This is a genomic window from Erythrobacter tepidarius (genome assembly GCF_002155695.1).
Classification (GTDB): domain Bacteria; phylum Pseudomonadota; class Alphaproteobacteria; order Sphingomonadales; family Sphingomonadaceae; genus Erythrobacter; species Erythrobacter tepidarius.
Map to the genome: position 1 here is coordinate 1 of NZ_MUYJ01000001.1, position 223861 is coordinate 223861.

Genomic DNA, 223861 nt, shown 5'->3' on the forward strand with positions numbered 1-223861 from the left:
AGGTCTGGCAGCCGCGCCCCGTCATGGGCGTTGGCCGCGCTGGCATCCCAGGTCCTGATCAGCCCATGCGCCCGGTCGATGCCGATGTGGTTCTTGTAGCCGAACATCGGGATGGCAAGATCGACCGGCTTGAACGCCGCAGGATCAGCACCCTCCTTCACCTTCGCCTTGGAGTATTTGACCGTCCAGCGCGCATCGCGGTCCTTCTGGCGGATCCTGGCGGGCTTCTCCTTCCAGCGCTCCGGGATCTTGCCCTCCTTTATCGCGGCCTTTTCCTCATCGCTATTGCGCTGCCTGGGCGCCGGCACCACGGTCGCATCGATGATCTGCCCGCCCATCGCCAGATAGCCGCGATCGGTCAGCACGGCATCGAAGCGCGCAAAGAGCTTGTCGATCGCCTTGGCCTTCACAAGCTGCTCACGAAACAGCCACACCGTGGTGGCATCAGGCACCTTGCCATCGAGCCCTAACCCCAGGAACCGCTGGAACGAGAGCCGGTCCTTGATCTGGAACTCTGCCGCCTCGTCCGAGAGCGAGTAGAGCGCCTGCAGCACCAGGATCTTGAACATCATCACCGGATCGAACGGCGGCCGGCCGCCTTTGCCACGATCGCTCCGCCTCAGCGCCACGATCAGCGGCCCGCGGAACACTTCAAAATCCACCACCCCCGCCAACCGCTCCAGCGGATCGCCCGCCGCGCTCAACGCCGCATACCGATCCGACAAATCAAAGAAACCCGGCTGACCAACCATCATCGCCTCCGCTCATCGCAGCGCAGAGTGAATCAGATCAGCGCATCAAAGGCGAGGGTTTTTCGAGGTGTCCATTTGAAAGCGATCACCAGCACCAGCGTGAGGCCGGTGAACCACAGGACAGCCTTGGCAGCATAGCGGGTGATGGCGAGCAACATCCGGTCCGCTTAGCCGACCGGCGGGCCGTGCGGAAGCGGGATGATGTTCTGCAAATGTTTCACGTGAAACATTGGCCGAAAACGGCAACGGAGCGCGGCATGGCATCGCCGCGCTCCGTCAATGAGACGACAATGATCGTGCAACTTAGCGTCAATGCGCTAGGCGATTCCGGGCAGCAGCCGTTCGCCCGCGATCCGCTGCATCGCCTTTTGCAGCTTCTCGAACGCGCGCACCTCGATCTGGCGGATGCGTTCGCGGCTGACGTCGTAGGTCTGCGACAGTTCCTCGAGCGTCTGCGGCTTGTCGGTCAGGCGGCGCTCGATCAGGATGTGCCGTTCACGCTCGTTGAGGCTTTCCATCGCTTCGGCCAGCATTTCGTGGCGCATCTGCGATTCCTCGGCCTCGGCCACGGCCTCGTCTTGGAGCGGACGATCATCGGCCAGCCAGTCCTGCCATTCGCCCGAACCTTCCTCGCCGGAGCGCATCGGCGTGTTGAGCGAGCCGTCACCGCCCATCATCATCCGCCGGTTCATGTTGATCACTTCCTGCTCCGGCACGCCGAGGTCGGTCGCGATCTTGGCGACATCATCGGGGTGGAGATCGGCCTCCTCGTAGGCGTCGAGGTTCTTCTTCAGCCGGCGCAGGTTGAAGAACAGCTTCTTCTGCGCGGCGGTGGTGCCCATCTTCACCAGGCTCCACGAACGCAGGATATATTCCTGGATCGAGGCCTTGATCCACCACATCGCGTAGGTCGCGAGGCGGAAGCCGCGATCGGGCTCGAACTTCTTGACACCTTGCATCAGGCCCACGTTGCCTTCCGAGATGAGATCGGCAATCGGCAGGCCATAGCCGCGGTATCCCATCGCGATCTTCGCGACGAGGCGCAGATGGCTGGTCACCAGCTGGGCGGCGGCATCAGGATCGCCATGTTCCTGATAGCGCTTGGCGAGCATGTATTCCTGCTCGGCGGTGAGCACCGGGAACTTGCGGATCTCGGCGAGATAGCGGTTGAGGCTCTGTTCACCGCTGAGGGCCGGAACCGAAGGGCTTTTCGCATTGGTCACTTCTTACCTAACCTTTCTAGTGTCGACCGCTTGGCAAGGACCCCTGACGGGCATCGCTTGCGCTTGGGCCACGGGTTATGAATATACGCGAAAACCTGTCAGTTGTATGCGCAATTCATCGAATACAACGACGCAGTTGGTCGATGAGTTCCGCCATGTCCGCCGGCATTTCGCTGCGCAAACGGATGGTTTGCCCGGTGAGCGGATGAACGAAGCCAAGCTCGGCCGCGTGCAGCGCCTGCCGGGCAAAGTCGAGTCGTTCGAGCAGCGGACGGAGCGGTTTGGGCGTACGGCCATAGACAGGGTCTCCCACTAGCGGATGGCCAATTGACGCAAGGTGAACGCGCACCTGGTGGGTGCGGCCGGTTTCCAGCCGGCATTCGATCACGCTCGCCGCATCCAGCTTTTCGAGCACCTTGTAATGGGTCACCGCGGTTTTTCCGCGCGAGGAATTCTTGGGCAGCACCGCCATTTTCTTGCGGTCGGCATCGGATCTGCCGATCCGCGCGTCGATCGTGCCTTCGCACGGGTGCGGATGCCCGGCGCAGACCGCGATATAGCGGCGGTGGACATCGTGCGCGGCGAACTGGGCGGCGAGGCCTTCATGCGCGGCATCGGTCTTGGCCACCACCAGCAGGCCCGAGGTGTCCTTGTCGATGCGGTGGACAATGCCGGGGCGCGCCACCCCGCCGATGCCGGAAAGCTGGCCGCGACAGTGGTGCAGCAGGGCATTGACCAGCGTGCCGCTGGGATTGCCCGCCGCCGGATGCACCACCATGCCGGCAGGCTTGTCGACGACGACGAGGTGCGCGTCCTCATAGGCGATGCGCAGGGCAATCTCCTCGGGCAGCGCCCCGGCAGGCACGGCCGCGGCGAGGGTGATGCGATACGCGGTGCCCTTGGCCACCTTCATCGCGGCGCTCGCCGCAGTCCGGCCCGCGACATCGACCCGGCCTTCCGCGATCAATCCCTGCACTCGCGCGCGCGAAAGCCCGGTGGCTTCGGCCAGCGCCTTGTCGAGGCGGGCGCCAGAGCCGTCGGCGGCGGTGATGGTGCCGGTGATGATTTCGGGTTCGCTCACGCCGCACCCCCTAACCCTTTGCCCTGCGCTTGTCGAAGGCCCGCGTGTGCCTTAGCCCTTTGCGCACCGCCCCCGCACCGGCAGGGGGCTATCAGCGGGTCATGCTCGGGAATGCTTCCCGCCGGAACGGGGACGACGGATAATGGCATTGCTTGTCGCCAAGGATGCGCTCACCACCATGCGCGCCGCCGCCGCCGCGGCGCACCCGTGCGAGGCCTGCGGAATCCTGCTGGGCGAGGAAGGATGGATTGTCCGCGCGATGCAGACGCGCAACGTCCACCCTGCGCCCGAAACCCATTTCGAGATCGACCCGCAGGCGCTGATCGATGCGCATCGCGCCGCGCGCGCCGGCGGGCCGCAGGTGATCGGCTATTTCCATTCGCACCCGTCCGGCCCCGCCGAACCCTCGGCCACCGACCGTGCGATGGCAGCGGGCGATGGGCGCGTCTGGGCGATCGTCGCGGGCGGGGACATCAGGTTCTGGAAGGACGGGAAAGACGGCTTTGCCGCCCTTTCCTTTACCATCGGCGATGGTTAGGGAAAGGGCATGATATCGCAAACCGATCTTGCCGCGATGCTGTGCTCGCGGCTGTGCCATGATATGCTCTCGCCGGTCGGCGCGCTCGCCAACGGGCTGGAACTGCTCGCCGAGGAGCAGGATCCGGAAATGCGCGCGCGTTGCATGGAACTGCTTGAACATTCGGCAAAAATCAGCACCGATAAATTGAAGTTCTTCCGTCTCGCCTTCGGTGCGGCGGGCGGCTTCGGCGAGGCGATCCCGATCGACGAGGCGCAGAGCGTGGTCAACGCGCTCGTCGCTGATGCCAAGCGGGTCGAAATCAACTGGGCGATCGCCGAGCCGAGCCTGCCCAAGCCGGCGATCAAGGTGCTGCTCAACCTCGCGCAGATCGCGCTGGATGCGCTGGTGCGCGGGGGCGTGCTCGATATCGGCGCGGAGCGGCGCGACGGGGCGGTCGAGATCGTCGCCCGCGCCCGCGGTGATCGGATCGCCTTCGACGAGACCATCGGCCGTGCGCTGCAGGGGGATCTCGCCGATGGCGAGATCACCAGCCGCACCGCCGCCGCCCACATGATCGCGCTGCTGGCCGAGGAAATGGCGGGCGGTATCCAGTACAAGCTGGGTGATGGAATGCTGGTGCTCGGCGCGGTGCTGCCCGAGCCGGACGGCCTGATCGGTTAGGCTGGGTCGATGCCGGGGGGGAAAGGCGCGCGCCAGGACGAACTGGTCCACCGCGAGGTGCCCTCGCCCAACCACAATCAACGCACCCTGCCGATCAGCATGGTGGTGCTGCACTATACCGAGATGAAGCCGGTGGAGGCCGCGCTCGCGCGGATGTGCGATCCTGCTGCCTCGGTCAGCGCGCATTACTGCATCACCGAAGAAGGCGAGGTGATCCGGCTGGTGCCGGAAGACCGGCGCGCCTGGCACGCCGGGGCGAGCTACTGGCGCGGGATCCCCGACGTCAATTCGGCCAGCATCGGAATCGAGCTCGACCATCCCGGCCATGCGAGCGAGAACGGCGGCTACCGCGGGTTTGCCAAGGCGCAGATCGACGCGCTGATCCCGCTGCTGGCGCGGATCGTGAAGCAATACGACATTCCGCGCGCCAATGTGGTCGGTCATTCCGATGTCGCGCCGATGCGCAAGATCGATCCGGGCGAACTGTTCCCGTGGGAGCGGCTGGCCGAACATCGCCTGTGCTTGCCCCGTCCGCGATGCCTTGCCGCCGGCGATCCGTTCCACAACGAGGGAGCGTTCTTCCTCGCGCTCGAACGCTTCGGCTACGACATCACCGATCAGCGAAAGGCGGTGGAGGCCTTCGAGCGGCGCTGGCGGCCCGAACACATCACCGGCGTGGTCGACGGCGAAGTGGCGGCGATCCTGTGGCAATTGCTGCTCGATCGTGACCGGGGGCGCACGCGCTAGCTTTGCCTTTTGCCGATGCAGCCCTATATGGGCGCGCGTCAGGGGGCCTGAGGCAGCCGCGTGTCCTTCGGGATGCGAGGAAAGTCCGGGCTCCACGAAACAAGGGTGGCGGGTAACGCCCGCCGGCGTCCTTGCGGGGGCGTCAGGGAAAGTGCCACAGAGAGCAGACCGCCGATGGCCCGTCAAACGGCACAGGCAAGGGTGAAAGGGTGCGGCAAGAGCGCACCGGGGGGCTGGCAACAGCAACCGCATGGCAAACCCCACCCGGAGCAAGGCCGAATAGGGGTCTCGTGCCTTTGGTAAGGAGGCAGGCGGGTTTCGCGCCGAGAGACCCGGGTTGGCTGCTAGAGCCGTCGAGCAATCGCCGGCCCAGATGAATGGCTGCCCCCGCAGGCCCGTCCCGCAAGGGATACCGCCCGCGGAGACAGAACCCGGCTTATGATGGCCCCCTGATCTTCTGGTTTGCCTGCCCGCCGAGGCGGGCACGCCGACGAACTAGGCTCTGCCCACGCTTGTATAGGCAAAGCCGGCGGCGCGCATGTCCTCGGGATTGTAGATGTTGCGCAGGTCGACCATCACCGGCGCCTTGGCGAGTTCCTTGACCCGCTTGAGATCGAGCGCGCGGAAGGCGTCCCATTCGGTCACGATCACCACCACATCGGCGCCGGTGATGGCCTCATAGGCGCTTTCGCACATGGTGACTTCGGGAAGCAGCGGCCGGGCCTGCTCCATGCCTTCCGGGTCATAGGCGGCCACCGCCACGCCGGCATCCATCAGCGTCTGGGCGATCGCGAGCGCGGGGCTGTCGCGCATGTCGTCGGTGTTGGGCTTGAAGGTCAGGCCCAGCAGCGCCGCCTTCTTGCCGCGCGCCGCCTCGATCCCGCCCAGCGCATCGATCACCTTGCGCCCCATCGCCCGCTTGCGGCTCTCATTGACCTTGACCACCGCTTCGACGATCCGGATCGGGCTTTGGTAATCCTCGGCAGTCTTGAGCAGCGCGAGGGTGTCCTTGGGGAAGCAGCTGCCGCCATAGCCGGGGCCGGCGTGGAGGAACTTCGGGCCGATGCGGTTGTCCATGCCGATGCCGCGGGAGACATCCTGCACGTTCGCGCCGACCTTTTCGCACAGATCGGCCATCTCGTTGATGAAGGTGATCTTGGTCGCGAGGAAGGCATTGGCGGCGTATTTGATCAGCTCGCTCGTGCGGCGCGAGGTGAACAGGATCGGGCTTTCGTTCAGGAACAGCGGGCGATAGACCTCGCGCATCACTTCGCGCCCGAACTCGTCCTCCGATCCGATGACGATCCGGTCGGGACGCTTGAAATCGCCGATCGCCGCGCCTTCGCGCAGGAATTCGGGGTTGGAGACGACCGAGAACCTATGCGCGGTTCCGGTCTCGCGGATGATCCGCTCAACCTCGTCGCCGGTGCCGACCGGGACGGTCGACTTGGTCACCACCACCGCGTCATTGGCCAGACTTTCGCCCACTTCGCGGGCGACCTGATAGACAAAGGTGAGATCGGCATGGCCATCGCCGCGGCGGCTCGGGGTGCCGACCGCGATGAAAATCGCATCCGCGCCCTTGATGCCCTCGGCCAGCGAGGTGGTGAAGGCGAGCCGGCCCGCCTTGACATTGCTTTCCACCAGCGCGGCAAGCCCGGGTTCATAGATCGGCATGATGCCGGCGTGCAGCCGGTCAATCTTGCCCTGATCCTTGTCGATGCACACCACGTCATGGCCGAAATCGGCAAAACAGGCTCCCGATACGAGCCCGACATAGCCCGAACCCACCATCGCAATCTTCATGACCAGCTGACCTTTTCGCGTGACCTCGGAAGGTGCCCCGCCGCCGGGGGAAAACTAGCAAGCCCGGTCGTCGTGGAAGATCTCGACCGGGCCACCACCTAAGGCACGGGCCTGGATGATCCGCCGCTGATCGCCCTCGAGCACGAGCGCTGTAAGCACACCCGAACGGAATGCGCCAGTGTCAATCCCAATGCGATTGCCGCAATCCATCACCTGCTCGAAGATGGTGTGGCCGTGCACCACGACCTTTTCGAGCGGGCCTTGGTAATTGAGGAAACGCTCGCGGATCCACAGCAGATCGGAGCGCTGCTGCGCGTCAAGCGGACGGGCAGGATCGATTCCGGCGTGGACGAAGACATAGTCGCCTGCGGGGATCATCGTCTCGAAGGAAGCGATATATTCGCGCTCGGACTCCGGCACCAGCTCGTGCAGCTTGTCGAACAGCGCCTCGAGTTCGAGCGTGGCGAACTGCTGCGGCGAGAGGCCATAGCTCAACATCGTCTCGCGCCCGCCATGCTTGAGGAAGTGGCGGAGCGCCTCGGGTCGCTCGAAGGCGGCAAGGAACATCTCCTCGTGATTGCCAGCCAGCACCCTGACTTTGGCGTGCTGCTGCCAGCGCCGGGTGCGGGCGATCACCCCGGCGCTGTCCGGCCCGCGATCGACCAGATCCCCGAGCAGAACGATGCACGTGTCGGCGGGGCCGGCCTGCCGGTCGTCATTCTCGATCGCGGCGATCAACGCCTCGAGCAGATCGAGCCGCCCGTGAATGTCGCCAATCGCATAATAGCGTGTGCCGGCCGGAACCGAAGGCAGCTTCGGAGCAGGTTTCGGCCTGAAGATATCGCGCAATTTCTGAAGCATGATGAACTAGCGGTTCCGGATACGGCACCGGGGGCAGCGGCATTACAGCGGCTGGCCTTGCCGCGCAAACGCACCCCGCGGCGGGCGCGACGGACGGTGTTCTTTCGGCGCCGGACGGCAGCGCGCCCGGCTAATCGAGCGAAAAGCTCACCGTGGTGACCACGCGCACCTTCTTGTAGGGGCTGTCGGCCATGCCCCAGCCACCGGCATCGCCGTCGCGCGCCTCGATCTCGAAATAGCCCTGCGTTGCCTCCTTGATCTTGCCTACCCGGGAGTTGGAATCCTTGGCGAACTGTTCGGCCGCCGCGCGCGCGTCCTTGGTCGCTTCGGCCACCATTTCCGGCTTGATGTCGTTGAGCTTGGTGAAGGTGTAGGCCATGCCCGAACCTTCTTCGAGGAACACCCCGCGACCGACGAGGTCGAACTGCCGCGCCACCGCCTGCTGGGCGCGGGCAATATCGGTGGTGCGAAGGGCGAGACGCTGGCGCACGGTGAAGCTGGTCTGCCCCTCGTTGGTGTAACTCGACAGGTTGGCACCGATCGGCTGCAACGCGTCGGCGGGAAAGCCGAGATCCTTGAAGAAGGCGGCGATCGCCTGGGTATCGGCGCGCACCTTGGCCTGCGCCTCGGCGAGGCTGTTCGAGGTGGCCGAATAGGAAATCGTCCAGGTGGCGAGATCGGCGGTGACGTTGCGCTCGGCAAGGCCGCGCACGGTGACCGCGCGCTCGGCATCCTTGGCGCGCAGCAACCCGTCGCCCAGCAGGTAGCCGCCCGCGATCATCCCGACCGCGAGGATCCCCGCCGTTCCGAACCACAGCCGGGTGGTCGGCGCCTTCCAGAAATCCCCGGTCGTTTTCGCCGGTTGCACAGCATCACTGCTCATCGCATTGTTCCCCTGTCGCAGTTGATACGACGAAATGTGCATCAAGTGCGATGAATGGTTTTTGAACGAGTCTTGGTTTTCTGCATCGTGTCCGCGATGCCAAAGCCTTGCTGACATGTCCTGCTGCCGCGCCGAAGGCCGGGCAAGAATTGAGGGTCGCATCATGGTGAAATACCTCCACTCGATGATCCGCGTCACCGATCCGCAAGCGACGGTGGATTTCTTCAGACTTATCGGGCTGGAGGAAGTGCGCCGTTTCGATGTCGCGGCGGGGCGCTTCACGCTGATTTTTCTCGCCGCGCCGGGGCAGGAGGGTGTGGCCGAGATCGAACTGACCTACAACTGGCCGCCGGAAGATGGCAGTGCGCCCGAGACGTACACTGGCGGGCGCAATTTCGGCCATCTCGCCTACCGGGTCGAGAACATCTACGACACCTGCCAGCGTCTCATGGATGCCGGCCATACCATTCACAGGCCGCCGCGCGACGGACACATGGCCTTCGTCAAATCGCCCGACGGGATATCGATCGAGTTGCTGCAGGATGGCTATCTCGAACCGGCCGAACCTTGGGCCAGCATGCCCAATATCGGCAGTTGGTAAAGCCATTTCGGCCTTCCCCCAGGTGATGTAAACCTGCTGTAAACTATCAAAAAATCTGGGGGTGTTGCATCCGCTGCAAGCGCGGGATAGGTTCGCCGCTCACACCGGGAAGGGGGTCGCCTTGCCGATCGGAGACCTTGGCCTGTGGCAGTGGCTCGTGCTGCTACAGCATGAATTGCTGCTGTTTGCCGGGATCTTCTTCCTGATCGGCGCGGCCGATGATCTCGTCGTCGACGCGCTGTGGCTTTACCTGCGCATCACGGGCCGTGCGAAGGCCCCGTCTCGCACGCGTGCGACGCTGGTGAACCGTGCGCTGCATGGCCCGGCGGCGGTGATCATCCCCGCTTGGAATGAGGCCGCGGTGATCGGCGATACTGTCGGCCATCTGCTCGCCAGCTGGCCGCAGGCCACGATGCGGCTCTATGTCGGCTGCTACCGCAACGATCCGGCCACGCTCGCGGCGGCGAGCGCGGCGGCGCGGGGCGATCCGCGGCTGCGCCTCGTGATCCATGACCGCGACGGGCCGAGCACCAAGGCCGATTGTCTCAACCGCCTCTACGCTGCACTCGTCACCGACGAACTGCGTTCGGGCCGGCGCTTCGCGATGGTGGTGTTCCACGATGCCGAGGACATGGTCGATCCCGCCGCGCTCGGCCTGCTCGACGAGGCGGTTGCGCTCGGTGCGCAGTTTGTCCAGTTGCCGGTCGAACCGCTGGTCCAGCGTCATGGCGGCTGGTTGGCGAACCAGCTCGGCAGCCATTACTGCGAGGAATTTGCCGAGGCCCACGGCAAGGCGCTGGTGGTGCGCGACTGGCTCGGGGTGGGACTGCCCGGCGCGGGGGTGGGCTGTGCGGCGGCGCGCAGCGCGCTCGAACGGCTCGCGGCGGCGCATCCCGAAGGACGCCCCTTCGCGAGCGAATCCCTGACCGAGGATTACGAGCTGGGCCTCGCCATCGCCGCGAATGGCGGGCGCTGCCGGCTGGTGCGGGTGCGCGGCGAGGACGGGCGGCTGGTGGCGACTCGCGCCTTCTTCCCCAACCGTTTCGAGGCAGTGGTGCGCCAGAAGAGCCGCTGGGTGCTCGGCATCGCCTTGCAGGGCTGGGACCGGATCGGCTGGAGCGGCGGGTTGACCGAAGGCTGGATGCGTGCGCGCGACCGGCGCGGGCCGCTCGCCGCGCTGGTGCTGCTGGTCGGCTATGCGCTGGTGCTGCTGACGGGCGTGAGCGGGCTGGCGATCCTTGCGGGCGTGAGCGAGCCGGTGCCGCTGACCCCATTCCTCGAATTGCTCCTGATCGCCAACCTCATCGCCTTCGTCTGGCGGGCGGCGATGCGTTTCGTCTTTACCGCGCGCGACTACGGCGGAGCCGAGGGGCTGCGCGCGGTGCTGCGCCTGCCGCTCGCCAATATCATTGCCATCATCGCCGGGCGGCGGGCGGTGTTCGCCTATGCCCGCACACTCGGCGGGCGCGTGGCGGCATGGGACAAGACCGAGCATGATCTCCACCCGCTGCGGCTGGGCCTTGCCGCACAGGAGCAGCGCTTATGACCCGCGGCGCACCGCTGGCGATGATCGGGCTGGTGCTCGCCGCCTGGATCGGCGCGCGGGCGATGCTGTGGGAAAGCCCCTTTGCTGCGCCGCAAGGCCGGTTTCCGGCGGCCACCACGCCTGTTGCCGCTTATGATCGGGGCGCGACCCGCGCCGCGATCGCAGTGGCCGGCGAGAATCTTCCCCCCCTGCCACGCCAGCACCCTGGCCGCCGGGCCCGCAGCCATGGCCGCTTGGCCTTGCTGGCCGGCGGCCTGGTGGCCGGGATGGAGCCGGAATACGCCTTTGCCCGGCAGGATCTGCGGCGCGCCGCGCTGCGCACGCCGCTCGGCGCTGGCGGAGCGCGCGAGGAGGGCACGGGTGCTGCCCCAAGCGAGGCACCCCCGTTCCTCGCGCCGCCCCCCGCTCCGCCGGCGGCGCGCCAGCGGGCGGGGCGCTGGTCGATGGATGGCTGGGGCTTTTGGCGGCAGGGATCGGACGATGCGCCGATCGCGCAGGGGCGCGTGCCGATCTACGGCGCAAGCCAGATCGGGGCGGTGCTGCAATACCGCATCGCCCCCGGCCATGCCCGCGATCCGCGCCTTTATGCCCGCGCCTATCGTGCGCTGGTGCGACGAGGCGAGAGCGAGCTGGCGCTCGGCGGCTCGGTCCGACCGCTGCCGCGCGTGCCGGTGCGGCTGTTCGGAGAGCTGCGCGTGACCGACGGGGCGTTCCGCACCGAAGCGCGCCCGGCCGTCCTTGCCGTCACCCAGCTGGCCCCGCAAGCGCTGCCGCTCGGAACGCGGCTGGAGGCCTATGCGCAGCTCGGCTGGGTCGGCGGCGTGGATGCGACGGCCTTCGCCGACGGGCAGGCGAGCCTGAGCCGCGAGCTCGCTCTGGTCGCGAAGGCGACCGAGGATGCGTTGCACCTCAGCCTCGGCGCTGGTGCATGGGGCGGGGCGCAGGAGGACGCGCAGCGGTTCGATATCGGCCCGACGATGCGACTTGACCTGACACTGGGCGATGTGCCCGCGCGGGTCTCGCTCGACTGGCGCGAGCGGGTGGCAGGCGAGGCCGGGCCCGGCTCGGGTGTCGCGGTGACGCTCTCGACCCGATTTTGACCGGACGCCCCTTTGGGTGGCACAGACGCTCCGGGCCTTTGGCCGCTCCGCCTGCCCACCCGTCCACCAATGATACCATCATGCTATGGTGCCCTAGGGCGGACTCTGGAGCGCGCCTCAGGGCGACAGGAAACCCCAAAAAACACCGCGGATAGGGGCCTGCTGCGCCTTTCATCGCACCGGCGGCTCGGCTAGCCTTGCGCGCATGGATGTCTATCTGCCCATCGCGAATCTCTCGGTCAACGGGCTGTATATCGTGCTGCTGGGCGGTTTGACGGGCATCCTGTCGGGCCTGTTCGGCGTCGGCGGCGGGTTTCTGACGACGCCGCTGCTGATCTTCTACGGCATTCCGCCGACGGTGGCCGCGGCCTCGGCCGCCACCCAGGTGACCGGCGCAAGCGTTTCGGGCGTTATCGCCCATTCGCGCCGCAACGGGGTCGATTACCGGATGGGCACGGTAATGGTCGGCGGCGGGGTAATCGGGGCGCTGATCGGTGCGGTGCTGTTCCGGCTGCTGCAATCGCTCGGCCAGATCGATGTCGTCATCAACATTCTCTACGTGCTGATGCTCGGCTCGATCGGGGCGCTGATGATGCGCGAGGCGATCGGGGCGCTCAGGCCCTCGCTGCTCGGCCAGTCCGCGCCGCCGGTAAGGAAGCGCCGGCACCATCCGCTGGTCGCGAGCCTGCCCTATCGCTGGCGCTTCTATGCCTCGGGGCTCTACATCTCGCCGCTGGCACCGTTGATCCTCGGGATGCTGGTCGGCATCCTGACGATGCTGCTCGGGGTGGGCGGCGGATTTCTGCTGGTGCCGGCGATGCTCTACATCCTGGGCATGAGCGGCAATGTCGTGGTCGGCACCTCGCTCTACCAGATCCTGTTCGTGACCATGGTCACCACCATGACACACGCGCTGACCACCAAGGCGGTCGACTTGGTGCTGGCCGCGTTGCTGCTGCTCGGTTCGGTGCTGGGGGCGCAGTTCGGCACCCAGATCGCGCTCAAGGCAAAGCCCGAATATCTGCGCCTCGCGCTGGCCGCGCTGGTGCTGTTGATCGCGCTGCGGATGCTTTACGGGCTCGGCGTGCAGCCCGACGAAATCTACACGGTGACGCCCCTGTGAGGCCGGGCCGCGCCGCTGCGCTGCTGCTGGCCTGCGTGGCGCCGCTGCTGATGGCGCAGGCCGAACCGATCCTCGTGCCCGAAGTCAGCCAGTCGCGGATCGAGGTGCGGCAAGGCTTCACCGGCGCGAACCTGTTGCTCTACGGCGCGGTGATCGCGCCGCCCGGCAGCCGTGACAAGTACGACATCGTGGTCGTGCTCAAAGGCCCGACCGAGGCAGTCCGCATCCGCGAGAAGGATCGCATTGCGGGCATCTGGATGAACGCCGCAGCGACCGATTTCCGCTCTGCGCCCTCGTTCTTCGCGGTCGCCTCCTCGCGGCCGGTGCGGGAGATCGTCGATGAACGCACCGCCGCGATCTACGAGCTCGGCACGGACTTCATCCAGCTCTCGCCCTCGGGCCAGATCGATCCCGAGGAGCAGGCCCGTTTCGCCAAGGGTCTGGTGGAGCTGCGGCGGCGGCAGGGGCTCTACCAGGAAGACCCCAAGGGCGTGCGGATCAGCGCGGGCGTGCTCTATCAGGCGCGGATCAATCTGCCCTCGAACGTCACCACCGGCCGTTACACCGCCGAGACCTTCGCGATTGCGCGCGGCCGGGTGCTGGCGAGCGCGACCGCGCAGATCGAGGTGGAGAAGGTCGGGCTCGAAGGCAGCGTGGTGGCGGCGGCGCAGCGCTGGTCGTTCGTCTATGGCCTCGGTGCGATCGCCTTGTCGCTGGCGATGGGCTGGGTCGCCGGTCGCCTGTTCGCGCGCGGCTGAGCCGGGACGCTGGCCGGTCGTGTTGACCCGATCTTAACCCCGCTCGCCCTATCCCGTCGGCGACTTCTTCACATCGGCGCAGGGAAAGGCGCGCATGACCGATCACGGCAGGCAGGATTTCGAGCGGTTCACCGGGCCAAGCCTTGGTGGCGATGAGGATGCCTCGGCCGGGTTCACCCCGGGGCACGACAATTCGCGCTTGCCGATCGGCGTGGTGCTGGAAGTCTCCGGCTCCGGCTCGCAGGTCGCCTTCGATCTCCAGCGCATCAACGAATGCATGATCGACGAGGATCCTTCGGTCGCGCTTGCCGGCCAGGTCGGCAGCCAGATCAAGATCAAGGTCGGCGATGCCTGGCTGCTCGCCAGCGTGCGCGACCAGCGCAAGGATCGGCGCACCGAAGGCGGGATCATCGCCCATATCGATTTCCTCGGCGAAGGCGGCGAGGAGAAGCTGACCGGCCGCATCCACGGCTTCAAGCGCGGGGTCACCCGCTATCCGGTGCCCGGCGCGATGGTCTATCCGGCCACCACCCGCGACCTTGAACAGATCTATGCCAGCGACGGCCGCGCCAGCATCACCATCGGCAAGGTCTTCCCCACCCGGGACATCCGCGCCGGCCTCTATATCGACGCGATGCTCGGCAAGCACTTCGCGCTGCTCGGTTCGACCGGCACCGGCAAATCGACCAGCGCCGCGCTGATCCTGCACCGGATCTGCGAAGCCGCACCCAAGGGTCACATCGTGATGATCGACCCGCACGGCGAATATTCCGCCGCCTTCCGCCAGACCGGCCAGATCCTCGACGTCTCGAACCTGCAGATGCCCTATTGGCTGATGAACTTCGAGGAGCACTGCGAGGTGCTGCTCTCGAGCAGCGGCAACGAACGGCAGGTCGATGCCGACATTCTCGCCAAGTGCCTGCTCGCCGCGCGTTCCAAGAGCCGGCTGGCGCAGACCATGGGCAAGATCACGGTGGATTCGCCGATCCCCTATCTGCTGTCCGATCTCAACAACATCCTCCAGGACGAGATGGGCAAGCTCGACAAGGCGACCTCGTCCGCGCCCTATATTCGGATCAAGGGCAAGCTCGACGAGCTCAAGGCCGATCCGCGCTACCAGTTCATGTTCTCCGGGATGCTGGTGGGCGACACCATGGCCGCCTTCATCAGCAAGATCTTCCGCATGCCCGGCAACGGCAAGCCGATCTCGATCATCGATGTCTCGGGCGTGCCCTCCGATATCACTTCGACCGTGGTGGCGGTGCTCTCGCGTCTGGTGTTCGACTTTGCGATCTGGGGCCGCGAGGAAAAGAACCGCCCGATCCTGCTGGTGTGCGAGGAAGCCCACCGCTACGTGCCCTCGGAAAAGCACGCCGACGGTTCCTCGGTCGCCAAGATCCTCGGCCGGATTGCCAAGGAAGGGCGCAAATACGGCATTTCGCTGGGCCTCATCACCCAGCGCCCCTCCGATCTGGCCGAAGGCGTGCTCTCGCAGTGCGGCACGATCATCGCGATGCGCCTCAACAACGAGCGCGACCAGGCCTTCGTCAAGGCCGCGATGCCCGAAGGCGCGCGCGGCTTTCTCGATTCGATCCCGGCGCTGCGCAACCGCGAGTGCATCATCTGCGGCGAGGGCGTGGCGATCCCGATCCGCGTTACCTTCGACACGCTCGAAGAACACCGCCGTCCGGCCTCGGAAGACCCGAGCTTTGTCGAGCTGTGGAACAGCGAAGGCGGCGAGGAGGAACTGGTCGAGCGCGTGGTGATGCGCTGGAGAAGCCAGGGTTGATCCTTGCTTCGCGGGCCCGCCTCCGCAGGCACGTCCTCGGCGCTGTTCCAAGCCCTTCGGGTTTGAGCGCCTGCGGGCGGGCGGTTGCCCTTGCGGTCGCTGCGCGACCGATCAATGCCTCCTTTCGTTCAGGTGCCTCTGGTGTCCCCGTACAGGTGGATATGCAGCCGGTCGCTCATCCGGAACCCGTGTTCGAGGCATAGCTCGCTCAGCCACGCCTGGCGTTCCCGCAAGGTCTTGCTGTCGGTGCCTTCGGCCATCAGGAACACCTGCCCAGGGCGGAAGCGGTAGCGCTGCTGGAGCGCGCGCACCTCGTCCACATCCGCCGGCGCGGCGATCACGAACTTGAGGCAGGCGCGCGGCTCGCGCGCCCAGGCGTCGAGCCGTTCGGGGATCAGCGCCAGCCCGGCATCATTGCCGCTATGCGCGAGCTTGGGGCTGACATTGTACTGGTCCACGCGCACATCGAGCCGCGCGGGCGGCGCAATGGTGCCGTTGGTTTCGATCTCGACCGCCATGTCCGGCAGGTGGGCCAGCATCTCAGCCAGCGCGCCCGCCTGCAACAGCGGCTCGCCCCCGGTGATGACGAGGCGCTTCTGGCCCAGCGCCGCAATCCGCGCCGCCGCCTCGGCAGGTGCAAGCGTTACCTGATTGGTCTTGCGATCAAAGGCGATGCCGTCGCGGTGCGGCCGGTTGTCCCCGGTGAAGCGCCAGGTGTAGGCCGTGTCGCACCAGGTGCAGGCGAGGTTGCAGCGCGACAGGCGCACGAAGGCAACCGGCATACCCATGCTCGGCCCTTCGCCCTGCAACGAGGCGAAGATTTCCGGCGCGCCGCTATCGTCGGTGGCGAGCACGAGGTTCATGCGCAACAATATTCCAAAGGTGCCAAAGGTGACAGCGTGTCACCTTCAGCCTTCAGCCAAAAACCTTTGTAAATCAGCGTTATGATGCGACCCATCCGGTGCGGACGGACAGCGGGACCGCGAAAGAAAGCACAGGCAGGGGCAATGATCATCTTGCGGCCTATGCCATGAAACCGGCCGGTAGGAAATTTCCCGCACCAGCCCGTGCGCACGACAAGTCCCGCCACCCCGGCGCCCGATGGCGGGGCCTATCCTGCCGGATCGGGATCCGCAAATCCGATCGCCGGCGCGCTTGTGCAGCGCGGCGATGGCTCCTGCCGCAAGCGGCAAGACTGTGATAGACATGGCCCAGTCGCGCTGGCACACCATGCCGGTGCGGCGGCGGGCTGGGGTGAGCGCTTCATCTTGCGCGACCGGGCGGACAGGGGGGGCACGATGGCGATAGACTGGGCAACGATAACCACGCTGGTGACCGAGGCGGCGCTGCAGATCGCAGCGGGCTTTGCGCTCTACATGATCGGGCGCTGGCTGATCACTTTCGCGATCGGGATACTGGGCCGGGTGCTGACCGCGCGCAATTTCGATCCGACGCTGCAACGCTACATCGCCTCGATCCTCGCGGTGGTGCTCAACATCGTGCTGGTGGTGGCGATCCTCGGCTTCTTCGGGATCGAGACGACCAGCTTTGCCGCGCTGCTGGCCGGTGTCGGCCTCGCCGTGGGTGCGGCGTGGTCGGGCCTGCTCGGCAATTTCGCGGCCGGGGCCTTCCTCATCATTTTCCGCCCCTACAAGGTCGGCGATTACATCATCGGCGGCGGGGTTGAAGGCACGGTGAACGAAGTCGGCCTGTTCAACACCGTCATCACCAGCCCCGACAACGTGCAGACCATCGTCGGCAACGCCAAGATTTCGGGCGATGTGGTGAAGAACTTCTCGGCCCATGCCTATCGCCGGGTCGATCGCACCGCGCAGCTCGCCTTCGGGGTCGATCCGCTCGATGCGATCGCGCGGCTGAAGCCGGCGCTGGCGGCGATCCCCAACGTGATGGCCGAGCCTGCGCCCGATGTCGAAATCCTCGACTTCAACGAGCGCGGGACGGTGCTGGCGGTGCGGCCCTACTGCCATACCGATCATTACTGGCAGGTCTATTTCGACACCAACAAGCTGATCGCCAAGACTTTCGGCGAGGCGGGCTATGCCCCGCCCTTTGTGGTCGAGCAGCAGAAGCAGGTGAAGTAAGGCGCAGGCGGCGCGGCGGGGCGACTACCCCAGCCGCGCCAGTGCTGCCGTGAGGCGCGCGATCTCGCCGGTGTGGTGGGCAAGATCGGCGCGGGCCTTCTCGATCGCTTCGGGCCTGGCCTTTTCGACAAAGGCGGGGTTGGCAAGGCGGGCTTCGAGGCTCTTGGCTTCCTTTTGCGAAGTCGCCAGCGCCTTTTCGAGCCGCGCCTTTTCCGCGGCGATGTCGATGATTCCCTCGAGCGGGATCACGAACACGTCCTCGCCGGCGATCACCTGCATCGCCGGGCCGGCGGGGGCCTCGCCGATGGTCACCGGTGCAAGGCGGGCAAGACGCTCGATCGCGGCGCTGGAACGCGCGATGGTGCGCGCCGCCACGTCCGACGGGCGTGGCAGCCAGGCCGCCAGCTTGGCCCCTGGCGCGATGCCGAGTTCGGCCCTGGCCGAGCGGGTGTTGGTGGTGAGGTCGATCACCCAGTCGATCGCGTCGGTGGCTTCCTTGCTGACCTCGGCTTGCGGCCTGGGCCACTGGGCGACGATCAGATCGTATTCGCGCGCGCCCAGCTTGTGCCACAGCTCCTCGGTAATGAAGGGCATGAAGGGGTGGAGCATGACGAGGATCTGGTCGAGCGCCCAGCCGGCAACGCTACGGGTTTCTTGCGCCGGCGGGCTGTCGGCGTCTCCTGCGAAGACCGGCTTGATGAGTTCGAGATACCAGTCGCAGAACTTGCTCCAAGTGAACTGGTAGATCGCATTGGCCGCCGCATCGAAGCGCAGATCGGCCATCGCCTTCTCGATCTCGGTGACGCAGGCAGCGACCTCGCCGATGATCCACTGGTTGGCGGCGAGGCGCGCAGGGGGAGCCTTGATCGTGTTCGAGGCACCGATCCCGTTCGACTGGCAGAAGCGCGCCGCGTTCCACAGCTTGGTGGCGAAGTTGCGATAGCCTTCGACCCGCTTTTCATCCATCTTGATGTCGCGGCCCTGGCTTTCCATCGCCGCCATGAAGAACCTGAGCGCGTCGGCCCCATACCGGTCGATCAGGCCGAGCGGATCGACGACATTGCCCTTGGACTTCGACATCTTCGCGCCATCCGCCGCGCGCACGAGGCCGTGGAGATAGAGCTTGTCCCAGGGCTTCTGGCCCAGATGATAGAACCCCATCATCATCATCCGCGCATCCCAGAAGAACAGGATGTCGAAGCCGGAGATGAGGAGCGAGTTGGGGAAGTGTTTTTGCAGGAGGGGCGCGTCGTCGTCCGGCCAGCCGAGCGTGGCGAAGGGCCACAAGGCGGAGGAGAACCACGTGTCGAGCACGTCTTGGGCGCGCCAAAGAGGAATATGTCGCTTCAGATCGAGTTCGCCGTCTAATTGGGCAGCGAACATTTCGTCACGGCTATCAAATAAAATGACTTCGCGATCACCGAGATAGTCGCGGTATGCGTCCTGCGCTTTTTGAATCGCTTCTTCCTCTGTCTCACAGACAAAAGTTGTCTCGCGATCCGCGAGTGCCTCGGATTGCAAGCCACCGCTTTCAGGCATTCCGAAGGTTGGAACCCAACCGCCGGACGGGTCGCGATAGAGGGCCGGCCCAAACCACGCCGGAATCCGGTGCCCCCACCACAGCTGGCGGCTGACGCACCATGGCTGGATGTTCTCCATCCAGTTGAAGAAGGTTTTTTCCCAGGTCTTGGGGATGATCTGGATGTCGCCGGAACGCACGGCTGCGATCGGCTTCTTGGCCAGTTCCGCCGCGTTCACATACCACTGGTCGGTCAGCCAAGGCTCGATCACCACGCCGCCGCGGTCGCCGAAGGGGGTGGCGATCTGGCGCGGTTCGGCGTCGTGCTCGACTTCGTTGCCGTCCTTGTCCCTGGTCACGTGCGGGATGAGGAGGCCAAGCTCCTTCATCCGCTTGACCACCAGCTCGCGCGCACCGTCCACCCCGTCGCGGCGGAAGCGATGCAGGCCGAGGAATTCCTCCGGCACCAGCCCGTCCGCCGTCTGGCACACATTGGCTTCGGCATCGAACATGTTGAGCATGTCCGCAGGCGCGATTCCCGCCCGCTTGCCGACTTCGAAGTCGTTGAAATCGTGCCCCGGCGTGATCTTGACACAGCCGCTCCCAAGCTCGGGATCGGCGTGCGCGTCGGCGATCACCGGGATGCGGCGGCCGGTGATAGGCAGGATGACGTGCTTGCCGATGACGCTCTGGTAGCGCTCGTCCGCCGGGTTCACCGCCACCGCCATGTCGGCCAGCATCGTCTCGGGGCGGGTGGTGGCGACCTCCAGATAGTCGCGGCCATCGGGCAGCCTCGCCCCGTCCGCGAGCGGATATTTGAAGTGCCAGAAGCTGCCCGCGATGGTGTGGGTTTCGACTTCGAGGTCGGAAATCGCGGTCTTGAGCTTCGGGTCCCAGTTCACCAGCCGCTTGTCGCGGTAGATGAGGCCGTCGTTGTAAAGATCGACGAAGGTCTTGATCACCGCCTTGGTGAAGTGCTCGTCCATGGTGAACTGCTCTCTGGACCAGTCCATCGAACAGCCCAGCCGCCGCAGCTGGCGGGTGATGGTGCCGCCGCTTTCTTCCTTCCACTCCCACACCTTGGCGATGAAGTCTTCGCGGCTGTAGTTGGTGCGCTTGTCCTGGCGCGCTTCCAGCTGGCGTTCGACCACCATCTGGGTGGCGATCCCGGCGTGGTCGGTGCCCACCACCCAGAGCGCGTCCTTGCCGCGCAGGCGTTCATAGCGGATCACCACATCCTGCAAGGTGTTGTCGAGCGCGTGGCCGATGTGGAGGCTGCCCGTGACATTGGGCGGCGGGTTGACGATGGTGAAGGCCTCCGCCTCGGGACGCTCGGGCCGGAACAGGCCGTTCGCTTCCCAATGCTGATACCAGCGAGCCTCGATTTCGGCAGGGTCGAAAGTGGTGGGCAAAGTGTCGCTCATAATGCCGCGCGCCATGCCAGAGGCCATGCTGCGGTGCAATGACCGACACACAGCCGGGGCGGGGAGAGCCTTGTCGGGAGAGGAAAATCCCCCCATAGCTGCAAGGCGATGGAGGAAGCCGCGCAATATTCGCTGGTGGAGGACGGCGCGGGCGGGACCCGACTGGTGCTATCGGGCCAGCTCGTGTTGGCGGTGATCGGCCCGTTCGAGCGCGCGCTGGGCGCCATTCCCGGCCCGCTGGCCGTGATCGATCTCGCCGCGGTCGAGGACATCGATACGGTCGGCGCATGGATGGTCTGCCGCATCGCGCGCCAGCACCAGTGCGACATCACCGGCGCGAAGCCGGCAGCCGAGCGGCTGCTGGCCGCGGTGCGGGGGTTTGATCCGAGCAGCGACATCGGCCCCGAAATCCGTCCCGTGTGGGAACGCGTGCCGGTGGCGGTGGGCAAACAGGTGTTCGCCGCGCGCTCGGGCATCGCCGGCGTGGTCGGCTTCTTCGGGCAAATCCTGCTCGGGGCCGCCAGCCTCTTGCGCCATCCCTTGCGATTTCCGCTCAAGGCGCTGGTGCACCAGATGGAGCTGGTTGGCGTCTCCGCCCTGCCGATCATCGGGCTGATGAGCTTTTTGATCGGCATCGTCATCGCCCAGCAAGGCTCGGTGCAGCTCGAACAGTTCGGGGCCGAGGCGCTGACGGTCAACCTCGTCGGCCGCATCACGCTGCGCGAACTGGGTGTGCTGATGACCGCGATCATGGTTGCCGGCCGATCGGGCAGCGCCTTTGCCGCGCAACTGGGCACGATGAAGCTGACCGAGGAGATCGACGCGATGCGCACCATCGGCATCTCGCCGATCGAGGTGCTGGTGATCCCGCGCATCCTCGCGGCGACCTTCATGATGGTGCTGCTCGGCTTCTATTCTTCGGTGGTGGCGATGGTCGGCGGGGCGGTGGTGGGCGACGTGGCGCTGGGCATCCCCTTCTGGACCTTCCTCGCGCGCATTCAGGAAGTGGTGCCGACCTATGATCTATGGGTCGGCCTGATCAAGGCGCCGGTGTTCGGCCTGATCGTCGCGCTGGCGGGCTGCTATAACGGATTGCAGGTGCGCGGAAACTCCGAGGAGGTGGGCCGCCGCACCACGATGGCGGTGGTCTCGGCGATCTTCGCGGTGATCGTGCTCGATGCCTTCTTCGCGGTGTTCTTCACCGAAATCGGGTGGGCGTGAGGCGATGACAGGGCATATCCATTCCCCCGACGAACCGCCCGTGATCGTGATCGAGGGGCTAGCCAACCGCTTCGGCAGTTTCGTGGTGCACGAGGATCTCGATCTGACCGTGCGCCGCGGCGAAATCCTCGGGGTGGTGGGCGGCTCGGGCAGCGGCAAATCGGTGCTGATGCGCTCGATCATTGGCCTCCAGCGCCCGGCCGCAGGGCGGATCGATGTGCTTGGCCGCACCATAACCGGGGTCGATCTCGACAGCGGGATCGGCGTGCGGCGGCGCTGGGGCGTGCTGTTCCAGGGCGGGGCGCTGTTCTCGACCCTGACGGTGGGCGAGAATGTCGAGGTGGCGCTGCGCAAGTACTACCCCGATCTCAGCCCCGAACTGCGGGCCGAGATCGCGCGCTACAAGGTGCTGCTCACCGGCCTGCCCGAAAGCGCGGTGGCGAAATATCCGTCCGAGCTGTCAGGCGGGATGAAGAAGCGCGCGGGGCTGGCGCGGGCGCTGGCGCTCGATCCGGAGCTGCTGTTCCTCGACGAGCCGACTGCGGGCCTTGATCCGATCGGCGCGGCCAATTTCGACCGGCTGACCCGCGATCTCAAGGAGACGCTCGGCCTCACCGTGTTCCTCATCACCCATGATCTCGATACGCTCTATGAGATCTGCGACCGCGTCGCAGTGATCGCGGAAAAGCGCATCATCGCGGTCGGCACGATCCCCGAACTGATCGCCACCGGGCACCCGTGGATCGAGGAATATTTCAACGGCCCGCGTGGCCGCGCGGCGCACGCCGCGCACATGCGGGGCGAGAAATGAGCCAGAGAATGTTGGACATTGCCGCCCGCCGGGCTGCATAGGGACAGACGCATGGAAACAAGAGCGAACCATCTCTGGGTCGGTGCGGTGACGCTGGTGCTGCTGGCGGCGCTGGCGGCCTTTATCGTCTGGATCGCGCGGCTGGGGCAGGGCGAGCAGAACGAGTATGATATTTTCTATGCCCGGTCGGTTTCGGGCCTCGCCAATGGCAGCCAGGTGAGTTTTGCCGGGGTGCCGGTGGGGCAGGTAAGCGAGATCGCGCTGGCCAAGGGCAATCCCGAATTCGTGCGCGTGCGGATCAAGGTGAATGACGACGTGCCAATCCTGGTCGGCACCGAAGCCACGATCGAGGCGAGCTTTACCGGGGTTTCGGCGATCCTGCTCAACGGCGCGCGCAAGGGTGCGCCTCCGATCACCTGCGAGACCACCGCCTGCCCCGAAGGCCGCCCGGTCATCCCGCCGGGGCGCGGCGGCTTTGGCGAGATCGTCGCCAACGCGCCGCTGCTGCTCGAACGGCTGGCGACGCTGACCGAACATCTGAACACCATCCTCGGGCCGGAGAATCAGGCGGAAATCTCCGGCATTCTCAAGAACACCAACCGCCTGACCGGCGGCCTGGCCGATGCGACTCCGGCGCTGACCGCCAATCTCGAGCAATTCCAGACCACGCTCGACGAATTCAACCAGACGCTCGATGCCTACGAGAAGCTGGCGCAGACCACCGAGGGGCTGGTGACGCAGGATGGCAAGCCGCTCGTCGCCGAACTGCGCGCGACGCTGCGCTCGGCCAATGCGGCGGCGGCCTCGCTGGCGGCGACGCTGGAGGACACCCGTCCCGCGGCCCGGCAGCTGCGCGAAAGCACGTTGCCCAATGCCGAGGCGACCTTGCAGGATCTGCGCGCTACCAGCCGGAGCTTGCGGTCGCTCACCGAAAAGCTCGAAAGCGAAGGCGCGGGCGCGCTGGTGGGCGGCAAATCGCTGCCGGATTACAAGCCGTGAAGGATAGGGCCATGATTGCCAAACCCGTCCCGCGTTCTGCCCTGCCGGCGCTCATGGCGCTGGCGCTGGCGGGCTGCATCAGCCTTGGCGGTCCGCCGCCCGAAAGCCTGCTGACCTTGAGCCCCATCGCGCACGCGCCCGCCGGCAGCGGCGCCACCGCCGCGCCCGACCGCAAGGTGATCGCGGTGCTCGCGCTCGACACGCCCGCCAAGCTCGATGTGCTGCGCGTGCCGGTGCAAGTGACCGACACCGAACTGGCCTATCTCAAGCAAGCCTTCTGGGTGGAAAAGCCTGCGCGCCTGTTCCGCCAGTTGCTGGGCGAGACGCTGCGCGCCAAGAGCGGCGGGGCGGCGCTGGTGCTCGACGGGGACGAGACGGTCGCGCTTGCCACCACGACGCTGCGCGGCACGCTGATCGACATGGGCTATGATGCCCCCTCCCGGTCGGTGGTGGTGCGCTATGACGCGATCCGGGTCGACAGCCAGGGCAATGCCACCACCCGCCGCTTCGAGGCACGCGAGAGCGGCGTTCCCGCGCAGGCCCGCAGCGTCGGCGCGGCGCTCAACCGCGTGGCGAACACGGTGGCGGGCGAAGCGGCGGAGTGGGCCGTCAATTGAGCGCTTGATAGCGTTGCAGATCTCCCGCCCGGCAGCATTCCCGGCCAGCAAGCATCGCCCTATCGCGTGGTGGCCGGGTGGGGAGGCGGGCGGGAGGTCTGACCCTCAGGAACGCGCCAGCCGGGCAAAGGCGCAGGCGCGCAGGAAGTCGGCCTCGCGCCGTGCGCGGCGTTGCTCTGCTTCCGCATCGCGGCCCCAGAGTTCGGCCTGCCATTCCTCTTCGAGACACGCCGCGCGCCACAGCGCCAGCGGCTCCTGCTCGTGGACGGCATCGAGCGCGGCGAGCGCGGTGACGAGCGAGGTGGCGAGCTTGGTCATCGCCTCCACCCCTGCCAGCGCGAAGGGATCGAGCGCGCAGAGCCTGGCTTCAAGCTTGGCCAGCGACTCGGCCGGCTGAGGGCGATGGACGATGCCGCTGACCCGCACCAGCTGGATGCCGAGCGCGGCCTCGAAGCGGGCGAGCAGCGGCTCCCACACCTCTTGCTGGCGTGCGTGGAGCGGCTCATCGGGATCGGCGCGGTAGCACAGCGTGTCGGTCTCGGCATAGGCGAGAAGGCCGCGCACCACGCCTGCGCGCTCGGCCACGACGATGTCGATCGCGTAATCGGCCATGTCGCGCAGCGGCAGGCTGGCAGGGTCTATCTTTTCGCCCTGATCTCGCCACTCCGCCGCGAGCGCCTCGGCGAGCGCGCGCGTCGGCACCACCTGGGCTGCCCCGGCGACGGTCTTTACCCCGCGGCCGTCGAGCAGCACCTGAAACCCACCGGGCTGCTGCCCGAGCGACACGTCCTTGTAGAAGCGGCGGATCATCGGCGCTGCCTGCCTCCGGCAGTCCAGCGGCGGGCGATGAAGCGGGGCAGGAAGAAGAATTCGAGGATCCCCGCAACCGCGAGCAGCGCGCCCACCGCCCAGGGCAGCGCGATCAGCCCGCGCACGATGGCAAATCCGACCATCACCAGCGCGATCCCGCTGAAGCGCAGCGCGGTCAGGACAAGCAGCCGTTGACGGGCCTGGGCATCGGCGGTCGCGCGCTGCGAAGGGTTCATGCGAGTGTCTCCTCAAGCGCCTGCGATAGGGCGGTGACGGTTTCCGCAACGCGCAGCGCGCCGCTCGCCATGAGTTCTGCCGGGGCGTGATAGCCCCATGCGACGCCAAGCCCGCGCACCCCGGCGTTGCGGGCCATCAGCATGTCGAAACTGGTGTCGCCGATCATCACCGCCTGATGCGGCGCCGCGCCCGCTTCGAACAGCGCCGCTTCGAGCATTGCCGGGTGGGGTTTGGACGGGTGGCGATCGGCGGTCTGGAGCGAGACGAACAAATCGGCGATGCCGTGCGCCGCGAGGCAGGCGGCCAGCCCGCGATCCGACTTGCCGGTGGCGACCGCGAGACTCCAGCCCGCATCGTGCAGGGCGGCGAGCAGTTCGGCGATGCCGTCATAGAGCGGCTCGTCGACCAGGCCCTCCTCACGCCGTGCGCGGAAGCTCGATTTGTAGAATTCGGTGACGGCGCGATTCTGTTCCTCGCCGAGATCGGGCGCGAGGTGGCGGATCGCGACCGGCAGGCTGAGGCCGACCATCCGCCGCACCATCTGCGGATCGGGTGCCGCAAGGCCAGCGCGGGTGAAGGCGCGCTCCATCGCCCAGCACACGGCCGCTTGCCCGTCGACCAGCGTCCCGTCGCAATCGAACACGGCAAGACGGGTCACGCGCAAAGGCTCCGGATCAGGTGGGCGAGCGCGGCGTGGCCCGCCTGCTCCAGCCCCTCGGCGATCATGACGCGATCTTCGGGCGTCCGCTTCTGCGAAAGCTTGAGGGTGGGACGCCAGGCCTGCACCTCGAGCTCGAAGCCGGCGATGCCGCGGAACAGGCCGGACCATGTCTTTTCGGAGGTTTCCTCGGCCACCCACGGCTCTCCGCCAAGCCGCGCTTCGTGCTTGAGGATCGCGGCGTGAAGGAAGGCTTCCAGCCCCTCATCCGCCATGCGGCGCACCCGGCCCTCGAGCTCCAGCGCGACGTAGTCCCACGTCGGCACGGTGTCGCGATTGGCATACCAGCGCGGGCTAATATAGGCGTCCGGGCCATTGATCACGACCAGTGCGGTCGCCCCGTCGAGATGCCGCGACAGGGCATTGCCGCGCGCGAGGTGGAACTGCACGGCACCATCGCCGGTCGACAGCAGCGGGGTGTGCGCCACCCGCGGCCCGTCGGGCGTGGCAGCGAAGACCATGCCAAAGCCGATTGCGTCGATCAGCGATTCCATCAGTGCACGGTCGTCGGTGCGGAAGAGCGGATTGGGATGCATCAGCGGCGCTTGTTCCTGGCCGGGCCCTTCGTGGGCCTCTTGGACTTGGGCTTGGGCTTGGGCTGGGGCTGGGGCTTTGCTACGCCGCGCGCGCGGCGGGGGCTGCGGGTTTGCTTCCTTGCCTGCTTGAAATGGCGGCGGGCCGCCTGTTTCTTTTCCTGCGGGGTCTTTTCCGGCACCTCCTCGCGCAAGGGCGCGGCATCCGACAGCGCCGGATCGAAGCCGAGCACTTCCATGCTCATCGCGAAATGCGGCGGCAGTTCGGCGGTGACATCGAGCTTGCCCCCGGTTCCTTCGCCCGCCTTCGGCTCGCTGATGATGAGCCGGCGGGCGTGGAGATGCATCTTGCGGCTGACTGCACCGGTGAGAAAGGCCTGCGGACCGCCATATTTGCCATCCCCCACGATCGGGTGGCCGATGGCTGCCATGTGCACGCGCAGCTGGTGGGTGCGACCGGTGAGCGGTTCAAGCTCGACCCACGCGGCGCGCTGTCCGGCGCGATCGACCACCCGGTAACGGGTCTTGGCCGGTGCGCCGTTTTCCTCGTCGATATGCATCTTCTCGCCGCCGGTGCCCGGCTGCTTGGCAAGCGGCGCATCGATCACCCCTTCGGCCAACTCCGGCACGCCCACCACCAGCGCCCAGTACACCTTGCGCGCCGAGCGGCTGGCGAAGCGTTTGGAGAAGCTCGCCGCCGCGCCGGGGGTGCGGGCGACCAGCAGCACGCCCGAGGTGTCCTTGTCGAGCCGGTGGACCAGGCGCGGGCGGGGCGCATTGCCCTCGACGAAGGCGTCGAGCAGCCCGTCGACATGCCGGGAGGTCTTGCTCCCGCCCTGGGTGGCAAGGCCCGGCGGCTTGTTGAGCACGATCGCGCTCGCCGTCTCGCGGATCACCATGGCGCGCGCCTCGGCGATCTGTTCGGGGCTGAGCGGGCGGGCGCGCGGCCGCGCCGCTTCGCGCGCCGCTTCATCCCCGCCCGGCGGCACGCGCAAAACCTGCCCTGCGGCAAGCCGGTCTTCCGGCTTCACCCGCTTGCCATCCACCCGGATCTGCCCGGTTCGCGCCCAGCGCGAAACCGTGGCAAAGCCGATCTGCGGCAGATTGCGCTTGAACCAGCGGTCAAGCCGGATGCCCTCGTCATCCTCGGAGACGGTGAACTGGCGGACCTCGTCCCGGTCGCTCCGCGCAGGCTGAAGCGTCATGCCGCGCCCCGCATCACCGCCAGCCCCAGCCACAGCGCCGCCAGCCCGGCCACCACCGACAGCGCGGCATAGCCCGCTGCCAGTCCGGCATGGCCCCGCTCCACCAGCAGCATCATTTCGAGGCTGAAGGCACTGAAGGTGGTAAATCCGCCAAGCACCCCGACCCCTAGCAGCAAGCGCAGATATTCATGGGCGCCGTGCCGTGCGAACCAGCCGACCAGCAGCCCCATCGCCAGCGATCCGGCAAGGTTGATCACCAGCGTCGGCCAAGGAAAGGCATCGACCACGCGCAGCGTCAGGGCGTGCGTCAGCACACGGCCGGCCTGATAGCGTGCCAGCGCGCCCAGCGCGCCGCCCCCAGCCACGAGGGCCGATGCGGCGATCGGAGAAAGAACGGGAGAGGTCATTGCCCGGGGTTCTTAGCGCGGCGGATGCCATCTGCCTAGCAGGGCCGCAGATTGGCCGGATTGCGCTGACGACTTGCCTTTGCGGCGCTGTTGGACTATCGGAGCGCGGTTTGGAGGGCGGCTCCCCCGCGGGAATCGCCCCTCTTTCATTGGAACTTGACCGCGCATCCCCGTGCTGATTCGCAAGCGGGGCTCTGCGCGTTTTGGACATGAGGTAGTCGTCGTTTATGCAAATCATCGTTCGCGATAACAATGTCGATCAGGCCCTGCGCGCGCTCAAGAAGAAGCTGCAGCGCGAAGGCGTTTATCGCGAGATGAAGCTGCGTCGCCACTACGAAAAGCCCTCGGAAAAGCGCGCCCGCGAAAAGGCCGCCGCCGTGCGCCGCGCCCGCAAGATGGAGCGCAAGCGGATGGAGCGCGACGGGAGCAAGTAATCCCCTCCCCAGGCGCGTTTCGGCTGCCGGAACCGCTTGAAACACCCTTTGTGATAGGCCATCAGGGCGCGGCTCATCCCCGCGCCCTTTTGCTGTCTTTGGCGGCATCGAGGCCGCGTCAGTCAGGACAATCACATGACCGAGATTACCCGCGTTCCGATCCAGCCTGTTGCCAAGGGTTCGCTGACGAAGCTGTGGATCGGCATTATTCTTGCCATCGCCGTGGGCGCCGGCCTTGCCTGGGCGGCCGTGCCGCGCGGGATCGATCTCGACGTGCTGGTCGAAGGCACAGGTCCGCGGCCCAAGGAAGGCGAGGTCGTGTGGCTGAATTACAAGGGCAAGCTTGCTGACGGCACGGTGTTCGATGAATCCCGCCCGATTCCCTTGCCGATCGAGGGCCTCTTCCCCAAGGGCACACCCTTCCCGATCGAGGAAGGCGCGGCGATCCCCGGCTTCTTCGAAGGCCTCAAGCAGATGCAGAAGGGCGGCAAGTACAATCTCTTCATCCCGGCCGACAAGGCCTATGGCGCCGAGCCGCCTCCGGGTGCGCCGATCCCGCCCAACGCCGATCTCGAGTTCGAGATCGAGGTGATCGATATCATGAGCAAGGCGACCTTTGACCGCAACCTCAAGATCCTCCAGCAGACCATGCAGAGCCAGATGGACAACGGCGGAGCAGGTGATCCGGGCCGCGCCCCGCAGGGTGCGCCGGCTCCCGCTCCGGTGCAGTAGGGAGTTTCGCCATGTCGGTTGACAAGGCCACGGTCGCCAAGATCGCCAGCCTCGCCCGCATCCGCATGGATGACGCAGCGCTCGAACGCATGGTGCCGGAACTGAACGGCATCCTGCGCTGGGTCGAGCAACTCGGCGAGGTCGACGTTGCCGGGATCGCCCCGATGGCGGCGGTGATTCCGGGCACCTTGCGCCTGCGCGAGGATGTGGTCGATGCCGATCCGCTCACCGGAGGCGGCAAGCAGGCCGATGTGCTCGCCAATGCGCCCGCCGCCGAGCACGGCTTCTTCGGCGTGCCCAAGGTGATCGAGTGAATGTGCCTTTGCCCGCCTGTCCCCCTCCCGCGCGCGAGGGGCTAAGGGTGGGCACGAACAGCAAGACCCCCGCGCGTGGACAGGCCTGCTCCGGCGCCTCACGCAGGCGGGAGGGGAGATGAAATGACTGATCTGACCGCAGACCTGACGTCTTTGGGCGTAAAGGAGATCCGCGACGGCGTGGCGAGGGGCGACTTCACCGCGCGCGAAGTGGCCGAGGCCTTCAACGCCGCCGTGGCCGAAGCCGCCGCATTGAACGCCTTCATCGTCACCACCCCCGATCACGCGCTCGCCGCGGCCGACAAGGTCGATGCCGATCGCGCGGCGGGCAAGGAACTGGGCAGCATGGCGGGTGTGCCGATCGGGATGAAAGATCTGTTCGCCACCTATGGCATCCAGACCACCGCCGCGAGCCACATCCTCGAAGGCTTCCTGCCGCGCTACGAAAGCACCGTCAGCAGCAAGCTGTGGGACGCGGGCGCGGGGATGCTGGGCAAGCTCAATCTCGATCAGTTCGCGATGGGATCGTCGAACGAGACATCCTATTTCGGCAATGTCACCTCGCCGTGGCGGAAGGCGGGCAGCAATGCCGCCATGTCGCCCGGCGGTTCTTCGGGCGGCTCGTCGGCCGCGGTCGCCGCGCGCATCGCTCCGGCCGCGACGGGCACCGACACCGGCGGCTCGATCCGCCAGCCTGCGGCCTTCACCGGCATCTGCGGGATCAAGCCGACCTATGGCCGCTGCTCCCGCTGGGGCATCGTCGCTTTTGCCTCGAGCCTCGACCAGGCCGGGCCGATGGCGCGCAGCGTGGAAGATTGCGCGATCATGCTCGGCGCGATGGCGGGGTTCGATCCCAAGGACGCGACCAGCCTCGACATGCCCGTGCCCGACTGGGAAGCCGCGCTGAACAGCGACCTGCGCGGCAAGAAGGTCGGCATCCCGCGCGAATACCGGATGGAGGGCACCGATCAGGCGATCCTCGATTCATGGGAGCAGGGCAAGGCGTGGCTCAAGGACGCGGGCGCCGAGATCGTCGACGTCTCGCTGCCGCACACCAAATATGCGCTGCCCGCCTATTACATCGTGGCGCCTGCCGAAGCCTCATCCAACCTCGCGCGCTATGACGGGGTGCGTTACGGGTTGCGTGAGCTGCCCGATGGCTCGGGCCTGCAGGACATGTATGCCGCCACCCGCGCCGCCGGCTTCGGGGACGAGGTCAAGCGCCGCATCCTGATCGGCACCTATGTGCTCTCGGCGGGCTTCTACGACGCCTATTACACCCAGGCGCAGAAGGTGCGCGCGCTGGTTGCCCGCGATTTCGAGCGCGCCTTCGCCGAGTGCGACGTGATCCTCGCGCCGACCACGCCGACCGCGAGCTTCCCCTTGGGCTCGATGACCGACGATCCGCTGACGATGTATCTCAACGATGTTTTTGCCGTGCCTGCCAGCCTCGCCGGCCTGCCTGCGATGAGCGTGCCCGCCACGCTCAACCCCGATGGCCTGCCGCTCGGCCTGCAAATCGTGGGCCGTCCCTTCGACGAGCAGGGCGTACTCAACGCAGGGCTGGCGATCGAGCAGCGCGCCGGCTTCACCGCCAGACCGGAGAAGTGGTGGTGACTGTCGACCTGCCGCTGACGATCGCCGGGATCGGCATCATGCTGGCGGTGCCGGTGACCTTCATGGTGGCGAATTGGGTTCGCAAGAACGTCGATCACGGCGAGCTGCGCTTCGGGCCGGATGGCAAGGTGATCGAGGACGAGGAAAGCAAATGAGCAACTACCGCATCCAGGGCGCAACCGGCGAATGGGAGGTCGTGATCGGCCTTGAGGTCCATGCGCAGGTGACCTCGAACTCCAAGCTGTTCTCGGGCGCGGCGACCGCGTTCGGCGCGGAGCCGAACAGCCAAGTCTCCCTGATCGATGCCGCGATGCCGGGGATGCTGCCCGTGCCGAACCGCGAGTGCATTCGTCAGGCGGTGCGCACCGGCATGGCGATCGCGGCGCAGATCAATACCTGGTCGCGTTTTGATCGCAAGAACTACTTCTACGCCGATTTGCCGCAGGGCTACCAGATCAGCCAGCTCTATCACCCGCTGGTGGGCGAAGGCAGCCTGCTGATCGAGGCGGACGAGAAGGCGGGGATTGCGGAAGACAAGATCATCGGCATCGAGCGCATTCACGTGGAACAGGACGCCGGCAAGCTGATGCACGATCAGCACCCGACCATGTCCTATGTCGATCTGAACCGCGCGGGCGTGGCGCTGATGGAGATCGTCTCCAAGCCCGACATGCGCTCGCCTGCCGAGGCCGGGGCCTATCTCAGGAAGCTCAGGGCGATCCTGCGCTACGTCGGCTCGTGCGATGGCAACATGGAAGAAGGCTCGATGCGCGCCGACGTGAATGTCAGCGTGCGCCGTCCGGATGAGCCTTTCGGCACCCGCACCGAAACCAAGAACGTCAATTCGGTGCGTTTCGTCATGCAGGCGATCGAGCACGAGGCGATGCGCCAGGTCGATGTGCTGGAAAGCGGCGGCACGGTGGAACAGGAGACGCGGTTGTTCGACCCGGGCACCGGCACCACGCGCACGATGCGTAGCAAGGAAGACGCGCATGATTATCGCTACTTCCCCGATCCCGATCTGCTGCCGCTGGTGCTGGACGAGGACTTCCTCGCCGAATGCCGTGCCTCGCTTCCCGAACTTCCGGACGCCAAGCGCAAGCGCTACATCGAGGTGCTGGGCCTTAGCCCCTACAACGCCCGCGAGCTGACCGCCGAGGTGGAGACCTTCGCCCGCTTCGAAACCCTACTGGCCGAAACCGCCAAGGCCATCGGCAAGGACGAACCCGCCGTCGCCACGCAGGTCGCCAACTGGTCGCTCTCGGTCGCGCCGGGGGTGATGAAGGCGCTGGGTGACGAAGGCGATCCGGCCAACGCCACCGCCGCCGCCCAGGCCGCGATCCTTGCCATGCAGGACAAGGGCGAGATCAGCGGCGGCCAGGCCAAGGAAATCTTCGAGATCGTGCTGAAGACTGGGCGTGATCCTGCGGAAATCGCCGAGACCGAGGGATTGAAGCAGGTCTCCGATACGGGCGCGATCGAAGCCGCGGTCGATTCGGTGATCGCCGCCAATGCCGACAAGGTCGAACAATACCGCGCCGGCAAGGAAGCGCTGTTCGGCTTCTTCGTTGGCCAGGTGATGAAGGCGATGCAGGGCAAGGCCAACCCGCAGCTGGTGAACCAGCTCCTGAAGGGCAAGCTGGGCTGACCGGCACGGCCTGATGGGCCTTGTCCGATGACCGCCCCCAACCTTGCCATCGTCCTCATCCAGCCCGAAATCCCCGGCAACACCGGGGCGGTGGGGCGCACCTGTGTGGCGCTCGACATGGAGCTGATCCTGATCCACCCGCTCGGCTTCGAGATCAGCGACAAGCGGGTGAAGCGCTCGGGCCTTGATTACTGGCCGCACGTGCGGCTCGCCGAATATGCGAGCTGGGACGCCTTTCTCGCGGCCCGCTCGCCCCGGCCCGAACAGCTGTTCCTGTTCGAGGAATTCGGCGCGAAGAGCTTTTACGAGCCGGACTATCCCGAGGACGCCTTCCTCGTCTTCGGGCAGGAGACGAAGGGCATCCCGCCTGCTATCATCGCGCGTCACGCTGACCGGCTGTTCAAGCTGCCGATGCGCTCGCAGGTGATCCGTTCGCTCAACCTTGCCAACACGGTGTCGGCGGCGGCCTATCAGGCGCTGCGCGGAAAAATCTGAGGCGCTGCACAATCCGGCTTGCGGGCGGCGAGGCCTTCTGCCACTCCCCAGGCTGGGAGAAAGGGGCGCATTCCATGAAATTGCTGCACACTGCCGCGCTCGCCATGCTGGCAAGCCTGCCTGCCGCCGTGCAGGCGCAGGCGATCAAGACCGAACCACCGATGAAAACCTTCACCGCCGCCGAGATAGAGGCGGTGGCCATGCCCGATCTCGCCTATACCCCCGATCCGGCGGTCGCGGCGGATTTCGACAAGTATTTCTTCTTCCACCGCCCCGAAACCGGCTTCGATCAGGCCTATGCCGACATCACCGAATGCGATTCGCTTGCGAGCGGGATCAATTTCTACATGGGCGCCGATGGCGGGGCGATGGCCGGGGCGATGGCCAATTACGGCGTGCTTGCCGGAGGGATCGGCGGCGCGCTCGGCGGGCTGATGGCCGATGCCATCTTCGGCAGCGCTGAACGCCGCCGGATCAAGCGCATCAACCTGCGCAACTGCATGTTCTACAAGGGCTATGATCGCTACGGGCTGGAAAAGGGCCTGTGGCAGGCGTTCCATTTCGAGGAAGGCCTGAGTCGCGAAAATGCCCGGGACCGCGAGGCCGCGCTGATGCAGCAGGCGCGCGTCGCCTCCGGCCCGAAACCGCAATACGAGGTGCTCGAACCATGAAGCCCATCCTGACCCTTGCCGCGCTCGTGCTTGCGTTGTTTGCCGCGCCGGCTGCGGCCGGGAAGATCAAGCCTGATACCGCCGAATATCGCGCGATCGAGCTCAAGAACCTCGTATCGGGCAAGGCCCGGATCGATCCGGCCAAGGCCTATATCTTCCTGCGCAGCCCGCAGAACCGCACCAACGGCGTGTTCCTCAAGACCCCGAGCGCAGAGGAAATCGCCAATTACGAGGCCGAGTGGCGCGAGGAATTCGCGGAAGAGGTCCGCAAATATCCCGGCCGTCTCAAGAACTGGGAAGTCGCCCGGCAGGCCGGGCGCGCGCGCGGCGAGAAGCCGGTCGAACCGACCGAGGCGACCTTCGCGATTGCGCCGATTGACCTGCGCATGATCGTTCCCTTCGGCCCGCAATTCGTGTTCGACAAGATCGAGGGGCCGGACAAGAGCTTCAGCTATCTGATCGAGGTGGAGCCGGGCGAATATACCTGGTTCGGCCCGATCCTCTATCTGCCCGGCACCCAGACCTTCGGGCAGTGCTATTGCATGGGCTCGGTGAGGTTCGAGGCCAAGGCGGGGCAGATCACCTCGCTCGGCGATTTCCTCAGCCTGGGCTGGGCCGACCGCGCGGCGCTGGAGCAATCGACCATCGAGCGCATGCTGCTGCCCGACCGTCCGGCCAAGCCGACCGACTGGAGCGTGCCGGAAAGCCTCGCGAACTATCCGCATGCTCAGGCCGAGCTGCGTGCGGCGGGCAAGCGCAACAATGTCCTCTCCGCGCTGGTCGGGCGGATGCCGCCGGTGCCGGGGGTGCTGGCCTATGACCGCGATGTGCCGATCGATCTGATCGGTCTGGCCGAGGCGAAAGCCAGGGCGCAAGCCGATGCGGCGGAACAGGCTGAGCCCGCGCCTATTCCAGCCCCAGCGCAGTAAGGTTCATTGTCGCCGCGTTGTAGCTTGCCTCGGCCAATCGCCCGTCGCGCTCGGCGCGGATCGCGCGGATGCGGGCGTTGGCGGCATCCTCCTCGCGCAGGTTGACGAGGAAGAAGTCGGCCGCGCCGAGACGGAAGCGGGTGCGCTCGGCCTCGACCATCCGGTTGGCCTGTTGCACCTCGGCGCGGGCGAGTTCGGTGAGCTTGCCCGCCGCGTCGAGCGTGACGAGGATATTGCCGACTTCGGTGGCGATCTGGTCGGCGATGCGGCGCTGGCGCAGCTCGGTCTCGCGCAGTTCGGCTTCGGCCCGCTGCAAGCGCCCGCGCGCCTCGCGCCGCTGAAGCGGGACAGTGAAGGTCAGTCCGACCACCGTGTCGGTGGAATCGAAACTGGCGTCCCCCGGCCCGATCGGGCCGAAATCGCGCGACACTTCGACGCTGGCGGTGAGCGAGGGGGCGAGATCGTTGCGGCGCAGCGCGATGCGGTTGTTGGCCCGCTCGATCGCGAGGCGGAAGGTCTGGAGTTCGGGCCGCTTCATGATCACCGCGCTGACGGGGGTCGCGGCGAGCTGTTCGGCCGGGGCGATGGCCTTCATCCGCGCCATATCGGGCAGCATTTCGCGGGTCGGGACGATCAGCCGCCCGTCGCTGCCGCGCAGATAGAAGGACAGGCTGTTCGCCGCGATGTCCAGATCGCGGCGCGCCTGTTCCAGCAGCGTGCGGCGGCTCAGCAGGTTGCGTTCGTTCTCGGTCAGCGCGATGGCCGGTCGCGCGCCTTCGCGCACCTCGCGCGCAAGCCCCACCTGCCGTGCCTCGGCGATTTCGAGCAATTCCTCATAGACGCGGACTTCCTCGCCCGCCGCAACCCAGCGCCAATAGGCACGCAGCGCCTCGAGCTGGACGTTGAGCTGCACCAGCATCACATCGAGCCGCGCCTGACTGGCGGCGAGGCGCGTATCTTCGATTGCGAAGCGCCGGCTGTCGATGTCGCGATTGCGCAGCAGCGAGAACAGCGCGCCGACCTTGATTTCGCCCAGGCCGTTGGTGTTGAATTCGTTCTCATAGGTCGGAAAGGTGCCGTCGGACAGCCTGTAGCTGGCGAACACCTCGGCCCCGTAGGGACGCAAGGGCTGGCGCGCCTCGATCTTGCCAAAGCCGCCCGAATAGAAGCCGGTCAGGCGATCGTAATATTCGCCCTTGAGCATGAGATCGAAGGCCCCGTCGGCCGAAAGCTGGTCCGAACGCGCGGCAGCCTCGCGCTCGAAGGCCTCGAGGATTGCGGGGAAGGTCAGCGCCGAGGAGCGCAGCACTTCCTCTGGCAGCAGCGGGCCAGTGGTCAGCGCCACCTCCAGCGGATCGCCGACCGGTGCGATGTCCTGCGCCAGCGCAGGCGCAGCCGGGATGGCGAGCGCCAACAGCACCGCACCGCACGCCAGCCCCGCACGAGAGGGAAGGGCAAGTCCGCGCGCCATCGTCACTTGGTCGCGGCAGGCGTGGTTTCGCCGGGCGGCAGCACCGGCGGGAAGCTGTTGAGCTGACGCCAGATCTCGTAGCCCACCGGCACGGTTTCCAGCAGCACCCAGGCTTGCGCCTTGGCCCCGAAGCGCACGAAGCGTTCTTCCGGCCATGGGTGCTTTTCGCGCTTGTCTTCGCGGATCAGCACGCGGAAGCGCCCGTCGGGTTGGGCCGACTGGTCGACCGCAATGACGATCCCGCCGAAGGTCCCGACCGCGACCGAAGGCCAGCCCGAGAACTGCACCGCCGGCCAGCCTTCGAACATCACCCGCGCCTTGTCGCCCGGCTTGACCAGCGCCACGTCGCGCCCGTCGATGAAGATTTCCACCACCCGTTCCGAGCTTACCGGCACGAAGGTCGCCAGCACGTCGCCGGCGCTGACCAGGGTCGAGGCATCGCCGGCGTTGAGGCTCTGGATGAAGCCGTCGCGCGGGGCGCGCAGGATCTGCGAGGACTGGCGCGCCAGGGCGACATCGGCGCGGTTGAGCGCGGCCTGCGCCGCGGCGACCTGCCCCTGCCGTTCGGCAACGCGGATCTGCGCCGCCTCGTAGTCGCGTCGGGCGGCAAGGCCGGCCTCATAGAGCTCGCGCATCCGCCGCTCGTCGAGCTGCGCGGTGGCGAGCGCGGCCTGAGCGGCTACAAGCTGGGCCTTGATCTGGCCGCGTTCGGCCTGCAGGCGTTCAACCAGCTGCGGATCGAGATCGGCAATCCGCACGATCGGATCGCCCTTCTTCACCCGGCTCCCGTCGCGCACATACCATTCTTCGATCCGGCCGGGCACCAGCGCGGTAATGCCCTGATTGCGCTCGCCGGGGTTGAGCGTGGTCACCGCGCCGCGCCCGGTCGCGGTCTGCACCCAAGGGGCGTAGATCAGGAATGCGAGAATCGAAAGGAAGGCGATCAGCAGCATGTAGAACACCGTGCGCATCACCCGCGGGATCGTGATCGATTCCAGCGCCGTGAAGCGGTGGGCCTGCCGTTGTTGCGGCGCGCTCATGCCTGGTCTCCGTTCTCGCCCAGGTCGGCCGCGATGTTGCGCCGCTGCCGCCGCGCCTCGGAGAAGGCGGCAAAGCTGTCGAACCAGCGCTGCTGGTGGGCTTCGATGTGCAGGAAGCGGTCGCAGCCGAGCGCGGCATCGCGGTTGGAGAAATAGATCACCGTGGTATAGGCCGGTGCGCGCAGCGCGGCGAGCGCGCGGGCGAGATCCTCGGCCTCGATCAGATCAAACAGCCGCGTCAGCACCAGCACCCGCGGGCGGGCGAGGATCGCGCTGGCCAGCTTGAGCTTGAGCAGCTCGATCGTCGAAAGCGGATAGCCAGTCGCCGCGATCCGGGTGTCGAGCCCCTGTTCCAGCCCCGGTAGCACGGCGTCAAGGCCCACCGCCTTGAGCGCATCGAGCATCCGCCAGCTTTCACCCGTCGGGCAGGACAGGCTGAGATATTGGCGGATGGTCATCGGCACGAAGCTTGGCCGGTCGAGCACATAGATCGCCATGCGCAGATGGTGGGCCTCGATGTCCTTGATGTCCGTGCCGCCCATCGTGACATAGCCGGTGGCGGGCAGCTCGTAGAGCTTGAGCACATTGGTGAACAGGCGCTGGAGCCCGTGCTGGCTGGTCGAGGCCATCACCACCGCCCCGCTGGGGATGGTGAAGTCAAGCTCGGCGGTCTCGTAGCGGGCCCGTCCGCGCACCTGCCGGAACACGAGCGCGTGATCCTTGCCGGAGAGCGGATCGGCACCGCGCGGCTTTTCCTGCTCGATGTCGAAGAACAGCGACACTTCCTCGCCCGCGGCGCACATCTCGTAGAAATACTGGAGATAGGTGCCCAGCTGCGCCACCCCGAAGAAGGCCGCCGACAGCACCAGCTCGGCCGCGACCAGCTGGCCGAGCGTCAGTTCGAACTGGATCACCAGCCAGCCGCCGAGGCCCAGCAGCACGGCGCTGGCGGTGACATACATCAGCAGGAACGACAGCGTCTGCGAGAAATGCTGGCGGAAATAGCGCCGCCGCGCATTGAGATAGGCGTGGGTCGCCTTGTCGGTCTGCTCGATGGCGTAATCGACCCGCTGCTGCGACTTGAAGAAGCCGTTGGACTCGCCGATCTGCTCGAGCCAGACGGCGGTGCCGTGCTTGGCATGGCTGACGTCGATCGCGGCGCGGATCGCGCGGCTGCCCCACATCAGCCACACCACCCAGATCAGCGCGATAATCACCAGCGTGAAGATCAGGAAAAGCGGGTGATAAAGTGACACCAGCACGAAACCGACGGCGATGCTGAGCAGGATCGAGAAGCCATCGATGAACAGGATCGGCATCCGCGACATGATCACCATCACGTCGAAATAGCGATTGAACAGCGCGCCGCGGGTGGTGTCGGTGAAGAACGGGTTCTGGGCGTAGATCGCAATCAGCGAGATCTCGCTCACCATGCGCGCGTAAAAGCGCCGCGCGAACAGCTCCATCAGGTGGATGCGCAGCGCATAGAGCAGCGAGGAAAACGCCAGCAGCACGAACAGCGTCACCGACAGCATCGCCAGCGGCGCGGGCATGGCCGTGTTGGCGACGGTGTTGATCAGCATCTGCACCGAAATCGGCGTGGCCAGCGTCAGCAGGCTGATCCCCAGGCCATAGACCACGGCGAGCCAGTAGAAGCTGGTTTCGGGCCGGAGGATTTCGGCAAAGATGCGGAAGAACCGCGTTAGCGATATCTGCGAGCCGTAAGAGGGGCTTTCAACCGCCATGGCAGCCTTTCCGTCCTGAATCCGTGGTCTTGCGCCAGATCATGCCTGCCCATGCGCCAGCGTGCGGCCCGGCAAGGCCCGGCCCGTGATGATCAGGTGCATGGCGCGCAACAGCGATTGCTGCAATGGAGAAATGGCCCAGCAGGCCGACGGTTCCGGCTTGGACGAGATGTGCAAATTCATGAAGATATGAACCTATGATATAGTATTGCGTATCATTCGCGTCTGGGCGAGCCCCTAGCGGACCAACCTTGCCTGTAGCTGAACCGCGAGGCTTGGGGCATGATGCTGCGATGATTTCGGCCCGCCCAGACCCGCCTTGGCGCACGCTGTTGCTGGTTGGCGGCGGCCATGCCCATGTCGCGGTGCTGGCCGACTGGATCAGGCGCGGGGCGCCGCCGCGGGCACGCACCGTGCTGCTCACTCCCGAACCTTGCCTGCGCTATTCGGGCATGGTGCCGGGCTGGCTCGCCGGGCAGCACGCGCAGGGCGAAGGGCTGGTCGATCTGGCGGCGCTGGCGCAGCGGGCCGGGGTGGAGTGGGTTCCGGGGCGCTGCGTCGCGCTCGATCCTGTGGCGCGAAATGTCACGACCGACAGCGGCAGGATCATCCGCTTCGACTTCGCCTCGCTCGACACCGGCGGGCAGGGGCGGGGCAGGGCGCTGCTGGGAGAAGACCCGCGGCTCATCGAAGTGCGGCCGATCGCGGCCTTTGTCGAACGGATCGCCGCGCTGCCTGCGCCGGCGCGGGTGGTGGTCGTGGGCGGCGGGGCGGGGGGTGTGGAGCTGGCCTTCGGGCTGCGCAACCTTGCCGGTACCGGGCAGCGCCCCGCGGTGAGGCTGGTGACGGGCGCAGCAGGCCTGCTACCCGGCTTTGCCGCCTGCGCGCGCGCCCGCGCGCTACGGGCGCTTGCGCGGCAGGGGATTGCGGTGGTCGCGGCAAATGCCCGCTTCGAGCGCGGGGCGCTGATGGCGGGGCAGGCATCGCTCGAACCAGCCGATCTGGTGATCGCCGCGACCGGCAGCGCCGCGCCCGCCTGGGTGCGCGCCTCGGGCGTCGCCACCGATGCGGACGGTTTCCTGAGTATCGACGCCCGTCATTCTTCGCTCTCGCACCCGCACATCCTGGCCGCAGGCGACATCGCCGCGCGCGCCGATCGGACGCTGGCCCATGCGGGGGTTCATGCCGTGAGGGCCGGGCCGGTGCTCGCGGCGAACCTGCGCGCGCTGCTTGGCGGCAAGGCTCCGCAGGCCACCTACCGCCCGCGCCGGCAGAGCCTATGCCTGATCAACGCGGGCGACGGTTCGGCGATCCTCAGCTACGGGCCGCTGTGCGCCGAAGGCCGCTGGGTGCTTGCGTTGAAACATGCAATCGACAAAGCATGGGTGGCGCAATACGCGAGGCTGGCGGTAACGGCGTGACCGCCGGTGCGCCTTGGCCGAAAACAGGTCAGGCAAGCCGCTCCGGGAGGCCCCTTGAAAAAACTCGTCATCCTCGCTGCACTGGCCGCCGTTGTGGCCGCCTATTTCGCCTTCGATCTCGGCGACTACCTGACGCTGGCGGGCATCAAGGCCGGGGTGGCGCAGTGGGAGGCGTTCTATGCCGAAAACCCGCTGCTGGTGCTGGCGATATTCTTCCTTGCCTATGTCGCTGTGACGGCGGCCTCGCTGCCCGGTGCGGCGCTCATGACGCTGGCCGCGGGCGCGCTGTTCGGGGTGGTGACGGGGACGGTGCTGGTCTCCTTCGCCTCGACGCTCGGCGCGACGCTCGCCTTCCTCTCGGCGCGCTATGTCTTGCGCGACAGCATCGAGGCGCGTTTCGGCGAGCGGCTCAAGGCGATCAATACCGGGCTGGAGCGCGACGGGGCATTCTATTTGTTCAGCTTGCGGATGATCCCCGCGTTCCCCTTCTTCATGGTCAATCTGGCGATGGGCCTCACCCGCATGCGCACCTGGACCTATGTCTGGGTGAGCCAGCTGGGGATGCTGCTTGGCACCATCGCCTATGTGAATGCCGGCACCCAGCTGGCGCGGATCGATACGACCAGCGGCCTGCTCTCGCCGGTGCTGATCGGCAGTTTCGTGTTGCTGGCGTTGGTGCCCTGGATCGCCAAGGGGATCATCGCCCTGGTGCGGCGGCGCAAGGCCTATGCCGGGTTCACGCGGCCCATGAAGTTCGATCGCAATCTGGTGGTGATCGGCGCGGGCGCGGCGGGCCTAGTGTCGGCCTATATCGCCGCGACGGTCAAGGCGAAGGTGACGCTGGTCGAGGCCAAGGACATGGGTGGCGACTGCCTCAACACCGGCTGCGTGCCGTCCAAGGCGCTGATCAAGAGCGCCAAGGTCGCGCATCAGATGCGCCACGCTGACAAGTATGGCCTTGTTCCCAGCGAACCGCAGGTGCCCTTCAAGGCGGTGATCGCGCGGGTGCAGGAGGCGATCAAGGCCATCGCGCCGCACGATTCTATCGAGCGTTTCACCGGCCTCGGGGTCGATGTGGTCAAGGGCCATGCGCGGATCGTCGATCCTTGGACGGTGGAGATTGCGCGCGAAGATGGCACCACCCAGCGGCTCACCACCCGCTCGATCATCATCGCCAGCGGTGCCGAGCCGGTGGTGCCGCCGATCCCCGGGATCGAGAGATCGGGCTATCTCACCAGCGAAACGATGTGGGAGGCCTTCGCCGCAATGGACAGCGCGCCGGCGCAGGTGGTGGTGCTGGGCGGCGGGCCGATCGGATGCGAGCTTTCTCAGGCGCTTGCGCGGCTCGGCGCGAAAGTCTCTCAGGTGGAAATGGAAGACCGCCTGCTCGGACGCGAGGACGCGGATGTCGCGGCGCTGGCGCAAGCCGTGCTCGAGGCTGACGGTGTGAGCGTTCATACGGGCCACCGGGCGGTGCGGATCGAGGGCAAGGTGCTGGTCGCCGAACATGGCGGGGCTGAGGTGCGGCTGCCCTTCGACACGTTGATTGTCGCGGTCGGGCGCAAGGCGCGGCTTACCGGCTTCGGGCTGGAGGAGCTTGGTGTGGGCACGTCCAGAACTGCCCTCACCGACGAATTCCTTGCGACGCAGTTCCCCAACATCTTCGCCGCGGGCGATGTCGCCGGCCCTTACCAGTTTACCCACACCGCCAGCCACCAGGCTTGGTATGCCAGCGTCAACGCGCTGTTCGGCAGCTTCAAGAAGTTCAAGGCCGATTACCGCGTGATCCCCGCTGTCACCTTCCTCGATCCCGAAGTCGCGCGCGTCGGCCTCAACGAGCGCGCGGCCGCCGAACAGGGGATCGCAGTGGAAGTCACCCGCTACGAGATCGGCGAGCTCGATCGCGCGATTGCCGAAAGCGAGCCGCGGGGCTTCGTCAAGGTGCTCACCCCGGCGGGCGGCAAGGACAAGGTGCTGGGCGTCACCATCGTCGGCGCCCAGGCGGGCGAGCTCATCGCCGAATATGTGCTGGCGATGAAGCACGGCATCGGGCTCAACAAGATCTTGGGCACGATCCACGCCTATCCGACCATGGCCGAGGCCAATAAATATGCCGCGGGCAACTGGAAGAAGGCGCACAAGCCCGAAGGTCTGCTGAAGTGGGTCGCGCGCTATCACGACTGGATGCGGGGCTAGACGCTTATTGAAGTTCACAACCCCCTCGCTTTCGATGATGGTTTCGGCGAATACTGACGATCGGGCGTTTGGTATCTTGGGAGAAGCGTGTGAGAGAGTTGATGATCTCAAGGGCGGGGCCCGGCATCGTCGCCCTCATCGTGCTTGGAATACTATTGGTTCTATCGCCCTCAGACGCCGCAGTCTTAATCGGTGGCGGAGCAGCTCGACTGATAGATCCACCTATGCTGTTGCCCGTCATTGCTGGAATGTACCCTAGCAATCTGCGGTGGTGGGGTGCGCTAGGCCTACTCTTGGTTGGTTCAACATTAGGTCATCTCACCTTGTCACCACTCTCGGACAGTGCAACGAGCGAAGTTTTGCGAGTGACGGCCACGATTGGTGGAATTCTAGTTGGCGCAATATTCATCTCAATTTCGCATTTTGTCGCCCTAGCGTTTCAGCGAACGCAAAAGCCGACATAATGCGTAGAGATCCGACCAATGCTCCGAGTTGCTTTTTCGAGCAGAAGGACGCGTAGAATTTGGAGCTGTTCGATCAATTCCGCGGCATGATCGGCATCGCGGTGCTGCTGGGCATCGCCTGGGCGCTGAGCGAGAACCGCCGCGGCCACCCCGGCTGGCGCTGGATGGCGGGCGCGCTCGCCTTGCAGGGGCTGCTCGCGGTGCTGATCGTGCGGGTGCCGCCGGTGTGGGCGGCGGTCGGCCTCCTCAATAATGCGGTGCGTGCGGTTGAGGCGGCGACGCTCAAAGGCTCGGCCTATATGTTCGGCTATCTCGGCGGGGCGGAGCTGCCCTTCGTGCTCAAAGAGGGCGCGCAGCCGCCGCTCGTGATCGCCTTCCAGATTCTGCCGCTGGTGATCGTCTTTTCCGCGCTCGCCGCGCTGTTGTGGCACTGGGGAGTGCTACGTGCAGCTGTAAACGGTCTCTCCTTTCTGCTGCGTCGCAGCCTTGGCGTGTCGGGCGTGGTCGGGCTGTCGGGCGGGGCGAGCCTGTTTCTTGGCGTGGTTGAGGCCCCGCTGGTTACGCGCGCCTATTTCGCCCGCGTCTCGCGCTCCGAGCTGTTCCAGATCATGACCCTGACGATGGCGACCATCTCGGGCGCGATCCTGATTCTCTATGCCACGACCCTGCGTGACAGGGTGCCCGACGCGGTGGGCCACATGATCTCGGCCTCGCTTATCTCGCTTCCGGCCGCCTTGCTGATCGCGCGGCTGATGGTGCCGGGCAGCGCCGAAGACATGGCGACCGAACTGGAGAAGGAAGATCCAAGCCTAACGTTCGAATCCAGCATCGATGCGATCGTCAAGGGCACGATGGACGGGATGCAGCTGTTCCTCAGCGTGATCGCAGTGATCATCGTGGTCTTTGCACTGGTGGCGCTGGTGGACGCGATGCTGGCGGCGCTGCCCTTGATCGAGGGCGAGCCGCTGACCTTGAAGCGCCTGATGGGCTGGGCGCTGGCCCCGTTCATGTGGCTGCTCGGCGTGCCGTGGAGCGAGGCGCAGGCCGCCGGCGGGTTGATGGGCACCAAGGCGGTGCTCAACGAATATGTCGCCTATCTCGAACTCGCCGCCTTGCCGGCCGGCACGCTCGGGCCGCGAGCGACGCTGATCGTCACCTACGCGCTGTGCGGGGTGGCGAACCTCGCCAGCGTCGGCCTGCTGGTTTCCACCATCGGCACGCTCTGCCCCGAACGCCGCGCCGAGGCGGCGGGGCTGGGGATGAAGAGCTGGCTTTCGGGCAATCTGGCAAGCGCCATGACGGGCGCATGGATCGGGCTGGTCAGCTATGCTTGATGCGCGCCTGCGCCCGCTGATCGACCCGCCGCTGAGCCGTGCCGGTGCATTCCTCGCGGGGCTGGGCGTCACCGCCAACGCCCTGACCTTTGCCGGCCTCGCGCTGGGGCTGGCGGGCGCGGCGGCGATCGCGTTTGGCCAGATCGGCTGGGGGCTGGCGCTGATTATCGCCAACCGGTTGATCGATGGGCTCGACGGCGCGGTGGCGCGGGCGCGCGGGCCGACCGATCTCGGTGGCTATTTCGATATCCTTGCCGATTTCGCTTTTTACGTCAGCGTGCCGCTGGGCTTCGGTGTGCGCGATCCCGCCAACCAGCTGCCCGCGCTGGTGCTGGTGGCGAGCTTCATTCTGACCGCCGTGAGCTTCCTTGCCTTCGCGGTGATCGCCGCCAAGCGCGGGGTCACCACCGAAGCGCACGGGAAGAAGAGCTTCTTCTATTCGACCGGCCTTGCCGAGGGCACCGAGACCATCGCCGTGTTCATCGCCATGTGCCTGTGGCCGGCGTGGTTCGCAGCGCTCGCCTATGGCTATGCGGCGCTCTGCGGGCTGACAGTATTCCAGCGCAGCGCGCTGGCGGTGAGCGTCTTCAGCGACTAGCGGCTGGCCGAACCGAGCAGCGTCTCGGTGCGCTTGCGCAGTTCGACGATGCGCGCGGTGTTGGCGCCGAGATCGCTTTGCCCGACCCGGCTGACCGAGCGGAAATCGATCTGCTGCTCGCCCACGCGGGCGACGACATCGTCCTTGAAGCCGAACCAGAAAGTCTCGGCCACGCCTTCGACCGTGCCGGCGGCCTCGTCCTTGCGGATATTCTTGAAGCCCATCTGCGCCATCGCCGCTGCCACCGCGGCCACACCCTCTGCCTTGCTCGCGCCGCCGAGCGGCAGCGGGGCGGGGCGATCCTTGCGATCGGTGATGATCTGCGCGTGGCTCTTGATCGCCAGTTCGGGCGGGACGCTGTCCTTGAACAGCGCGATCTTGCCGAGCGGGGTCTGGTAATCGGCGAGCGGATTGGCCCCGGCGGCCTCGCGCATGGCGAGCGTTTCGGCGGAGAAGGCCGGGGGATTGGCAGTGTCGGTCGAGATGTCGTGGATCGGGTTGACCGCCGCCTTGCCGCTCGCCGCCAGGAACAGCACGAAGCCCGCGCCGGGCACGAGCAGGCCGAGGATCGCGATCGCCAGCGGGCCGTTGCGGCGGGGGTTGGCCCGTGCGGCGATGATCAGCGAAACCAGCGCAGCCAGCGCCGCGATGCCCAGCAGGATCGCCCCGCCGCCCAAGGTCAGCGCGAGCAGGCCCGTCTTCCAGCCCCAGATCCCGATCTTGGTGCCGAACGCGGCGACCGCGAAGTAGAGCGGCAGGAATGCCAGCAGGGCGAGCACGATCCTGGTGTGCCAGGGCAGGTTCTTGAGCATCATGGCCTGCCTGTTTAGCGTGAAGGTTCGACTGCGCAACAAGGATGCGATGAAGGCAGCATCTTGGCGGATCGTGCCAGCGGCGGGAAACCCTTTGGCGCTTGTGCGTTTCAAGCCCGCGGCAATGGGAGGGGTCAGGCGCGGGAAGCCCGCCGAAGTCCTGCTTTTCTTGGCCGACAAACTGGGTTAAGGCCGCCCGGGATGCGGGAGGACTTAGTTGTTCAGAGGACAAACGACCATGAAGCGTAATTTCCTGATGGGTGCGACCGCGCTGGCGGGACTGATGACTCTTGCGGCTTGTGGCGGCGGTGCGGGCAGCGATGCCAATGCCCCGGCACCCGAAGCCACCGAAACCGCTGCGGCGGCTGCCGAGCCGGCTGCGACCGAAGCGGCGGCGCCGGCTCCGGCTGCGGGCGCCGAATATGCCAGCTTCACCACCGATGCGGCCGCGGGCGAGAAGGTATTCGCGCTGTGCCGTTCGTGCCACGTGCTTGATGAAGGTGTGAACCGTGTCGGCCCCTCGCTGCACAAGGTCGTCGGCCGCAAGGCGGGCTCGGTTCCGGGCTTTGCCTATTCGGATGCCAACAAGAACAGCGGCGTGACCTGGACCCCCGATGTGCTGTTCAAGTATCTCGAAGATCCCAAGGGCTTCATGCCCGGCACCAAGATGGCCTTCCCCGGTATCAAGGACGCGCAGGATCGCGCCAATCTGGTGGCCTATCTCGAAAGCCAGTCGAAGTAGGACCGGGGCTTTCCGGCGATAGATTCAGGGGCGGCGCGGGCAACCACGCCGCCCCTTGTCGTTGACCGTTGTTGTTGACCGCCCACGGCCCTGCTCAAGCGGCCGCGTCGAGCGGCGCGGCAGGGCAGTGGCGCGCGAGGTAGTCCTCGTGCTTGGGCAGGCCGGCGACGCTGCGTTCGATGATGGTGCGCAGGCTGGCAAGGAATTCGCCGAGTTGCTGATCGCTTATCTGGTCGGCCATCGGATCGTAATCTTGCGGCACGATGCCCTGGCCCAGCATCACCTGCACCCAGCTTGCTTCCTTGAACAGATCGTCGACATCGCGACCCACCCGGCCTGATGCGGCGAACAGCGCGAGCTTGTGGGCGAGGCTGTCGGGAACGTCCATGTGCTTGCAATAACGCCAGAACTCGGTGTCCTCGCGGTCGGTGCGGTGATAGTGGAGGATCAGGAAGTCGCGGATCTGCGCGAACTCGGCGGTGCAGCGCCGGTTGTATTCGGCGCGCATGGTCGTCGCATCGCCGCCGCGCGGGAAGAGCTGGATCAGCCGGCTGACATGCGACTGGATAAGGTGGATGCTCGTCGATTCGAGCGGCTCCAGAAATCCGCTCGACAGGCCGATGGCGACGCAGTTGTGCGCCCAGAAGGCCTGGCGCCGCCCGGTGGTGAAACGGATCGGGCGCGGATCGCCCAGGGCCTTGGTATCGAGCCCTGCCAGCAGCGTCTCGGCTGCCTGCTCGTCGGAGACGAAGCCCGAGGAATAGACGTGCCCGTTCCCGGTGCGATGCTGGAGCGGGATGCGCCACTGCCAGCCCGCTGCCCTGGCGGTGGCGCGGGTGTAGGGGACAAGCGTCGGCAGGCGTTCGCTTGGCACGGCCAGCGCGCGGTCGCAGGGGAGCCATTTCGACCAGTCCTCGTAGCCGACCTTCAGCGTCTCGCCGAGCAGCAGGGCGCGAAAGCCGGTGCAGTCGATGAAGAAGTCGCCTGCCACCTGCCGGCCGTCTTTCAGCGTGATGGTGCGGATGTCGCCGCTTGTCGCGTCGCGTTCGACGCTCGCGACGATCCCCTCGGTGCGCGTTACCCCGCGCCCTTCGGCATAGGCCCGCAGGAACAGGGCATAGCGGCTGGCATCGAAGTGATAGGCATAGGCCAGGCCCGTCATGCCGGTGTTGCCGACCTTGTCGAGCTTGCCGAAGCGCGCCTGATCGGCAGCCAGCTGGTGGAGCGACCAGTGCCACAGATCCTTGCCCGCGCAGCCGCTCCCGACGCTGCGCCGCCAATAGTGGTGGAAGGCGACATTGCCGAGGTTCAGCCCGGTGTCCCCGAAGGTGTGGAGATAGCGGCTGCCGAGCCTGCCCCAGTCGACGAACTCGATTCCGAGCTTGAAGGTGCCCGAGGTGGCCCGCAGGAATTCATGCTCGTCGAGCCCGAGGATTGCATTGAGGCGGATGATCTGCGGGATCGTCGCCTCGCCCACGCCGACCGTGCCGATCGCCTCGCTCTCGATAAGCTCGATCGCCAGGCGCTGCCCGAGCAGCCGCGCAAAGGCCGCCGCGGTGATCCATCCGGCGGTGCCGCCGCCGACGATCACCAATTTCCTCACCTCAGGCCTGTCCATCGTCCATCCCCTGCATCTGTCACGCCGCCGCCGGGCGGAAGAAGGCGTTGATTGTCAGCCGGCCCGCGCGCGGGTCGGGGACAAGCGGCGCGGCATTGTCGATCACCCCGCTGTGCAGGATGTTGCCGCGGTAGAAAATCGCGCTGTTGAAGGTGCCGGGGGCCGCATGGATGCGTTCAAAATGCGGCGCGCCATCGGTGGTGTAGGCGGCCCGTGGCAGGCCGGTGCGGGCGACATCGGCCCGGAGCGCGGCGGCATAGCGCGGATAGTCGTCGGCGGTGAGCGCCTCCAGGCCAGTGGAACGGTGGCGGTAGAAGGCCGTGCCGCCGTGACCGGTGCGATGGAGGTAGAGCATCATGGCGATCTGGCGCGGATCGGTGCCGTCGACATGCGGCAGGCGCTGGATCGGCGCGAGCGCGGCGGGCGGGGTGGTCACGAGCGAGTACCACGCCTGCATCTCCCATTGCGTGGTCTCGCCTGCAAACCATTGATCGAGCAGCGGGGAAAGCCGTTCCAGCAGGTAGCCGCAGACCGCTGGATCGAGCGGCGCACGCAGACCGGGATATTGCGGCGTGATTCTTGCAAATTTTTGCAAAAACGCCTGTGCAATCGCCTCTTCAGGCTCTGCGAGCAATCCCTGAAGCGTTACAAGTCGATGATTTTGGCTAGAAAAATGCGAAATGTCGACATTGTCGGTGGCGATCGCCCATCCGGCTGGCGCTGTGGGGGCGCGCGATGAGCGGGTCTTGGTCATGGGGCGGAGCCTATCAAATGCCTCGTCAGCCTCCAAGGCCAATAGATAAAGCTATGAATAACATAGATAAAAAATCCGATTCATCGCCATCTGGTTGCGGCTCGGGCGACTGGCCGGACGGATTGCCGGGCGCTCCGTGCGGCGGCGAGCTGCAAACTGTGACAATCGGGCAACAAATTTCTGGAACCTCACTTCGCAGCCCGCCGAAAGTCGCCAAAAAATCTTCCTAATAATCTGATATAAAAAGAGGAAAATCGGTTTTCATGAAGGCCTGCAAAGAGGTGCGATTGGCGATTTACCTCTGGCTCGGAGTGCGCTATGAAAAAATCTGCAAAAGAACACGATTGATGTCGCTTGCGGGAGGGAAGTTCTGATGAAAACCACAGGGATCAAGGTGGGTGCGCGTCTGCTGTGCGGGGCGGCGACCGTTCTGGCGCTGGCCGCGGGCGGCGCTCCGGCGCTGGCGCAGGATGCTGCCGAGCAGCCGGCCACCACCGCCGAGGACGAGGGCGATGCCATCGTCGTCACCGGCATCCGCAGCTCGATCCAGACTTCGCTCGATGCCAAGCGCAAGGCGACTTCGATCGTCGAAGTCATCGCGGCGGAAGATATCGGCCTTCTGCCCGACCTTTCGATCGCCGACACGCTCGCCCGCCTGCCCGGCGTCACGGCCCAGCGCGTGCGTGGCCGTTCGCAGCAGATCTCGATCCGCGGTCTCGGCCCGGACTTCAGCCTTGCCCTTCTGAATGGGCGCGAGGTCGTCTCGGCGGGCAATAATCGCGGTATCGAATTCGACCAGTTCCCCTCGGAACTGATCGGCTCGGGCGTGGTCTACAAGACCGGCGATGCCCAGCTCGCCGCGATCGGCATTGCCGGCGCGGTCGACCTGCGCACCGTCAAGCCGCTCGACTACAAGGATCGCCAGATCACCGCGCAGGCGACCTATACGATCAACGACAGCGGCTCGCTCAACCCTGACTTCGCCGATGACGGCTACCGCTTCTTTGCCTCCTACATCGACCAGAACGCCGACGGCACGCTCGGCTGGTCTCTCGGTGTCACGGTGCAGTCGATCCCGACCCAGTTCATCAGCCGTGAGCTCAAGACCAACCAGTTCCAGGTCGCCCGGACGCCCGGCGGGTTGATTTACCCGGCCGACAACCCGCGCCAGGGCGTCGTCAGCCGCAGTTTCGAGCGCACCTCGGTCGCCGGGACGCTCCAGTTCGAGCCGACCGACAATTTCTCGCTCAATCTCGACGGCTTTTACACCGACACGAGCGACTCGGGCATTTTCCGCGGCACCGAAACCCCGATCGCCTCGTGGAGCGGTGCGCAGTTTGGCGGAGCTACCGGCAGCGGGCCTTTCGCCGACAGCGCGACCTACACCAATGTCGTGCCGATCCTGCGCACCGATACCGAAGGTTCGAAATCGGAAATCTTCGCGATCGGCGGTAACCTCGAATGGAAGGTCACCGACAATCTCGGCTTCTTGGTCGATTATGGCTACTCGACGCTCGATCGCAACGACATCGACTATGAAAGCTATGCCGGCACCGGCCGCGCGCGTTCGGGTGCGCAGGACACGCTGACCTTCAATTTCGCGCGCGATGGCGCCTACAGCATCGACGGCCTGCTCGATTACACCGATCCTGCCAACGTCCTGCTCACCGATCCGGGTGGCTGGGGCCAGGTCGGCTTCATCAAGCAGCCGATCATCGAGGACGAGCTGCACCAGCTGCGCGCCGAGGCCTTTTGGGAGTTCGACGGCGGGCTCATCGACAACATCACCCTCGGCTGGCTCTATACCGACCGCGAGAAGAACTTCGATTCCAACGAAAGCTTCCTGCGTCCCACCGCGGCCTTTGGCAACGGGCTGGCGATTCCGGCCAGCGCCATCGTTGGTTCGACCAACTCGCGCGGTCTCAACAACGATATTCTCGCCTACGATCCGTCGCGCTTCCTGACCGACGGCACCTATCTGGTCGAGAAGGCGACGTTCGACACCCAGTGGGTGGTGGGCGAGAAGGTCCACAATTTCTACATTCAGGCCAATATCGACGGCGATCTCGGCTCGGTTCCGGTGCGCGGCAATATCGGCCTGCGTTACGCCGACACCGAACAGCAGTCGACCGGCACGATCGGCGGCGGACTGACCAACACCGTCGGTACCAGCTATGACAATTGGCTGCCGAGCATGAACCTCAGCTTCGAGATCATGCCCGACACCTTCATCCGCATCGCGGCTGCCAAGACCATCACCCGCGCGCGGCTTGATCAGATGACGGCCAACCAGAACATCGGCTTCAACGGCCAGAGCTGTATCGACACCAACAACGATCAGCGTCCGGATCAGGTCGTCGGCTACAATCCGCCTTCGCTGGTGTGCTTCAGCCTGGGCGGGGGCAACCCGCTGCTCCAGCCCTACCGTTCGACCGCCTACGACATCTCGTTCGAGAAATATTTCTCGCCCGGTTCGGCGATCATCGTCGCGGCGTTCCACAAGGATCTGTCGGACTGGATCATCGACTTCAGCGAACTGACCGATCTGACCCAGTCGATCGTGAACTTCGGGGCGGGCGGCATCCTCCAGACCAACCCGGAGGTGGCCGTCGGGATCTTCAACGGCCCGGTCAACTTCTCGGACGGCAACATCACCGGCATCGAAGGCACGGTGCGCGTGAACTTCGGCGACCTGTCGAGCGCGCTCGACGGCTTCGGCGGGTTCTACTCGATCACCTATGCCGATGCCGAAGTGCAGAACCAGAACGGCAACCCGATCCCGATCCCGGGCTATTCGGACCTCACCTGGTCGGGCGACATCTTCTACGAAAAGAACGGCTTCCGCGCCAAGCTGGCAGCCCGTCACCGCAGCGGCTTCCTGTCGGAAGTGCAGAACTTCGACGGCTCGCTCTCGGGTGCCGACGCCCAGTCGGAGACCATTCTGGATGCGCAGATCGGGTACACCTTCGACAGGCCGGGCAGCTTCCTCAACGGGGTCGGCATCCTGTTCGAGGTGTTCAACATGACCAACGAGCCGTTCGTGACCCAGAACGATCTGTTCGATGCCAACGGCAACATTGTCGGAGCTTTCCCGAGCCGTCACGAACTCTACGGGCGCACCTTCAACTTCACCTTGCGCAAGAACTTCTGATCCCGACCCTCTCGGGTCGCACCAAGGATCCCAGGAAGGGCTCGCCAGCAATGGCGGGCCCTTTCGCTTTGGCGCGAAGGAAGGAAGCGAGGGCCGGCTCAGGCCGGTTGCAGCGGGGCCGCACAATGGCGGGCGATGAACTCGGCGTGGGACGGCATGGCGGCCACCGCCTCGTCCATTGCGGCGCGGATTTGCGCGAGCCGTTCGCTCACCGGCACGCTGGTGCGCATCGTCGCCAGCGCCGGGGCGCGGGCGGGGGTGATGCCTTGCCCGAGATAGACCGCAATCCAGCTCGGATTGGCGAACAGCTCGTGTCCGTCAGCGACCAGCAGGCCGTATTCCCGGAAATGGTCGATCTTGTATTGCAGGCTGTCGGGGATCGGCATGGCGGCGCAGTAGCGCCACAGTTCGGAATCGTCCCTTTCGCACGCCTTGTAGTGCAGGATCAGGAAATCGCGGATGCGTTCGTATTCCGCCGCGGTCTGGGCGTTGTATTCGCGCGCCAGCAGCGGCGACATGGCCCGGTCGGGGAGCAGCGCGATGAGCCGCAGGATGCCGTACTGGATGAGGTGGAGGCTGGTTGATTCGAGCGGCTCCATGAAGCCGGCCGACAGCCCGATGGCGACGCAGTTCTTCTTCCAGAATTCGCGCCGCTTGCCGGTCACGAAGCGCAAGGGGCGCGGGTCGGCCAGCGGCTTGCCGTCGAGGCTGGCGAGCAGGCTGGCGCAGGCTTCGTCCTCGGACAGAAATTGGCTGCAATGGACATAGCCGTTGCCGGTGCGGTGCTGGAGCGGGATGCGCCATTGCCAGCCCGCCGCCTTCGCGGTGGAGCGGGTGTAGGGGGTGAACGCGCCGCGCTCGCAGGGCACCGCGACCGCGCGGTCGCAGGGAAGCCAGTGCTGCCAATTGTCGTAGCCCGCTTTAAGCGCCTCTTCGATCAGCAGGCCGCGAAAGCCGCTGCAATCGACGAAAAACTCGCCCGCTACCTGCTCGCCGCCTTCGAGCGTGACGCTATCGATGAAACCGTCCGTCCCGCGCAGGGTCACATCGACGATGCGGCCTTCCTTGCGCACCACGCCCCTTTCCTCGGCGAAGCGCCGCAGGAAGGCGGCATAGAGCCCGGCATCGAAATGATAGGCATAATCGAAGGTCGATTGGATCAGCCGGCGATCGGGGGAAGGGTGGGTGAACTTGCCGGCCTTGGCCATCGCCCAGCACATCGAGAAATCGTCGATCGGGCCGGCCACCCGGCCTGCCAGGCTCTCGCGCATCCAGTGGTGGTAGAACGGCACCTGATCAAATTCGGCGCCATACTGGCCGAAGGGGTGGAAATAGCTGTGTCCGAGCCTCCCCCAGTCGACGAACTGGATACCGAGCTTGTAGCTGCCTTGCGTCTCGCGCACGAAAGTCGCCTCGTCGATCCCGAGACGGCGGTTGAAGTGGCGGATTGGCGGAATGGTCGCCTCGCCCACGCCGACCGTGCCGATCGCCTCGCTCTCGATCAGCGTGATCGCGCAGCTCTGCCCGACCGCGTCGGCCAGCGCCGCTGCGGTCATCCACCCGGCCGAGCCGCCGCCGACGATGACAATCGAACCGAGCGGGGCAGGCGCGCCGGTCATCCGCCGCAGCTCTCGCGGATCAGCAGGCTGGTTTCGAGCCGCTCGGAAATCGCCGGGCCGTCGCCGCGGTCGATCAGCTTGGAGACCAGCATCCGGCCCGCCAGATTGGCGTCCTGGTCGATGGTGGTGAGCTGCGGGGTGACGAGCCGTGCGGCGGGGATATTGTCGTAGCCCACCACCGAGACATCGCCCGGAACGCTGAGGCCCGAGCGGGTCAGCGCTCGGATCGCGCCAATGGCAATGAGATCGGATGCGGCGAACACTGCGTCGAAACTCAGCCCCCGGGCAATCGCGCTGTAGGTGGCGGCTTCGGCGGAGTGGACTTCGAAATGGGCGGGGATGACGAGGCTGTCGTCGAGAGCGATTCCCGCCTGCGTCAGCGCCTGGCGATAGCCGCGCCAGCGTTGCTCGGCTTCGGGCGCCTCGGTGTCGCCAAGGAACAGGATGCGCTTGCGGCCGAGCCGCGCCAGATGCGATGTCGCCCGCCTGCCGCCCGCGACATTGTCCGATCCGATCACGCAATATTGCGCATCGGGAAACTCTGCACCCCATACCACGAAACGGTTGTCGCGCGCGGCGAGGGCGTTGAAGGCATGGTGGAGCGAGGACTGACCGATGAAGATCACCCCGGTCGCACGGCTGGTGGCCATCGCGTAGTCGAGATCGCTGCCGGCGCGCGGGGTCAGATGGCTGACCAGCAGATCGGCATTGCGCTCACGCGCGGCCTCGGCGATCCCGGCGAGCAATTCGAGGAAGAAGGGATCCGCCACCCGGCTTTCGCGCGCTTGCGGAGCAGGGACGACCACCGCGATCGTCGCGTCCGCCCCGCTCGGCCCGGCGGGCATCGAGGCGCGGAATTCGTAGTCGTGCGCGCGGGCGATCTGCCAGATCTGCTGCTTGGTGCGGCGCTTGACCGAAGGGCTGTCATTGAGCGCGCGGCTGACAGTCGAAACCGATACCCCGGCCTCGCGGGCAATATCCTCCAGCGTGGCGCTGCGCCGCGAAGAAGGCCGGGTGGTGTTCATCGTCAGCTATGCTCCGCTCTGTCGGCTGCCCAGTAACCCGAACCTGGCGCGAGCACCATGGGGGGATTGCCTGCGAGGCCTACCTTGCTTTCGGTGGCGAGCAGCTGACCATGAGCGAAATCCTCCGGCGGGCTCCATTCGCACAAGGCGTCGCCGAGATTGAATACGCACAGCACGCGACCGCCCTCGCCCTGGCGTACGAAGGCCAGCAGCGCCTCGGGCGTGTCGAGCAAGGCGATCTCCCCGCTCGCCAGCGCGGGCCACTGGCGCCGCAGTGCGAGCAGGCGGCGGGCGTAGTGCAGCGTCGATTGCGGGTCCTGCGCCTGCCTGTCGACCGCCAGCGCGGCGTGGGCCGGATCGGGCTTGAGCCAGGTGCGGCTGGCGCTGGAGAAACCGGCCTGGGGCGCATTTGCCTGCCACGGCATCGGGGTGCGCGCGCCATCGCGGCCCAGCGTGTGCGGCCAGTTGGCGATGGCTTCGGGATCGAGCAGGTCCTCGAAGGCGACTTCGCCCTGCGGCAGGCCCAGTTCCTCGCCCTGGTAGATGATCGGGTTGCCACGAAGGCTGAGCAGCAGCAGCAGGTTGCGGCGCGCCGTTCGGGCCATGTCGCCGTCCACCGTCCAGCGGGTGATCGCGCGCGGGGCATCGTGGTTCGAGAAGGCCCATGAAGGCCAGCCTTCGCCCTTGGCCCCGCTCCACTGGGCAAGGCTCGCGCGGACCAGCGGCGCGGTGAGGCAAGGGGCGTAGAGGAAATCGAAATTATAGGCTGAATTCAGTCGTTTGTCGCCCTCAGTAAAGGCCTTCATTTCGGCCAGAGGCTCAGGCCCACCCACTTCGGCGACGGTGAACCGGCCCGGAAACTCGTCGATCGTCCGGCGGATGCGTTCCAGGAAGCCGACGATATCGGGGTGGGACTGGTTATAGCGCTTGATCTGCATGTCGAACGGGCGCGTCACCCGTTCCATCGGCAGGCCGCTCGGCGGATTGTCGCGCAATGCCGGATCATGCATCGCGAAGTTCAGCGCATCCAGCCGGAAACCGTCGACGCCGCGCTTCAGCCAGAACCGCGCCACATCCAGCAGCGCGTCCTGCACGGCGCGGTTATGCACGTTGAGATCGGGCTGCGAGGTCAGGAAATTGTGCAGGTAATATTGCTTGCGCGGCCCGTCCCATTGCCACGCCGAGCCGCCAAACACCGATTGCCAGTTCGACGGGGGCGAGCCGTCCGGCTTGGGATCGGCCCAGACATACCAGTCGGCCTTGGGATTGGTGCGATCCTTCCGGCTTTCCTGGAACCAGGGGTGCGCGTCCGAGGTGTGCGAATAGACCTGATCGATGATCACCTTCAGCCCGAGCCTATGGGCCTTTTCGATGATGCGGTCGAAATCCTCGAAGGTGCCGAACGAGGGATCGATCCCGCAGTAATCGGCCACGTCATAGCCGAAATCCTTCATCGGCGAGGTGAAGAAGGGGCTGATCCAGATGCCATCGACGCCCAGATCGGCGATGTAGTCGAGGCCGTCGGCGATGCCGGCCAGATCGCCGATTCCGTCGCCATTGGTATCGCGGAAGGAGCGCGGATAGATCTGGTAGATCACCGCACCGCGCCACCAGGCGAGCGGATCGGTGGCCGCAGCGGCGGTGGTGGATGGGCCGGCAAAGGGCTGGGCGGTTGCCATTACTTGTCAGTCTCCAGAATACAGGCGGCAAAACCGAAAGGTTCAAGCGCGATCCGCAGCGTCCCCGGCGCGGTGAGCGCGGCGGGGCACTGACCCAGCAGCGGCGCGATCCGCTGCGCCCGGTAGCTCACCTCGATCGGGCGCGAAAGCGCCGTTGCGCCGGTGTTGAACGCCAGCAGCACGCGCTGTCCGCTGGCGGGATCGTGGCGCTCCACGGCGAGCAGGCCGGGGCCGGCTTCCTCGAAGGCGCGCACCTGGCTCAGCCCGCGCCGCAGGGCCGGGCTGGCCCTGCGCGCGGCGGCGAGTTCGGCGATCAGGCGGTAGAGCGGGTGGGCGCTATCGAAATTCTCGGCGGCGGTGGTGGCATCGGTGCCGAGAAGGTTGTTGTCGTTATAGGCGTCGACCCGGCTTGCGAACATATCCTCGCGCGCCAGCTGGTCGTTGCCGTCGGAGATGAAGCCCTGCTCGTCGCCGTAATAAATGGTCGGCACGCCGCGCAGGCCGAACATCATCGCATGGCCCAGCTTGACCCGGGCAAGCAGCTCTGCCTCGTCATCCGATCCGCTCATCTGCCGCACGAACATCGAAAAGCGCCCGAAATCGTGGTTGCCGAGGAAGGTCGGCAGGCCCAGCGCGGTCTGTGCGCCGCCGGGATAGATCGCGTCCTGCTCCAGCAGTTCGGCCATCAGCCGCGGCGGCGCCTTGCCGCTCGCCACCAGCTGCGCGGCCTTGGCGAAACCCATGTCGAGCGCGTAGGGCAGGCCGCTTTGCGCCATCACCTGCGCGGCAAGGGTGGCGGTGGGTTCTTCGTAGGCAATCTCGCCGAAGATGTGGAAGTGATCGATCCCCCTCGCCCTGGCGCGGGCGAGCATGGCAGGGACGAAGGCCCGCCAGAATTCGGGGTTCACGTGCTTGGCGGTGTCGATGCGGAAGCCGTCGATGCCGTATTCGTCGATCCACTGGCCGAAAATGGCGATCATTCCGGCGACGACCTGCGGATTCTCGGTGGCGAGATCGTCGAGCCCCGAGAAATCGCCATAGACGCTGCTTTCCCCGATCCAGTGCGAATTGCCGCGGTTGTGGTAAAGCGTGATGTCGTTGAGCCAGGCCGGCACCTTCACGTTCTTCTCCGCCTCGCGCACGAAGGGGGTGTAGGCAAAGCTCGGGTCGGTCAGCCTGGCCCAGTTCGCCGGGTCGGGATTGTCGTCGCCGGTGAAGCCCGGGTTGATCGGCGCGCCATCAGGGCCACCCTTGCGCGAGAAGGGATATTCGCCCTTGCTGCGATAGGCATAGCCGGTCGCCGGCCCTTCGACATAGTCGATCACGTCGGCGGTGTGGTTGGTGATGATGTCCATGTAGACCTTGATGCCCCTCGCATGGGCGGCATCGACGAAGGCCTTGAATTCGGCATTGGTGCCGAAATGCGGATCGACGCTGGTGAAATCGGTCACCCAGTAGCCGTGATAGCCCGCGCTTTCCTCGCCCGGCTTGCCCTGCACCGGCTTGTTCTTGAAGATCGGCGCGAACCAGATCGCGGTGGCGCCCATGCCCTGGATGTAGTCGAGCTTGGCGGTCAGGCCCTTGAGATCGCCGCCGTGATAGAAACCCTTGTGGGTGGGATCGAAGCCGTGATCGAGCGGGCCGCCCTTCAGCCCGCCGCGATCGTTGCGCGGATCGCCGTTGGCGAAGCGATCGGGCAGGACGAAATAGATGATCTCGTCTTCGAGCCGGCGCTCAGCAAGTGGGGCGGAAAGCGGGGCTGCAGCCGCCTCTTGCGCCGCGACCGGACTGCCCGCCAAGGCGCTCCCCGCGCATAGCGCAGCCGTCAACCCCACGAAGATTCGCATCATGACCCAACTCCCTCCGGCCATGTTTGTGGCACTATGGGCAGCGTTTTGCAAATCTTTGTAGGCCTTTCGTGCAGTCCTGAGCTTTTGTATCAAGTGTCTGTAAAAAATAGATAAATAAGGATTTTTTCGACGAGAATACGAATTTTTCCGACGAAAATCAGAAAGTTTCTTGCAAAATTTTGCAAGGCGTCCAGACTGTCCGGCGCCGGCTCGGCGAGAGATTGGGAAACGAAGTCCGAACAGGCTACTGCCGGCAGAGAGCCGCGTCACCCCGGCAGGGGTGGATATGCGGGGGAGAGGATGTGACACACATGACGCAAGCCGGCCACAAGCCAGCGCTGAGCGCGGGCCAGATCTGGAACATGAGCTTCGGCTTTCTCGGCATCCAGATCGGCTTCGAGCTTCAGAACGGCAATGTCAGCCGCATTTTCCAGACCTTGGGTGCCGATGTCGGCGAGCTGGCGATCCTGTGGATCGCCGCGCCGATGACAGGGCTGATCGTCCAGCCGATCATCGGCCACCTCTCGGACAAGGCCTGGAGCCCACGCCTGGGCCGGCGTCGCCCCTTCTTCCTGCTCGGCGCGCTGCTCGCCAGCCTGGCGCTGTTCGTGATGCCCAACGCGCCCGTCCTGTGGGTGGCGGCGGGGATGCTGTGGGTCATGGACGCCTCGCTCAACATCACGATGGAGCCGTTCCGCGCCTTTGTCGGCGACAACCTGCCCGACCATCAGCGCACGACCGGCTATGCGATGCAGAGCTTCTTCATCGGCACCGGAGCGGTGCTGGCTGGGGCGCTGCCGTGGGTGATGACCAACTGGCTCGGCCTCGCCAATGTCGCGCCCGAGGGCCAGATCCCCGAGACGGTGCGCTGTTCGTTCTACATCGGCGGCGCGGCGCTGCTGGCGGCGGTGTGCTGGACGGTGTTCACGACGAGGGAATATTCGCCTGAGGAGCTGGCCGGCTTCGCTGCGGCCGAAGGAGTGGTGGCGGGCGCACGGCCAGTCCGCGTGATGCGCAGCGCGCGCCAGTTCGCGCGCGGCGGCATTCTCTGGCTCGTCGCCGGAGCGATTGTCGCGGGCCTTGTGGCGCTGGCGCGGGGGGAGGGCCGGCCCGCCTTCCTGGGCGCAATCGAGGTGGCGCAGGAGCTTTACGTCCTTGCCGCGCTGGTCGCCGGGTTCGGCGTGATCCAGCTGATCGCCAGCCTGCTGCTTGCGCAGGGGCGCAGTGACAGCGGCTTCATGGAAGTCGTCGGCGATCTCTTCGCCATGCCGCGCACGATGCGCCAGCTCGCGGTGGTGCAGTTCTTCAGCTGGTTCGCGATGTTCGCGCTTTGGATCTACGGTACCCCGGGGGTGACCGCATACCACTTCGGCGCAAGCGATGCGGCGAGCGCCGCCTATCAGGATGGGGCCGACTGGTGGAGCCTGATGGGATCGGCGCGAAACGGCCTTGCCGCCGTCGCTGCGCTGGGTTTCGTGGTGGTCGCCGCGAGGATCGATCGCACCCGCCTGCACGCGCTCAATCTGATGCTTGGCGCGGCGGGCTTTGCCGCGATGCTGCTGGTGCGTGATCCGGCGCTGCTCTGGGTGCCGCAGATCGGCCTTGGCATCGCCTGGGCCTCGATCGTCTCGCTGCCCTATGCCATCCTTGCAGGCTCGGTGCCGGCCGAGAAAATGGGCATCTACATGGGGGTGTTCAACATCTTCATCGTCGTGCCGCAGCTGTTGGCCGCGACGCTGCTGGGCTTTCTCGTCACCAATATCTTCGGCGGCGCGGCGATTTACGCGATGGTGATTGCGGCGGTGAGCTTCTTGGCGGCAGCGGTGGCGACGCTGCTCGTGAAGGAGCAGACGGCATGAGGCGGGTTGCGGCTTTGTTGCTGGCCGCCACGCTGGTCGCCAGCCCGGCGTTGGCCCAGCCGGATTATACCCCGCGCGATCCGGTGCAGGTGACCAATGCCGAATGGACGCGCGATGCCGTGCTCTACCAGCTCAACACCCGCCAATTCACGCCCGAAGGCACCTTCAGCGCGGCGCAGAAGCACCTGCCTCGTCTGGCCGCAATGGGCGTCGATATCATCTGGCTGATGCCGATCCACCCGATCGGCGAGGCCAATCGCAAGGGCAGCCTCGGCAGCCCCTATGCCGTGCGCGATTACCGCGCGGTCAATCCCGAACTGGGCACCGAGGACGATTTCCGCGCTTTCGTGGCGCAAGCCCACCGGCTGGGCCTCAAGGTGATCCTCGACTGGGTCGCCAACCATTCGGCCTATGACAACCCGCTCACACTCAGTCACCCCGAATGGTACACCCGCACCCCGGAAGGTGCGCTCACCAGCCCGGCGGGCACCGACTGGTCGGACGTTGCGGACTTCGACTATTCGCAGCCTGGCCTCAGGCGCTACATGACCGAAAGTCTCCTTTTCTGGGTGCGCGAATTCGGGGTGGACGGGTTCCGCTGCGATGTCGCCGGCTATGTACCGACCGATTTCTGGGAGACCGCGCGCGCCGAACTCGACAAGGTGAAGCCGGTTTTCATGCTCGCCGAATGGGAACAGCGCGATCTCCACGCCCGCGCCTTTGATGCGACCTATGGCTGGGGCTGGAAGGAGGCGATGCAGCGCCTCGTCAAGAGCGGCGAGGGCGCAGGGCCGATCCGCGGCTATTATGCCGCACAGCTGGAGACCTGGCCGCACGCGGCGATGCGCATGGTCTATACCGAGAACCACGACCAGAATTCATGGGACGGGTTTGCGGCCCAGATCTACGGGGAGGCCTACGAGGCGGCGATTGCGCTCTCCTTTGTCGGCCCGGGCCTGCCGCTGATCTATAATGGGCAGGAGGCGGATAATGATCGCCAATTGTCGTTCTTCGAGCGTGATCCGATCGTATGGCGCGAGGGCCGGCACGCGGCGCTGTTCAAGCGACTGACCGCATTGAAGACCGCGCATCCCGCGCTCCACAATGGCCGCTATGGCGCACCGCTGATCGAGGTGCCGACGAGCGTCCCGCAGGATGTCTTCGCCTTCACCCGCGGGGGCGCTGGCGGGCGGGTGTTCGCGGTGTTCAACCTTTCGCCCCGGCCGCAGCAGGTGCGTTTCGCGCAGGCGCGCCACCATGGCCACTATAACGATGCGCTTACCGGAGCCGCCGTGAGCTTTACCAGCGACGCGACGCTCGATCTGCCCGCATGGGGCTACCGGATCTACAGCGAGAGCAAGTGAGGCGCCCGCCGGGCGCGGGAGAGGACGTATGACAAGGCAATGGAAATCCCTCGTGGCGATGGCGGCGATTGCGTGGGCGGCAATGGGGGCCGCCGCCCCTGCCGAGGCCGAAAGCCTCACGCTCGCCTCGCCCGACGGCAGGATCACCGTCACCGTCAGCGACGATGGCGGGCAGGCAACCTATGCCGTGGCCTTCGAGGGCAAGCAGGTGATCGCTCCCTCGAAGCTGGGTATGCTGTTTGCCGAACACCACGGCTTCGAGCGCGGCCTCGCCATTGCCGCCTCGGCCCGCGCCAGCAGGGACACCACCTGGGAACAGCCCTGGGGCGAACGGCGGCTGGTGCGCGACCAGCACAATGAGCTGGCCGTCACCTTCCGCACCGCAACCGATGGCCCCGCGCGCGAGCTGACGGTGCGCTTCCGCGCTTTCGATAGCGGCATTGGCTTTCGCTACGAGCTGGCCGAGCAGGATGCGCTGCGGGGCGAGATCGCCATCGTCGAGGAGCTGACCCAGTTCGCCGTCGGGGAGCGGACCAGCATGTGGTACACGCCTTCCGACGAGTTTAACCGTTACGAATATCTCACCCGCACCGCGCCCGCCGGCAAGGTTGACGATGCGCACACGCCCGCAACCTTTCGCAGCGAGAGCGGCATCCACTTCAGCATCCACGAGGCCGCGCTGGTCGATTATTCGGCCATGTCGCTCGGCGCGCTGCGGCCCGGCACCTTCGAGGCGCGGCTGAGGAACTGGCAGGGCGGGCCGAAGGTGAAGACCAAGGCGCCGTTCACCAGCCCGTGGCGCACGATCCAGATCGCGCCCGATGCGGTGGGCCTGATCAATTCCGACATCATCCTCAACCTCAACGAGCCCAACAAGCTCGGCGACGTTTCCTGGGTGGAGCCGGGCAAGTATGTCGGCATCTGGTGGGCAATGCATATCCGCGATCGCACCTGGGGCCGCGAGGGCATCCACGGGGCGACGACCGAGGAGACGAAGCGCTACATCGATTTCGCCGCCAGACACGGCTTTGCCGGGGTGCTGGTGGAGGGCTGGAACATCGGCTGGGACGGCGACTGGTTCAACAATGGCGATCTGTTCCGCTTCACCGAGCCGATGCCCGATTTCGATCTCGAGGAACTGGGCCGCTATGCCCGCTCCAAGGGCGTGCGCCTGATCGGCCATCATGAAACTTCGGCCAACATCACCAATTATGAAAAGCAGATGGAGGCCGCCTTCGACCTGTATGAGAAGGTGGGCGTGCGCCAGGTCAAGACCGGCTATGTCGCCGACGCGGGCGATGCGGTGCGGATCGATGACAAGGGCATCCGCCGCTACGAATGGCACGACAGCCAGTTCATGGTGCGCCATCACCTGAAGGTCGTGCAGGAGGCCGCCAAGCGCCGGATCTCGATCAACGCGCACGAGCCGGTCAAGGACACGGGCCTCAGGCGCACCTATCCCAACTGGATGACCCGCGAGGGTGCACGCGGGATGGAGTTCAACGCCTGGGGCTCGCCCCCCAATCCGCCCAACCACGAGGCGATGCTCGCCTTCACCCGGATGCTGGCGGGGCCGATGGACTTCACCCCCGGCATCTTCGATCTCAGGCCCAACGAACGCCCCCCGCTGCGCCCCGACATGCCTCGCGGCGATCCGGCGAATCGTCCGCAGACGACGCTCGCCAAGCAGCTCGCGCTTTATGTGGTGCTCTATTCGCCGCTGCAAATGGCCGCCGACCTGCCCGAGAATTACGAAGCGCGGATGGACGCCTTCCAGTTCATCAAGGATGTCGAGGCCGACTGGGAGCAGTCGATCGCACTCGCCGGCGAGATCGGCGAATATGTCGCCTTCGCGCGGCAGGGCAGGAAGTCGAAGGAATGGTTCCTCGGCGCGGTGACCGATGAGAACCCGCGCGACCTTTCACTGCCGCTCAGCTTTCTTGCGAAGGGCAAGAAGTACCGTGCGCAGATCTACCGCGACGGGCCGGACGCGGATTGGGACACCAATCCCTATGCCATCGTGATCGAGGAGAAGCTGGTGACCGGTGGCGAGAGCTTCGCCGTGCGGCTGGCCCCTGGTGGCGGGGTCGCGGTGCGGTTTGTGCCGGTGAAGTGAGGGGGGAGGGGAAGAGCCTCGATCTTCCGTCTTTTCAGTTCTGACCCGTTACCCTGCTTCTTTCCGATCCGCGGGGGAGGGATGAAGGTAACGTGGCCCCGGAACCTCGGCCCGCGCCAGGGCAGGCAAGTCCGGGGCTACGAGTGAGGAAACGGCGGCTTCGGTCTCGCTTCGGCCAAAAGCTGCCGTTCCGCTGTCGACCCCGAACCTATCGGTCGTTGCAGCAAATGCCCTGCTGGATTGGAGGGCATGGCACCGTCCCGTAGGAACAGAATACGCAGCAGTCGCCTTGCAGAGGTTTTAGTCGGGTGCCGCAGCCCGAACATGCGTAGAAGAACCAGCAAGCGTCAGTCGGCATGACCTCATCCTTTTCAGTGCCACAATCGGGACACCTTATTCGAGAGAGCAGGATAGGGTCAGACATAGATTATGGCTCCTGCGAACAGAGCGGTGCCGAGTAACAATCCGATGGTAGTCAGCGCCCTGAAGATTGGGCTGCCACAGGACGCATCCGACGGACAAGTGCGTGCGAGCCGGAATTGCCAGACAAGGCGCCCCGCCCCTACCAGCAGCAGCACAGCTGCAATCACTAATAAAGGGGCTCGGTAAGGCGCGAAAATCGGTGCGATGCTGCCGAGCCAGGCGGTGCCTAGGCCCGCGGATGCAAGCATCAGGGGCAACGCGCAGCACGTCGCCGCGCCGAAGGAGGCAAGCACGCCCCCGCAGGTTGCCAATCCGCTCAACCAATTCTGAATGCTGCGCATAACCTATGCCTTCGCATGACTTTGCTCGGCTCTTCTTCTACACTCTGTAGCGGCTACAGGCTCAAGAGGTCTTCCCATGAAGATCGGCGCGGTGTCGGAATTGACTGGCTGCAACATCGAAACAATCCGCTATTACGAACGCATCGGGTTACTCGCTGCACCGCCACGCAGGGGATCTTATCGCGATTATGGACCTTCGGATGTGGATCGGCTGAGGTTCGTTCGGCGCGGCCGCGAACTCGGGTTTTCGTTGGAGGAAATCGGAACTCTGTTAGACTTGGCCCCACAAGATGGAGCCACTTGCGAGACTGTTCAGACCCTTGCTGAACAACATCTGCGCAATCTCCGAGCCAAGCTGGCAGACCTTATAAAGATCGAGACCGCCCTCGCCCATCTCGTTGCGCAGTGCGGCACTCGTCCTAATAATTACTGCCCGGTGGTCGAATTCCTGGCGAGAGAATTCTGACCAAGGGTCGAGTAGCCGACCTTCAGCTTTCTACCCACTTGCCGCCATTTCTGACCTGAAGGACACGGCTCGAAGGCGGACATCGAGCGCCTCCCCCCGCCCCGAACGAAAAGAGGACGGACACCTCCTCCAAGGCGTCCGTCCTCGCGCGCTCCCGTCCGCGGGTGAATCGGCCATCGGCAGTCCGTCGCGCAGGCTCAGGCGGCTTTTTCCATCCGCGCCAGTTCGCAGTGCGACCAGATCTCCGACAAGGCCTTGATCAGGCGGTCGATATCGTCCTCGGTGTGGACCGGCGAGGGCGTGACACGCAGCCTTTCGGTCCCCACCGGAACGGTCGGGTAGTTGATCGGCTGCACATAGATGCCGTGATTGTCCATCAGCCAGTCGCTGATCCTCTTGCACTTCTTGGCGTCCCCAACCATCACCGGGATGATGTGGCTCGGGTTGTCGAGGTGGGGAATTCCCATCAAGTCGAGCTTGCGGCGCACCTGCGCGACGCGTTCCTGCTGGAGTTCGCGCTCGACACTCGAGGTCTTGAGGTGGCGGATGCTCGCCGCCGCGCCTGCGGCGATGGCGGGGGGCAGCGCGGTCGAGAAGATGAAGCCGCTCGCGAATGAACGCACGAAATCGACGAGGTTGGCGCTCGCCGCGATGTAGCCGCCCATCACCCCGAAGGCCTTGCCCAGGGTGCCTTCGATCACGGTGATGCGGTCCATCAGCCCTTCGCGCTCGGCAATCCCGCCGCCGCGCGGGCCGTAGAGGCCGACGGCGTGAACCTCGTCGATATAGCTCATCGCGCCGTGCTTCTCGCACACGTCGAGGATGTCGGCGATGGGGGCGATGTCGCCGTCCATCGAATAGACGGATTCGAAGGCGACCAGCTTGGGCACTTCGGGGCCGTATTGCGACAGGAGTTCGTCGAGATGGGCGACATCGTTGTGACGAAAGATCTTGTAAGGCGCGCGGCTGTAGCGGATGCCTTCGATCATCGACGCGTGGTTGAGCGCATCGGAGAACACGACGCAGCCCGGAATCCGGCCCGCCAGCGTGCCGAGCGCCGCCCAGTTCGAGACATAGCCAGAGGTGAACAGCAGCGCGGCTTCCTTGTTGTGCAGATCGGCCAGCTCGCGTTCGAGCAGCACGTGATAGTGGTTCGTGCCCGATATGTTGCGCGTCCCGCCCGCGCCCGCGCCGCACTCGTCGAGGCAATCATGCATCGCCTTTAGCACTGCCGGGTGCTGACCCATGCCGAGATAGTCGTTCGAGCACCACACCGTCACTGCCTGGGTGCCTTCGGCGATGAAGCGGGTGGCATGCGGGAACCTGCCGCGATGGCGCTTGATATCGGTGAAGACACGATACCGCCCGTCGGCCCGCACGGCATCCAGCTCGCCGGCGAAGAAGGCTTCGAAGTCCATGGGTTTTCTCTCTGTTTCCATGATTATTTTCTCATTTCCCGGAGCTTTGCGCAGGGGCCTTGCGCTGTCGAAGGGCCCAGCCCCACAGCATTCCGTCGCGGAATGGCAGGGCCAGGAACAGGTGTTCGAGCACGCCGAGCAGCGCCAGTGTGGCGAGCAGACTGGCGCCGACCATCTCGGCGCTGCCGACCGGCGCGGCAAGCGCCCGCTGCGCGAACCACCAGGTCACCGCCGCGATGCCGAGGATCGACACCGCCAGCAGCGCTGTCATGCGGTTGCGACCGAAATAGGTCTTGAGATAGGCGAGATGCTCGGGCAGCATTTCCGAGGAGGTGTTGGGCACGCCCACGAAGAGATTGATCTTCGAAGTCAGCCGCATCGCGAACATCAGCACGAACACCGTCGCGCCGATCTGGTTGGGAACATCCCACGACAACGAGATCAGCAGCAGCGCGGTCAGCGCCAGCGCGACTTCGTGGTGCATCACCGTGGACGCGGCTTGGCGAAAGCGCGCCAGCCCGGTGAGCGAGGGATCGCTCGGCCCGCGGCGTGGACCGGCCGCGGCCCCGGTGAGAAAGGCCAGCTCGTGCCAGCCCCACACCATCAGCGCGCCGATGAAGCCGAGATAGATCGCCCACACCTCGGCAACAAGCGAGGCGACGAGGATCACCACCAGGCCGGTGATGCCGGCAACGCCGCCAATCATCATTGCCCGGGTGAAGGTGGCGCGTTCGCGGTTGTCCGCCCACGCGATCAGGCCGGTGGCGATGAACCAGATCGCCACCGTCACGAAGAACGGAACAATATGGCCTTCCCAGCTTACCACGCCGGTTGCAGCCTGATCGCGCGGGGCAGGGTGTTCGATCTGGTCGGGTGGAGATAGAGCCGCGCGAAGTTGAACGCGGCCCCCGCCATGCCCGAGACACGCAGGGCAAGGCCGGTCAGCCCGCCGCGGGCCTTGCCTTGCTCGATCCGCACCGCCGCGAGGCGCAGTCTCTCCATCCGGCTGTGGAAGGCCGGGCTGTCGATGTCCAGCTCGACCGGATAGACCTGACGGGTGATCTGGTTGCAGACCGCGAACACCTGCCAGTCATAATCGGTCGGATTGATGCCGAGCGCCCTATGGAACGCCGGACGCGCGTGATCGCGCACATACATCGTGGCATACACGGCCACGAGGAAGAAGCGGATCCACAGCTTGTTGAACCCGGTCAGCAGCTTGGGATCGGCGCGCATGATCATGGCGAAGGCCTCGCCATGGCGGAACTCGTCATTGCACCACTGTTCGAACCAGTCGAAGATCGGGTGGAACTTGTATTGCGGGTTCTTCGCCAGCTGCCGGTAGATCGTGATGTAGCGCGCGTAGCCGATCTTTTCCGACAGATAGACCGAGTAGAAAATGAACTTCGGCTTGAAATAGTGGTATTTCTTGGACTTGGTCAGGAAGCCCAGATTGATCCCGATCCCGGAATCCTTCAGCGTTTCGTTGATGAAGCCGGCATGGCGGCTTTCATCGCGCGCCAGCAGCTTGAACAGCTGCTTCATGTCGGGGTTCTTGGTGCGCCGGGCGATTTCCGCATAGAGGATGCAGCCGGAAAATTCCGAGGTCAGCGAGCTCACCAGAAAATCGATGAACTCGGCGCGCAGCTCGGGTTCGAGCGCCTCGATCACGCCGTTGAAACTCGCGTTCTTGCGGAAGTGCTTCTTGTTGGGATCGGCCAGCATGTCGGCCATCAGCTGATCCCACTCGGCGCGCACCGGACCGACATCGATCTTGTCGAGCGCATCGAAATCGGTGGTGTAGAACCGGGGGGAGAGCACCGTCTCATGGGTCGCCATCGCCAGCGTGTCGGGCTTCGCGGCATCCTTGCCTGGGGCGGTGATGGTCGAATGGGCGTTCATCTCAGGCTCCCGGGGTTGAAACTGACTTCATAGAGTTCGGTAAGATCGAAATAGGCGGCCAGCCTGGTCCAGGCTCTGGTGAAGGCGTTGGCCCGCTTGACGGTTGCCAGACGGGTAAACCGGAGGCTCTGCCCGAAATCGACCGTCACCGGTGCGCCGTGCACCTGCACCTCGTCTCCGGGGTAGAGCGGGATATCGCCCTCCAGCTCGACATGGGCGTGGAAGTGTTCCGGACTCTGCTCGATCGTGATCGTGCAGGGCACATCGAAGCGGCGCGGACCCTCGCCGAGGAACAGCAGTGCCATCAGCGTGTCTCCTTCCGCGGCAGCAGGCCGGCATAGACCGCGCGGTTGTCCGGCCCGAAGGAGGAGACCTCGACCCGGAAACCCGTGGCCGGATCGCTCAGCGTCATGCCGCCATCGTCCCACTCGGTGAGCTGGAACGGCACTTCCGGCCCGAGTCCGCGGATGCGGCGCTGGTGAACGAGGCTGCGCACGGTGGCGCGAATGAAGCCGCCCTGGCCCGGGGTGAAACGGCCGAGCACCATCGTCCGATCGCCGTCTTCCACGCGCACCGTGCCGTCCGGCTCGTCGAAGAAGCGCAAGCTGCGCTCGGCCACCGGCTTGATCCCGGCTTCGGCGCGGGCCACCTCGGGAATGGCGCTGCGTTCGAAAAAGCCGAGCCGAACCGAGGCGGTGAGCACCAGCGAGATCAGCACGATCCCGCCCATCAGCATCAGCGGCGCCTTGTGGACCGTGACTTCGTCCCTCTCGTATTCGCGGACGATCATGCGGGGACTCCCTCCAATCCCTGATCGCTCAGCCCGGGGTCGCCCCCCCGTTTGGTCAGCGCGGCCCGCGCAAGCGCCGGGGCGGCAACCGGGGCATGATGGCCGGCTGGGGCAGCCTCATCCTTGATTTCCGTCAAATTCAGTTCGATCTCGCCGAATTGCGCGCGCACCTGCGCGATCATCTGGGCAACGGCCGCGGCATCGGGCACGGCGCGCAGCATCGGCTGCGGCATGGCATAGCGCCACGGGCGCACGTGCGGCCACAGCAGGACATAGCCGAGCAGCCGTTCGCCGCCGAGCTCAAGCGCGATATCGCCATGGCCACGCGGACGCGGGCGCAGATGCGCCGCCTTGACCTGCTTCAGCGGCAGGTTGATCCGCGTCTCGATTGCCATCCCGATGCGCATGATCAGCCGCACGTCGGTAAGGATGTAGAGCGTGCTGCGCGCGCTCAGCCAGGCGAGCAGGTAGAGCAGCGCCACCAGCACCACGCCGGCACCGGCCGCAAACAGCGCCGCACCAGTGTTGCCCAGCACCACCCCGATCACCGCCAGTGCGGCCATGTAGAGGCCGGCCTTACGGGCATGGAAGGCGGTGCGCGCGAGCAGAGCGACGTCGGGACGGCCCTTCCACAGCACCTTTTCGTCGGGCGCCGGGGTGCCGAGCCGGTCACCGTGGGCGGTCGGCCCATCGTTTTCCAGCTCGGCATGGTCGATCCCGCCGAGCCGCGCCATATCGGTCGCTGCCCGCGCCGCGGTTTCCGTCAGAGCCACGGTTCGGCCCTTTCCGGGGTCGCATACAGGTAGCCGCCGCCGTAGTAGGCCTGCACGCGGTCTTCCTCGTAGCGGGTGATGATGCCCGGGGTTTCCAGGCTCGGGACATCTTCGAACTGGGCGGAGGTGATCGCGTCGATTTCGACAAACTTGGGCTTGTCGTCGACGATCGGGAGCAGCGCATCGAGCAGGCCGTTGCCGTGCACCACGGCGACCATCATCGGAGCGAGCACCTTCTTGCCGCTGTTGGTTTCGACTTCGAGATAGCGGATGATGTGTTCGGCCTGATCGACCCAGATGTCGCTCACCTTGCCCACGGTCACGCCATCGGCGGCCACCACCGGCCAGCCGATCAGCTGCGGATCTTCGGGCGAGACCACCAGTTCGTGGCTGTTGGCGATCGGCACGATGCGCGGACGCCCGTCATAGGTAAGGTCGGGATATTTCGCACGGTTGGCCCAGGCCGCCGGCCCCATGCCGTCCTTCATCGGATTACCGGTCGGCACCCAGGGTGCGCCAGCCGCGTTGAAGGCCTGCACCGCGGGCACGTTGATGTCATCGCGCGGGACATCCTCGGGCACATAGGTGCCGCGACCATTGGGCAGCCGGAAGGTTTTCTTGCCGGTGTCGAACAGGCTGCCGGGGTGGATCTTGCCGGTCTGCTCGTCCTCGAGCGGGTAACCCTCGCGGCGGCTTTCCTTGTTGAGATAGAACACCAGCGCGATGAAGAAGCCCAGGAACAGCAGAAAGGCGAGTTCGGCCACATCGAATGTGCCGACGATATAGGCGTGGTTCATTTCACGTTCCTCTCATGAATTGGGTCGGCTGAGGCGGAGCCGGGCAGGACGGGGGACAGGCAGGCACGGGCAATCATGTCGGAAACTCCCTCAGGCCGAAGGGCTGCCCCTGCAGGTCGGCATCCTCGGGAGAACGGTTGCGCCGCAGGCCGACCAGCGGCCCCAGCGCGGCGAGTCCTGCCAGGAGCAGGACAATTTCGAGGGTATAGACAGTGGCATAGCCGCTGGCGCGGGTGGCGGTGCTGACTGGCTCGGAGCCGCTCTGCACCAGCGCCGCGACCCCGTCGCGCAGCAGCCCCCCCACCGCGATGCCTAGCCCTGCGCAGCTCGCCTGCACCGCGCCCCAAGCGCCCAGCGCCAGCCCGGCCGTGTCGCTCCTGGCGATGCGCATCGCCTCCATCAGCGTGCCGACCGAGAACAGTCCGAGCCCCAGCCCGATCCCCAGCGCCCCGCAATAGAGCATCGCCGCCGCCGAGAATGGTCCGGCGAACAGCACCAGCAAAAAGGCATTGATCCCGATCACCAGGCCTGCGCCGGCCAGCCGCAGCTGATCCCACCCGCGGCCCAGCAGACGGCCCGACAGCATGAAGCCGAGCAGCGAACCGAGCGCCCAAGCGCCTGTAAGCCCGGTGGTCGCCCCGACCGACAGGCCAAGGATCTCGCCGCCATAGGGTTCAAGCAGCGCGTCCTGCATCGCAAAGCCCATCGCCCCGATGCCGATCGTCACCAGCAGCCGCGCATTGCGCCCGTCGTGGACGAAGGCCTGCCACAGTTCCGAGAAGGTCGGTGTCTCGCGATCGGGCGCGGTGATCGCGGGATTGCGCGCTTCCTGCTTCCACAGGGCAATCACGTTGAGCACGATGGTCAGCACCGCGCAGCCCTGGATCACCTGCACCAGCTTGGTAGCGCTGTAATCGAGCAGCGCGCCGCCGATGACGAAGGCAGCGAACATCATGCCGACCAGCAGCATGACATAGAGCAGCGCCACCGCGCGCGGGCGCTTGTCCTCAGGCGCGAGATCGGTTGTCAGTGCAAGACCGGCGGTCTGCGTGACGTGGAAACCGGTGCCCGTCAGCAGGAAGGCCGCGGTGCCAGCGACAAGACCGATCTCGAAACGTTCGGGAAGGCCGAGCAGCAGCAGCGCGAAGGGCATGATCGCCAGCCCGCCGAACTGGAGGATCGAGCCGAACCAGATATAGGGCACGCGGCGCCAGCCCAGCACCGAACGATGCGTGTCCGAACGGTGCCCGATCAGCGCGCGAAAAGGCGCCACCACCAGCGGCACCGCGATCAGCAGCGCCACCAGCCAGGTCGGCGTGCCAAGCTCGACCACCATCACCCGGTTGAGCGTGCCGTTGAGCAGCACCGTCGCCATCCCCACCGTCACCTGAAACAGCGAGAGCCGCAGCAGGCGGCCGAGCGGCAGATCCGCGCTCGCCGCGTCAGCAAAGGGAAGCAGGCGGAAGGCCACCTCGGTCCAGTGCGGCGGCTTGGGGCGGGCCGAAGGCTTCATCCGTGCCTCACCAGTTCGAGCGCCTGCGAGGTGTAAAACCCGCTGGTGATGCGGCGGGTGCGGCCGATGCTCCAGCCCTCGAGCGCGACGAGCCGCTTGCGGATTTCGCTTTCGGCGGTCGGAACGATGGCGGGCGAACGGTCGGACTTCGGGAAGACCTTGCCGATCGTGTACATCGTCTGCAGCAGCCGCGTACGCGGTGCGAAAGTGAACAGGATCGACCTGGTGGTACGCTCGGCCAGTTCGGCCAGCGCGGCAACCAGATCCTCGGGCTGGTAGTGGATCAGCGAATCCATCGCCACGACATGGGCGAAGGTGCCGAGCGCCGGATCGAGCATGTCCCCCGAGCGCCAGTGGATCCGCCCGTGACCGATGAAGGAAGGGGTGCGCTGGCGCGCAACCTCGACGAGGCTGGCAGCGACGTCGATCCCGGTCACCTCGGCCCCGCGACAGGCCGCCTGGATCGCGAGGGCGCCGGTGCCGCAGCCCGCGTCGAGGATCCGGGTGCGGCGCAGGTCGTCCGGCAGCCACGACAGCAGCGTGCGGCGCATTTCCTCGCGCCCGGCGCGCACCGTCGCGCGGATGCCGCTTACCTTGGCATCGGAAGTGAGATCGATCCACGCCTGGCGCGCGGTGCTGTCGAAATAGGTCGCCAGCGCCTCGCGCTGCTCGTCATAGCGGGAGGGAAGCCGCGTCGCCATTACTCGAACCCCAGAAAATCGAAGATGTCACGGTCCTTCATCGGTTGGACCACCGAAGGCTCGACCCCGTCCCACAGCATCTGGGCAAGGCGCAGATATTCGTTCTGGGCCTCGATCACCTCGGGATCATCGCCCATCTCGAACAGGGTGCATTTCTTCAGGCGCGAACGGCGGATCGCATCGACATCGCGGAAATGCGCAAGCCGCCGCATCCCGATCGCGTCGCAGAAGCGATCGATCTCGTCGGTCTCGCGGCTGCGGTTGGCGACCACCCCGGCGAGCCGCACGTCGTAGTTCTTCGCCTTCGCGCCGATCGCCGCCACGATCCGGTTCATCGCGAAGATGGAATCGAAGTCGTTCGCGGCCACGACGATCGCGCGTTCGGCATGCTGAAGCGGCGCGGCAAAGCCGCCGCACACGACATCGCCCAGAACGTCGAAGATCACCACGTCGGTTTCTTCGAGCAGGTGGTGCTGCTTGAGCAGCTTGACCGTCTGGCCGACCACGTAGCCGCCGCAACCGGTGCCCGCCGGCGGGCCGCCCGCCTCGACGCACATCACCCCGTTGTAGCCTTCGAACATGTAGTCCTCGGGCCGCAGCTCCTCGGCGTGGAATTCGACCGTTTCCAGCACGTCGATCACCGTCGGCATGAGCTTCTTGGTGAGCGTGAAGGTGGAATCGTGCTTCGGATCGCAGCCGATCTGCAGCACCCGGTGGCCGAGCTTGGAGAAGGCCGCCGAAAGGTTCGACGAGGTGGTCGACTTGCCGATCCCGCCCTTGCCATAGACCGCGAAGACCTTGGCGGTGCCGATCCGGTCCGCCGGATCGAGCTGGACTTGGACCGAGCCTTCCCCGTCAGGTGGCCGGAAGCTGGTTCTGGGAGCGTGGAGGTTCATTGGTCGGGATCCCTTGTCGTCACTCGCCCGCGAACACGCCTTCCAGGCGGTCCTCGAGTTCGTCATTGGCTTCGCGCAGAGCCGCGAGCGTCGCTTCGTCCGGCTCCCACAGGTTGCGGTCGCAGGCTTCGAGCAGGCGGTTCGCCATCCGCACCGAGGCCTTGGGGTTGAGCTGCGCCATCCTCCGGCGCATCTTCTCGTCGAGCACGAAGGTTTCGGAGATCTTCTGATAGACCCACGGGGCGACCTGCCCGGTGGTGGCCGACCAGCCGAAGGTCGAATTGACGTGGCCCTCGATCTGGCGCACGCCTTCGTAGCCGTGTTCGAGCAGGCCTTCGTACCACTTGGGGTTGAGCGTGCGGGTGCGCGCCTCAAGATCAATCTGCTCGGCCAGAGTGCGCACCTTGGGCTTCCCGCGCGTCGCATCGAGGATATAGACCGGTGCCTCGGCCCCCTTGGCCTTGGCGACCGAGCGCGCCACGCCGCCCAGCCCGTCGACATACTGGTCGACATCGTTGATGCCCAGTTCGATGCTCTCGAGGTTCTGGTAGGTGAAATCGACCGTGCTGAGCGCGCTGCGGAGGATTTCGCGGCGCTGCACCGGGCGGCCCGAGATCCCGTAGCCGAAGCCCTTCTGGGTTTCGAAGGCATTGGCCAGCTCGTCCGGATCGGCCCAGGTGCCGCCGTCGATCATCTGGTTGACATTGGCGCCGTAGGCTCCCTCGGCGTTGGAGAACACGCGCAGCGCAGCGGTTTCGAGATCGCACCGATGCTTTTCCATCTGCGCCAGCGTGTGCTTGCGGATGAAGTTGGCCTCCACCGGCTCGTCGGCACTGCTGGCGAGCAGCGCGGCTTCGGCCAGCATCCGGATCTGCATCGGCAGCAGATCGCGGAAGATGCCCGATAGCGTCATCACCACGTCGATGCGCGGGCGGCCAAGTTCTTCCAGCGGGATCAGCTCCGCCCCGCACAGGCGACCATAGCTGTCGCGCCGCGGGCGGGCGCCCATCAGCGTCATCGCCTGGGCGATCTGCACCCCTTCGGACTTCATGTTGTCCGTGCCCCACAGCACCATCGCTATGTTTTCAGGGAAGGGCTGGCCGCTTTCGACATGGCGCGCGATCAGGCGTTCGGCCTGCTCCGCACCAAGCTTGCAGGCAAAGGCCGAGGGCAGCCGGAAGGGATCGAAACCGTGAATGTTGCGGCCCGTGGGCAGAACTTCGGGATTGGCCACGATATCCCCACCCGGCGCGGGCAGGACATAGCGGCCATCGAGCGCGCGGATCAGCGCGCCAAGTTCGTCCGAGGAAGCGATCCTCGCGGCCAGTTCGGCGCGGTCGGCCTTGTCCGGCCCGCCCGCCGCCTCGACCATGGCGTCGAGCATTTCCTCCAGTTCCTGCCCTTCGGGGTTCTTGCCGAGGATGTGCAGGCCATAGGGAATCAGCGCTTCTTCCAGCTCGTAGAGCTTGGCGCAAAGCTCGCCGATTTCGTCATAGGTGATATCGAGTGCGGCGCACTGGTCGGCGATCAGCGCTTCCAGATCGGCGCGTTCCTCGGCGTGATCGGGATCGTCCCGGGTCATCCGCCAGCGCTCGACACTGGTCTTGAGCTCGGACAGGCCCTTGTAAAGCCCGGCCTGCGCCAGCGGCGGGGTGAGGTAGCTGATCAGCGTCGCGGCCGAGCGGCGCTTGGCGAGCATCCCCTCGGTCGGGTTGTTGGCGGCATAGAGATAGAAATTGGGCAGATCGCCGATCAGCCGTTCCGGCCAGCACGCCCCCGACATCCCGGCCTGCTTGCCCGGCATGAATTCGAGCGCGCCGTGGGTGCCGAAATGCAGCACCGCATGGGCGCCGAAATCTTCCCTGAGGTAGCGATAGAAGGCGCTGAAGGCATGGGTCGGGGCAAAGCGGCCCTCGAACAGCAGCCGCATCGGATCGCCTTCGAAGCCGAAGGCCGGCTGGATGCCGACGAAAACCTTGCCGAAATGCGCGCCGAGGATCTGGATGTTGCGCCCGTCGGACAGCTGCTTGCCGGGTGCCGGGCCCCACTGCGCCTCGATCTCGGTCAGGAACTTCTCGCGCCGCACGTGTTCGTCGGCAGGGATGCGGTGGGCGACATTGGCATCGGTGCCATATTGATCGGCATTGCCCTTGAGGATCGCATCGCGCATCGTATCGAGGCTTTCCGGCACCTCGACGTCGTAGCCTTCGGCCTTGAGCCGCTGGAGCGTGGCGTAGAGCGATTCGTGCACCGCCATGAAGGCCGCGGTGCCCACCGCGCCGGAATTCGGCGGGAAGTTGAACAGCACGATCGCCAGCTTGCGCTGCGCCCGCTCGCTCTTCTTGAGGCGGATCAGCCTGACAGTGCGCTGCGCCAGCGCCTCGGCCCGTTCGGGGCAGGCCTGCATCGGGCGCAGCTTGTCGCTCGCCGGCGAGGGGCACTGGCGCGCGCAGCCCTTGCAGAACGGGCCGGAGGCGCTGGCGCGGCCGCCGAACACGCTCGGAACGGTCGAACCGTCCAGCTCGGGCAGGGCGACCATCAGCGTCGCTTCGAGCGGCAGCAGCCCGCGTTCGCTCAGCGCCCAGTCCTCGATCGACTGGAACTCGACGGCATGGGCGGCGAGATAAGGCAGATCCATCCGCGCCAACACTTCGCGCGCGGCCGCGGCATCGCTATAGGCCGGCCCGCCGACCAGCGAGAAGCCGGTGAGGTTGACGATCGCATCGACCGTCGGGCGGCCATCCGGCCCGATAAAGAACTTGTCGATCGCCGGGCGCGCGTCGAGCCCGCTGGCGAACACTGGCACGACCTTCAGCCCCGCGGCCTCGAAGGCGGCGATCGCGCCATCGTAATGCGCGGCATCGCGGCCCAGCAGGTACGAACGCAGCAGGATGAGGCCAACCGTGCCTTCGCGGCCTTCCGCGGGCGGCAGCAGGCGCAGGCTTTCGGAAATGCGCTGCTTCGTGCGCGGGTGATAGACCCCGACTTCGGGATATTCGATCGGGGCTTGGGCCTTGGTGATCCCGCGCCGATAGGCCCGCTCGCCCGAGGCGTAGCGATCGATCAGCGCGCGCACCATCGCCACCACGTTCTCGTCCGAACCGGCGAGCCAGTATTGCAGGGTGAGGAAATAGGCGCGCACGTCCTGCGCCGTGCCGGGAATGAACTTGAGGATCTTTGGCAGGCGGCGCAGCAGCTTGAGCTGGCGCTCGGCCGAATTGCCGCCGGGCTTGCCGTCCTTGCCGGCGCCGCCGCGCAGCTTCTTGAGCAGCGCCAGCGGGCCCTTGGCGGGGGCATCCATGCGGTAGTTGCCCATCTTGGTGAGCCGCACGATCTCGCTTGCCGACATCAGGCAGACCATCGCGTCGCAGGCCTCGCGCCGCGCTTCGAGCGCGGGCATGATCATGCGGATCTGCTCGTCAAGGAAGATCATGGTGGTGATGACGATATGGGCCTCGGCGATCGCGGCGTTGACCTTGGCCAGCTCGGCCGGATCGCTGCCCCACTCCGATGCCGCGTGGAGCGAGAGCAGGATGTTGTCCGCCGCCAGCTCCGCCTCGGCGCGGCCCACCGCTCCCTTGAGGTGGTTGTCGAGGGTCACGATCACCACCCGCACAACTGCGCGCGGATCAACGACAGAAGCAGAGGGCATGCTACCGTGCATAATGCGCCTTCGCGTCGTAGAGTGTCTCAAGGTCGATGGCGCTGCGCCCCTCCAGCGCAGCGAATTTTTCGGTGTTGCGGCGCGCCTTGCCGCGGACGAAGAACGGGATTTTCTTCAGCTCGCGCTCGGCCTCGGCGGTCCAGACCGGGGCGCCCGGCGCGGCGATGGTTTCAGGCGCGGCAGGCGCGGCTTCGGGTGCGGTTTCCGCCGGCGCGAGCGGTTCGTGCGCGTCGGGAGTGACGGTGCGGGCCATCGCCCGCGGCGCATGGGCGGCAAGGTGGCTGGGCCCGTGCTCGTCGGCGAATTCGAAATCCTCGCGGAACATGGTGAGCAGGTGCTCTTCCAGCCCCATCACCAGCGGGTGCACCCAGGTATCGAAAATCACATTGGCGCCTTCGAAACCCATCTGGGGCGAGTGGCGCGCGGGGAAATCCTGCACATGCACCGGCGCGCTGATCACCGCGCAGGGCAGGCCAAGCCGCTTGGCGATGTGGCGCTCCATCTGGGTGCCGAGCACCAGTTCGGGGCAGGCCGCGGCAATCGCATCTTCAACCGCGAGGTGATCGTCGGTGATCAGCGGCTCGACCCCGCAGCGCGCGGCCTCGGCGCGCACGGCGCGGGCGAATTCGCGGTTGTAGCAGCCCAGGCCGCAGACCTCGAAGCCCAGCTCCTCACGGGCGATGCGCGCGGCGGCGACGGCATGGGTGGCGTCACCGAAGATGAAGACGCGCTTGCCGGTCAGGTAGGTCGAATCGACCGAGCGTGACCACCACGGCATCCGGGAAGAGGTGTCGCCGAGGGCAGGCGTGGGATCTGCACCTGCCAGCTCGGCGACTTCGGCGATGAAGGAGCGGGTTGCTCCAACGCCGATCGGGACGGTCCGCACCGCGGGTTGAGCGAAATGGCGCTCAAGCCAGCGGGCGGCCTCATCTGCGATTTCGGGGTAGAGGACGATGTTGAAATCGGCGGCGCCGATCCGGCCGATGTCCTGCGGCGTCGCGCCCAGCGGGGCGACCAGGTTCACTTCGACCCCCAGCCTATCCAGGATCTTGCGGATCTCGACCAGATCGTCGCGGTGGCGGAAGCCGAGCGCGGTCGGGCCGAGGATGTTGGCGCGGGCCTTGCGCCCTTCACGAGGCTCGCGCACCACCGAGGTGTCGGCGAGCGTGCGGACGATCTGGTAGAAGGTTTCCGCAGCGCCCCAGTTTTCCTTGCGTTGGTAGCTCGGCAGTTCGAGCGCAATGGCCGGCACCGGCAGGCCCATCGCCTCGGCCAGGCCGGCCGGATCGTCCTGGATCAGTTCCGCGGTGCAGGATGCGCCGACGATGATCGCCTGCGGGCTGAAGCGCTTCACCGCCTCGTGCGCGGCGTCCTGGAAGAGCTGCGCGGTGTCCTTGCCCAGATCGCGCGCCTCGAAGGTGGTATAGGTGACCGGCGGGCGCCTTTGGCGCCGTTCGATCATCGTGAACAGCAGGTCGGCATAGGTGTCGCCCTGCGGTGCGTGCAGCACGTAGTGGAGCTTTTCCATCGCTGTCGCGACCCGCATGGCCCCTACGTGAGGTGGCCCTTCATAGGTCCAGACAGCCAACTGCATCGCCCTAGACCTCCAGCATGTCCCGCCGCCGGAGCGGACGGGCAAAGAGTTCGGCGAGATCCGCGGCCTGATCGAAACCGTGGATCGGCGAGAAGACGAGCTCGATCGCCCATTTGGTGGTGAAGCCCTCAGCTTCGAGCGGGTTGGCAAGACCAAGCCCGCAGACGGTGATGTCGGGCCGATCGGCGCGCACGCGATCGAGCTGGCGCTCGACGTGCTGGCCCTCGGACAGGCGCACCTGCGGGCCAAGGCGCTCCAATTCGCGAGCGAGGTGGGCGCGGTGGAGATAGGGCGTGCCGACTTCGACCAGCTGCATCCCCAGCTCGTCCTGCAGGAAGCGCGCAAGCGGCACTTCGAGCTGCGAATCGGGCAGGAAGCTGATGCGCTTGCCTTCAAGCTGCGGGCGCAGCTTGGACAGGGCGATGCGGGCGCGCTCGCGGCCTGGGGCGATGATGCGCTCGAACAGGCCGGTATCGACGCCGAATTCGGTTGCAGCGGCGCTGAGCCAGCTGGCAGTGCCTTCCGCCCCGAACGGGAACAGCGCATCGAGCCGCCTGGCGCCCCGCCCGTCGAGCGCCATCGCGGTCGCGCCGAGGAAGGGCTGGGCCAGCAGATAGCGGGTATCGGGGCCGACCGCCGGCAGATCACGGGCGTTGCGCGCCGGCAGACAGCCGACCCGTTCGATCCCCATTTGCGCGAACAGGCGCAGGAACTGGTCTTCCACGATGTCCGGCAGGCTGCCGACGATCAGCAGCTCCTTGGGCGAACCGGCAGGCAGGGCCGGCATCACCGGCACCAGCGCGGCCAGGCAGGCATCCTCGCCTTGGGTGAAGGTCGTTTCGATCCCGCTGCCCGAGTAATTGAGGATCCGCACCCGCGGCATGTGCACCGCGCCGAGACGCTGGGCGGCCTTGGTGAGATCGAGCTTGATCACTTCCGACGGGCAGGAGCCGACGAGAAACAGCGTGCGGATGTCGGGACGACGATCGAGCAGGCGGTTGACCACCCGTTCGAGCTCGTCCTGCGCATCGGCCATGCCGGCCAGATCACGCTCTTCCATGATTGCAGTGGCAAAGCGCGGCTCAGCGAAGATCATCACCCCCGCCGCGCTCTGGAGCAGGTGGGCGCAGGTGCGCGAGCCGACCACGAGGAAAAAGGCATCCTGCATCTTGCGGTGCAACCAGATGATCCCGGTCAGGCCGCAGAACACCTCACGCTGGCCGCGTTCGCGCAGCACCGGACGTGCATCGCATCCGGCATGGTTCGCCTCGGGGGCTGAGAGGGGGGCGCTGCAGCCGTCGAGGATGGCCGCTTCGCTCACGCCGCGGCCGCCAGATCCTGAAGCGGACGGGCGCTGGCCGGGGGCGCGGCTTGATCAATGGCGACCATGGCCCTTGCCGCTCTTGCCTCGCGCTCGCCTTCCAGCCGCGCCATCCGCAGTTTCCAGATGAATTGTCCGGCGTTGATCGCATAGGCCGCATAGGCAGCCAGAGCGACGATCAACCTGTCCTGAAGCGTGCCGTAGGCGCCGAACAGCATCACCAGATAGAGGGTATGCAGCGCGATGACGAGCATCGAGAACACGTCTTCCCAGAAGAACGCCTTGGCAAACAGGTACTTGCCGAAGACGACCTTCTCCCAGATCGCGCCCGTGACCATGATGGTGTAGAGAAAGAGAGTCTTGAGGACGACCATCACATCGGCGGCATGGGCCCCTTCGCCGGTGTTGAGCGTGCGGATCACCAGCGCAAGGCTGATGATGAACACCACAAACTGCATCGGTGCGAGCACGCCCTGGATCACCGTCCAGACGGTCTGATCCCGCCGAACCCGCTGTTCGGCGGTGTAGAGGGCCCGGCGCTTCCCTCTTTCGTGACCGACCCCCGCAACCTTGGTGCGGGGCGCGACCGGGGATGACTGATCCTTCCGAGTCATTCGTGCGTCAGCCTTCTCTCCTAGAGTCGGAGATTACGCGCGTTCGAACAAGAGTGTCAACATGATTGGACGTTTAGCCGTATTGACGATTTGGCCGCTGGCAATAGTGTCGTTTGCGCGCTTCCGGAAAAAGGCGTAGACAAGATTCGCTGGCTTTCGGGATCATGGCCAAGGGCGCGCTGTCAGGTTGCGCCTACTACCTCCTGCGGAAGGATGTCCGCACGACCTGGGGAGGGTCTGGCGAATGGGAGACTCGAAGGCTTCAAGCATGTTCGGCGCCGGGTCGGCGGTTCTGCGAGGGGTAATCTCCGCACCGCTTGAGCGGGTTCGCCGCGCCGCCTCCGCAAGCCGCGAAATTTCCCCGGAATCGGTCAATGCCGTGATCGAAGGCGAGATCATTCCCCGTCTGCTGATGACCCGTCTCGGCAGCGACAATCCGTCCAGGGCACGGCGCGGCCGGCCGATCGCGCCAGAGGATGCTGCCCGATTTTCCTTGCTGCCGCTGCGACTGGAAGCGGCCGGCCTGCTCGAACAAGTCGATGCTTTCATTGCGGAAGGCTCCAGTGTCGAGACCATCTGCCTCGATTTGCTCGCCCCTGCGGCGCGGATGCTGGGGGAGATGTGGGACCGCGACGAATGCGATTTCATCGATGTTACGATGGGCCTGTGGCGGCTCCAGGAAGTGATGCGCGAAGTTGTCGCGCGCTGCCCGGCCGATCCGCCCTCGTTCAAGGCTCCGCGCTCTGCACTCTTCTCGCCGATGCCCGGCGATCTCCACAATTTCGGGACGATGATGATCGAGGAAGTCTTCTCGCGCGCCGGCTGGCACAGCGAGGCGCTGGTCAGCCCGGATCGCCGCGAACTGCTCGACCGGCTGGCGCAGCGGCCCTTCGATCTGGTGGGATTGACGCTTGCCCGCCACTGTCCTAGCGCGGATGTCTCCAACCTCATCAAGGCGATGCGCAGCGCATCAGCAAATCCGAAGATTGCCGTTCTGGTCGGCGGACGCATGATCAACGAAAACCCGCACATGGTTCAGGATGTCGGCGCGGATGGCACGGGCGCCGATGCGTTCGCCGCGCTCGAAGTGGCCGAGTCACTGGTGAGGGTGTCCGCGCTCAGCAGCCAGTCCCGCCGATAGGTCCGGCCCGCCATGCTTTCACGCAAGCACAGTATCGACGGCAAGCATCCTTTCGCGCAGGCGACGGACCTGTTCCGGTCGCTCGATGCCGAAGCCGTGATGAAGCTGGCGATGGTGGCGGGCGACGTCACGCTGGTGCTCGACGATACCGGAACGATCCTCGATGCGGCCTTCGACCCGCGCGAGTTTCCGGCTTTTGCAGGCTGGATCGGGAGCAACTGGATCGAAACGGTCACGGACGAAAGTCGACCGAAAATCATGGAGATGCTCGCGGCGGCCCGGCGCGGCGAGATGCAGCACTGGCGCCAGGTCAACCACCGCACCCGCGATGGCGAGCTGCCGATCCGCTATACCGTGCTGAGCATCAACGGCGGCAGTCACCGCATCGCCTTCGGCCGCGATCTGCGCGAGGCGGGCAAGCTCCAGCAGCGCCTGCTTCAGGTCCAGCAATCGCTTGAACGCGACTATCTCAGGATGCGCCAGCTCGAAGCGCGCTACCGGATGCTGTTCGAGCGGTCGACCGAGGCGGTGCTGATCATCGAGGCGGCCACCCTGCGGATCCGTGAGGCCAATCCGGCCGCGCATGTGCTCGTCGGCGCGCGGCCGGGCAGCCTTGCCGGCAAGAAGCTGCCCAGCGTGCTCGACAAGGCGTCGCATGATACGATGCAGGCGCTGGTCGGCGCGGCGCTGGTGTCGGACACGGTCAGTCCGGCGCGCATCCGTCTGGCGCGCGGCGCGCGCGAGGTGGTGGCAGCAATCACCGGATTCACTCAGGACCGCGGGCAATATCTGCTGGTCAGGCTGGCGCCGGGCGCCGAACAGATCGCTGCTCCGGCCTCGCCGGTGCTCGATCTGGTCGATCAGATGCCCGATGCCTTTGTGGTGGCCGATACCAACCTTGAAATCGTCACGGCCAATGCCGCTTTCGTCGAGCTGTTGCGGGCCGCCAGCGTTGATCAGCTGCGTGGGCGGCATCTGTCCGAATCGATCGGCCGTCCGGGGATCGACCTTGATCTTATTGAAGGCCAGATCGACCAGTACGGGGTGGCACGCAATGTCAGCACCGTGCTGCGTAGCGGACATGATGTCGAGGGCGAGCCGGTTGAATTGTCTGGGGTAAGAACGGGCGGGGACAATCCGTACTATGCCTTCGTGATCCGCCCGATCGGTCGCCGCCTGCGCGATCTGCCGCCCGGTTCGCAGGATCTGCCGCGCTCGGTCGAACAGCTCACCGAATTGGTTGGCCGGATGAGCCTGAAGGACATCGTGCGCGAAAGCACCGACCTGATCGAGCGGCTGTGCATCGAGGCGGCGCTGTCCTACACCTCGGACAACCGCGCTTCGGCTGCGGAAATCCTCGGCCTGTCGCGCCAAAGCCTCTATTCCAAGTTGCACCGTTACGGGCTTGGCAATCTCGCCGGCGACAACGACTAGCCGCGCCCAACCAATCTCCGCTGCGCTGTGCAGCCGCCGCCCGACAGGCCGTTTGACACGGCCCGATTTGACACCCTGTTGCCAGAGACTGCGTCAAAGCGGGCGCAAATCCGGTTTGCCCGAAAGCCAAGTGTCAAAATAAATTGACGCTACAAGCTGTCAGGCATAGCCTTGCGGGATGGAACAACCGGTGCCTACGACTCGCTCCGCGCCCGTTCCGCCGGCGCGAACCACGCCGACGCCGCATGCGCGTCTCCGCCTGCGTGATGTCCTGCAGCTCCTCAAGCCGATCACCTGGTTTCCGCCGATGTGGGCCTTCATGTGCGGGGCGGTCTCGTCCGGGGCCGGGCTGGAAGGGCGCTGGTGGTTCGTCGCGGGCGGGGTGCTGCTGGCCGGCCCACTGGTATGCGGCACCAGCCAGGCGGTGAACGATTGGTTCGACCGGCACGTTGATGCCATCAACGAGCCTGATCGCCCGATCCCCTCGGGCCGCATTCCGGGCCGCTGGGGCCTTTATATCGCGTGTTTGATGAGCCTGATCTCGACCGGTGTGGGCTGGCTGCTCGGGCCGATCGTGTTCGTCGCCGCGCTGGTCGGGCTTGCCTTTGCCTGGGCCTATTCCGCGCCGCCGTTCCGGTTCAAGGCCAACGGCCTGCTCGGCCCGCTGGTATGCGGGCTGACCTACGAGGGCCTCAGCTGGTTCACCGGCGCCACGGTCATGCTCGGCGCTGCGCCTTCGGTGGAGGTGGTGCTGATCCTGTTCATGTATTCGCTGGGCGCCCATGGCATCATGGTGCTCAACGATTTCAAGGCGGTCGAAGGCGATCGCCGGGCAGGGCTGACTTCGCTGCCGGTGACCATGGGGGTGGATCAGGCCGCGCGCTTTGCCTGCACCACCATGGCTTCGCTGCAGATCGTGGTGATCTGCCTGCTGGCGCTGTGGGGCTATGGCCTGTCGGCGCTGATCGTCACCGGCGTGCTGGTGGCGCAGATTGCCGCCATGCCGCGCCTGATCCGCGATCCGGCGGGGCAAGCGCCGTGGTACAACGGCGTAGGCGTGACACTCTATGTGCTGGGAATGCTCGCTGCGGCGCTGGGCTTAGGGGGCTATATCTGATGCACGCCCCGCTCGCCGATCCATCGCCGGAAAGCGCGAGCAGGGGTTTTGGCTGGCTCGGAATTGCCCGCATCGGGCTGGTTCAGGCGGCGATCGGCGCGCTGGTAATGCTGGCAACGACCGTGCTCAACCGGCTGATGGTGGTCGAATTCGGGCTGGCCGCGGCGATCCCGGCCGGGCTGGTGGCCTGGCATTATGCGGTGCAGCTCGGGCGGCCGCTGTGGGGCCATGGCTCGGACAGGGGCAATAGCCGCACGCTGTGGATCGTCGGCGGTGTCGCATTGCTGGCAGCGGCTTCGCTGCTGGCGACGCAGGCGACGCTGATGCTGGAGAGCGCGCCGAAGCTTGGCCTGGTGCTGGCGGTGATCGCCTACAGCCTGATCGGCGCCGGCGTGGGCGCGGGCGGCACTTCGGCGCTCGCGCTGCTGGCGAGCGGGGTCGCTCCGCAGCGGCGCGCGGCGGGTGCGGCGGTAACCTGGATCATGATGGTCGCCGGCATCGTCGCTTCGGCGATCACGGTGGGCCAGCTGATCCAGCCCTTCTCGTCCGGGCGCCTGCTGGCCGTGGCGGCGGGCCTTGCCCTGGCGATGGTGGTGTTGACCGTGCTGGCGACCTTCCGGCTGGAACGCCAGGCCGGCCGGTTCGGCCACGCGGCCGAGGGCAGGCAGGCCCCTCATTTCGGCGCGGCGATCCGCGAGATCTGGCACGAGACAGCGGCGCGGCGCTTCACCATCTTCATCTTCGTCTCGATGATCGCCTTCTCGATGCAGGATCTCATCCTCGAACCCTTTGCCGGCCTCGTGTTCGGCCTTGCACCGGGGGAATCGACCCAGCTCGGTGGGCAGCATCAGGGCGGCATCCTGATCGGCATGATCATCACCGGAATCGGCGGCAGCGCCTTCACCGGCAAGCGGCCCGACGGGCTGCGCGCCTGGGTGATCTGCGGGTGCCTGATCTCGGCCGCGGGGCTGGCTGCGCTCGGGCTGGCGGCGGTCAATGGCCCGCCGTGGCCGCTCGGGGCGAATGTCTTCGTGCTCGGCCTCGGCAACGGCGTCTTCGCGGTTGCCGCGATCGGCGCGATGATGGGGCTGGCGGGCGCGGGCGAGACCACGCGAGAGGGCGTGCGCATGGGCGTCTGGGGGGCATCGCAGGCGATCGCCTTCGGGCTCGGCGGGCTGACCGGCGCGGTCGGGGTCGATCTCGCGCGGGAAGCGCTGGGCGATGATGGCGCGGGCTTCCAGCTGGTGTTCGCCATCGAGGCGGCCGCTTTCGTCTGCGCGGCGCTGTTGGCCATCAAGGCGACCGGCGCGGCAGCCGTGCGTGCGAGCGTCGGGCAGGACAAGAGGGATGAGGTTTACGCATGAACCAGACAATCTACGATGCCGTGGTGATTGGCGGTGGTCCCTCCGGAGCAACGGCAGCGACGGATCTGGCGCTGGCTGGCCATTCGGTGCTGCTGATCGAGCGTGGCGGGCGGATCAAGCCCTGCGGCGGGGCAATCCCGCCGCGGCTGCTTGCCGATTTCGACATTCCGCAATCATTGCTGGTCGCCAAGGCGCGTTCCGCCCGGATGATCGCGCCCTCGGGCCGCGCGGTCGACATGCCCGTGGGTGAGATCGGCTATGTCGGCATGGTCGATCGCGACGAGTTCGACGAATGGCTACGCGAGCGCGCCCGCCATTCGGGGGCAGAGCGGCTCTCCGCCACCTTCGAGAAGATCGAGCGCGACGAGGCGGCGCATCCGATCGTCACCTTCCGGCGCAAGCGGGGCGGGCCGATCGAAGGCGTGCGCGCGCGTGTCGTGATCGGTGCCGACGGGGCGCGCTCGGCGGTTGCCAAGCAGTGCCTTCCGGGTGCCGAGCGGATGCCCTGCGTCTTTGCCTATCACGAAATCATCAAGTCGCCCGAACACAACACCGACGCCTACGATGCCTCGCGCTGCGACGTGTTCTATCAGGGCCGCCTCTCGCCCGATTTCTATGCCTGGGTGTTTCCGCATGGCGAGACCGCGAGTATCGGCGTGGGCAGCGCCAACAAGGGCTTCAGCCTGCGCGGCGCGATCGCCACGATGCGCGATGATCTCGGACTCGATCGCTGCGAAACCGTGCGCCGCGAGGGCGCGCCCATTCCGCTCAAGCCGCTCAAGCGCTGGGACAACGGCGCAGATGTGATCGTCGCGGGTGATGCCGCCGGAATCGTCGCGCCCGCCTCGGGCGAGGGGATCTATTACGCGATGGTCGGCGGACGGCTGGTGGCCGAGGCCGCGGCGATGTTCCTCAAGACCGGCGATGCCAGGCACCTGCGCACCGCGCGCAAACGTTTCATGAGCGAGCACGGCAAGGTGTTCTGGATCCTCGGGATCATGCAGTATTTCTGGTATTCCTCGGACAAGCGCCGCGAGCGCTTCGTCACCATGTGCGACGACAAGGATGTGCAGGAGCTGACCTGGCAGGCCTATATGCACAAGCGGCTGGTGCGCGCCAAGCCGCTCGCCCACGTCAAGATCTTCCTCAAGGACACCGCGCACCTGCTAGGCTTGAGGCCCGCAACGCGCTAAGTCTTTTGCGCATGAGCCGTATGATGATCCTGCCGGTGACCGTGGCGACCGTTGCGGCGCTGTGCGTGGCCGCGCTGGGCGCGACCGTCACCGATCTCGGGCCGTGGTACCAGGCGCTGGTCAAGCCCGCCTGGAATCCGCCCGACGTGGTATTCCCGATGGGCTGGACCTTGATCTACGCGCTGATCACCATTTCGGCGATCACCGCCTGGCGCGCGGCGCCGACTGCGGCGGAGGCGGAGTGGGCGATCGGCCTGTTTGCGCTGAACGGCTTTCTCAACATCACCTGGAGCCTGATCTTCTTCCGGATGCAGCGCCCCGACTGGGCCTTCATCGAGCTGATCGCGCTCTGGCTCTCGATCATCGCTCTGGTCATCTATTGCGGGCGCTTCTCGCGCACTGCGGCGGCGCTGCTGGTGCCCTATCTGGCGTGGGTGAGCTTTGCCGGTGCGCTTAACTGGGCGGTGGTCGAACTCAACGGTCCCTTCGGTTGAGCCGGGGCAAGGGGTGGCAATGATGGCCTGGCTGTTCGCCTCCGGCCACGCAGCCGATGTGATTCTGGCCGTGCTGTGTGCCGAGGGCATGTGGCTGCGTTGGCAGCGCGCTTGGGGCTGGGGTGCGGTGCTCGGCCTGCTGGGGCCGGCGGCGCTGATCGTGCTCGGCCTGCGTGCCGCCCTGACAGGTGCCGCGTGGTGGTGGATCGCTCTGCCGCTCGCCGCTTCGCTTCCGCTCCACCTGATGGATCTTCGCAGCCGAATGGCCGCGCGCCGTCAGCCCGAGGTTTCGCCCTAAAGGCGGGCAAAGAAAACCCGGCCGGGCCGTTGAGGCCTGACCGGGTTTCTGTCGCCCGCCGCACGGGCGGGCTGCACCGGTTCCTATTCAGCAGGCTGCTGGGCGAACTGGAGCGCACCGCTCGAGTCGTAGTGGATGGTATCGGGTGCGTAGTGGTGTTCCTGCGCCCAGAGGTACCAGTTGTCGACGACCGTGCCGGTGAGCAGGATGCCGATGCCGCCGGTCAACGTGGTGAGCACTGCAAACCACCAGGCCCAGCGGTGGATCGATTCGAAGGTGGCGTTGAAGCCCATCACCCAGCGCCAGAACAGCGCGCCGCGCTCGGCCGCAGTGCCGCGGTCGGTGATCTGTTCGATCTCGCGCTCGCCGCCATAACGGCCAAGCGCAAGGATCGTCGCCCCGTGCATCGCAAACAGCACCGCCGATCCGTAAAGGAAAACGATCGAGAGCGCGTGGAACGGATTGTAGAACAGGTTCCCGTAGACCAGCGAGAAATTGTTGGTCCAGTCGAGATGGCTGAAGATGCCGTAGGGCACGGCCTGCGCCCATTCGCCCATCAGCATGGGCCGGATGAAGCCGAGCACCAGGAACAGCCAGATCGCCGAGGCGAAGGCCCAGGGAATGTGCATCCCCATGCCCAGTGCCTTGGCCCTGTAATAGGTGCGCGCCCACCAGGTCAGCACCGCGATGGTGAGGAATGCGCCGGTGATGATGAACCAGCCGCCCTTGTCGAGCGGAACGAACGGGCTGAAGCCGTATTCCGGCCCCGGAGGATCGAGCGAGAGCCAGAAGAATTCGCGCATGAAGGTTTGCGGCGACCAGCCGGCCTGAGCCCAGAAGTTCAGCCCGATGATCAGGATGGCCGCGCCGCCGAAGGCGAGGCTGATCACACCCAGCCAGCCGAGATAGATCGGGCCGAGCTGGGCCTGACCGATCTTGCCCATCCAGCGGTTGTGGCCGACAAGCGCAAGGCGTGCCTCGCTCCCGTCGAGGTGCGGGACACCCATTTCGGGCGGCCCTTGCACTTGCACCTGGGTGAAGATGTTTTGGTATGTCGCCATGGTTCAGGTGCTCCTTACGACCAGATCGGGATCTTCTTCCAGAAATCCCAGAATTCGATCCAGCTGCCGACATACAGAGTGCCGGAAATGACGATGCAGATGGCGCTCCAGAACCCGGCGCTCAGCGCGAGGAAGAGCCCCACCCGGTGAATGCCGAGCGTGCCGACCGAATAGCCGATGAAGTCACGGAAATAGGTGTCTTCATATTCCGGCGATTTGACGTCGGTACCGCCGGTCGGGTTGACCGCCGACAGGACCAGGCCGCCATGCAGGGCGAGCGCGAGGCAGTTCGTGAAGAAGAACGTGATCGCGAGCATGTGCACGGGGTTGTAATGGAAGTTCCCGAAGGCGTAGCCCACGTTCGAGACCCACACGAGGTGCGTCCAGATGCCGTAGGGGAAGCCGTTGGCCCACGCGCCCATCCACACGGGACGGATCACGTTCAGGGTGACATAGGCGAACACGGCGACGCTGAAAGCGATCGGGACGTGGTAGCTCATGCCCAGCTTGCGCGAGATTTCTGCCTGGCGCATCACCCATGAGCCGAAGGCAATGACGGCGCAAATGGTGATGACCTGCCAGTATCCGCCTTCCTTCAGGGGAGCGAAGGCGAGGCCGTACTCGACCGGCGGCGGGTTGATCGAGATCAGCCACGGGTTGAGGGTCGGACCTTGGGTCGCGGCGGCGAAAATCAGCGCCGTGCCAAGCAAGGCCGCGATTGCCGTCGTCACTCCGAAGAATCCGACATAAAACGGCCCGACCCAGAAGTCGAACAGGTCGCCGCCGATCAATGTGCCACCGCGTACGCGGTATTTCCGCTCGAAACTAAGGAGCGCCATAGGTCCATCCTCCCCGCCACAAGGGCGGGTGCTGTAGGTTGTTCGACGAGTGTCAGGAGGCAGGCAGGCGAACCTGCCCCCTCACATTTCGAGGCTACTATCCCGCCGCCGGAGCTTCCGACGACTCGATAGCGGCCTGAGCCGGCGCCGGGGCACCGGGAGCGCGCTCGAGCCAGTTGTAGCGATCCGTGCTGAGCAGGATGAAGTGGATGGTGAAGGCCAGCACCGCGAGACCCACATGCAGGGCCACGAGCGTACGGCGGATGTCAAAGTAGAACCAGATTCTCCACATGGGAAAATTCCTTTCTTGAACCGTTCAGAAGATTGCGCCGCCCGCACCTTGCAGGCCACGCGAGATCGTCACGGAATTAGAGCCAGGGCTTGTAAGCCCACATCAGAGCGTGAGCGACCAGCGCGATCGCCACATAGAGGACAAAGGTCCCCATGAAGCCCTTGTGGATTTCCTGTGCCTCTTCAGGCGTCAGGTGAGTCCCGATGCGTTCATTCATTGGACTTTCTCCGTTCAGTTGGGTGGAAATGGAGGCACGATGGCCCCCGTCGGCATCCCCGCGTGATCCCCCACGTGGATTGGTTCGCCCCTTTGACTGGGGCATGGTGGTGTGCCGGCACGGCGAAGCGCCGCGCCCGCGACAAGAGGGTGGCGTAGCGGGCGACAGCGCCGCTCATGCGCCCGCTCCTTCCAGCAGCGCCTCTTCGAGGCAATCTGCCGTGACGACATCATGGCCGCGCTGGCGTGCGGTCCGTTCGGCCGCATCGCGCAGGCGCTTGGCGGCGGAAATGCGGATCAGCACCGGCTGGGCTTCGACCATGCTATCCAGCCGCGCCTTGGCCTCCTTGTCCCAGGTCAGCTCGGTCAGGCTGCGCGCCGGGGTCTTGTCGACCTTGTCCATCTCGGTGGCGAGCGGGAGGATGTGGAACAGCGCGTCGAACAGCGCATTGCACACTTCCTGCACGAGGTAGGTCGCGCCCGAATAGCCCATGAAAGGCGTGCCGGTGTGGCGCCGGATCGCCGCGCCCGGGAAGCTCGCCGCGATATACACCCCGCGCGCCCCGCACTCGGCCATGTACATCCGCTCGTTGTAGCTGCCGAACAGCACCAGCGGCGGGTTGGCATGGATGGCGGCGCGCACCTCGTCGTTCTTGGGCTTGACCCCGGCGCGGCGCGCGAACGCGAAGTTGCAGGGTAGCCCCATGTCGTCTTCAAGGAAGTGGCGAATGCCGCGGGCATAGGTTTCGTTGGCGACGATGCCGAAGCTGGCCGTGGCGAAGAAATCCTGCGTGACCGAGCGCCACAGATCCCACAACGGCTTGATGGTGGTGTGCTTCTCGCGCTCGATGAACGGCTCCGGATCCAGCCCCAGCTCGGCGCCCAGCGCGCGCAGGAACTTGGTCGTCTGGTTCAGCCCGATCGGCGCCTGGAAATAGGGCCGCTCAAGCGTTTCGCACAGGTTGCGGCCATATTCGCGGTAGAGGCAGACATTGGCTTCGGCCTGCGCCAGCTTGGCGATGTCGGCGAGGTGGGTGCCGAGCGGAAAGACCACCCCGACTTCGGCCCCGATCCCTTCGATCAGGCGACGGATCTCGGCGAGATCCGAAGGCATGTTGAACATCCCATAGGCCGGGCCGATGATGTTCACCTTGGGCTTTTCGCCTTCCTTGCGCTCGCGCGGGGCGGGCATCTTCTTCGGGCCGAACTCGGTCCACAGCCAGGTCAGCGCACGGTCGGCCGATTGCCACTGGTCTTCATCGATGGTGCGCGGCAGGAAGCGCTTGATGTTGGTGCCTTCGGGCGTCACCCCGCCGCCGATCATTTCGGCGATCGAGCCGGTGACGACCACCGCGGGCAGTTCCGGATCGAGCGTTTCCCAGGCGCGCTTCATCGCGCCTTCGGTGCCGGTCTTGCCGAGCTCCTCTTCGGCCAGGCCGGTGACGACGATCGGCAGTTCGTGCGGGGGCAGGGCGTCGGTGTAGTGCAGCACCGAGGTGACCGGCAGGTTCTCGCAGCCCACCGGGCCGTCGATGATCACCTGCAGGCCCTTGACCGCGGTGAAGACATAGGTGGCGCCCCAGTAGCCGCCGGCACGATCATGATCGAGAACGAGCGTCATGTGCCGATCGCCTCCGCTGCCTTGCGCGCCGCTTCGTTGAGGGCAGCGTATTTCTTGCGGAACTTGGGCCGGTCGACCGGCACATCCTCCCACACGCCCGCAGCGTGTTCGGTGCCGACGCCTTCGAAGAAGTCGCGCATCGCATCGAACCGGGTCTTGTTGGCCATCGCCGCGTTGATCACCGTGGCAAGGCTGCCCGCGCCCGCCGGGCCCATCAGTGGGCGCGCCGAGATGAGGTTGGTGAAATAGAGTGAAGGGATCGCCTTCGACTTGGCGTGCTGCACCACCGGGGTGGTGCCGATGGCGAGATCGGGCCGATATTCCTCGACCGCGGCAATGTCCTGTTCGAGACTGGCGCGGAACTGGATTTTCACGCCCCTGGCTTCGAGCCATTCGCGATCGGGATCTGACCAGCGGGTCTTGGGGCAGGCGGTGCCGACATAGGCGACATCGGCCCCGCTTTCGACCAGCAGGCGCGCCACCAGCAGTTCCGAACCCTCATAGCCTGAAACCGTGATGCGGCCCTTGATCGGCATCTTTTCGAGCGCGCCCTTGCAGGCGGCGATCATCGCGTTCTTCACAGCGTCGACCTGGGCCTGCGGCAGGCCGAGCGTGTCGCCCAGCGATTGCAGCCAGGCAGCCGTGCCATCGGCACCGACCGGGGCCGAACCGATGATCGGGCGGCCCGCGGTTTCGAATTCGCGGATGCTGGCGGTGTAGAATGGATGGATCGCGGCGACCACGGCGCAATCGAGCGCGGCATAGAGCTCGCGCCATTCGCGGGTTGGCACCACCGGGCCGGCGGCAAGGCCGAGCGGGGCGAGCAGCTGCCCGATGACGACCGGATCGGCCGGGAACATCTCACCCAGCAGCGTCACCGTCGGCCTGTCCGCGCGTTCGCGCGGCGCCGCGACGGGGCCGGACATGACTTCCTCGCGGGCATATTGCAGCATCGCCCCGGCGAGCACGTCCTTCGCTTCGGCATGGGTTGGCACGCCAAAGCCGGGCACGTCGATGCCGATGATGCGCACCCCGTTGATCTGCTTCTTCAGCAGCCGCAGCGGCACGCCGCTGGCGGTGGGGACGCACAGATTGGTGACCACGATCGCATCGTAGAGCTCGGGATCGGCCAGGCCTTCGACGGCCTCCTTGATGTCCTCGAACAGCTTGCCGGTGACGAGTGTTTCGGAATTGAACGGGACATAGCCCACCGTCCGCCGCGCGCCGTAGAAGTGCGAGGTAAAGGTGAGGCCATAGACGCAGCAGGCCGAGCCTGAGAGCACGGTCGCGGTGCGCCGCATTCTCAGGCCCACCCGAAGTGACCCGAACGCGGGACACATGGACTGGGGTTGGTCGTGCGGCCCGCGCCCGGGCGCGACCGGATAGTCGGCGGCATAGCGATCGAGAATGTCGCTCTTGCCAGCGGCGCGGGCGGCGGCGCGCATGGTTTCCTTGCCACCGTGGCAGCCCGAGCCGCTGGCGAATGCCGCACCTTCGGGAGCAGCGGAAAGATCGATCCGGTCCGGGGCGCGGGTGTCGCCGGTGGGGGTCAGATCGTCCATCGCCGTCATGCCTCGTCGTAGATCACTTCGAGGCTGGGGCGCTGTTCGAACACGCCGCCGCGCATGTCGGCCTGTGTTGCGGGGATCAGCTCGATCGCGCCGCCGACCTGATCGGGGCTGAACAGCGCCAGCAGTTCGTCCTGCGACAGCGGCTTGGGCCGCAGCGGCGGGGCGTTGGCGACATTCGTGGCCAGTTCCTCGAATAGGCCACCCCATTCTCCGCCGGGATAGCCAATGATCTGGTAGTTCGCGCTCTTGCGGCGGATGTCCTCGTGCGCGGGGATCGCGGTGAGCACCGGGATACCGACCGTTTCGGCGAAGGCATGGGCCTCGCCGGTGCCGTCGTCCTTGTTGACGATCATGCCCGCCACGCCGACATTGCCGCCCATCTTGCGGAAATATTCGACCGCGTGACACACGTTGTTGGCGACATAGAGCGACTGCAGGTCGTTCGAGCCAACCACGATCACCTTCTGGCACATATCCCGCGCGATCGGCAGGCCGAAGCCGCCGCACACGACGTCGCCGAGGAAGTCGAGCAGCACGTAATCAAAGCCCCAGTCGTGGAAGCCGAGCTTCTCGAGCGTCTCGAACCCGTGGATAATGCCGCGCCCGCCGCAACCACGGCCGACTTCGGGGCCGCCCAGTTCCATCGCGAACACCCCGTCGCGTTGGAAGCACACGTCTTCGATGCGCACTTCCTCCCCGGCGAGCTTCTTCTTCGACGAGGTTTCGATGATCGAAGGGGTGGCCTTGCCGCCAAACAGCAGGCTGGTGGTGTCGCTTTTGGGATCGCACCCGATCAGCAGCACCCGCTTGCCTTGCTGGGCCATCATGTAGCTCAAGTTGGCCAGCGCGAAGCTCTTGCCCGAGCCGCCCTTGCCGTAGATCGCGATGATCTGGGTGTCCTTGGTCGCCTCGCCCGTATGAACCGGATCGGGTTCCTGCGCCGCTTCCTCGCGCAGCCTTGCGGCTTGATCCTCAAGGGTTCGGGTTTCGAGCATCGACATCTAGCAATCACTCCAATCGAGCACCATTTTCAGGCAGTCGGGATCGCTGAAGGCCTGCGGATAGGCGTCGGTCGCCTCGGTCGCCGGACGGCGGTTGGTCACCAGACCATCGAGCCCGAGCCTTCCGCACTCGATCAGCGCGCGGGTTTCGGCGAGATCGCCCGGCTGCCATTCCGCCGCGACGCGCAAGTGTACCTCCTTCATGAAGGCCGCCGGGAAAGCGAAGCTCACCCGTTCGGAATAGAACCCGGCGAGCACGATCTCCCCCCCCTTGGCGAGCCGCATCACCAGCGTGTCGATAAGGCCTGCATCGCCGCTGGCATCGTAGATCGCATGATAATCGCAGCGCTCGTCCTGCGACGGGTCGATCACCTGATAGCCGACCGCTCCGGCGCGGCGGGCCGGATTGGTTTCCCACACCGTCGGCGCCTTGCCGCCGAGCGCCAGCGTCAGCCGCGCGAGCAGCCGGCCGAGCACGCCGTGGCCGATGATCAGATCGGGCAGGGCGTCGCGGTGATGGAAGCCGCCCTTGATGGCATGGAGCGCGGTGGCGGCCAGCGCACAAAGCACGCCGGCATCGCCGAGATGTTCGGGGATCGGCAGCGCGCGCGCCGAAGGCACGATCACCCGGCGGGCGGTGCCGCCGAACAGGCCGCGGGCATCGGTGTAGCAATTGGCGCCGGGGACAAACACCCAGTCACCGATCCGTCCGCGCGCCTGGGCGCCCGCATCGACGATCCGGCCGACCGATTCGTAGCCCGGAACCAGCGGATAGCCAAACCCCGGGAAGGGCGGCATCTTGCCGGTCCACAGCAGCTTTTCGGTGCCAGTGCTGATCCCGCTCCAAGCGATATCGACCACGACATCGCCTGCTTCGACCGGCTTCATCTCGAGCGGCCGGAGCGCCAGGCGCTCCGGAGCTTCGAGGATGACTGCCAGCGTATCCATCTGTTTCCGCTCTCCGCCCGTGGATTCTCGAGGCCGAAAACGTCGACTCGAAAAGTCCGCTGAAACGTTCTCCCAACTGTTTGCTACGCTTTACGTTCCCGACTGTCAATTTTTATGGACAAAGTTCCCTCAGGCCCGGGCGATAATCACGCTTGCGTTGACCGGTTGCGCAGTTGCGACGAGCCGAGCATGCGCAAAACCGGCCTGCTTGAGCATGGTTGTGATTTCCGCCGGGCTGCGCGCGCGGCCCGATCCCATCGCCCACAGATAGAGACCGAAGAAGGCTTCCCCCATGGGTTCTGCCCCGCGAATCCGGGCCATCGGCTCGGCGATCAGCAGCCGTGCGCCGGCGGCGAGGCTGGCGCGGATATTGGCAAGCAAGGCCAGGGCCGGCGCGTCGTCGTGATCATGCAGGATCCGGATCAGCGACACCATGTCATAGCCTTGAGGTATGGAATCCTTGAAGAAATTTCCCGCATGCACGCAAACGCGCGCGGCCCCCACCGCCGCCTCCAGATGCTGCCGACCGGTTTCCGCGACCTCCGGCAGATCGAACAGGCCGAGTTCGAGGTGCGGCCAGGCGGTCCCGATCGCTTCAAGGAAGGCGCCGTGCCCGCCGCCCACATCGAGCAGCCGGCGCACGTCGCGAAAGCGCACCGAGGCCAGCACCTCGTCCGCGACGAAGTGCTGCGATGCGGCCATGAGTTGTGAATATTCAGCGGTTTGCCTGCCGCGCTCGGCCACTCCTTGCAGTGCGCCGGCGTAGGTCCAGAAGCGCGACAGCGCGGTCGCCTCGCGCCGGTCGGCGCGCAGCAGGGCGAGCGGATCGGCGAGATCGGCATAGAGCAGGCGGTGGTGACGGATCATCGCCTGCACCCCGGCATTGGCGGCGAAGACCGCGCCCTGTTCGCCCAGCATCCAGCGGTCCGGCGCGGCTTCCTGCGTGAGCATCAGCGCCCGTCCGGCACGCAGCAGGGTGAGCGCCGCGGTTTCGCTGAGCGCCATGCGCGGGGCAATCTCGCCGACGCCGAGCGGGCCGTCCTGCAATATCTCGAACAGTCCGCCCTCCACATAGGCGCGCAGCACCTGCGAATAGGCAAAGCCCGCCAGCAAATCGAAGGCGGCATTGGCGCGACGGCGTGCGATCAAGCGGATCAGCGGCAGGCGCGCAGCCCAATACTGGAAGCGGGGGTTGGCAAAGACGCGGTTACGACGCTTGATCCAGCCGATCCGCAAGGCGCTCCAATCGATCACTGGCAGGAATTTTCGGCGAGCATATGTCTAAACAATTGGACAGATGCAGTGACAAGGTCAATGATATTGTCACGGGGATCCACGGGAGGACGGGTGAGCGCACGAGTCGCCGTGATCGGAGCCGGAATCGGCGGGCTGGTAAGCGCCGCTCTGCTGGCGGCCCGCGGGCATGACGTGACCGTGCTCGAAAAGGAGGCTTGGGTCGGCGGCAAGGCGCGGCGCGTGAGCCTCGACGGGGTCGAAATCGATGGCGGGCCGACGGTCTTCACCTACCGCGAGGTGTTCGATGAGGTTTTCGCGGCCTGCGGTGCGCAGTTCGACGATCATGTCATCGCCCGGCGCGCCGACATCATCGCCCGCCATGCCTGGGACGCCAGCGGCCATCTTGATCTGTTCGCCGACCGCGAAAGGAGCCTCGCGGCGGTCGCGGCCTTCGCCGGTGCCGAGGCGGCGCGCGGCTATTGCAGCTTCGCGCGCGAGGCGCAGCGCATCTTCGACGTGCTCGAACACCCGTTCCTGCGCGGCGACAAGGCTTCCAGCCCGCTGCCGATGATGTGGCGGATGGGCTTGGGCAGGCTCCCTGACATGTTCGCCATGCGGCCGTTCGAGCGGATGTGGGACGCGCTGGGGGGTCACTTCAAGGACCCGCGCCTGCGGCAATTGTTCGGGCGCTATGCCACCTATTGCGGCTCCTCGCCCTTCGCCGCGCCCGCCACGCTGATGCTGATCGCCCATCTGGAGGCGCGCGGGGTATGGCTGATCGAAGGCGGGATCCATGCGCTGGCCGCGGCTCTCGCAATGCTCGCGCAACGGCTGGGCGCGCATGTGCGGACCGATGCGCCGGTGGCAAAAGTGCTCACCGCCAGTGGCCGCACCAGCGGCGTGCGTCTCGCCAGCGGCGAGACTATCCCGGCCGAGATCGTGATCTGCAACGGCGATCCGTCCGCGCTCGCCACCGGCCGCTTCGGCGCCGAGGCCCAGCGCGCGATGCCGGCGATCCCGCCGGCCAAGCGCTCGCTCTCGGCGCTGGTGTGGTATGCCCATAGCCGCACCCGCGGCTTCGACCTCACCCATCACAACGTCTTCTTCTCGCGCGATTACCCGCGCGAATTCCGCGAGATCGGCGCCGGGGCAACCCCGTCCGAGCCGACCGTCTATGTCTGCGCGATCGACCGGGGAGCGGCTGCCGACGCGTCGCCGCCATCGGGCCGCGAGCGCCTGCAGATCATCGTCAACGCGCCCGCCAACGGCGACGCGCGCCGCTATTCACCCGAGGAGAGAGAGCGATGCACAAGGGCCATGAGAGCCACGCTGGAGCGCTGTGGTCTCACGCTGGAAGATCCGCTGGAGCACCGGCTCATGACGCCCGAGGACTGGGAGCGGCTGTTTCCGGCCACGGGCGGCGCGCTCTATGGACGAGCGTCACACGGTTGGGCGGCCTCTTTCCAGCGGCAGGGTCCGAAAACCCGGCTGCCCGGTCTCTATTGCACGGGCGGGGCGACCCATCCGGCGGCTGGGGTGCCCATGGCAGCCTTGTCCGGGCAGCTGGCAGCCAGGGTGATCGCGAAGGACCTCGCTTCGACGAGGACATCCCCGCGGGCGGCTATTCCTGGTGGTATGTCGACGCGATCAGCGACGACGGGCAGCACGGGCTGACGATCATCGCCTTTCTGGGCAGCGTGTTTTCGCCCTATTACAAGAAGCGCGGGCGGCGCGATCCGCTCGATCATGCCGCGCTCAATGTTGCGCTCTACGGGCCTCAGGCGCGCTGGGCGATGACCGAGCGCGGCCGTGCCGCGGTGCGGCGCGATGCCGCCGACCTGATAATCGGGCCGAGCGCGGTGCGCTGGGAGAACGGGGCGCTCACCATCGACATCCACGAAGGCGACACGCGCCTGTTCGTGCCGTGGCAGCGCCCGGTGCGCGGTCGGGTGCGGGTCTATCCCGAGGCGCTCAACCGCGTCGCCTTCGCGCTCGATGCGCGGCACAGCCATATCTGGCACTGCCTTGCCCCGCGCGCGCGGATCGAAGTGGCGATGACTTCGCCCGCTCTCGCCTGGAGCGGCAAGGCCTATCTCGACCACAACCGCGGCGCAGAGCCGCTGGAGGCCGGCTTCCACACCTGGCACTGGTCGCGCGCGCATCTCAGGCAAGGCGCGCTGGTGTGCTACGAGGGCGAGCGCGGCGACGGTTCGCTCTTCGCCAGCGCGCTGCGCTTCGCGGCGGACGGCGTGCCCGAGCCGGTCGACCTGCCGCCGATCGCGCAGCTTCCGCCCAGCAAGTGGCGGGTCGATCGCCGCACCCGCAGCGACATCGGAGTTGCCGAAGTGCGCCGGACGTGGGAGGATACGCCTTTCTACACCCGTTCCGAACTGGCCTCACGCTTCCTTGGCGAGGAGGTGGTGGCGGTGCAAGAAAGCCTCGACATGCGGCGCTTCTCCTCGCCGCTGGTGCAGTTCATGCTCCCCTACCGGATGCCGCGAAGAGCGCGCTAAGGCCTCAACCGAACAGGTAGAGCCGGGTATCCGGATTTTCGCGGCGCCACATCACGCTGTCGAGAAAGTAGTGGTGGATGTTGATGAAGATCCAGAAGGTGAACAGGAACAGGAAGCCCGTGATCGCCTGCCGGTCGTAGGGCACGATGCTTTCGGCCACCAAGGGAATGGCCCAGAAGGCAAGGAAGCCGAGCAAGGCGCCGGTCGCCACGAAGGCGATCATCTGGCCCACCGGACTGGGGCCGAACAGCGCCCGCAGCAGGTTGCCTTTGCGATAGGCGACGTTGGCGAGCCGGGCCTTTTCATAATTGAGCTGGTAGCGCCACACCACGGTCAGATATTGCAGCGAATGGAGCGCCGGCACCACCAGCACCCAGAGGGGATTGACGCGGAGGAAGGCCAGCCACAGATAGAGGCTCACGCCATAGGCCACGACCCCGGTGACCGGCAGCGTGCCCTTCCCCCGCCAGTGCATCGCCAGCGTCCAGACCGACAGCGCGGTGGTGAGGCAGGCAGCGGCGCTCGTCAGGAAGAACAGCGGCTGCGGCAGGGCGAAGCTGTAATAGGCAAGGCCCCAGAGGTTCTCCTGCTGCACGGCAAGATTGATGCCCACCCACGCCGCCAGCCACACAGCATAGCAATTGGCAAGCAGGATTTTCTTGGTCCGCTCATCAAGGAAGCGCCGCTTCAGCGCCGCATCGACCATCAGCATCCCGTAACCCTGCTTGGCATAGTGCCAGCCCACCGCGAGCGCCATGAGGTTCCCGGCATAGCCGAGCAGCCGGGTATCGGCGGCAAGCGCGCCATGGACGAGGAAGGCCGCGAGCAGCAGCGGCACCACCAGTCCGGCGACCAGATAGCGCACCTGCATCGCGCGTCCGAGCGCGGGCGTGAAGGCCTTGCGAGCATAGCCGCGATAGAAGATCTGGTAGCTGTGGGCGAAGTGCGGGTGGTTGACGAGATTGGTCAGCAGCATCATCGCCGTCGCCAGCGGGGCCTTCAGTTCGGCTTCGGGCAGCAGGAAGATCAAGGGCAAGAGCAGCAGCGAGGAGCCGCCGAGGCAAAGGAAATCGATCACCGGGCCGAACAGGTGGCGCGGCGCGGGCGGGGCGGCCTGCGGGGGCGCTGCCTCGCCGGCTTGCTGCGCGGCCAGCAGGGCAATCATCGCCGAAGACTGCATATTCATGGTCGTCGTCCCCCGCTCGCGCATGGCGATGCGCCCTGGCTGTGCAGCGGCTCGACTAGCCGATTATCCTTAATGAAAACTTGAGACGGGGCTTTGCGCGCTTAGCCCTCGGGCGGCTGACCATCGCGTGCGGCGGCGTCTTTCGCCGCCTTTTCCGCGCGGGTTTTCTTGAGCATCCGGTCCATCTTCCAGAACTGCCAGACCCCCAGGCCGATCGCGAGGCCATAGAACAGCGCGATCTCGATCCAGCCGAAATTGCCCATTGCGCCGCTCCTAAGCCCGCTCTGCAAGGAAGGCGGCGATCTGCGCAGCGGCCACGCCGGGAGCTTCCTCGTGGGCAAGATGGCCCAGAGTGGGCAGGACTTCAAGCCGGGCATCGGGGAGCCAGCCGGCCGCCTCGCGCGCCCAGTCGAGCGGGATCGCCGGGTCCTGACCGCCGTGCACCAGCAGCACTGGATTGCGAACCTCGCCCATCCGCGCGCGCAAGCCGGGCAAGTCCCAATTCGCCATCATCGCGAGGCCGCCGCCCGCGTGCCGGGCGTTCTTGAACAGCGTACGGTAGCATTCGAACCCCACCGGATCGATCCGCGAGCGGGTCGCGCGCCACAGGAACCGTCTCGCCCCGCCGGCCCAGTCGATGGTGCTCGAAAACAGGCGCGGCACCAGCGGATTGACGAACAACGCCTTGGCAATCGCCGGATAGATCTGCGCCAGCGGCCCCGGAAAAGGGCGCAGCGCGGCGGACAGGCCGACGATCGGCCCGTCAAGTCCGTGCGCCAGCGCGAGCTGCAGCGCGAGCGCAGATCCGGCCGAATGGCCGACAACCGCCACCGGCGCGACATCGAGCGCGGCCAACAGCCCGGCCACCTCGGCCGCCATGGCGGGCAGGCTCATGGCGTAGGCGTCATGCCCGGTGGTGAAGGCATGGCGCGGCAGGTCGGGTGCGATAACGGTGTAATCCTGCGCCAAGCGCGGCATCAGCCCGCGCCAGGTGTGCACCGAGGCGCCGGTGCCGTGGAGCAGCAGCAGCGCTGGGCCGGAACCCATCTGCTGCACGTGCCAGCGCGCCTTGCCGACGGGCACGAAGGTGCTCGCATCCCGGTGCGGCCAGATCAGACCCTCGCGGTTCCAGTCGAGCGTGCTCATGCCGCCTTGCCGAGCATTTGCGCGGCTTTGATTGCAGATTGCAGCATCCGCGCGTCGGCACGGGGCAGGGCGAGGAAGCGCCCGCCCATCGCTTCGGCCAGCGCCGCGCCTTCGGGGCCGGGGCGGGCCGAGATGTCGATCACGAGCGCGTCGATCCCGCGTGCGCAGATTGCCCGGGCGGCGGCTTCGGCGTCTTGCCTGGCCTGCGCCCGGCCGGGCGAGCCGTCGGCGGCGATATTGGCGCGCCCATCGGTGAGGATGACGAGCGCCGCGCTGCGGCCGCGCGCGATGACCGCTTCGGCGCATTCCCGCGCGGCGTTGAGGCCCATCGCCAGCGGGGTCCCGCCACCGCCCGGCAGGTCGATCAGGCTGCGGCGTGCGCGGGTGAGCGAGCGGGTGGGAGGCAAGAGCAGTTCGGCCGTCTCGCCCCGGAACGCGACCAGCGCTACTTGCGAGCGGGTGACATAGGCCTGTGCCAGCATGAGTTCGACCGCGCCCTTGGCCTCGGCCAGCCGCGCCGCCGCCGCCGAGCCGGAGGCATCGACCGCGAAGATCGTGACCCGCGCCGCGCGCTCCTCGAAGCGGCGGATGCGCAGGTCTTGCTTGCGCATGATGATCGGCGCGTCGGGGTTTGCGCCCTGTTCGCGGCGCCGCACGGCTTGCCACGGCACCGCGGCGCGCAAGCTGTCGATCAGCGCCAGCTTGGCCCCGCCGCGCGGGATGCCCGGGCGCGCGCCCAGCGGCTTGCCGCGCGTGGCGGCCTTGCGCTTCTGGCCGGTGCCGCTGGCATTGCTCCGGCGCGGGGCCTTGCCCTGCGCGAGTTGCGCGAGGAGATTGGCCGGGATCGCCGCCTTGGCCGCCTCGACCAGAATGTCGGCCAGCTCCGGCTCCTGCTGTTGCTGCCTTTCGCTGTCCTGCTGGTTGTCACGCTCGCCCTCGGGCGGCGGGGGCGGCTCATCCTGCTGCTCGGGGGGGTGTTCCGCCTCCTCGGGTGGCAGGCGCGTGGCGCGCGGTGCGAGCACCAGGCGCACCGCGCCTTCCAGATCGCGCGCCTCCGCCGCCCCGCGCCCGTCGAGCGCAGCCAGCGCGCGGGCGGCCGCGCCGGCGAAAATCAGCGCACGCAAGCTCACGACCCCAAGCATTTCGGCGGTGGCGGCCAGTGCCTTCATCGCCGCCTCATCGAGCGGCGCTACATCGGCAAGGCTCCCAACGGCGGGAGCGAGTTCCACGCCCTGCCAGCGGCGCGACTGGCTGAGATCGCAGGCAAAGGCGAGGCGCTCTGTAAGGCTGACGGGCGGGCCTTCGTCCGGCTCGGTCGCATCGTCGCACAGCACCAGTGCGGCTTTGCCTTCGTCAGCCGAGGAGTCGAGCATTTGGGCGAGCCGCCCGGCAATGCTCGCATCCATCCGCTCGGCCATGCCTGCGATCAGCGCGCCCCCGCGCGCTTCCTCGATAAGGCCCGTCTGGCGCACCGGCTTGCCGGCCGCGAGGCTGGCGGCAAGATCGATCCCGCCCAGCAGTCGCTCGTCATCGACATGGCCGGGCATCCGGCGCAGCGCGATCGCCTCGCCCAGCGCCGCCACCAACGCCTCGCGTGCCGGCGATGCGCCGCGCAGCACCATCCCGCCGAACAATCTTGGCGCCAGAAGAAACAAGCGCGCCGCCAGCACCGCCTCGTCCAGCGGATCGACGCTGGCCTTGGCCTCGATCATCCGAACAGCTCTTCGATCGCGCGGGTGATGCGTGACGTCGAGCCGGTCTCGTCGAGCACGTCGCGCCGCAGCCGGTGGCGCAGCGCCGAGGGGGCAATGGCCACGAGGTGCTTGCGGGTCACCGCCTTGGCCCCTTCGAGCGCGGCCAGCGCGCGGGCCGCGCGCATCAGCGTCAGCTCGCCGCGCAGGCCATCCGCGCCCACGGCAAGGCAAAGCTTGGCGCAATCGCGCAGCACCTCGTCTGAAGGGATCAACTTGGGCAGTCTGGCCTTGCCACGGGCGATGCGCTTGAGAATCTTGTCGTCCTCCGCCGCCCAGCGCGCGGCGAAGCCCTCCGGGTCGGCCTCGTTCTCGGCCACCCGCTGCATGATCGTGATGCGCACGTTGATATCCTTGGGAGTGCGCACCTCGACCGACAGGCCGAAGCGGTCGAGCAGCTGCGGACGCAACTCGCCCTCCTCCGGGTTGCCGCTGCCGATCAGCACGAACCTGGCCGGGTGGCGCACCGAAAGACCCTCGCGTTCGACCACGTTCTCGCCCGAGGCGGCGACATCGAGCAGCAGATCGACGAGGTGATCCTCGAGCAGGTTGATCTCGTCGATGTAGAGAAAGCCGCGATGCGCCTTGGCGAGCAGGCCTGGCTCGAACGCCTTTTCGCCCGACCTCAAGGCGCGCTCGAGGTCGAGCGAGCCGATCACCCGGTCCTCGGTCGCGCCCAGCGGCATGTCGACGAAGGGCACGGGGCGCTTGACCATCTTGCCGGTGCCGCACACGTCGGGATAGCGCGCCTGATCCTCTTTCGAGGCGCCATAGGGGCAATCCTCGGCCGCCATGATCGGGGGCAGCAGGCTGGCGAGCGCGCGCGCGGCGGTGGACTTGCCCGTCCCGCGATCGCCGAACACCATCACCCCGCCTACCGCAGGATCGACCGCCGCAATCAGCAGCGCCTGTTTCATCTCGTCCTGCCCGACGATCGCGGAAAAGGGAAATCGTGCCATAGGTCTGGCGTTGTAACGCGGCCTTGCGGCGGGACAAGCTGCAAGTTGGACAGATATGCCGTCCAGCCCGCTTTACACCGCGCTATCTTTTCCCCAGCCGGCTGAGCAGCAGCACCGGCAGCAGCCCCGCGGCGAGGAGGATGAGCGCCGGGATCGAGGCCTCGATCAATCGTTCGTCGCTGGCCAGCCGGTAGGTGCGGGTGGCGAGGGTTTCGAGATTGAAGGGCCGCAGGATCAGCGTTGCCGGCAGTTCGCGCACCGTGTCGATGAACACCAGCGCAGCGGCGCCGGCAAGGCTCGGTCCCAGCAGCGGGGCATAGATGCGCGCCAGCACCCGTGCCGGCCCCGCGCCGAGCGAGCGCGCCGCGGCATCAAGCCCGGGCGGAATGCGCGCCAGCCCGCCGCTGACTGCGTTGTAGGCGACCGTCAGGAACCGCACCGCCAGGGCATAGACCAGGATCGCCGCAGTACCGGTCAGCAGCAGCCCGCCGCTCCACCCCAGCCAATCGCGCGCCAGGCGTGTCAGGCTCTGATCGAGGCTGCCGAGCGGGGCGAGCAGGCCCACCGCCAGCAGCGCGCCGGGCAGGGCATAACCCAGCGTGCCGAGCCTGATCGCACCCGCCGTGAGCCGCGAGGCCGAGCGCGCGCGGGCGAAGGCCAGCAGCAGCGCGGCCACAAGGCACACCCCGCTGGTGGCCAGCCCGAGCCACAGGCTGCCCGCCGCATAGGTCGCTAGATCGCCCGCCGCCCCGCGCGCGGCCTCGGTCAGCGCCATCGCGCCGAGCGCGCCGGCAGGCACGAGAAAGCCGAAAAGCACCGGCGTGAAGCAGGCGAGGAAAGCAAGCGCCTTGCCGCCGGGCGAGAGCGCCACCAGCGGTTCTGCCCCTGCGCGCGCAGCCAACCCGTCGCGGCTGTCGCTGCGCCCGGCGCGCGTTGCCGCTTCGAGCGCGACCAGCGCGATCACGAAGACCAGCATCACCGCCGCAAGCTTGAGCGCGGCCGGCTTGTCTCCCATCGCCAGCCAGCTGCGGAAAATGCCGGTCGAGAAGGTCGGGATGGCAAAATATTCCGCGACGCCAAAATCTGCGAGCACCTCCATCAGCACCAGCGCGAGGCCACCGGCGATGGCCGGGCGCGCGGCGGGCAGGGCCACCCGCCAGAAGGCCCGCGCCGGGCCGGCGCCCAGGCTGCGCGCGGCGCGCAGCTGGGCCAGGCTCTGCGTGGCAAAGGCGGTGCGCGCCAGCAAATAGACGTATGGGTAGAGCACCAGCGCCAGCACCAGCGCCGCACCGCCGAGCGAGCGGATCTGCGGAAAGGCATAATCTGCCGGGCCCCAGCCGGTAAGGCCGCGCAGCGCGCTCTGCACCGGCCCGGCATAGTCGAGCAGGTCGGCATAGACATAGGCCGCGATATAGGCCGGCACCGCCAGCGGGAGCACCAGCGCCCAGCCGAGCACGCGGCGCCCCGGAAAGGCGCTCGCCGCCACCAGCCATGCGCAGCCCGTGCCGACCAGCGTGGCCAAGCCGCCCGCCAGCAGCATGAGAAGGCCGGTGTTGGCGAGATATTCGCCCAGCACCGTGCGCGCGAGATGGACGATCGCCCCGATCCCGCCCGCGGCCGCGGCGAACAGGATCGCGCCGATCGGCAGGCCCGCCAGCGCGGCAATGGCGAGCGCGGCAAGGCTCCAACGGGCGCCCGATCCCGGGTTCGCCTGCGCGCGCGCGCTTGCCTGCGGGCCTGCAAATTGCCTAAGGCGGCTCACCGCACGTCCCCGGCTGTCATGGGCAGGATCATCATTTGAGCCTCGAATTCCGTCATATTGCCCATGCCTATGGCCCGGTGCGGGCGCTGGAGGACGTGAGCTTCAGCGCGCCGACCGGGGAGATCACCTGTCTGCTTGGCGCCTCGGGTTGCGGGAAGTCAACTCTGCTGGCGCTCGCTGCGGGGATGCTGCGGGTGCAGCAGGGCAGCATCCTGCTCGATGGCGCGGTGCTGGCCGATGCCCGGAGGTGCCCGCCGCCCGAAGCGCGCCCGGTGGGGCTGGTGTTCCAGGACGGCGCGCTGTTTCCGCACATGACCATCGCCGCCAATATCGCCTTCGGCCTGCCGCGCGAGCGCCATGGCGAGGTCGAAAACTGGCTGGCGCGGGTCGGTCTGGCGGGACTGGGTGCGCGCTATCCGCACGAATTGTCGGGCGGACAGCAGCAGCGGGCCGCGCTCGCCCGGGCGATGGCGCCGGGGCCGCAGGTGCTGCTGATGGACGAGCCCTTCGCCAGCGTCGACATCGTCCTGCGCCGCCGCTTGCGCCGCGACTGCCGCATCATCCTGCGCGAGCGCGGCGCGACCACGGTGCTCGTCACCCACGATCCCGCCGAAGCGCTCGACATTGCCGACCGGATCGCTGTGATGGAGACCGGGCGGATCGTCCAGTTCGCCTCGCCCCAGGAATTGCACGATGCCCCCGTCAGCGCGGCGGTGGGGGCGATGTTCAGCGGCGCGCAGGTGGTGCCTGGGACGCGGGCCGAGGTCGGCTTTGCCTCGGCCTTCGGGCGATGGCCCTGGGAATGTGCGCTGGGACACGTGCCCGATGTGGACGAGGTCGACCTGCTGGTCCATGCCGATGCGCTCGATCTCATCGAGGATGCCGGCGGCCTCACGGTGCGCGATTGCCATGCGCAAGGCAAGGGCGTGCGGGTGGTGCTGGTGGCGCCCGACGGCAGCGAGATCACCGTCGAAACCGCCGCCCCCGTCAATCCTGGGGCACGCTACCGGGTGAAGCCGCGCCCCGGCACGCTCAGGGTGTTCGCGCGAAATTAAGGGTTGCGCAGGTTCAGATAATATTGCAAGTCATTCGCAATTCTTGACTGGAAAGCCTCACCATGAAGAACCTGCTGCTCGGCCTGATCGCCTGCGCCGGCCTTGCCCTGACCGCCGCCTGCTCGCAAACTCCCGAGGGAGAGGGTGCCCCCGTGCCGATCACCGGCGAGGTCAATATCTACTCCTCGCGCCATTACGACACCGATCTGGCGCTCTACGATGACTTCACCAAGGCCACCGGCATCAAGGTCAACCGGATTGAGGCCGATGCCGACGCGCTGATCGAACGGATCAAGTCGGAGGGCGAATTCAGCCCGGCCGATATCCTCATCACCGTCGACGCCGGGCGTCTATGGCGCGCCGAGCAAGCGGGCGTGCTGGCGCCGGTCGGTTCGCCGGTGCTGCGCGAGCGCATCCCCGAACATCTGCGCCACCCGCAAGGCCTGTGGTTCGGCCTGTCGACCCGCGCGCGGATCATCATCTACAACAAGGCCCAAGGAAAGCCGGAAGGCCTCGCCAATTACGCCGATCTCGCCAACCCGAAATTCAAGGGCCAGATCTGCATGCGTTCGTCCTCCAACATCTACAACATCTCGCTGCTCTCCAGCATCATCGCCCACAAGGGTGCGGCCGAGGCGGAAAAATGGGCCAAGGGCGTGGTCGCCAACTTCAAGCAGCCACCGCAAGGCAATGACACCAGCATGATCGAGGCGGTGGCGGCGGGCGAGTGCCGCATCTCGATCGTCAACACCTACTACCTTGCGCGCTATGACGGGGGTGATGCCAAGCAAAAGGCGATCTTCGATGCCGTGGGGGTGATCTTCCCCGATCAGGCCGGCACGGGAACCCATGTCAACATCTCGGGCGCGGGCGTGGTCAAGACCGCGCCCAACCGCAAGAACGCGATCAAGTTTCTCGAATACCTGACCTCGCCAAGCGCCCAGCGCTACTTTGCCGACGGCAACAACGAATATCCCGCAGCCGCCGGCCTCACGGCCAATTCGGCGGTCGAGCAGCTGGGCAGCTTCAAGGCGGACACGCTCAGCGCGGCAGAAATCGGCAAGGGCCAGGCCGAGGCGGTGAAAATCTTCGACCGGGCGGGCTGGAACTGAGCGGCGGGTTGATCTGCCGCAATCCAAGGCCCGCTTTTGCCCCTTATCACTAAACTGTCTTGAAGGGGGCGCGGTTGTCGGCCATGTGCGCCCTCATTCCGGCCGCCCGCATGGGCGGCGCTGACCACAGTTCCGAGGCCCTTTTGAACCAGCTCACCCTGACCCGCGACCAGTTCATCGAAAGCGCGGCGCTCTCCGTCGAGACCATCACCGATGTCCACCACTGGTGCGACGGGCTGTTCAGCCTGAAGATGACGCGCCCGGCGAGCTTCCGCTTCCGTTCGGGGGAGTTCGTGATGATCGGCCTTCCCGGCGACAACGGCAAGCCGCTGCTGCGCGCCTATTCGGTCGCTTCGCCCTCCTATGCCGAGGAGCTGGAGTTCCTCTCGATCAAGGTGCCGGATGGCCCGCTGACTTCCCGCCTGCAATATATCCAGCCCGGCGATCCGATCTATCTCGGCAAGAAGCCGACCGGCACGCTGGTGACCGACGCGCTGCTGCCGGGCAAGCGGCTGTTCATGCTCTCGACCGGCACCGGGCTTGCCCCCTTCATGAGCCTCGTGCGCGATCCCGAGGTCTATCAGATGTTCGAGGAAGTGATCGTCGTCCACTCGGTGCGCCATGTCGCCGAACTGGCTTACCGTGAACTGCTGGAGAGCAGGCTCGAAGGCGACCCGCTGCTCGAGGACGAAGATCGCGCGCGGATGATCTACATCCCCACCGTCACCCGCGAACCCTTCCACACCACGGGGCGGATTCAGGCGCTGATCGACGATGGCCGCCTGTTCGCGCAGTCCAAGGGCCCCAAGCACTTCGTGCCCGAGGAAGACCGCGTGATGCTGTGCGGCTCGATGGCGATGATCAAGGACCACGCCGCCGATCTGGAACGCCGCGGGTTTGAAGAGGGCGCGAACAACAAGCCGGGGCAGTTCGTGATCGAACGCGCGTTCGTTGGCTAGGGCGCCTTCGCTTTCGTCGCCGCGTGGGTGACACGCGGCGCGCTTGCCTTGCCGCCAGACATTCGAGGCCAAGGCCCAAGCCCCGGATCGGATTCGGGACGACCGACGGCGGGCGGGGCGTGAGCCACCCCCACTTTCGCGCTTGACCCTTGCCAGCGCGCGGGCTTGTATCGTGGCAAATCGAAACCCATTGCCCGGAGAGAAGCCCGATGCTCGCAACCGCCCACCGCACCGCCTACAACGCCGATCACGAGGCCTTCCGCGACACTGTCCGCAAGGTGTTCGCCGAACATCTCACCCCCCATCTCGACGAGCACGAAGCTAATGGCATCGTCCCGCGCGAGGTGTGGAAGGCGGTGGGCGAGGCGGGCCTCTTGTGTCCGACGGTGAAGGAGGAAAACGGCGGCCTCGGCCTCGACTTCGGGTTCAACTGCATCGTCGCCGAGGAGCTTTCCTACCTTGGCTCGTCGGCGGGCTTCACGCTGCAATCGGACATCACCGCCAATTATTTCGAGCGCCTCGGCACCCCCGAACAGCGCGCCAAGTACCTCCCCGGCATGGTCAGCGGCGACATCATCACCGCCATCGCCATGACCGAGCCGGGCGCAGGCTCTGACTTGCAGGGCATCCGCACCACCGCGAAGAAGGACGGCAACCACCTCGTCATCAACGGGTCGAAGACCTACATCACCAACGGCCAGAACGCCGATGTGGTGATCGTGGTGGCCAAGACCGACCCGGACAAGGGCGCGAAGGGCATTTCGCTGGTGCTAGTCGACGCCGACACCCCCGGCTTCGAGCGCGGCCGCAATCTCGACAAGATCGGCCAGCACGCCGCCGACACCTCGGAACTGTTCTTCAACGATTGCCGCGTGCCGATGACCAACATCCTCGGCGCCGAGGGCATGGGCTTCGTCCACCTGATGGAGGAACTGCCGCAGGAGCGCCTCAGCATCGCGGTCGGCGCGCAGGCAGCCGCGCAGCGCGCCTTTGACGAAGCGGTGAAGTTCACCAAGGACAGGAAGGCTTTCGGCAAGACCGTGTTCGAGTTCCAGAACACCAAGTTCACCCTTGCCGACCTCAAGGCCAAGCTGCAGGTCGGCTGGGCGCATCTCGACTGGGCGATCAAGCGCCATCTCGCAGGCCAACTCACCACCGACGAGGCGAGCGCCGCCAAGCTCTGGCATACCGAGCTGCAATGGGAATGCTGCGATGTCGCGCTCCAGCTTCACGGCGGGGCGGGCTACATGAACGAATACGCCATCGCCCGGCTGTGGCGCGACGCGCGGGTGACGCGTATCTTTGGGGGGACGAACGAAATCATGAAGGAAGTGATCAGCCGCTCGATTTAAGCGCCCTCGGAGGAGCCTGAAATGACCGAACCGCTCGACTTCACCGGCAAGCGCGTCCTCGTGATCGGCGGGTCGAGCGGGATAGGCAACGGCATCGCCCACGGCTTCCGCCAGCGCGGCGCGGCAGTGACCGTCACCGGCACCCGGCCCGATTGCGGCGACTATCTCGAGGCCGAGGATGCGGATTTTACCGGCCTTGACTACCGTCAGCTTGATCTGACCGATCGCGATACGGCGGAACAGTTGGCAGCCACTTTCGGCCCGCTCGATGTGCTCGTCCTCTCGCAAGGCACCGTCCGCTACGGACGGCAGGAATTCACCCGCGAGGGCTGGGACGCGGTGGTCGATATCAACCTCAATTCGGTGATGGACGCCGCCCGCGCTTTCCATCCCGCACTCGCCGCAAGCGGGGGCACGATCATCATCGTCTCCTCTGTCGCCGCGTTCAAATCGACCATCGGCACGCCTGCCTATGCCGCCTCGAAAGCAGGCGCTGCCAGCCTTACCAAGACGTTGGGCGAGGCCTGGGCGCGGGACGGCATCCGGGTCAACGGCATCGCTCCGGGCCTCGTGCCGACCAAGCTCACCGCGGTGACCACCGAGCATCCCGAAAGGCTTGAAGCCACCATCAGGAAGATCCCCCTGCGCCGGATGGGCACGCCCGAGGACATGGCCGGCGCCGCGCTGTTCCTGGCTTCGCCATTGAGTGCCTACATCACCGGCCAGACGCTGGTGGTCGACGGCGGCCTCACGCTCTCCTGAGGAGAAACCCGATGCAATTCACCCGCCTCGGGCGCTCCGGCCTCACTGTCTCGCGGCTGTGCCTCGGCTGCATGAGCTATGGTGATACAACCAAGGGCTGGCACGGAGACTGGCTGCTGGACGAGGAGGCCGCGCGCTCCTGTTTCCGCGGGGCGTTGGAGGCCGGAATCAATTTCTTCGACACCGCCAATATCTATTCGGGCGGCACTTCGGAGGAGATCACCGGCGCTTGCTTGCGCGCCATGGCCCGCCGGGACGAGATCGTGGTCGCCACCAAAGCTTTCGGGGTATGGCGCAATGCCCCCAATTGTGGCGGCTTGTCGCGCAAGGCGCTGTTTGCGGCGATCGACGATTCCTTGACAAGGCTCGGCATGGACTATGTCGACCTGTTCCAGATCCATCGCTGGGACGATGCGACGCCGATCGAGGAGACGATGGAGGCGCTCCACGATATCGTCAAGGCGGGCAAGGCGCGCTATATCGGCGCATCCTCCATGTATGCGTGGCAGTTCGCCAAGGCGCAGGAGGTGGCGCGGGCGAATGACTGGACGCGCTTCATATCGATGCAGAACCAGCTCAATCTGCTCTACCGCGAGGAGGAGCGCGAGATGCTGCCGCTGTGCGCCGATCAGGGCGTGGGTGTGATCCCGTGGAGCCCGCTTGCGCGCGGGCGGCTGACCCGGCGGTGGGGCGAGTGCACCGTCCGCAGCGCAACCGACAGCATCGGCAAGGCGCTCTACCAGGCCGATGACGAGGCTGACCGTGCGGTGGTCGATGCCGTGCACAAGCTCGCTGCGGCACGCGGCGTCGCGATGGCCACCATCGGTCTTGCCTGGCATTTCACCAAGCCCCAGGTCACCGCCCCGATCATCGGCGTGACGAAGCCGCATCACATCGCCGACGCCGTCAAGGCGCTCGATGTGGCGCTGACCGGCGAGGAAGTGGCCGCGCTCGAGGCGCCCTATCGCCCCAAGTGGCCGACCGGAATGGGAATGCCGATGCCGGCGATGGACAAGCTCAGCATAACTGGCTGAATGGTCGCGCCGATATGCGCGCAGCCGCGCGCAATTGAGCTTGCGGCGTTGTTACATACAACTGAAATCCAGTCACAAACGCGTCATATGCTTGGGCCAAGCCAGCCGCGCAACCATGCGGGGCCCACATGGACGTGATCAACATCTTCCTGACCAGCGAACTTGGCGAAAGCCTCGATGATTTCGTGCATGACCAGCGCCGCTTCACCTTCGACAGGCTGGGGCCGGAAGGCCCGCGCCGGCTGGTCGAAGGGCCGATGTGGGCCTTCATCGACTGGGTGATGGACGATCTCGCGGGGCTGGAGATGTGCCGCCGGTTGCGCGCTGATGCCCGCACGGCCGATGCCCACATCACCATGGTGCTCGAAAACGACGATGCCGAGGATCGCCGCCGTGCGCTGCGTGCGGGTGCGGATGATTACGTGGTCGGCCCGCTCACCCGCACCGCGGTGCTCGACCGGGTGCTGGCCTTGCAGGCGCGCGGGGCCGAGCGCCACGCCACCCAGCGCTTCGAGGCGGGCGCGCTCAGCATCGACATGGCGGCCCTCCAGGCGCGCTGGAACGGCGAGCCGATCCCGTTGCGTCCCAACGAATTCCGCCTGCTGCGCTTCTTTGCCGAGAACCCCAACCGGGTGCTGACCCGCGAGGACCTGATCAGCGGCCTCGGCAAGCGCGAACCCCCGATCGACGAGCGCACGGTGGACGTGTGGGTCGGCCGGTTGCGCCGCGCGATCAAGGCGGCGGGCGGCGGCAACCCGCTGCGCACGGTGCGTTCTATGGGATACGTTTTCGATCTGGGATGATTGAGGCCGTTAAGCCATCCCACCAATCATCCTTGCGCTGGACCGGTCGCGCAGCGACCGCAAGGCCGAGCGGCCGCCGGCAGGCCCGCAAGGATCAAGGATGTCGCGGCACGGACGCGCGGCGGAACGCAAAACATGCGAGGAAGGCGCGGCCCGGATGGGCCGCGCCGCCCATCAAAACGAAGCCTTCACCCCCAGCGCGAAGCTGGTGCCGACCTGGAAGGTGTTGAGTTCGGCGCGGTTGCCATTCACTTCCTGATACTCGAAATTGTCGCGTCCGAAGATGTTGCGCGCCTCGAAGCTCAGCTCGAGCGGCACTCCGCCGAGCTTGAGCTCGGAACGGGCCACCACGTCGACTGTCAGGCCGGGGTTCTCGACCGCGTCGGGCAGCGCCCCGCCGCGCAGTGTCACGCGCTCGCTCGCGTAGTTGAGCAGCACGGTGACCTGTTGCACCTTCTCGGTATCCTCGATGCCGAGCGAGAGATTAGCAACATGGTCCGATTGGCCCACCAGCGGCGCGCCGTCGTCGAACAGCTGGCTCGCGGGCTGATCTATCGCACCTGGGATCGGCGCCAGATCGTTCGCCCCGACGGAGATCTTCGACTGGGTCCAGGTGTAGTTGGCGAGGATCAGGAACTGTTTGGTTTCGAACAGGCCGCCCCAGTCCGCGAGGTCGATGCCATAGGCGAAATCGAACTCGGCGCCGTAGAGCTGGGCTGCGGGCGCATTGGCGTAGCTGGTCTCGATGATGCCGGGTGCGGTGATCAGGAAGTTTTCGATCGGATTGTCGATGTCCTTGTAAAAGCCGGCAAGGCTCACCTTGCTCGGCCCGCCGAGATAATATTCGAGCCGCGCTTCGGCGTTGATCAGCTCGCTGTCCTTGAGGAAGGGGTTGCCGCGGAAGCGGCGGTTGGATTCCGGATCGAAATAGGTCTGCTCCACCAGCTCGCGAAACTGCGGGCGGGCTATCGTTTGCGAACCCGAAAGGCGCAGTTGGAGATTGTCCGTCACCTCCCAGGTGATCGTGGCGGACGGCAGGAAGTAGTCATTGGCGATGCGGGTCGGGTTGGCGGGCACCCCGCCGGCAAACACCGGATCGGGTGCGGCCACCTGCAAACCGTCCTCGTAGCGCAGCCCGGCCTCGATGCTGATCGTGTCGCTCGGCCGGTAGCGCAGCAGGCCGTAACCGGCATGGATCCTCAGCGCCGCATCGAACACCGGAAAGGGAGTGGGATCGGAGACCGTGACGTTGAACAGCGGCACGCCATTCGCATCACTCGCCAGCACCGCGCCATTGATGATCTCGCCCGGTCGCCGCAGCCCGAGCGCGCGCAGCGCGGTGGTGAATTCGGCAGTCGAGCCGATCAGCGGACGGATGATGAACGAGGTCGAGCGCCGGTCGGTGTCCGAATAGCTGTAGCCCGCGGTGACGCTGAGATTGTCGGTCAGCTCGTAGGAGATGTCCGCGCCGCCGAACCACAGCTTCTCGGTGAGGTCCTCGAAACCGACCTGAATGCGCTCGGTCCCGCCGATCAGCGCGCCGACATCGACCACGAACTTGTCGCCGAAGGGATCGCTCTCGACCGGGAAGTTGGTGCGGAAATAGGGGACGATGGCGTTGTAGGGCGCCTCGCGATCGGTCTGGGCATAGCCGCCGCGCAGGTCGATCTGGAGCTTGTTGAAGTTGAATTCGGCAACCAGCTGGGAATCGATCAGCTGGCGTTCGAACCAGCCGGTCTGCTGGGTCTGGAAGTCGAACCCGGTGACGCGGTCGGTGAAAAAGTCGGTGCCCTGCGCCAGACGCGCGGTCTTGAGCGTGTCGCGGATGTAGAGGTTGGTCCAGCGGATGGTGTGCTCGCCGATGTCCAGCCCGAGGCCGATCAGCCCGTTCACCAGCACCTTGTTGTCGGTGATGAAGGTGTTCGAATCGAAGATGATGTCGCCCGCCTGCGCATCGCCGAACTGCTGGCTGATGACCGAGCGGTTGCGCCAGGTATTGCTGATCCCGGCGGTGGCGATCATGCCGAGGTAGTTGCCGTCGCCGACTTCGAACGAGGCGCCGCCGGTGATGCTGGCCGAGAAATTGGCGGGCAGGTTGTCGTTCTTCTGCAGCGTGACGAGATTGAGCGGCATGATCTGTCCGGCGAGCTGGCGCTGGAGCTCGGCCGGAGCGTCGTTGATACGCGTGCCGCTGTCGATCAGGGTCTGCAAAGCGGTGGGGATGTCGCGGTTGCCGTTGTCGAAGCCGAAGGTGTCCCAACGGCTGCCGAAATAGGTCAGCCCGTTTTCGAAGGTGGTCTCGGTATCGCCGCTCGTGCCGAGGCTGACGGTGAAGAAATCCTCGGTCGGAATCGCCTTGGTGGTGAGGTTGATCACCCCGCCGCCGAATTCGCCCGGGAAGTTGGCCGAATAGGTCTTCTGCACCAGCGAGGAGGAGATCACGCTGGTCGGAAAGATGTCGAGCGGGACGACGCGGCTCAAAGGCTCGGGGCTGGGCAGCGGCAGGCCGTTGAGCAGCGCGAGCGAGTAGCGATCGCCCAGACCGCGGACGAAAACGCGCCCGTTGCCGACCAGCGAGAGCCCGCTGACGCGGCCCAGCGCTCCGGCGATGTCGCCTTCGCCGGTGCGGGCGATGTCGGCTTCCGACAGCACGGTCAGCACCTGGCTGGAGCTGCGCGCCGGATCGCGGTTGCGGCGGCCGGTGACGATGATCCCGCCGCCGGGGACCGACACGTCGGACTGCTGGAGCTCGTCCTTGGGCGGGGTCTCGTCCTCGACCGTTTCGGCTTCGACCATGGGCTCGTCCTGCGGCGCATCCTGTGCGTGAAGCAGCGATGGCAAAGTCAGCGACGTGGTGAGAAGCAGCAGGCCTGCCAGGCGCTTGCCGTAGGGCATAGGTGAGGACCCCTCGATGAATTGGTCAGTCTGGATGCGAAAAGGGGAAGGCGCAGCCATCACGCGGCGCCTCCCCCTTGCGGTGGCATAAGCGCCGATCAAGCCGGGTAAACCGGCAGGCCCGTGCAGTTACCCGTCGCGCTGTTGAAGTTCTGGATCGACGAGTTGCAGGTCCAGTTGCCGAAGATGCTGGTGAGCGCCGCGGCGTTCTCGATCGCGCCGATGAAGCTGCGGTTCGGGAAGAAGCTCGAACGGCCGGAGGCAGCAAACGGGGTGCGGCCGGTTTCGCCCGCCCCGTTCACCACACCATTGGTGAGGGTGATGGTGAAGGCGAGGTTGTTGTTGGTGCCGGCGTTGATGCGCGCCGCCACGTCGGCGTTGGTGTTGCCCGCGCCGCCACGGATCGGATCGGTCGCCGGGCAATCACCCACCACCGAATCCACGCCGATGAGCGCGGCCAGCGTGGACGGTTCATCGATCTGGAAGCAGTGGTTGAGGCCGGCATTGATGACCCCGTTGGTGAGGCCGAGCGCCGCGCCGCCGCGCGCCTGCACCACCTGCGGCGCACCGTCGCGGACGACGAAGGTGAAGTTGTTCACCTGGAAGCGGGTCTGCGGGATTGCGTTCGACGGGGTGCGATCGGCCACGTTGGGCGAGTCGAGCTCGATGATGCGGTCGCCGGTGGTCGAACGCTGGACTGCAATCACGGTGTCGAGGTTGACGATCGCCCCGGTGTCGACGTCGAGCGAATCGTCCGAGGCGCCGATGATCGCCAAGTTGCGGGCGTTGAACCCGCCGCCGAAGAACTCGACACCGTCATCCGAGCTGTTGAACGAGAGGAAGTTCTCGATCACCGTGCCCGAACCGGCGCCGCCGGTGGTCAGCGACTGGAGTTCGTTGTTGGGCGCCAGTTCGAAGCCCGAGAAGCGGATCTGGTTGAAGCGGAACGAACCCGAGCTGTCCGCCGGATTGGCGCCGCCGAAGGGAGTGGCCACGGCAGCCCCTTCGAGGCGGCCTTCGCAGGTCGGATTGTTGTTGGGCGCAGCGCTGGTGTTGAACACCCCGGTCGAGCAATCCGACACCGGTGCGCGTCCGAGCAGCACGACGCCGCCCCACTGCTGCTGGCTGTTGTCGTTGGCGAGGCCCAGGATGTTGTCGCGGCTGGTCCAGATGATCGGACGCTCGGCGGTGCCGTTCGACTGGATCGCGTTGCCGCGGTTGACGACGAGGTAGGAGTCCTGCTGGCCGAACAGGATCACGCCCGGTTCGATCGTCAGGGTCACGCTGGTGCCGGTGCTGGAGAAGCCGCGATCATTGCCGACATCGACCCGGCCGTTGATCTGGTAAACCAGGCCGCGGATGTAGGGCAGCAGATCGGTCGAGGTGAAGCGCGCCGGCAGCTGGCACACGCGATAGGTGCCGGTCGGGCCCGAGATGGTGCCCGCGTCGACCAGGCCCCCCGAGGTGGCGATGGTCGGGCAGCCTGCCGCCGGGGTCACCTGCGACTGGGTCGGGGTCGGGGTCGGCGTCGGGGTGGGTGCCGGCGACGGGTTGTTGATGATGATGTTGCCGCCGGTGCCGGGCGAGACGATTTCGTCCGCGCCGCAGCCGGCCAGAGCCACGAGGCTGCAACCCAGAACGAGAGTGCGTTGAATGTTTTTCACAGCGAGCGGTCCCCTGAAAAGCCGAGAATCGATGAGCGCGCGGACAACGGAAGATTCGATGGCGCGCCGCCTCGCTAGGGCTGCTCCGTGACAGAATTCTTGCAGCATGACAGCTGCATGGCATTTCACGAAATATGACTGAAGAAAGACAAATACGACACGAACCGATCGCGCCGGAAACCGGATTGTTGCAGTATGAATAGTATATAAATCAGTATCTTGTGAAATAAGATTGCAGAAAAATTACAATGTTACGGTTTTGTTGCATCACGCCCTCTTGTGAGTCATTCTGCGTCTCACACGTGAAAGAGGAGCCTGAGCCCATGTCTGTCACCCTGTTCGCGCTGGCCTTGATGGCCTTCACCCCGCAAGCCGCCGGTACCGGGACTGCAATGGCCTCGCCCCCGCAGGCCGGGGAACTCGCCGCGCAGACACTGGCTGCCGGGCGCGAAGACGAGGCGCTGGCGGTGCTCCAGCGCGCCAGCGCGGCCGATCCGCACGATCCCGCGGTGCTGATCAATCTCGGCATCGCCTATGCCCACAAGGGCGAGGACGCGAAGGCGCGCGCGGCCTTCGAGGCGGCGCTGGCTTGCCGCGAGGTGGTCGAGCTCGACACGGCCGACGGCAGCACCACCGATTCGCGTCGGCTGGCGCGCAAGGCGCTGCGCATGCTCGAACGCGGCGAATTCCGCCCGCGCAGCGAGCAGCTGACCTATCGCGACTGAGGTTTTCGCGGCCCTGGGTCGCACCGGAACGCAATGACGGGCGGGTTGCCGGGGGGCGGCCTGCCCGTTCTTGTGTCCGGCAGGGGGTGCGAACCGGACCCGTTTCGCAAGACTGTCACCCGCTTGTCATTTAGGTTAGACAATGGGGAGACATTCCGGAGGGCCTTGGAATGATTCTCGCCGCGGTGCGCCGCGTCACCATTGCTGCCATGCTGCTGTCCGCCGCCAGCGCGGCGCATGCCGACGTGCTCGAACTGGGCCCGCAGGGCGCGCGCTGGGTTGCCGGGCCGCTCGCGGGCCGGCCGGCAACTGCCGAGCCTGCGGTCGCACCCGTCATGGCCGAAGGCATGATGCTGCCGGATGCGGCCATTTCCGATCCCGCCCGCCATGCGGCGGGGGTGCCGGCGCGCTATGCTGCCAAGATCCACGAACTTGCCGCTCGCTTCGATCTCTCGCCCGCGCTGCTCGAAGCGGTGGTGTGGCAGGAGAGCCGCTGGCGCGAGAACGCCGTCTCGCCGGTCGGCGCGCGCGGGCTGGCGCAGCTCATGCCGGGCACGGCGCGCTATCTCGGGGTCGATTCCTCCGATCCGTTCCAGAACCTCGAGGGCGGGGCGCGCTACCTGCGCGAACAGCTCGACCGGTTCGACGGCGATCTCGAAAAGGCGCTCGCAGCCTATAATGCCGGGCCGGGACGGGTCGAACGGGCCGGGGGCATACCCAACATTCCGGAAACCCAACACTACGTCGCCGCCATCTTGGGGCGGCTCGCCAACCACGCGCGCGTGCCGGGGCTATGACCACCGCGGCGCCCAGTGAAAGAAAAATACCCGCAATGATGCCTGCAATCCGCCTGCCTGCCCGCCTGACCGCTGCCCTCGCGCTGTTGCTCGCCCCGGGCGCCGCTCTCGCGCAGACCGCTGATCCGGCTGGCTCCGGCCCGATCAACAATGCGCTGCTGTGGCTGCAGGGCACGCTGCTTGGGACCGTGGCGACGGTGATTGCCGTGATGGCGGTGGCCTCGATCGGCTTCATGATGCTCACCGGCCGGATGAACTGGCGCTTCGGTGCGACCGTCATCATCGGCGTCTTCATCCTGTTCGGCGCGACCACCATCGTCGCCGGCATCCAGTCGGCAGCAGGCTGATGAGCGACCTCGTCCGCCATCCCGTCCACCGTGCGCTTACCCGCCCGCAGATGTTCGCCGGGGTGACGATGAATTTCTTCATCATCAACCTGATGGTGACGACGATCGCCTTTCTGATCCTCAAGAGCTGGTGGATCCTGCCGGTTCCGGCGGTGATGCACGCCATCGGCTATTTCGCCTCGCTGCGCGAGCCGCGCATCTTCGACCTGTGGATCACCAAGGTTTCCAAGTGCCCGCGGGTGCCCAATTTCAAACGCTGGGGGTGCAATTCCTATGCCCCGTAAATGGATCGGAGCCGCCGCCTGGAGCGCGAAGGAAGCCAAGGTCGGCGACCGTCTGCCCTATGCCCGGCTGATCGACGAGAGCACCGTGCTGCTGCGCGATGGCAGCGTGATGAGCGCGATCCAGGTGCCCGGCCTCTTGTTCGAGACCGAGGATTCGGACGCGCTCAACGCCCACGCCGCCACCCGCGAGGTGATGCTGCGCTCGACGCTCGATGCGCGCTTCGTGATGTATCACCACGTCATCCGCCGCCGGGTGGAGGTCGAGCTCGACGCGGAATTCCCCGATCCGCTCTCGCGCCACATCGATGCGCGCTGGAAGCAGCGGCTCGCCGGGGGATCGCTGTTCATCAACGACCAGTTCATCACCCTGATCCGCCGCCCCGCACGCGGCAAGACCGGCCTGCCGGAACGCATCGGCAAGCTGTTCAGCCGTGCGAGCGCGCAGGAACTGGAGCCTGATCCCAAGGATTTGCGCAGCCTCAAGGCCGCGATCACCGGCCTGGTCGCTTCCCTGCAAGATTACGGCGCGGCGGTGCTGGGCGACTATCAGGCCCCCGGCTCGGGCGGCACCAATTCGGAGATGCTCGAGCTGCTCTCGGCGCTCTACAATGGCGAGATGCGCCCGGTGCGCCGCCCTGCTCCCGAAACCGACATCGGCCACATGCTGCCCTATCGCCGCGCGAGCTTCGGGCTTGATGCGATGGAGCTGCGCGGCAGCGGCGCCCCCGATTTTGCCGCGATCCTCGGGCTCAAGGACTATCCCGAGGCGACCTCGCCCGGCCTGCTCGACAATCTCCTGCGCCTGCCGTTCGAGATGGTCGTCACCGAAAGCTATGCCCCCAATGAGCGCACCACCGCCAAGGAACGGATCGACCTTGCGCTCAGGCGTTCGCGCTCGGTCGATGAAGAGGCCGCCGCCGAACGCGCCGAGATGCTCGCCGCGCGCGATGCGCTGGGCAGCGGGGCGGTGGGCTTTGGCGACCATCACCTGACCGTGCTGGTGCGCGAGTCGACGCTCCCCCGGCTCGACGACGCCATGGCCGCCTGCGCCGCGGCGCTCGCGGATAGCGGCGCGATCGCGGTGCGCGAGGACACCAATCTCGAACCTGCCTTCTGGGCGCAGTTTCCGGGGAACGAGGAATATATTGTCCGCCGCGCGCTGATTTCCTCGGCCAACATGGCGGGCTTCGGGTCTTTCCACGGCTTTGCCCTGGGGCAGGCGAGCGGTAACCACTGGGGCGATGCGGTCACGCTGCTGGAGACGACCAGCGCCACACCGTTCTTCTTCAATTTCCATCACGGCGATCTCGGCAATTTCAGCGTCATCGGGCCGAGCGGGTCGGGCAAGACCGTGGTGATGAACTTCCTCGCCGCCCAGGCGCAGAAGTTCCGCCCGCGCACCATCCTTTTCGACAAGGATCGCGGCGCGGAGCTGTTCATCCGCGGGATCGGCGGGCGCTATGACCGTATCGCGCCGGGCCTGCCGACCGGGTTCAATCCGCTCTCGCTGCCCGACACCCCGGCGAACCGCGCCTTCCTGCGCGACTGGCTGGCGGTGCTGCTCAAGGCCGACGGGCCGGAGGAATTCGCCACCATCGCGGCGGCGGTCGATGCGACCTATGCGAACGATCCTTCGCTGCGGCGTCTCCGGCATTTCAGGGAATTGCTGGCGGGCGCCCGCCGGCCCGAGCCGGGCGATCTGGCCGATCGTCTCGCCGCGTGGATCGGGGAGGGCGAGCATGCCTGGCTGTTCGACAATGCCCGCGATCTGCTCGATCTCGAGACCCGCGTGCTCGGCTTCGACATGACCGCGCTGCTCGAAAACCCGCGCCTGCGCACTCCGGTGATGATGTATCTGTTCCACCGCATCGACGAGCGGCTGGACGGGCAGCCGACCATGATCCTGATCGACGAGGGCTGGAAGGCGCTTGATGACGCGGTGTTCGCCGCGCGCATCCGCGACTGGCTCAAGACGCTGCGGAAGCGCAACGCGCTGCTCGGCTTTGCCACGCAGTCGGCGCGCGACGCGCTCGACAGCCGGATTGCGACCGCACTGGTCGAACAGACCGCGACCATGGTGTTCATGCCCAATAGCCGCGCGCGGCCCGAGGATTACTGTGACGGATTTGGCCTGACGCAACACGAATTCGCGCTGATCCGCTCGCTTCCGGCGCATTCGCGCTGCTTCCTCGTTCGCCAGCCCGATGCGAGCGTGGTGGTGCGGCTCGATCTCTCGGGCGCGCCCGAAGTGTTGACGATCCTTTCGGGCCGCGAAAGCGCGGTGCGCCGGCTCGATCTGCTGCGCGAGGCGGTGGGCGATGCGCCTTCGGCCTGGTATCCGGCGCTCACCGGACGGCCCTGGCCCGATGGCGCGGCGCTGGACGAGGATGGCCAGCCCCTCTGGCAGGCGGCGGAATGAGCACGGCCTGCGATCTGGCCGCCCAGTCGATGGGGATGGGGGTCTCCGCCGCGCTGACGGCGGTGGACTGCATCGCCGCGACCGTCAGCGAGCAGGCCTTCAACCGCCTGTTCGGCACCGAGGGCCAGCTCGCCTTCGCGCTGACGCTCCTGCTGGGGCTTTACGTGGGCTTTTTCGGCATCTCGCTGATGCTGGGCCGTTCGAACCTGTCGGTGCGCGCGTTGCTGCCGCGGATGATGACGTTGGGGCTGGTGCTGACCTTCGCCACCAGCTTCGTCGCCTTCTCGACCATCTTCTACAACATCTTCATCGGCGGGCCCGACCAGATCGCCGGCATCCTCACCGGCACCGGCGGCGAAAGCGCCACGGCGGTGTTTGCGCAGAAGCTCGACGTGGTGTTCCAGGCCGTCCAGCAGGCGACCGGCGACACCAAGGATATCGACGCCTTCTCCCCGCCGGGCATCATGTGGATGGGCGCGATGCTGCTGCTGCTTGGCACGGTGGGGCTGCTGGTCACGGCGCGGATCGCGCTGGCGCTGCTGCTGGCGCTGGGGCCGATCTTCGTGGTGCTGGCGCTGTTCGAAGGCACGCGCGGGCTGTTCACCGGCTGGCTCAAGGGGCTGACGATGATGGCGCTGGCGCCGCTGTTCGCGGTGCTGGGCGGCTCGATCATGCTCGAACTGGCGGTGCCGGTGCTGGCCGCGCTGGTGGCGGTGCCGGGCCAGATCGACCAGCAGGCGGCGATGGCCTTCTTCCTCGTCGGTTTCGTCCACGCGATGCTGATGCTGATGGCGCTGGTGGTCTCGGCGATGATGGTCTCGCGCTGGCAGGTGTTCGGCCTGGTGCCGAGCAAGGAGCGTGGCACGGGCGGGGAGGCGCCGCGCAGCCTTGCCGCGCCCGCACCAGCGGCGAGCTTGCCGCGCAGCACCAATGTCGCCCCCGCTGCCGCCGCGACGATCCCCCCGCGCCGGGTCGATGTTGCACCGGCACAGGCGGTGATCGCCGCCAATGACACAGGCCCCGCCGCCACGATTCGCGAGACCCGCGTCTATGCCACCGGCAGCGGCGCGCAGATCACCCCGCAGGGTCCCGCCGCCGCGCGTACCCGCGGCATCGGCAACCGTTTCCGTTCCGCCGGTAGCGCCGCGCCGAAACCCGTTGCCCCCATGCCCTCGGAGAAATACCAATGATCCGCCCCGGTCGCTTCCGGCTGATCCTGTCCGCCGCCGCCGCGCTCGCCGTTTGCACGCCCGCGTTGGCCGCTGATCCGCGCCTCAAGACAATCGTGTACGACGAGGCGCAGGTGGTGCGGATCGACGGCAAGGTGCTGGTGCAGACCACCATCAAGTTCGCCCCCGACGAGGTGATCGAGAACGTCGCCATCGGCGATTCCACCGCCTGGCAGGTGCAGCCCAACAAGGCGCAGACGATCCTGTTCGTGAAGCCGCTCGAACCGACCGCGCGCACCAACATGACGGTGGTGACCGACAAGCGCACCTATCTGTTCGATCTTGTCGCCAGCCCGAAGAACGCCGCGCTCTACGTGCTCCAGTTCCGCTATCCCGATCTTGAAAAGGCCGCCGAGGAAGCGCGTCTCGCCGCGGCTGCCGAGGCCGAGGCCGAAGCCCTGCGGGCCAAGGCCGACCCCGGCGAGCTTGCCGCCGCGCAGGATCCCTATGCGGTGGTCGATCCGGCCCGCATTAATTTCGAATGGGCCGGTGCGGGCACACCCGAGCTGCTGCCAGCCAAGGCCTTCGACGATGGCCTCGCGGTGTTCCTCACCTGGCCCGCCGGAACCGCCATCCCCGCCGTGCTGGTGATGAACCAGGACGGCGAGGAAGGCCCGGTCAACTTCACCGTGCGCGGCGATACGGTGGTGATCGACGGGGTGCCGCCGCAGATCATCCTGCGTTCGGGCCGCGATACCGCGACACTTACCAATATCGGTCCCTCGGCCAATTCCGCCCGCAGCGCCGGCCTGAGCGGCGCGCGCAAGAAGGGGGTCAAGTGATGCCTTGCTCCAACCATCCTGTCAGGGAGTCTCCGTGATGCGCCTTGCCATGCGTCTGCCGCCGAAGAAGGGTGACACTTCCGCTTTGGGCAGCGATCCGCGCGAGCAGGAATCGGCCGAGATCATCGACCTTGCCAGCCGCGCCGCCTTCCCCGCGGTGACCGAGCGCAAGGCCAGGGGGGACGGCCTCGGCCTTGCAGCCGGGGTGGCGCTGGTCAGCGCGATCGGTGCCGTGACTTTCTGGGCGATGGAATCCGCGCGACTGCCCGATCCGCAAGGCGTGGGCAATCCGCAGGTCGCCGCGCCGCAGGCCGCTGCGCCCGCGCCGGTCGCCACCACTGTGCCGACGGCGACGCCAGCCCCATCGGTGCCGCAGCCCGATCCTGCGCCTGCGCCGGTGCTCGCCAGCCAGCCCGGCCAATACGCGGTGCCGGCAGTCAATCCCTATGCCAGCCCGCAGCTGGTGTTTGACGGCAGCACCGCGCGCAGCGCACGGCTGGCCGAAGCGCCGATCGGCGCGCCCGCGGTCAATCCGTCCGGCGTGGCGGTGGGCACCGGGGGCGCGGCGGAATTCGCCAGCCGCGTCGGCGGCGTCGGCGGCGCACCGGCGCAGGCGCGCGCGATGGTCAATCCTTCGACCACCGTCACCGAAGGCACCCTGATCCCGGCGATCCTTGAGACGGCGATCAACACCGACGTGCCGGGCTATGTCCGCGCGGTGGTGAGCCAGGACGTGCGCAGCTTCGATGGCAAGCGCGTGCTGATCCCGCGCTCCTCGCGCCTGATCGGCCAGTATCAGGCCGGGGTGCAACAGGGCCAGAAGCGTGCCTATGTGATCTGGACGCGGCTGATCCGGCCCGATGGCGTCTCGGTCAACATCGGCTCGCCCGCGATTGCCTTCGACGGAACGACCGGGTTGCAAGGCGATGTCAACAGCCACTTCTTTCAGCGTTTCGGCTCCGGCCTGCTGCTCTCGGTGGTCGGCGGGCTCGGTGCGATTGCCACCGGCGGCGTGGGCGGCGTGATCGTTGCCGGCGGCGCGCAGGGCGCGGCCAATTCGGCGGTGCAGTCGCAGGGCCAGATCAGCCCCACCATCCGGGTGGCGATGGGCGAGCCGATCCGGGTGTTCACCGCGCGCGATCTGGACTTCAGCACGGTCGGCAACTGAGCGGCGGCATGAGCGCGGATATCCACCGGCTGCCGGCAGAGCCAGGCACGAGCGAGGCCGACACCGGCGCACGGGTTTCGGCTGAACGCTCGGTCTATCTCGAGGCCTATCTCGCGCCGTTCCGCCGCTGGCTCGACCGCGACACGGTGACCGAGATCATGGTCAACCGACCTGGCGAGGTGTGGATCGAGGATGCCGCCAATCCGGGGATGCAGCGGATCGAGACCCCGGAGATCGACGACCGGCTGGTGCAGCGCCTCGCCGAACAGGTGGCGCGCGTCTCGCATCAGGGGATCAACCGCGAGCATCCGCTGCTCGGCGCGACCCTGCCGGATGGCGCGCGCGCGCAGTTCTGCGGCCCGCCCGCGGCTCGCCGTCACTGGGTGATGGCGATCCGCCGCCACCGCCGGCTCGATCTGCCGCTCGATGCCTATGACACCGGACCGCTGGCTGGCGAAATGACCTTCGACCTGCCCGACCCGCAGACCCAGCCGATCGCCTATCTGCGCGCAGCGATCCGGGCGCGGCGCACGATCCTGATCTCGGGCGGCACCAGCACCGGCAAGACCACCTTTCTCAACGCCATGCTGGGCGAGATCCCGCGCGATGAACGTGTGGTGCTGGTCGAGGACACGCCCGAGCTGAAACTGCCGGGCGAAAACGGCGTCGGCCTGGTCGCGGTCAAGGGCGAGCTGGGCGAAGCCAAGGTTACCGCCAACGAGCTGCTTCAGGCCGCGCTGCGCCTGCGCCCCGACCGGATCGTGCTGGGCGAGCTGCGTGGGGCCGAGAGCGTCAGCTTCCTGCGCGCAATCAACACAGGCCACCCGGGGAGCTTCTCGACCATCCATGCCAACAGCTTGCGCGGCGCGCTCGAGCAATTGGCGCTGATGGTGATGCAGACCGGCATCGGCCTGACCCGCGCTGACACGATCGCCTACGCCGCGAGCGTGATCGACGTGATCGTGCAACTGGGCCGCGATGCCAATGGCAAGCGCGGCATTACCGGCATTGCCGAGAGCCGCGAACTGCTCTGACGCCCCTTCCGCCCGCCTGATTGACATTTGTATGACAGAGCCATCAAGGTGATTTACACCTGGCGGCCAAGCGAACACATGCGATTGCAGAAAACGCGCCCGGCACCGCGGCGCGAGGCGGAACGGGAAAGCGATGAGTACCTCACCGATTGGCAGCGAATCCGCTCCTGCACAGGCGGTGGCCGCGCCGATGGCCAAGCTTGCCCCTGACGAATCCCCCTATTTCAACCGCGAGCTGTCGTGGCTCCAGTTCAACCAGCGGGTGCTGGCCGAGGCCGGCAACGAGGCCTATCCGCTGCTCGAAAGGCTGCGGTTCCTGTCGATTTCGGGCAAGAATCTCGACGAGTTCATGATGATCCGCGTCGCCGGCCTCGTCGGGCAGGTGCAGCGCGGCCTCGCAACCCCCTCGATCGACGGGCGCAGCCCGACCCAACAGCTCGCCGCGATCCGCGAGAAGCTCGCCGATCTCTCGCAGCGCCAGCAGGCAATCTGGCGCTCGCTGCGCGAGGCGCTGGCCGCGGTCGACATCCATGTCGCCGACGAGCAGCGCGTCCAGCCGGCTGCGCACAAGTGGCTGAAAGCGTTTTTCCTTAACGAGATCCTGCCGGTCATCACGCCGCAGGCGCTCGATCCCGCGCACCCGTTCCCCTTCGTCCAGAACGAAGGGATGGGCCTGCTGTTCACGCTGACCCGCGACGAGACCGGCGAGCAGATCATCGAGATGGTGCTGATCCCCAGCGCTCTGCCGCGCTTCGTGCGCGTGCCGGACGAGATCACCAGCGCCGATGGCGGGCCGGCGGGGATGCGGGGCGGGGCGCTCTACATCTCGATCGCCAGCCTCATCCAGCGCTATGCTGCGGCGCTTTTCCCCGGCTTCACCATCCAGGGCGACGGGTTGTTCCGGGTGCTGCGCGACAGCGACATCGAGATCGAGGAAGAGGCCGAAGACCTCGTGCGCACCTTCCGCTCCGCGATCCAGCGCCGCCGCCGGGGGCAGGTGATCCAGCTCGAACTGGAGGAGGATTTCGACCCCGCGGCCGAGGCCCTGCTGCGCGAACAGCTCGGCATCCACGAGGCCGCCGTCATCAAGACCGACGGGATGATCGGGATCGATGGCCTTGCCGAGATCGTCGCCGAGGATCGCCCCGATCTCAAGTTCGACGCCTATTCCCCACGCTTTCCCGAACGCATCCGCGAGCATGACGGCGATGCCTTCTCCGCCATCCGCGAGAAGGACATCATCATCCATCACCCCTATGAAAGCTTCGAGGTGGTGGTCGATTTCCTGCGCCAGGCCGCGGCCGATCCCGACGTGGTGGCGATCAAGCAGACGCTCTATCGCGCAGGCAGCCAGTCAGCGGTGATCGGCGCGCTGATCGAGGCGGCCGAGGCCGGCAAGTCGGTGACCGCGGTGGTGGAGCTGAAGGCCCGCTTCGATGAGGAACAGAACCTCAAATGGGCCAGTGCGCTCGAACGCGCGGGCGTGCAGGTGATCTACGGCTTCACCGACTGGAAAACCCACGCCAAGGTGGCGATGGTGGTGCGGCGCGAAGGCGGCGGCTTTCGAACCTATTGTCACTTCGGCACCGGCAATTATCACCCCGTCACCGCGCGGGTTTACACCGATCTCAGCTTCTTCACCGCCGATCCCAAGTTGGGGCGCGATGCGGCCAAGATGTTCAACTTCATCACCGGCTATGTCCAGCCCCACGCGCTCGAACGCCTCCACATCGCGCCGATCGATCTGCGCGAGGAGATCTATGCCCGCATCGATGCCGAGATCGCCAATGCCGGCAAAGGCCAGCCTGCGGCAATCTGGATGAAGTGCAACCAGCTCACCGACGAGGGGATGATCGACCGGCTCTATGCCGCCTCCAATGCCGGGGTGCAGGTCGAACTGGTGGTGCGCGGCATCTGCTGTCTGCGACCGGGGATCGCCGGCCTGTCCGAGAACATCCGGGTCAAGTCGATCATCGGTCGCTTCCTCGAACACAGCCGCATCTACGCCTTTGCCAATGGCGCACCCATGCCGAGCGCGCAGGCGGCGGTGTTCATCGCCTCGGCGGACCTGATGAGCCGCAATCTCGATCGCCGGGTCGAAACGCTGATCCCCATCCTCAACCGCACGGTGCATGATCAGGTGCTCCAGCAGGTGTTGCTCGCCAACATGCTCGATACCGAACAGAGCTGGTGGCTGCACGCAGATGGAACCTATTCGCGGGTCGAGACCGATGGCAAGCCGTTCAACTGCCACCGCTATTTCATGACCAACCCGTCGCTGTCGGGCCGCGGCGGGGCGCTGGAAGCGGGCGCGGTGCCCAAGCTCTCCCTGCGGCGGGGGGGCATGGCATGAGTTACCGTTCTCGGCAGGCCGACCGCTCCGGCACCTTCGCCGGCGGCACGCCGCAGCGCGCGATCATCGACATCGGATCCAACACGGTGCGTCTGGTGGTCTATGGCGGCACGATGCGCGCACCGATGGTGCTGCTCAACGAGAAGGTCACTGCCAAGCTCGGACGCGAGATCGCCGGCACCGGCCGGCTCGCGGACGAGGCGATGGCGCTGGCTCTGCGCGGATTGCGCCGCTTCGCGCTGCTGCTCGCGGATCTGGGCATCGAGGATGTCGAAACCGTCGCCACGGCCGCGGTGCGCGAGGCGGTCAACGGGCGCGAATTCGTCGCGCAATTGCGCGCGATCGGGCTTCAGCCACGGGTCATTTCGGGCGAGGAAGAGGCGCTGCTCAGCGCCCATGGCGTGATCGGGGCCTTTCCCGATGCGCAGGGCATCGTCGCCGATCTGGGTGGCGGCAGCCTTGAACTGGTGCGGGTGAGCCAGGGTTCGGCCGATGGCGCAAGCACCCTGCCGCTGGGGACGCTGCGCCTGCCCGAATACCGCAAGGGCGGCCGGGCAGGGATGAAGAAGGCGCTCGACAAGGCGATCCGTGCCGCCGGTTGGGATCTCGCCGCTACCCCGCCCGCAACCCGCGGTGCGCTCTATCTGGTGGGCGGCACGTGGCGCGCGATGGCGATCCATGCGATGGCGGTCTCGGGCCACCCGCTGAGCGATCCGCACGGCTTCGAGCTCGATAAGGCGGCCGCGCTCCAGATTGCCGAGGCGCTTGCCGGAAGCGAGGGTGAGGCCTTGCGCGGGCGTGAGCGGATTTCCTCGATGCGCGCGGAAAAGCTGCCCGATGCCGCGGTGCTGCTGACGGCGCTGCTGGCGCGGCTCGATCCGGCGAAAGTGGTGTTCTCCTCTTGGGGTCTGCGCGAGGGGTTGATCTATGACCGTCTGCCTGCGCACAGCCGGGCGCAGGATCCGCTGCTGGCCGGGATCGCGGTGTTCGCCAGCCAGCGCGGGGCGCCGGCAACGCTGGCAACGCGCATGGCGGCCTGGACGCTCGATGCCGCCCCGGCCCGCACCCATGGCAGCGAACGGCTGCGGCTGGGAGCGACGATGCTGGCGCTGGCTTCGATGCAGATCGAGCCCAACCTGCGCCTGCCACAGGCGATTGACTGGGCGCTGCACAAGCGCTGGATCGCAATCGACAGCAAGGGCCGGGCCATGATGGCGGCGGCGATCGCGGCCAATGGCAACCAGTTGAACCTGCCCGCGCGCCTGCGGGCGCTGGCGAGTGAGGAGGCGCTCGAAGAGGCGATCCGCTGGGGCCTCGCGCTGCGGCTCGCGCGGCGGCTGGGCGCGCAGTCGCGCCGCTCGCTCGAAGTCAGCCGGCTGACGGTGGAAGACGGCGCGCTGGTGCTGCGGCTGGCGGAAAGCCATGCCGCGCTGTTCGGCCAGCCGACCGAAAAGGACATGAAGCTCCTCGCCGGCCGGCTCGGCATTGGCTGGCGGGTCGAGGTGGTGCCGAACGATGTGATGTAGGGGGTGCCGGCCCACCTTCGCCATGCGCCCAGCGGGCCTTGCCGGTTTTTCGTATCGCGGCTGGCGCCGGGGGTAACGGGGAGGCTGCCATAGCCCCCGTTTCCTACAGACGCCCGGGCGCATAAGCTGTGTGCGGTGCGATCGCCTCGTCCGACCCGGTGCGGTCCGCCCGTGCGATCGGCGCGTGATCGTGCTGTCCGTCCGGCCCGTTTTAACAATGCATAATCTTGTAAATCATCAGGAAAACTGGAAATGATATAGGTGACACGGTGTCACTTTTGTCAACTTCGACATTTTATTGCGCGGCGGTGTGATGTCAGCCCTTGGTGCTGGTCGCAAAGGGCGAGAAGTCGGTGTCGATGTCGAAAAGGTCGATGCCCTCGGCCGCTTTCAGGCGGTTCACCACGAGATAGGTCACCGGCGTGAGCACCGCTTCCCACGCCACCTTCAGCGCCCAGTTGGTGACCATCACGGTCAGCACGGCCTCGGTCGTCCAGATGCCGAGAAAGGCGACCGGATAGAAGATCATGCTGTCCACGCCCTGCCCGACGAAGGTCGAGCCGATGGTGCGGCTCCACAGGGCGCGGCCCTTGGTCCACACTTTCATCTTGGCCATCACGAAGGAATTGACGAATTCCCCCGCCCAGAAGGCGGTGATCGAGGCAACCACGATGCGCCAGGTGCTGCCGAACACGCTTTCATAAGTCATCTGGCAGATCGCCCCGCCGGGGATCGCCGGATCGGCGGTGGTGGTCGGCGGGCGCTCTCCGCCAAAGCCGCTGGCGGCGCATTCCCACCCGTCGAAGGCGGGCAGGGCGGTAACGATATAGGACATGAAGGCAAGGAAGATCATTGCCGCCGTCCCCACCCAGATCACCCGGCGCGCCTTGGCAAAGCCGTAGATCTCGGTCAGCACGTCGCCGATCACGTAGCCCAGCGGGAAGAACAGGATCCCCGCGCCATAGATAAAGGTGCCTTGCGGGGCGGGCCACCAGCCTTCGGGCCAGAACGGCACGCTGGCATAGGTCAGCTTGGCCGCGCCGATGATGTTCGAGAGCAGCAGAATGGTAACGAAGCCGGCCATCACCAGATCGAAATAGCGGAAGGTCACCGGCGGGCGGCTGGTGGCGACGATCCCGTCGGTGGGATCTCGGTCGAAGGCGGCGGCGGGATCGGGCTGGAGGCCGGGAGAGGTGTTTTCCATCGCGTCGAGGGTTAGCGCGATTTGCCTGTCCGGCAAAGCGCGCTAATGACGCATCCGGCGCGCGCCCGTAGCTCATCTGGATAGAGCGCGAGACTTCTAATCTTGAGGCAGCAGGTTCGAGTCCTGCCGGGCGCGCCATTCCCGAACAAAAGATAGAACCGCAGGTGTGGTTTGGCCCACACCTGCAAATGCGCTTCGGACGGGGGTTGAGACCCCATCACAGCCAGAAGGCGACCGCTGCTGCGAGGCCTACGGCGGATAGGAAGTTTCTGGCGAGCTTGTCGTAGCAGTAGCGATGCGGCGGACCCGAAGGGCAGCGCAGCCAACGCCTTGAGGCGGCAGAAAATGGCCTCGACCTGCCAGCGGTCCTTGTAGCGACGTTGGTCATACTCGGTCGGACGCTTTCGATTGCGCCGTCCCGGGATCACAGGGATCGTGCCCTGTTCGCGCAAGGCGGCCCTGATGCGGTTCGCGTCGTCGCCACGCTCGGCGATCACCCGCTTCATTCCGACGGTTTCGCCGATCAGCAGGTCCGCACCTTTCACGTCCGACGTGTTGCCCGGTGTCAGGACGAGGCGGAGCGGCCTCCCGAGGACATCGACAAGCGCGTGGAACTTCGTTGTCCGGCCGCCACGCGAAATGCCAATGGCATTGGCCCGCGCCCCCCTTTTGCGCCACCGGCAGAGCGGTGGGCCTTGATGTCGCTGCTGTCGATCATGGCGGTCTCGGTGACCCAGTTCTCCTCGGTCAACCCCGAGAGGATGCGGGTCCAGATGCCCGGCCGGCTTCACCTGTACCAGCGGTTGTAGATCGTTGTCGCCGGGCCGTACTCGGCTGGCACATCGGCCCAGCGGCCGCCGCACTTGAGCCTATGAATGATGCCCAAGATCACTTGCCGATCATCAGCCCCGTCGCGCTCCGGGGTGGTGCTTCGGCAAGTGCGGCTCGATCGCAGCCCACGCTTCGTCCGACAAACAGAACAACGAACGCGACATGCCAAGCAGCCTCCTGCACAGCGCGATCGGGAATATCCCCCCGATAATGCTGGCAAACTCAGCCGGTGAAACCAGCCTGCCGGAGCTGAGCAAGGCGGAAAACTCTAGGTCACATACCCATAAACGGGATTTCCAAGATCATTGAGTTCTGATTCAGTGTTTCGCGGAAGGGAGATGCTGATGGCGCGGTTTGATCTGACTGATTTCGAATGGTCTGTGATCCAGCCTTTGCTGCCGACAAAGGTGCGTGGCGTGAAGCGGGTTGATGACCGGCGGGTTTTGAACGGGATATTCTGGCGGCTACGCACGGGGGCACCTTGGGCGGACATTCCGTCGCGTCACGGGCCGCACACCACCTGCGTGAACCGCTTCAACCGCTGGCGCAAGGCGGGTGTGTCGAAGCGAATATTGGAGGCAGTTTCACAAGCTTATGCGGGCGACATCCAGATGATCGACTCCTCATCGATCCGCGTCCACCAGCACGCTGCCAACGCCCAAAAAAGATGGCCGATTCCGTTGCATGGGTCGCTCGCGCGGCGGCCTGACGACCAAGGTCCACGCCATGGTCAATGCCAATGGCTTGCCGATCGGCCTCGTGCTGAGTGAAGGCCAAGCCTGCGACGGGCGCAGCGCGCATCTCATGCTCGACAGCCTGACGCCTGGCTCGGTGCTGCTCGCCGACCGCGCCTACGATGCCGACAGGCTGCGCGCAGCGATTGCCGACAAGGGCGCTTTCGCCAACATCCCGCCAATGCCCCAGCGCGTCCGCAGATCAGACTTCAGCCCAATCCTCTACCGATACCGCAACCTGATCGAGTACGTCTTCAGCAAAATCAAGCATTTCAGGGCAGTGACGACCCGATACGACAAGCAAGACGACAACTTCCTCGCCTCTGTCCAACTCGCCTCAATCATAATCTGGTTGCGCCATAATGAGTCGGTGACCTAGCCCTCTTTTGTCGTCTTCATTCCCGGACCAATCCATCAGACCGGGATTGGCTTGGCAACCAGTCCACCAGACCAGCACCACCTGAGATCACTGCCAAGGCCTCGGCCTCGCTGATCACCTCGGCATATTTGGCCTGAAGGTCGAACAGGTTGGCCTCGTGCGGCTCCGGGTGCCGGTCGGCGCAGGCCTCGCGGACCACCAGCGGGATGAAGCCGTATTGCATCGCGTCGAGCGCGCTCGCCCTCACGCAGCCCGAGGTGGAATAGCCGGTGACGAGCAGCGTATCGATGCCCTCGGCGTGGAGCGTTTCGGCAAGGCCGGTCCCGAAGAAGGCGCTGGGATATTGCTTGGTGAACACCCGGTCGCCCGCTTGCGGCGCCAGATCGGGCGGGAAGGCGCCGAGCGGGGAGCCTTCGACAAATGCCTTAAGCACCGGCGCCTTGCGGTAGAACACCCCGCCGTCCGATCCATCGGGCTTGTAGCGCACATTGGTGAACACCACCGGCACCCCAGCTGCCCGCGCGGCTTCGGCCAAGCGGCGATTGCTCTGCTTGGCCGCCTCGGCGCTCGCCATGTAAAGCGGCGAGCCTTCGGTGAGATAGGCCGCCACCACATCGACGATCAGCAGCGCCGGGCGGGCGCCCGGTTGTAGCCGACCCTCGAACACGCCCGCATAATTGTCGGCTGCCGAGGGGCCGGCCATCAGATGATGCCCGCGGCGGCCAGCCGTGCCAGTTCGGCGGCATCCAGGCCAAGCCGCTCGCCATAAACCTCCGCATTGTCCTGCCCGGGCGTGGCAGGCGCGGGGCGGCGGATGCTCGACGGCGTCTTCGACAGCTTGGGGAAGGCGTTCTGCATCTTGATCTTGCCCCGGTTCTGCGTTTCGACCTCGATGATCGCCTGCCGCGCCTGGAAATGCGGATCGGCGAGCATGTCGGGGGCGCGATAGACCCTGCCTGCGGGGATCGAATATTCGATCATCAGCGCATCGACCTCCTCGACGGTCAGCGTCGCGGTCCAGGCGTTGATCAGCGCGTCAAGCTCTTCTTGGTGGATTCCGCGGGCGATGTGGGTGGCGTAGCGTTCGTCCTTCGCCAGTTCGGGGCGCCCCATCGCCTGACACAGGCGGGCAAAGATGGCATCGCCATTGGCGCCGATCATGTAGCTGCCGTCCTTGCAGGTATAAACGTTGGAGGGGGCAATGCCCTTGAGCACCGAGCCTGACCGCTCGCGGATCACGCCGTTGCGGTCATATTCGGGGATGAGGCCCTCCATCACCTGCAACACCGCCTCGTAGAGCGCGGAGTCCACCACCTGACCCTCGCCGGTCTTGTCGCGGTGATGGAGCGCGGCGAGCACGCCCATGCAGCCATAGGTCGCGCACAGCGTATCGCCGATAGAAATGCCCATGCGGCTTGGTGGACGGTCGGGTTCGCCGACGATGTAGCGCCAGCCGCCCATCGCCTCGCCGATCCCGCCGAAACCGGCGCGGTTGGAATAGGGGCCGTCCTGCCCGTAGCCCGACATGCGGGCGATGATAAGACCGGGGTTCTTGGCGTGAAGCTCGGCCGGGCTCATGCCCCAGCGTTCGAGCGTGCCGGGCTTGAAGTTCTCGATCAGCACGTCGGCCTCGGCGATCAGCCGTTTGGCGAGCGCCTGACCCTCGGGCACGCGCAGGTTGCAGGTGACCGAGCGCTTGTTGCGGGCGATCACTTCCCACTGCACCTTTTCCTCGCCCTGGCCCCAGTTGCGCATCGGATCGCCCGCGCCAGGCGGCTCGATCTTGACGACATCTGCGCCCATGTCGCCGAGCAATTGCCCGCAGAACGGGCCGGCCAGCAGCTGACCCATCTCGACGACCTTGATCCCATCGAGTGCGCCGCTCATTCCGCAGCCTCCCTCAAGGTCGTCCAGATCGGCTGGATGGGGGCGGGAAGGCCGGTTTCGGCGAGGCAATTGGCGCGCAGCGCGTCGATGCCGGGGCCGAAATCGAACAGGGGCAGCTCCCCGCGCGCGGCCGACATTTCCGCGCGCAGCGCCTCGGTCGCGGCGGCGTCCACCACGCCCTCGGCATCGGCGACCACGCCATAGGCGCGCGCCCCTTCGGGGGTGACGAGGCCCTGTCGGATTTCGAGACCTACAAGTTCCGGATCGCGCGCCAGCGGGTCGCCCCAGCCGCCCCCGCCCCAGGTGATGAAGTGGAGCAGATCGCCGGCCTTGACCGCGACATTCTCGACCTTGTTGCCGATGATTTCTTGCGATCCATCGGCGCGTTCCAACACCTTGCGCGCCCGCGCGCCGGGGCGGCCGCCATTGACGCCCCAGGGCGGCACGAACCAGCGATCGTCGTGGATCGCGATCTCGCCATCGGCAAGGAAGCGGTAGGTCATGTGGATGCCGTTGCCGCCGCGGTGCAAGCCCGCCCCGCCGCTGTCGGGCGCGGTCGAATAGCGTTCGATCCTGAGCGGAAAATAGCGTTCGAGGAATTCGTTGGGGACATTGGTGAAGCCTGGCCAGAGCGAGTGTCCGTCCGGCCCGTCGCCCAGCGGCCGCCCGGGAATGCCGCCAAAGCCGATCTGGAACAGCTGGAACCAGTCGCGCGTCCCGTCCTCGCGGCTGTCCCAGCCCGAATAGAACAAGTGCGGCGAGGAGGAGAAGCCGGCAGCGTTGAGAAACTCCGGCGTCTTCTGCCCGAGCAGCCCGCCCAGGATATCGAAGATGCGGCCCAGCGCATGGGTGCGGCCCGACAGCGCAGCGGGAAAGCGCGGCTTGAGCAGCGAGCCTTCCGGAATGCGCACTTCGATCAGATCATAGAACCCGTCATTGAACAGGATCTGCGGATCGAACACCATGATCATGTAGATGCCGAAGAACATCTTGAACATGTTTTCGTTGAGGAAGAAATTGATCGAGGCCGCCGACTGCGGATCGGTGCCATCGAAATCGAGGATCACCTTGTCCCCCTCGCGCCACATGGTGCAGCGGATCTTGTAGGGCCCATAGCCCTTGCCGTCGTCGCAGATGTAGTCCTCGAAGCTCACCGGCTCTTCGGCCACCGCCATGGCGAGCAGGGCCTTCATCGCGCGGTGGTTGCGCGCCAGCAATTCCTGTGTGGCCGAAACATAGACATCATCCCCGAAGCGATCGGCCATTTCGATCACCCGGCGCGCGGCGACGCGGCAGCTGGCGATCAGGGCGTTGAGATCAGCCTGGCACCAGTCGGGCTTGCGTGTCTGGTGCATCACCAGCTTCATCAGGTCTTCGTTGTATTCGCCCTTTCTCCAGATCTTGACCGGCGGGATGCGCACGCCTTCCTCGAAGATCGAGGACGCGCCGATCGGCATTGACCCGGGAACCCGTCCGCCAATGTCGCTCTGGTGGCCGAACATCGCGGTATAGGCGATGAGGCGCCCGTCCTTGAACACGGGGAGCAGCACCAGCCAGTCGTTCGAATGGCTGATTGCGCCCGCGCAGGAGTAGGGATCGGACAGGAAGATCATGTCCCCGTCCTCGATGGTGCCCTCGTAGCTTTTGAGGAAGCCGTCGATGAAGCTGCCGAACTGGCCGACGATCATCTTGCCGGCAGGGTCCGAGATCAGCGGGAAGGCGTCGCCCTGTTCGCGGATGCCGGGGCTCATCGCGGTGCGCACGAGGGTTGCGTCCATCTCGATGCGCGCGTTCCTCAGCGCGTTCTCGATGATGTCGAGCGTGACCGGGTCGATTGCGACCGTGTTGAAGGGGGCGGGGTTGGTCTGGATGATGCGAGCCGGCATTGGTCTTAGCCTCCCGTCTTCAAGGTGATGAGGATATTGCCGACAGCGTCGACAGTCGCTCGGCAGTCATGTTCGACCAGCGTGGTCGAATCCATCTCGGTGATGATCGCGGGGCCTTCGATGACGTCGCCCTGCCTGAGCCTAGCACGGTCATAGATCACGGCTGGGCGTTCCTCGCCGTCGATCCACATCACATGGTCGCGGATCTTGGCAGCGCGGGGATCGCCATCGCCCTTGGGCAGTTCGGCAGCGGGCAGGGCCGGGGCCTGACCCAGCGCCACCGCGCGCAGGTTCACGATCTCGTGCGGCGTATCCATGTTGAAGGTGAAGAGCCTGCGGTGTTCTTCATCGAAGCGGGCAAGGATGCCTTCGATCCCGTCCTGTTCGAGGACATGCTGCGTGATGGTCAGCGGCACCTCGAAAGCCTGCCCGGCGTAGCGCACGTCGATCTCGAACAGCGAGGTGATCTGGTCTTCGGCAATACCGTCGGCGAGCAATTCGCTGCGGGTCTGTGCAGCCATCTCGTCGAGCACTGCGACGAGATCGGCGATCGAGGTGTCACGGGCGAGGCGCGAGAAGCTGCGCGCGGTCTCGGTGCGCATCCGGGTGGTGGCGTCGCCCAGCGCACAGAGCACGCCGGGGGAGACGGGCGAGATCGCGGGCCAGCTGCCCATCAGCCGGGCGACCGCATTGACATGCAGCGGGCCGGCGCCGCCGAAGCCCATCAGCGCAAATTCACGCGGATCGTAGCCCTGCTGCACCGAGATCATCCGCAGCGCGCCGAACATGTTTTCATTGACGATGTCGATGATCCCGCGCGCGGCTTCCATCAGCGTCACCCCGAGCGCATCGGCGATGGTCTGCACCGCCTTCTTGGCGCCTTCGCGGTCGAGCTTGAAGCTGCCGCCGAGCAGGTCTTCGGGCAGGTAGCCGAGCACGACGTTGGCATCGGTCACGGTCGGAAGCTGCCCGCCCTTGTTATAGGCAACCGGCCCCGGCACAGCGCCCGCGCTTTCCGGGCCGACACGCAGCGCCTTGGTCAGTTCGGGCACGTGCGCGATCGAACCGCCGCCGGCACCCACGGTCTTCACATCGAGCGCCGAAGCCCGCACCGACAGGTGCCCGACTTCGGTGGTGCGCTGGCGGCGCGGTTCGAGCCCCTGGATCAGCGCGACGTCGGTGGAGGTGCCGCCGACATCAAGGGTCAGGATGTTCTCGAAGCCGGCATTGCGGGCCACCCACAGCGCGCCTGTCACCCCGCCGGCAGGGCCGGACATGAGGATGTTGACCGGGTGCTCCTCGGCCTTCTGGCTGCTCATCAACCCGCCATCGGAACGCAGCAGCGAAAGGCGGCCCTTGAACCCTTCGGCTTCCAGACGGTCGCGCAAGTTGGAGATATATTTCGACACCACCGGGCGCACGGCGGCATTGGCGACGGTTGACAGCGTGCGCTCGTATTCCTGCATTTCGGGCAGGACTTCGTGGCTGAGCGAAACGGGGATGCCGGGCAGCTCTTCCGCCGCGATTTCGCCGATCCGCGTTTCGTGCGCGCCGTTGAGATAGGCGTTCATCAGACTGACGGTCAGCGCCTCGATGCCTTCGCCCTTGAGCTTGCGCAGCGCAACGCGCACCGCGTCCTCGTCGAGCGGGGCGACTTCGCGGCCCTGCGCATCCATCCTGCCCGGCACCTCGACCGTGTGCTCCAGACGCGCGAGGGGCTGGGGCTTGGGCCACACGATCCAGGCTGCAAGACCGCCCGGCACGTAGGAGCGCGCGATCTGCATGATGTCGCGGTAGCCTTGGGTTGTGACGAGGCCGACGCGAGCGCCCTTGCCTTCGAGCACCGCGTTGGTGGCAACCGTGGTGCCGTGCAGGAAATAGGTGATGTCGGCCGCGGTGATGCCGGCCTTTTCGGTGATCGCTTTCACCCCCGCAAGGATGCCTTCGGAAGAATCATGCGGGGTCGAAGGGGTCTTGTGCCGCCAGAAGGCGCCGCTCGCCTCGTCGAACAGCAAGAGGTCGGTGAAAGTCCCGCCCACATCCACACCCAGCCTGTATGTCATACCTCTTCCTCTAGCCTATGCTGCGCGCGCGACGGCCGAGGGCAATTCGCGCCCCAGCACACCTGCAAACCACCTGTTAGCGGCAATCGCCGCGTCGAGATCGATGCCCGTTTCCACCCCTGAACGCGCCATCATGTAGATCAGGTCCTCGGTGGCGATATTGCCCGTCGCGCGCGGGGCGAAGGGACAGCCGCCGAGGCCGCCCAATGAGGCGTCGAAAATGCGAACCCCCGCCTTGTAGGCCTCCCACGCGTTGGCGATGCCGGTGCCGCGGGTGTTGTGGAAATGGGCGCGCATCGGGATCTTGCCTGCGAGCCTTTCGCCCAGCTTGCCGAACAATTCGCCCACTTCCCAAGGCGTGCCGACGCCGATCGTATCGGCAAGCGCGATCTCCTCAGGGCTTTCCGCGGCCAGCTCCTCGGCGATGGCGAGCACGGTGTCGTGCTTCACCTCGCCCTCGAAAGGGCAGCCGAAAGCGGCGCTGATGGTGACCTGCGCGCGGATGCCCTCGGCGCGGGCGAAGCGTAGCATTTCACGGGTTTCGGCGATGCCTTGCGCGATGGTCTGGCCCTGGTTCTTCTGGCCGAAGGTGTCGCTGGCGACGACCACGCAGCCGACCTGATCGACGCCCCGCTTGCCGCCTTCGCGGGTTGCGAGCGCGCGCAGCACCCCGCGCTTGTTGAGCACGAGGCCCACGTAGGTGCAGTCCGCCCGGTCCGGCAATCCGGCGATCACGCCTTCCGCATCGGCCATCTGCGGCACGCGCGCCGGGTGGACGAAACTCGCCACCTCCAGCCGCCGTGCGCCATAGCCGATCATGCGGGTGATCAGATCGAGCTTCGTCTCGGTCGCAATGATGTCCGGCTCGTTCTGGAGCCCGTCACGCGGACCTACTTCCACAAGTGCGATGGGCACCGGTTCGATGTGCGCGGCTGACATCCTGAATCACCTGTGCTTGCGGGGACCGTGCAGGGGTGCATGGCGCAGTTTGTATACAATTGCAATCGTGCTTGGCGTGACGAATTCATTGGAACCGCAAGTTTCGCCTTGCGTCGTCATGTGTCCCGTGCATCTGTCGCCGGGCCGACTGTCCGGGCGAAGGTGTGGAAAGCCCGCCGCAGATGGCTGCCCATCACCGCGCGGGCCCATTCCGGATCGCCGGCGGCGAAGGCGGCAATCAGTTCGTCGTGGTCGCGCGCCGACTGGCGCAGGTCCTCAGGCGAATAGGTGCGCGCCGTGCGCAGCACCACCGGAGCCTCGACCAAGCGGGCGAGCATCTGCCCGAGGCGTGGCGAAGCCGCCGCCGCGATGATGGCGTCATGGAAGGCGCGATTGGCATCAAGGAAGCGCGCGACATCGGGCTCGGGCAGCGCGATCGCGGCCTTGAGCTCGCGATTCACCGCCTCCATCTCGGCCAACTGACCCGGCGTCATCCGTCGTGCGGCGCGCTCGGCCGCATGGCATTCGAGCATCTGGCGCAGGGTGAACATTTCTTCGATATCGTCGCGGCTCCAGTCGGCGACGAACAGGCGCTTGGTGTCCGAGCGCACCAAGAGCAGCTCGTTCTCCAGCCGCCGCACTGCCTCGCGCACCGGGGTGCGGCTGACCCCGGTGATCTGCGTCAGCTGGTCTTCGGTCAGCTGCTCTCCGGCTTTCACCTGCCCGCTGAGCAGGTGCGCGCGGATCGCCGCATAGGCGCGCTCGGAGGCGCGGCTCATTTGCGCATATTCCCGCGGGCCGGGGCGAGGCAGGGGGTGTTCATGGGCTTCCTTGTGCGTGCTTGGTGTGCGGGCCGCAAGTGCGGTGAGGTGACAAAAACACACTTCACCGTCGCTTCGCGCAACACGTCTGTTTAGGCTTGACGAGAGCGTTTTGTATACAATAACCAGCTTGGCGCAAGGCAACAGGGGAGTGCCGTGAACCGCATCAAGGTCATCGTGCCGATCGCCATGGATGAAGCCGGGGTGGCCAACCGCGCCCAGCAGCTTCCCGACGGCCTCGTGCGCCCTGGCTTTGCGCCTACCTTCGAGGCCGTGCGCTGGGGCGCGGCGCTCGGCGATTCCTATCACGACACCCTGCTGATGGACTGGACGGTGTTCCAGGCGGGCGTGACGGCCGAGCAGGAGGGCTATGCCGGGGTGCTGATCGACACGGTGAGCGATTCCGGGCTTTGGCCGCTGCGCTCGGTGCTCAACATTCCCGTCGTTGGCCCTGGCGAAGCCAGCTTCGCCGCCGCGATGATGCTTGGCAAGGCGTTCTCGATCATCACCATGTGGCCGCAGTGGTTCCCGCTTTACGAGAAGGTTCTGAGCCAGCACGGCTGGAAACACCGTTGCGCTTCGGTGCGTTCGATCGACACGCGGCCGGACGTGACCGAGCTGCTCGAAGGCAAGGAGGAGGTCGTCTTCGCCAAGCTCAAGACCGAGGCGATGCGCGCCATCGAGGAGGACGGAGCGGACGTGATCGTGCTCGGCTCGACCACCATGCACCAGTCCGCGGCCTATCTCCAGAGCGAGCTGCCTGTGCCGGTGCTGAACCCAGGGCAGGTCGCCTACAAGAACCTCGAGACTTTGATCGAGCTGAGGCTCAGCCACTCGAAAAAGGCCTTTCCCGCACCCGAAGTGCCGATGTTCGCCGATATCCGAAAGGGCTGGTACTGATGAGCGAATGGCAAGAAGGCGGCCCGGGTCAGACGCCGCTGCCCTATCCCTTTTACGTCGATATCGTCACCAAGCGCTATTTCGACGGGGTCGACAACAAGATCATGGAGCAGGTGCTCGACTGCTTCACCCCCGATGCCATCCTGACCGAGGTGACGAGCAACACGGTGCACAGGGGGCGCGAGGCGATCCGGGCGATGTTCGTCAAGCTCTTCGCCGATTTCGAGACCATCTGGCACGGCAATTTCGTCCACACCGCCGACCCCGAAACCAACGCGGTGTGCAGCCAGTTCACGGTGCTCATCACCCCCAATGGCGGCGAGGAGCTGCGCTATGAGAACTGCAACCGCTTCTATCTCAAGGACCGGCTGTTCCACCGCGTCTATGTCTACATGTCGGGCGAAAACCTGCTGAAGGCGGGAGACGCCTGATGCAGTACGAACCCACACTGACGCGGGCTGAGCTGATCGACTTCGCGCTCAACAAATACTTCGCCCGCGTCGATGCCAAGGACTTGGAGGCGGTGCTGGACTGCTTCCATGAAACCGCCTTGTTCTGCATCCAGACGGCCTTTACCCGGCATAGCGGCAAGGCCGAGATCCGCCGCATGTTCGAGGATTTCTTCGCCGCCTATGACACCATCATCCATCGCGATTTCACCTGCACCGTGGACGCGGCCAATGGGCGCATCAGCGCCTGCTTCACCGCCGAGCTGCACGATGCGCAAGGTCAGGTGACGCTGCTCGAGAACACCAATTTCTGGCGTTTGCGGCCCGGCCCGGGCGGCGCGAAGTTCCAGGAAGTCTATGTCTACATGAGCGGGGCCAACCCGCTCGTGTGAAGCCTTGCCCTATCGATCCCTCCGAGGAGAGCCGTCCCATGAATATCCGTCTCGTTCTTGCCTCCAGCGCGGCTCTTGGCGCCATCGCCCTGTCCGCGCCCGCCATCGCCCAGGATGCCCCGGCCGCCGATCAGGCCGCCCAGGAAGACAACGCCATCATCGTCACCGCGCGCCGCCAGTCGGAAAGCGTTGCCGAAGTGCCTGCCGCGCTCACCGTATTCGGGGCCGAGGCGCTTGCCAGAACCGGCGTCCAGCGCGCCGACGACTTCATCCAGTTGACCCCGGGCGTGACGATCGTCACCGGCACCGCCGAAGCGGGCGATACCCAGATCAACATCCGTGGCATCAACGGAGCGCGCGATGCGGAAAGCTCGGTCGCGCTCGTGGTTGACGGGATCCTCAAGACCAACACCGCGCAACTGAACCAGAACCAGGGCACGATGCGCCAGGTGGAAATCCTGAAGGGCCCGCAGGGCGCGCTCTATGGCCGCAACGCGGCGGCGGGTGCGATCGTGATCCAGACCGTCAAGCCGGGCGACACACTCGAAGGCGGGGTGACGCTGCGCGCGGCTCAGGACAACACCTACCTTGCCACCGGCTATGTCTCGGTGCCGGTGGGCGAGGGCGCTGGCTTCGTGCTGTCGGGCAACTACTCGACCACGGATGGCTTCTTCCGCAACCGCTTCCTGAACAATTCCAAGACCATCGACGATCAGGAGATCTGGTCTGTCGACGGGCGCTTCGTCGCCGCGCTCGGCCCGAATACCGAGCTGGACGTGAAGGCCCGCTATGCCGACCTTACCGGCGCCTCGATCAACTTCAACGCCAGCTTCCACCTGCCCAACTTCGCCGCTGCCAACCCGGCCTTCTTCGAGGACGTGAACGAGCATCCTTTCGGCTTCTACTCGAACATCCGTCCGACCAATGATCAGACCACTTTCGAGGCCTCGGCCAAGATCGAGCACGAATTCGACAGCGTCACGCTGACAGCCTGGGCGCTCTATAGCGATGTCGACCAGTCGCTGACCGCTGACGGCACTTCGGCCGATTTCGCGCGCTTCACCTTCCCCGGCGCGACTCCGGCCTCGGTAGCGGCGTCCAACGCCTGCTTTGCCTCGACCGCGCAGCTGACCGGCTATCCCCTCAACCCGCCGGCCTTCATCGGCCAGATCCCGGTGCCCTTCATCTTCGCGCCGGCCAATGGCTCGACCTTCGGCCCCTACAGCCCGACCACCTGCGACGGCACCCAGTTCCAGATCCGCGAGCAGAGCGATATAAGCGCCGAAATCCGCCTCGCCTCAAACGGTGATGGGCCGTTCAACTGGCAGGTCGGCGCCTATTACCTGCACATTGACCGCGAAGTGGGCGTCAGCCTCGGTGCGGATCTCGGGCAGGGGGTAATCCGCCAGCTTTACAATGCGCCCGGCTCGTCCAACCCGACCACCCAGCTTTACAACGATTCCTTCAAGACCGATGTCTATGCGCTCTTCGCGGCGGCGGATTTCGATGTCACCGACCGGTTCAACATCTCGGTCGCGGGCCGTTACGACATCGAGGACCGCTCGGTCCGCAGCCTCGTTCCGGCGGTGTTCGATCCCTTCACTGGCGGGCCGATCAACCCCGGTCAGCAGGTCATCAACGGCGTGGTCCAGCCGATCCCCGACCAGTCGAAGACCTTCAAGCAGTTCCAGCCCAAGATCTCGCTGCGCTACGCGGTGGACGACAATGCCAACCTCTATGCCAACTGGGGCATCGGCTTCAAATCGGGCGGGTTCAACAACCAGGGTTCGGCGGCGATCGTCGATCAGGCATTCAACCAGTTCATCGGCACCAATGTGCTGATCAACGACCAGTATCGCAAGGAAGTCTCGAGCGCGTTCGAGGCGGGGATCAAGGGCAGCCTACTCGATGGCCGCATCACCTATGATCTGGCGGGCTACTACACCACCATCGACGACATGCAGTTCTTCGAGTTCTTCGTCGGCGGCTTCGGCCTGCTGCGCGTGGTCTCGAACATCGACGAGGTCGAGATCTACGGCGGCGAGCTCAACCTCACGGCCGAGATCATCGAGGGCTGGACCGTGTTCGGCTCGGCCAACGTGACCGAGAGCGAGATCAAGCAAAACGCCTCGCGTCCGGTGACGGTCGGCAACAAGTCGCCCTACACCGCCGATTACACGCTGAACTTCGGCACCCAGCTTGACGTGCCGATGACCAGCTCGATGGATTTCGTCAGCCGCGTCGATTACCGCGTCACCGGTCCGACGTGGTTCCATACGCTGCAGGACGACACCAATCCGACGCTGTTCAGCGGCCTGCTGCCGGGTTCGGCGCTGGGCCTGCCGGCCTTCGTCGGCGATGCCGACTATTCGGTTTCGCGCCGCGATGCCTTCGGCGTGGTCGATGCGCGCATCGGGGTCGAGACCGACCGCTGGTCGCTGTTCGCCTATGCTGAAAACCTGTTCAACAAGAAGTACCTGAACGAGGTGATTACTGCGGTCGAATTTGGCGGTTCGTTCATCTCGCCCGGCGGGCGTCAGCGCCTCGGGGTGGAGTTCGGCTACAAGTTCTGAGCCTTTCGGCTTGGCTCAACGCGGCGGTGACGGGCAAGGGACCCGCGCCGCCGTCTTTGTCGGTCGTGACTGTCCTGCCGCTGCGCTGTTCGAGGGCGGGGCACGCAGCCTTCACCCCCGCGCGACGGTCTCCAGCAGTTCCGCCGTTACCGGATAACCAGCGTCGGCAAGGATGGTCAGCCAGGCCTTCCCGCCTTCCTCGACGACACGGGGCGTGATCGTCTTGACCGGGATCGCTTCGGCCTGAGCGCGGGCCTCGTCGTAGCTGGCGAACAGCGCGAGCCGTTCGAGATTGCGGCGGGTCGGGAAGATCAGCTTGATCTCGCCGCGCTCTGCCGCGTCCAGCGCACCCTGGGCCGAGATCCAGAACAGGCGTGTGTTTTCCGACTGGTCAATCGACACTTCCACCGCGCCGGTGCCAAGATTGGCGAGATAGAAACGCGTGTCATAGACGCGCGGGATGCGCTCGTTCTTGGGGAACCAGCGGGCAAACGGGGTGATCTGGGCAAGATCGAGCTGCCAGCCGAATTCCGCCAGCACCGGTTCCAGCGCGCCAACCTCAGCCAGCATCGCCCGCGCGGCAGCGGCCCGCTGCGCGTCGATCGCGCCAGCCAGACCCATCGCCAACCCGGTTTCCTCCAGCGTTTCGCGCACCGCCGCGATCTGGTGCGCGGCCTCGTCCGGTGAGAGGCCATGGGCGGCGGCGATCCTTTCGCCGAGCGCGAAGTCCGCCTGATCGACCCGCCCACCGGGGAACACTGCCATGCCGCCGGCAAAGCTCATGCCGGACGAGCGGACGGTCATCAGCACTTCCGGTGGGCCGCCCGCCGGGCCGTTGCGGAAAATGATGATGGTCGCGGCGGGAATGCCCTGAGAAGAGGAATCGCTGGTCATTGCCGGGCAATGTGGCGCGGCGGCAGGGCCTTGCCAAGCGGCTGGTTTGAACAGGGTGTCGGAATGCTTTACAAGAGCGCCGCCACGACCCTTGCGGATCAGCTGCAAAATCCCGGAAATGCGTGGTTTTCCTTATTTGGCACGCACCATGCATTACGGGATGCGGTCCCAATGGTCTTCACATCGAGGCGCGCCCTTCCTGGTTTTCGGGCGGCGCCTCCCCACAAAGAAAAACGCCCCGCTCTGGTCCGGCGGGGCGTTTTTTGTTTCCCGATTGCCGCTGTCTTGTATGCTCATGCGAGCCATGCCTGCGCTTGGCGTGTGGTGAGGCTATGATGGCCCAAGCAGCCGCAGGCCAAGCCGGACGCAGATCCGCCGCCCGCGGAAAATGGCGCACGCACAGGCGCGTGCGCGACCTCAGATTTTCGCCACGCCGCGTTCGTTGAACAGCTGCTGCAATTCGCCGGCCTCGAACATCTCCATCATGATGTCGCTGCCGCCCACGAATTCGCCCTTCACATAGAGCTGCGGGATGGTCGGCCAGTCGGAAAAGCTCTTGATGCCCTGCCGGATTTCCATGTCCTGCAGCACGTCGACACTTTCATAGGCGACCCCGCACTGATCGAGGATCGCAACCGCACGGCTGGAAAAGCCGCATTGCGGGAACAGCGGGGTGCCTTTCATGAACAGCACGACATCATTGCGGGTGACGAGATCGGAAATGCGGGCGTTGATATCGGACATGCTGCGGTGCGGCCTCTGATGGGGTGAACGGGTTGCGCGGTTCAAGTGGGAACCTTGGTGGTGACTTGCAAGGCGTGGAGTTCGCCACCCATGCGAACGCCGAAGGCCGCATAGACCATCTTATGCTGCGCCACCCGGCTCTTCCCGACAAATTGCGGCGCGGTGACGGTGACCGCCCAGTGATCATCGTCTCCGGCAAGATCGGTCAGCTCGACCGTCGCCCCAGGCAGGGCGGCGAGGATGGCAGCCTCGATGGCGGCGGCGCTCATCGGCATGGGATCAGGCCTCGCCGAGCAGCTGGCGGCGCGCCTCAATCGCCAATTCGTCGAGCTTGGCGCGAATATCGGCCTCGGAAATCTCGGTTCCAGCGGCGGTGAGATCGCCCAGCACCTTGCGGATCACGTCCTCATCGCTGGCTTCCTCGAAATCGGCCTGAACCACGGCCTTCTTGTAGGCGTCGGCCTCGGCCGGAGTGAGCTGCATCAGCTTTGCTGCCCATTCGCCCAGCAGCCGGTTGCGGCGTGCAGCGATGCGGAAGGCGGTTTCCTCCTCAAGCGCGAAGTGGGCTTCCTCGGCGCGCTTGCGGTCGTTGAAATCGGTCATTTCGGTGTCCCTTCGGATACGATCCGCCCCCAGCGATAAAGCGGCCCGCCCGCGGCTTCAAGCGCCAAGCCGGGGTGAGGAAGATTATTCCATCGTCACCACGAGCTTGCCTACCGCCTCGCGATTTTCGAGCTTGGCGATGGCATCGCCGGCGCGCTCGAGGGGGAAGGTTTCGCTGATCAGCGGGTCGATCTTGCCGGCCTTCATCAGGTCGAACAACTCGCGCACCTGCGCGCGAAAGGCCTCCGGCTCGCGCATGGTGAAGGCACCCCAGAACACGCCGCAGATATCGCAGGATTTCAGCAAGGTCAGGTTGAGCGGCATCCTAGCGATCCCGGCGGGAAAGCCGACCACCAGAAAGCGGCCCTCCCAGGCGATAGCGCGCAGCGCCGGCTCGGAATATTGCCCGCCGACGATGTCATAGACGATGTTCGCGCCCTCCGGCCCGCAGGCCTTCTTGAAGGCGTCTGCGAGCGCCTTGGAGGCATCCTTGTCCATCGCCTCGCGCGGGTAGATCACCACGTCGTCGGCGCCTGCCTTGCGGGCAATCTCGCCCTTGGCCTGGGAAGAGACTGCGGCGATCACGCGTGCGCCGAAGGCCTTGGCGAGTTCGATTGCCGACAGGCCCACGCCGCCCGCCGCGCCCAGCACCAGGACGGTGTCTCCCGGTTTGATGTGGCCGCGATCCTTGAGGCCGTGGATGGTGGTGCCATAGGTCATCAGCAAGCTGGCGGCCTTCTCGAAAGGCACGCCGTCCGGTATCGGAAACATTCTTCCGACCGGCACCACGACCTTTTCGGCAAGGCCGCCATTGCCGATCCCGGCCAGCACGGCGTCGCCGATCCGGTAGCCTTCAACCCCCTCGCCGAGCGCTTCGATCACGCCCGCGATCTCGCCGCCGGGCGAGAACGGGCGCGGCGGCTTGAACTGGTAGAGGTCACGGATGATCAGCGTGTCGGGATAGTTGATTGCACAGGCCTTGACCGCAACCAGCACCTCGCCCTTGCCGGGGGTCGGGACTTCGACCTCATCGAGCGTCAGGGTTTCAGGCCCGCCGGTTGCGTGGCTGCGAATGGCTTTCATCTCGTCCTCTCCCGTAAGTCTGGTGTGTCAGGCGGCGGTGCCGCGCATCAACCACGGCTGCGCAGCGGCGCGGGCCGCTTCGAAAGCTCCGATCGCCTCGCTCCGTGCCATCGTCAGGCCGACCTCGTCCAGTCCGTTCAGTAGGCAATGCTTGCGGAACGGGTCGATCTCGAAGACGAAGCGGTCCTGGTAAGGGGTGGTGACGGTCTGCGCTTCGAGATCGACTGTGATCTCCAGTCCCTCGCGCGCCACCTCAAGCAGCCGGTCGACTGCGTCCTGCGGCAGCACCACCGGCAGGATGCCGTTTTTCACCGCGTTGCCCGAGTGGATGTCGGAAAAGCTCGGCGCAATGACAACGCGGATACCGAGGTCGAGCATCGCCCAGGCCGCGTGCTCCCGGCTGGAGCCGCAGCCATAGTTGTCGCCCGCAATCAGGATCGGCGCGCCCTTGTAGGCAGGATCGTCGAAGACATTGCCCGGCTCCGCCCTGAGCGCCTCGAACGCGCCCGCGCCTAGGCCCTCGCGGCTGATGGTCTTGAGCCACTTGGCGGGGATGATGATGTCGGTATCGACATTCTTGAGGCCAAGCGGAATGGCGCGGCCTTGAACGCGGGTGAGCGGCTGCATGGCGGTTCCTGTCAGTCGGTCTGGGGTGGTTCGCCCGAAGGGATGGCGTCGGGCCTGGCCGGCTCTTCGGCCTTCTTCTTGCGCTTGCCTGCGTAGAGCAGCGCGGCCGCGATGGCCGCCGATCCGATGGCGCCCACAGCGGCGATCGCGGCGGTGCGGGCGGTATTGTTCCTGGGCTTGTCGGTCATGGTTGTTTCATGCGCCTCGCGCTGCGGTTGTTCAAGGGGCCGACGTCACACCAGATCGCGCACATCGGCAAGCCGCCCGGTGACGGCGGCGGCGGCGGCCATCGCGGGGCTGACGAGGTGCGTGCGCGCCCCCGGACCCTGCCGCCCCACGAAATTGCGGTTGCTGGTCGAAGCGCAGCGTTCGCCCGCCGGCACCTTGTCGGGATTCATGCCGAGGCAGGCCGAACAGCCCGGCTCGCGCCATTCGAATCCGGCATCGATGAACACCTTGTCGAGCCCCTCCTTCTCGGCCTGTGCCTTGACGAGGCCCGAACCCGGCACGACGATCGCCCAGCGCACATTGGCGGCCTTGCGGCGGCCCTTGAGCACTGCGGCGGCGGCGCGCAGGTCTTCGATCCGGCTGTTGGTGCACGAGCCGATGAAGACGTTTTCGATAGGAATTTGCGTCATCGGCGTGCCGGGGGTCAGGCCCATATAGGCGAGGCTCTTTTGCGCCGCGACCCGTTTGCTCTCGTCGGCGAAGTCCTCCGGGTGCGGCACGCGCCCGCCGATGGGCACCACGTCCTCGGGGCTGGTGCCCCAGGTAACGCTGGGTTCGACATCGCCGGCCGCGATCGTCACGGACTTGGCAAAGATCGCACCGTCATCCGAGCGCAGCGTGCGCCAATAGGCGACCGCTGCGTCCCAATCTGCGCCCTTGGGGGCCATCGGCCGACCCTTGAGATAGGCGAAGGTGGTGTCATCCGGCGCGATCAGCCCGGCACGTGCGCCCGCCTCGATGCTCATGTTGCAGACCGTCAGGCGCTCCTCGATGGTCATGCGCTCGAACACGCGGCCGCGATATTCGATGACATGGCCGCTCCCGCCTGCCGCACCGATCTTGCCGATGATGTGCAGGATCAGGTCCTTGGCCGAAACGCCCGGGCCGAGATCGCCCTCCACCCGTACTTCCATCGGCTTGGACTGCTGGAGCAACAGCGTCTGGGTGGCGAGCACGTGCTCGACTTCGCTCGTCCCGATGCCGAAGGCGAGGGCCCCCAGGCCCCCGTGGCAGGCGGTGTGCGAATCCCCGCATACGATAGTGGTGCCCGGCAGCGAGAAGCCCTGCTCCGGCCCGACCACATGGACGATCCCCTGCTCTTTCGCGGTCGCGGGAATGTAGCGGATGCCGAAGGCCGATGCATTGACCTCGAGCGCGGCGAGCTGCGCGGCGCTTTCGGGATCGGCAATCGGCACCGGCTTTCCGTCCGCGTCCAGCCGCGCGGTGGTGGGCAGATTGTGATCGGGCACCGCCAGCGTCAATTCAGGGCGGCGCACCGCTCGACCGGCGATCTTCAGCGCCTCGAATGCCTGCGGGCTGGTCACCTCGTGGACGAGGTGGCGGTCGATATAGATCAGCGCCGTGCCGTCATCGCGGGTCTCGACCACATGGGCGTCCCAGATTTTTTCGTAGAGGGTGCGCGGGCGGCTCGCCATCGGGTCATGTTTCCTGTCTGCAAATGGGGCGGGGGAGCGCGATTAGACGCGCTCCTCGGCTCTGCGCAAGATGTGTGCTTGCGGTGCGGCAAATTCGTCATGCATTTGCAAGCTTCCTCGGCTATGACTGACAAATATGTCAGCAAGCACATCTCGCGCCGCCCCCTTTCTCCACCCGATCACGGTCGAACCGGCCGACATCGACTTCATGGGGCACGTCAACAATGCGCGCTATCTCAACTGGGTGCAGGAGGCGGTGCTGGCGCATTGGCGCGGGATTGCTCCGGCCGAGGATGTGGCGTCCAAGGCTTGGGTCGCGCTCAAGCATGAGATCACCTACCGCAAACCTGCCTTCCTCAATGACACGGTGATTGCGCAGACCGTGCTCGAAGGCTTCAATGGCGCGCGCGCCTTTTATTCGACGCTGATCAAGCGCGGCGAAGAGGTGCTGGCAGAGGTGCAGTCCTCGTGGTGCTGCATCGACGCCGAAACCCTGCGCCCGGCACGCATCGGGGAACACCTGCGCGCGTTCTTCTTTCCCAAGGGGGAGTGAGCGCGCTTAAGGCGCGGTCTTGCAAGCCCGGCTTCCGGTGCTCTGCCTTTCGCGGCGCCGATCAGGTCGAAAGCAGCACAAAGGCGGCCAGTTCGTGCAAAGCCAGCGCATCCGTGCGCGCCGAGCGTCGAGGCGAGGGTCAATCCCGATGCCGGGTTTTTCGACCCCGGCCCGATATCCGCCGCCACGAGGTCTGGCGACACGCCTTGCCCATCGCAAAGCGGGCAAGGCGTGTCGTTCAGCGCTGCGCGAAACGCGATTGCGCAGCCTCGCAGCCGCTCTATAGGCATCTCCATGCAAGCTTCGCGCGTATCCTCCGCCAGATGAAACCAGATTTCGCCTTGCCCCCGCACGCCTTCCAGCGCGCCATCGGCCTCGCGCTGGCGCTGGCAATTGGGGGGAGTTGGCTGGCGATCCACGCCTATGCGATGTTCGTGTTCGAACTCACGTGGGGCAACTGGCCGCTCGCGCTGATGATCGCGGGCGTGCAGTGCTGGCTTTCGGTGGGCGTGTTCATCATCTGTCATGATGCGATGCACGGGACGCTGGTGCCTGGCAGGCCGAAACTGAATTCGGCGATCGGCGCAGTGCTGCTGGCACTCTACGCCGGGTTCGCTTGGAACCGGCTTCGCGATGCGCATTTCGCGCATCACCGGCTCGCGGGCCGTGCCGGCGATCCCGATTTCGACGAGCACCATCCGGATGATTTCTGGCGCTGGTATGTCACCTTCTTCCGGCGCTATTTCGGGTGGCGCTCGCTCCTGTTCGTGCACACTGTCGTCGGCATCTACTGGCTGCTGCTCGGGATCCCGATGGCGCAGATCGTGCTGCTTTACGGGTTGCCCGCGCTCGGATCTTCGCTGCAGCTGTTCTATTTCGGCACCTTCCTTCCCCATTGCCACCGCGAGGACAAGCCTTTCGCTGACCGTCACAATGCCCGCAGCAATGATTTCGGCACGCTGGTGAGTCTCGCCACCTGCTTCCATTTCGGCTACCATCTGGAGCACCACCACCGGCCCGATGTGCCATGGTGGGGCTTGCCCGCGGCCAAGCGCGCCGGGGTGGGCGAGGTGGAAATCGCAGAATTTTCGGCAGAGGCGCCCGCATGAGCTGGCTCGAAATCTTTCTTACCGTGATGGCCTCGCTGATCGGGATGGAGCTGTTCGCGTGGTATGCGCACAAGTACATCATGCATGGCTGGGGCTGGGGTTGGCACCGTGACCATCACGAGCCGCACGACAAAGTGCTCGAGAAGAACGATCTGTTCGCCGTGGTGTTCGGCACGATCAATGCCGCAATGTACATCTACGGCTCGCTCTACTCGGACTGGCTGTGGTGGTTTGCGGTGGGGATCACCCTCTACGGGGTAATCTATACTCTGGTTCACGACGGGCTGGTGCATCAGCGCTATTTCCGCTGGGTGCCGCGCAAGGGCTATGCCAAGCGGCTGGTGCAGGCGCACAAGCTCCACCATGCGACGATCGGCAAGGAGGGCGGGGTGAGCTTCGGCTTCGTTTTCGCCCGCGATCCGGCCAAGCTCAAGGCCGAACTGAAGGCGCAGAAGGAAGCGGGCATTGCCGTGGTGCGTGATGCGGTCGGCACAGCGGACGACGGCTTCGAAGTGGTTGGCCGCAACCTCTAGGGCGTTTGGGTCAGGCTCCGATGAGGAACTGCGCCTTGGCCATCGCCGCACGGCGCAGGTGCAAAATCCCGTGCGCTTGTCCGAGCCTATCCGAGGCGCGTTCCTCAGCGCTGCCCGATCGCAAGTCGAATTCGCTGCCGGGGTGGAGCACGCCTTCGGGCTGCCGGGAACCGGCACGGCCCAGCGGCGCGTGCGATTGAAGCAAGCCGTCAGTCTTGCGAAATCGGCAACAACACTGCGCTGGCCATCGTGCCGCCGCGGTGAATGGTCTGGGTCGCGGCTTTGTAATCGGTGCTTTTCGCCTCCATGATCGAGGGCACCCAGGTTTGCGGGTTGCGATCATACAGCGGGAAAAGGCTCGATTGCACCTGCACCATGATCCGGTGCCCGGGCAGGAAGACGTGATCGACATCAGGCAGTGCCCAGCGGAAGGCATAGGGCTTGCCAGGCTCAAGCGGAGCGGGCGTGGCGAAGCCGTGGACGTAGCGGCCGCGGAAGATTTCGATCCCGATGCCAAGCTGATACCCGGCAAGATGCGGTTTAGCCGAATATTCTTCGGGGTAGACGTCGATCAGCTTGACCACGAAATCGCTGTCACTGCCGCTGGTCGCCGCGTGCAGCTCGACCTTCGGGGCACCCTTGATGTGCAGCGGCTTATCGAGCACCGGCCCGACATAGCTGAGCACGTCGGGCCGGCCGTCGACAAAACGCTGATCCTGCACCAGCCAAGTGCGCCATTGCTCGCCGTCGAGCCGGATCGGGCGCGGGAGCATCGGGACAGGCTTGGCCGGGTCTGACACATAGCTATCGCTGCCTGTTTCGGGCCGGATCCATGACAGCGAAAATCCGGCGTCGAGATAGAGCGGGGTGTAACTTCCCGCAGGCCATTGCTGCGATACCTCCCAGCGGTTGGCCCCAGTGGCATAGGTGAGCACCGGCGGCGTATCGCAGGGAGGCGCAAGGCTCTTGAGGTGACAATCGAGAAAGGGCTTCATGTAACGCGTGCGGAACTGGAGCCCGGTATCACCTTCCCACTCGAGCGGGCCAAGCGCCCGCGCCTCGTAATTGACCTGACTGTGGCGCCACGGACCGATGACGAGGCTGACCATGTCGTTGTTCACGTCCTGCGGTTCGAGGGCGCGGTAGACCGCCGGGGCGCCGTAACTGTCTTCCTGATCCCATTGGCCCGTCACCAGCATGACCGGCACAGTCAGCTTGCGCGCGCCGAGCAGCTTGTCGACCGCCTGGCCCTGCCACCATGCGTCATAGGCAGGGTGTTCGAGCATCTTGCGGATTGTCGGCAGCTCCAGCAGTCCATAGGCCTTGGCATAGTCCATTGCCGAACCCGCCTTGAGATAGGCGGTATATTCATCGCCCATGCCCTTGGGCACGTCCCCGCCGCCTTTGGCCACCGTCTGACCAAGCGCAAAATCAAAGCCAAACACCCGAAACGCGCCATTGTGGAACCAGTCGTCGCCGATCCAGCCATCAACCATCGGGCTCTGCGGCACCGCCGCCTTGAGCGCGGGATGCGGATCGATCAGCGCCATGAGCGAGGTGAAACCGAGGTAGGATGACCCCGTGATCCCGACCTTGCCATTGGTTTCCTTGACGTTCTTCACCAGCCAGTCGATCGAATCGTAAGCATCGGTGGAATGATCAACCTTCGTCGGGTTGAGCGGCCCGCGCAGCGGCCGGTTCATCACGTAATCGCCTTCCGAGCCATACATGCCGCGCACGTCCTGATAGACGCGGATATAGCCATCGTTGACGAATTCGGCGTCAGCGATGGGAAGAATCTCCTCGATCTTCTGACTGCGGTTGCGGCTTGTCATGCGGTCGGCATTGTAGGGCGTGCGCGTGAAGAGGATCGGGGCGTCGGTCACGCCCTTGCGATGAATGATGACCGTGAACAGCTTGGTGCCATCGCGCATCGGGATCATCACCGTGCGGCGCACGTAATCGGCCTGGGGGCGAACCCAGTCATATTCGGCGACCTGCTCGTTGAGCATGGTGTCGGTCAACTTGGGCGGCTTGTCCTGCGCCATGCTTTCCCAGCCCGGCAAGGCGAAAGTCGCCAGCGCTGCGAGCCAGAGCGCGACACGCCCCGGTTGTTGTTGCGGATTTGCCATAGGCCCAAGCCTCCGTTTCGGATCGCGCGCTTTGCCGCGCATGTTCCTTTGCATGGCACGGACACGAGGGCTAATCCAGCCTGTCCGATCAATACGCGAATCCTGCCGTGCCGAAGCGGCAAAGCTGCGTCAGGGTTGATGATTGCGCCTTGTGCTGAGATGTACGCCGAGCATGATTGAGATCAATGCAAGCACCTATGCAATGGGCGCATCGTGACAGCGCTGCGGGATAGAGCTACGGGCTTGTTGTGATGCCGAATTTTCGCGCCATGATCCGGGGCCATGCGGGCCTCGTCTTGTTGCTGCTGGCCCTGGTGCTCGTGGTCAAGGCGGTCGTGCCATCAGGGTTCATGCTTGCGGCAGACAGCAACCGTGTCCTGACCGTCAGGATCTGCTCCGATGCCAGCGGGGCGCCCAAGCAGATGCAGATTGCCATTCCGGGCAAGCATGAGAATGGCGGCGATCAATCCGATGCGGGCGGCAAGGCGGCGCCTTGCGCCTTCTCGGGCCTTGGGCAGGCATGGATCGGCACCGTTGATCCCCTGCTGCTGGCGAGCGCGCTGGTCTTTATCCTGCTGCTCGGCCTCGCCCCGCTCCCCACGCTGCTGACGCGCGATATCCCCTTCCTGCGGCCGCAGTTGCGCGGGCCGCCCGCCTCCGTCTGACACCCTGAACCCCTTGTGTCGTTACGCTCGCGCGCTCCTGCGGGAGTGCGCCGGGCTGTCGGAGCCAATTGTCATCTATGCCATTCTTGATTGCCACACCGCACAGCACCATGCGGGTCAACCTGCCCAGCTTGCCCGTCCAAGAGGTCTGATCCTGCACTTGCAGGAAAACCGCTCGCATCTCTCGCAGGATGCGCGCGTCACTTTCACCGTGCTCATGGGCGTGTTCATGGCGATGGCCATCCTGCCGGCTCTGAGCGGGCGATGGCTGGTGCCGGCCTATGCCATCGGCACCATGGCGCTGCTGGTCGGTGTGCTGGAATGGCATCGCCGCAAGCCCCCCGCAGCCGAGTGGCTCGCGCTCGATCAGGGCAAGCTCCTTTGGTGCAGCCTCGCGCACCAGACGGTCGAATGGCCGCTCATCGGCACGCGTTTCGTGATCGACGATGCGATCCCCGCGCGCCTGCGCCTGTTTTTGGAACACCGCAACCGCCGCATCGAGATTGCGACCTGCCTTGGAATCGAAGAACGCCGCGCGGTTGCCGACCTCACTTCCCGCGAACTGGCTGCCGCTCGGCACCCGGCATAGCGCGATGAGGGCAGGATGAGCCATTTGTGGCGACTGGTTTGCCGATGCCGGCGCTGATCCTGCTGGCGATCACTGGCGGGCCGTATCTGTTGGAACGCGCATGGGACGCCTTGCTCCATCACGATAGCCTGACGCTTGCCCCGAAAGCGCGCGGCTCACCCGCATTCTCAGCGCCCTTCATGGCGAGACAACGAGCTGTCCCGATGCTTTGGATCGCACCTGCCTTTGGGCACAGGCGCATTGCCCGGCGCGCCAGATGCGGGCATAGATGAATTTGACGGTCGCGCTTGTTCGGTGCCGCCGATCCGGCGACACGCATCCGCGACCTTTACGCCCAAGGTGCCAGGGAAGGTGGGAATGCGTTACCGGCTGGCGCATTTCAGCCCCGAACCCGCCGCCAAGGTGCGCCGCTAGCTCCTTGCCCGCGGCCATGGCTTCGAGCCGGTCGGGAGCTACCTTGCTTTTCGTGGCCGCTTGCCCAATGCCGATGTCCCGCTTGCGAACCGCGGGCTGCCATGATCCACCGAGGAAAACACGCATGACACGTCACCGCCCTCTGTTTCTCACCATCGCGGCATTCGCCACGGCACTGGTTCCGCTCATGGGGGCGGGGGTGCTTGAGGCCCAGACCGCCGCATCCGCGAGCGCGCCGGCCGCCTTTTCGCTCGCCCCTTTGCCCTATGCGGCCGATGCCTTGGAGCCGGTAATCGATACCCAGACCATGATCATCCATCATGACCGGCATCATCAAGCCTATGTCGACAACCTCAACAAGGCCGTGGCCGCCGATCCTTCGCTGGCAGGAATGAAGCTGGAAGAACTTGTCGCCCGGGCCGGTACGCTGTCCCCGGCGATCCGCAACAATGCCGGCGGGCACTGGAATCATACCTTCTTCTGGGAAACGATGGCACCGGTGGGCAAGGGCAACGCGATTTCCCCCGCGCTGGCGGCCGCGATCGACGTGCAGTTCGGATCGATGGACAAGTTCAAGGCCGCGTTCAAGGCGGCCGGCACCGCGCGCTTCGGATCGGGCTGGGTGTGGCTGATCGTGGGCAAAGACGGGAAGCTCGCAATCACCTCTACCCCCAATCAGGACAATCCGCTGATGGATGTGGCCGAGGTCAAGGGCACGCCCGTGCTTGGCAATGACGTGTGGGAGCATGCCTATTACCTCAAGTGGCAGAACCGCCGCGGCGATTACCTCGACAGCTGGTGGCAGGTGGTCGATTGGGGCAAGGTGTCCGAGCGTTACGCGGCGGCGATCAGGTAAATAAGGCTGATGCCGGAGCCGCGCAGCCTGGAAGCCGCGCGGGAACAAGGGAGAGGGTGATGAAGGTCGGATTGTACGCGGCTGCCATGTTGGCGGCTTCTTGCGCGCAGGGCACGCTGGCGCAGACGGCGGCATCGCCAGCGCCCCCCGCCGCAGGGCCCGAGACGCGCTTCACCGCGCGCGACCTGTTCGATCTGTCGATGGCGAGCGATCCGCAGATCAGCCCGGATGGCGCGCGCATCGCCTATGTACGCATGAGCAACGACATCATGACAGACCGCGCACGCAGCGCCATCTGGCTGGTCGATACCAAGACCGGCGAACAGGTGCCGCTCGCGGGTGGCGCTGATGCCGATGCGTTCTCACCCGTCTGGTCGCCCGATGGCAGGCGCATCGCCTATGTCTCGACCGCGGGCGGCAGCGCGCAATTGTGGGTCAAGTGGTTGCAGGGCGGTGAGTCGGTGCGGCTGACCGGTCTGCCGACCAGCCCCTCCAGCATCACTTGGTCACCCGATGGCACCATGATCGCCTACACCATGCTGGTCGAAGGCGAGGCCCTGAAACTGGGCCAGGCGCCCGAAGGCAAGCCAGAGGGTGCGCAGTGGGCCGAGCCGCTCGAGGTCTATGATCTGCTCGCCTACCGCGTCGATGGGGCGGGATATCTCAAGCCGGGGTTCGAAAAAGTCTTCATCATCCCTGCCACTGGTGGTGCGGCGCGCCAGCTGACCTTCGGCGAGTATCACGACAAGGGCCCGTTGACCTTCTCGAAGGACGGCAAGCGGCTCTATTTCGCCGCAAACCGCAAGCCCGATTGGCAGCACGATCCGGTCGAAAGCGAAATCTATGCGCTGGACATCGCGTCGGGCACCATCACCGCGCTTACCAGCCGCGATGGCCCCGATCACAGCCCGTCCGTCTCCCCCGATGGCAAGCTGATCGCCTTCCTCGGCTTTGACGATTTGGGCCGCGCTTACGAAGATAATGACCTTTACGTGATGGCCCCTGACGGCTCTGGTCTGCGCAATCTGACGGCCGATTGGGGCTACAGCCCTTCGGGGATCGCGTGGGATGCCGACGGCACTGCGATCTATGCCCAATACGACATCAGCGGCGAGACGCGGGTGGCGCGCATCGGCCTCGAAGGGACGGTGCGCGATGTGGTGCAGGGGGTGACGGGCAGCAGCTTTGACCGGCCCTATACCGGCGGGAGCTTTTCGGTTGCCGCCAATGATGCAGTCGCCTTTACCGGCGGTGTGCCGACCTTTCCGGCCGAGCTGATGCTGGCTGCCAGCGGTGGCAAGACCCGTAGCCTGACCGACCTCAACGCCGCACTCAAGGCGGTCAAGCGGATGGGCACGGTGCGCAAGATCACCACCAAATCCAGCTATGACGGCCTGCCGATCGAAGGCTGGCTGACCTTGCCGCCGGATTACACGCCGGGCACTCGGGTGCCGCTGATCCTCGAAATCCATGGCGGGCCCTTTGCCGCCTATGGCCCGCACTTCGCCACCGACAATCAGCTTTATGCCGCAGCAGGCTACGCCGTGCTTTCCGCCAATCCGCGCGGTTCGACGTCTTATGGCGAGGACTTCGCGAACAAGATCGACAAGGCCTATCCCGGCAAGGATTATGATGACCTCATCAGCATCGTCGACGCCGCGATCGCCGAAGGGGTGGCGGACCCGGATGCGCTGTTTGTCACCGGAGGATCGGGCGGCGGAGTGCTGACCAGCTGGATCGTGGGCAAGACCGATCGGTTCAAGGCAGCGGTGACCCAAAAGCCGGTTATCAACTGGACGACCCAGGTTCTGACTGCGGACAGTCCCGCATTCTTCGGGCGGTATTGGCTCGGGGCACAGCCATGGGAAAATCCGGAGCTGTATTGGAAGCTCTCGCCGCTCTCGCTCGTGGGTAATGTCACCACGCCGACCATGGTGGTGGTGGGGGCAGAGGATTACCGCACGCCTGTCAGCGAGTCGGAGCAGTATTACACGGCCCTGCGGCTGCGCGGCGTTCCGACGGCGCTGGTCAAGATCCCCGGAGCGAGCCATGGCAGCATCGCCGCCCGCCCGTCGCAAAGCGCCGCCAAGGCAGCGGCGATCCTGGCCTGGTTCGAGAAATACAAGAAGGGTGCACCCGCCTTGTCCTCGCAATGAGGCAAGCAGGGCAGGCGAACTTGATGTCAATCCAAGCCCTGGGGGCGGGTCACTTCGACATTGCTGACCAACAGGATTAGGCGATGCGTGGCGAGCAGCGGGGCGATGGCGGGCAGCACGCCGGAGCTGGCGGTGAAGGTGACGATGCTGACCGCGCCATAACGCGCGGCCACCGCAGCCTCCCGAAGACGGGCAGCGGCAGCGGGAACGACCGGGCAAGGCCGCAAGCCGCGGGGATGGGCATCGCCCGCGTCAGCCCCTGATGAGACGCGCGTGAACGCTTAGTCAGGCTTGAACGGCACCGACGAATGGTCAAACTCGCCTCAATGCGCCTCTGGCTGCGCGCTTATGAGTCTATGTCCTAGCTACGGGGCCGTTTGCCTTTGTGGTAGTGATCGATCAGCAACGGCCACTTGCCCTTTGCCTGTCGCAGTGCATAATATATTATCACATTAATTGGGTGTTTGGTGACGGATCGCGACGAAGACCGGCGCGGATGCCGAGATCCATGCGGTCTGCCTGAGCTGCGACGCACCGCTTGATGCCGAGGCCTTCGACTTCTGGCTGCACACGCTCGTGATGCTCAGAAAGCCTGACGTTCTGCGGATCAAGGGCATCCGTCAACATCGCGGGACTGGACAAGCCGATGGTGCTTCATGGCGTGCAATGGATCCTCCATCCCCCGGTGATGCTCGACGTTTGGCTGAGCGAGGATCGTCGCCCACGCATGGTGTTCATCACCCGCGGGCTCGACGGGGCGACCTTGCGCGATACGCTTACGATTATGACCCAATCAGTGCACAGCTATCAGCTCAGCGGGCCTGAAGGTTCGCCTTTCAACGGGCCTAGACCCTTGCTGCAGCCGGGCGATCCGGGCTTCGATCTGGTCGCCCTTCGCCTGTGACCCAGTTTTAGCCAGAGCATTTTCCAATAGCGTGATCGGAAAACTCATCCGATGGCGCATTCTCACGCCTTGCTGTCAGGCCGCTGCCAATGCCATTTCGTACATAAGCCCTGGATGGCCATGCCAGACGCAACAAGGGCGGCTGCCGCCGCCCTGTCAAGATTCTGAAATTATTTGAAACCACTGGTCGGGACGAGAGGATTCGAACCTCCGACCCCCACACCCCCAGTGTGATGCGCTACCAGGCTGCGCTACGTCCCGTGCCAGTGGATGCGGGCCTATAGGGCGCGCCATCGAGGCTGGCAAGCGTCCTTGTGCGTGATCGCGCTGATGCGCGCTCCAGGCTTTTGCCCCATCCCCTTGCCGGCCACGATAGCACAGCGATTCCATTGGTGGACGGACGGGACGTGTGCACCACCAAAGGTGGCCGGTGCATTGCCGCCCGCTTGCATTGCTGCTAGGCGCGCCCACTTGAACCGCAGGGGCCTTGCTCCTGCATATCAATCAAGACATCCCACGGGCTCACACGCATGACATTCGACCTTCTCGCCGCCGCCGGGGCGGGTGCCGCCGAAGCACCGCCCGCTTGGATCAGCTTCCTGCCGATCATCGGCATGATCGCGATCTTCTGGTTCCTCATCATTCGCCCGCAGATGAAGCGGCAGAAGGAGCACCAGCAGAAGGTTGCCGCGATGAAGAAGGGCGATCAAGTGGTTACCGCCGGCGGTCTCGTGGGCAAGGTCATCAAGGTCGATGACACCTATGTCGAACTCGAACTGGGCACCAATGTCCGAGTCAAGGCGATCAAGTCCACGATCGGCGACATCATTCCTCCGGGCGGTACGCCCGCCAACGATTAATGGCCAACGGCTGAACCGGTTGCCACGCCGCCAGTCGCCGCATCCACTTTGCGCGAGACCTGAGACGCAATGCTCGAATTTCCCTTCTGGAAGAAGCTCTGGTTGTGGGGCCTGACGCTGGCCGCATCGGTGCTGGCGCTGCCTTCGCTGTTCAATGTTTCGGGGCTGGATTGGCCCTCGAGCCTGCCCAATCCGCAGGTGAACCTCGGGCTTGACCTTGCCGGTGGCTCGCACCTGCTGCTCGAAGCCAAGGCCGACGACATCCGCGCCCAGCGGCTCGAAAACATGGAAGAAACCGTCCGCCAGCTGATGCGCAATGCCAAGCCGCGCATCCGCATCGGTGATGTTTCGACGGGCGAGGGACGGTTGAGCTTCATGCTCGACAGCCCCGCAGATATCGATCGTGCGCGCGGTCTGCTCGAACCGGTGATGCAGGGCGCGAATCTGACCCGCGAATGGGACCTGGCGGTGGTCGACGGCCAGCGCATCGTTCTCACCCCGACCGAGGCAGGGATCAACGCCGCGCTCGACGATGCGATGGACAGCGCCACCGAAGTCGTGCGCCGCCGCATCGACGAGCTCGGCACGCGCGAGCCGACCATCATTCGTCAGGGCGATACCCGCATCGTGGTGCAGGTGCCGGGCCTGGAGGATCCCGAGGCACTCAAGAACCTGCTTGGCCAGACCGCGCAGCTTGAATTCAAGCTGGTTGACCTGAACGCGCTGCCCGAAAACGTGCAGGCCGGCATCGCGCCTCCGGGCAGCCAGATCTTCCCCTATGCCCCCGGCACCCCGATGGCCGGTCGGTTCGAGGCGGTGCGCCGGCTCGGCGGCATCCGCGGCGAAAACCTGACGGGCGCGCAGGCCGGGGTCGATCCCAACACCAATCAGAATGTCGTCAACATCACCTTCGATGCGCAAGGCGGAGCCAAGTTCGCCAAGCTGACGCGAGAGAATGTCGGCAAGCCTTTTGCGATCATCCTCGACGGGCAGGTGCTCTCGGCGCCCACCATCAACGAGCCGATCCTTGGCGGGAGTGCGCAGATCTCGGGTAGCTTCACCCCGGAAAGCGCGAACAATCTGGCGATCGCGCTGCGTTCGGGCGCGCTGCCGGTGCCGCTGCAGGTGATCGAGGAACGCACCGTCGGTCCGGACCTCGGCGCGGACTCGATCCGCAAAGGCCTGCTCGCCATGGCGATCGGCTCTCTGGCGGTGATTGCGCTGATGATCGCGACTTATGGCCGCTTCGGCATCTACGCCACGGTCGCGCTGGTGTTCAACGTGGCAATGCTGCTGGGGCTGATGGCGCTCGGCAACTTCACGCTGACCCTGCCGGGGATTGCGGGCTTCGTGATCACCATTGGCGCGGCGGTGGATGCCAACGTGCTCATCAACGAGCGCATCCGCGAGGAGCGCAAGCGCGGCCGCAAGGTCGTCGCCGCGGTCGAGACTGGCTACAAGGAAGCCGGCCGCGCGATTTATGATGCCAACTTCACCAACTTCATCGCCGGGGTGGCGCTGTTCGCCTTCGGCTCGGGGCCGGTCAAGGGCTTCGCGGTGGTGCTGGTGGTGGGCCTGTTCACCTCGGTGTTCACCGGTGTCACGCTGACCCGCATGTTCGTCGCCGGATGGCTGCGCAAGGCGCGCCCCAACGACATCAATATCTGAGGAGGCTCGCCGCATGAAACTGCTGAAGATCGTCCCCGACGACACCAACATCAAGTTCCTCAAACTGCGCATCCCGTTCTTCGTGCTCAGCATCGTGCTGATCTTCGGCAGTTGGGCGGCAGTGCTGGTCAATGGTCTCAATTTCGGGGTCGATTTCGCCGGTGGCCAGGAAGTGCGCATGACCTTCACGGAGCGCGAGCAGGCGCCGGTTGCGTCATTGCGCGAGCTGGTCGGGAGGCTCGGCTACGGCGAGCCGGTGGTGCAGGAATTCGGCGGACCGCAGTCGGTCTCGATCCGCGTCCCCCTGCCCGAAGGGGCCGAGGACACCCCGGGCGCGGCAACCGCGATCGGCGAGAAGGTGATCGCCGCGATTGCCAAGCAATACCCGGACGTGCGTACCGACGGGAACGACACCGTCTCGGGCAAGGTCGCGGGCGAGTTCCGCGACCAGGCGATCCTCGCGCTGCTGGCGGCGATGGCGGCGGTGTCGATCTACATCTGGGTGCGGTTCGAATGGCAGTTTGGCGTGGGCGCGATGTTTGCGCTGGTGCACGACGTATCGGTGACCATTGGCCTGTTCGCAATCACGCAGATGGAGTTCAGCCTGCAGATCGTCGCGGCGATCCTGGCGATCATCGGCTATTCGCTCAACGACACCATCGTGGTCTATGATCGCATCCGCGAGAACCTCAAGAAATTCCGCAAGATGCCGATGAGCGAACTGCTCGACCTGTCGGTCAACGAGACGCTATCGCGCACGGTGATGACTTCGCTGACGCTGTTCGTGGCGCTGATCCCGCTGCTGGTCTTCGGCCCGCCGAGTCTGTTCGGCATGGTCGCGGCGATCACCGTGGGCTTGTTCATCGGGACCTATTCGTCGATTTACATGGCCGGCCCGCTGCTGATCTGGATGGGCGTGACGTCGAACAGCTTCGTGCCGACCGAAAGCGCGATCGAGCGTCAGGAGAAGGTCGCGCGCGGCGAGGCGTAAAGCCTGCCTGCTTGTGGTTCGCTGGCGCGGACGGGTCTGCGCCGCGGTCAGGCGGCTATCAAAGAATCATAATGGGCCGCCAATGCCGCAGCATTGGCGTCCCAGCTGAAGGCTTCGGTGAGCGCAGCCACCGCCTCGCGCGCGGGCGGGGCGTTGAGAATCGCGTTGACGGCCTGCGCCACGGCCTCGGGCGTGCGTTCCGCCAACAGGCGGCCGGCAGTGTCGCAGGTAATCAGTTCGCGGGCGCCGCCAACGTCGGTGGTAACCACCGGGGTCCCGCAGGCCAGCGCTTCGACCCACGCATTGGCCAGCCCCTCGGCGACGGTCGGCAGCACCATGACATCGGCCGCCGAGAGGATCAGCGGCATCACGTCGTGATCGAGCGAGCCGGCAAAGAAAACCCTTTCGGCCACGCCTTCGCTCGCCGCGAGCGCCCGCAGCCGCGCTTCGTCCTCGCCCTTGCCGACCAGCACCAGGCGTGCGCCGGGAATTTCCTTGAGTGCGGCGATAGCGATGCCCTGGCCCTTGCGTTCGATCAACGCCCCGACGCTGGCCAGCAGCGGGGCGTTGTCGGGCAGGGCAAAGCCGAATTCCTCGGACAGCTGGCGACGCAACTGGGTGTGCTCCAGCGGGCGGAAGCGATCGCGGTCGAGCCCGGTATAATGCACCGTGATCTTGCGCGCATCCATGCCCAGAGCCGCCATCTGCCCCGCAAGAGCGCGGCTGACGGCGAGCAGCCCGGCGGCGCGGGCGGCAGCATCCAGCATCTGCTTGCGGGCAAAGTCCTGCTTGCCCCAGAAGCTGATGTCGCTCCCCCGCGCTTTGATCGTGAGCGGCAGGCCGAGTTCACGCGCGAGGATGGCAGCGGCGGGGCCATCGGGGAAAAAGAACTGCGCGTCGACCAGATCGAACGGGGCCTCGGCATGGAGGCGCTTCGCCAGCGGCAGCACCGCCCGGGCGATGGCGGCGGCGTTGCGGCGGGCGCCGATGCGCGGGATCAGGGTGAAGCGCGGGCGGTGGACGGCAATCCCGCCTTCCGTGGCGACCTCGGGCAGGTCGGCGAGCGGGCGGTAACGCCCCAGCGCCAGCGGCGGCAGGCCGATCGGATTGACCAGCGTCACCCGCCAGTCGCCGCGTTTCGCCAGCGCTTCGAGCGAGCGCGCGACGAAGGTTCCGAACCGGGGATTGGCCGGATTGGGATAGAGCGTCGAAAGGACGAGGACGTGCTTCACGCAGCGATCCTCACAGCGGTCTGACCAGCATCATCGCCACCGCGATCCAGGCCGGATTGTCGACCACCACCTGCTTCTGCCCTGCACCCGGCGGCAACAGGCCAACCAGCCTCCCGCGCCGGTCGATCAGGCGTCCGAAGGCAAAGCGCCCGCCGGGCCGCGGGACAAGGCAGTCACGGTTGATCGCGTAGGCAGAATCATCCGGGTCGAGTTGTCGCAGCCACACCAGATCGCCGGGGCGATATTCGCCCACGCTCTCGCTGACCGCCAGCACCAGCGGGGCAGGGCCGTCGGCCGCGGCCAGTTCGTTCGGCAGCAGGGCTTCGCGCGGGGCGGAAAGCGCCTGCGCACCCGCCGCAACCAGTTCCGCGATGATCTGTGCGGCCGCGCCCGTCTCGGCGCGTATCAGGCTCGCCGGATCGACCTCGAGTGCGGCGGCGATGCGGTTCATCCAGGCGAGCGAGAGTTGCCGCGTGCCGGTCTCCAGCCGCCCGATGGTCTGCGCGGTGGTCGGTGGAGTGCAGGCGGCGGCGACGTCGGCCAGCGTCATTCCCTTGGCCTTGCGGATATCGCGGATGCGGTTGAGCATCGGGCACTCGCTCTCTTTTAACCAGATAGGTTTCTTCTTTCCTACAGATAATCCGCTTTGGCAAGTCACTTGTCTGCCAAGGGAGAACACTGATGAAGCGCCAGCTGGTTGAACGCGAACTCACATCCGAAGGCCCACGCCGCACCGCGCTGTCAGGGGGGCGCCGCCCGTCCCGCACCGTCACCGTCAATCTTGCCGAAAGCCCGCTTGCTTGGCTGCACGCGCGCGGGCATCTGTCCGACCGCTTGTTTGATGCGGGCGAGGCGCTGCGGCGCGATTACGAGCGCGGCGCGCTGGCCCCAAACGTGACGATGCGCTGGGATCCGGTGCGGGTGAAATCGACCGGCGAGCGCGGCTTGTCGCCGAGCGAGAGGCAAATCGCCGCACGTCAGCGTTTCGACGGAGCGGTGAAGGCGGCGGGCAAGGGTCTGGAGGATATCCTGTGGCGCGTGGTCTGCGCCGGCGAGGCGCTGCCGGAAGCCGAGAAAACCCTCGGCTGGCCAGCGCGCAGCGGCAAGCTGGTGCTGCGCATCGCGCTCGAACGGGTCGCGGACTACTACCGCATCCCCTGATTCATGCGGCCTGGGCTGCGACTTCGGAAAAGAACCGTTCCTCGACAATCTTGCCGTCCTTGACGGTGTAGAGCGCGATTTCGCTGGCCTGAACCCGTTCGCCGTTCATCGTCACGTCCATGGCGAAGCGCAGCGCGAATTGGTCACCGAAGACAAAGGGCCCCTCGGTGGTGAAGTCGTGCACGGTCGCATTGGCTTCCCACCACGCATGCTTGGCCAGCAGGGCCTCGCGCCCCACGGTGCGGGCCCCTTCGCCGCCATGCGGTTCGAGGCTGACGATATCATCGGCCCACAGCGCCTGATAGGCGGGGGGATCATCCGCGCGGATTGCAGCGGTGAAGTCCTTGGCCAGTTGTTCGATCGACATGAGATGCACTCCTCTCCTTGCGCGCATGGTCTAGGCCGGGAATATGGCAGAATAGCGGTCGCGAGGCGGAGCGAAGGCTACCCCTCGACCATTTCCGCCAGCATCAGCCAGCGTTCCTCGGCTGCGTCCTTTTCGGCCCGGGCGTTGGCGATGCCTTGGCTGATGGTGGCGAAACGTTGCGGGTCCTTGATGTAGAGATCGGGATCGCTGAGCAGCGCCTCGCCCCTGGCAATCGCGGCTTCGAGTTCGGCGATCCGCGCGGGCAGAAGCTCGTAATCGCGCTGGTCCTTGTAAGACAGTTTGGCCCCTGCGGCGGGGGGCTTGTCGTTGCCGCCCCGTTGCGCGGTCGTTGTCACGTCGTCGCGGGCTCGTTGTGAGGTTCGTGCGGTGGCCTGGGCGGGTTTGCGCTTTGCTTCCCAGTCGGCAAAGCCACCCGCCACGATGTCCACCCTGCCCGACCCGTCGAGGCCCAGCGTGACCGTGACCGTGCGGTCAAGGAAGTCACGGTCGTGGCTGACGATCAGGACCGTGCCATCGAAATCGGCGATCACTTCCTGCAACAGGTCGAGCGTTTCGAGATCGAGGTCGTTGGTCGGCTCGTCTAGCACCAGCAGATTGGCGGTGCGGGCAAACTCGCGCGCCAGCAGCAGGCGCGAACGCTCCCCGCCTGAAAGAATGCCGACCTTGGTATCGACCAGACTAGGATCGAACAGAAAGTCCTTGAGGTAGGCCATGACATGCTTGCGCACACCTCTGACATCGACCCAGTCGCCTCCCTCGGCAAGGATCTGGCGCAAGGTGGCATTCGGTTCGAGCAGCTTGCGCTGCTGGTCGATCATCACGCCCGACAGGGTGCGGGCATGGGTGACGGTGCCAGTGTCGGGCTCCAGCTCCTTCGTGAGCAGCCTGAGCAGCGTGGTCTTGCCTGCCCCATTTGCCCCGACGATCCCGATCCGGTCGCCATTCTGGATGCGCAGCGAGAAGGGCTTGATCACGGCCCGATCGCCGAAGGTCTTGGAAATGCCCTCTGCAACGATCACCGACTTGGACTTGAAGTCGTCATCGCTCGCCAGCTTGAGCTTGGCTGTCCCTGCGCCCGAGATCATCGCGGCCCGCGCAGCGCGCATCTGATGCAGTTTCTCCAGCCGCCCCTGATTGCGCTTGCGTCTGGCGGTGACCCCGCGTTCGAGCCAATGGGCTTCGATCTTGAGCTTGGCATCGAGCCTTTCGGCGGCGCGCGCCTCCTCGGCATAGACGCTCTCTTCCCACGCCTCGTAGCCGCCGAAGCCCACCTCTTTGCGCCGCAGCGTACCGCGGTCGAGCCACAGGGTCGCGCGGGTGAGGCGGGAGAGGAAGGTGCGGTCGTGGCTGATGGTGATGAAGGCCCCGCGATAGCGGCCAAGCCAGTCTTCCAGCCAGTCGATCGCGCCGATATCAAGGTGGTTGGTCGGTTCGTCGAGCAGCAGCAGATCCGGCTCCTGCGCCAGTGCCCGGGCGATCGCGGCACGCCGCTTTTCGCCGCCGCTCGCTGTCGCCGCGGGGCGGCTCATGTCGATTCCGAGCTGGCCGGCGATGGCTTCCACCTCGTGCGTGGCCGGTGCGTCCTCGCCGCCCAGAGCAAAGTCCATCAGCGTGGCATAGGGCGAAAAGTCCGGCTCCTGTTCGAGAAACACGATGCGCGTCCCCGGCTTCACCCGCCGCTGGCCGCGGTCGGCCTCGATCCGGCCGGTGATGAGCCTGAGCAGTGTCGTCTTGCCCGCCCCGTTGCGTCCGATCAGCGCCAGCCGGTCTGCGGGCAGCACGTGCAGATCGATCGGCGCCGCGCCGCTGGTCGGGGTCGGGCCGCCGAACAGCCAGCGCCCGCCCTGCTGCAGCGCGACCCCTTCGAGCGAGAAAATAGGAGGTTGTGCCATGACCCGCGTTCGTTAGGGACTTGTCGGGAGCCTGCCAAGGCGGTTCAGTCCCGCGAAAGCTCGACGCGTCCAATGGCCCAAGCCTGCTGGAGGAAACCGTACATGAAACGTCCCGTTCTTGCCCTTGCCGCTGCAGGTGCGCTCACATTCCCCGTCGCCAGCCTTGCCGCGGCCGAAATTGATATCAAGGCCGAAGGCCCGGTGGTCGAACTCAGCGTGTTCGAGAGCATCTCGGTCGTCCCGGATATCGCCACTATCGGTGCGGGCGTGACCACCGAGGCCCCGACCGCGACCGAGGCGCTCAGCCAGAATTCGGCCGAGATGACCAAGGTGGTGGCCCGACTGAAGGCGATGGGGATTGCCGAGAAGGACATCCAGACCACCGGCATCAGCCTCAACGCTCGCTATGACTACGATCAGGCGAGCCAGCGCACGGTGTTCCGCGGCTATCAGGCATCGAACCGGGTGAGCGTCATCCTGCGCAAGATCGCGGACACGGGCAAGGTGCTCGATGCGCTGGTCGCGGCCGGAGCAACCGATCTCAATGGCCCGGCCTTCAGCATCGAGAACGACGAGGCCGCCAAGGAGGAAGCGCGCAAGCGCGCGATTGCTCGGGCGCAGGCGCGGGTGAAGGCCTATGCCGATCTGTTCGGCTATGACAGCGCGAAAGTGCTGTGGATCAGCGAGAGCATCGAAGGCCGCGGGGCCATGCCGGAAATGGCGATGATGAAGGCCGACGCTGGCATGGTTGCCGCCGCGCCGCCGCCGGTGCAGTCGGGCATGGTCTCGACCGGGATCGCCCTGTCGTTCAAGTTCGAGCTGCTGAAGGATGCCGCGCCGTAAGCCGGCACAACCATTCACGCCTCGTTCAAAGCCTTGCAGCTAGGAATGATCGCATGATGAACCCGGTTTCCGCCCGTCTCGCAGCCGTGCTCGCCGCGCTTGCCCTATCGGGTGGGGTTGCAACCGTGACGGGGGCGGCGCAGGAACAGTCGCTCAGCGATCAGGGCGAGGCACGGCGCGAGGCGCAGGCCGGCACCCAGCTCTCGCTGCGCGAGATCGAGCGGCGCATTCTGCCGCAGATGCGCGGCGCGGAGTATCTCGGCCCGGCCTATGATTCGGTTGCGCGGGCCTATCGGCTCAAGTTCATCCGCGAGGGCCGCGTGACCTATATCGACGTCGATGCCCGCACCGGACGGGTGATCGGGCGATCCCACTGACGGTGCGCCGCGCCCGGCATGATCGGGGGACAGGTTGGGCATCCTTACGCGCCGCTTGCTTGACGCTGCCGTGCCAAAAGCGCACCAACCCGCCGATGATGCAGCAGGAAAATGGTGGAACATGCGAATTCTGATTGTCGAGGATGAGCCCACGCTGGGCGCGCAGCTCAAGTCGACACTGGAACACAACGGCTATGCCGTCGACCTCTCGACCGATGGCGAGGACGGGCACTTCATGGGCTCGACCGAGGATTATGACGCGGTGATCCTCGATCTCGGCCTGCCTGAAATCGACGGGCTGACCGTGCTCGGCATGTGGCGGCGCGAGGGGCGGAGATTCCCCGTGCTTGTCCTGACTGCGCGCGACAGCTGGTCGGACAAGGTCGCCGGGCTTGATGCGGGGGCCGATGACTACCTCGCCAAGCCGTTCCAGACCGAGGAACTGATCGCTCGCCTGCGCGCATTGATTCGCCGCGCTTCGGGCAACACCTCCTCCGAACTGACAGCCGGCGACGTGCGTTTGGATACCCGATCAGGACGGGTGACGCTGGCCGGAGAGCCGGTCAAGCTGACGGCCCAGGAATACAAGCTGCTCTCCTACCTGATGCACCACAAGGGCAAGGTGGTGAGCCGCACCGAGCTGATCGAACACATTTACGATCAGGATTTCGACCGGGATTCGAATACCATCGAAGTCTTCGTTACCCGCATTCGCAAGAAACTCGGCGCAGACGTGATTACGACCATCCGTGGACTCGGTTACAGCCTCGACGACCCCGCCGAAGCCCCCCGCGCCTGAGACGTCGGGTGAGGGCGGTGATGCGCTGAATGCCTCGCCCGCGGGCGAGGCGGGCGCAAGCGCGCGGCAAGCTCTCGCAAGCCGGCCCAGCGAACCTCTGGCGGGCCCCGCGCCGCGCGCCAGTCTTGCGCGGCGCATGGGCCTGATAGCCGCGGGGTGGATCTTCGTCCTTCTGCTTGGTGGCGGCATCGCGCTCGAGCGCACCTTGACTGCGCAGGTCGAAAGCAATTTCGACGAACAGCTCGAATATATCCTGACCGCGATGATCTCCTCGGCCGAGATCGACGCCTTCGGGGAAGTCAATTTCTACCGCGCGCTCGGCGACCAGCGGTTTCTCGAACCGGGCAGCGGGCTTTACTGGCAGGTGAGCGGCGCGGGGCATGATCCCTGGCCCTCGCGCAGCCTCTGGGACCGGACGCTGAAGCTGCGCGGGGCAGCCGTGCAGGGCGAGCATTTCGACAGCGATGTGCACTTCTACGACTCCGCCCAGTTCCCCGGCGAGCCGCTGCGCATCGCCGAGCGCACTGTGATTCTGCCAGGCAGCGAGACGCGCTGGACCTTTGCGGTCGCCAGCGCCACCGAACAGATGGACGCACAGATCGGACGCGTGCGGCTGATCCTGATCTGGAGCTTCGCCGTCCTCGGCCTCGGCCTGCTCGGGATGGCGCTGCTCCAGATCCGCTATGGTCTCTCGCCGCTCAGACGGGTGCGGGCAGCAATCCACAACCTGCGCACGACCGGCGCGGGGCGGATCACCGAGCCCCTGCCGCTTGAAGTGCAGCCGCTGGTCGATGAATTGAACGCGCTGCTCGAACATTCCGAGCGGCAGGCGGATGAGGCGCGGCGCCACGCGGGCAACCTCGCCCATGCGCTCAAGACGCCGCTGACGGTGCTGACCAATGCCGCCACGGCGCGCGCGCCCGATCTCGAGGCGACGGTGATGCGCGAGACGCGCGCGATGCAGCGTCATGTCGATCATCACCTGGCCCGCGCCCGGGCCGTCGGTCGGCGCGCGGTTGGCCATGCACGTACCAATGTCCGCGCCAGCGCCGAGGCGGTGCGCCGGGCGGTCGAGCGGCTCCATCCCGATAGCCGGCTGGACATCGCCGGAAGCCGCACTGCCGAGGTCGCGATCGAGCGACAGGATCTCGACGAGATGCTCGGAAACCTGATCGAGAACGCGGCCAAATATGGCGGGGGTTCGGTGTTCGTCACCATCGATCCCGATGCCGAGAGCGCCGGGAAGCCTTCGGGTGAATGCCTGATCTGGGTCGAGGATGATGGCCCCGGCATCCCCGAGGCCGAGCGCATCCGCATCTTTGATCGCGGTGCGCGGCTCGATACCGGCAAGCCAGGCACCGGCCTTGGCCTTGCGATCGTGCGCGATGTGGCGGAAATCTATGGCGGTTCGGTCAGACTCGACACCAGCGAGGATCTCGGCGGCTTGCTGGTCGAATTGCGCCTCCCGCGCGCATGAGGCTGCGGCTCGCGAAGGGTTTGGTGGCCAGCGCCGTTAGCCGACCGAGTGCACTACCACAGCAAAGGGCAAACGGGGTCATTTGCGCCGAGACATGAAAGCTGGCGGCGAGCCTTCGATGGCGGCCCCGATGGCCGACGACGCAGCGCTGGCGGCGCGCATGGCGGCGCGTGATGCGGATGCGCTGCGCGAGGTGATCGCGCGGCATGCAGCTATACTCAACCGGATTGCCTACCGTATGGTCGGCAATGCGCACGAAGCCGAGGATATTGTGCAGGAAGCGTGCTTGCGATTGTGGGACCATTCCGCCCGGCTGGCACAACGCCATCCGGCAGGCACGTCGGCGGGCGCGGCGCTGCGTCTTTCGGGCTGGCTCAAGCGGGTGGTGACCAATATTGCGATCGATCGTCTGCGCGCTGGCCGCCGGATCTCCGACGAAGAGGTGCCCGAGCGGGCTGATGAGGCGCCGCTGGCCGATAGCCGCATCGAGGCCGAGCAACGTGATGCCGGAACGCGCGCGCTGGTCATGGCGCTGCCCGAACGCCAGCGCGCTGCAATCGTGCTGACCTATTATGAGGAGCTGTCCAACGCCGAGGCGGCAGAAGCGATGGACATGAACATCAAGGCTTTCGAAAGCCTGCTGCATCGCGCCCGCGCAAGCCTGCGGCAGGCCTTCGCGGCGCAGGGAGACGCGCTATGAGCGGCGCCGATCGCGACGAAGGTGCGCCAATCGTCCCGGGCAGCCCGCTGGCGCGCGCGCTCGATGGCTATGTAGTGCCCGGTCTTTCCGCAGGCTTTGCGGACAAGGTGCTCGCCGCCGCGGCCAACCGGCCTCCCCTGCTGCCCGAACTGCGCCGCAATGATGTGACCGGCACGGCGCGCGGCTGGCGGCTGGGACGGCGGATCGCCATCGGCGTGGCCGGCTTCTGCGCGCTGGCAAGCGCGGCGGCGGCGACCGGCCTGCTCGAGCGTGTCGGCCTGCCGGTTCCTTCGGCGGGCAAGGTGTGGGCCAGTATCACCGGCGATGAGCCCGCGAGCGCGCCGGCTAAGCCGGTTGTTGCGGTTGCTGCTGCGCCGGTCGATCCCGCGCCCGCCGCGCTCGCGCCGGTGCGGATCGAAGGTCTGATCGACACGCCCGAGGAACTGGCCGAGGCCTTTCGCCGGATCGACGAGGTGCGCAAGGGCCGCTCGGAACTGCGCCGCCGGTTGCTTGACGAACGGATCGCTCTCGAGAAGGAACGCCGTGCTGCCGCCGGGCTGCCGCTGCCCACGCCCGAGCAGGAGGCCCGCATCCGCCAGCGGCTCGAAGACGCGCGCCTGCGCCGCGAGAGGATGCTGAACGAGCGGATCGAGGCTCGCCGCGAGGAACTGCGCGAAAGGGTCGAGAGCGGCGAGGCGCTGACCCGCGAGGATATCATGCGCCCGATCCACCAGGAACAGCGCAGCCTGCAGCAGCGCGTGAAGCTCGAACGGCTGCGGCAGATGAGCCCGGAAGCCCGGCGCGAGGCCCTGCGCCAGCTCCCGCCCGAGCAACGCCGCGCGTTGAAGGAAGCCTGGCAGCAGCAGCGTGCGCAGCGGCTGGGGCGCGAGGCTCCGCTTGCTGGCGAAGCCCCGGTCGAAGCCATGCCCGAAGCACGTGTTCAGCCCGAAGTGTCCCCGTCCGAGACGCCCCCTGACGGGCCGCCGCGTTGAGTAAAAAGCCGGGTCTGGCGCGAAGGGCGCAGCATCGCTCTCACGTTGGCTCGCTGTCACCTGCCGCAAATCCCCGCAGCGGCGGATGGATCGCAACCAACCAGGAGTTTCACCATGATCAAGACCCCGCTGATGCTCGTCTCGCTGACCACGCTGGCGCTTGCACTGCCTGCCGCCGCGCAGGAACGCAGCCGCACCCGCAGCTACGAAGGCCCCAATGTCAGCGCGACCTCCACCGCCACGGTGGACCGTGAGGCCGGCACCGCATCGCGCGAGCGCGAAGTGACCAATCTCAACACCGGCAAGACCGTATCGAGCAGCGCCGTGCGCCAGCGCACCGAGACCGGCGCGACCATCGAGGTGGTGCAGACCGGCCCGCAGGGCAATTCGCGCAGTCTCGTGGGCGAGCGCACCCGCACCGAGACCGGCGCGACCTTCGTCGGCACCGCCACCGGTCGCGGCGGCGAGACCTACGGCCTGGCGGGCAGTCGCAGCCGCGATGGGCAGGGCAATTCGCAGGCCAGCCAGAGCGTCTCCGACAGTCAGGGCAATGTGCTCGCCTCGCGCGAGCGGGTGACCACCCGCAGCGATGGTCAGGTGAGCCGCAGCGTCAGCCGCACCCGCGCGCCCGGGCTCACCCGTCCGCCGCGCGCGCGCCGTCCACGCGGCTGAGCGACACGCGATTGCGCCGCTCGCAGCAGGCATGAGGCGGCCCCGCCTGGTCCTGTCACCCGATGGAGCGCGCAAGCTGGCGGCAGGCTGGCCGATGCTGGTGGCGCGGTCCGCTCACCGCCCGGGGGCACGCAGTTTTTGACCCGGCTGCGTGCCCCTCTTTTTGCCCGGTCAAAAGTGCGGTTCACGGCCTTGAGTGAACTGATTTTTCCGCACCTGACCGAGGAGGCACGGACGATGGGAAAGGCGCGGCCGGGCATGGTGACCCTGATCCCGGCCTTGAGCGGCTGGCAACCCCGTGCGCGCCGGTCCTGCCCTCCGCCCGGGTGTCGATGCTCCCGCCTTCGGCACCGCCGATAACCGGTCGCACCGACAATGGCCGCGAGGGCGACACGCCATTGTGATGGCCGTTCAGCCGCCGCGCGCCCTTTCGTGGTGACGGATCACCTCGTCGATGATGAAGCGCAGGAACTTCTCGGAGAATTCGGGATCGAGGTTGGCCTCTTCCGAGAGCTTCCGCAGCCGCGCGATCTGGCGTGCCTCGCGTTCGGGATCGGCCGGGGGGAGAGCGGCCTTGGCCTTGTATTCGCCGACCGCCTGCGTGATCCGGAACCTTTCGGCCAGAATGTGGATCAGGGCCGCATCGATGTTGTCGATGCTCTTGCGATAGGCGGCCAGCACCGGATCGGACAAGGTCGCGGGGGCGGGAGGGCTTTGCGTTTCCTGCGGCATAGCTTCCGAAACTAGCAGCAAATCTGCGCTTGCCAAGCACGCCGGGGGCACCCTAATGCCACCTTGATATGACCGCCGACGTCGTCCCTCTGCCGCGCAGCCGGCCGACTCTCGATCCGATGCTGTCGCTGACGGCCGCGGGCATGAACTGCGTCAACGCCGTGATCCTCGAACGGATGCAGAGCGAGATTCCGCTGATCCCGCGCCTTGCCGGCCACCTGATCAGCGGCGGGGGCAAGCGGCTGCGGCCGATGCTGACGCTCGCCGGGGCGGAGCTGGTCGGCTACAAGGGCACCCGGCACCACAAACTCGCCGCCGCGGTCGAGTTCATCCACACCGCCACCCTGCTGCACGACGACGTGGTTGACGGCAGCGAGCTTCGGCGCGGCAAGGCAGCGGCCAACATCATCTTCGGCAATCCGGCGACGGTTCTGGTCGGCGATTTCCTGTTCAGCCGCGCCTTCGAGCTGATGACCGAAGACGGCTCGCTCAAGGTGCTCTCGATCCTCAGCCGCGCCAGCGCCGTGATCGCAGAGGGCGAGGTCTCGCAGCTCTCCGCCCAGCGCCAGATCAACACCAGTGAGGAACAATACCTCCACATCATCGGCGCCAAGACCGCGGCCCTGTTCGCCGCCGCCAGCCACATCAGCGCGGTGGTGGCCGAATGTTCCGAAGAACAGGAGCGCGCGCTCGAAGCCTATGGCCGCAATCTCGGCGTTGCCTTCCAGCTGGTCGACGATGCGATCGACTATGATTCGGATGCAGCGCAAATGGGCAAGGATCAAGGCGACGATTTCCGCGAAGGCAAGATGACCTTGCCGGTGATCCTCGCCTATGCCCGCGGCGGCGAGGAGGAACGCAAGTTCTGGAAGGACGCGATCATGGGGCATCGCACCTCGGACGAGGATCTGGCCCATGCGATTTACCTGATCGGGAAGCACAACGCACTCGAAGATACGCGCGAACGCGCCCGCCATTTCGCGCGCCGCGCGATCGACGCGATCTCGATCTTCCCCGACGGCAAGGCCCGGCAGGCGATGGCCGAAGCGGCGCAATTCGCGGTCGCGCGCGGGCACTGAGCAGGCTATCGGCCGGGGCGATGCTCCCCGACCTTCCCATTACCGCCGTTCTGCCCGACATCCGCGCGGCATTGTCGCAGGCAGGGGCAGGTGTGCTGATCGCGCCGCCGGGGGCGGGCAAGACGACTGCCGTCGCGCTAGACCTACTCGCCCAGCCATGGTGCAGCGGCCAGATCATTCTCACCTCCCCGCGCCGGGTGGCCGCCCGAGCAGCCGCCGAGCGCATGGCCGGGCTGCTCGGCGAGAATCCGGGCGAGACTGTGGGCTACATGACCCGGCTCGACAGCAAGGTGTCGGCGAAGACCCGCATCCTTGTTTTGACCGAGGCGATCCTCGTGAACCGGCTGGTCGAAGATCCGGAGCTTCCCGGCATTTCGGCATTGCTGTTCGACGAGGCGCACGAACGCGCCCTCGACAGCGATCTGGGTCTTGCGCTGGCGCTGGAAACCCGCGCGGTGCTGCGCGAGGATCTGCGCGTGCTGGTGATGTCGGCTACGATCGATGGCGCGCGCTTTGCCCGGTTGCTGGGCGAGGATACGCCGATCATCGAAAGCAAGGGGCGCAGTTTTCCGCTGGAAATAAAGTGGCTTGGCGGCGACACTACGCAAGCGATCGAGGATCGGATGACCGCCGCCATCCTCATCGCCTGGCGCGAGGAGGCGGGCGACATCCTCGCCTTTCTGCCCGGTGTGCGTGAGATCGAGCGGGTGCGCGAAGGACTCGAGGCGCGTTTGCCCGATACCCCGATCCATCCGCTCCACGCCCAGATCGAGCCGGCCGACCAGCGCGCCGCGATCCGCCGCGATCCGCATTGCCGCCGCCGGATCGTGCTGGCGACGGCGATTGCCGAGACATCGCTGACCTTGGACGGAGTGCGGGTGGTGGTCGATTCAGGCCTTGCGCGCCTTGCCGAGTTCGACCGGGCGGCGGGGATGACAAGACTTGTCACACGGCGCGCCTCGCAGGCTTCGGCAGCCCAGCGCGCGGGCCGTGCGGCGCGGCAGGGACCAGGGGTCGCCTATCGCCTGTGGGAGGAGGCCGGGCATGCCGGCCGTCCGGAGTTCACGCCCGCCGAGATCCAGCAGGCCGATCTTGCCCCCCTGCTGTTGCGCCTTGCCAAGTGGGGTACGACCAATCCGGCGACGCTGCGATGGCTCGATCCGCCGCCCGAAGCCTCGCTCGCGGCGGCAAGGCGCGCGCTGGGGGCGCTCGGGGCGCTCGATACGGGCGGACGGATCACCCCGCTTGGCGAGGCAATTGCCAGCCTCCCGATGGCGCCTGATCAGGCCGCCGCGGTTCTGCATGGCGCGGCGGCGGGTTGCGGCGAGAATGCGGCGCGGCTGGTCATGCTGCTCCAGGAGCGCGGGTTGGGCGGACGTGCAGAGGACCTGATGCAGCGTCTTGCGCGCTGGCAGAGCGACCGCGCCCCGCGCGCGGTTTCGGCGGGCCGGATCGCGCAAGGCTGGGCCAGGCAGGCGGGCGCGCGCGCCGCCGTGATCGGGGCAAGTCCCGCACAGGACGCGGCGGAGGCACTGGCGCTGGCCCGACCCGATTTCGTCGCCCGCCGCCGCGATGCTTCGGGAGAGCATTGGATCAGTGCCGGAGGTAGGGGCTATGAGCTTGACCCAGCCTCACCGCTCGCCCGCGCCGAGTGGATCGTGATCGGCGATGCGCAAGGGCAGGCCAAGGGTGCGCGGATCACCTCAGGCGCGGAAATCGCCCCGGAACGGATCGCGGCTCTGTTTGCCAGAGACTTGCAGGAGCGTATCATAACACGCTGGAACAACGATAAAAAGCGGATCGAAGCCCGGCGCGAGCGCAGGCTTGGTGCGATTGTGCTGGCAAGTGTCCCCGAGCCTGCCCCGGATCCTGCGGTCTGTGTGGATATCCTTGTGGAAAAGGCTCTGGAGCGGCTGGAGGAACTCCTGCCTCAGGGCTTCCTCGCCCGCGCGCGGTTTGCCGGTGTCACCGCACTCTCGCCCGAGGCGTTGCGGCAGCAGGCCGCCGACTGGCTGGTCCCGTTGCTGTTCGGGAGGCGCGACCTCGATCTGCCCCCGCAGCACTTTGCCGATGCCGCGCTGGGACTGCTCGACTGGAACGCGCGCCAGGCGCTCGACAAGACGGCGCCGACCCATTTCACCGCGCCGGCCCAAACGCGCCACCCCATCGACTATGCCGGTGACGACGCGCCCAGCGTCGAGGTGCGGGTGCAGGCGCTGTTCGGGCTCGACAGCCAGCCGATGGTCGGCGGCACCCCCTTGCTGTTGAAGCTCACCAGCCCTGCGGGCCGTCCGATCCAGTCGACCCGTGACCTGCCCGGCTTCTGGCGCGGCAGTTGGCGCGATGTGGTAAAGGATATGAAGGGCCGCTACCCCAAGCACCGCTGGCCTGATCAGCCATGGCGCGAACAGCCGAGCCTGAAGACCAAGAACGCGCTTGATCCTTAGCCGCAGGCGCGCACAGCCGCATCCGCGGTCTTGGCCATGCTTGCGCCTTGGGGGTTGCGGCAGGCGCCCGTTCGGGCGCGCTGAAGGCTGGCGCGTTCGGATTCACCGCTTGATTTCTGATCGGTGCTGACGAAAAGGGCGGGCATGAGTGCACGTATCTATCAAAAGCCCAAGCACGCCATGCAGTCCGGCAAGGCCCATACCGACGAGTGGGTGCTCGAGTTCGAACAGTCGCAGGCGCGCTTTGCCGATCCGCTGATGGGCTGGACGGGGACGGGCGATACCCAGTCGCAGGTGCGGCTGACCTTCCCGACCAAGGACGCGGCCAAGGCCTATGCCGCCAAGTATGGCATCCCCGCGCGCGTCCACGCCACCCCGCCCAGGCGGCTCAAGCTTCAGGCCTATGCGGATAATTTTCGCTGAATTGCGGTTGCCTCCGGCGTCCCGACTGCATTCTTGCAAGACCCGCAGCAGCGCACCTGCGGCAGCGCGCGCCAGCCGGCTGGCCGCCCTGGGGGTGGCTTCATCGTGTCGATGCCCGCTTGAAATTTCTCCTATCGCCCGCCATAGCGCTGGCGGGAGTCGGGTGGACGTTTGCGTCCGCCCACCGTGTCAGGTCCGGAAGGAAGCAGCACAGGTGGATTGCGACGGGTCGCCCGGCTCCTTTTTCACAGACATCGCTGGCACGCCCAGCATGACAAACCGGGCCCGAGCGCCTAGCTTGTCGGCATGACCGATTCCGATCCCGAACTGCCCGAGGAAGGCAAGGGGCCGACGCCGGCCGAGCTGGAGGCGGCGGGTCAGAACGTGCTGTTCGGCGATTGCCCTCCCGCTGCGGCGCCTGTGACAACGTCGGCGCCCGATCCGGCTCCTGCTGCTGCCAGCACGCAGCCCTATCGCGTGCTGGCGCGCAAATACCGCCCGCAGACCTTCTCCGAGCTGATCGGCCAGGAAGCCATGGTACGCACTCTGGCCAATGCCATCGCGCGCGACCGGCTGGCCCACGCCTTCCTGATGACCGGCGTGCGCGGGGTCGGCAAGACCTCGACCGCGCGGCTGATCGCCAAAGCGCTGAACTGTGTCGGGCCGGATGGGCAGGGCGGGCCGACGATCAATCCTTGCGGGGTTTGCGAAGCTTGTGTCGCCATCGCGGAGGGGCGCCATATCGATGTGATCGAGATGGACGCGGCCTCGAACACCGGCGTCGATGACGTGCGCGAGATCATCGAGCAGGTGCGCTATGCGGCGGTTTCGGCGCGCTACAAGATCTACATCATCGACGAAGTCCACATGCTGTCACGCAATGCTTTCAATGCCTTGCTCAAGACACTTGAGGAACCGCCGCCGCATGTGAAGTTCTTGTTCGCCACCACCGAGGTCGACAAGCTTCCCGTCACCGTGCTCAGCCGCACCCAGCGCTTCGACTTGCGGCGCATCCCCGCCGCGCTGCTGGCCGAACACTTCGCCAAGGTGTGCAGCCTCGAAGGCGTGGAGGCCGAGCCGGAGGCGCTCTCGATCATCGCCAATGCCGCCGAAGGATCGGTGCGCGATGGCCTGTCGATCCTCGATCAGGCGATCGCCCATGCCGATCTCGAAGGCGAGGGCAAGGTCGCCGCGCGCCGTGTGCGCGACATGCTGGGCCTTGCCGACAAGAGCGCGCAGCGCCGCCTGCTCGGCCACTTGCTCGAAGGCGATGCGCCTGCGCTGCTGGCGGCGGTCGATGAGCAATATGCGCTCGGCGTTGAGCCGCTGGCCTTGATGCGTGCGCTCATGGATCTGGTCCACCGCATCACTCTGGCACAGGTGTCTGGCGCCGTGCCCGATGCTCCGGCCGAGGAAGAACGCGTCGCGCTGGCCGATTTCGCCGGCAGGCTGGGGGCGGGGGAATTGCACCGCCTGTGGCAATTGCTGCTCAAGGGCCATGAGGAAGTGCGCATCGCCCCTGATCCTTTGGCATCGCTGCAGATGGCGCTGCTGCGGACTCTCCACGCCGCCCAGATGCCCGATCCGGGCAAGCTGGCGCAGCGGCTCGAGGAAATCGCGGCACGTGGTCTTGCGGCTCCGGGCGCTGCCGCTGCGGCTGAGGGCGCTTCGACTGCGCCAGCCGCTCAGGCTGATCCCGCGCCCGCGCCCGGGCAGGACTGGGCCGCGCTGGTCGAGGCGGTTTATGCCGCGGGCGAGCTGCGGGTTGCCCAGATCATGCGCGATCGGGTGCGGGTGATCGAACTCGGCCCCGAACGTCTCGTCTTCCAGCAGGCCGACAATTTCCCTGATGACCCTGCGCCCGATATGCGCGAGGCGCTGTTCAAGGTCACCGGCAAGCGCTGGCAGATCGAACGCGGCAGCGGTCCGGCCCGGCCCAGCTTGCGCGAGGCGGCCGAGGCCGAAGCTGCCGCCGAGGAGGCGCGCATCCGCTCCGATCCGCTCGTCGCAGCGGCCTTTGCGGCCTTCCCCAAGGCCGAGCTTATCGGGACCGAGGGCAATGTCGCCCGCGCGTCCCGCCCCGCGTGGAATTGAGGAGTCTCCCGATGAAGTCGATGGAAGAAATGATGGCTGCCGCTCAGAAGGCGGCCGAGACCATCAGCAAGCAGATGAACGAGATGCAGGTCAAGCTCGACTCGATCGAGGTCGAGGGCACAGCGGGCGGCGGGCTGGTGAAGGTCCGCGCCAGCGCCAAGGGCCGCATCCTCGGCGTTTCGATCGATGCCAGCCTTATGAACCCGGACGACAAGCAGATCGTCGAGGATCTGGTGGCCGCCGCCTTCAACGATGCGCGCGACCGGGCGGATCGCGTATCAAGCGAGCAGATGAAGGAAATGCAGTCCTCGCTGGGCCTGCCGCCGGGGTTCAACCTGCCCGGGCTGGGGTAATGTTGCTGCGCTTTTGACCGGCATCCTCGCCCGGCCGCCTGCGCAGGCGAAGTCATCGAATCGTGCGGGCCTTCGTCTTTCCTGTTCGTGGCGATGCCGGAGGCGCTTGTCCCCTTACTGCGCCATGCCGAGGCTGTGGCGCTGCTTCTGAGCGATCGGCGCGACCACCTTCGCCGCATCGCTGTTCCCGCGCGGGGATAGTGGCTTCCCGCGGGCCAAGGTGGCCGTTCAGCGGGCCGGAGGCGTCGGGCTGGGCGAGACATGGGGCGGGAAAGCGCGGGCTTTGGCGCGCCCATCCACAAGCGATTGGGCCGATATGTTGCAGCCCGCCGCCCTGCTTCCCATATCTGCGGCATGACCCAGACCTACCCTCTCCTTCCCTTGCGCGACATCGTCGTTTTCCCCGGCATGGTCGTCCCCCTGTTCGTCGGGCGCGACAAGTCCGTGGCTGCGCTCGAAGCGGCGATGGAAGCCTCCAAGGACATCGTCCTCGTTGCCCAGCTCGATCCGGGCTGCGACGATCCGGACAGCGATGACCTCTATGATGTCGGCGTGATCGCGCAGGTTCTTCAGCTGTTGAAGCTGCCCGACGGCACGGTGCGCGTGCTGGTGGAGGGTAAGACCCGCGCGCGCCTGACCGCACTTGAGAATGCCGGCACGCACCTTGTCGCCGAAGTCGATGCGCTGGTGCCCGAGACCGTCGCGGGCAGCGAGGTCACCGCGCTGATGCGCCAGGTGGTCGAGCAGTTCAGCGAATATGTGAAGCTCAGCAAGAAGATGGGTGATGATGCCGGAATCGATCTGAGCGAAGTCGATGATGCCGGCCAGCTGGCCGATACCATCGCCGCGGCGATCAGCGCCAAGGTTTCCGACAAGCAAAGCCTGCTGACCGAGAACAATCCGCTCAAGCGCCTCGAGCTGGTGATGGCGCTGATGGAAGGTGAGCTGTCGGTGCTGCAAGTCGAACGCCGTATCCGAGGGCGCGTCAAGCGCCAGATGGAGAAGACCCAGCGCGAATACTATCTCAACGAACAATTGAAGGCGATCCAGTCGGAATTGGGCGGAGGCGAGGACGGCGAGGGCAACGAGATTGCCGAACTGACCGAGAAGATCGAGAAGACCAAGCTGTCCAAGGAAGCCCGCGCCAAGGCACAGGCCGAGCTCAAGAAGCTCAAGTCGATGCAGCCGATGAGCGCCGAGGCGACGGTGATCCGCAACTATCTCGACGTGCTGCTCGGCCTGCCGTGGGGCAAGAAGTCGCGGCTCAAGAAGGACATCGCCAAAGCGCAGGAGATCCTCGATGCGGATCACTACGCGCTCGACAAGGTCAAGGACCGGATCATCGAATACCTCGCGGTGCAGGCGCGCACCAACAAGCTCAAGGGGCCGATCCTGTGCCTCGTGGGTCCGCCGGGCGTGGGCAAGACCTCATTGGGCAAGTCGATCGCCAAGGCGACGGGGCGCGAATTCGTGCGCCAGTCGCTGGGCGGGGTCCGGGACGAGGCCGAAATCCGTGGCCACCGGCGCACCTATATCGGTTCGATGCCGGGCAAGATCGTCACCAACCTGCGCAAGGCGGGAACGAGCAATCCGCTGTTCCTGCTCGACGAGATCGACAAGCTCGGCCAGGACTTCCGCGGCGATCCGGCCTCGGCCCTGCTGGAGGTGCTCGACCCCGAACAAAACGCCAAGTTCCAGGATCACTATCTCGAGCTCGATCTCGATCTATCGGACATCATGTTCGTGTGCACCGCGAACAGCCTCAACCTGCCGCAGCCGCTGCTCGACCGGATGGAGATCATCCGGCTGGAGGGCTACACCGAGGACGAGAAGGTCGAGATCGCCCAGCGCCACCTCATTCAAAAGCAGATCGAGACACATGGATTGAAGAAGGGCGAGTTCACCCTGACCGAGGAGGCGCTGCGCGACCTGATCCGCTACTACACCCGCGAGGCGGGGGTTCGCACGCTGGAGCGTGAGATTGCCAAGCTGTGCCGCAAGTCCCTGCGCCAGATCCTCGAGAAAAAGGCGGACAGCATCACCATTACGCCTGAAAACCTCGGCGACTTTTTGGGTGTGCGCAAGTTCAAGCACGGGGTCTCGGAGGAAGAGCCGCAGGTCGGTGCCGTCACCGGCCTCGCCTGGACGTCGGTCGGCGGCGAGCTGCTCACCATCGAAAGCGTCACCACCCCGGGCAAGGGCGAGATCAAGACCACCGGCAAGCTCGGGCAGGTGATGAACGAGAGCGTCGCTGCGGCCTTCAGCTTCGTCAAGGCGCGCGCGCCGGCCTATGGCATCAAGCCGAGTGTCTTCAACCGCAAGAATGTCCACATCCACCTGCCCGAGGGCGCGGTGCCCAAGGACGGGCCGAGCGCCGGGATCGGGATGGTCACTTCGATCGTATCGAGCCTCACGGGAATCGCGGTGCGTCCCGACGTGGCGATGACGGGCGAAGTCACGCTGCGCGGCCGGGTGCTGGCGATCGGCGGACTGAAGGAGAAACTGCTGGCGGCGCTGCGCGGAGGCATCAAGACCGTCCTCATACCCGAGGATAACGTCAAGGATCTTGCCGAGATTCCCGCCAATGCCAAGGCAGGGCTGGAAATCATTCCGGTGAGCCATGTCGACGAGGTTCTGGCGCGTGCGCTGGTGAAGCCGCTGGAGGCGATCGAATGGACCGAGGCGGACGATCTGGCGAGCCAGCCTGGAACCAGTGCTTCGGGCGCCAATCCCGGCGCTTCGGAGATGCCAACGGCGCATTGAGCCGCTAGAACACGATTTCTTGCCGCGATTCGCGGCAGGGTCGCTTTCGATCCCGGACACAGGCGTGGTTCGGCTCATGGCGCCCGGCGCCGTGATCCGTTGCAAAACATCACCGCTTTGCACGGGCTTCCTGTCAGAGGCGAATAGCCTTTGACAGCTTGGCCGAAACAGTCTGAAGTCCAGATTTTTCGCAAGGCGATTCACCAAAATACCAATTCTCGAGCCGAGGGGGTTCCAAGATGAATAAGAACGACCTGATCAGCGCCGTTGCCGATGCAAGCGGCCTTTCCAAAAGCGATGCCTCGAACGCGGTGGAAAGCGTGTTCGACACGATCACCAAGGCCCTTTCGGGCGGCGATGAGGTGCGGCTGGTGGGCTTCGGCACCTTCTCGGTTGCCAAGCGCAAGGCATCGGTCGGCCGCAATCCGCGCACCGGCGAGGAAATGAAGATCAAGGCGTCGAACCAGCCCAAGTTCAAGGCGGGCAAGGGACTCAAGGACGCCGTCAACTGATCGCCTGATGCCGCCTCCCGCCGGGGGTGGGCAGGCACAAGAAGACCCCGTCGGCCCTTGGCGGCTGGCGGGGTTTCTTCTTGTCCGCGCCGCAGCAGCGCTGGGGGCGTTCAGTTGGCCGCGGCGATCAGTGCGGTCGGCGCGGTCGCGGTGCGCTGCGAGATCGTCCAGCGCAGGATTTCGCCACCACCCGGCGCCGCTTGTGGCCCTTCATCGGTGTTGTTGGCGAGGATGCGCATACCGGGCGCGGTGCGGATGGTGAAGGTGCCATCGAGCACCGGGATCGAGGGAATATTCTGCGCTTGCCCGCCTTTTTCGTCCGCTTCGGCCGCCCCCATAGCCGCAAGGCCGGCGAGCGAACCCATGCCGCCCATCATCCCTGCCATCGGATTGTCGCCGTTCTGGAACACAAAGGCCGGGGCATTGATCCGCACCTGTCCGCCATCGCGCAGGATCATCTGGACGAAGGGATTGGTCGCCGGAAAGCCCTCGATCGTCGGGAACATGAAATCGTGGCCCAGCGTGCCGCTGGCCGAATAGCTCACCTCGAACAGCCCGTCACCCTTGTGAACCACCCGGTTCCAGCCTTTTTGGCGTTCGAGCAGACGCACCATTTCCTCGGCCGCCTTGGGATCGGTCGGGTCGATGCCGCCCATCATGGCCTTCATCATCTCGGCGTCTTTTTTGGCCTTGGCGGCCCGCTCGGCGGCGCCGGCCTCCCATTCGGCGCGCTGCGAGGCGAGTTCGTCCTTGGTGCACGCGCGGCTCTCGTAGGATTCCTCGTCGAAGCATTCGGACGGAGTGAAGGTCTCCTCGTTTGCCGCGCCGATCATTGCCAGCTTGGACAGGGTGAGGAAGAAGATCTCGCCCTCGTAGCTGAAGGTGAAGCTGTCCGGCCCGGTCAGCGTCAGCTCGGAGGTGAACTTGCCCGGCGACATGAAGCAGCCTGAAAGCACCAGTGCAAAGCCTGTCAGCAGCGCCGCGGCGCGCAGGCGGATCGTCAAGAACATGGCCATGGCAATTCCCCTCCCTTGCTCGTGCCTTCTAGCCGCGCGTGGCGACCGCATAAAGCGCAATCGCCGCGGCATTCGAGACGTTGAGGCTCTCGATTGCAGAAGAAATCGGCAACCTCGCCAGCGCATCGCAATGGGCGGCGATGTTGTGGCGCAGGCCTTCGCCCTCGGCCCCGAGCACGATCGCAAGCGGGCCGGTCGGCATGATGTCCGCGAGCGCGCACTCGGCTTCACCGGCAAGGCCGATCCGCCAGTATCCGGCTTGTGCCAGTTCTTCGAGGGCGCGGGCGAGATTGACGACGCGCACCCACGGCACGCTTTCCAGCGCGCCCGAGGCAGCTTTCGCCAGCACGCCGCCTTCAGGCGGGGCGTGGCGATCCTGGGTGACGACGGCGGCGGCATTGAAGGCCGCTGCCGAGCGCAGAATCGCGCCGACATTATGCGGGTCGGTGACTTGGTCGAGCACCACCACCGGACGCTCGGGATCGCCGAGCGCGACCTCATCGAGGAACACGTCCCCGAGCGGCGCGCATTCGAGCACGAGTCCCTGATGCGGCGCATCCTTGGCGACCAGACGTGCGAGATCGGCGGGGTCGGCATATTCGACCGGAAAGTCGGCCGGCAGCTCGCCATCGAGGCTGGCGATGCCCTCGCGGGTCGCCCACAGCTTGCGGTGCTGGCGTTGGGGATTCTTGAGCGCTGCCTCGACGGGATGACGGCCCCATAGGCGCACCTGCCCGGCGCTGGCCTTGCCCGAACCACGCCCGCCCTTCATCCGCCCAGCGCGCCCGCGCAATGCGCGCTTGCGTTCGCCCTTGCTCGCTTGCCCTCTTGCCATTGTCGCTCCTTGCCGGCACCCGAAATCGTCCCCTGCCAGCAGGGCCATTGACAGGCAAGCACCGCTTCGCCAAAGGGGCGCCTCTCGGCAGCGGGCCCCCTCGGGGGACTCGCGCAATTTCAGAGCCTCATGTGCTCGGGAACGCCCCCCTTGCTTCAAGGGGACTGTGTGGACAGGTGGCCGAGTGGTTAAAGGCAGCAGACTGTAAATCTGCCCGCGCAAGCGTACGCTGGTTCGAATCCAGCCCTGTCCACCACCTTCCCTTTCGCTGGCAATCCCCCCGCATCGCCGGAAAGCGCGGTTTCCCAAGGAAAAAGCGTCCACCCGTGCGCGCCCCTGTTCATTGCCAGCCGTCCCAATTCGCGGTAAAGTGTGGGTGGAAAATGTGGGGGAGTGAGAACGCCCCGGCCATTTTGGGCCAAATCCCCCCACACTTTCGATCGGCTGGAGATCGAGATGGGGAAGCTGACTGCCAAGCAAGTGAAAGACGCGCTGAAAGTGCCGGGAGCCTATCAGGATGGCGACAGCCTTTTTCTAAAGGTGGATAAGCGCGGCGGGCCAGCGCGATCGGAAAGTCGTTTACCCGTTTAATAACGGTGCATTGGGAGGCGGCTGGCCTGACAGATGCGGACGCGATGCGGGCGACAACCGCTTTCCTGAAATACTGGCGCGAATGGCTTGGCGGCGAAACGGCCTACATCTGGACGCGCGAGAATGGTGACGGCAAAGGCTCGCATCTGCACATTCTGGCCCATTTGCCGAAAGGCCGCGAGATAAGCGGGCGGCGATCGATGCGGTGGGTGGAGCGCATCACGGGCAAGCCCTATCGGCGCACGGTTATTCTAACCGAAAAAATCGGGGGTGCGGGCCAGCCGGACGGCGCGCTCTATGCCGCAAATCTGGGGGCGGCGCTGGCCTACATCCTGAAAGGCGCGGAGCCGGACGCGGCGGCGGCGATCGGGATTCAGCACGAATATGGCGGACGCATCGTCGGCAAGCGGTGCGGGATGAGCCGCAATCTGGGCGGCCTGTAAAGTAGAGGCGGATAGAGGGTTTTTGAATCGCCTCAGAGTGTTATCGTGCGGCCACCCATGTGGTAGCAATACGCGCGTGGACGCGAGCCTTGAGTATTTGAGATTTGAAAGGGGGGCAACCGATGAGAATTTTCGCTTTGGCGATTTCGATCTTTGCGCTTTCGGCCTGCGCTTCGAGCATCATGGAAGGCTTTCTTGGTCAACCGGTGCAGGCGGCGATGGTAAAATATGGGCCGCCTCAAAACGCGTTCGACATGGGCGATGGCAGGCGTGCTTTTCAGTGGGAAATGAAAAGCAGCTACACCACCCCAGTGAACGTCCGAAACAGCGGCAACGTCCAAGCCTATGGCAATACGGCATGGTGGACGCAAAACACGCAAATCTCAGGTGGACAGACAGTCACGGGCCGATGCCTCTACACCATGTATGGACGATGGTCGGATGAAACCAATAGCTGGATTCTGGAGGGCTTCGAAAAACCGCGCTTGATGTGCGAGTAGGGACGGCCTTCGATTTTTCGACCATTCCGCGCGGGCGCGAAGCTATAGGACATAGCTACTTAATGCGCATTGTTGTCACGTCTAAAATTTGCGCTCTGACAGGTCTTGCGCCCTGCACATTCCGGTAAATCCGTTGTCGCCCGTCATTATGCCTGTGCGGCGGTCGATCATGAATTTTGTCCCTGAGAGAAGGCCATAGCGAATGCGGCCTTCGATCTTGTCCTCGTTGACGTGAAGGTCTTTGACATCCCGCCAGCCTTTTTCGCCAACGCAGATTGAGCACGTGGGCGGTTGAGGCAAATTCAGTCGGGCCGTTCCATCTTCAAGTTCGAATAGGGCCGTTGTGGGAACATCCCCGTATTGTGAACTGGCAGCGCCGCCCGAATACACCCGGCCTTCGGGAGTGACTACGGCTCCACCTACTTCGCGGTCTTTGAATTGTCCCCTGAACGCTCCGTCACAGATGAGGGAAAGGCGATCTTGAGCAGCAACAGGCACCGTCGTTAGTAAGGCTGTGCAAGCAATCAAACTCCTGAGCATTGGCGGCCCCCATCTCCTATCTTGTAGCATTCTAGCGGAATGTCAGACTAAGCCAAAGTGGGGGCGGGCAAATTCCTTAAGGCCGCGCCAACGTAGAGCGGGGCCAATTCCCCGTGTGATCGCTATTACAGTTTTTCGCCCGCGCGGGTGCGCGCGAGGCTGTTTGCTAAAGTAGGCGGACATAGCAATCTCAGCGCCAATATCGGCCCGAGTGTGGGGGAGAGTGTGGGCGGAGAATCTACACTTGATAAATAATCAAAGGAAATCAAGTTTCTGCGTTCCTCGTTCTATTCAAGCCCTGACCACTTTCCCCGCTCGCTTGCTCGCCCCTGTCGCCGGACGCAGTCCCGGCGCGGCGAGAGATACGACTGCGCCGGATGCGTGCTGCGCATCGCTTGGGCCAAGTTGTCTCGACCACCGCGCGTGTCGCGCGCTTGCTTGGCGATCTGTTGCCTCAGGCGATAGGCTGCGCGTGCCGCGATCCGGTCAGTCATGGCGTGAGGGCTTGAGGCATCCTGCCTGACGGCACCGCTCCCCCCTGCCGCAGGCGCCCGGTTTGCCGGTCTGGCGCCGGCCAATGTTTCACGTGAAACATATCGCGAACGAAGGCCGGGCGGAAGGCGGACCTAGGCCTGCCCTCCGCCCGCACCTGCGCCTGCTCACGCGATCAGGCGGCCAGCGTTTGCAGCGCGGTGTCGGTCCATCCGAGGCCCGGGCTATAGCGCGCATCGACCTTGCCATTCTTGAGCACGAACAGATGCAGCCAGCCGTTGTCGAACAGCTCGCGCACCCCCGGATGGCGTTCGAGGACGCCGAGGATCTCCTCGCGCGGGGCCTCGATCATCACGCTCAGGCGCAGCGGTTCGTGCTGCAATGCCTCGCCGTCATGCACCGCCTGCCATGGCAGGCCCGCGCGCAGGCGGCCACCATTGCCCTCGATCACCCCGATGCCGCCGACCACGTTGTGGATCAGCTTGTTGCCGCCGCCGAACATCTCGGGCGCAACCGCAGAACCGAAATATTGCAGGCTGATCCAGCTCGCCACCACCACCGGTGCGGTGATGATGAGTTCGAGCGTGCCGAAGCCTTCGTCCGCGCGCCAGTCGTAGGAGTGGAGGAAGGCCCGGCCACCAAGGTCGCGGCCGGCAGTCGCCTCGCGCGGGGCGGCGATGAAGGCGGCGCAGCCGACCAGACCCCATTCGGGGCGAATCTCGGCCCAGTTGCTGGCGCGGTGGTGGATGGTGTTCGCGCTTGCTCCCGGCAGACGCACTGCCCGTTCGGCCCGGGCGACCTTCGCAGCCTGGGCCAGCCATTTGCGCACCCTTTCAAGATCGCCGCTGCGGGCTGCAGGCAGGCCGTCGTCGTAAAGGGTGACCGCATCGGTCGTGGTGTCATGCAGGCCGGCGACGAACAGCGTGTCCGCCGGCACCGCGACCCCGCGCGCCGCCAGGCCTGCACGGGTTTCGGGATCGTTGAGCAGGATCGCCAGCAGGCGGGCCGAAACCTCGCCGGTGTAACCCCCGCAGGCGCCGCAGTGATAGGCGCTCTCGTGCGGGTTGTTGGTGAGGTTGCCGCCATGGCCGAGCAGCAGCACGATTTCCCCGTGGTCGCGGGTGAGGCTCATCGCCTTGAGCACGGCTGCGCCGGTATCGGCCTTGGCCTGTGCGCTCATCCCGCCGATCACTTGCGGAGCGGGTTCGGGTTTGGCCTTGGGCGCAAATCCCAGCGCCCACTTCACCAGTTTCACCGCGTAGGCCGGGCCCATCGCCTCGACGAAGGCGAAAGAGCTGACCGCCGCCTGCCGGAAGCGGCCCCAGGCGCGGGCCGAACGGGCGGTGATGCGGGCCTGCTGGTCGCCCGCCGGATCGCCGGCGCTGGTGGTCTCGATTGCAGGATTGAGCAGCACCGGCAGGTGTGCCTCGCGAATGTCGGAGCCATGGGCATGGTGCGCCAGCGGCAGGCCGAAGAAGCCGGCAAACCCGATCGTGGCGATGCTGTCATCGATACTTTCGAGCGCGCGGCGGAATATTTCCGAGCGCACGTCGATGCAGAAGGCAGCCTGCAGGAAAGGGCGATTGCCGGAAGGCGCATCGCCGTCAAGCGCCGCAATCAGGCGGCGCTGGTAGGCGCGATCGGCCGCGTCCTGCAGGATCGCCAGCGCGACTTCCTGTGCACCGGGCACCACCGGCTCGGCATGGGCGGCAACCGTCGCCGCCCAGCGCTCGGCAACTTCGGGAGCGTGGACGAGCAGGGCTTCTTCCCAGATCAGGCGGATGGCGAGCAGATCGGCCATGGTGCGATCGGTTTCGCCGACCAGTTCGGCCTGCCACAGCAGCCAGCGGGCGTGCTGCGACCAGCCGCCCATGCTCATGAACAGGCGGTGGAAGGCGGGTTCGGCGGCGGCATCGGTGATGCCCAGCGCCTCGGCTGCAAACAGGATTGCGCGTTCGGGCGAGTCGGGCGCAGCGGCGACATGGGCGCAGAACCCCCGCAGGCCGGCGATCTCCGGGGTCAGGTCATGCGTCGCCCAGGCGCGCCATGCGGCGAAGGCCCCTGAGCCGGGTGCGGGCGACCACAGCGCTTGTCCGCGATCGAAATGGCCCGCGGCCCACAGGCCGATGCACTTGTCGATCAGCGCCGGCCAGTCGATGCCGGTCGCTTCTGCCGCGAGATCGGCGACGGTCGGCAGGGCAGAAGGCTCCGGCCCGTCACCCAGCTGTTCGGCGATGCGGCGCAGCTGCATCGTATCGGCCGGGCGCAGCGGCGCAATGGATGCGGCGAGGGCATCGGCGAGGTCCTGCTCAGTGATGCGTCCGTCGCGGATCGCGGCGGCATATTCGGCGCCCTTGCGGGTCACGCGGATGCCCGCGACCCGCCCGAGCCGCGCAGCGGCGGTGGCAAGATCTTCGCCGGTCTGGCCGAGGAAGGGATTGACTGCGACCGTCGCATCGAGCGGAAAGGCCGGGGGGACGGCGCGCGCGGCGGCCTCGGCAGCCTCGAGAATGGCCGACAGCCTGACCGGCGTGATCTGAGCGTGGTTCATGAACATGGGCATTACTCCGGTAAGGCGGCGGCTCAGTGCGAGCGTGTGGTGCGAAAGCCCCCGATCGCGCGGTCGAGCAGGGCGTTGAGATAGAGGCCGTTGGCGAGGTGGACGCGCAGGCCCGCGGTCGCGGGGTGATGCGCCCACAGCGGGAATAGCGCCTGGGCGAAAGCGACAAGACCGAAGCTCGCCACCGCCACCACCAGCAGCGCCCATTCGAGCGCGCTCGGCATCGGTGCTGGCGGCAGGAGCGGACCCCAGATCGCCTGGGCGATGGTCTGGAAGCTGAAGTAGCCCGCCGCGGCCGCCAATGCCGATGCAGCAGTGCGCTTGGTCAGGGCCACCGGCGCACGGTCGGCCAGGCCCTGAGCGACGAGGTAGGCCACCCCGAAGATCAGGATCGCGCCCAGCGCCAGCGCCTGCGGCGACTTCGGCCCGAAGGCAGCGGTGAAGGCCGCGGCGATAGCGGCGAAGATCGCCAGCGCCAGCGCGAAGCTCTTGAGCACGGCCGCCATGCTCGGCACCGCCACCGGGCCGGGGCGGCGGATAGCGGCAACTTCGGTGACGGCGTTGCCCGAGGACAGGAAGGCATGGGCCTTGTAGAGCGAGTGCGCGACGATGTGCAGCAGCGCGAGGGTCCACAGGCCGAGGCCGCATTGCAACAGCATGAAGCCCATCTGCGAGATGGTCGACCAGGCCAGCGCGGTCTTGATCGCGCTCTGGGTGAGCATCACGGCAGCACCGAACAGCGCGGTGAAGCCGCCGATCATCACCAGTGCGGCCATCGCCCCGGTGCTTGCCTGCACCAGCGGCGCGGCGGTGATCAGCAGCACGCCGCCCGAGTTGATGATCCCGGCGTGAAGCAGAGCGGAGACCGGGGTGGGGGCCTCCATCACCTCGGTCAGCCAGCCGTGCAGCGGGAAGGCGGCGGTCTTGAGCGCGGCGGCGGCGGCGATTGCTGCAACCCCGAGCGTGCCCGCCAGGCCCAATCCGCCGGCGCTGGCTGCTTCGGCGAGCGCCGCGAATTCGAGCGTGCCGAAGCGGGACGCCAGCAGCGCGGCAGCGATGATCAGCATGGCATCGCCCGCGTGCCATACCAGCGCGAACTTCGTCGCCGCCCGCTGCGCCTCGGCGCGGCCTGGGTAGAACAGCAGCAGGCGCTTGAGCGTGAGGCCCACCATCCCCGCGGCCAGTATCATCGTGGCGAGGCTCGCGGCTTGCACGAACACCAGCACCGCGGCGAGCGTGAGCAGCATCAGCCCATGGAAGGCTCCCTCGCGCGCTTCGCCGTCGAGATAGGTGCGGCTGTAGCGCATGACGATCCAGCCGATGAAGCCGACCAGGCTCGCGACCGCGGTGCTGACGAGATCGGCGCGCAGACCAAGCCGCGCTACTGCGCCCAACACGCCCACGCCCGCCATCGGGCCAAGCGCGGTCTGCACAAGGCCGCCGAGCGCGAGCAAGAAGGCCGCCAAGGCCGAGGCCTCGGACCAGCGTGGCAGGCTGCCGGGCCGCCGACCGGGCCGCAGCGCGGCGAACAAAGCGGCGGGCAGAAGCGCCAGCGGCGCGAAGAACGACAAGGCGTAGGCAAACGACATGGTGGCACTCCGAGCGGGAGGTTCAACGGACGTGCCGTTCGGATAAAGTCTCGACAGAATTAAAAAAATTACATATTTTGTATCTGAATATTCTATTTAATAGAACGATGGGCAGGATTTCCTGGTGGCAAACCTCAATCTGCATCACCTGCGCCTGTTCCGGGCCACGGCCCGCGAAGGCACGCTGACGGCGGCAGCGCGCGCGCTGAACATCTCGCAAAGCGCGGTCTCCACCCAAATCAAGGCGCTCGAAGCCGATCTTGGCCATGATCTGTTCGAGCGGCGCGGGCGCCATCTGGTGCTGACCGAAGCGGGGCGGATCGCGCTCGACTATGCCGATCAGATCTTTCTCGCCTCGGACCAGTTGATGGCGACCTTTCGCGCAGTCGGCGGGCAGCGCAAGGTGCTGCGCATCGGCGCCCTGGCGACCTTGTCGCGCAACTTCCAGATGCGCTTTCTAGCGCCGCTGATCGGGCGCGACGATGTCGAGGTGGTGCTGCGCTCGGGCACCCAGTCGGGCCTGCTGCGCGCGCTCGAGGCGATGAGCATCGACGTGCTGCTGACCAACCTCATGCCCGCGCGGGATGCTGCCAGCCCCTATCTGGTGCAGCGGCTCGACGAACAGCCGGTGAGCCTTGTCGGCGCGCGTTCGCGGTTGGCGTTGGCGGGGCAGGGGCTGAAAGGGCTGCTGAAGACCGCGCCGCTGATCCTTCCCACCCCCGAAACCGCGCTGCGCGCCGGGTTCGACGCGCTGACCGAGCGGCTGGGGATCGTCCCGCGGATCGCAGCCGAGGCCGACGACATGGCGATGCTGCGGCTTCTGGCCCGCTCGGAGGCGGGCGTGGCGGTGATCCCGCCGATCGTGGTGCAAGACGAACTCGCCGCCGGCCTGCTCTGCGAACTGTTCCAGCTGCCCGACCTGTCCGAGGTGTTCTACGCGGTCACCATCCGTCGCACCTTTCCCAATCCGCTGCTGGCCGAAGTGATGGGCCGTGGCGAGGAGACAGCCGGGGCGCTTCCGGCAGGCGGCGCGGCGGGTTGACCCTCCACCATCGCGGTGCTGCCGGGTCTTGCCGGGTGCGGGGGCGCGCAGTAAGCCCGCGCGCTCCACGCGAGAGGGATTCATGCAGGACGCGCAACCTAGTCTCACCGCCGGCCTCACGGGGCGCCCGGTGATTTCCGCCACCGGTCTGTTTACTCCGGCCGAGATCATCACCAACGAGGAGCTGGTCGCCAGCTTCAACACCTTCGTCGATCGCTACAATGCCGCCCATCCCGAGGCCGAGCCGCTGGCCTATTCCTCGGTCAAATTCATCGAGAAGGCGAGCGGCATCAAGGCGCGCCACGTGATGAGCAAGACGTCGATCCTCGACCCCGAGATCATGGCCCCGCGCTGGCCCGAACGCGCCAATGACGAGCTCTCGATCATGGCCGAGATCGGTGTGGCCGCGGCGCAACAGGCGCTCGACCGGGCCGGACGCCGCCCGCAAGATGTCGACGCGGTGCTGTGCGCGGCATCCAACATGCAGCGCCCCTATCCGGCAATGGCGATCGAAATCCAGCAGGCGCTCGGGATCGAGGGCTTCGCATTCGACATGAATGTCGCCTGCTCCTCGGCGACCTTCGGCATCCAGACCGCCGCCGACTACATCCGCGCCGGCAATGCCCGCAGCGTGCTGGTGGTCAGCCCCGAGATCACCTCGGGCCATCTCAACTGGCGCGACCGCGACAGCCACTTCATCTTCGGCGACGTGGCGACTGCGGTGCTGGTGGAGGATGCGGGACTCGCGCCGGCCGGGCACTGGGAGATCCTCGGCACCAGGCTCAAGACGGTCTTTTCGAACAACATCCGCAACAATTTCGGATTCCTCAACCGCGCCACGCCCGAAACCCAAGGCACGCCGGACAAGCTATTCGTCCAGGAAGGGCGCAAGGTGTTCAAGGAAGTCGTGCCGATGGTGGCGCAGTTGATCCTCGAGGAGGCCGCTCGGCTCGGGATTGCGCCGGAGAGCCTGCGCCGATTGTGGCTGCATCAGGCCAACGCCGGAATGAACCGTCTGATCGCGCAGAAGGTTCTCGGCCACGAGGCCAACGAGGACGAGAGCCCGACGGTGCTTGACACCTATGGCAACACCTCCAGCGCCGGCTCGATCATCGCCTTCCACCTGCATTCGGACGATCTGGTGGCGGGTGATACGGGGCTGATCTGCAGCTTCGGTGCGGGATACTCGGCGGGCAGCGTTTTCGTGCGTAAGGTCGGCTGAGGCTGCTGCAGCGGACCGAGCATTCTTGCAGGCCCGCGCGCCACTCCCTAGAAGCTGAGCGATGGCAGGTGAAATCCTCGATAACAAGGGCCGGGGAGACGCGCCCTGGAGCTGGCCCACGATTCACCCGGAAGGTCGCAAGTTCGGGCTGGCCGTGAGCGCGGTCAGCCTGTTTTTCCTGCTGATCGGCTGGGAACTGATCGGCTGGCCGCTGGCCTTCCTTGCGATTGCAGTGTTCGCTTTCTTCCGCGATCCCGAACGGGTGGTGCCGCAGGCCGATACGGCGCTGGTCTCGCCGGCTGACGGGCTGGTCAGCCTGATCGAAGACGTCGAGCCGCCGCGCGAATTGCAGATCGACGACGGATCGGGCTTTGCTGGCCTTGCCTCCGGGCCGGTGACGCGGGTGTCGATCTTCATGAGCGTGTTCGATGTGCACATCAATCGCACCCCGATAGGCGGAACGGTGCGGCGGGTGGTCTATATTCCCGGGCGCTTCATGAATGCCGAGCTCGACAAGGCCAGCGAGGAGAACGAAAGGCAGCACATCCTGATCGAGCGCGGCGACGGGCTGAAGATCGGTTTTACCCAGATTGCAGGGCTGGTGGCGCGGCGGATCGTGCCTTTCGTCAAGCCCGGCGACATTGTCGCCAAGGGCCAGCGGGTCGGCCTGATCCGCTTCGGCAGCAGAGTCGATGTCTATCTTCCGGCTGGCACTGATCCCAAGGTGATGATCGGCCAGACCGTTATCGCGGGCGAGACAGTGATCGCCGAAATTGGTCAGCGCGGGCTGATCGAAGGGATCGCCCAATGAGCCGCCAGCCACCCCGCGCCAGCGGGCCGCGCAAGCTGCCCGGCGCGCGCTTCCTGCCGGCGCGGCTTGGCCCCAAGGCGGCCGAGGACGAGAACGAGGACGCGCCGGCGGTGCGCGGCGGCGGCCTGACCTTGCGGGCGATGCTGCCCAACGCCATCACTGCCGCCGCGCTGTGCGCCGGTTTGACCGGCATCCGCTTCGCGATCGACGGCCAATGGGACTATGCGGTCGGGCTGGTGGTGCTGGCCGGGGTGCTCGACGGGATCGACGGTCGCATTGCCCGCTTGCTCAACGCCCAGTCGCGTTTCGGCGCGGAGCTCGACAGCTTGGCGGATTCGCTGTCATTCGGCGTCGCGCCGGCGCTGATCCTGTTTCTGTGGAGCTTGCAGGATCTGCCCCGTTTCGGTTGGTTTGCCGCGCTTGCTTTCGCGATTTCCTGCGCCTTGCGCCTCGCGCGCTTCAACGCGCGCATTGACATGGACGAGCAGCCGCACAAGTCCGCCGGGTTCCTGACCGGGGTTCCCGCTCCGGTCGGCGCGGGGCTGGCCTTCACACCGTTCTACCTGTGGCATGAGACCGGGATTGCCTTCTTTCGCGATCCGCTGGTGATGACCGTGTGGCTGGCGGTGATCGCAGGCCTGATGATCTCCAACATGGCGACGCTCAGCTGGGCCTCGCTGCGGCCGCGCAAGGCGATCCGGCTGTGGCTGATCGCCTTCGCCGCGCTCGCCTTTGCCGCCTTGCTGCTCGAGCCGTGGTGGACGCTGGCGACGATCTGTGCGGCCTATCTGGCGCTGATGCCCTATGGGCTGGTCAAATACGGCCGGATCAAGCGGCGCCGCGCGCTCGAGCAGGCAACGGCCGCAGCATCGGGGCGCGCCGCGGCAGGATAACCGCGCCGCCGAGACGCGCACCGGCGCGCAGCCGCACTTCGCCGGCAGCGAGCTGCCTGATGAAGCCGGCATTCATAACGGCCTTTTCATGCATCAGTACGCCATAGGCCCGACGCGCCTTGATCGCGCTGTCGGCAAGGCTCAGCACCGCCATGACCGCGGCGAGGGCAAGCAGCAGGTTGATGGCAAGAGCAAGCATGGCGGGTTCCTTCCGATTCGGTGTTCGATATTTGTTCCTTACGGTTTGTTCCCTAGACGTTCCGGCCTGTCAAGCAAATATTCGCGTTATGTTCTGCTTGTTCCGGCGATTCAGGGCTGGATTTTCCCGAGGCCCGCGGCTAAGGGCGCGCTCGCTACGGGCGGGCCGCAGGCCCTGTCCGCAGCACTAACGTCACATGGAAGGCGCGCATACCGGTGCCGCAGGCGGGGACTCCGCCAGCGCGGTTCCAGCCTTCCAGAGGAACAACCGGAAAGGAATGACATATGGCGGCACCTGTCGTCACGATGCAGCAATTGATCGAGGCCGGCGCTCACTTCGGCCACCAGACCCACCGCTGGAACCCGCGCATGAAGCCCTACATCTTCGGCGCGCGCAACGGCATCCACATCATCGACCTGTCGCAGACCGTGCCGCTGTTCGCGCGCGCGCTCGACTTCGTCGAAGCCACCGTGCGTTCGGGCGGCAAGGTGTTGTTCGTCGGCACCAAGCGTCAGGCGCAAGAGCCGATCGCCGAAGCCGCGCGCATGTCGGGCCAGCACTTCGTCAACCACCGCTGGCTGGGCGGGATGCTGACCAACTGGAAGACCATTTCGGGTTCGATCCGCCGCCTCAAGAGCCTTGAGGAAATGCTCTCGGGCGACACCAGCGGCCTGACCAAGAAGGAAGTGCTCAACCTCACCCGTGAGCGCGACAAGCTTGAGCTGTCGCTCGGCGGCATCCGCGACATGGGCGGCATTCCGGACGTGATGTTCGTGATCGACGCCAACAAGGAAGACCTCGCGATCAAGGAGGCCGCGGTGCTTGGCATTCCGGTGATCGCGATCCTCGATACCAATGTCGACCCGTCGAATATTGCCTTCCCGGTTCCGGGCAATGACGACGCGAGCCGGGCGGTGCGTCTTTACTGTCAGGCGGTCGGTCAAGCCGCGCTTGCCGGCAAGGGCAAGCTCAAGGCTGAGACCGCTGCCGATGTCGGGGCGATGGAAGAGCCGCCGGCCGAAGCCGTCGTCGTCGATGAACCGGCGGCCGAAGACGCCAAAGCCTGATTTTGCGGGGGCGATTGACGGTTTTCGTCAAGCGCCCGTCACATTCCCCCTCTAGCGCGCCGGTCATCCTTGTGGGTGACCGGCGCCCCCCGAATAGAAGAAGGACATTCCCATGGCCGATTTTTCCGTCGCCGATGTGAAGAAGCTGCGCGAGCGCACCGGCGCTGGCATGATGGACGCCAAGAAGGCGCTCGCCGAAGCCGGCGGCGATATCGAGGCTGCCGTTGACGCCCTGCGCGCCAAGGGCCTCGCCACCGCCCAGAAGAAGTCCAGCCGCACGGCTGCCGAGGGTCTGATCGGTGTGCTGGTGGAAGGCACCAAGGGCGTGGTGGTCGAAGTCAACTCGGAAACCGACTTCGTTGCCAAGAATGACAGGTTCCAGGACTTCGTCCGCAAGGTGACAGCGGTTGCCCTGCACCTGGGTACCGACGATGTCGACGCGCTCAAGGCGGCGGCCTACCCCGACGGCGGCACTGTCGCCGAAAAGCTGACCGACAATGTCGCCACCATCGGCGAAAACCAGCAGATCCGCCGGATCAAGACCGTCTCGGTCGAGAAGGGTGCGGTCGTTGCCTATGTGCATACCGCCGCTGCCGAAGGCCTCGGCAAGATCGGTGTGCTGATCGGCTTGGAGAGCGAGGCGGGTGCCGACGTGCTCGAACCGCTCGGCAAGCAGCTCGCGATGCACGCCGCTGCCGCCTTCCCGATGGCGCTCGATGCTGAAAGCCTCGATCCCGAAGTGATCGAGCGCGAGCGCAAGATCGCTGCCGAAAAGGCTGCCGAAACCGGTAAGCCCGCCGAGGTGCAGGCAAAGATGGTTGATGGCGCAGTGAAGAAATTCGCCAAGGAAAACGCGCTGCTCAGCCAGATCTTCGTGATGGACAACAAGACCGTGATTGCCGATCTCATCGCTCAGGCTGGCAAGGCCGCGGGCACCCCGATCGTGCTCAAGGACTATGCCCGCTTCCAGCTCGGTGAAGGAATCGAGAAGGAAGAAACCGATTTCGCGGCGGAAGTGGCGGCGGCCGTCGCCGGCTGATTTTCGCTCTGCCGAAGCACGAACCGGCCGCCGCAGCGTCGATGTTGTGGCGGCCGTTTGCTTGAGCGCCACCGCGCACGGCGCTACCTTACCCTTTGCGCAATCGCGGTTTGGCCGTTAAGTGCGCGCCGCAACCAGATTGCTCCCGGAGCCCCGCACCCCCATGCCCCTTCCCCCGCTCAAGCGTGTCCTGCTCAAACTCTCCGGCGAAGTGCTGATGGGGGATCAGCAGTTCGGGATCGACCCGGGTTTCGTCGCCGCGCTTGCTGCCGAAGTGAAGGCGGCCAAGGATACGGGCCTTGAAATCTGCCTGGTCATCGGCGGGGGCAACATCTTCCGCGGCATGGCAGGCGCGGCCAAGGGGATGGATCGCGCCCAGGCCGATTACATGGGAATGCTCGCGACGGTGATGAACGCTCTGGCGATGCAGAATGCGCTCGAGCAGCTTGGCGTCCAGACCCGCGTGCAATCGGCGATCGAGATGGACAAGGTGTGCGAGCCGGTGATCCGCCGCCGCGCCGAGCGCCATCTGGAAAAGGGCCGCGTGGTGATCTTCGCCGCGGGCGTGGGCGCCCCCTATTTCACCACCGACAGCGGCGCGGCGCTCCGTGCTGCCGAAATGAAGTGCGATGCGCTGCTCAAGGGCACCAGCGTCGACGGGGTCTATGACAGCGACCCCAAGCAGAATCCCGAGGCAAAACGATTCGATCGGGTTTCCTATGACCGTGTGCTGGCCGACAATCTCAAGGTGATGGACGCCTCTGCCGTGGCGCTGTGCCGTGACAACAAGATCCCGATCGTCGTCTTCTCGATCCGCGAGAAGGGCAACCTCGCGCGCGTGCTGGCGGGCGAAGGCGTCCAGACCATCGTGCAAGACAGCTAAGAAAGAGGAACCTCAGCCATGCCGCAATTTGACAAGGCCGATGTCGAGCGCCGGATGAAGGGCGCGGTGGAATCGCTCAAGAGCGACCTTCAGGGCCTGCGCACCGGCCGGGCCAACACCACCTTGCTCGATCCGGTGCAGGTGGAGGTCTATGGCGCGATGATGCCGCTTCATCAGGTGGCGACCGTTTCGGCGCCTGAGCCGCGGATGCTTTCGGTGCAGGTGTGGGACAAGGCGAACGTCCATGCGGTGGAAAAGGCGATCGCCTATGCCAATCTCGGGCTCAATCCGATCGTCGACGGCCAGACCCTGCGCCTGCCGATCCCCGATCTGACGCAGGAGCGTCGCAAGGAGCTGGCCAAGCTCGCGAGCCAATATGCCGAAAAGGCCAAGATCGCGATTCGCAACGTGCGCCGCGATGCCATGGAAAGCCTCAAGACCGACGAAAAGAAGAAGGAAATCTCCGAGGACGAGCGCAAGCGCTTGGAAGAGCAGGTCCAGAAGCTGACCGATCAGCACGTCAAGGAAGCCGACGAGGCCGCGGCCAGAAAGGAACAGGAAATCCTCGCGCAGTAAGCGCCGAGAATCTCGGACCATGGGAACAGGATTGGACCAGTCGCGCGCCAGACATGTCGCCATCATCATGGATGGCAATGGCCGCTGGGCCAAGAAGCGGGGCTTGCCGCGCGCGGCCGGGCACCAGCGCGGGGTCGAGGCGGTACGGCGGCTGGTGCGCAGTCTCGAGCCGACTGGGCTTGAATGCCTGACGCTTTATGCCTTCTCCTCGGAAAACTGGAAGCGGCCTGACGAGGAGGTCGACGATCTGATGAACCTGATGCGCAAGTTCATCAAATCCGACCTGCCCGAATTCGTCGCCAACAATGTCAAGCTCAAGATCATCGGCGACTGGCAGTCATTGGCGCCCGATATCGTCGCCATGCTGAAAGACGCGCTGGCGCAAACCGCGCATGGCAAGCAGACGCTGGCCGTCGCGCTCAACTATGGCGGCCAGCACGAGATTGCGCGCGCTGCGGCCAAGGCGGCTGCCGAAGGCCCGGTGAGCATCGAGACGATTGCCGCGCACCTCGACACAGCCGATCTCCCGCCGCTCGATCTGCTGATCCGCACCAGCGGCGAGATCCGCCTGTCGAATTTCCTGCTGTGGCAATCGGCCTATGCCGAGATGCTCTTCGTCGATACGCTGTGGCCCGATTTCGAACCGGCGCACCTTCGCCAGGCGCTCGACGACTTTGCGCGGAGGGAGCGACGCTATGGCGGGCGCTGACGGGCGCAAGCAAGCTGTCTCCGATTTGCCGGTGCGGCTCGGCTCGGCGGTGGTGATGCTGGTGATCTCCTTCGGGGCGCTGTGGCTCGGTGGGTGGTTCTGGACCGGCTTCGTCGGCGTGCTGGCGCTGGGCGTGCTGTGGGAGTGGAACCGGCTGGTGCGCCGCTTCGCTGCGTCCGGCCTTTCCGAGACGCTGTGGTTTTTCGCTGGTGTGCTCTACATCGGCGGGGCGGCGCTGGCGATGATGGCGCTCAGAAACGGGGCGCAGTTCCTGCCCGTGAATGGCCAGAGCTTGGGCTATGGCCCGCTTGAGGTGCTGTGCGGCTATATCGCGCCGATTGTCGCGGTCGATGTCGGGGCCTATTTCGCCGGCCGGGCTATCGGTGGCCCCAAGATCGCGCCGAAGATCAGCCCATCCAAGACGTGGGCCGGGCTGGGCGGCGGGGCGCTGGCGGCGGGGCTCGTGGGGCTGGGCAACGAGCTGGCGGATTTTGGCCCGGCCTCGGGCTCGCCCGGTTACGACATGGCCAGTCTGGCGCTGGCGCTGGTCGCCGGCCTGCTGATCGCGGTGCTCGCGCAGAGCGGCGATTTCTTCGAAAGCTGGATGAAGCGGCGGGCAGGCGTGAAGGATTCGAGCAATCTCATCCCCGGCCACGGCGGGCTGTTCGATCGGCTCGACGGCTTCCTTGCAGTGTTCTTCATGCTGTTTGTGATTGCCTTGGGCCTGCGTTTGCTGGGATGATGCGGCCATGACCCGTTCGCTCACTGTGCTCGGCGCCACCGGCTCGATTGGCGCTTCGACGCTCGATCTGGTGCGCCGCAACCGCGGGGCATGGCGGGTAGAGGCCCTCACCGCGCATTGCAGCGCGGCCGAGCTGGCGGCGCTTGCGATCGAATTCGACGCCAAGCTTGCGGTGGTCGGGGACGAAGGCTGCCTGCCCGAATTGCGCGCGGCGCTCGGCAATAGCGGGATCGAAGCGGCCGGCGGCGCGAAGGCGCTGGCCGAGGCGGCGGCGCGGCCCGTGGACATGACGGTCGCGGCGATCGTCGGCTGCGCGGGGCTCGCCCCGGTGATGGCGGCGGTCGAGCGCGGGGGCACCATTGCGCTCGCCAACAAGGAAGCGCTGGTTTCGGCGGGCGAAGTGCTGATGCAGGCTGTCGCCAGGCATGGCGCGACGCTGCTGCCCACCGATTCCGAGCATAATGCGATCTTCCAGTGCCTTGCCGGAAACCGCCTGTCGGATGTCGTGCGCATCACGCTGACCGCGAGCGGCGGGCCCTTGCGCACCTGGAGTGCCGAACGGCTCCATGCCGCCACCCCGGCCGAGGCCATCGCCCATCCCAACTGGTCGATGGGGGCCAAGATCAGCGTGGATTCGGCCACGATGATGAACAAGGGGCTCGAATATATCGAGGCCTATCATCTCTTCCCGGTCGGGCTGGAGAAGCTCGCGATCGTGGTTCACCCGCAGAGCGTGATCCACTCGATGGTCGAGTTCCGTGACCGTTCGACGCTGGCGCAGCTCGGCCCGTCGGACATGCGGGTGCCGATTGCCTCGTGTCTGGCCTGGCCGCAGCGGATGGAGACGCAGCTGCCGGCGCTCGATCTCGCCGCGATCGGCCAGCTGACCTTCGAGGCGCCCAACGAGGCGCTGTTCCCCGCCACGCGCCTGGCGCGCGAAGCCATAGCGGCAGGCGGGGCCGCGCCGGCGATCCTCAATGCCGCCAACGAAGTCGCGGTAGCTGCTTTCCTTGCCGGTCAGATCAGGTTCACCCGGATTGCGGCATTGGTCGAGGAAACCCTCGCGCGCAGCAATGACGCCCCGCCCCCGACGAGCCTCGATGAAGTGCTCGCCGTCGATCAATCGGCTCGCAGGCAAGCCATGAGCCTGCTGGAGAACAGCGCCCTTGTTTGATTCCCCCCCTTTCTGGATGTACGTGGCGGGCTTCCTGCTGCTGCTCGGGCCGCTCGTTACGCTCCATGAGCTTGGCCACCTGCTGGTCGGTCGCCTGTTCGGGGTGAAGGCGGAAGTCTTCTCGGTCGGGTTCGGCAAGGAGATCGCCGGCTTTACCGACCAGCGCGGCACCCGCTGGAAGCTGTCGGCGCTGCCACTGGGCGGTTACGTTCAGTTCCGGGGCGATATGAACCCGGCGAGCGTGCCCGATCCTGCCGCGCCCAGAGAGGAAGGCAGTTTCCAACATGCCGCCTTGTGGAAGCGCGCGCTGATCGTGGCGGCAGGGCCGGTGACCAACCTTCTGGTCGCGATTGCGATCTTCGCGGCCTTCTATGCCATTCTCGGCAAGCCGGTGATCGAAGGCGCAGAGGATTCGCGCACCATCGGCGGCTTCGCCGAGGGGAGCGTCGCCGAGGCTGCGGGGATGCAGGTGGGCGATACCATCATCGCCATCGATGGCAAGCCAGTTGCCGATTTCGATGAGCTGCGCAGCGCGGTGGGCCTCCATCCGTCCCGCAAGATGGTGTTCACCGTCGAGCGTGAAGGCGCACGGATCGACATTGCTCTCACCACCGCGCGGGTCATCAAGATCGATGAGTTCGGCAATCCCACCTCGATCGGCCAAATCGGTGTCGCGCCCGCCGGCGGGAAGTATGTGTTCGAGGATGTCGGCCTGTTGCAGGCCGTGCCTTTGGCCGTCGAACAGAGCTGGGATCTGATGGGCATGATGGTGACCGGCATCCAGCAGATCCTCGTAGGTGACCGATCCTTCCAGGAACTGGGCGGTCCGCTCAAGATCGCCAAATACTCGGGCGAACAGATGAGCCTCGGGTTCGCAGCCTTCATCAACTTCGCCGCGCTGATCTCGCTTAATTTGGCATTCATCAACTTCTTGCCAATCCCCGCTCTCGATGGCGGGCACCTGATGTTCTATCTGGCCGAGGCGATCCGCCGCAAGCCGGTGGGGCCGCAGGCGACCGAATGGGCCTATCGCACCGGCATTGCGCTGGTGCTGATGCTGATGGTGGTGGTGACGGTGAATGATCTCTTTTCGCTACCCCTGTTCGGCTCCTGAGCCTGTATCTGCATCGAGCCGCGGTTTGCCGTGGAAAGCGCAGGCTCTATCGCGCCAGGTCTTGGCTCGCGGCTTGATTGCGCGGCGTGCATCGGGCAGAGGCATCCCCGAGCGCGCCCGGTTCTTCGGGGGCGGATCACCCACAGGTTGGACGGGACGTTAGCTGCATGAACCCTATGAGCGAGACAGGCCGTGGCCTCGTCACCGGCCAGACCGGCACTTCGCGCACCCTGTCCCGGGCCGAACGGCTGGTTGCTTTGCTGACCTGCGGGTCGATCCTTGCAGGTTTCCCCGGCGTGGCGATCGCGCAGGATGCGGCGCAGCCGGCGCCCGCGCCTGCGCCTGCCGCCCAGAGCAATATCATCCGCTCCATCAGCGTGGTCGGGGCCGAGCGTCTCGAGCCGACCACCATCCTCACCTACATCCGGCTGCGCGTCGGACAGGAATATACCTCCGCCGCTGCGGACGAGGCGCTCAAGGATCTCGGTGCGACCGAGCTGTTCGCCAATTTCTCGATCCGCAATGACAACGGCAACGTCGTCATCACCGTGACCGAGAACCCGGTGATCAACCGCATCGTGCTGGAAGGCAACAAGCGGCTCAAGGAGGACAAGATCCTCCCGGAAATCAAGCTGGCCCCGCGCCAGATCTTCACCCGCTCGAAGGTGCGCGCCGACGTGGCCCGGATCATCGAGCTCTACAAGCGTCAGGGCCGGTTTGCCGCTCAGGTCGAGCCGAAGATGGTGCAGCTGCCGCAGAACCGCGTCGATATCGTGCTCGAGATTTCGGAGGGCCCGAAGTCCAAGGTCCGCCAGATCAACATTCTCGGCAACGAGAAGTTCGACGATGGCAAGCTGCGCGGCGAGATGGTCACCAAGCAGGCGCGCCCCACCAGGTTCTTCAGTTCGAACACCAGCTACGATCCCGATCGCCTTGCCTTTGACCAGCAGAAGCTGCGCCAGTTCTACCTCACCGAAGGCTACGCCGATTTTCGCGTCGTCTCGGCGGTGGCCGAGCTTACGCCCGACCAGAAGGACTTCATCATCACCTACGTGGTGGAAGAGGGGGAACGATACAAGTTCGGCGAGGTCAAGGTCGACAGCCAGCTGCGCGACTTCGACAGTGACGCGATGACCACCCAGCTGCCGATGCAGACCGGCGATTGGTACAACGCCAAGCTGGTCGAAGACACTGTCGAGCAGCTGACCGAGCTGGCCGGCCGCTTTGGCTATGCCTTCGCCGATGTCCAGCCGCGTTTCCGCGCGAACAAGGATGACCTGACGATGAACATCACGTTCATCCTGCGCGAGGCGCCGCGCGTCTATGTCGAGCGGGTCGATGTCAATGGCAACACGCTGACGCAGGACAAGGTCGTGCGCCGCGAATTCCGGATCGCCGAGGGTGACGCCTTCAACAGCCTCGCGGTGCAGCGCACCACGGCGCGCATCAACTCGCTGGCCTATTTCCAGGAGAACTTCGAAGTCACCCAGACCGAAGGCAGCGCGCCTGACCGGATCGTGCTCGAAGCCAATGTCGAGGAGCGTCCGACCGGCGAATTGCAGTTCTCGGCGGGCTTCTCGTCGATCGAGCAGTTCATCCTTGCCGGTTCGATCCGTCAGCGCAACTTCCGCGGGCGAGGTCAGACCATCGGCCTCAGCGTCAACTATTCGCAGTTCTCGCGCTCGGCGCAGGTGAGCTTTGCCGAGCCCTACCTGTTCGACCGCAACATCTCGGCCGGGGTGGACATCTACCGCCGCGACTTCAACAGCTTCAATTTTACCAACCGCGATCGCAACACCACCTTCCGCCAATCGACCACGGGCTTCTCCGTGCGCGCGGGTGTGCCGCTGACGGAGTACATGTCACTTATCGGCAGCTATACGCTCAATTATGAAGACGTGACGCTGGATGAGAACCAGTTCTTCTCCGACCTCGACGGTGACGGCACGCGCGAGTGCGATCCCTTGCTGGCGGGCCGTTTCCTGTGCGACGCGATCGGCACCCGGCTGAGTTCGATCCTCGGCCTCACCCTCAACTACAACTCGCTGAATTCGCGCATCCGTCCGAGCCGCGGCAAGACGATCTCGCTGAGCGGGGAGTTCGCGGGGCTGGGTGGAGACGTGCGCTACGCGCGGTTCCGCGGGCGTGCGCAGCAGTTCTGGAACGTCGGCAATTCCGGCTTCATCTTCTCGGTTCTTGCGGAAGGCGGCACGATCATCCCGTTGCAGGATCGTCCTGGCGCGGGCGTGGACGACGTCTTGCTGACGGACCGCTTCTTCCTTGGTGAGCCGCAGTTCCGCGGCTTTGCGATCCGCGGTGTCGGCCCGCGTGTCTTGACCCAGCGTTACGAAACCGATGCCAATGGCAACCCGGTACTGATCACCGATCGCCGCCAGACCCGCGATGACGCGATCGGCGGGCGCAATTACTATCTCGGCCGCGCGGAGCTCGAGATTCCGCTCGGCAGCGGCGCGCGCGAGCTCGGCCTGAGGCCTTCGATCTGGACCGACATCGGGGCGCTGTGGGGCGTCGCGACGCCGGTGCTTCAGGACAACCCGAACGGGCTGCAGCAGCGCGACGCGCAGGGCAATCTGCTCTATCTCACGCCCCGACTCGACGCCAATGGCCAGCCGGTGCTGGTCAACGGCCAGCCGGTGTTCGACCCTACCACCAGCCCCACGGCTCCCAACGGCACGGCCAATTCTCCGCTCATCCGACCGGGCAGCGCCATCAAGGAAACCTTCCTTGGCAACTCACCCAGCCCGCGCATCACCGCCGGGATCGGGGTCAATTGGAATTCGCCTTTCGGCCCCTTCCGGATCGACTTCGCCCAGACCATCCGCAAGGTTCCGGGCGACGACGAACGCCAGTTCACCTTCAACGTAGGAACCCAATTCTGATGACGATTTTCTCCAAGCTGATTGCCCCGGCTGCGGTGGCGCTTTGCGCCCTTGCCGCCGTGCCCGCGCAGGCACAGGTCGAAGGCCGCATCGCCATTGTCGATATCGCGCGCGCCGTGATCGGCACCACGGCCTTCCAGACCGCCTACGAACAGGTCAACACCACCTACGCCCAGCAGAACGAACTGCGCCGGACCAAGGCGCAGGAGCGCCAGACCCTGCTCCAGTCGTTCGATACCAACGGCGACAAGCAGGTCGATGATGCCGAACTCACGGCCAAGCAGAAGTCGCCGCAGTTCAAGCAGCTCCAGACGTTGGAGCAGGAGATCCAGGCGCTCACCAACCAGATCGATGCCGCGCGCGTCTATGCGGTCGAGCAGGTGATTGCCCAATACGGCGCTGCCCTGCAGGAAGTGGTGACCAAGCAGCAGATCAAGCTGGTGATCGATCCGGGCAGCGTGATGTACACCGTCCCCGAGGCCGACATTACCCAGCAGATCACCACCGCGCTGAACGCCAAGGTTCCCTCGGTCGGCATCGTTCCGCCGCAGGGATGGCAGCCCGCGCGCGAAAGCGTGCAGCTGTATCAGGAGATCCAGCAGCGCCTGCTCACCGCGCAGCTGATCCAGCAGCGCCAACAGCAGCAGCAGCAGGGCAATCCGCAGGCCCCGGCCGGCCGCTGAGGCGGGCCTCTACGCCAGCCAGGGAGCAAGCGATGAGCGAGGCTGAGATTCCCGCTCCGGCGGCAGTGGATTACGACATCGGCAAGGTCCTCCAGGCCTTGCCGCATCGCTATCCGCTGCTGCTGGTCGACCGCGTGCGGTCGATGACGCTGGGCGAGCGGATCCACGCGGTCAAGGCCGTGAGCATGAACGAGCAGTTCTTCCAGGGCCATTTTCCTGGTGCTCCGATCATGCCCGGCGTGCTTCAGATCGAGGCGCTGGCGCAGGCCGCGGGCATACTCGGGATCGAGACGATGCAGCTGGCCGGTAGCGGCAAGCTGGTGATCTTCATGGGTATCGAGAACGCCAAGTTCCGCGCCCCGGTGACGCCGGGATGCCTGCTCGATCTGCATGTCGAGTTCACTCAGAAGCGCAGCCGCGTCTATAAGTTCAGGGGCGTGGCCAGCGTCGAGGGCAAGACCACCTGCGAGGTCGAATTCACCGCGATGATGACCGACGCGCTTTGAGCTGCGCAGGCCCGTGCGGGCCGCCTTCCTCGGTGCCTGCGCCCGCCTTGCAAGCTCGCGCCGCTACAGCGCGCGCCGTGCGATTGTGGCCGCGGCGCCGCCGTCCCTTTCTGCTTGATCAGGCCCGGCAGCCGTTCATCCAAGGGCTGGTTCGAGGCACTTGAGACACAGTTCAGGGATCGAAATGGCCGCGCTCAATGCTTGTGTTGCGATCGGCGGAACCGCCCAGTTCCGCTCCGGCAAAACGGCGATGGCAAAGAGCCGCGTCAGCCTAGCGGCAGGGGAAGGGCATAGGAAAGGCCGCCGCCGGCCAAAGGCGGTTGCATTGCGCGGCATTCCCCACTAAGGGGCGCGCTTCCCGTTCGATAGCACCGCCGGTCGGCACCGGCGAAAGCTGACAAGGATTTGCGTCATGAAGGCCGAAGGGCACCCCGATTATCACATGATCACGGTCAGGATGACCGATGGCACCGAATACCAAACCCGTTCGACCTGGGGCAAGGAAGGCGATGTCATGTCGCTCGAAATCGACCCGCTCAGCCACCCGGCATGGACCGGTGGCAAGCAGCAGGTTGCCGAGGGCGGCCGGGTGGCCGCGTTCAACAAGCGTTTCGGCGGCCTCAGCCTCAAGAAGTAGGCAAGCCAGGCTGCGCGGGTGGCGGCCCGCAACGAGGGGGGCGGCCCGGCAGGGTCGCCTTTTTCGTATTTGCACTCTCTCGTGCTGGCGGGCCTGGCCTGCTCTCCGGGTAGGCGCGCTTCATGCCGCGCACTTGACGCAGCGCGTCGCCATCGGCTGGGCTTCGAGGCGCGCCCGCGGGATCTCGGCGCCGCAATTGGCGCAGGTGCCATAGGTGCCATTGGCAATCCGGGCGAGCGCGAGGCGGATTTGCCGCGCTTCGGCGCGCAGCACCTCGTCCACCCCTTCAAGCGCCTCGTCATCGGCCAGATCGACCGCCTGTTCGCTGAAATCATCATCGAGCGGGTGGCGCAGATCGTCCTCGATCTCGTCGCTGCGTTCGAGAATGTCGGCGAGCCGCGCCTTGAGCTGCTGCGCGATGCCGGAAAAATCAGTCATCATCCCCTCCATGGCCTTTCGCGATACCACTTGGTGATCACGTATTTCACGCCCTTCCTGACCTTCATCCCGTGATGGAGCGTCGCCGGGTTGACGCTTCCGTCGGCCAGGCGATTGTTCCAGCACAGCAATTTGCCTGTTTCGGGCTGGAAGGTCTTGTCGAGCATCTTGAAGCGGGTAGCACCGCCCGCCGCGACTTCATTGAGATAGATCATGAAAGTCCAGGTGCGGTTGCCCGACAAGGTGCAGAACCTCGCGAAGTCGCGGCCGCCGGGAGTGAAATAGTCGGTGTGCGGCTTGAACTCCTGCCCTTCGGCATAGCGCTGGCCCTGCAGCGGCTCGCCATAGGCGCGATCGAGGCCGGAGAGCTGCGCGATCAGCGCCTCGATCCGCTCCACCGCGGGCAGGCCGGCGGCCAGATCGCAGGTCTCGCTGGTGCGGAAATAGGCATCGCCATTGTCGTCGGCGATGGTCGAGGGGCGGCGACCTGCGTCGATCAGCGCGATCAGCTCGGCGCACAGGGACGGATCGGCAAAGCCGCGCAGCTGGAACAGCTCGGCCTTGGCCGTCGGCAAGCGCTGCACCCTGTGATGCGCCGACAGTCGCGCGGCGATGGATTCGCTGGTGCCGAACATCGCATTCAAGGATAGCTCGCCACAGCAGGGGCGCAATGATTTCGGGAGCCGCGTAACAATCTTGCGCGAACGCTCGCGCAAAGCACTTTTCGCTTCCCATCGGCAGGCCTTTGTGCAAGAGGCTCGCGCCCGTCCAAAGCGCACTTGACCGCGCGCCAGCCTTGCTTAAACCGCGCGCCTCTAGCGCGGGCTTGGCAGCGACCGGCAAGGTTGCTTTCGGGCAGGGGCGTGTGGCGATCATAGCTCAGCTGGTTAGAGCGCCGGTTTGTGGTACCGGAGGTCACGGGTTCGAACCCCGTTGGTCGCCCCATCATCCCCATGCCCTGTCATGCTGTCCCGCGCCGGAAACGGGGACAAGCTGATGACCGCTTTCTGGGCCGAGCCCGATTTCGACGCACATGAGTGCGTGCAACTGGTGCATGACCGCAAGAGCGGTCTGACCGCGATCATCGCGATCCATTCGACCCATTGCGGCCCTGCCGCAGGCGGCACCCGTTTCTGGCACTACAACGATCCCGCCGGCGCGATGCGCGATGCGCTGCGCCTGTCGCGCGGGATGAGCTACAAGAACGCCATGGCCGGCCTGCCGATGGGCGGCGGCAAGGCGGTGATCCTTGCCGACGAGCAGCGCATCAAGACGCCCGAAATGCTCGCCGCTTTCGGCGACGCGGTCGAGGCGCTGGGCGGCCGCTATATCACCGCCGAGGATGTCGGCATCACCGAGGCGGACATGGTCGCGGTCGCGCAGCGCACCGCCTATGTCTCGGGCCTGCCGGTAGCGGGCGCGGGCAATGCGGGCGGCGATCCCGGCCCGTTCACCGCGATGGGCATCTTCCTTGGCATCAAGGCGGCGGTTCGTCACAAGCTCGGCAAGGACAGCCTTGCAGGCGTCCATGTCGCGGTGCAGGGCACCGGCAGCGTGGGCGGCGGCGTGGCGCGGCTGCTGGCCAAGGAGGGCGCGCGGCTGACGCTGGCCGACATCCATTCCGAACGCGCCGCCGGGCTGGCGCGCGAGCTGGGCTGTCAGGCGGTGGCCTCGGACGCGATCATGTCGGTCGGCTGCGATGTTTTCAGCCCCAATGCGCTCGGTGCGATCCTTGATGATGCGGGGGTTGCCCGACTCGATTGCGCGGTGGTGGCCGGCGGCGCGAACAACCAGCTGGCCCGGCCCGAGCACGGCGTGCTGCTGGCGGAGCGCGGCATTCTCTATGCGCCCGACTATGTCATCAACGCAGGCGGGATCATCTCGGTCACGCTCGAATATCTTGCCCGGCGCGCGGGAGCCTCGGCCGACATCAACGAAGTGCGCCGCCGGCTGGCGCAGATTCCGGGGCGGCTCGAATCGATCTGGGCCGAAAGCGACGCCACCGGCGTGCCCGCCGATGTGGTGGCCGACCGCATGGCGCAAAAGCTGATCGGACGCGGCTGAGCCGGCCTCGAAGCGTCTGGCGCGCGGGAACTATTCGCGGCGTGCATGAATTGCAGTCTTGTCCCGGATGGGTGTAAGGCTACAAGCCCCGCCAGACGCCAAAGCCATGCACATCTACGCCAACCCCACCCGATTCCTCGCTCTGGCAAAGTGGCTGATGCCGCTGTTGTTCTGGAGCGGGCTTGTGCTTTCGCTCGGCGCGATGGGGTGGGGGCTGTTCGTGGTTCCGCCCGATCGGCTGATGGGCGAGACGGTGCGTATCCTGTTCATCCATGTTCCCGCCGCGTGGCTGGGAATGGGCGGCTGGGCGGGGATCGCCATTTCCAGCGCCATGCTGCTGATCTGGAAACATCCGCTGGCCGCGCTCTCGGCGCGGGCAATCGCGGTGCCGGGGATGGTGTTCTGCGCGATCTGCCTTGCGACCGGCTCGATCTGGGGCCGGCCGACCTGGGGCACCTGGTGGGAATGGGACGGGCGGCTCACCTCGATGCTGGTGCTCTTGTTCCTCTATGCCGGCTATATCGCCCTGACCCAGGCGGCTGCGCGCGAGGGCACGACGCCCAAGATCGCCGCGATCTTCGGCCTCGTCGGCGCGATCAACGTGCCGATCATCAACCGCTCGGTGGTGTGGTGGAACTCGCTCCACCAGCCGCCCAGCATCACCATGGGCAAAAGCGCGATCGATGCCACCTATCTGTGGCCGCTGCTGGTCGCGGTGATCGGCTTTTCGCTCTTGTTCGGCGGGATCGTGCTGATGCGGATGCGCGCGCTGATTGCTGAAGCGCAGGTCGAGGCACGCTTGCGCCGCCGGGCGCTGGACGATGAAGTGCCACGCGCTGGTGCGCCTGCGGCAATGACTTTCGGGGAGCAGGCGTGATGCGCGAGGAACTGGCGCAGTGGGATTTCGTGATCCTCGCCTATGGCGTGGGTCTGGTGGCGCTCGCGGCGGTCAGCATCTGGGCGTGGCGCGCGATGCGCAGTGCCGAGGCGCGCCGCAATGTCGCGCGGCGGCGCTGAGAGGGAGCAGGGCATGAAGGCCAAGCATCAACGGCTCGTGCTGGTGGTGATCGCGGTGCTGGCGATCGTCGGTGCGGGCTTGCTGGCGGCATGGTCGCTGCGCAATCAGGCGAATTATTTCTACCTGCCCGAACAGATGGCCGCCGATCCGCCCGAAATTGGTCAGGCGGTACGGCTCGGCGGGATGGTGCAGGCCGGATCGCTCAAGACCGCAGCGGACGGGGTGACGGTCCACTTCATGGTCACTGGCAAGACCGACGCAGCCATTCCGGTGCGCTACAGCGGCATCCTGCCCGATCTGTTCGTCGAGGGATCGGGCGTGGTCGCCGAAGGCAGCCTTGGCCCGGACGGCGTGTTCATCGCCACCAACTTGCTCGCCAAGCATGACGAGAACTACGTGCCCAAGGAGCTGGAAGGCATGGGCACCAAGGAAGCTGCGAAGATTGCGGCCGATACCACGGTCGGGCTGGACTAGGCGCAAGGGACAAGGTGAGGGCTAGGCGATGATTGCCGAAATCGGACTTGCCGCCCTGTGGCTTGCTGCGGCGCTCGCGGTGCTACAGATGGTCTCGGGCGTGATGGCCTTGCGTGTTCCGGAGGGCGAAGCCGCCCCGCTGGCGATCTACACCCGCCCGGCAGCGATTTTGCAGGCCTTTCTTGCGGTGCTCTCCTTCGCGCTGCTGCTCTATGCCTTTGCCATCACCGACTTGTCGATCAAGCTGGTGGCGAGCAATTCGCACTCGATGAAGCCGCTGATCTACAAGGTCACCGGTACCTGGGGCAACCACGAAGGCTCGATGCTGCTATGGGTCGGCGTGCTGGCCGCGTCGGGCGGCCTGCTGGCGGCTTTCGAGAAGCGCTTGCCCGAACGCACCATGGGCGCAACGCTTGCCGTGCAGGGCTTTGTGGCGCTGGGCTTCTACGCCTTCCTGCTCTTGTCCTCCAACCCGTTCGAGCGCCTGCCGGTGCCCGCGGACGAGGGCACCGGGCTGAACCCGCTGCTCCAGGATATCGGTCTCGCGTTCCATCCGCCAACGCTCTATGCCGGCTATGTCGGCCTTTCGGTCGCCTTCAGTCTCGCCATGGGCGCGCTGCTGACGCGCGAGGTCAATCCATCCTTCGCCCGGGTGATGCGCCCCTGGGTGCTGGGGGCCTGGGTGCTGCTGACGCTGGGGATCACCGCGGGCTCGTTCTGGGCCTATTACGAGCTGGGCTGGGGCGGCTGGTGGTTCTGGGATCCGGTCGAGAACGCCTCGCTGATGCCGTGGCTGGCGGCGACCGCGCTGATGCACTCGGTAAGCGTGCTGGCCGCGCGCGACGCGCTCAGGACATGGACGATCATGCTCGGCGTGCTCGCCTTCTCGATGTCGATGCTCGGCACCTTCCTGGTGCGTTCGGGCGTGCTCACCAGCGTCCATGCCTTCGCGGTCGATCCGGAACGCGGCAGCTTCATCCTCGCGCTGCTGGGCCTCTATATCGGCGGGGCTTTCACCATCTTCGCCTTGCGCGCCGGGGCTGTGGCCGAGGGCAAGCGTTTTGCCGCGGCCAGCCGTGAGGGCGCGCTGGTGTTCAACAACCTGATGCTCTCCGCGATCCTAGCGATTGTGCTGCTGGGCACGCTCTATCCCCTGCTGACCGAAGCCTTCGATGTGCGCGTGAGCGTCGGCCCGCCCTACTTCAATCCGGCCTCGGCGATCTTTGCCATTCCCATGCTGCTGGTGATGGCGGTGGGCCCGCTGCTGCGCTGGCGGGCGGACCGGCCGGCGCGCATCCAGTTCGAGATATTGCTGATCGCGGCGGTGGTGATCGGCGCGATCGCGCTGGTGAGCTTTTTCGGCTCCTATCCCCTTTTGCCCTTGCTCGGACTGGGGCTTGCCCCGGCGCTGGCGGTGGCGGCGGTGCTGCCACTGCGCGGCCGCAATTTGCGCCGCGTGCCGGTGGCGACATGGGGAATGGTGCTGGCCCATTTCGGGGTCGCGGTTTCGCTGTTCGGCATGGCCTGCGAGGGTGCCTTCACCGAGGAGCGTCTCGCCGCGGTCGCGCCGGGCGGTACAGAACAGGTCGGCGATTTCGCCGTCACGCTGGAAGGCGTCGCGCCGGTGGCTGGCCCCAACTGGACCGCGATCGAGGCGCGGCTGGCGGTGCGGCAGGACGGCGGGAAGCCGGTCATCCTCACCCCTCAGGCGCGCAGTTTCTGGTCGCCCCCGCAGGCCACCAGCGAAAGTGCGCTGCTGACGAAGTGGAACGGGCAGCTCTACGCGGTCATCGGCAACCGGGCCGAGGACGGACGCTGGCAGCTTCGCTTGTGGTGGAAGCCGTTTGTGACCTGCATCTGGTATGGTGGCATCCTGATCGCGCTCGGCGGGGTGCTGGCGATTGCCGGCCGTTTGCGGGTCGACATCAAGCGCCGCAGGGCCGCTGTCAGGGGCGCTGGGCGCCGGGCCGATCTCGAAGCGCTCCAACCGCTGCCGGTTCCCGCGGAGTAGATTGATCGTGAAGAACCGATTCTTGCTCTGGGTGCCGCTTGCGCTATTCGCCTTCTTCGCGGGGCTGGCGGCCTACATGCTGACCCAGGAAAAGGACCAGTTCGTCGCGAGCACGATGATCGGCCAGCCATTGCCCGATTTCGCGCTCGATCCGGCCTTCGCCGGCCTGCCGGGCGCGGCCAAGGCGGATTTCCTCGGAGGCCAGCCACGCCTCCTCAATGTCTGGGCGAGCTGGTGCCTGCCCTGCATCGCCGAGGCCCCGCAGCTCGAGGCCCTGAAGGCGCAAGGGGTGGAGATCATCGGGATCGCCATCCGCGATCGGCCCGAAGACGTTGCCAATTTCCTTGGTCGCTATGGCAATCCCTATAGCCGCATCGGCTCCGACCGCATCTCCGAGGTGCAGCTGGCGATCGGTTCATCGGGCGTGCCCGAAACCTTCGTGATCGATGCCAAGGGCGTGATCCGCTACCAGCATATTGGTGACATCCGTGCGGATGACGTACCGGTGCTCCTGGCCGAACTGGAGAAGGCGAAATGATCCGCCCTGCCGTTCTTGCTGCTCTGGCGCTGCTGGCGGTGGTGCTGCCCGGCCCGCTGGGCGCGCAGGACACCATGCCGCCCGCGCCCTATGCCTATCAACAGCTCGACGATCCCAAGCTGGAGGCCGAGGCGACGGCGCTGATGCACACGCTGCGCTGCCTCAAGTGCCAGTCGCAGTCGATTGCCGACAGCGATGCACCGATGGCGGGTGACATGCGCCATCAGGTGAGGAGCCGCATTCTCGCGGGCGAAAGCCCCGATCAGATCCGCGCCTGGCTGATCGCGCGCTATGGCGACTATGTCAGCTACCAGCCCGAGGTGAACAGCATTACCTGGCCGCTGTTCGCGGTGCCGGTGCTGGTCATCCTGCTGGTCGCGGGCGTGCTGCTGCGGCGGCTGGGCAAGCGGCGTTCGGATGGGGGAGAGGCGGCATGATCGCAGGCTGGCTGGCTGTGGCCGCGCTGGCGCTTGCCGCCCTTGCGCTTGCGGCTTTCCTGCTGCGCCTGCCGCGTCAGGATCTGACGCTGTTTGCCGCGGTGCTGGTGTTCGGGCTGGCGGGCTATGCCTGGCAGGGCTCGCCCGGACTGCCCTCGGCGCCCAAGGCGCCCGAGAGCCGCGTCTCGGATCAGGGCGAGGCAATGGTCGAGGGCCGCGCAGCGCTGTTCGATCGCACCACGGCGCCGCCTGACTATCTGCTCACCTCCGATGCCTTCGCCCGGCGCGGACGGTTCGGTGAGGCAGCAGGCCTGCTGCGGCGCGGTCTGGAGGAACATCCGGATGATCTGGAAAGCTGGCTGGCGCTCGGCCTTGCGCTGGTGGGCCATGCCGACGGCACGGTGACCCCGGCGGCGATAGAGGCCTTCGGCCGCGCCCGCGCGATCGATCCGGACAACCCCGGCGCGGACTATTTCCTCGGCTTCGCCTATCTCCAGAGCGGTGAGGTGCGCGCCGCGCGCGCCGTGTGGGCCAGCCTCGTCGACCGCTCGCCCCCCGATGCCCCCTGGCGCGAAGGGCTGGCGGCCGAAGTCGCCCGGCTCGACGAGATGATCGCGCGCGCGCCGATGCTGCAGGGGCAATGATGCCCGCGTGCCCGCCGCCTATCGCCCCTGCATCCCATGTTGCGGCTGCAAAGCCACAGTGCTAGGCGCGCCGCCGCTCCGGCGTGAGTCGCTTGGGTGGGACGGTCAGGACCGAACCGACGGGAAATCCTATTGAGATGACCAGCACCGTTTCCCCCGCGACGTCCGGCGATGCCACCGGCCATGGCCAAGGCCATGGCGCCTCCACCGCCGCGCTGGCGCTCGGCGCGGTCGGTGTGGTGTTCGGCGACATCGGCACCAGCCCGCTCTACGCCTTCCGCGAGACCTTTGCCTCGCATCACGGCGCGCCCGGCATCTCGCCCGACGCGGCGCATATCCACGGCGTGCTGAGCCTCGTGTTCTGGTCGATGATGATGGTGGTGACGGTCAAATATGTCCTCACCATCACCCGCGCCGACAACAAGGGCGAGGGCGGAAGCCTTGCGCTGCTGGCGCTGATCCGCCGCGTGTCGGACAGTGCCAAGTGGACCGCGCCGCTGGTGCTGCTCGGGGTGTTCGCGACGGCGCTGTTCTATGGCGACAGCATGATCACGCCGGCGATCTCGGTGCTCTCGGCGACCGAAGGTCTGCAATATATCGTCCCCGGCTTCGAGCCGTGGATCGTGCCCACCGCGATTGCCATCCTCGTCTGCCTGTTCGCGCTGCAATCGCGCGGGACAGAGCGGGTGGGCAAGCTGTTCGGGCCGATCATGCTGACCTATTTCGCCATGCTGGCCACCTTGGGCGTCATGCATCTGACCGCCGATCCGGCGATCATTTTCGCGACGATCAATCCGCTGAACGCGATCAACTTCTTCATCACCGACGGGTTTACCGCCTTTATCGCGCTGGGCAGCGTCGTGCTGGCGGTGACCGGGGCCGAGGCGCTCTATGCCGACATGGGCCATTTCGGGAGGAAGCCGATCGGCATTTCGTGGCTGGCCTTCGTGTTCCCCGCGCTGATGCTCAACTACATGGGGCAGGGAGCGCTGGTGCTGTCGCAGACCTCCCCGGAGGCGACCGCGGCGCTGATCCAAGATCCTTTCTTCCTGATGATCCCCGATGCGGTCAAGGTGCCGGTGGTGTTGCTTGCGCTGCTCGCCACGATCATTGCCAGCCAGGCGGTGATCTCGGGCGCGTTCAGCCTGACCCAGCAGGCCATCCAGCTCGGCTTCGTCCCGCGCATGGAAATCCGCCACACCAGCGCTTCGGCTGCGGGTCAGATCTACATTCCGGCGATCAACTGGGGCCTGATGGTGATGGTGATCCTGCTGGTGCTGTTCTTCCAGTCGTCGAGCAACCTTGCCGCGGCCTATGGCATTGCGGTGACCGGGGCGATGTTCATCGATACCCTGCTGCTCGCGGCGGTGCTGACGGCGCTGTGGCGCTGGCCGCTGTGGAAGGCCCTGCCGCTGGTCGCAGTATTCCTGATCGTCGATATCGCCTATTTCAGTGCGAACCTCGTCAAGGTGCCGCAGGGCGGGTGGGTGCCGTTGGCAATCGGCTTCTTGATCTTCACTCTGCTCACCACCTGGTCGCGCGGGCGCAACCTGATGCGCGAGCGCATGAGCGAGAGTGCGCTGCCGCTGGAGATCTTCGTCAAGTCGGCCAAGAACTCCGCCGTGCGGGTGCCGGGCACGGCGATCTTCATGGCCTCGACCACCGCCGGCGTGCCTTCCGCGCTGCTGCACAACATCAAGCACAACAAGGTGCTGCACGAACGTGTGGTGATCCTTACCATCAACATCGCCGATGTGCCCTACGTCGGCCCGCACAAGCGCTGCGAAATGACCGACCTGGGTGACGGCTTCTACCGCGCGGTGCTCAACTACGGCTTCATGGAAGAAACCGACGTGCCGCAGGGTCTCAAGACCATGGAGCGTTGCGGGGGCGAGTTCGACATGATGCACACCAGCTTCTTCCTCTCGCGCCAGACCCTGATTCCAAGCGACCGTCCCGGAATGTCGATCTGGCGCGAGAAGGTGTTCGCCTGGATGATGCGCAATTCGGCAAGCGCGATGGACTTCTTCAAGCTCCCCACCAACCGCGTGGTCGAACTGGGCAGCCAGCTGGAGATCTAGCCCTTCGTCGGCGGCTCGTTATTGCGCGGCGCGTCGCGATCCTCGAAGCTGAGTCCATGCTTCAGCAGCATCGGGATCTGGCTGAAGGTGAACAGGAAAGTCAGCGGCAGGAACACCCACAGCTTCGCCCACAGCCAGCCCTCGAAGCGCAATTGCGCACGCAGCACTTCGTTGAGGAAGGCAAGGGCAAGGAAGAACACCCCCCAGTTGCGCGACAGCTTGAGCCAGCCTTCGTGCGACAGCCCTTCGAAGGCGGCTTCCAGCAGCACTTTCAATAGCGCCTTTCCCATCAAGCAGCCGCCTAGCAGCGCCACCCCAAAGCAGGCGTAGATGATCGTCGGCTTCAGCTGTACGAAGGTCGGATCGCCGAAAAAGATCGTCAAGCTGCCGAAGCCCAAGATCAGCGCGGTCGAGAACCACAGCATCGGCGAAACCCTGCCGAGCCGCCACCTGGAGACCATGAGCGCGATGATCGAGGCCGCCATGAACGCCCCGGTGCCATAGACAATCGCGACAGTCTCGCCCGCGGCGCTGACCTCGGCAGGCGACATCCAGCGATAGACCGCGAGGAACACCAGCAGCGGCCCGTAATCGACCGCGACGTTGAGCCAGCTCGATGCGGCCTTCTTGCCTTCATCCCCGCGCATCACGCCACCCCGGCAATCACGCGGGCGACCAGATCGGGATCGAAGGGCCTGAGATCCTCCATCTTCTCGCCCACGCCAATGGCATGGATCGGAAGTCCATATTGCTCTGCCGCCGCCACCAGCACGCCGCCGCGCGCGGTGCCGTCGAGCTTGGTCATGATCAGTCCAGTGACCCCTGCGACCTCCTTGAACACGTCGATCTGGGCGAGCGCGTTCTGGCCGTTGGTGGCATCGAGCACCAGCACCACATCATGCGGGGCTGCGGGATTGAGGCGGCCGAGCACCCGGCGGATCTTGGCCAGCTCCTCCATCAGTTCCTTCTTGTTCTGCAAGCGACCAGCCGTGTCGACGATCAGCGCGTCGATCCCGGTGTCGGTCGCCCGCTTGACCGCGTCGAAGACGATCGCCGCCGGATCGCCGCCCTCCGGGCCGCGCACGATATCCACCCCGATACGCTCCGCCCAGGTGGCGAGCTGGCCGATCGCGGCGGCGCGGAAGGTGTCGCCTGCCGCCAGCAGCACGCCGTAATCATCTTCCATGAACAGGTGGGCCAGCTTGGCGATGGTGGTGGTCTTGCCCGAACCGTTGACCCCGATCACGAGGATCACCTGCGGGCGCGGGAAGGCGGTGATTTCGAGCGGCTTGGCGACCGGGCGCAGGATCGCGGCGATTTCCTCGGCCACGGCCTCCTTCAATTCGCGCGCGGTGATCTCCAGCCCGAAGCGCTTTTCCGCCAGGCGCGCGCGAATGCGGGCCGCAGCCGCGGGGCCGAGATCGGACATGATCAACGCATCCTCGAGGCTATCGAGCGTCGTCTCATCGAGCTTGGCCAAGCCGCTGCTGCTGCCCGGCAGGTTGGCCGCGAGCCGTTCCGATGTCTTGGCGAACCCGCCGAACAGGCGTTGGGTCCAGCTGGTTTCACTCATCCGAGCAGGCCCTCCCTGACCTCGCGCACGGTTACGTCGATGATGCGGCCCGCTGCCGTGCCGGGGGGCAGGGAGACGCGGGCGTAATTCGGGGCATAGCCGCTGCCGTCGCGCTCGGCGAGGACGGGCAGGGTTTCGCCCACAAGCGATTGCAGCCACGCGGCGCGAAGCTCGGCGCTGCGGGCGCGCAGGTCGGCGGCGCGGGCCTTGATCACTTCGCGCGGGAGTTGCGGCATCCGCGCGGCCGGAGTGCCGGGCCGGGCCGAAAAGGGGAAGACATGGGCGTGGACGATGCCTAGCTCGGCGATGACCGCAAGGTTCTCCGCATGCAGCGCCTCGTCCTCGGTCGGGAAGCCGGCGATGAGGTCTGCGCCGACGGCGATGTCGGGGCGCAGCGCCTTCAATCGCGCAACCAGCTCCACCGCATCGGCCCTGCGGTGTCGCCGCTTCATCCGTTTGAGGATGAGGTCGGCGCCATGCTGGAGCGAGAGGTGCAGATAGGGCATTACCCGCGGCTCGTGTGCCAGAAGAGCGAACAGACCGGCGTCGATCTCGATTCCGTCAACCGAGGACAGGCGCAGACGGGGCAGGGCGGGGAAAGCCGTCAGGATCGCTTCGACCAGCGCGCCAAGCCGCGGTGCGCCGGGCAGATCATCGCCCCAGCTGGTGAGGTCGACCCCGGTCAGGGCAACTTCCTGCGCTCCTGCCGCAAGGTGGGCTTCGATCTCGCGCAGCACCGCCACCACGGGGAGCGAACGGCTCGCGCCCCGGCCTTGCGGGATGACGCAGAAGGTGCAGGCGTGATCGCAGCCGTTCTGAACCGCCACGAAAGCGCGGGTGCGGGCCGGGGCGATAGGCGGGGCCTCGGCCGGGATGTTCCAACTGCGCGGATCGAGCTTGGCGGCATTGGCGACCAGCGCATCGACTTCGTCCATCGCGCCTATCGCGGCGCGGTCGATCTCGGCTGCGCAGCCGGTCACCACCAGCCGCGCACCCGGATGCTCGCGGCGCGCGCGGCGAATCGCCTGCCGCGTCTGGCGCAGCGCTTCGCCCGTCACCGCGCAGGAATTGATCACGACGAGATCGCGCTCGCCCGCCAGCATCGCGCGCATCCTCTCGCTCTCGGCGATGTTCATGCGACAGCCGAGCGAAATGATCGCAGGTGCGCTCAAGCGTAGTCGTCCCAGTCGAAGGTGCCGCGGAAACTCTCGACCGCCGGGCCGCTCATCAGGATGCTGCCGGACGGCGCCCCTCTCGGCTCCCACGCGATCAGCAGATCACCGCCCGGCAGGGTGACGCGCACCGGACTGCTGACCAGTCCGCGCCGGATCGCCGCAACCGCCGTGGCGCAGGCGCCGGTGCCGCAGGCACGCGTCAGCCCGGCGCCGCGCTCCCACACCCGCAGGCGCAGATGATCCTCTCCCGCGAGGCTCGCGACATTGACGTTCACCCTTTCGGGGAACAGCGGATCATGCTCGATCAGCGGGCCGAGCCGGTCAAGCTCTGCGGCCTCGGCATCAGCCACGAAGAAGATCACGTGCGGATTGCCGACATTGACCGCCATCGGCTCGGTCAGATTTTCCCAGCCCACCGGCATCGTGAAGGTATCCATCGGATAGGCGAGCGGGATTGCATCCCAATCGAAGCGTGGCACCCCCATGTCGACCCGCGCGCCGCCCGCCAGCGGTTCGAGCGTGATCGGCCCGCTGGCAGTCTCCACCGTGGCGGGCGCCCCGTGGAGCACGGCAACCGCGCGGCTGCCATTGCCGCAGGCCCCGGCCTCGCTGCCGTCGGAGTTGAAGAACCGCACGCGGAAATCGTGGGCCTCGCTTGGTTCCAGCAGCACCAGCTGGTCGCAGCCGATCCCAGTGCGTCGGTCAGCCAGCGCGCGGGCGATGGCGGGCGTCATCCTCGGCATCGGCATGGTGCGCGCATCGAGCACGACGAAATCGTTGCCCAGCCCATGCATCTTGATGAAGGGGATAGCCTGCCTCACGCGCCTGCATCTATGCACGCGCGGGGCCTGCGTCCAGTCCTGCGCCGGATCGGCCTAGGAATTGGCCGCGCGCGACAAGTCCGGCGGCGGGATGCAACCCGCGGGCAGCGGCCCGGACAGGCGGCCCGCGCCGGTCAGCTTGCCGCTCGCCGCCAGCCGCTGGCGCACTTGCTCGGCGCTTTCGGGCTCGCCAAAGACATAGCCCTGCGCCTTGAGCTTGCCCATCGAGCGCAGCGCGCCGAGGATGTCCTCGTTTTCCACGCCTTCCGCAGTAAGCGGCAGATCAAGCCCGCGGGCCAGCGCGATGATCGCATCCACCAGCTGCGCATGGCCCGCAGGCTCGCGCAGCTCGCTGAT

The 223861-nt window shown here is 66.0% G+C and carries 213 protein-coding genes, 4 tRNA genes, 2 other RNA genes and 2 pseudogenes (1 of these 221 cut by a window edge); 123 read left to right on the forward strand and 98 right to left on the reverse strand.

Annotation, left to right across the window (positions count from 1 at the left end; all coding sequences use genetic code 11):
- The 4 genes from BZF61_RS00005 to BZF61_RS00015 all read right to left on the reverse strand — a co-directional run.
- Positions 1-752, reverse strand: a 752-nt coding sequence (locus BZF61_RS00005; protein WP_086616887.1) for an IS5 family transposase, incomplete at its 3' end; no start/stop codon positions are given.
- A 32-nt stretch (positions 753-784) separates the two neighbouring features.
- Complete coding sequence (locus BZF61_RS16050) at positions 785-910, reverse strand: hypothetical protein (protein ID WP_281251515.1); 126 nt, start codon at positions 908-910, stop codon at positions 785-787.
- 159 nt (positions 911-1069) lie between these two features.
- Positions 1070-1975 (reverse strand): RNA polymerase sigma factor RpoH, encoded by a 906-nt coding sequence (gene rpoH / locus BZF61_RS00010; RefSeq protein ID WP_086616596.1) that lies wholly within the window; start codon positions 1973-1975, stop codon positions 1070-1072.
- 115 nt (positions 1976-2090) lie between these two features.
- A complete protein-coding gene (locus BZF61_RS00015) occupies positions 2091-3056 on the reverse strand; it encodes an RluA family pseudouridine synthase (RefSeq protein WP_086616597.1) in 966 nt (321 codons plus the stop codon).
- A 142-nt stretch (positions 3057-3198) separates the two neighbouring features.
- Between BZF61_RS00015 and BZF61_RS00020 the strand changes: the two genes are divergently transcribed.
- The 4 genes from BZF61_RS00020 to rnpB all read left to right on the forward strand — a co-directional run bounded on the left by BZF61_RS00020 (position 3199) and on the right by rnpB (position 5461).
- On the forward strand, positions 3199-3594 hold the full coding sequence (locus BZF61_RS00020; RefSeq protein WP_086616598.1) for a M67 family metallopeptidase: 396 nt from the start codon (positions 3199-3201) through the stop codon (positions 3592-3594).
- Positions 3595-3603: 9 nt separating this feature from the next.
- Positions 3604-4257, forward strand: coding sequence for a histidine phosphotransferase family protein (locus tag BZF61_RS00025; protein WP_086616599.1), 654 nt, complete (start codon positions 3604-3606; stop codon positions 4255-4257).
- Between the two features lie 9 nt (positions 4258-4266).
- Complete coding sequence (locus BZF61_RS00030; RefSeq protein WP_086616600.1) at positions 4267-5004, forward strand: N-acetylmuramoyl-L-alanine amidase; 738 nt, start codon at positions 4267-4269, stop codon at positions 5002-5004.
- A 38-nt stretch (positions 5005-5042) separates the two neighbouring features.
- Positions 5043-5461: RNase P RNA component class A (gene rnpB, locus BZF61_RS00035), an RNA gene on the forward strand.
- A gap of 38 nt (positions 5462-5499) precedes the next feature.
- On the opposite strand, the gene BZF61_RS00040 is transcribed toward rnpB, so the two are convergent.
- The 3 genes from BZF61_RS00040 to BZF61_RS00050 form a co-directional block, all read right to left on the reverse strand.
- On the reverse strand, positions 5500-6810 hold the full coding sequence (locus BZF61_RS00040) for a UDP-glucose dehydrogenase family protein (RefSeq protein ID WP_086616601.1): 1311 nt from the start codon (positions 6808-6810) through the stop codon (positions 5500-5502).
- Positions 6811-6864: 54 nt separating this feature from the next.
- Complete coding sequence (locus BZF61_RS00045) at positions 6865-7671, reverse strand: metallophosphoesterase family protein (RefSeq protein WP_086616602.1); 807 nt, start codon at positions 7669-7671, stop codon at positions 6865-6867.
- 130 nt (positions 7672-7801) lie between these two features.
- Entirely contained in the window at positions 7802-8554 is a 753-nt protein-coding gene (locus BZF61_RS00050; protein WP_086616603.1) for an SIMPL domain-containing protein, read from the reverse strand.
- Positions 8555-8717: 163 nt separating this feature from the next.
- On the opposite strand from BZF61_RS00050, the gene BZF61_RS00055 reads away from it, so the two are divergent.
- The 6 genes from BZF61_RS00055 to BZF61_RS00080 all read left to right on the forward strand — a co-directional run bounded on the left by BZF61_RS00055 (position 8718) and on the right by BZF61_RS00080 (position 15471).
- A complete protein-coding gene (locus tag BZF61_RS00055) occupies positions 8718-9155 on the forward strand; it encodes a VOC family protein (RefSeq protein ID WP_086616888.1) in 438 nt (145 codons plus the stop codon).
- Positions 9156-9276: 121 nt separating this feature from the next.
- The gene (locus BZF61_RS00060) at positions 9277-10701 is read left to right on the forward strand and encodes a glycosyl transferase family protein (protein WP_086616889.1); all 1425 of its coding nucleotides are present in this window, start codon (positions 9277-9279) and stop codon (positions 10699-10701) included.
- On the forward strand, positions 10698-11801 hold the full coding sequence (locus BZF61_RS00065) for a hypothetical protein (RefSeq protein ID WP_086616604.1): 1104 nt from the start codon (positions 10698-10700) through the stop codon (positions 11799-11801). The genes BZF61_RS00060 and BZF61_RS00065 overlap by 4 nt, the downstream gene beginning before the upstream one ends.
- A 205-nt stretch (positions 11802-12006) precedes the next feature.
- The gene (locus tag BZF61_RS00070; protein ID WP_086616605.1) at positions 12007-12924 is read left to right on the forward strand and encodes a sulfite exporter TauE/SafE family protein; all 918 of its coding nucleotides are present in this window, start codon (positions 12007-12009) and stop codon (positions 12922-12924) included.
- 50 nt (positions 12925-12974) lie between these two features.
- Positions 12975-13682, forward strand: a complete 708-nt coding sequence (locus BZF61_RS00075; protein ID WP_086616890.1) for a TIGR02186 family protein — start codon at positions 12975-12977, stop codon at positions 13680-13682.
- 94 nt (positions 13683-13776) lie between these two features.
- Positions 13777-15471 (forward strand): ATP-binding protein, encoded by a 1695-nt coding sequence (locus BZF61_RS00080; RefSeq protein WP_086616606.1) that lies wholly within the window; start codon positions 13777-13779, stop codon positions 15469-15471.
- 128 nt (positions 15472-15599) lie between these two features.
- Here the strand turns inward: BZF61_RS00080 and BZF61_RS00085 are convergent, their stop codons facing one another.
- Positions 15600-16334, reverse strand: coding sequence for a 7-carboxy-7-deazaguanine synthase QueE (locus tag BZF61_RS00085; protein ID WP_086616607.1), 735 nt, complete (start codon positions 16332-16334; stop codon positions 15600-15602).
- A gap of 435 nt (positions 16335-16769) precedes the next feature.
- On the opposite strand from BZF61_RS00085, the gene BZF61_RS00090 reads away from it, so the two are divergent.
- On the forward strand, positions 16770-17573 hold the full coding sequence (locus BZF61_RS00090; protein WP_086616891.1) for a mechanosensitive ion channel family protein: 804 nt from the start codon (positions 16770-16772) through the stop codon (positions 17571-17573).
- 24 nt (positions 17574-17597) lie between these two features.
- Here BZF61_RS00090 and BZF61_RS00095 read toward each other — a convergent pair whose 3' ends face one another.
- Positions 17598-20516 carry a valine--tRNA ligase gene (locus tag BZF61_RS00095; protein WP_143736844.1) on the reverse strand — a complete coding sequence of 973 codons (2919 nt, stop codon included), beginning with the start codon at positions 20514-20516 and terminating at the stop codon, positions 17598-17600.
- Between the two features lie 108 nt (positions 20517-20624).
- On the opposite strand from BZF61_RS00095, the gene BZF61_RS00100 reads away from it, so the two are divergent.
- Genes BZF61_RS00100 through BZF61_RS00115 form a run of 4 tightly spaced genes read left to right on the forward strand, consistent with a single transcriptional unit; the run spans position 20625 to position 24164 of the window.
- Positions 20625-21737: an ABC transporter permease gene (locus BZF61_RS00100; protein ID WP_086616609.1), complete on the forward strand. Its 1113-nt coding sequence runs from the start codon at positions 20625-20627 to the stop codon at positions 21735-21737.
- A gap of 4 nt (positions 21738-21741) precedes the next feature.
- The gene (locus tag BZF61_RS00105; RefSeq protein ID WP_086616610.1) at positions 21742-22548 is read left to right on the forward strand and encodes an ABC transporter ATP-binding protein; all 807 of its coding nucleotides are present in this window, start codon (positions 21742-21744) and stop codon (positions 22546-22548) included.
- A 51-nt stretch (positions 22549-22599) separates the two neighbouring features.
- The gene (locus BZF61_RS00110; protein WP_086616611.1) at positions 22600-23547 is read left to right on the forward strand and encodes an MlaD family protein; all 948 of its coding nucleotides are present in this window, start codon (positions 22600-22602) and stop codon (positions 23545-23547) included.
- Positions 23548-23558: 11 nt separating this feature from the next.
- Entirely contained in the window at positions 23559-24164 is a 606-nt protein-coding gene (locus tag BZF61_RS00115; RefSeq protein WP_086616612.1) for an ABC-type transport auxiliary lipoprotein family protein, read from the forward strand.
- A gap of 105 nt (positions 24165-24269) precedes the next feature.
- Here BZF61_RS00115 and BZF61_RS00120 read toward each other — a convergent pair whose 3' ends face one another.
- From BZF61_RS00120 to crcB, 6 genes are read right to left on the reverse strand one after another with little or no spacing between them, the layout of a single operon-like run.
- Positions 24270-24971, reverse strand: coding sequence for an ATP12 family chaperone protein (locus BZF61_RS00120; protein WP_086616892.1), 702 nt, complete (start codon positions 24969-24971; stop codon positions 24270-24272).
- A complete protein-coding gene (locus BZF61_RS00125; protein WP_086616613.1) occupies positions 24971-25210 on the reverse strand; it encodes a hypothetical protein in 240 nt (79 codons plus the stop codon). The genes BZF61_RS00120 and BZF61_RS00125 overlap by 1 nt, the downstream gene beginning before the upstream one ends.
- The gene (locus BZF61_RS00130) at positions 25207-25869 is read right to left on the reverse strand and encodes an HAD-IA family hydrolase (RefSeq protein ID WP_086616614.1); all 663 of its coding nucleotides are present in this window, start codon (positions 25867-25869) and stop codon (positions 25207-25209) included. Before BZF61_RS00130 ends, BZF61_RS00125 begins: the two co-directional genes overlap by 4 nt.
- Complete coding sequence (locus tag BZF61_RS00135) at positions 25866-26465, reverse strand: FMN-binding negative transcriptional regulator (RefSeq protein ID WP_086616615.1); 600 nt, start codon at positions 26463-26465, stop codon at positions 25866-25868. Before BZF61_RS00135 ends, BZF61_RS00130 begins: the two co-directional genes overlap by 4 nt.
- Positions 26465-27667: an RluA family pseudouridine synthase gene (locus BZF61_RS00140; protein WP_086616893.1), complete on the reverse strand. Its 1203-nt coding sequence runs from the start codon at positions 27665-27667 to the stop codon at positions 26465-26467. Before BZF61_RS00140 ends, BZF61_RS00135 begins: the two co-directional genes overlap by 1 nt.
- On the reverse strand, positions 27664-28074 hold the full coding sequence (crcB, locus tag BZF61_RS00145; protein ID WP_086616616.1) for a fluoride efflux transporter CrcB: 411 nt from the start codon (positions 28072-28074) through the stop codon (positions 27664-27666). The genes BZF61_RS00140 and crcB overlap by 4 nt, the downstream gene beginning before the upstream one ends.
- A gap of 227 nt (positions 28075-28301) precedes the next feature.
- On the opposite strand from crcB, the gene rpsU reads away from it, so the two are divergent.
- The 9 genes from rpsU (at position 28302) to BZF61_RS00190 (ending at position 34914) form a co-directional block, all read left to right on the forward strand.
- Positions 28302-28508, forward strand: coding sequence for a 30S ribosomal protein S21 (gene rpsU / locus BZF61_RS00150; protein WP_086616617.1), 207 nt, complete (start codon positions 28302-28304; stop codon positions 28506-28508).
- A 135-nt stretch (positions 28509-28643) separates the two neighbouring features.
- Entirely contained in the window at positions 28644-29240 is a 597-nt protein-coding gene (locus tag BZF61_RS00155) for an FKBP-type peptidyl-prolyl cis-trans isomerase (protein ID WP_086616618.1), read from the forward strand.
- 11 nt (positions 29241-29251) lie between these two features.
- Positions 29252-29554 (forward strand): Asp-tRNA(Asn)/Glu-tRNA(Gln) amidotransferase subunit GatC, encoded by a 303-nt coding sequence (gene gatC / locus BZF61_RS00160; protein WP_086616619.1) that lies wholly within the window; start codon positions 29252-29254, stop codon positions 29552-29554.
- Between the two features lie 123 nt (positions 29555-29677).
- Positions 29678-31171 (forward strand): Asp-tRNA(Asn)/Glu-tRNA(Gln) amidotransferase subunit GatA, encoded by a 1494-nt coding sequence (gatA, locus tag BZF61_RS00165; protein ID WP_086616620.1) that lies wholly within the window; start codon positions 29678-29680, stop codon positions 31169-31171.
- Positions 31168-31326 (forward strand): glutamyl-tRNA amidotransferase, encoded by a 159-nt coding sequence (locus tag BZF61_RS00170; protein ID WP_245804431.1) that lies wholly within the window; start codon positions 31168-31170, stop codon positions 31324-31326. Before gatA ends, BZF61_RS00170 begins: the two co-directional genes overlap by 4 nt.
- Positions 31323-32819 carry an Asp-tRNA(Asn)/Glu-tRNA(Gln) amidotransferase subunit GatB gene (gatB, locus tag BZF61_RS00175; RefSeq protein WP_086616622.1) on the forward strand — a complete coding sequence of 499 codons (1497 nt, stop codon included), beginning with the start codon at positions 31323-31325 and terminating at the stop codon, positions 32817-32819. The genes BZF61_RS00170 and gatB overlap by 4 nt, the downstream gene beginning before the upstream one ends.
- 27 nt (positions 32820-32846) lie before the next feature.
- Positions 32847-33314 (forward strand): tRNA (cytidine(34)-2'-O)-methyltransferase, encoded by a 468-nt coding sequence (locus BZF61_RS00180; RefSeq protein WP_086616623.1) that lies wholly within the window; start codon positions 32847-32849, stop codon positions 33312-33314.
- 74 nt (positions 33315-33388) lie between these two features.
- A complete protein-coding gene (locus BZF61_RS00185; RefSeq protein WP_086616624.1) occupies positions 33389-33985 on the forward strand; it encodes a hypothetical protein in 597 nt (198 codons plus the stop codon).
- Positions 33982-34914 (forward strand): hypothetical protein, encoded by a 933-nt coding sequence (locus tag BZF61_RS00190; protein ID WP_086616625.1) that lies wholly within the window; start codon positions 33982-33984, stop codon positions 34912-34914. Before BZF61_RS00185 ends, BZF61_RS00190 begins: the two co-directional genes overlap by 4 nt.
- Here BZF61_RS00190 and BZF61_RS00195 read toward each other — a convergent pair.
- From BZF61_RS00195 to BZF61_RS15710, 4 genes are read right to left on the reverse strand one after another with little or no spacing between them, the layout of a single operon-like run.
- Positions 34892-36334: a TolC family protein gene (locus tag BZF61_RS00195; protein WP_245804432.1), complete on the reverse strand. Its 1443-nt coding sequence runs from the start codon at positions 36332-36334 to the stop codon at positions 34892-34894. The two genes, BZF61_RS00190 and BZF61_RS00195, sit on opposite strands and share 23 nt — an antisense overlap.
- A 53-nt stretch (positions 36335-36387) precedes the next feature.
- Positions 36388-37425, reverse strand: a complete 1038-nt coding sequence (locus tag BZF61_RS00200; RefSeq protein WP_211276682.1) for an HlyD family secretion protein — start codon at positions 37423-37425, stop codon at positions 36388-36390.
- A complete protein-coding gene (locus tag BZF61_RS00205; protein WP_086616627.1) occupies positions 37422-39170 on the reverse strand; it encodes an ABC transporter transmembrane domain-containing protein in 1749 nt (582 codons plus the stop codon). Before BZF61_RS00205 ends, BZF61_RS00200 begins: the two co-directional genes overlap by 4 nt.
- Positions 39171-39209: 39 nt before the next feature.
- Positions 39210-39353, reverse strand: coding sequence for a hypothetical protein (locus BZF61_RS15710; RefSeq protein ID WP_158094036.1), 144 nt, complete (start codon positions 39351-39353; stop codon positions 39210-39212).
- 110 nt (positions 39354-39463) lie between these two features.
- Here BZF61_RS15710 and BZF61_RS00210 point away from each other — a divergent pair, with 110 nt between their 5' ends.
- The 4 genes from BZF61_RS00210 to BZF61_RS00225 all read left to right on the forward strand — a co-directional run bounded on the left by BZF61_RS00210 (position 39464) and on the right by BZF61_RS00225 (position 45183).
- A complete protein-coding gene (locus tag BZF61_RS00210) occupies positions 39464-40591 on the forward strand; it encodes an FAD-dependent oxidoreductase (protein WP_086616895.1) in 1128 nt (375 codons plus the stop codon).
- A gap of 54 nt (positions 40592-40645) precedes the next feature.
- Positions 40646-42787, forward strand: coding sequence for an FAD-dependent oxidoreductase (locus tag BZF61_RS00215; RefSeq protein ID WP_086616628.1), 2142 nt, complete (start codon positions 40646-40648; stop codon positions 42785-42787).
- Positions 42788-43310: 523 nt separating this feature from the next.
- Positions 43311-44585 (forward strand): NupC/NupG family nucleoside CNT transporter, encoded by a 1275-nt coding sequence (locus tag BZF61_RS00220; RefSeq protein ID WP_086616629.1) that lies wholly within the window; start codon positions 43311-43313, stop codon positions 44583-44585.
- A complete protein-coding gene (locus tag BZF61_RS00225) occupies positions 44578-45183 on the forward strand; it encodes a CDP-alcohol phosphatidyltransferase family protein (RefSeq protein WP_086616630.1) in 606 nt (201 codons plus the stop codon). The genes BZF61_RS00220 and BZF61_RS00225 overlap by 8 nt, the downstream gene beginning before the upstream one ends.
- On the opposite strand, the gene BZF61_RS00230 is transcribed toward BZF61_RS00225, so the two are convergent.
- Positions 45180-45998, reverse strand: a complete 819-nt coding sequence (locus tag BZF61_RS00230; protein ID WP_245804433.1) for a DUF1499 domain-containing protein — start codon at positions 45996-45998, stop codon at positions 45180-45182. The two genes, BZF61_RS00225 and BZF61_RS00230, sit on opposite strands and share 4 nt — an antisense overlap.
- Before the next feature lie 235 nt (positions 45999-46233).
- Here BZF61_RS00230 and BZF61_RS00240 point away from each other — a divergent pair, with 235 nt between their 5' ends.
- Positions 46234-46737, forward strand: a complete 504-nt coding sequence (locus BZF61_RS00240) for a c-type cytochrome (RefSeq protein WP_245804434.1) — start codon at positions 46234-46236, stop codon at positions 46735-46737.
- Between the two features lie 94 nt (positions 46738-46831).
- Here BZF61_RS00240 and BZF61_RS00245 read toward each other — a convergent pair whose 3' ends face one another.
- Both BZF61_RS00245 and BZF61_RS00250 read right to left on the reverse strand, forming a co-directional pair.
- Positions 46832-48355 (reverse strand): tryptophan halogenase family protein, encoded by a 1524-nt coding sequence (locus BZF61_RS00245; RefSeq protein ID WP_086616633.1) that lies wholly within the window; start codon positions 48353-48355, stop codon positions 46832-46834.
- 19 nt (positions 48356-48374) lie between these two features.
- Positions 48375-49109 carry a DUF6445 family protein gene (locus BZF61_RS00250; protein WP_281251516.1) on the reverse strand — a complete coding sequence of 245 codons (735 nt, stop codon included), beginning with the start codon at positions 49107-49109 and terminating at the stop codon, positions 48375-48377.
- Positions 49110-49482: 373 nt separating this feature from the next.
- On the opposite strand from BZF61_RS00250, the gene BZF61_RS00255 reads away from it, so the two are divergent.
- On the forward strand, positions 49483-52260 hold the full coding sequence (locus BZF61_RS00255; RefSeq protein WP_086616634.1) for a TonB-dependent receptor: 2778 nt from the start codon (positions 49483-49485) through the stop codon (positions 52258-52260).
- A gap of 98 nt (positions 52261-52358) precedes the next feature.
- Here the strand turns inward: BZF61_RS00255 and BZF61_RS00260 are convergent, their stop codons facing one another.
- From BZF61_RS00260 to BZF61_RS00275, 4 genes are read right to left on the reverse strand one after another with little or no spacing between them, the layout of a single operon-like run.
- Positions 52359-53879 (reverse strand): tryptophan halogenase family protein, encoded by a 1521-nt coding sequence (locus tag BZF61_RS00260; RefSeq protein WP_086616635.1) that lies wholly within the window; start codon positions 53877-53879, stop codon positions 52359-52361.
- Positions 53876-54904 (reverse strand): LacI family DNA-binding transcriptional regulator, encoded by a 1029-nt coding sequence (locus BZF61_RS00265; RefSeq protein ID WP_086616636.1) that lies wholly within the window; start codon positions 54902-54904, stop codon positions 53876-53878. Before BZF61_RS00265 ends, BZF61_RS00260 begins: the two co-directional genes overlap by 4 nt.
- 2 nt (positions 54905-54906) lie before the next feature.
- Positions 54907-56583 (reverse strand): alpha-amylase family glycosyl hydrolase, encoded by a 1677-nt coding sequence (locus tag BZF61_RS00270; RefSeq protein ID WP_086616637.1) that lies wholly within the window; start codon positions 56581-56583, stop codon positions 54907-54909.
- Positions 56583-58433 carry an alpha-amylase family glycosyl hydrolase gene (locus BZF61_RS00275; protein ID WP_086616898.1) on the reverse strand — a complete coding sequence of 617 codons (1851 nt, stop codon included), beginning with the start codon at positions 58431-58433 and terminating at the stop codon, positions 56583-56585. The genes BZF61_RS00270 and BZF61_RS00275 overlap by 1 nt, the downstream gene beginning before the upstream one ends.
- A gap of 311 nt (positions 58434-58744) precedes the next feature.
- Between BZF61_RS00275 and BZF61_RS00280 the strand changes: the two genes are divergently transcribed.
- The 3 genes from BZF61_RS00280 to BZF61_RS00290 are packed head-to-tail and all read left to right on the forward strand — an operon-like array spanning position 58745 to position 63772.
- Entirely contained in the window at positions 58745-60292 is a 1548-nt protein-coding gene (locus BZF61_RS00280; protein WP_086616638.1) for an MFS transporter, read from the forward strand.
- Entirely contained in the window at positions 60289-61656 is a 1368-nt protein-coding gene (locus BZF61_RS00285) for an alpha-amylase family glycosyl hydrolase (RefSeq protein WP_086616639.1), read from the forward strand. Before BZF61_RS00280 ends, BZF61_RS00285 begins: the two co-directional genes overlap by 4 nt.
- Before the next feature lie 28 nt (positions 61657-61684).
- Positions 61685-63772 (forward strand): glycoside hydrolase family 97 protein, encoded by a 2088-nt coding sequence (locus tag BZF61_RS00290; protein ID WP_211276683.1) that lies wholly within the window; start codon positions 61685-61687, stop codon positions 63770-63772.
- A gap of 208 nt (positions 63773-63980) precedes the next feature.
- Here BZF61_RS00290 and BZF61_RS16055 read toward each other — a convergent pair whose 3' ends face one another.
- On the reverse strand, positions 63981-64196 hold the full coding sequence (locus BZF61_RS16055) for a GDCCVxC domain-containing (seleno)protein (protein WP_086616641.1): 216 nt from the start codon (positions 64194-64196) through the stop codon (positions 63981-63983).
- On the reverse strand, positions 64189-64536 hold the full coding sequence (locus BZF61_RS00300; protein WP_086616642.1) for a mercuric transporter MerT family protein: 348 nt from the start codon (positions 64534-64536) through the stop codon (positions 64189-64191). Before BZF61_RS00300 ends, BZF61_RS16055 begins: the two co-directional genes overlap by 8 nt.
- A gap of 76 nt (positions 64537-64612) precedes the next feature.
- On the opposite strand from BZF61_RS00300, the gene BZF61_RS00305 reads away from it, so the two are divergent.
- The gene (locus BZF61_RS00305; protein WP_086616643.1) at positions 64613-65002 is read left to right on the forward strand and encodes a MerR family transcriptional regulator; all 390 of its coding nucleotides are present in this window, start codon (positions 64613-64615) and stop codon (positions 65000-65002) included.
- A 197-nt stretch (positions 65003-65199) separates the two neighbouring features.
- On the opposite strand, the gene hemA is transcribed toward BZF61_RS00305, so the two are convergent.
- The 14 genes from hemA to bchF all read right to left on the reverse strand — a co-directional run bounded on the left by hemA (position 65200) and on the right by bchF (position 80985).
- Positions 65200-66420 carry a 5-aminolevulinate synthase gene (gene hemA, locus BZF61_RS00310; RefSeq protein ID WP_086616644.1) on the reverse strand — a complete coding sequence of 407 codons (1221 nt, stop codon included), beginning with the start codon at positions 66418-66420 and terminating at the stop codon, positions 65200-65202.
- Positions 66421-66451: 31 nt separating this feature from the next.
- Positions 66452-67246: a putative photosynthetic complex assembly protein PuhE gene (gene puhE, locus BZF61_RS00315; RefSeq protein ID WP_086616645.1), complete on the reverse strand. Its 795-nt coding sequence runs from the start codon at positions 67244-67246 to the stop codon at positions 66452-66454.
- Positions 67240-68322, reverse strand: coding sequence for a magnesium-protoporphyrin IX monomethyl ester (oxidative) cyclase (gene acsF / locus BZF61_RS00320; protein ID WP_086616646.1), 1083 nt, complete (start codon positions 68320-68322; stop codon positions 67240-67242). The genes puhE and acsF overlap by 7 nt, the downstream gene beginning before the upstream one ends.
- The gene (locus BZF61_RS00325; RefSeq protein ID WP_086616647.1) at positions 68319-68627 is read right to left on the reverse strand and encodes a hypothetical protein; all 309 of its coding nucleotides are present in this window, start codon (positions 68625-68627) and stop codon (positions 68319-68321) included. The genes acsF and BZF61_RS00325 overlap by 4 nt, the downstream gene beginning before the upstream one ends.
- Positions 68627-69112 (reverse strand): photosynthetic complex assembly protein PuhC, encoded by a 486-nt coding sequence (gene puhC / locus BZF61_RS00330; RefSeq protein WP_086616648.1) that lies wholly within the window; start codon positions 69110-69112, stop codon positions 68627-68629. The genes BZF61_RS00325 and puhC overlap by 1 nt, the downstream gene beginning before the upstream one ends.
- Positions 69109-69885, reverse strand: coding sequence for a photosynthetic complex putative assembly protein PuhB (gene puhB / locus BZF61_RS00335; RefSeq protein WP_245804436.1), 777 nt, complete (start codon positions 69883-69885; stop codon positions 69109-69111). Before puhB ends, puhC begins: the two co-directional genes overlap by 4 nt.
- Positions 69876-70682 (reverse strand): photosynthetic reaction center subunit H, encoded by an 807-nt coding sequence (gene puhA / locus BZF61_RS00340; protein WP_086616649.1) that lies wholly within the window; start codon positions 70680-70682, stop codon positions 69876-69878. The genes puhB and puhA overlap by 10 nt, the downstream gene beginning before the upstream one ends.
- Before the next feature lie 73 nt (positions 70683-70755).
- Positions 70756-72195 (reverse strand): BCD family MFS transporter, encoded by a 1440-nt coding sequence (locus tag BZF61_RS00345; protein WP_086616650.1) that lies wholly within the window; start codon positions 72193-72195, stop codon positions 70756-70758.
- Positions 72192-72896, reverse strand: a complete 705-nt coding sequence (gene bchM / locus BZF61_RS00350) for a magnesium protoporphyrin IX methyltransferase (protein WP_086616651.1) — start codon at positions 72894-72896, stop codon at positions 72192-72194. The genes BZF61_RS00345 and bchM overlap by 4 nt, the downstream gene beginning before the upstream one ends.
- On the reverse strand, positions 72896-73792 hold the full coding sequence (bchL, locus tag BZF61_RS00355) for a ferredoxin:protochlorophyllide reductase (ATP-dependent) iron-sulfur ATP-binding protein (RefSeq protein WP_086616652.1): 897 nt from the start codon (positions 73790-73792) through the stop codon (positions 72896-72898). The genes bchM and bchL overlap by 1 nt, the downstream gene beginning before the upstream one ends.
- Positions 73793-73811: 19 nt before the next feature.
- Entirely contained in the window at positions 73812-77444 is a 3633-nt protein-coding gene (locus tag BZF61_RS00360) for a magnesium chelatase subunit H (RefSeq protein ID WP_086616653.1), read from the reverse strand.
- A 1-nt stretch (position 77445) separates the two neighbouring features.
- On the reverse strand, positions 77446-79050 hold the full coding sequence (gene bchB / locus BZF61_RS00365) for a ferredoxin:protochlorophyllide reductase (ATP-dependent) subunit B (protein WP_086616654.1): 1605 nt from the start codon (positions 79048-79050) through the stop codon (positions 77446-77448).
- Between the two features lie 4 nt (positions 79051-79054).
- On the reverse strand, positions 79055-80371 hold the full coding sequence (locus BZF61_RS00370; protein WP_086616655.1) for a ferredoxin:protochlorophyllide reductase (ATP-dependent) subunit N: 1317 nt from the start codon (positions 80369-80371) through the stop codon (positions 79055-79057).
- A complete protein-coding gene (bchF, locus tag BZF61_RS00375) occupies positions 80368-80985 on the reverse strand; it encodes a 2-vinyl bacteriochlorophyllide hydratase (protein WP_086616656.1) in 618 nt (205 codons plus the stop codon). Before bchF ends, BZF61_RS00370 begins: the two co-directional genes overlap by 4 nt.
- A 268-nt stretch (positions 80986-81253) precedes the next feature.
- Between bchF and BZF61_RS00380 the strand changes: the two genes are divergently transcribed.
- The 7 genes from BZF61_RS00380 to BZF61_RS00410 all read left to right on the forward strand — a co-directional run bounded on the left by BZF61_RS00380 (position 81254) and on the right by BZF61_RS00410 (position 88026).
- Entirely contained in the window at positions 81254-82126 is an 873-nt protein-coding gene (locus BZF61_RS00380; protein WP_086616657.1) for a cobalamin B12-binding domain-containing protein, read from the forward strand.
- A gap of 12 nt (positions 82127-82138) precedes the next feature.
- Positions 82139-83560, forward strand: a complete 1422-nt coding sequence (gene ppsR / locus BZF61_RS00385; protein ID WP_086616658.1) for a transcriptional regulator PpsR — start codon at positions 82139-82141, stop codon at positions 83558-83560.
- Positions 83561-83738: 178 nt separating this feature from the next.
- On the forward strand, positions 83739-84677 hold the full coding sequence (gene chlG / locus BZF61_RS00390) for a chlorophyll synthase ChlG (RefSeq protein WP_086616659.1): 939 nt from the start codon (positions 83739-83741) through the stop codon (positions 84675-84677).
- Positions 84677-86041, forward strand: a complete 1365-nt coding sequence (locus BZF61_RS00395) for a BCD family MFS transporter (protein ID WP_086616660.1) — start codon at positions 84677-84679, stop codon at positions 86039-86041. Before chlG ends, BZF61_RS00395 begins: the two co-directional genes overlap by 1 nt.
- Positions 86038-87234 (forward strand): geranylgeranyl diphosphate reductase, encoded by a 1197-nt coding sequence (locus BZF61_RS00400; protein WP_086616661.1) that lies wholly within the window; start codon positions 86038-86040, stop codon positions 87232-87234. Before BZF61_RS00395 ends, BZF61_RS00400 begins: the two co-directional genes overlap by 4 nt.
- A gap of 11 nt (positions 87235-87245) precedes the next feature.
- Entirely contained in the window at positions 87246-87728 is a 483-nt protein-coding gene (locus tag BZF61_RS00405) for a TspO/MBR family protein (RefSeq protein WP_211276684.1), read from the forward strand.
- A gap of 19 nt (positions 87729-87747) precedes the next feature.
- Complete coding sequence (locus BZF61_RS00410) at positions 87748-88026, forward strand: hypothetical protein (protein ID WP_211276685.1); 279 nt, start codon at positions 87748-87750, stop codon at positions 88024-88026.
- Positions 88027-88109: 83 nt separating this feature from the next.
- Here BZF61_RS00410 and pufM read toward each other — a convergent pair whose 3' ends face one another.
- The 9 genes from pufM to BZF61_RS00455 form a co-directional block, all read right to left on the reverse strand.
- The gene (pufM, locus tag BZF61_RS00415) at positions 88110-89087 is read right to left on the reverse strand and encodes a photosynthetic reaction center subunit M (protein WP_086616662.1); all 978 of its coding nucleotides are present in this window, start codon (positions 89085-89087) and stop codon (positions 88110-88112) included.
- A 14-nt stretch (positions 89088-89101) separates the two neighbouring features.
- On the reverse strand, positions 89102-89926 hold the full coding sequence (pufL, locus tag BZF61_RS00420; RefSeq protein ID WP_086616663.1) for a photosynthetic reaction center subunit L: 825 nt from the start codon (positions 89924-89926) through the stop codon (positions 89102-89104).
- Positions 89927-90023: 97 nt separating this feature from the next.
- The gene (gene pufA, locus BZF61_RS00425; RefSeq protein ID WP_086616664.1) at positions 90024-90218 is read right to left on the reverse strand and encodes a light-harvesting antenna LH1, alpha subunit; all 195 of its coding nucleotides are present in this window, start codon (positions 90216-90218) and stop codon (positions 90024-90026) included.
- A gap of 76 nt (positions 90219-90294) precedes the next feature.
- Positions 90295-90435, reverse strand: a complete 141-nt coding sequence (gene pufB / locus BZF61_RS00430) for a light-harvesting antenna LH1, beta subunit (protein ID WP_086616665.1) — start codon at positions 90433-90435, stop codon at positions 90295-90297.
- A gap of 174 nt (positions 90436-90609) precedes the next feature.
- The gene (gene bchZ, locus BZF61_RS00435; protein WP_086616666.1) at positions 90610-92055 is read right to left on the reverse strand and encodes a chlorophyllide a reductase subunit Z; all 1446 of its coding nucleotides are present in this window, start codon (positions 92053-92055) and stop codon (positions 90610-90612) included.
- On the reverse strand, positions 92052-93617 hold the full coding sequence (bchY, locus tag BZF61_RS00440; protein ID WP_143736847.1) for a chlorophyllide a reductase subunit Y: 1566 nt from the start codon (positions 93615-93617) through the stop codon (positions 92052-92054). The genes bchZ and bchY overlap by 4 nt, the downstream gene beginning before the upstream one ends.
- Before the next feature lie 5 nt (positions 93618-93622).
- Positions 93623-94627, reverse strand: coding sequence for a chlorophyllide a reductase iron protein subunit X (locus BZF61_RS00445; RefSeq protein ID WP_169711917.1), 1005 nt, complete (start codon positions 94625-94627; stop codon positions 93623-93625).
- Positions 94628-95575: a chlorophyll synthesis pathway protein BchC gene (gene bchC, locus BZF61_RS00450; protein ID WP_086616667.1), complete on the reverse strand. Its 948-nt coding sequence runs from the start codon at positions 95573-95575 to the stop codon at positions 94628-94630.
- A 129-nt stretch (positions 95576-95704) separates the two neighbouring features.
- Complete coding sequence (locus BZF61_RS00455; protein ID WP_086616668.1) at positions 95705-96829, reverse strand: methyltransferase; 1125 nt, start codon at positions 96827-96829, stop codon at positions 95705-95707.
- A gap of 93 nt (positions 96830-96922) precedes the next feature.
- Between BZF61_RS00455 and crtD the strand changes: the two genes are divergently transcribed.
- A complete protein-coding gene (crtD, locus tag BZF61_RS00460; RefSeq protein ID WP_211276686.1) occupies positions 96923-98485 on the forward strand; it encodes a 1-hydroxycarotenoid 3,4-desaturase CrtD in 1563 nt (520 codons plus the stop codon).
- Between the two features lie 23 nt (positions 98486-98508).
- Entirely contained in the window at positions 98509-99324 is an 816-nt protein-coding gene (locus tag BZF61_RS00465; RefSeq protein WP_086616670.1) for a hydroxyneurosporene dehydrogenase, read from the forward strand.
- Between the two features lie 4 nt (positions 99325-99328).
- On the opposite strand, the gene BZF61_RS00470 is transcribed toward BZF61_RS00465, so the two are convergent.
- The 6 genes from BZF61_RS00470 to BZF61_RS00490 form a co-directional block, all read right to left on the reverse strand.
- A complete protein-coding gene (locus tag BZF61_RS00470) occupies positions 99329-100510 on the reverse strand; it encodes a hypothetical protein (RefSeq protein WP_211276687.1) in 1182 nt (393 codons plus the stop codon).
- A 101-nt stretch (positions 100511-100611) separates the two neighbouring features.
- On the reverse strand, positions 100612-100773 hold the full coding sequence (locus BZF61_RS15715; protein ID WP_158094037.1) for a hypothetical protein: 162 nt from the start codon (positions 100771-100773) through the stop codon (positions 100612-100614).
- 10 nt (positions 100774-100783) lie between these two features.
- The gene (gene bchO / locus BZF61_RS00475) at positions 100784-101656 is read right to left on the reverse strand and encodes an alpha/beta fold hydrolase BchO (RefSeq protein WP_086616671.1); all 873 of its coding nucleotides are present in this window, start codon (positions 101654-101656) and stop codon (positions 100784-100786) included.
- Positions 101653-103368, reverse strand: coding sequence for a magnesium chelatase subunit D (locus BZF61_RS00480; protein WP_086616672.1), 1716 nt, complete (start codon positions 103366-103368; stop codon positions 101653-101655). The genes bchO and BZF61_RS00480 overlap by 4 nt, the downstream gene beginning before the upstream one ends.
- The gene (gene bchI / locus BZF61_RS00485; protein ID WP_086616673.1) at positions 103365-104366 is read right to left on the reverse strand and encodes a magnesium chelatase ATPase subunit I; all 1002 of its coding nucleotides are present in this window, start codon (positions 104364-104366) and stop codon (positions 103365-103367) included. The genes BZF61_RS00480 and bchI overlap by 4 nt, the downstream gene beginning before the upstream one ends.
- Before the next feature lie 82 nt (positions 104367-104448).
- On the reverse strand, positions 104449-106128 hold the full coding sequence (locus BZF61_RS00490; protein WP_086616674.1) for an ABC transporter permease: 1680 nt from the start codon (positions 106126-106128) through the stop codon (positions 104449-104451).
- Positions 106129-106163: 35 nt separating this feature from the next.
- Between BZF61_RS00490 and BZF61_RS00495 the strand changes: the two genes are divergently transcribed.
- The 7 genes from BZF61_RS00495 to BZF61_RS00525 all read left to right on the forward strand — a co-directional run bounded on the left by BZF61_RS00495 (position 106164) and on the right by BZF61_RS00525 (position 113205).
- Positions 106164-107183 (forward strand): ABC transporter ATP-binding protein, encoded by a 1020-nt coding sequence (locus tag BZF61_RS00495; RefSeq protein ID WP_245804438.1) that lies wholly within the window; start codon positions 106164-106166, stop codon positions 107181-107183.
- A gap of 62 nt (positions 107184-107245) precedes the next feature.
- Positions 107246-108295, forward strand: a complete 1050-nt coding sequence (locus BZF61_RS00500) for a Fe(3+) ABC transporter substrate-binding protein (protein ID WP_086616675.1) — start codon at positions 107246-107248, stop codon at positions 108293-108295.
- 110 nt (positions 108296-108405) lie between these two features.
- A complete protein-coding gene (locus BZF61_RS00505; protein ID WP_425429591.1) occupies positions 108406-109254 on the forward strand; it encodes a ferredoxin--NADP reductase in 849 nt (282 codons plus the stop codon).
- 209 nt (positions 109255-109463) lie between these two features.
- On the forward strand, positions 109464-110606 hold the full coding sequence (locus BZF61_RS00510) for an acyl-CoA dehydrogenase family protein (protein ID WP_086616676.1): 1143 nt from the start codon (positions 109464-109466) through the stop codon (positions 110604-110606).
- A gap of 21 nt (positions 110607-110627) precedes the next feature.
- On the forward strand, positions 110628-111368 hold the full coding sequence (locus BZF61_RS00515; RefSeq protein ID WP_086616677.1) for an SDR family NAD(P)-dependent oxidoreductase: 741 nt from the start codon (positions 110628-110630) through the stop codon (positions 111366-111368).
- Positions 111369-111379: 11 nt separating this feature from the next.
- Positions 111380-112402, forward strand: a complete 1023-nt coding sequence (locus BZF61_RS00520) for an aldo/keto reductase (RefSeq protein WP_086616678.1) — start codon at positions 111380-111382, stop codon at positions 112400-112402.
- Positions 112403-112530: 128 nt separating this feature from the next.
- Positions 112531-113205 carry a response regulator transcription factor gene (locus BZF61_RS00525; RefSeq protein WP_086616679.1) on the forward strand — a complete coding sequence of 225 codons (675 nt, stop codon included), beginning with the start codon at positions 112531-112533 and terminating at the stop codon, positions 113203-113205.
- Between the two features lie 174 nt (positions 113206-113379).
- Here BZF61_RS00525 and BZF61_RS00530 read toward each other — a convergent pair whose 3' ends face one another.
- Both BZF61_RS00530 and BZF61_RS00535 read right to left on the reverse strand, forming a co-directional pair.
- Positions 113380-116100, reverse strand: coding sequence for a TonB-dependent receptor domain-containing protein (locus BZF61_RS00530; protein ID WP_086616680.1), 2721 nt, complete (start codon positions 116098-116100; stop codon positions 113380-113382).
- 98 nt (positions 116101-116198) lie between these two features.
- Positions 116199-117764 (reverse strand): hypothetical protein, encoded by a 1566-nt coding sequence (locus tag BZF61_RS00535; protein WP_086616681.1) that lies wholly within the window; start codon positions 117762-117764, stop codon positions 116199-116201.
- 323 nt (positions 117765-118087) lie between these two features.
- Here BZF61_RS00535 and BZF61_RS00540 point away from each other — a divergent pair, with 323 nt between their 5' ends.
- The 11 genes from BZF61_RS00540 to BZF61_RS00590 all read left to right on the forward strand — a co-directional run bounded on the left by BZF61_RS00540 (position 118088) and on the right by BZF61_RS00590 (position 130428).
- Complete coding sequence (locus BZF61_RS00540) at positions 118088-118489, forward strand: tetratricopeptide repeat protein (RefSeq protein WP_158094038.1); 402 nt, start codon at positions 118088-118090, stop codon at positions 118487-118489.
- 170 nt (positions 118490-118659) lie between these two features.
- On the forward strand, positions 118660-119286 hold the full coding sequence (locus BZF61_RS00545; protein WP_086616683.1) for a lytic transglycosylase domain-containing protein: 627 nt from the start codon (positions 118660-118662) through the stop codon (positions 119284-119286).
- 35 nt (positions 119287-119321) lie between these two features.
- Positions 119322-119633 (forward strand): TrbC/VirB2 family type IV secretion system protein, encoded by a 312-nt coding sequence (locus BZF61_RS00550; RefSeq protein ID WP_086616684.1) that lies wholly within the window; start codon positions 119322-119324, stop codon positions 119631-119633.
- Positions 119633-119917, forward strand: a complete 285-nt coding sequence (locus tag BZF61_RS00555; protein WP_086616685.1) for a VirB3 family type IV secretion system protein — start codon at positions 119633-119635, stop codon at positions 119915-119917. Before BZF61_RS00550 ends, BZF61_RS00555 begins: the two co-directional genes overlap by 1 nt.
- A complete protein-coding gene (locus BZF61_RS00560; protein WP_086616686.1) occupies positions 119907-122336 on the forward strand; it encodes a VirB4 family type IV secretion/conjugal transfer ATPase in 2430 nt (809 codons plus the stop codon). The genes BZF61_RS00555 and BZF61_RS00560 overlap by 11 nt, the downstream gene beginning before the upstream one ends.
- Positions 122333-123526 carry a TrbL/VirB6 family protein gene (locus BZF61_RS00565; RefSeq protein ID WP_086616687.1) on the forward strand — a complete coding sequence of 398 codons (1194 nt, stop codon included), beginning with the start codon at positions 122333-122335 and terminating at the stop codon, positions 123524-123526. The genes BZF61_RS00560 and BZF61_RS00565 overlap by 4 nt, the downstream gene beginning before the upstream one ends.
- Positions 123523-124347 (forward strand): TrbG/VirB9 family P-type conjugative transfer protein, encoded by an 825-nt coding sequence (locus tag BZF61_RS00570; RefSeq protein WP_086616688.1) that lies wholly within the window; start codon positions 123523-123525, stop codon positions 124345-124347. Before BZF61_RS00565 ends, BZF61_RS00570 begins: the two co-directional genes overlap by 4 nt.
- Positions 124348-124384: 37 nt before the next feature.
- Complete coding sequence (locus BZF61_RS00575; protein WP_245804440.1) at positions 124385-125515, forward strand: TrbI/VirB10 family protein; 1131 nt, start codon at positions 124385-124387, stop codon at positions 125513-125515.
- 8 nt (positions 125516-125523) lie between these two features.
- Complete coding sequence (gene virB11, locus BZF61_RS00580; protein WP_086616689.1) at positions 125524-126549, forward strand: P-type DNA transfer ATPase VirB11; 1026 nt, start codon at positions 125524-125526, stop codon at positions 126547-126549.
- A gap of 133 nt (positions 126550-126682) precedes the next feature.
- Positions 126683-128902 carry an RNA degradosome polyphosphate kinase gene (locus tag BZF61_RS00585; RefSeq protein WP_086616690.1) on the forward strand — a complete coding sequence of 740 codons (2220 nt, stop codon included), beginning with the start codon at positions 126683-126685 and terminating at the stop codon, positions 128900-128902.
- The gene (locus BZF61_RS00590) at positions 128899-130428 is read left to right on the forward strand and encodes a Ppx/GppA family phosphatase (RefSeq protein ID WP_086616691.1); all 1530 of its coding nucleotides are present in this window, start codon (positions 128899-128901) and stop codon (positions 130426-130428) included. Before BZF61_RS00585 ends, BZF61_RS00590 begins: the two co-directional genes overlap by 4 nt.
- Positions 130429-130744: 316 nt before the next feature.
- On the opposite strand, the gene BZF61_RS00595 is transcribed toward BZF61_RS00590, so the two are convergent.
- A complete protein-coding gene (locus tag BZF61_RS00595; protein WP_086616692.1) occupies positions 130745-131632 on the reverse strand; it encodes a queuosine precursor transporter in 888 nt (295 codons plus the stop codon).
- Between the two features lie 61 nt (positions 131633-131693).
- Between BZF61_RS00595 and BZF61_RS00600 the strand changes: the two genes are divergently transcribed.
- Positions 131694-131770: transfer RNA gene (locus BZF61_RS00600), tRNA-Arg, on the forward strand.
- A gap of 79 nt (positions 131771-131849) precedes the next feature.
- On the opposite strand, the pseudogene BZF61_RS00605 reads toward BZF61_RS00600, so the two are convergent.
- Positions 131850-132627 (reverse strand): annotated as a pseudogene (locus BZF61_RS00605) (IS5 family transposase).
- A 174-nt stretch (positions 132628-132801) separates the two neighbouring features.
- On the opposite strand from BZF61_RS00605, the gene BZF61_RS00610 reads away from it, so the two are divergent.
- A protein-coding gene (locus tag BZF61_RS00610; RefSeq protein ID WP_245804441.1) for an IS5 family transposase occupies positions 132802-133576 on the forward strand; the annotation gives its coding sequence in 2 pieces (ribosomal slippage) (positions 132802-133116 and positions 133118-133576; 774 coding nt in all).
- A 16-nt stretch (positions 133577-133592) separates the two neighbouring features.
- On the opposite strand, the gene BZF61_RS00615 is transcribed toward BZF61_RS00610, so the two are convergent.
- The 6 genes from BZF61_RS00615 to BZF61_RS00640 form a co-directional block, all read right to left on the reverse strand.
- A complete protein-coding gene (locus tag BZF61_RS00615) occupies positions 133593-134279 on the reverse strand; it encodes an isochorismatase family protein (RefSeq protein ID WP_086616693.1) in 687 nt (228 codons plus the stop codon).
- Positions 134279-135463 carry a CaiB/BaiF CoA transferase family protein gene (locus BZF61_RS00620; protein ID WP_086616694.1) on the reverse strand — a complete coding sequence of 395 codons (1185 nt, stop codon included), beginning with the start codon at positions 135461-135463 and terminating at the stop codon, positions 134279-134281. The genes BZF61_RS00615 and BZF61_RS00620 overlap by 1 nt, the downstream gene beginning before the upstream one ends.
- Complete coding sequence (locus BZF61_RS00625; protein ID WP_086616695.1) at positions 135460-137349, reverse strand: hydantoinase B/oxoprolinase family protein; 1890 nt, start codon at positions 137347-137349, stop codon at positions 135460-135462. Before BZF61_RS00625 ends, BZF61_RS00620 begins: the two co-directional genes overlap by 4 nt.
- 5 nt (positions 137350-137354) lie before the next feature.
- Positions 137355-139412 carry a hydantoinase/oxoprolinase family protein gene (locus tag BZF61_RS00630; protein WP_086616696.1) on the reverse strand — a complete coding sequence of 686 codons (2058 nt, stop codon included), beginning with the start codon at positions 139410-139412 and terminating at the stop codon, positions 137355-137357.
- 15 nt (positions 139413-139427) lie between these two features.
- Positions 139428-140351 carry a hydroxymethylglutaryl-CoA lyase gene (locus BZF61_RS00635; protein WP_086616697.1) on the reverse strand — a complete coding sequence of 308 codons (924 nt, stop codon included), beginning with the start codon at positions 140349-140351 and terminating at the stop codon, positions 139428-139430.
- Positions 140352-140467: 116 nt separating this feature from the next.
- On the reverse strand, positions 140468-141130 hold the full coding sequence (locus tag BZF61_RS00640) for a GntR family transcriptional regulator (RefSeq protein WP_086616698.1): 663 nt from the start codon (positions 141128-141130) through the stop codon (positions 140468-140470).
- A 198-nt stretch (positions 141131-141328) separates the two neighbouring features.
- Between BZF61_RS00640 and BZF61_RS00645 the strand changes: the two genes are divergently transcribed.
- From BZF61_RS00645 to BZF61_RS00660, 4 genes are read left to right on the forward strand one after another with little or no spacing between them, the layout of a single operon-like run.
- Positions 141329-142072, forward strand: a complete 744-nt coding sequence (locus tag BZF61_RS00645; RefSeq protein WP_086616699.1) for an aspartate/glutamate racemase family protein — start codon at positions 141329-141331, stop codon at positions 142070-142072.
- On the forward strand, positions 142072-142503 hold the full coding sequence (locus BZF61_RS00650; protein WP_086616700.1) for a nuclear transport factor 2 family protein: 432 nt from the start codon (positions 142072-142074) through the stop codon (positions 142501-142503). The genes BZF61_RS00645 and BZF61_RS00650 overlap by 1 nt, the downstream gene beginning before the upstream one ends.
- Complete coding sequence (locus BZF61_RS00655; protein WP_086616701.1) at positions 142503-142913, forward strand: nuclear transport factor 2 family protein; 411 nt, start codon at positions 142503-142505, stop codon at positions 142911-142913. Before BZF61_RS00650 ends, BZF61_RS00655 begins: the two co-directional genes overlap by 1 nt.
- 38 nt (positions 142914-142951) lie before the next feature.
- Positions 142952-145486, forward strand: coding sequence for a TonB-dependent receptor (locus BZF61_RS00660; protein WP_086616702.1), 2535 nt, complete (start codon positions 142952-142954; stop codon positions 145484-145486).
- A 111-nt stretch (positions 145487-145597) separates the two neighbouring features.
- Here the strand turns inward: BZF61_RS00660 and BZF61_RS00665 are convergent, their stop codons facing one another.
- The 8 genes from BZF61_RS00665 to leuC all read right to left on the reverse strand — a co-directional run bounded on the left by BZF61_RS00665 (position 145598) and on the right by leuC (position 151101).
- A complete protein-coding gene (locus BZF61_RS00665; RefSeq protein WP_086616703.1) occupies positions 145598-146380 on the reverse strand; it encodes an NUDIX hydrolase in 783 nt (260 codons plus the stop codon).
- Positions 146381-146797: 417 nt separating this feature from the next.
- Positions 146798-147124, reverse strand: coding sequence for a Grx4 family monothiol glutaredoxin (gene grxD / locus BZF61_RS00670; protein WP_086616704.1), 327 nt, complete (start codon positions 147122-147124; stop codon positions 146798-146800).
- A 41-nt stretch (positions 147125-147165) separates the two neighbouring features.
- On the reverse strand, positions 147166-147399 hold the full coding sequence (locus tag BZF61_RS00675) for a BolA/IbaG family iron-sulfur metabolism protein (RefSeq protein WP_086616705.1): 234 nt from the start codon (positions 147397-147399) through the stop codon (positions 147166-147168).
- A gap of 4 nt (positions 147400-147403) precedes the next feature.
- Complete coding sequence (locus BZF61_RS00680; protein ID WP_086616706.1) at positions 147404-147727, reverse strand: DUF1476 domain-containing protein; 324 nt, start codon at positions 147725-147727, stop codon at positions 147404-147406.
- Positions 147728-147811: 84 nt separating this feature from the next.
- A complete protein-coding gene (locus tag BZF61_RS00685) occupies positions 147812-148810 on the reverse strand; it encodes an NADPH:quinone oxidoreductase family protein (protein ID WP_086616707.1) in 999 nt (332 codons plus the stop codon).
- 27 nt (positions 148811-148837) lie between these two features.
- A complete protein-coding gene (gene leuD / locus BZF61_RS00690) occupies positions 148838-149437 on the reverse strand; it encodes a 3-isopropylmalate dehydratase small subunit (protein WP_086616708.1) in 600 nt (199 codons plus the stop codon).
- An 11-nt stretch (positions 149438-149448) separates the two neighbouring features.
- Positions 149449-149625 carry an isopropylmalate isomerase gene (locus BZF61_RS00695; RefSeq protein ID WP_086616709.1) on the reverse strand — a complete coding sequence of 59 codons (177 nt, stop codon included), beginning with the start codon at positions 149623-149625 and terminating at the stop codon, positions 149449-149451.
- A 45-nt stretch (positions 149626-149670) separates the two neighbouring features.
- Positions 149671-151101: a 3-isopropylmalate dehydratase large subunit gene (gene leuC / locus BZF61_RS00700; RefSeq protein WP_086616710.1), complete on the reverse strand. Its 1431-nt coding sequence runs from the start codon at positions 151099-151101 to the stop codon at positions 149671-149673.
- 136 nt (positions 151102-151237) lie between these two features.
- Between leuC and BZF61_RS00705 the strand changes: the two genes are divergently transcribed.
- The 3 genes from BZF61_RS00705 (at position 151238) to BZF61_RS00715 (ending at position 153296) form a co-directional block, all read left to right on the forward strand.
- The gene (locus tag BZF61_RS00705) at positions 151238-151654 is read left to right on the forward strand and encodes an acyl-CoA thioesterase (RefSeq protein WP_086616711.1); all 417 of its coding nucleotides are present in this window, start codon (positions 151238-151240) and stop codon (positions 151652-151654) included.
- 323 nt (positions 151655-151977) lie between these two features.
- On the forward strand, positions 151978-152763 hold the full coding sequence (locus BZF61_RS00710; protein WP_086616712.1) for a fatty acid desaturase: 786 nt from the start codon (positions 151978-151980) through the stop codon (positions 152761-152763).
- On the forward strand, positions 152760-153296 hold the full coding sequence (locus BZF61_RS00715) for a sterol desaturase family protein (protein WP_086616713.1): 537 nt from the start codon (positions 152760-152762) through the stop codon (positions 153294-153296). Before BZF61_RS00710 ends, BZF61_RS00715 begins: the two co-directional genes overlap by 4 nt.
- 10 nt (positions 153297-153306) lie before the next feature.
- On the opposite strand, the gene BZF61_RS00720 is transcribed toward BZF61_RS00715, so the two are convergent.
- Together BZF61_RS00720 and BZF61_RS00725 are read right to left on the reverse strand one after the other, a co-directional pair.
- The gene (locus tag BZF61_RS00720; RefSeq protein ID WP_086616714.1) at positions 153307-153501 is read right to left on the reverse strand and encodes a hypothetical protein; all 195 of its coding nucleotides are present in this window, start codon (positions 153499-153501) and stop codon (positions 153307-153309) included.
- A gap of 4 nt (positions 153502-153505) precedes the next feature.
- On the reverse strand, positions 153506-155344 hold the full coding sequence (locus tag BZF61_RS00725; protein ID WP_086616908.1) for a CocE/NonD family hydrolase: 1839 nt from the start codon (positions 155342-155344) through the stop codon (positions 153506-153508).
- A gap of 335 nt (positions 155345-155679) precedes the next feature.
- On the opposite strand from BZF61_RS00725, the gene BZF61_RS00730 reads away from it, so the two are divergent.
- The 4 genes from BZF61_RS00730 to BZF61_RS00745 all read left to right on the forward strand — a co-directional run bounded on the left by BZF61_RS00730 (position 155680) and on the right by BZF61_RS00745 (position 160108).
- Positions 155680-156093: a DUF2946 family protein gene (locus tag BZF61_RS00730; protein WP_086616715.1), complete on the forward strand. Its 414-nt coding sequence runs from the start codon at positions 155680-155682 to the stop codon at positions 156091-156093.
- A gap of 160 nt (positions 156094-156253) precedes the next feature.
- Positions 156254-156682 (forward strand): DUF2244 domain-containing protein, encoded by a 429-nt coding sequence (locus tag BZF61_RS00735; protein WP_158094039.1) that lies wholly within the window; start codon positions 156254-156256, stop codon positions 156680-156682.
- A 601-nt stretch (positions 156683-157283) separates the two neighbouring features.
- The gene (locus tag BZF61_RS00740; RefSeq protein ID WP_086616717.1) at positions 157284-157952 is read left to right on the forward strand and encodes a superoxide dismutase; all 669 of its coding nucleotides are present in this window, start codon (positions 157284-157286) and stop codon (positions 157950-157952) included.
- A 59-nt stretch (positions 157953-158011) separates the two neighbouring features.
- Positions 158012-160108, forward strand: a complete 2097-nt coding sequence (locus BZF61_RS00745; RefSeq protein ID WP_086616718.1) for a S9 family peptidase — start codon at positions 158012-158014, stop codon at positions 160106-160108.
- Between the two features lie 26 nt (positions 160109-160134).
- Here BZF61_RS00745 and BZF61_RS15720 read toward each other — a convergent pair whose 3' ends face one another.
- Together BZF61_RS15720 and BZF61_RS15495 are read right to left on the reverse strand one after the other, a co-directional pair.
- Complete coding sequence (locus BZF61_RS15720; RefSeq protein WP_158094040.1) at positions 160135-160281, reverse strand: hypothetical protein; 147 nt, start codon at positions 160279-160281, stop codon at positions 160135-160137.
- A gap of 274 nt (positions 160282-160555) precedes the next feature.
- Positions 160556-160735, reverse strand: coding sequence for a hypothetical protein (locus tag BZF61_RS15495; RefSeq protein ID WP_143736851.1), 180 nt, complete (start codon positions 160733-160735; stop codon positions 160556-160558).
- 19 nt (positions 160736-160754) lie between these two features.
- Between BZF61_RS15495 and BZF61_RS00750 the strand changes: the two genes are divergently transcribed.
- Positions 160755-161012: a CobW C-terminal domain-containing protein gene (locus BZF61_RS00750; protein WP_086616719.1), complete on the forward strand. Its 258-nt coding sequence runs from the start codon at positions 160755-160757 to the stop codon at positions 161010-161012.
- Positions 161013-161196: 184 nt separating this feature from the next.
- On the opposite strand, the gene BZF61_RS00755 is transcribed toward BZF61_RS00750, so the two are convergent.
- Positions 161197-161273, reverse strand: a tRNA-Pro gene (locus tag BZF61_RS00755).
- A gap of 269 nt (positions 161274-161542) precedes the next feature.
- On the opposite strand from BZF61_RS00755, the gene yajC reads away from it, so the two are divergent.
- The 3 genes from yajC to secF all read left to right on the forward strand — a co-directional run bounded on the left by yajC (position 161543) and on the right by secF (position 164531).
- The gene (yajC, locus tag BZF61_RS00760) at positions 161543-161872 is read left to right on the forward strand and encodes a preprotein translocase subunit YajC (RefSeq protein ID WP_086616720.1); all 330 of its coding nucleotides are present in this window, start codon (positions 161543-161545) and stop codon (positions 161870-161872) included.
- Positions 161873-161941: 69 nt separating this feature from the next.
- Positions 161942-163540, forward strand: a complete 1599-nt coding sequence (gene secD, locus BZF61_RS00765) for a protein translocase subunit SecD (protein WP_086616721.1) — start codon at positions 161942-161944, stop codon at positions 163538-163540.
- A 13-nt stretch (positions 163541-163553) separates the two neighbouring features.
- Positions 163554-164531, forward strand: coding sequence for a protein translocase subunit SecF (gene secF / locus BZF61_RS00770; protein ID WP_086616722.1), 978 nt, complete (start codon positions 163554-163556; stop codon positions 164529-164531).
- A gap of 47 nt (positions 164532-164578) precedes the next feature.
- Here the strand turns inward: secF and BZF61_RS00775 are convergent, their stop codons facing one another.
- Positions 164579-165763, reverse strand: a complete 1185-nt coding sequence (locus BZF61_RS00775; protein WP_086616723.1) for a glycosyltransferase — start codon at positions 165761-165763, stop codon at positions 164579-164581.
- Between the two features lie 10 nt (positions 165764-165773).
- Complete coding sequence (locus BZF61_RS00780) at positions 165774-166352, reverse strand: helix-turn-helix domain-containing protein (protein ID WP_086616724.1); 579 nt, start codon at positions 166350-166352, stop codon at positions 165774-165776.
- 92 nt (positions 166353-166444) lie between these two features.
- Here BZF61_RS00780 and BZF61_RS00785 point away from each other — a divergent pair, with 92 nt between their 5' ends.
- Positions 166445-166924 carry a DUF6456 domain-containing protein gene (locus BZF61_RS00785; protein ID WP_086616725.1) on the forward strand — a complete coding sequence of 160 codons (480 nt, stop codon included), beginning with the start codon at positions 166445-166447 and terminating at the stop codon, positions 166922-166924.
- Between the two features lies 1 nt (position 166925).
- Here the strand turns inward: BZF61_RS00785 and BZF61_RS00790 are convergent, their stop codons facing one another.
- Positions 166926-167291, reverse strand: a complete 366-nt coding sequence (locus BZF61_RS00790; RefSeq protein ID WP_086616726.1) for a nuclear transport factor 2 family protein — start codon at positions 167289-167291, stop codon at positions 166926-166928.
- A 77-nt stretch (positions 167292-167368) separates the two neighbouring features.
- Complete coding sequence (locus BZF61_RS00795; protein ID WP_086616727.1) at positions 167369-169204, reverse strand: ABC-F family ATP-binding cassette domain-containing protein; 1836 nt, start codon at positions 169202-169204, stop codon at positions 167369-167371.
- 102 nt (positions 169205-169306) lie between these two features.
- On the opposite strand from BZF61_RS00795, the gene BZF61_RS00800 reads away from it, so the two are divergent.
- From BZF61_RS00800 to BZF61_RS00830, 7 genes are all read left to right on the forward strand, one after another.
- Positions 169307-170047, forward strand: a complete 741-nt coding sequence (locus BZF61_RS00800; RefSeq protein WP_086616728.1) for an SIMPL domain-containing protein — start codon at positions 169307-169309, stop codon at positions 170045-170047.
- A 56-nt stretch (positions 170048-170103) separates the two neighbouring features.
- Entirely contained in the window at positions 170104-170424 is a 321-nt protein-coding gene (locus BZF61_RS00805) for a hypothetical protein (RefSeq protein WP_211276697.1), read from the forward strand.
- A gap of 121 nt (positions 170425-170545) precedes the next feature.
- Positions 170546-171223 (forward strand): response regulator transcription factor, encoded by a 678-nt coding sequence (locus tag BZF61_RS00810; protein WP_086616730.1) that lies wholly within the window; start codon positions 170546-170548, stop codon positions 171221-171223.
- 136 nt (positions 171224-171359) lie between these two features.
- Entirely contained in the window at positions 171360-172700 is a 1341-nt protein-coding gene (locus tag BZF61_RS00815) for a sensor histidine kinase (RefSeq protein WP_086616731.1), read from the forward strand.
- Positions 172701-172830: 130 nt separating this feature from the next.
- Positions 172831-173400: a sigma-70 family RNA polymerase sigma factor gene (locus tag BZF61_RS00820; RefSeq protein WP_245804442.1), complete on the forward strand. Its 570-nt coding sequence runs from the start codon at positions 172831-172833 to the stop codon at positions 173398-173400.
- Positions 173397-174392, forward strand: coding sequence for a hypothetical protein (locus BZF61_RS00825; protein WP_086616732.1), 996 nt, complete (start codon positions 173397-173399; stop codon positions 174390-174392). Before BZF61_RS00820 ends, BZF61_RS00825 begins: the two co-directional genes overlap by 4 nt.
- A 114-nt stretch (positions 174393-174506) precedes the next feature.
- Complete coding sequence (locus BZF61_RS00830; RefSeq protein ID WP_086616733.1) at positions 174507-175064, forward strand: hypothetical protein; 558 nt, start codon at positions 174507-174509, stop codon at positions 175062-175064.
- 411 nt (positions 175065-175475) lie between these two features.
- Here BZF61_RS00830 and BZF61_RS00835 read toward each other — a convergent pair whose 3' ends face one another.
- Entirely contained in the window at positions 175476-175796 is a 321-nt protein-coding gene (locus BZF61_RS00835; RefSeq protein ID WP_086616734.1) for a chorismate mutase, read from the reverse strand.
- A 68-nt stretch (positions 175797-175864) separates the two neighbouring features.
- On the opposite strand from BZF61_RS00835, the gene BZF61_RS00840 reads away from it, so the two are divergent.
- The 8 genes and pseudogenes from BZF61_RS00840 to BZF61_RS00875 form a co-directional block, all read left to right on the forward strand.
- Positions 175865-176875: a polyprenyl synthetase family protein gene (locus BZF61_RS00840; RefSeq protein ID WP_086616735.1), complete on the forward strand. Its 1011-nt coding sequence runs from the start codon at positions 175865-175867 to the stop codon at positions 176873-176875.
- 20 nt (positions 176876-176895) lie between these two features.
- Positions 176896-179322, forward strand: coding sequence for an ATP-dependent helicase HrpB (gene hrpB, locus BZF61_RS00845; protein ID WP_086616736.1), 2427 nt, complete (start codon positions 176896-176898; stop codon positions 179320-179322).
- Positions 179323-179466: 144 nt separating this feature from the next.
- On the forward strand, positions 179467-179745 hold the full coding sequence (locus BZF61_RS00850) for an ETC complex I subunit (RefSeq protein WP_086616737.1): 279 nt from the start codon (positions 179467-179469) through the stop codon (positions 179743-179745).
- Between the two features lie 152 nt (positions 179746-179897).
- Positions 179898-179992: signal recognition particle sRNA small type (gene ffs / locus BZF61_RS00855), an RNA gene on the forward strand.
- A 59-nt stretch (positions 179993-180051) separates the two neighbouring features.
- Positions 180052-181839 carry a DNA polymerase III subunit gamma/tau gene (locus BZF61_RS00860; protein ID WP_086616738.1) on the forward strand — a complete coding sequence of 596 codons (1788 nt, stop codon included), beginning with the start codon at positions 180052-180054 and terminating at the stop codon, positions 181837-181839.
- 11 nt (positions 181840-181850) lie between these two features.
- The gene (locus BZF61_RS00865; protein ID WP_086616739.1) at positions 181851-182192 is read left to right on the forward strand and encodes a YbaB/EbfC family nucleoid-associated protein; all 342 of its coding nucleotides are present in this window, start codon (positions 181851-181853) and stop codon (positions 182190-182192) included.
- 354 nt (positions 182193-182546) lie between these two features.
- Positions 182547-184955, forward strand: coding sequence for an endopeptidase La (gene lon / locus BZF61_RS00870; protein WP_086616740.1), 2409 nt, complete (start codon positions 182547-182549; stop codon positions 184953-184955).
- 209 nt (positions 184956-185164) lie between these two features.
- Positions 185165-185467 (forward strand): annotated as a pseudogene (locus BZF61_RS00875) (HU family DNA-binding protein); the annotation flags it as partial.
- 110 nt (positions 185468-185577) lie between these two features.
- On the opposite strand, the gene BZF61_RS00880 reads toward BZF61_RS00875, so the two are convergent.
- The gene (locus tag BZF61_RS00880) at positions 185578-186483 is read right to left on the reverse strand and encodes a hypothetical protein (protein ID WP_086616742.1); all 906 of its coding nucleotides are present in this window, start codon (positions 186481-186483) and stop codon (positions 185578-185580) included.
- A 28-nt stretch (positions 186484-186511) separates the two neighbouring features.
- Positions 186512-187255, reverse strand: coding sequence for a TrmH family RNA methyltransferase (locus BZF61_RS00885; RefSeq protein WP_086616743.1), 744 nt, complete (start codon positions 187253-187255; stop codon positions 186512-186514).
- A 233-nt stretch (positions 187256-187488) separates the two neighbouring features.
- Between BZF61_RS00885 and BZF61_RS00890 the strand changes: the two genes are divergently transcribed.
- The 3 genes from BZF61_RS00890 (at position 187489) to BZF61_RS00900 (ending at position 188852) form a co-directional block, all read left to right on the forward strand.
- Positions 187489-187574: transfer RNA gene (locus BZF61_RS00890), tRNA-Tyr, on the forward strand.
- 379 nt (positions 187575-187953) lie between these two features.
- Positions 187954-188352 (forward strand): hypothetical protein, encoded by a 399-nt coding sequence (locus BZF61_RS00895; RefSeq protein WP_086616744.1) that lies wholly within the window; start codon positions 187954-187956, stop codon positions 188350-188352.
- Positions 188353-188474: 122 nt separating this feature from the next.
- Positions 188475-188852 carry a hypothetical protein gene (locus BZF61_RS00900; RefSeq protein WP_086616745.1) on the forward strand — a complete coding sequence of 126 codons (378 nt, stop codon included), beginning with the start codon at positions 188475-188477 and terminating at the stop codon, positions 188850-188852.
- Between the two features lie 81 nt (positions 188853-188933).
- On the opposite strand, the gene BZF61_RS15505 is transcribed toward BZF61_RS00900, so the two are convergent.
- The 3 genes from BZF61_RS15505 to BZF61_RS00910 all read right to left on the reverse strand — a co-directional run bounded on the left by BZF61_RS15505 (position 188934) and on the right by BZF61_RS00910 (position 194033).
- Positions 188934-189350, reverse strand: a complete 417-nt coding sequence (locus BZF61_RS15505; protein WP_143736853.1) for a hypothetical protein — start codon at positions 189348-189350, stop codon at positions 188934-188936.
- Between the two features lie 709 nt (positions 189351-190059).
- A complete protein-coding gene (locus tag BZF61_RS00905; protein ID WP_211276688.1) occupies positions 190060-192435 on the reverse strand; it encodes a YbcC family protein in 2376 nt (791 codons plus the stop codon).
- Positions 192436-192467: 32 nt separating this feature from the next.
- Complete coding sequence (locus BZF61_RS00910) at positions 192468-194033, reverse strand: proton-conducting transporter transmembrane domain-containing protein (RefSeq protein ID WP_086616747.1); 1566 nt, start codon at positions 194031-194033, stop codon at positions 192468-192470.
- Positions 194034-194157: 124 nt separating this feature from the next.
- Between BZF61_RS00910 and BZF61_RS00915 the strand changes: the two genes are divergently transcribed.
- From BZF61_RS00915 to BZF61_RS00930, 4 genes are all read left to right on the forward strand, one after another.
- Complete coding sequence (locus tag BZF61_RS00915; RefSeq protein ID WP_086616748.1) at positions 194158-195075, forward strand: LysR family transcriptional regulator; 918 nt, start codon at positions 194158-194160, stop codon at positions 195073-195075.
- Positions 195076-195157: 82 nt separating this feature from the next.
- Positions 195158-196297, forward strand: coding sequence for a beta-ketoacyl-ACP synthase III (locus BZF61_RS00920; protein WP_086616749.1), 1140 nt, complete (start codon positions 195158-195160; stop codon positions 196295-196297).
- Between the two features lie 61 nt (positions 196298-196358).
- The gene (locus tag BZF61_RS00925) at positions 196359-197108 is read left to right on the forward strand and encodes a phosphatidylserine decarboxylase (RefSeq protein WP_086616750.1); all 750 of its coding nucleotides are present in this window, start codon (positions 196359-196361) and stop codon (positions 197106-197108) included.
- Complete coding sequence (locus BZF61_RS00930; RefSeq protein ID WP_086616751.1) at positions 197105-198001, forward strand: CDP-alcohol phosphatidyltransferase family protein; 897 nt, start codon at positions 197105-197107, stop codon at positions 197999-198001. Before BZF61_RS00925 ends, BZF61_RS00930 begins: the two co-directional genes overlap by 4 nt.
- Here BZF61_RS00930 and BZF61_RS00935 read toward each other — a convergent pair.
- Entirely contained in the window at positions 197937-198200 is a 264-nt protein-coding gene (locus BZF61_RS00935) for a hypothetical protein (RefSeq protein ID WP_086616752.1), read from the reverse strand. The two genes, BZF61_RS00930 and BZF61_RS00935, sit on opposite strands and share 65 nt — an antisense overlap.
- A 284-nt stretch (positions 198201-198484) precedes the next feature.
- Here BZF61_RS00935 and rpsB point away from each other — a divergent pair, with 284 nt between their 5' ends.
- The 12 genes from rpsB (at position 198485) to rpmE (ending at position 210230) form a co-directional block, all read left to right on the forward strand.
- Positions 198485-199267 (forward strand): 30S ribosomal protein S2, encoded by a 783-nt coding sequence (gene rpsB, locus BZF61_RS00940; RefSeq protein WP_086616753.1) that lies wholly within the window; start codon positions 198485-198487, stop codon positions 199265-199267.
- A 112-nt stretch (positions 199268-199379) separates the two neighbouring features.
- Entirely contained in the window at positions 199380-200306 is a 927-nt protein-coding gene (gene tsf / locus BZF61_RS00945; RefSeq protein WP_086616754.1) for a translation elongation factor Ts, read from the forward strand.
- 163 nt (positions 200307-200469) lie between these two features.
- Entirely contained in the window at positions 200470-201189 is a 720-nt protein-coding gene (pyrH, locus tag BZF61_RS00950) for a UMP kinase (protein ID WP_086616755.1), read from the forward strand.
- An 18-nt stretch (positions 201190-201207) separates the two neighbouring features.
- Positions 201208-201765: a ribosome recycling factor gene (gene frr / locus BZF61_RS00955; protein ID WP_086616756.1), complete on the forward strand. Its 558-nt coding sequence runs from the start codon at positions 201208-201210 to the stop codon at positions 201763-201765.
- Positions 201766-201784: 19 nt separating this feature from the next.
- Positions 201785-202474, forward strand: coding sequence for a polyprenyl diphosphate synthase (uppS, locus tag BZF61_RS00960; protein WP_086616757.1), 690 nt, complete (start codon positions 201785-201787; stop codon positions 202472-202474).
- Positions 202461-203216, forward strand: a complete 756-nt coding sequence (locus tag BZF61_RS00965; RefSeq protein WP_086616758.1) for a phosphatidate cytidylyltransferase — start codon at positions 202461-202463, stop codon at positions 203214-203216. The genes uppS and BZF61_RS00965 overlap by 14 nt, the downstream gene beginning before the upstream one ends.
- A gap of 7 nt (positions 203217-203223) precedes the next feature.
- Positions 203224-204390, forward strand: a complete 1167-nt coding sequence (dxr, locus tag BZF61_RS00970; protein ID WP_086616759.1) for a 1-deoxy-D-xylulose-5-phosphate reductoisomerase — start codon at positions 203224-203226, stop codon at positions 204388-204390.
- 16 nt (positions 204391-204406) lie between these two features.
- Positions 204407-205504 (forward strand): RIP metalloprotease RseP, encoded by a 1098-nt coding sequence (gene rseP / locus BZF61_RS00975; RefSeq protein ID WP_086616760.1) that lies wholly within the window; start codon positions 204407-204409, stop codon positions 205502-205504.
- A gap of 176 nt (positions 205505-205680) precedes the next feature.
- Positions 205681-208404: an outer membrane protein assembly factor BamA gene (gene bamA / locus BZF61_RS00980; protein ID WP_086616761.1), complete on the forward strand. Its 2724-nt coding sequence runs from the start codon at positions 205681-205683 to the stop codon at positions 208402-208404.
- Positions 208404-209087: an OmpH/Skp family outer membrane protein gene (locus tag BZF61_RS00985; protein ID WP_086616762.1), complete on the forward strand. Its 684-nt coding sequence runs from the start codon at positions 208404-208406 to the stop codon at positions 209085-209087. Before bamA ends, BZF61_RS00985 begins: the two co-directional genes overlap by 1 nt.
- Before the next feature lie 32 nt (positions 209088-209119).
- Positions 209120-209593, forward strand: a complete 474-nt coding sequence (fabZ, locus tag BZF61_RS00990) for a 3-hydroxyacyl-ACP dehydratase FabZ (RefSeq protein WP_086616763.1) — start codon at positions 209120-209122, stop codon at positions 209591-209593.
- Positions 209594-210005: 412 nt separating this feature from the next.
- Entirely contained in the window at positions 210006-210230 is a 225-nt protein-coding gene (gene rpmE / locus BZF61_RS00995; protein ID WP_086616764.1) for a 50S ribosomal protein L31, read from the forward strand.
- Positions 210231-210350: 120 nt separating this feature from the next.
- On the opposite strand, the gene BZF61_RS01000 is transcribed toward rpmE, so the two are convergent.
- Positions 210351-210668, reverse strand: coding sequence for a TraR/DksA family transcriptional regulator (locus tag BZF61_RS01000; protein ID WP_086616910.1), 318 nt, complete (start codon positions 210666-210668; stop codon positions 210351-210353).
- Positions 210668-211303, reverse strand: a complete 636-nt coding sequence (locus BZF61_RS01005) for a prolyl hydroxylase family protein (protein WP_086616765.1) — start codon at positions 211301-211303, stop codon at positions 210668-210670. The genes BZF61_RS01000 and BZF61_RS01005 overlap by 1 nt, the downstream gene beginning before the upstream one ends.
- Positions 211304-211536: 233 nt before the next feature.
- Between BZF61_RS01005 and BZF61_RS01010 the strand changes: the two genes are divergently transcribed.
- From BZF61_RS01010 to BZF61_RS01050, 10 genes are all read left to right on the forward strand, one after another.
- Positions 211537-211613 (forward strand) — tRNA-His (locus BZF61_RS01010).
- Between the two features lie 51 nt (positions 211614-211664).
- Positions 211665-212732 (forward strand): Glu/Leu/Phe/Val family dehydrogenase, encoded by a 1068-nt coding sequence (locus tag BZF61_RS01015; protein ID WP_086616911.1) that lies wholly within the window; start codon positions 211665-211667, stop codon positions 212730-212732.
- A gap of 106 nt (positions 212733-212838) precedes the next feature.
- Positions 212839-213609, forward strand: a complete 771-nt coding sequence (gene ccmC, locus BZF61_RS01020; RefSeq protein ID WP_086616766.1) for a heme ABC transporter permease CcmC — start codon at positions 212839-212841, stop codon at positions 213607-213609.
- Positions 213609-213749: a hypothetical protein gene (locus BZF61_RS15725; RefSeq protein ID WP_158094041.1), complete on the forward strand. Its 141-nt coding sequence runs from the start codon at positions 213609-213611 to the stop codon at positions 213747-213749. The genes ccmC and BZF61_RS15725 overlap by 1 nt, the downstream gene beginning before the upstream one ends.
- A gap of 13 nt (positions 213750-213762) precedes the next feature.
- Positions 213763-214224 carry a cytochrome c maturation protein CcmE gene (ccmE, locus tag BZF61_RS01025; RefSeq protein WP_086616767.1) on the forward strand — a complete coding sequence of 154 codons (462 nt, stop codon included), beginning with the start codon at positions 213763-213765 and terminating at the stop codon, positions 214222-214224.
- 28 nt (positions 214225-214252) lie between these two features.
- Positions 214253-216235 (forward strand): heme lyase CcmF/NrfE family subunit, encoded by a 1983-nt coding sequence (locus BZF61_RS01030; RefSeq protein WP_086616768.1) that lies wholly within the window; start codon positions 214253-214255, stop codon positions 216233-216235.
- Between the two features lie 7 nt (positions 216236-216242).
- Entirely contained in the window at positions 216243-216773 is a 531-nt protein-coding gene (locus tag BZF61_RS01035) for a DsbE family thiol:disulfide interchange protein (protein WP_086616912.1), read from the forward strand.
- Positions 216770-217210: a cytochrome c-type biogenesis protein gene (locus tag BZF61_RS01040; protein ID WP_086616769.1), complete on the forward strand. Its 441-nt coding sequence runs from the start codon at positions 216770-216772 to the stop codon at positions 217208-217210. Before BZF61_RS01035 ends, BZF61_RS01040 begins: the two co-directional genes overlap by 4 nt.
- Positions 217207-217854: a tetratricopeptide repeat protein gene (locus tag BZF61_RS01045; protein ID WP_086616770.1), complete on the forward strand. Its 648-nt coding sequence runs from the start codon at positions 217207-217209 to the stop codon at positions 217852-217854. The genes BZF61_RS01040 and BZF61_RS01045 overlap by 4 nt, the downstream gene beginning before the upstream one ends.
- Positions 217855-217991: 137 nt before the next feature.
- Entirely contained in the window at positions 217992-219935 is a 1944-nt protein-coding gene (locus tag BZF61_RS01050; RefSeq protein WP_086616771.1) for a potassium transporter Kup, read from the forward strand.
- On the opposite strand, the gene BZF61_RS01055 is transcribed toward BZF61_RS01050, so the two are convergent.
- The 5 genes from BZF61_RS01055 to BZF61_RS01075 form a co-directional block, all read right to left on the reverse strand.
- A complete protein-coding gene (locus BZF61_RS01055; RefSeq protein ID WP_086616772.1) occupies positions 219932-220582 on the reverse strand; it encodes an inner membrane-spanning protein YciB in 651 nt (216 codons plus the stop codon). The two genes, BZF61_RS01050 and BZF61_RS01055, sit on opposite strands and share 4 nt — an antisense overlap.
- Entirely contained in the window at positions 220582-221508 is a 927-nt protein-coding gene (gene ftsY / locus BZF61_RS01060) for a signal recognition particle-docking protein FtsY (protein ID WP_086616773.1), read from the reverse strand. Before ftsY ends, BZF61_RS01055 begins: the two co-directional genes overlap by 1 nt.
- Positions 221505-222680, reverse strand: coding sequence for a MiaB/RimO family radical SAM methylthiotransferase (locus BZF61_RS01065; RefSeq protein WP_086616774.1), 1176 nt, complete (start codon positions 222678-222680; stop codon positions 221505-221507). Before BZF61_RS01065 ends, ftsY begins: the two co-directional genes overlap by 4 nt.
- Entirely contained in the window at positions 222677-223477 is an 801-nt protein-coding gene (dapF, locus tag BZF61_RS01070) for a diaminopimelate epimerase (RefSeq protein ID WP_245804461.1), read from the reverse strand. Before dapF ends, BZF61_RS01065 begins: the two co-directional genes overlap by 4 nt.
- An 81-nt stretch (positions 223478-223558) precedes the next feature.
- Positions 223559-223861 carry the final stretch of a putative bifunctional diguanylate cyclase/phosphodiesterase gene (locus BZF61_RS01075; protein WP_245804444.1) on the reverse strand. The gene runs 1365 nt beyond the window's last position, so 303 of the gene's 1668 nt are visible here — the last part of the coding sequence; the start codon falls outside the window, past its right edge; the stop codon is at positions 223559-223561.

What these genes read in the sequence shown, in the direction of transcription:
- BZF61_RS16050 (WP_281251515.1), bottom strand. Translation starts at nt 910, where the DNA reads ATGTTGCTCGCCATCACCCGCTATGCTGCCAAGGCTGTCCTGTGGTTC.
- BZF61_RS00020 (WP_086616598.1), top strand. Translation starts at nt 3,199, where the DNA reads ATGGCATTGCTTGTCGCCAAGGATGCGCTCACCACCATGCGCGCCGCC.
- BZF61_RS00025 (WP_086616599.1), top strand. Translation starts at nt 3,604, where the DNA reads ATGATATCGCAAACCGATCTTGCCGCGATGCTGTGCTCGCGGCTGTGC.
- BZF61_RS00030 (WP_086616600.1), top strand. Translation starts at nt 4,267, where the DNA reads ATGCCGGGGGGGAAAGGCGCGCGCCAGGACGAACTGGTCCACCGCGAG.
- BZF61_RS00040 (WP_086616601.1), bottom strand. Translation starts at nt 6,810, where the DNA reads ATGAAGATTGCGATGGTGGGTTCGGGCTATGTCGGGCTCGTATCGGGA.
- BZF61_RS00045 (WP_086616602.1), bottom strand. Translation starts at nt 7,671, where the DNA reads ATGCTTCAGAAATTGCGCGATATCTTCAGGCCGAAACCTGCTCCGAAG.
- BZF61_RS00050 (WP_086616603.1), bottom strand. Translation starts at nt 8,554, where the DNA reads ATGAGCAGTGATGCTGTGCAACCGGCGAAAACGACCGGGGATTTCTGG.
- BZF61_RS00055 (WP_086616888.1), top strand. Translation starts at nt 8,718, where the DNA reads ATGGTGAAATACCTCCACTCGATGATCCGCGTCACCGATCCGCAAGCG.
- BZF61_RS00065 (WP_086616604.1), top strand. Translation starts at nt 10,698, where the DNA reads ATGACCCGCGGCGCACCGCTGGCGATGATCGGGCTGGTGCTCGCCGCC.
- BZF61_RS00070 (WP_086616605.1), top strand. Translation starts at nt 12,007, where the DNA reads ATGGATGTCTATCTGCCCATCGCGAATCTCTCGGTCAACGGGCTGTAT.
- BZF61_RS00075 (WP_086616890.1), top strand. Translation starts at nt 12,975, where the DNA reads ATGGCGCAGGCCGAACCGATCCTCGTGCCCGAAGTCAGCCAGTCGCGG.
- BZF61_RS00080 (WP_086616606.1), top strand. Translation starts at nt 13,777, where the DNA reads ATGACCGATCACGGCAGGCAGGATTTCGAGCGGTTCACCGGGCCAAGC.
- BZF61_RS00085 (WP_086616607.1), bottom strand. Translation starts at nt 16,334, where the DNA reads ATGAACCTCGTGCTCGCCACCGACGATAGCGGCGCGCCGGAAATCTTC.
- BZF61_RS00090 (WP_086616891.1), top strand. Translation starts at nt 16,770, where the DNA reads ATGGCGATAGACTGGGCAACGATAACCACGCTGGTGACCGAGGCGGCG.
- BZF61_RS00095 (WP_143736844.1), bottom strand. Translation starts at nt 20,516, where the DNA reads ATGAGCGACACTTTGCCCACCACTTTCGACCCTGCCGAAATCGAGGCT.
- BZF61_RS00100 (WP_086616609.1), top strand. Translation starts at nt 20,625, where the DNA reads ATGGAGGAAGCCGCGCAATATTCGCTGGTGGAGGACGGCGCGGGCGGG.
- BZF61_RS00105 (WP_086616610.1), top strand. Translation starts at nt 21,742, where the DNA reads ATGACAGGGCATATCCATTCCCCCGACGAACCGCCCGTGATCGTGATC.
- BZF61_RS00110 (WP_086616611.1), top strand. Translation starts at nt 22,600, where the DNA reads ATGGAAACAAGAGCGAACCATCTCTGGGTCGGTGCGGTGACGCTGGTG.
- BZF61_RS00115 (WP_086616612.1), top strand. Translation starts at nt 23,559, where the DNA reads ATGATTGCCAAACCCGTCCCGCGTTCTGCCCTGCCGGCGCTCATGGCG.
- BZF61_RS00125 (WP_086616613.1), bottom strand. Translation starts at nt 25,210, where the DNA reads ATGAACCCTTCGCAGCGCGCGACCGCCGATGCCCAGGCCCGTCAACGG.
- BZF61_RS00135 (WP_086616615.1), bottom strand. Translation starts at nt 26,465, where the DNA reads ATGCATCCCAATCCGCTCTTCCGCACCGACGACCGTGCACTGATGGAA.
- BZF61_RS00140 (WP_086616893.1), bottom strand. Translation starts at nt 27,667, where the DNA reads ATGACGCTTCAGCCTGCGCGGAGCGACCGGGACGAGGTCCGCCAGTTC.
- crcB (WP_086616616.1), bottom strand. Translation starts at nt 28,074, where the DNA reads ATGACCTCTCCCGTTCTTTCTCCGATCGCCGCATCGGCCCTCGTGGCT.
- rpsU (WP_086616617.1), top strand. Translation starts at nt 28,302, where the DNA reads ATGCAAATCATCGTTCGCGATAACAATGTCGATCAGGCCCTGCGCGCG.
- BZF61_RS00155 (WP_086616618.1), top strand. Translation starts at nt 28,644, where the DNA reads ATGACCGAGATTACCCGCGTTCCGATCCAGCCTGTTGCCAAGGGTTCG.
- gatC (WP_086616619.1), top strand. Translation starts at nt 29,252, where the DNA reads ATGTCGGTTGACAAGGCCACGGTCGCCAAGATCGCCAGCCTCGCCCGC.
- gatA (WP_086616620.1), top strand. Translation starts at nt 29,678, where the DNA reads ATGACTGATCTGACCGCAGACCTGACGTCTTTGGGCGTAAAGGAGATC.
- gatB (WP_086616622.1), top strand. Translation starts at nt 31,323, where the DNA reads ATGAGCAACTACCGCATCCAGGGCGCAACCGGCGAATGGGAGGTCGTG.
- BZF61_RS00180 (WP_086616623.1), top strand. Translation starts at nt 32,847, where the DNA reads ATGACCGCCCCCAACCTTGCCATCGTCCTCATCCAGCCCGAAATCCCC.
- BZF61_RS00185 (WP_086616624.1), top strand. Translation starts at nt 33,389, where the DNA reads ATGAAATTGCTGCACACTGCCGCGCTCGCCATGCTGGCAAGCCTGCCT.
- BZF61_RS00190 (WP_086616625.1), top strand. Translation starts at nt 33,982, where the DNA reads ATGAAGCCCATCCTGACCCTTGCCGCGCTCGTGCTTGCGTTGTTTGCC.
- BZF61_RS00200 (WP_211276682.1), bottom strand. Translation starts at nt 37,425, where the DNA reads ATGAGCGCGCCGCAACAACGGCAGGCCCACCGCTTCACGGCGCTGGAA.
- BZF61_RS00205 (WP_086616627.1), bottom strand. Translation starts at nt 39,170, where the DNA reads ATGGCGGTTGAAAGCCCCTCTTACGGCTCGCAGATATCGCTAACGCGG.
- BZF61_RS15710 (WP_158094036.1), bottom strand. Translation starts at nt 39,353, where the DNA reads ATGAATTTGCACATCTCGTCCAAGCCGGAACCGTCGGCCTGCTGGGCC.
- BZF61_RS00210 (WP_086616895.1), top strand. Translation starts at nt 39,464, where the DNA reads ATGATTTCGGCCCGCCCAGACCCGCCTTGGCGCACGCTGTTGCTGGTT.
- BZF61_RS00225 (WP_086616630.1), top strand. Translation starts at nt 44,578, where the DNA reads ATGCTTGATGCGCGCCTGCGCCCGCTGATCGACCCGCCGCTGAGCCGT.
- BZF61_RS00230 (WP_245804433.1), bottom strand. Translation starts at nt 45,998, where the DNA reads ATGATGCTCAAGAACCTGCCCTGGCACACCAGGATCGTGCTCGCCCTG.
- BZF61_RS00240 (WP_245804434.1), top strand. Translation starts at nt 46,234, where the DNA reads ATGAAGCGTAATTTCCTGATGGGTGCGACCGCGCTGGCGGGACTGATG.
- BZF61_RS00245 (WP_086616633.1), bottom strand. Translation starts at nt 48,355, where the DNA reads ATGGACAGGCCTGAGGTGAGGAAATTGGTGATCGTCGGCGGCGGCACC.
- BZF61_RS00250 (WP_281251516.1), bottom strand. Translation starts at nt 49,109, where the DNA reads ATGACCAAGACCCGCTCATCGCGCGCCCCCACAGCGCCAGCCGGATGG.
- BZF61_RS00255 (WP_086616634.1), top strand. Translation starts at nt 49,483, where the DNA reads ATGAAAACCACAGGGATCAAGGTGGGTGCGCGTCTGCTGTGCGGGGCG.
- BZF61_RS00260 (WP_086616635.1), bottom strand. Translation starts at nt 53,879, where the DNA reads ATGACCGGCGCGCCTGCCCCGCTCGGTTCGATTGTCATCGTCGGCGGC.
- BZF61_RS00265 (WP_086616636.1), bottom strand. Translation starts at nt 54,904, where the DNA reads ATGAACACCACCCGGCCTTCTTCGCGGCGCAGCGCCACGCTGGAGGAT.
- BZF61_RS00270 (WP_086616637.1), bottom strand. Translation starts at nt 56,583, where the DNA reads ATGGCAACCGCCCAGCCCTTTGCCGGCCCATCCACCACCGCCGCTGCG.
- BZF61_RS00275 (WP_086616898.1), bottom strand. Translation starts at nt 58,433, where the DNA reads ATGATGCGAATCTTCGTGGGGTTGACGGCTGCGCTATGCGCGGGGAGC.
- BZF61_RS00280 (WP_086616638.1), top strand. Translation starts at nt 58,745, where the DNA reads ATGACGCAAGCCGGCCACAAGCCAGCGCTGAGCGCGGGCCAGATCTGG.
- BZF61_RS00285 (WP_086616639.1), top strand. Translation starts at nt 60,289, where the DNA reads ATGAGGCGGGTTGCGGCTTTGTTGCTGGCCGCCACGCTGGTCGCCAGC.
- BZF61_RS00290 (WP_211276683.1), top strand. Translation starts at nt 61,685, where the DNA reads ATGACAAGGCAATGGAAATCCCTCGTGGCGATGGCGGCGATTGCGTGG.
- BZF61_RS16055 (WP_086616641.1), bottom strand. Translation starts at nt 64,196, where the DNA reads ATGTCTGACCCTATCCTGCTCTCTCGAATAAGGTGTCCCGATTGTGGC.
- BZF61_RS00300 (WP_086616642.1), bottom strand. Translation starts at nt 64,536, where the DNA reads ATGCGCAGCATTCAGAATTGGTTGAGCGGATTGGCAACCTGCGGGGGC.
- BZF61_RS00305 (WP_086616643.1), top strand. Translation starts at nt 64,613, where the DNA reads ATGAAGATCGGCGCGGTGTCGGAATTGACTGGCTGCAACATCGAAACA.
- hemA (WP_086616644.1), bottom strand. Translation starts at nt 66,420, where the DNA reads ATGGACTTCGAAGCCTTCTTCGCCGGCGAGCTGGATGCCGTGCGGGCC.
- acsF (WP_086616646.1), bottom strand. Translation starts at nt 68,322, where the DNA reads ATGAACGCCCATTCGACCATCACCGCCCCAGGCAAGGATGCCGCGAAG.
- BZF61_RS00325 (WP_086616647.1), bottom strand. Translation starts at nt 68,627, where the DNA reads ATGGCACTGCTGTTCCTCGGCGAGGGTCCGCGCCGCTTCGATGTGCCC.
- puhC (WP_086616648.1), bottom strand. Translation starts at nt 69,112, where the DNA reads ATGATCGTCCGCGAATACGAGAGGGACGAAGTCACGGTCCACAAGGCG.
- puhA (WP_086616649.1), bottom strand. Translation starts at nt 70,682, where the DNA reads ATGAACCACGCCTATATCGTCGGCACATTCGATGTGGCCGAACTCGCC.
- BZF61_RS00345 (WP_086616650.1), bottom strand. Translation starts at nt 72,195, where the DNA reads ATGAAGCCTTCGGCCCGCCCCAAGCCGCCGCACTGGACCGAGGTGGCC.
- bchM (WP_086616651.1), bottom strand. Translation starts at nt 72,896, where the DNA reads ATGGCGACGCGGCTTCCCTCCCGCTATGACGAGCAGCGCGAGGCGCTG.
- bchL (WP_086616652.1), bottom strand. Translation starts at nt 73,792, where the DNA reads ATGAACCTCCACGCTCCCAGAACCAGCTTCCGGCCACCTGACGGGGAA.
- BZF61_RS00360 (WP_086616653.1), bottom strand. Translation starts at nt 77,444, where the DNA reads ATGCCCTCTGCTTCTGTCGTTGATCCGCGCGCAGTTGTGCGGGTGGTG.
- bchB (WP_086616654.1), bottom strand. Translation starts at nt 79,050, where the DNA reads ATGCAGTTGGCTGTCTGGACCTATGAAGGGCCACCTCACGTAGGGGCC.
- bchF (WP_086616656.1), bottom strand. Translation starts at nt 80,985, where the DNA reads ATGACTCGGAAGGATCAGTCATCCCCGGTCGCGCCCCGCACCAAGGTT.
- BZF61_RS00380 (WP_086616657.1), top strand. Translation starts at nt 81,254, where the DNA reads ATGTTCGGCGCCGGGTCGGCGGTTCTGCGAGGGGTAATCTCCGCACCG.
- ppsR (WP_086616658.1), top strand. Translation starts at nt 82,139, where the DNA reads ATGCTTTCACGCAAGCACAGTATCGACGGCAAGCATCCTTTCGCGCAG.
- chlG (WP_086616659.1), top strand. Translation starts at nt 83,739, where the DNA reads ATGGAACAACCGGTGCCTACGACTCGCTCCGCGCCCGTTCCGCCGGCG.
- BZF61_RS00395 (WP_086616660.1), top strand. Translation starts at nt 84,677, where the DNA reads ATGCACGCCCCGCTCGCCGATCCATCGCCGGAAAGCGCGAGCAGGGGT.
- BZF61_RS00400 (WP_086616661.1), top strand. Translation starts at nt 86,038, where the DNA reads ATGAACCAGACAATCTACGATGCCGTGGTGATTGGCGGTGGTCCCTCC.
- BZF61_RS00405 (WP_211276684.1), top strand. Translation starts at nt 87,246, where the DNA reads ATGAGCCGTATGATGATCCTGCCGGTGACCGTGGCGACCGTTGCGGCG.
- BZF61_RS00410 (WP_211276685.1), top strand. Translation starts at nt 87,748, where the DNA reads ATGATGGCCTGGCTGTTCGCCTCCGGCCACGCAGCCGATGTGATTCTG.
- pufM (WP_086616662.1), bottom strand. Translation starts at nt 89,087, where the DNA reads ATGGCGACATACCAAAACATCTTCACCCAGGTGCAAGTGCAAGGGCCG.
- pufL (WP_086616663.1), bottom strand. Translation starts at nt 89,926, where the DNA reads ATGGCGCTCCTTAGTTTCGAGCGGAAATACCGCGTACGCGGTGGCACA.
- pufA (WP_086616664.1), bottom strand. Translation starts at nt 90,218, where the DNA reads ATGTGGAGAATCTGGTTCTACTTTGACATCCGCCGTACGCTCGTGGCC.
- pufB (WP_086616665.1), bottom strand. Translation starts at nt 90,435, where the DNA reads ATGAATGAACGCATCGGGACTCACCTGACGCCTGAAGAGGCACAGGAA.
- bchZ (WP_086616666.1), bottom strand. Translation starts at nt 92,055, where the DNA reads ATGACGCTCGTTCTCGATCATGATCGTGCCGGCGGCTACTGGGGCGCC.
- bchY (WP_143736847.1), bottom strand. Translation starts at nt 93,617, where the DNA reads ATGGACGATCTGACCCCCACCGGCGACACCCGCGCCCCGGACCGGATC.
- BZF61_RS00445 (WP_169711917.1), bottom strand. Translation starts at nt 94,627, where the DNA reads ATGTCGATGCTCGAAACCCGAACCCTTGAGGATCAAGCCGCAAGGCTG.
- bchC (WP_086616667.1), bottom strand. Translation starts at nt 95,575, where the DNA reads ATGGATACGCTGGCAGTCATCCTCGAAGCTCCGGAGCGCCTGGCGCTC.
- BZF61_RS00470 (WP_211276687.1), bottom strand. Translation starts at nt 100,510, where the DNA reads ATGAATATGCAGTCTTCGGCGATGATTGCCCTGCTGGCCGCGCAGCAA.
- BZF61_RS15715 (WP_158094037.1), bottom strand. Translation starts at nt 100,773, where the DNA reads ATGGGCAATTTCGGCTGGATCGAGATCGCGCTGTTCTATGGCCTCGCG.
- bchO (WP_086616671.1), bottom strand. Translation starts at nt 101,656, where the DNA reads ATGAGCACGCTCGACTGGAACCGCGAGGGTCTGATCTGGCCGCACCGG.
- BZF61_RS00480 (WP_086616672.1), bottom strand. Translation starts at nt 103,368, where the DNA reads ATGATCGAGGCCAAGGCCAGCGTCGATCCGCTGGACGAGGCGGTGCTG.
- bchI (WP_086616673.1), bottom strand. Translation starts at nt 104,366, where the DNA reads ATGGCACGATTTCCCTTTTCCGCGATCGTCGGGCAGGACGAGATGAAA.
- BZF61_RS00500 (WP_086616675.1), top strand. Translation starts at nt 107,246, where the DNA reads ATGAAGAACCTGCTGCTCGGCCTGATCGCCTGCGCCGGCCTTGCCCTG.
- BZF61_RS00505 (WP_425429591.1), top strand. Translation starts at nt 108,406, where the DNA reads ATGGGCGGCGCTGACCACAGTTCCGAGGCCCTTTTGAACCAGCTCACC.
- BZF61_RS00510 (WP_086616676.1), top strand. Translation starts at nt 109,464, where the DNA reads ATGCTCGCAACCGCCCACCGCACCGCCTACAACGCCGATCACGAGGCC.
- BZF61_RS00515 (WP_086616677.1), top strand. Translation starts at nt 110,628, where the DNA reads ATGACCGAACCGCTCGACTTCACCGGCAAGCGCGTCCTCGTGATCGGC.
- BZF61_RS00520 (WP_086616678.1), top strand. Translation starts at nt 111,380, where the DNA reads ATGCAATTCACCCGCCTCGGGCGCTCCGGCCTCACTGTCTCGCGGCTG.
- BZF61_RS00525 (WP_086616679.1), top strand. Translation starts at nt 112,531, where the DNA reads ATGGACGTGATCAACATCTTCCTGACCAGCGAACTTGGCGAAAGCCTC.
- BZF61_RS00530 (WP_086616680.1), bottom strand. Translation starts at nt 116,100, where the DNA reads ATGCCCTACGGCAAGCGCCTGGCAGGCCTGCTGCTTCTCACCACGTCG.
- BZF61_RS00540 (WP_158094038.1), top strand. Translation starts at nt 118,088, where the DNA reads ATGTCTGTCACCCTGTTCGCGCTGGCCTTGATGGCCTTCACCCCGCAA.
- BZF61_RS00545 (WP_086616683.1), top strand. Translation starts at nt 118,660, where the DNA reads ATGATTCTCGCCGCGGTGCGCCGCGTCACCATTGCTGCCATGCTGCTG.
- BZF61_RS00550 (WP_086616684.1), top strand. Translation starts at nt 119,322, where the DNA reads ATGATGCCTGCAATCCGCCTGCCTGCCCGCCTGACCGCTGCCCTCGCG.
- BZF61_RS00555 (WP_086616685.1), top strand. Translation starts at nt 119,633, where the DNA reads ATGAGCGACCTCGTCCGCCATCCCGTCCACCGTGCGCTTACCCGCCCG.
- BZF61_RS00560 (WP_086616686.1), top strand. Translation starts at nt 119,907, where the DNA reads ATGCCCCGTAAATGGATCGGAGCCGCCGCCTGGAGCGCGAAGGAAGCC.
- BZF61_RS00565 (WP_086616687.1), top strand. Translation starts at nt 122,333, where the DNA reads ATGAGCACGGCCTGCGATCTGGCCGCCCAGTCGATGGGGATGGGGGTC.
- BZF61_RS00570 (WP_086616688.1), top strand. Translation starts at nt 123,523, where the DNA reads ATGATCCGCCCCGGTCGCTTCCGGCTGATCCTGTCCGCCGCCGCCGCG.
- BZF61_RS00575 (WP_245804440.1), top strand. Translation starts at nt 124,385, where the DNA reads ATGCGCCTTGCCATGCGTCTGCCGCCGAAGAAGGGTGACACTTCCGCT.
- virB11 (WP_086616689.1), top strand. Translation starts at nt 125,524, where the DNA reads ATGAGCGCGGATATCCACCGGCTGCCGGCAGAGCCAGGCACGAGCGAG.
- BZF61_RS00585 (WP_086616690.1), top strand. Translation starts at nt 126,683, where the DNA reads ATGAGTACCTCACCGATTGGCAGCGAATCCGCTCCTGCACAGGCGGTG.
- BZF61_RS00590 (WP_086616691.1), top strand. Translation starts at nt 128,899, where the DNA reads ATGAGTTACCGTTCTCGGCAGGCCGACCGCTCCGGCACCTTCGCCGGC.
- BZF61_RS00595 (WP_086616692.1), bottom strand. Translation starts at nt 131,632, where the DNA reads ATGGAAAACACCTCTCCCGGCCTCCAGCCCGATCCCGCCGCCGCCTTC.
- BZF61_RS00615 (WP_086616693.1), bottom strand. Translation starts at nt 134,279, where the DNA reads ATGGCCGGCCCCTCGGCAGCCGACAATTATGCGGGCGTGTTCGAGGGT.
- BZF61_RS00620 (WP_086616694.1), bottom strand. Translation starts at nt 135,463, where the DNA reads ATGAGCGGCGCACTCGATGGGATCAAGGTCGTCGAGATGGGTCAGCTG.
- BZF61_RS00625 (WP_086616695.1), bottom strand. Translation starts at nt 137,349, where the DNA reads ATGCCGGCTCGCATCATCCAGACCAACCCCGCCCCCTTCAACACGGTC.
- BZF61_RS00630 (WP_086616696.1), bottom strand. Translation starts at nt 139,412, where the DNA reads ATGACATACAGGCTGGGTGTGGATGTGGGCGGGACTTTCACCGACCTC.
- BZF61_RS00635 (WP_086616697.1), bottom strand. Translation starts at nt 140,351, where the DNA reads ATGTCAGCCGCGCACATCGAACCGGTGCCCATCGCACTTGTGGAAGTA.
- BZF61_RS00640 (WP_086616698.1), bottom strand. Translation starts at nt 141,130, where the DNA reads ATGAGCCGCGCCTCCGAGCGCGCCTATGCGGCGATCCGCGCGCACCTG.
- BZF61_RS00650 (WP_086616700.1), top strand. Translation starts at nt 142,072, where the DNA reads ATGAGCGAATGGCAAGAAGGCGGCCCGGGTCAGACGCCGCTGCCCTAT.
- BZF61_RS00655 (WP_086616701.1), top strand. Translation starts at nt 142,503, where the DNA reads ATGCAGTACGAACCCACACTGACGCGGGCTGAGCTGATCGACTTCGCG.
- BZF61_RS00660 (WP_086616702.1), top strand. Translation starts at nt 142,952, where the DNA reads ATGAATATCCGTCTCGTTCTTGCCTCCAGCGCGGCTCTTGGCGCCATC.
- BZF61_RS00665 (WP_086616703.1), bottom strand. Translation starts at nt 146,380, where the DNA reads ATGACCAGCGATTCCTCTTCTCAGGGCATTCCCGCCGCGACCATCATC.
- grxD (WP_086616704.1), bottom strand. Translation starts at nt 147,124, where the DNA reads ATGTCCGATATCAACGCCCGCATTTCCGATCTCGTCACCCGCAATGAT.
- BZF61_RS00675 (WP_086616705.1), bottom strand. Translation starts at nt 147,399, where the DNA reads ATGCCGATGAGCGCCGCCGCCATCGAGGCTGCCATCCTCGCCGCCCTG.
- BZF61_RS00680 (WP_086616706.1), bottom strand. Translation starts at nt 147,727, where the DNA reads ATGACCGATTTCAACGACCGCAAGCGCGCCGAGGAAGCCCACTTCGCG.
- BZF61_RS00685 (WP_086616707.1), bottom strand. Translation starts at nt 148,810, where the DNA reads ATGAAAGCCATTCGCAGCCACGCAACCGGCGGGCCTGAAACCCTGACG.
- leuD (WP_086616708.1), bottom strand. Translation starts at nt 149,437, where the DNA reads ATGCAGCCGCTCACCCGCGTTCAAGGCCGCGCCATTCCGCTTGGCCTC.
- BZF61_RS00695 (WP_086616709.1), bottom strand. Translation starts at nt 149,625, where the DNA reads ATGACCGACAAGCCCAGGAACAATACCGCCCGCACCGCCGCGATCGCC.
- leuC (WP_086616710.1), bottom strand. Translation starts at nt 151,101, where the DNA reads ATGGCGAGCCGCCCGCGCACCCTCTACGAAAAAATCTGGGACGCCCAT.
- BZF61_RS00705 (WP_086616711.1), top strand. Translation starts at nt 151,238, where the DNA reads ATGTCAGCAAGCACATCTCGCGCCGCCCCCTTTCTCCACCCGATCACG.
- BZF61_RS00710 (WP_086616712.1), top strand. Translation starts at nt 151,978, where the DNA reads ATGAAACCAGATTTCGCCTTGCCCCCGCACGCCTTCCAGCGCGCCATC.
- BZF61_RS00715 (WP_086616713.1), top strand. Translation starts at nt 152,760, where the DNA reads ATGAGCTGGCTCGAAATCTTTCTTACCGTGATGGCCTCGCTGATCGGG.
- BZF61_RS00725 (WP_086616908.1), bottom strand. Translation starts at nt 155,344, where the DNA reads ATGGCGCAGGACAAGCCGCCCAAGTTGACCGACACCATGCTCAACGAG.
- BZF61_RS00730 (WP_086616715.1), top strand. Translation starts at nt 155,680, where the DNA reads ATGCCGAATTTTCGCGCCATGATCCGGGGCCATGCGGGCCTCGTCTTG.
- BZF61_RS00740 (WP_086616717.1), top strand. Translation starts at nt 157,284, where the DNA reads ATGGGGGCGGGGGTGCTTGAGGCCCAGACCGCCGCATCCGCGAGCGCG.
- BZF61_RS00745 (WP_086616718.1), top strand. Translation starts at nt 158,012, where the DNA reads ATGAAGGTCGGATTGTACGCGGCTGCCATGTTGGCGGCTTCTTGCGCG.
- BZF61_RS15495 (WP_143736851.1), bottom strand. Translation starts at nt 160,735, where the DNA reads ATGTTGACGGATGCCCTTGATCCGCAGAACGTCAGGCTTTCTGAGCAT.
- BZF61_RS00750 (WP_086616719.1), top strand. Translation starts at nt 160,755, where the DNA reads ATGGTGCTTCATGGCGTGCAATGGATCCTCCATCCCCCGGTGATGCTC.
- yajC (WP_086616720.1), top strand. Translation starts at nt 161,543, where the DNA reads ATGACATTCGACCTTCTCGCCGCCGCCGGGGCGGGTGCCGCCGAAGCA.
- secD (WP_086616721.1), top strand. Translation starts at nt 161,942, where the DNA reads ATGCTCGAATTTCCCTTCTGGAAGAAGCTCTGGTTGTGGGGCCTGACG.
- secF (WP_086616722.1), top strand. Translation starts at nt 163,554, where the DNA reads ATGAAACTGCTGAAGATCGTCCCCGACGACACCAACATCAAGTTCCTC.
- BZF61_RS00780 (WP_086616724.1), bottom strand. Translation starts at nt 166,352, where the DNA reads ATGCTCAACCGCATCCGCGATATCCGCAAGGCCAAGGGAATGACGCTG.
- BZF61_RS00785 (WP_086616725.1), top strand. Translation starts at nt 166,445, where the DNA reads ATGAAGCGCCAGCTGGTTGAACGCGAACTCACATCCGAAGGCCCACGC.
- BZF61_RS00790 (WP_086616726.1), bottom strand. Translation starts at nt 167,291, where the DNA reads ATGTCGATCGAACAACTGGCCAAGGACTTCACCGCTGCAATCCGCGCG.
- BZF61_RS00795 (WP_086616727.1), bottom strand. Translation starts at nt 169,204, where the DNA reads ATGGCACAACCTCCTATTTTCTCGCTCGAAGGGGTCGCGCTGCAGCAG.
- BZF61_RS00800 (WP_086616728.1), top strand. Translation starts at nt 169,307, where the DNA reads ATGAAACGTCCCGTTCTTGCCCTTGCCGCTGCAGGTGCGCTCACATTC.
- BZF61_RS00805 (WP_211276697.1), top strand. Translation starts at nt 170,104, where the DNA reads ATGAACCCGGTTTCCGCCCGTCTCGCAGCCGTGCTCGCCGCGCTTGCC.
- BZF61_RS00810 (WP_086616730.1), top strand. Translation starts at nt 170,546, where the DNA reads ATGCGAATTCTGATTGTCGAGGATGAGCCCACGCTGGGCGCGCAGCTC.
- BZF61_RS00815 (WP_086616731.1), top strand. Translation starts at nt 171,360, where the DNA reads ATGGGCCTGATAGCCGCGGGGTGGATCTTCGTCCTTCTGCTTGGTGGC.
- BZF61_RS00820 (WP_245804442.1), top strand. Translation starts at nt 172,831, where the DNA reads ATGGCCGACGACGCAGCGCTGGCGGCGCGCATGGCGGCGCGTGATGCG.
- BZF61_RS00825 (WP_086616732.1), top strand. Translation starts at nt 173,397, where the DNA reads ATGAGCGGCGCCGATCGCGACGAAGGTGCGCCAATCGTCCCGGGCAGC.
- BZF61_RS00830 (WP_086616733.1), top strand. Translation starts at nt 174,507, where the DNA reads ATGATCAAGACCCCGCTGATGCTCGTCTCGCTGACCACGCTGGCGCTT.
- BZF61_RS00835 (WP_086616734.1), bottom strand. Translation starts at nt 175,796, where the DNA reads ATGCCGCAGGAAACGCAAAGCCCTCCCGCCCCCGCGACCTTGTCCGAT.
- BZF61_RS00840 (WP_086616735.1), top strand. Translation starts at nt 175,865, where the DNA reads ATGACCGCCGACGTCGTCCCTCTGCCGCGCAGCCGGCCGACTCTCGAT.
- hrpB (WP_086616736.1), top strand. Translation starts at nt 176,896, where the DNA reads ATGCTCCCCGACCTTCCCATTACCGCCGTTCTGCCCGACATCCGCGCG.
- BZF61_RS00850 (WP_086616737.1), top strand. Translation starts at nt 179,467, where the DNA reads ATGAGTGCACGTATCTATCAAAAGCCCAAGCACGCCATGCAGTCCGGC.
- BZF61_RS00860 (WP_086616738.1), top strand. Translation starts at nt 180,052, where the DNA reads ATGACCGATTCCGATCCCGAACTGCCCGAGGAAGGCAAGGGGCCGACG.
- BZF61_RS00865 (WP_086616739.1), top strand. Translation starts at nt 181,851, where the DNA reads ATGAAGTCGATGGAAGAAATGATGGCTGCCGCTCAGAAGGCGGCCGAG.
- lon (WP_086616740.1), top strand. Translation starts at nt 182,547, where the DNA reads ATGACCCAGACCTACCCTCTCCTTCCCTTGCGCGACATCGTCGTTTTC.
- BZF61_RS00880 (WP_086616742.1), bottom strand. Translation starts at nt 186,483, where the DNA reads ATGGCCATGTTCTTGACGATCCGCCTGCGCGCCGCGGCGCTGCTGACA.
- BZF61_RS00885 (WP_086616743.1), bottom strand. Translation starts at nt 187,255, where the DNA reads ATGAAGGGCGGGCGTGGTTCGGGCAAGGCCAGCGCCGGGCAGGTGCGC.
- BZF61_RS00895 (WP_086616744.1), top strand. Translation starts at nt 187,954, where the DNA reads ATGCGGGCGACAACCGCTTTCCTGAAATACTGGCGCGAATGGCTTGGC.
- BZF61_RS00900 (WP_086616745.1), top strand. Translation starts at nt 188,475, where the DNA reads ATGAGAATTTTCGCTTTGGCGATTTCGATCTTTGCGCTTTCGGCCTGC.
- BZF61_RS00905 (WP_211276688.1), bottom strand. Translation starts at nt 192,435, where the DNA reads ATGAACCACGCTCAGATCACGCCGGTCAGGCTGTCGGCCATTCTCGAG.
- BZF61_RS00910 (WP_086616747.1), bottom strand. Translation starts at nt 194,033, where the DNA reads ATGTCGTTTGCCTACGCCTTGTCGTTCTTCGCGCCGCTGGCGCTTCTG.
- BZF61_RS00920 (WP_086616749.1), top strand. Translation starts at nt 195,158, where the DNA reads ATGCAGGACGCGCAACCTAGTCTCACCGCCGGCCTCACGGGGCGCCCG.
- BZF61_RS00925 (WP_086616750.1), top strand. Translation starts at nt 196,359, where the DNA reads ATGGCAGGTGAAATCCTCGATAACAAGGGCCGGGGAGACGCGCCCTGG.
- BZF61_RS00930 (WP_086616751.1), top strand. Translation starts at nt 197,105, where the DNA reads ATGAGCCGCCAGCCACCCCGCGCCAGCGGGCCGCGCAAGCTGCCCGGC.
- BZF61_RS00935 (WP_086616752.1), bottom strand. Translation starts at nt 198,200, where the DNA reads ATGCTTGCTCTTGCCATCAACCTGCTGCTTGCCCTCGCCGCGGTCATG.
- rpsB (WP_086616753.1), top strand. Translation starts at nt 198,485, where the DNA reads ATGGCGGCACCTGTCGTCACGATGCAGCAATTGATCGAGGCCGGCGCT.
- tsf (WP_086616754.1), top strand. Translation starts at nt 199,380, where the DNA reads ATGGCCGATTTTTCCGTCGCCGATGTGAAGAAGCTGCGCGAGCGCACC.
- pyrH (WP_086616755.1), top strand. Translation starts at nt 200,470, where the DNA reads ATGCCCCTTCCCCCGCTCAAGCGTGTCCTGCTCAAACTCTCCGGCGAA.
- frr (WP_086616756.1), top strand. Translation starts at nt 201,208, where the DNA reads ATGCCGCAATTTGACAAGGCCGATGTCGAGCGCCGGATGAAGGGCGCG.
- uppS (WP_086616757.1), top strand. Translation starts at nt 201,785, where the DNA reads ATGGGAACAGGATTGGACCAGTCGCGCGCCAGACATGTCGCCATCATC.
- BZF61_RS00965 (WP_086616758.1), top strand. Translation starts at nt 202,461, where the DNA reads ATGGCGGGCGCTGACGGGCGCAAGCAAGCTGTCTCCGATTTGCCGGTG.
- dxr (WP_086616759.1), top strand. Translation starts at nt 203,224, where the DNA reads ATGACCCGTTCGCTCACTGTGCTCGGCGCCACCGGCTCGATTGGCGCT.
- rseP (WP_086616760.1), top strand. Translation starts at nt 204,407, where the DNA reads ATGTACGTGGCGGGCTTCCTGCTGCTGCTCGGGCCGCTCGTTACGCTC.
- bamA (WP_086616761.1), top strand. Translation starts at nt 205,681, where the DNA reads ATGAGCGAGACAGGCCGTGGCCTCGTCACCGGCCAGACCGGCACTTCG.
- BZF61_RS00985 (WP_086616762.1), top strand. Translation starts at nt 208,404, where the DNA reads ATGACGATTTTCTCCAAGCTGATTGCCCCGGCTGCGGTGGCGCTTTGC.
- fabZ (WP_086616763.1), top strand. Translation starts at nt 209,120, where the DNA reads ATGAGCGAGGCTGAGATTCCCGCTCCGGCGGCAGTGGATTACGACATC.
- rpmE (WP_086616764.1), top strand. Translation starts at nt 210,006, where the DNA reads ATGAAGGCCGAAGGGCACCCCGATTATCACATGATCACGGTCAGGATG.
- BZF61_RS01000 (WP_086616910.1), bottom strand. Translation starts at nt 210,668, where the DNA reads ATGACTGATTTTTCCGGCATCGCGCAGCAGCTCAAGGCGCGGCTCGCC.
- BZF61_RS01005 (WP_086616765.1), bottom strand. Translation starts at nt 211,303, where the DNA reads ATGTTCGGCACCAGCGAATCCATCGCCGCGCGACTGTCGGCGCATCAC.
- BZF61_RS01015 (WP_086616911.1), top strand. Translation starts at nt 211,665, where the DNA reads ATGACCGCTTTCTGGGCCGAGCCCGATTTCGACGCACATGAGTGCGTG.
- ccmC (WP_086616766.1), top strand. Translation starts at nt 212,839, where the DNA reads ATGCACATCTACGCCAACCCCACCCGATTCCTCGCTCTGGCAAAGTGG.
- BZF61_RS15725 (WP_158094041.1), top strand. Translation starts at nt 213,609, where the DNA reads ATGCGCGAGGAACTGGCGCAGTGGGATTTCGTGATCCTCGCCTATGGC.
- ccmE (WP_086616767.1), top strand. Translation starts at nt 213,763, where the DNA reads ATGAAGGCCAAGCATCAACGGCTCGTGCTGGTGGTGATCGCGGTGCTG.
- BZF61_RS01030 (WP_086616768.1), top strand. Translation starts at nt 214,253, where the DNA reads ATGATTGCCGAAATCGGACTTGCCGCCCTGTGGCTTGCTGCGGCGCTC.
- BZF61_RS01040 (WP_086616769.1), top strand. Translation starts at nt 216,770, where the DNA reads ATGATCCGCCCTGCCGTTCTTGCTGCTCTGGCGCTGCTGGCGGTGGTG.
- BZF61_RS01045 (WP_086616770.1), top strand. Translation starts at nt 217,207, where the DNA reads ATGATCGCAGGCTGGCTGGCTGTGGCCGCGCTGGCGCTTGCCGCCCTT.
- BZF61_RS01050 (WP_086616771.1), top strand. Translation starts at nt 217,992, where the DNA reads ATGACCAGCACCGTTTCCCCCGCGACGTCCGGCGATGCCACCGGCCAT.
- BZF61_RS01055 (WP_086616772.1), bottom strand. Translation starts at nt 220,582, where the DNA reads ATGCGCGGGGATGAAGGCAAGAAGGCCGCATCGAGCTGGCTCAACGTC.
- ftsY (WP_086616773.1), bottom strand. Translation starts at nt 221,508, where the DNA reads ATGAGTGAAACCAGCTGGACCCAACGCCTGTTCGGCGGGTTCGCCAAG.
- dapF (WP_245804461.1), bottom strand. Translation starts at nt 223,477, where the DNA reads ATGCATGGGCTGGGCAACGATTTCGTCGTGCTCGATGCGCGCACCATG.